This is a genomic window from Pleomorphomonas diazotrophica (assembly GCF_002844595.1).
Taxonomy (GTDB): domain Bacteria; phylum Pseudomonadota; class Alphaproteobacteria; order Rhizobiales; family Pleomorphomonadaceae; genus Pleomorphomonas; species Pleomorphomonas diazotrophica.
On record NZ_PJNW01000002.1, the window covers coordinates 450,554 to 677,813 of the forward strand.

Sequence of the window (227,260 nt, forward strand, 5' to 3'; positions counted from 1 at the left end):
GTTGATCAGCGTTATGACATGACGGGCGCCGGTGAGGGCCACCGTCTCTTCGAGCTTGGTCAGGGAGCAGACGTGGATGGTGGTGGCAGTCATCGCTGGCTTTCAAGCTGTTGGAATCGAGTGAGAAAAGCCTCCTCCGCCGCGACGGTCGGCAGCGGATCGAGGCCGAGCACCGGCCCGGTCGGGGTCTGGCGGCCAATGCCCCGAGGCAAGCCGAAAATGCGCTTTGCCTCTTCCGTGGTGAAGCCGGCAAGCTCCACCGCCTCGAAATAGGCGGAGATGAGGTCCGCCTTCTTGGCGAGCTTCTTCAGGCGTTCGGTATCGTGTTTCTCCAGGCCGAAGCGACGGTGGATGGCATCGGCGAGGCGCCTCTCGACGGTCTTGTAGTCGCCGCCCATCACCGCCTTGAACGGCGAGATCATGTCTCCGATCACATACTCAGGCGCGTCATGCAGCAGCACGACGAGGCGTTGGCAGGCGGTGAGCTCGGGCTCGAGAAGACCGGCGATATCCTCGACGACGAGGCAGTGCTGGGCCACTGAGAAAGCGTGGTCACCGACGGTCTGGCCGTTCCAGCGAGCAACGCGGGCGAGGCCGTGAGCGATGTCGGTTATCTCGACGTCGAGCGGAGAGGGATCGAGAAGGTCGAGGCGTCGCCCCGACAGCATGCGCTGCCAGGCCCGGGGCGGTGAGCCGGCTTTGTCGGCCATGGATGTCAGTCGTCCGGTTTGGATGTTTCAGGCTTTGGAGTTTCCGGCCAGCCGTAGTCGGCCCATGCCGGAAGCGCAACCGATACCGGCAGTCCGTCCACCGTGATGGTTTCGCCGGTCGTCATTGCCTCCTGAACACGGTCGAGCCGCAGCACGGCGACGCCGCGCGGGCCGCTTGCCGAGCCGAGATGGCCGGCAACCCGTCCGCCGACCAGGATCTCGGTGCCGGCCGGCGGCAGGTCTCGATCGGCCGAAAGCATGACCGGCCGGCGACGGGCGGTGCCGCGGTAGCGCATGCGGCTCACCACCTCCTGGCCGACGTAGCAGCCCTTGTCGAAGTTGATGCCATGCAGGCTGTCCATGGCGAGGTCATGGGGAAAGGCGTCGAGAAGCGGCAGGTCGGCGCCGGCCTCCGGAACACCGAGTGCCACGCGGTGACCTTGCCAGACGGCCTCATCGGCGTTGGTGGCGACGGCCCCTTCGGGGGCATAGAGGCGCCAGCCGAGGTCGGGATGACGGGGGTCTGTCGCAACAAGGCCGCCGGCCGGAGGCGTACCGGTGCCGGCATAGACGACAAGCGGCGCGGCATCGATCGTCACCTTGGCCCGAAGCTTGAACATCGTCAGGCGCTTGCGGAGCTCTGCGGCGCCGGCCGCCGGGGCATCGAGCAGAAATCCGCCATTTTCCTGCCGGACAACCAGAAAATCCGAAATGATCTTGCCCTGAGGGGTCAGAAGCGCTCCGAAGGCGGCGGAGCGCCCATCCGCAACCTCGGTGTTCTGGGTGATCATGCGGTCGAGAAAGTCGGAGGCCTCTGGACCGGCGACTTCAACGACGCTACGGCTTTCGAGGCGGCAGAGGAAGGAATCGGCCATGGTCGGAGCTTTCCGTGCACATTGGGCGTGTCGCTACGTAGTTTCCGATTGGTAGCCGGCTGTCGGAGGTGAGGCAAGCCTGCGGCCGCCGCCAGTGATGATTCCAGCCGTACTGGCCCTACGCCGGTGCGGCCTGTTCCAGGGGGATGCTGACATAGCGGGGACCGACGCCGACGAGAGGATGCCGAAGGGGCGAACGCGCTGGTGGGTACGCGCCCTCCGGTTCGCGGCGATTCTGCTTGTCGCAGCCGGTGTCGCGGCCGGTTTTCTTGCCTGGCGGCTGTCGCAAGGACCGCTTTTTCTGCCGTTTCTGGCAAGCCGGATTGAAGGCGCTGTGACCAACGCGGCCCCGGACGTCAACATCGAGGTCGGGCTTGCCGGCATCGAACTCGGAGACGATCTCAACCCCGAACTGGTCGTCCGTGACATTCGGCTGGAGCGGCCGAACGATGTCGCGGTATCGGTCAACGAAATGCGCATTGCCGCCCGCTGGCCGGCACCGACCGACAAGCACATTCCTCTCGACGGCGTAGTGCTGGATCACGTGCTGGTCAGCGACATAGGTCCAAAGGTGAAAGTACCGCCGATCGATCGAGTGGTGCTGGCGGTACGGCAGGCCGTCGAGGAGAACGGTCTTGATTTCCTGGAGATCCGCTCTTTCGGGTTCGGTATCGAACGGCCGGGGAAGATGCGGCGCGATGTCGTATCCGACGTGTCGGTAACCGGCAGCGTCCGGGAGGGACATATCGTCGAGGCGCAGGCGATCGGCCTTGGAGCGAGCGGCGCCGTGTCCCTGCGTCTCACCTCGGATCTGTCGGCCACGGACGAGCGGACTGTCGTCAACCTTGAGACGCACGGTTTCGATCTCGCCGATCTTGCTTCGGCAAAGGGTCGCGACGATCTCAATCTGGCCGGTTCGATCAGTCTGTCCGGCGCCATCACCGTTGCTCCCGGCAAGGGAGTCACTGAGGCCGGCTGGCAGGTGGTGCTCGGCCCGTCGCTTCGGTTTGGCGACACGGAGGCCAATGCTCTCGCGGGGCCGGTCCGCCTCGATTTTTCTTGGGATCCCGACAAGGAGCTGATCTCCCTCAATCCGTCGCCGATCATCCTCGACAATGGCTATCTGCTCGCCCATGGCGAAGTGGTGCCGCCTCGGAGCGACAAGCTCTGGAGCTTCGACTTCAAGTTCGAGGGGCAGGACGTGCTGAGTGGCATTCGGACCAGCGACGGGCGGATTGCTGGCAGCTACGATCAGTCGGACGAAATGCTCGTCATGGACGACATGCACGTCGAGGGGGCCGGCATCAGCTTCACGGCTGCGGCGCGGGCGTCGCATCGAGACGGCGCCGCCTTTGCTGTCTTGTCCGGCGTTTCGCCGCGTCTGCCGCTCGCCGCTCTCAAGGCGCTCTGGCCGATCACCGTCGCTCCCGAGGTGCGGAGCTGGATCGGCACGCATATCCACGAGGGCCTGGTTTCCAATGCCACGGTAGATCTCGCGATGCGCGGCGATCAACCGGGCGGCAGCGGCATGGTTGCGCCGGAGGCGACGCTTGCTTTCGAGTTTTCCAAGGCCGTCTTCACGCCATTCGACGATGCCCCGATGATCCGCGATGCGGTCGGGCGCGGCAAACTCACCGGCAACCGCTTCGAGATCGCCGTCGACAGCGGCTGGGTCGATCTGGGGCAGGGGCGGCGCCTCGACCTTCAGCCTTCAACCTTCGTGGTGCCTGTCGTGAACGCAAAAGTGCCGGACGGTGAGGTGGCTCTGCGTCTCTCCGGTTCGGCGGCGGCTGGCGTCGCCCTCTGGAATCGCTTGCCCTTTGCCGAGGCTGCCGATTTTTCGCCGGACCCGGCCGACGTCGCCGGAGAGGTGATGGCCGATCTGTCGATCCGCCTGCCACTCGCCGCGGAGATTGCCGACACCGACATCGTCTATGCAGGGCGAGTCGATCTCGCTGGCTTCGCGCCCGGCACGCCGATCAGCGGTCGATCCGTAACGCGCGGCAATCTGGCGATCGAGCTCCACGACGGCGCGGCGCATGTCAGCGGAAAGGCGTTGATCGATGACGCTCCGGCCGACGTGTTCCTGACATTGCCCCTGTCGGGCGATGGCGAAGCGAAATCGGTTGTGAAGCTGAATCTCGATGCTGCGGCCGCCAAAAGCTATGGGCTTGATCTCGGAGACATGCTCGGTGGCGTCGTTGCGGTGGAAATGACCGATACCGGCACTTCTCGACGGGTGTCCGTCAATCTTGCCAAGGCAGATATCAGCCTGCCGCTGGTCGGGTTCCACAAGCCGGCGGGCAAACCGGGCACGCTCTCCTTCGACCTGTCGTCCGGATCCGCTGGGACCACCATCGACAATCTTGTTCTGAAAGCCGGAGCGGCAGAGGTCGAAGGACAGGTCAAACTCAATGGCGCCGGCGATTTCATCGGCGCCAACCTCACCAAGTTCAACTTCTCGACTGCCGATCGGATGACCCTGAAAGCGTCGAGGGGAAGTGGCGGTCTCAAGGTTGCAGTCAGCGGGTCACGGCTCGACGCGCGTTCGCTGGTCGCCAATCTTCTGCGCCGAACGAGCGCGACCGGCATTCCCGGCGATACCGCTCTCACCCTGTCCGCCACCATAGCCAATGTGTTCGGAGAGGCCGGCGAGCAGCTCGATGGGCTCAATCTCACGGCGGCCATCACCGACGGCGAAATCGTGGATCTGTCGCTGACGGTGCAGACGTCGGGCGGCGGTTCGGCCTCGGCGACGGTGCAGCCGGCCGCGACCGGACGGGCCATCAAGGTGGAAGCCGGCGAGGTGGGGCGTCTTCTGCGCTTCCTCGGCGTCTATCGCCGGGTCTACGGCGGACGGGCGACGCTGACCGGCGTCATCGACGATCGGGGAATCCTGTCGGCGCGCATCGACGGCAACCGATGGAAGGTGGTGGCGGAACCGGCGCTGGCACAGCTTTCCACGGCCTCGCGCGACGGGCCGACCGAGGGGTTGTCGACGGCGGATATTCGCAGGCTGATGTTCGACGTCAAGTTCGGCAATGGCATGCTGTCGATCGGTGAGGGGTTCATTCGCACCGAGACGGCGGGCCTTACCATGGCCGGCGACGTCGACTTCTCGAAAAACGCGCTGCGCCTTGCAGGCAGTTATCTGCCGGCCAGCCAGCTCGACAGCGTTCTGGCGGCCATCCCCCTATTGGGTCAAACGATTTTCGCTGGCGGTGGCCGTTCCGGGTTGCTCGGCGTCTCCTACCGCCTCAGCGGACCGATCGATGCGCCGTCCCTGTCGGTCAACCCGCTATCGGCAATCGCTCCCGGCATATTCCGGCGTCTGTTCGAGCTGAAGTGACACCTCGCGCTTCGAGCGCGCTTCTGTCCATCTCCCGGACGGCGAACCTCCAAGCACTGGGTCGATAGACTTTCTGATAGTTGGCAACGCCAATAGTTCGGATGAGCAAACGCGTGCGCGATGTTAGGGTTTCCGGGCACTTGATATCGCTCGCGGGGCGCGAGAGCGGCTTTGGGTTCGCTGGGCGCAGGGCTTGATCAACAAGGGGCAAGGCGCCGATAGGTCGCGGCGTCGGCGTTTGATGTGCTGCCAGTATAGTTTTCTCAATAATCCAACCACGGACAGGCTGCCATGTTCGCTTTGCTGGTGTTGCAAATTGCCGCCTTCTCTGTGTTCCCGCTTTACTTCACTACACTTTCCGGCCCGATTAGGCAGGTGCACTTCTATGTCTATATTTCTCTTGTTCTTCTAATCGGTGGGTTCTGGGGAAACATCTACTCTCTTCCGATTGCCGACGGTATCGTCGTATCCGGCGGTAATCTATGTTACGGCGCTTTCATGATGACGGCGGTCATGTTCGTCTGGATTGAAAGAAATGCTTTCATCCTGCGTCATCTGGTTCGGCTGGTTTTTGTTGTCGACCTGTTCAACATTGTCGTTTCCTTCTTGACGCAGTCGATTCTCAAGACCAACGGGGTTGTCAATCCGCACGGTGTGCCTACCGCACTGTTTGAGGTTTCAACCGCCTTGATTGCGCTCGGAGGCGTTCTCATTGTCTCCGAGCTCCTGTTGCTCCTGTACATCTTCGAGTTTACGAAGAAGAGAAAGCCGCCTCTTCCGATTACCGCGGCCATCTACATTCTCTCCTTCGTGCTAGTCCTCGTGCTTGATGGCATTGCCTTTCCGTTCATCGCTTTCGGAATCAACGCCCAAATCGCCGCGATCGTCTTCGGAGGGCTGGCGGGAAAAATTTCGATCGCTGCCGCGTTCGGCATACCGCTTGCCCTGTTCGTCATCTGGAAGCGAAGGGCTTTCGTCGAGTATCTGGAAGCCGACACCGTGCGCTGGCGGCTGCTGGTCTCCAGCAGTGCCGATCTCATCAGGGAGATGGCGAAGAAGGATCAGGACGTCCGGCGGGGAGACATCGTGTTCAAGAACTCGACCGAAGGTCTCGCCATTGTCGGTCCCACCGGTATCATGCTCAAAGCCAACGCCGCCTTTCAGCGAATGCTGGATATCGGCGATGGCACCGTCGATTTGCGTCCGGCCAACTTGAACGAAGCCTTCTGGTGCGACGACAAACCCGTTCTGCTGCCGCAGAAGCCAAAGGAAATGTGGCGCCGGGAAGTGACCTTTGGGCGAGACAGAAGCCGCCCCGGTATTCTTTCCATCACCCCGACCGGTGAGGACACGGAGGGCGGCGAAACCTATGTCTACTCGCTCATCGATATCACCGAGCAAAAGAATGCTCAGGAGCGGCTCGGGTATCTTGCCTCGCGGGATCAACTGACCGGGCTTTCCAACCGCCGTGTTCTAGATCAGCGCCTTGCCGAGCTCAGAGACGCCCCCTTCGCCCTGATCATTGTCGACCTCGACCACTTCAAGGATGTGAACGACAGTTATGGACACGGAGCCGGTGATCGGGTTCTGCAGGTCGTTGCCGATCGCCTCGATGCGGTCCGGCGGGAATATCTGAGGCCTGACGACATCCTGTGCCGTATTGGCGGCGACGAGTTCGCTTTTCTCGTTCGTTCGGAAAACAGCGGTTTCATCGAGAGCATTCTTGAGAAAATACAACTGACGCTCGGTCAGACCGTTCGCATCGACGATAATCTGGAGGTCTTTTCCTCTGCCACGCTGGGCGTCAGCTACAAGCCCAAGGCCGGCGGCCATGACGCTCTTTCGGAAGCCGATGCGGCTCTCTATGAGGCCAAGCGCAATCGGCGAGGGTCTATCGGCATCTACGAAGACAGGCTGACGGCGGAGAGCCAGAAGAAGATGAAGCTGGGCGTGAAGCTGAAAAACGCCTTGGCGAACAACGTGCTTGAAGTCCATTACCAGCCACAGTTCGATGCTGTGAGTCACAGGCTCTGCGGTGTCGAGGCCTTGGCGCGATGGACCGATCCGGAACTCGGCGTGATTCCGCCGAGCGATTTCATTCCGGTGGCCGAGGGTACCAGCCTGATCGAGGCGGTCGGGGAGTATGTTCTGGAGAGGGCTTGCCGAGACGGTCAGGAGTGGCTTCAGCGCGGCTATGCGCCGATATCGGTCTCCGTCAACATATCGGCGAGCCAGGTCAGGTTCGGCAGCTTCAAGTCCGTTCTGTCGAAGACGTTGGCCGAGACGGGCTTCCCGGCGCACAACCTGCAAATCGAAATAACGGAGTCCTCCTACATCGAGCGCGAGAACGAGGTAACGCCGCTTCTCAAAGACCTGAAGGACATGGGGATCAGCATCGCGATCGACGACTTCGGTACGGGATACTCATCCTTCTCCTATCTCAGGGAGATGCCGTGGGATTGCATCAAGATCGACCGCAGTTTCATCACCGACATTCCTCGGGATGCCCAACAGTGCGGCTTGGCCTCGACGATCATCAAGCTTGCCAAGGTCATGTCGTTCAAGGTGGTGGCTGAGGGCGTGGAGACCCGGGAGCAGCTCGACTCCCTTGCTGCCTGGGGCTGCGACCTGATCCAGGGGTACTATTTCTCAAAGGCTCTTCCCAAGGAAAGCCTTGTCGCTTTACTGCCTCAGCGCAGCGAGACCGTCGCTCTTTAGGTGTTTGGTCCCGTAGCGGACGCGCCCCCGGCGGGAGCCGAGGGCGCTCTTTCAGTTCGCGATCGTTAAGGCGATCACACCGGCTTCAGCAGGATGTGCTTCTTCTTGCCGAGCGACAGCTTGATCACGCCGTCGTCGTTGAGGCTCTGGAGCGTCAGCATTTCCTTCGGGTCGGTGACCGTGCGGTCGTTGACCTTGAGGCCGCCGCCCTGGGCCGAGCGGCGGGCGTCGCCGTTGGAGGCGGCAAGGCCGGCCTGAACGAAGGCGGTGAGCACGCCGACGCCGGCCTCGAGCTCGGCTCTCGGCACCTCGACGGTGGGGAGATCGTCGGCATGGACGCCTTCCTCGAAGGTGAGCCGCGCCGTCTCGGCGGCCGCTTCGGCCGCTTCCCGTCCGTGAACGACGGCGGTCGCCTCGGTGGCGAGGATCTTCTTCGCCTCGTTGATCTCGGCGCCGCCGAGTGCGCCGAGCCGGGCGATCTCGGTGAGCGGCAGGCGGGTGAAGATCTTCAGGAAGCGGACGACGTCGGCATCCTCGGTGTTGCGGAAATACTGCCAGAAGTCATAGGGGCTGAAGAGATCGCCGTTGAGCCAGACGGCGCCGTTCGCGGTCTTGCCCATCTTCTGACCCGAGGATGTGGTGAGCAGCGGCGTGGTCAGCGCATAGAGCTGCGGGCCGCCCATGCGGTGGCTGAGATCGACGCCGTTGACGATGTTGCCCCACTGGTCGGAGCCGCCCATCTGCAGGATGGTGCCGTAGCGGCGGTTGAGCTCGACGAAGTCGTAGCCCTGCATGATCATGTAGTTGAATTCGAGAAAGGACAGCGACTGCTCGCGGTCGAGACGCAGCTTGACGCTGTCGAAGGACAGCATGCGGTTGACCGAGAAGAAGCGGCCGACGTCGCGCAGGAACTCGACGTAGTTGAGCTTCATCAGCCAGTCGGCATTGTTGGCCATGATGGCGTCGGTCGGACCGTCGCCATAGCGCAGGATGCGCGAGTAGACCTTCTTGATGCTCTCGATGTTGGCGGCGATGGTTTCCGGCGACAGCAGCTTGCGCTGGTCGTCACGGAAGGAGGGGTCGCCCACCATTGAGGTGCCGCCGCCCATCAGGCTGATCGGCCGGTGGCCGGTCTCCTGCAGCCAGTAGAGCATGGTGACGGTGATGAGGTTGCCGATGTGGATGGATGTGGCGGTGGCGTCATAGCCCACATAGGCGGTGATCGGACCCTTCATGCACGCCGCGTCGAGACCCTCGGGGTCCGAGATCTGGTGGATGAAGCCGCGCTCGTCGAGCGTGCGCAGGAAATCCGACTTGAAGCCGCTCATCTGTCTATACCTTTGGTTTGTTCGCGGACCCGAATTGACGTATCAGTCCGCTGGGCTTCCTATCAGGAACGAAACCGGATTTCACGGGGTATGAGGTCAAAAATGTCGGGCGATTCGGCCATGTGGGCACTCGGTCTGATGAGCGGCACGTCGATGGATGGCGTCGACGCGGCGCTGATCCGCACCGATGGGGAGGGGATCGCCGAGTTCGGGCCGACGCTGTTCCAGGCCTATGGCGACGAGGAACGGGCGGTCCTCCGGGCCGCACTCAAGGACGCGCTCGGCATGACGGCTCGCGACGATCGCTTCGGCCGGCTCGCCGAAGCGGAAACCGTGGTGACCGACGCACATGCCCATGCGGTGGCCGTGCTGCTGATCGCTGCCGAGAAGAAGGGCATCCGGCCCGAGGTGATCGGCTTCCACGGCCAAACGGTGCATCACGCGCCCGATCGCGGTTTCACCGCCCAGATCGGCGATGCCGGCGTGCTCGCCGAGCGCTTCAATCTGCCGGTCGTCCATGATTTCCGCTCGGCCGACATTCGCGCGGGCGGGCAGGGTGCGCCGCTGGTGCCGGTCTACCATCGGGCGCTGGCCCGGAAGGCCGGACTCACACCCCCGGTCGCCTTCCTCAACATCGGCGGCGTCGCCAACGTCACGCTGATCGGCGAGGACGGCGAACTCATCGCCTTCGATACCGGCCCCGGCAACGCCCTGATCGACGATCTCGTGTTCAACGCCACCGGGGCCCGCTTCGATGTCGATGGCGCCATCGCAGCCCAGGGACGGGTGGACGCCGCCGTTCTGGGCCAGTTGATGGATCATCCGCATTTCGAGACGCCGGCACCCAAGTCGCTCGACCGCAACACCTTCCGCGCCGATGCGGCCGCCCGGCTGCCGTTTGCCGATCGCGTGGCGACGCTGACGGCCTTCACCGCCGAGGGGATCGCCGCCGGTTTCCGTCTCGCCGGCGCGCCGGTCCGGACGGTCATCGTGTCGGGTGGCGGCGCCCGCAATCCGGTCATGATCAGGATGATCGCGGAGCGGTCCGGCGTGGAGGTGGTTCCGGCCGGCAATGTCGGTTTCGACGCCGACTTCGTCGAGGCGCAGGCCTTCGCCTATCTGGCTGCCCGCCGGCTGAAGGGTCTGCCGTCGTCCTTCTCGACCACCACTGGCACGCCGACGCCTGTTGTTTGCGGCGAGATCGCCTGATCCATCGGGCGGCGCGCCGAAGCGTCGCTCTTCCATTGCCTCCGGATGCCGCGCATGCTTGCCGATGCCTTCCTGTTCGCCGCCACCCGCCTGACGTCGCCGAAGAGCCGTCCTGCCGCCATCCGGGACGCCATCGGGTTGAGAGCTCGGGCCGACCGCTGCCGCGCCGCCTGGGCCGAGCACGAGGCGCGTACGCGGGCGGCGATCGATCGGGCGATCGATGGCGTGGCGGTCCGCCGTACGGCCGTGGTGCTGGGCTCGGGCTTGCTGCGTGACGTGCCGATCGAGCGTCTCTCCAGCATGTTCAACAAGGTGGTGCTGGTGGACATCGTCCATCTGCCGACGGTGCGGTTACGGGTGTTCCTCCGCCGCTATCCCAACGTCACCTTCATGACCCGCGACATCTCCGGCTATGATCGGCTCGCCGAGCAGTCGCGCATCAAGCTCGCCACCGGGCAGGAGGATCTTGGCGTTCGCCTCGATCCCCTGGGTTTTCTCCGCAAGATCGATGAGCTCGATCTGGTCATCTCCGCCAATGTTCTGTCGCAGATCGCCGTCGGTGCCGTGAGCCGCCTGCACGCGAAAGACGGGCAGGCGCGGATCATGCCGGAGGATGCGGTGACGCAGCTCGTTGCCGGTCATCTCGACGGGTTGGCGCAACTGCCCTGCAAGACGGTGATCGTCACCGACGTGTCCTACGTTCGGCGCCAGCGCGACGGCACCATCGTGGAAAGTCGCGACCTGCTGCATGGCGTCACGCCGCCGTTTCCCTTCGACACATGGGATTGGCCTGTGGCGCCCTTCGGCGAAGAATCGGCCGAGCTTGAGCGCGTTCATCGGGTGATTGCTGCCGAGGACGTGGCCGTCGATCTCTAGAGGGTAGTGCTCGCGGGTGCCACCCACCAGTTGGGATGATCGGCCTCAAGGCGCGCTCCGGCCGCCTCAGCCGACGATCTGTCGGCGAACAGACCGAAACAGGTGGCGCCCGATCCGGACATGCGGGAAAGCCGGATTCCCGGCAAGCTCCCGAGCGCGGCAAGCACCTCGCCGATGACAGGCGCAATGGCTCTTGCCGGGGCTTCGAGATCGTTGCGCGTTTTCTCGGCGAGAAACGTCGAAAGATCGTCGATGGTCCCGAGGGCGGGGAGGGCGGGCAAGCCCGGGTTGTCCCGTCGTTCGAGTGCTCGGAAGACCGCCGGGGTCGAGACGCCGACGCGCGGGTTCACCAGAAGCAGCCCGAAGGCCAGTTGCCCGGCTGTCGGCTCGATCCGTTCGCCGACACCGGTGACGCGGGCGGGTTGCCCGGCGAGGCACATCGGTACGTCGGCCCCGAGCGACAGCGCCAGGGAGGCAAGGGCGTGGTCGTTGGCATCGATGCCCTGCAGCCGGCAGAGACCGCGCAATGTGGCCGCGGCATCGGCGGAGCCGCCGCCGATGCCGGAGGCGACCGGCAGGCGTTTGATCAGCCGAACGGATAGCGGCTCTGTCGGGCCGATCCGCTCGCGGAAACCTTGCACGGCGCGCAACACGAGATTGTCGGCATCGGCGGAAAGGCCGGCTGCCATCGGCCCGTCGATCGTGAAACGGTCCGTGTCGCTCGTCGCCAACGTCACGCTGTCGCCAACGTCGGCGAAGGCGACGAGCATGTCGAGGTCATGGTAGCCGTCCGCCCGTCGTCCGGTGACGTGCAGCGCAAGATTGATCTTGGCGCGAGCCTCTTCGACGATCGGCATGACCTTACCCGATGGATCAGGGCGTCGCCGGGGCAGGCTTGGGGTCCGCGACTTCGGCTGCTGCCTTGTTCGCGGTCTCGTCGGTGAGGCCGTGCTCGATCTTGGCTTCGATCTTGGCGAGATCTTCCGGTTCGGGCTTGCTGGCCTTGGCGTGGTTCCACTGGAAGCGCGCCTCGAGGCGGCGACCCACCTGCCAGTACGCATCCCCCAGATGATCGTTGATGGTCGGATCGGATGGCATCAGCGACACCGCCCGCTCGAGCTCCTCGACGGCTTCGTCATACTGGCCGAGCTTGTAGTGCGCCCAGCCGAGGCTGTCGACGATGTAGCCGTCGGTCGGGGCAAGGGCGACGGCCTTCTCGATCAGCGCCATGCCCTCCTTGAGGTTCATGCCCTTGTCGACCCAGGAATAGCCGAGATAGTTGAGCACCAGCGGCTGGTCGGGCCTCAGCTCCAGCGCCTTCTTGAAGTCCGCTTCGGCTTCCGGCCAGCGGTTGGTGCGCTCGTAGGTGATGCCGCGATTGTAGAAGACCTGCCAGTCCTCGGCCTGCGGCTTGTCGCCGATCGCCTTGACGGTGCGCGTGTAGACGTCGGCCGCCTCGGCGAACAGCTTGCGCGTCCGCAGGATGTTGCCAAGGGCGTTCAGCGCTTCCTTGTCCTTCGGATTCTTGCGAATGACGCGCTTCAGCGCGGCGCGTGCCTCGTCCACACGATCAAGCGCATTGTAATCGAAGGCGACCATGACATCGGCGTTGCGCCGGAGCGGCGACTGGGCCGCAACCTTGTCGAGAAGGGCGATCGCGTCGTCGGGACGGTTCAGACGCTCGAAGTTCTCGGCAAGCGTGATGCGGCTCATGTCGTCGCTCGGGTCGAGAGCCAGCGCGAGCTGCAGGAAGATGACGCCGAAATCATTGGTATCCTCGCGCACCACGGCCGAGCCGAGGCCGGAGAGGATTTCGGCAGCCCCCTCGTTGACCGTCCGGGCGCGAGCTGCCGGGCGGCGCCTGGCCTCGACAAGAGCGGCCACCTCCTTGAGCAGCGGATGCCCCGGAGCCGAGGCCAGCGCCTTGTCGATGGTGGCCTTGGCGGCGTCAAAGTCGCCGTTACGGGCAAAGGTGCGCGTCGCCGCATCGATCACCGAGACCGGACCGTCGTCGATGGCAAGCGCCGCCTTGAACTCCTCGGCCGCCAGCTCACCGCGGCCGGCGACCGAAGCGATGAGGCCGGCATGGTAATGACGGAAGAACAGATACCACTTCTCGCCGTCGAGCTTGGCGAGGCGGGCAAGCGCCTCGTCGGTCTTGCCGGCGCCCTGTTCCGCCCACGCCGAGAGGACTTCGACGGCCAGCGTCAGGAGTGGTCCGGAACGCGCCTGCTGGAACGAGGCGATGGCTTCCTCCCAACGGGCCGATTGAAAATCGTCAAGGCCGATGGTCAGCGCGGCGATCGGGCTCTTGGCATCGAGATCGCGCAGCCGTTCGGCAAACGTGCGGACCTCCGTCAGCTCGCCGGCGGCGATATAGAGAGACAGTGTGCGCTCAAGCAGGAACTTGTCATCGGGTGCATCGAGCAGCGCCGAGGCGAAATAGTCGGCCGAAGCGCGATAGTCGGAAATGCTGCCGGCGAACCGGCCGGCCAGATAATTGCCCTCGAGCGACGAGGCGACCGGCAGCCCTTCGTCCGGCTGGGCCGTTGCGGCCCCGCGCGCGCCGGCCGGAAGGGGAGCGAGCAGGGTCAGGGCCAGCGCCGTTCCGAGAAGCGGTCCCATGGCGAAGCGTCGGAGGGTCGGCTGGCGTAGCATCATGAGCGAAGCATCCCGTCGTCGGTTGTGGCAGCGCGCAAACAATTGTGGCGTTCGAGGTGCCTCGCCCGCCGACTCCATTGAAAGGCAAAATGGCGGCAAAGGCATGGCGCTTCAAGCGCGGCGTGGTCGTCTTGGTCAAGAAAGTCGGGCGGACCATTCCCATTGCATTCCAGCCGGCAAAGTCCGAAATGGAGCATCGAACACCCGAAAGCCGGACCCACCTTTCCATGAACGTGGCCTTCACGCTGTTTCTGCTGCTCGCCTTGGGCGCTTGGCTCATCCGATGGCGAGGGGCTCGCATTCGGAGCGACATCGACGCGATCGCCCGGAATTACGGCTTGCTCTCGGGGTTAGGCGTCGTTGCCGCTCTGGCAGTCACGGGGCGGGTGGCGTTTGCCGCGGTTGGCTTGGTCTTGCTGATCGGCTTGCATCGGGCGGGATTGTTGCAGCCCCGGCGGGGAACGCGACGGACACAACCCTTTTATCGCTCCCCCATGATCGAAGTGGTGATCGACGGCGAGGCCATCGGTGGCCGGGTTGTGGCGGGCAGTCTTCGAGGGCGAGACCTCAACCGGCTGGACGAGCAGGAGTTGTCCAACCTCTATGCGCAGACGGCCGGCGACCGCCGAAGCCGCGCAACGCTAGAGATTTACCTCGACCGCCGAATGCCCGGATGGCGTGAGAACATGCAAGGTGAGGCCGCATCGCGGAGCCGTCGAGCGACGAATGCGAGCGCCATGAGCGAGGAGGAGGCGTACGAGATCCTTGGGCTTCAAAAGGGCGCCGGAGAGGCCGATATCCGGGCCGCCCACCGCAGGCTGATGAAGCGGGTGCATCCCGACCAGGGCGGCTCCACTTTCCTGGCGGTACGTATCAACCAGGCCAAGGACCGGCTTCTGTCCAAACATGTCTAGCTCCCGTTACGCAAAACTGTGGGTGCCGTTGACTGACTGTGTGTGCCGCGCCGTCTGAAAGGCGGAGACGTGCCTTGCGGATATGGCGCGGGTCGCTCCGACCGCCGGAGGGGCGGTCAGAGCCTGATTGTGAAACAGGCGAAGTCGCTTTTCTTCAGGGCCGCGCAGGCTCGGTTGGCGGCCTTTTCGTTGGCGAAGCCGCCGAAACGCGCCCGCACCACGGTCGAGCCCCCCTTGCTGACCGGTTCGGCGAAGGGGCTGGCATCGGCAAGCTGCGGGGTGGTCGATTTCGCCTTGTCGAGAAGATCCATGGCGGCGGCCTTCGAGCCGACGGCGCCAATCTGTATGTACCAGCCGCTCGGACGCGCTGCGGCCGGCGCCTCGTGCGGTGTCGCATCGCTCAGAACGTTGGCCGGCGCGGCGGAGGCAATCTCGACGGTCTTGGCGGCGCGGCGCGGGTGGGCATCGACGCGGGCGACGAGGTCGGCCAACGGGTCGGCCTGGGGCGCCGGGCCAACGTCGGCAAAGGCTTCGGCGGCCGATGACGGCAGGCGGGCGTTGGCAAGGCTTGCCGGCAACGTCGCCGTCGCAAGGCTGACCGGTTCGGGCGAGGGGGCGAACTGCGGCGTCGCCACCGGCGCTGCGGCAACCTCTTCAACGACGGCCGGCGCGACCGGCGGCATCGGAGCAACCGACGCGGTGACGACAGCCGGATCGGGGTCGACGATATCCGTGCCGGTCATCATCGCCGGGCGGGGCAGCGGCGCCGGATGCGGGGGCAGTGCAGACGCGGCAGCGACGCGGATAGCCGGTTCGGTCGGCGCCGCCACGCTGGCGGCGGCAACCTTCGGCGCGTTCATCACACTGGCGACGAGCTCGTCGTCATAGCCGCGGGACCGCGAGGCCTTGGGCAGATAGGTGTTGATCAACTGCACCATATGGGCATCGCGCTGCGCGGCCGTCCTGCCGCCCATGACGACGGCGACGATCTTGCGGCCGTCGCGTTTGACCGAGGTGACGAGATTGAAGCCGGACGCGTTGACATAGCCCGTCTTGATCCCATCGACGCCGTTGACGCGGCCGAGCAGCCTGTTGTGGTTGCCGATGGTGCGTCCGCGGAACGTATAGGAGCGGATCGAGAACAGAGGGTAATACTGCGGGAAACGAACCTGCAGTGCCACGCCGAGCTTCATCATGTCGCGCGCCGACGTGTACTGGCCGGGGTCGGGCAGGCCGTTGGCGTTGCGGAAACGGGTGTTGTTCATGCCGAGGGCGCGGGCGGTGCGCGTCATGCGATCGGCGAAGGCCGGCACGGAGCCCGCGACATTCTCGGCGATGACGGCGGCGGCATCATTTGCCGAGCGGGTGATGAGGCCCTTGATGGCGTCTTCGACGGTAATGGTCTCGCCGGCGCGAAGGCCGAGCTTGGTCGGCGACTGCCTCTGGGCAAGCGCCGAGACGCGCAGAGGCGTCGACAGCTTGAAACGACCCCGGTTCAGTTCCTCAAAAAGGACATAGAGGGTCATCATCTTGGTCAGCGAAGCCGGGTAGCGCCGGGCGTCCGGGTTGGCCTGATAGAGCACCTTGCCAGTGGCCGTATCCACGACGATCGCCGCGTATTTGGAGGGAACGACCTGGCTGGGCGCCCCTTTGGCCGCAAGGGCGACGGTGGATGCGCTCGCCGCGATGACTGCGGCGGCCGCAGGGGCCGCCATTCGATGCAGAACCTTTGAGACCAGACTACGCAAACTCAACAATGGACCGCCCTCACAACGCCAATTCACAGGCTTCGTTCCACGCGCTTCGGCGGGTTTGAAAGCCCATTACGGACCTGTTCTCCACTCCCCTGAGCCCAACGGGCAACGGTCGCAAAATTAGCGGCAACGCGGTTACGGAACCGTAAAGTTTGAATCGACTTTTCCGGATTTGCACCGTCCCGAAATAGGACTCGGCATTTTTAGGGAGATTGGCGGTAGGCGCGCGGGGCATGCAAAAAGCAGGGGGCTGCCAACATTTCACTATATTGCATCGCGCCTTGACCTAAGCGAAACTCCTTACCAGATACAGACGGGCAGCCCATCGTCTTCTCACAAGTGCGTGGAGTTCCCGCCTGGAATCCAGATTGGAATTGCGCCCCCGTTGTCCCTGATTCAATATGGCTGCACAGCCCGCAAGATCGGGGCAAGCAATCGGAGGAAAAGTTGGTTGAGGCGGTTCTGGCTGGCGCGAGGGGAATGACACTGGCGGATCTATCTTTCGGTCTGCCTGAAAGTCATCCTGTGGCCAACCAATGGGCCGACAGGGGGATGGAAGACAAGACGCGCCGTTCGGTCCTATCGGCCGACGACGATGACGGGGAGAGTGGGAACGGGTCGGACTCGGGAACCGGGATAGCCTCCAAGGTCCTGACCAAGACCAAACGACCGAGCATGTATCGCGTTCTGATCCTGAACGACGATTACACGCCAATGGAATTCGTGGTGCACATCCTGGAGCGTTTCTTCAACAAGGGGCGTGAAGAGGCAACTCAGATCATGTTGCACGTCCACCATCATGGGGTGGGGGAGTGCGGTGTCTATACCTATGAAGTCGCCGAGACCAAGGTGACGCAGGTGATGGATTTCGCGCGTCGCCATCAGCATCCGCTTCAGTGCGTCATGGAAAAAAAGTGAGGGTCCATCGTGCCATCCTTCTCGCGCAGTCTTGAAAAAGCCCTTCACCAGGCCCTCGCTTTCGCCAATGAACGCCGCCAGGAATACGCGACGCTCGAACATCTTCTTCTGTCATTGGTGGAAGATCCCGACGCGGCCGCCGTCATGCGGGCCTGTTCGGTCGACCTCGACGTCCTGAAGCGCAACCTCGTCGAATATATCGACACCGAGCTCGACAATCTCGTCACCGAACTCGGCGAGGAGGCGAAGCCCACTGCCGGTTTCCAGCGCGTCATCCAGCGGGCGGTGATCCACGTGCAGTCGTCCGGTCGCGACGAGGTGACCGGCGCCAACGTGCTCGTGGCGATCTTCGCCGAGCGCGAGAGCCACGCCGCCTACTTCCTGCAAGAGCAGGACATGACACGCTATGACGCGGTCAACTACATCAGCCACGGCATCGCCAAGCGCGCCGGCATGAGCGAGAGCCGCGCGGCGCGCGGCGTCGATGACGAGACGCCGTCTCAGGAGGCGCCGCCGACCGGCGGGCCAACCGCCGAGAAGAAGAAGGCGGATGCGCTCGATGCCTATTGCGTCAACCTCAACGAGAAGGCGCTGAAGGGCAAGATCGATCCGCTGATCGGCCGGGCCGACGAGATCGCCCGCACCATCCAGGTGCTGTGCCGCCGGTCCAAGAACAACCCGCTCTATGTCGGCGATCCCGGTGTCGGCAAGACGGCGATCGCCGAGGGCCTCGCCCGTCGCATCGTCGATGGCGACGTGCCGGGCGTTCTGAAGGACTCGACCATCTTCGCGCTCGACATGGGGGCGCTTCTGGCCGGTACCCGCTATCGCGGCGACTTTGAAGAGCGGCTGAAGCAGGTGGTCAAGGAGATCGAGAACTATCCCGGCGCCATCATGTTCATCGACGAGATCCACACGGTGATCGGTGCCGGCGCCACCTCGGGCGGCGCGATGGATGCGTCCAATCTCCTGAAGCCGGCGCTGTCCAGCGGCTCGGTCCGTTGCATCGGCTCGACCACCTACAAGGAGTACCGTCAGTTCTTCGAGAAGGACCGGGCCTTGGTCCGTCGCTTCCAGAAGATCGACGTCAACGAGCCGACCGTCACCGACGCCATCGAGATCCTGAAGGGGCTGAAGCCCTATTTCGAGGACTTCCACAAGGTTCGCTACACCCAGGACGCCATCAAGTCGGCGGTGGAGCTCAGCGCGCGCTACATCAACGACCGCAAGCTGCCGGACAAGGCGATCGACGTGATCGACGAGACCGGCGCCAGCCAGATGCTGCTGCCCGAGGGCAAGCGCAAGAAGGTGATCGGCGTCAAGGAGATCGAGGCGACGATTGCCACCATGGCCCGCATCCCGCCGAAATCGGTGTCGAAGGACGATGCCGAGGTGCTGGAAAGCCTGGAGACCAACCTCAAGCGGGTGGTCTACGGTCAGGACAAGGCGATTGCTGCCCTGTCTTCGGCGATCAAGCTGGCCCGCGCCGGCCTCCGCGAACCGGAAAAGCCGATCGGCAACTACCTGTTCTCCGGTCCGACCGGCGTCGGCAAGACCGAGGTGGCCCGTCAGCTCGCCTCGATCCTGGGCGTGCCGATCCTGCGCTTCGACATGTCGGAGTATATGGAGCGTCATACCGTCAGCCGGCTGATCGGCGCGCCTCCGGGTTATGTCGGTTTCGACCAGGGTGGCCTTCTGACCGATGGCGTCGACCAGCATCCGCACTGCGTGCTGCTGCTCGATGAGATCGAGAAGGCGCATCAGGACCTGTTCAACATCCTGTTGCAGGTGATGGATCACGGCAAGCTGACCGACCACAACGGCAAACAGGTCGATTTCCGCAACGTCATCCTGATCATGACGACCAATGCCGGCGCCGCCGATCTCTCCCGTGAGCCGATCGGGTTCAACCGCAGTCGGCGCGAGGGTGACGATAGCGAGGCGATCAACCGCATGTTCACGCCGGAGTTCCGCAACCGTCTGGACGCGGTCATCCCCTTCGGCGCGCTGCCGCCGGACGTGGTGCGGTCGGTGGTGCAGAAGTTTGTCATGCAGCTCGAGGCGCAGCTCGCCGACCGCAACGTCACCTTCGAGCTGGACGACGCGGCGATCGAGTGGCTGGCCACCAAGGGCTACGACGAGCACATGGGCGCCCGTCCGCTCGGTCGGGTCATTCAGGAGCACATCAAGCGTCCGCTCGCTGATGCGGTGCTGTTCGGCGTGCTCAAGAAGGGCGGCACCGTCAAGGTGTCGGTCGAGACCAACGAGGCCGGCGAGATCGGCCTCAAGCTCGACTGCCTGCCCGACCCGGCGCTGAAGCGCAAGGTGGAAGAGGTTGACGCCAAGGTGGCCGACGCTCCGGTGCCGCCGAAGCCGCGCAAGCGCCCGAAGCAGAGTGCCAAGGCGGAGTAATCGGCGGGACGAAGATTATCTTGGTTCAGGCGGCGCGATCGAACAGGTCGCGCCGCCTTTTCCGTTTATCGGGCGAAGAAGGCCGCGACGCCTTCCTTGAACACCCGGTCGCCGGTGGCCCGCATGTGATCCCGGTTGGGAATGTCGAGCACCTCCGCGCCTGGAATCATCGCAGCGAGTTCGGACGGCGGCCCCGCGACGGCGTCCTTTGAACCGACGGCAACCAGCGTCGGCACCCCGATGCGGGCCGTTTCCGAGGCATCGACCGGGCGACCGTAGCCGCGGATGCAGGCGGCGAGCGCCTGCCGGTCGGAACGGGTCTGGTCGGCGAACAGGCGGTAGCCACGGCCGATCGGATCGGTGACATCGTCGAGGGTGGGGGCGAGGAGGGCGGCGGCAATGTGCTCTCGGTCGAGGCCGGCTCTGGCCATGGTGCCGCCAATGCCGCCCAGTACCAACTGATCCAGACGATCGGACTGGCGGCTGGCGAAATCGATGAGGATACGCGCGCCCATGGAATAGCCGATGGCGCGAACGCGCGACAGATCGAGGTGATCGATGAGTGCCGTGACGTCGTCCGCCATTCGCTCGAGGCGATAGTCGTCGACGTGGTGCAGCTTGACGGAGCCGCCATGCCCGCGGTTGTCGAGGGCGATCGTCCGGTAGCCGGCCTGGACAAGCCAGTCGATCCAGCCGGTGTCGAGCCAGTTGACGCGGGCATTGGACGCAAAGCCGTGAACAAGGACGACCGGCTGGCCGCTCCCCTCGTCGAGATAGGCGAAGTCGCCATCGGCGGTCGAAAAGCTCGGCATGAAACGAACCTCCATCGCGCCGTTGGCGCCGGTCGGCAAGTGCCATCCCTTTTGCCGCAAAGGGACTGTTCTTGCTGCCGTCTTGCCGGTATGCTTCCTGGCGTCAGGGATTTCAACAAGGGTATCGTGCATGGCCGACGCTATCGTTCCTCATTTCGCCAACGACGCCGGGGTGACGACCATCCGGATTGGCGCGAAGGAATTCATGTGCATCGGCGCCAAGCCGCCCTTCGACCATCCGCACATCTTCCTGGAAATGGGAGATGACGCCGAAGTCGTCTGTTCCTATTGCTCGACCGTCTATCGCTACGATCCGTCGCTCAAGGCGACCGAATCGGAACCCAAGGACGCCGCGTGGCAGCCGAAAGCGGCCTGACCCACGCCAAGGATGGAGCTATGCCGGATCACTTACCGGTGGTGGTGGTCGGGGCCGGAATAGCCGGCCTCACGTTGTCGCTATGCCTTGCGCGTGCCGGCGTGCGGGTCACGGTAATCGATAAGGCGCCCGAGCTGCGGGAGGTTGGAGCCGGCCTCCAGCTGTCGCCCAATGCCTCTTCGATTCTCTTTCATCTCGGGCTCGGCACGGCACTCGACGCCACCGGCCTTCGTCCGGAGGCGGTGACCATCCGCGACGGGGCGAGCGGCCGCCTCATCCTGCGCATGCCGCTTGGCGAGGCGATGGTCGAGCGCTATGGCGCGCCGTATATCGTCATCCATCGCGCCGATCTCCAGGGAACGCTGCTCGCCGCGGTCGAGCAGGAGCCGCGCGTCACGCTGCATCTCGGCGTCAACGTCACGTCCGTTGACGAGACCGCAGCCGGCGTCGCGGTCGAGGGCGTCGAAGCCGATCAACCGGTTCGATTTGAGGGCAGCGTGCTGGTCGGCGCCGATGGCGTCCGGTCCATGGTGCGCGAGAACGTCGTCGGCGGCGGCCCCGCGCGCTATACCGGGCGCACCGCATGGCGGGCCACGTTCGAGGCTGAGGGCTTCTTTGCCCAGTCCTTCCGACACAACGAAACCGGCCTCTGGCTCGGTCGCCATGCTCATCTCGTCCACTATGCCATAGACGCCGGCCGGGAGATCAACCTGGTCGCCGCCATCGACGACGTTTGGAACGAGGACGGCTGGGACGCGCCGGGCGACCCGGCGCAGATCCAGGCAGCTTTCCAGGATTGGCCGGAGCCGGTGCGCAAGCTCATCGCCATGCCCGACATCTGGCGAAAGTGGGCGCTTTGCGAGGCGCCGCGCGACACGCCGTGGACCAAGGGACGGACGGTGCTGATCGGCGACGCCGTGCATGGCATGCCGCCCTTCGTGGCCCAGGGGGCGGCGATGGCCATCGAGGACGCCCGCGTCCTGGCCGGCGTGTTGGCGTCCGACTCGGGAGAAGACATTGAGGACCGCCTCCGCGCCTTTTCCGAGGGGCGCAAGGCGCGCACAGACAAGGTGGCCGCCGCCGCAAGGCGCAACGGCGTCATCTATCATCTCGGCGGAGTACCGGCGAAAGCGCGCAATCTTGGCATGCGCCTCATCGGCGCCGAGCGGCTGGCCGACAACATGGATTGGATTTATGGCTGGCGTCCGGTAGAAGGCTAGTCCCTTTCCGGATTTTCACCATGGTTTCACCCGATCACGAAGGTTTCGACCGGCGCCGTCTTGCCGGTCTCGCGGCCGCGATCGGCGCCATCTCGGCCGTCGGCACATCGCTTTCCCTAGGCATGCCGCTTCTCGCCGTCATCCTGGAACAGCGTGGCCATTCGAGTTCGGTCATCGGCCTGGTAACAACGGCGGCCGGCGTCGCGGCACTTCTTAGCACCCCCTTCGTCCCGATGTTGACGCGCCGGTTCGGCGCCGCCTGGGTGCTGCTGGTCGCGGTGGTGCTCGGCACGCTCACCTTTCCGCTGTTCTATGTCTTCGATTCGATCATCGTCTGGTTCGTGCTGCGCTTTGTCTTCTCGCTCTGTCTCAACACGGCCTTCATCGTCTCCGAGTTCTGGATCAACGCGCTGGCGCCCGCCGCCCGGCGTGGCTTCGTGATGGGGGTCTATGCCACCATCCTGTCCATAGGTTTCGCGGTAGGGCCGGCCATCCTGAGCCTGATCGGATCGGAAGGCTGGTTGCCCTTTGCCGTTGGCACCGGGCTGATGGCCGTCTCCGTCCTGCCGATCATCGCCGGCTTCCGGGCCGACCCGCCGATGCACGAAGGGCAGGGTGGAAACTTCCTGCATTTTCTCACCGTCGTGCCGCTTGGCACCTTTGCCGCCTTCACCGTAGGCGCCGTCGAGTCGTCGATAATGAGCTTCTCGCCCGTCTACGGCTTGCGTCTTGGCTATAGTGAGCAGATGGCGGCGCTCCTTGTAATGGCGGTAGCGATTGGCAACATCGTCGCGCAGTTGCCTCTCGGCATGTTGTCGGATCGCATGGATCGACGGCACCTGCTGCTCTACGTCGCTCTGGGCGGCATCGTGTCGGCCGGGTTGGTGGCGGCGGTGTCGTCGAACGGTCTCCTGCTGATGATCGTGATCGGGCTTTGGGGTGGGTTGGTGGCCGGCCTTTACGCGGTGGGCCTGACCCATCTCGGCGCCCGTCTGTCCGGCAGCGATCTCGCCTCGGCCAATGCCGCGTTCGTCTTCATGTACTCGGTCGGCATGCTGGTGGGGCCGGCGGCGACCGGCGCCGGCATGGATGCGCTGGGGCCACAGGGCCTGGTGATCGTGACGGCGGTGATTCTTGCCGGCTACGCCGGTTTCGCCCTTTTTCGCATCCGCCGGGTGCCTGAACCGAAAGCCGGAGTATCGACAAGCTCGTCTTGACTTTCGGGCGCTTTCGACTAGGGTGCCCGCCGAACGAACGACGCTACCCGCGTGGGGCGTCCAGCCGCTTTGGCTGTCACCGTCAACAAACACAAGGAATCGGATGCCATGGCCAAGGCAACGACCATCAAGATCCGGCTCGTCTCGACTGCCGACACCGGGTACTTCTACGTCACCAAGAAGAACTCGCGCACGATGACCGAGAAGATGACCAAGACCAAGTACGACCCGGTCGCGCGCAAGCACGTCGAGTTCAAGGAATCCAAGATCAAGTGATCCGGCTCGGGGCCGGATGCGCCAGAGGGCGCCCGGCCTGGACGAGGCTCCACGCAAGAGGCACCCCACGCGGGTGCCTTTTTGCATTTTGGACTTGCCGGGAACCGGCGGGCGCCACTGCGGACAGGTTCTGACACAGGGCTTTCTATAGTCGCCCTTCCCATTCCAAGGATGCCGCAGATGAGTGCCGCCGATTTGTCCGCCCCTGTCACAGCCGCCGCGGCCCGTCGGGCTACGATCTTCGCGCTGGTTGCCGTGTTTCTTGACGTGGTCGGCTTCGGCCTGATCATTCCGGTTCTGCCGCGGCTCATCGAGGAAGTGGGGCATACCGGCCTCGACGACGCGGCCCGCATCGGCGGCTGGCTGTTCGCCGTCTTCAGCCTGGCGCAGTTCGTGTTCGCGCCGCTGGCCGGCGCACTGTCCGATCGCTTCGGTCGCCGGCCGCTCTTGCTGCTGGCGATCGCCGGGCTGGCGGTGGACTATGTCGTGCAGGCGCTGGCTCCGACCGTGCTGTGGCTGTTCGTCGGCCGCCTGATCGCCGGCGTCTGCGGCTCGTCGCACGTCATCGCCGGCGCGTGTCTTGCCGACGTCAGCTCGCCGGAGAATCGCGCCCGGTCCTTCGGCCGGATGACGGCGGCATTCGGTCTCGGTTTCGTGCTGGGGCCGGCGATCGGTGGGCTGCTCGGGGAGTTCGGTACCCGCGTTCCCTTCTGGTGCGCGGCGGCGCTCGCCAGCGTCAACTTCCTGTTCGGGCTATTCGGTCTGCCGGAGACGCTCGGCCGCGGCAACCGGCGGGCGTTTCGCTGGCGCGAAGCCAACCCGCTCGGCGTGCTGGCGGTGTTCGCCCGTTACCCCGGCGTGCTGCCGTCTGCCGTGGTGCTGACGGTGTTTTTCTTCGGCACCTCGATCTACCCCGCGATTTGGCCGTTCTGGGGAATCGCCAAGTATGGCTGGTCCGGCACCACCGTCGGGCTGACGCTCGCAGCCTCCGGCCTGACGGTGGCGCTGTTGCAGGGATTCGGGACCGGACCGGCGGTTGCCCGTTGGGGCGAGCGGCGGATGGCGGCGGTCGGCCTCGCCGGCGCGGCGGCCACCTGCGTCGGTTTTGCCCTGTCGCCGACCACGGCCCTGGTCGTGGTGATGCTGGTGATCAACGCCATCGAGGGATTTGCCCACCCCATGCTGTCGGCGCTGATGTCGAAGGCGGTACCGGAGGATACCCAAGGCGCGCTGCAGGGCGGCATAACCGCTCTGATGAACCTTGCCATGTTGACCGGAGCAGTGTTCTACACTCAGGCCTTCGGCTTTTTCCTGTCACCGGCGGCACCGATCCGCAGCCCCGACGTGTCGTTCTTCATCGCCGCCGGCCTGATGCTTCTGGCCCTCGGCCTGTTTCTTCGACAGTCGAGAAGGGTGGTCGCCTGACGGTCACTTGTCGGGCTTCGTTTCCGGATCGGCTGGGGTAGCAGGCGCCTTGTCGGTCGCAGGCGGTTCGGTAGCTGCCGGCGGATTTTCCGTCGCCGGAGCCGCACTCTTCGGCGGCTCGGCGTCCTTTGTTGCGTTTTCCGGTTTGGCCGGGGTCTCGGCGGCAGGCTTGTCCTCGGCTGGCGGTGCGGCAGCCGGCAGGTCGGCGGAGGCCGGCGGTTTGGTGCAGGCCGTCTCGGGCAGGAGCTCCAGATGGACGATCTTGCCATTGAGGATGAAGTCGCCGTAGTCGAGGCGCATCTTGGAGGAAATGCCGTTCTCCCAGAGATCGAAGGAGATCGAGTAATCCGGGGGCTGGTCGCCGCCGGCCTCGCCGCCGAAATAGGAGACGGTGACCGGCCAGCGCCGGAAGTCGCCGATCGGCTTCTCGCTCTCGTCGGGCGGGATATCCCTGGGCGAGCCGATGACCGTCGATGTGTGGAAGACGTGCTGACCGCCGTCCGAACCGTCGTAGATGTCGTCGGAAAACACCGTGGTGCCTTTTTCAGCCTCGGCGATCGTCTTGAGGAGCTGGGCGGTGGGAAAGATCACCGGCTTGTCGATGGTGAACTCGGTATCCTCGGTAAGCTTCAGCTTGACCTTGACCTTGTCACCATCGCGGACGGCGGTTCCCGTGATGTCCTCGGTCTGTACCTCGTTGACGAAGGTCTGGGAGCGGAAGTCGAAGCTTTGGCCGTCGGCGCTCTCGAAGTTCCTGTTGCGGAGATCGGTCACCGCCGAGTTGCCTTCGCTGTCGCCGGTTTCCAATACGAAGCGGAAGTTGACATTGTAGCCCTGGCAGGCGTTGCCGGTGAACTCGTAGACCATGCGCCCTTTCATGTTGACGGCGAGGTCGCTCATCTGGGAGTTGCTCTCGAGAGCGAGGTCATAGGCGACGCGGTGCGGTACAAGACCGCCGGCGAGCGTCGGCTCGATCAGCACCGAAAAGGCGCAGGCAATCGTCGCCGATCGGAGAAGCGATTTCATCATTGGGTCCCCGGCGTCAAAAAATGGCTTCGTTGAGTATGAGTATATGGATAAGCCTCGCAGGATATCACCTATCCTGTCCGATAGATCCAAACTCTGAAAGGCGGCCGCGAGGAAAAAAGAGGCCGCGCGCCTTTCGGAGCGCAAGAAGTGTTGCGCGAGTGAGTGAACTGGCCGTTAACGCTGCTCAGGGCCGGGCTTCGCATTTTTGACGATGCGCGAGCTGCCTCACCCAGTCGTCTCCTCCTGCGCATCGGCTTTCGGCCGGACGAGTTGCGCTGGCTGCCGTGATGCGGCATGACTCGGCCACCCGAGCATTGGCCAACCAGGTTGAAACAACCGATCGGAAAGCGAAGGCTCACACTTGTTTGCTGGAGCGGCCTGTTTTCAAAGGGGCTTCAGTGTGGAGGTTCCCGAAATGACCAGTTCCGTCGAATCCGCGCTCATCGGCCTCGGCCTGACGCTGCCCGAGGCGATTGCCCCGGTTGCCAACTATGTGCCCTACGTCCGCACGGGCAACCTGCTGTTCGTCTCGGGGCAGATCTCCAAGACGACGGCCGGCGCGGCCGTCACCGGCAAGCTCGGCGTTGATGTCGACGTGGCCGCCGGTCAGAAGGCGGCCGAACTCTGCGCCCTCAACATCCTGGCGCAGGTGAAGGCTGCCGTCGGCGATCTCGACCGCATCGTGCGGGTCGTCCGTCTCAATGCCTTCGTCAACTCCGCCCCGGAGTTCATCGACCAGCCGCAGGTTGTCAACGGAGCGTCAAATCTCATGGCTAACGTGCTCGGCGACAAGGGAAAGCACAGCCGCACGGCCGTCGGCGTCGCCTCCCTGCCGCTCGGTGTCGCGGTGGAAATCGACGCCATCATCGAGGTTTCCTGAGGCAAATGAGTGATTTTTCCTGGCTGACCGCCCGCCCGATCGCCCACCGCGGCCTGCATGACGCCAAGGTCGGGCGGATCGAGAACACGCTTTCGGCTTTCGATGCCGCCGCGCGGGCGGGCTTTCCGATGGAGATGGATGTCCATCTCTCGGCCGATGGCGTCGTCTACGTCTTCCACGACGACGTGCTGGACCGCCTGACCACCGGCCAAGGTCCGGTTGCCGGCCGGACGATGGCCGAGCTCAAGGCCATCCCCATGGTCGGGACCGAGGACCGCATTCCGACACTGAGGGAAGTGCTCGACCTCGTCGCCGGGCGCACCGGCCTCGTCGTCGAGATCAAGAGCTACTTTGCCGAGCGTCAGCGCGACCTCGTGGAGGCGACGGCGCGCGAGCTAGCCACCTATGGCGGACCGGTGGTGGTCGAATCCTTCGACCCGCGCCAGATCCAGGATCTCGCCGAGATTGCGCCCGACCTGCCGCGCGGCATCGTCGCCGACGATGCGATGAGCGCCGAGGATTACAATCACTATCGCGTCCTGGCGCAGGAGGAGCTCGCGACGCTCTCCCATCGCTCCTGGTCGCACTTCCAATTCGTGAGCTATTGGGTGAAGCTCATCGGCAACGACGTCAGCCGAAAGGTGCGGGACGAGTGGAAATTGCCGGTGACGGCCTGGACCATCCGCAAGCCGGACGAGCGCCGGATGGCCGCGGAGTTCGGTGCCCAGCTGGTGTTCGAGGGATTCGATCCCGACGCCTGACGGGATCTCCTCCAGGAAAGCGGAAGGCGCCGTGAGCGACGCCTCCCGTTGTTACGCCGTGAGAGCAGCCCGGTTCGCCTCAAGATAGCTGGCGATCGGGCTCGGCTTGCGGCCGGTCAGCTCCTCCACCGCCCCCGACGTCTTGGCCAGAAGGCCGGCGCTGTTGGTCGCGTCCAGAGAGAGCAGCATCTCGATGACCGGCGGCGGCAGGTTGGCCGCCTTCAGCCCCGAGGCCAGTGCCTCAGGCGAGAGATGGACGACGTTGATGGGCTTGGCGAGCTTCTCCGACGCGAGGGCGGCAAGTTCCTCGATCGTCAGGGCTTCGGCGCCGGTGATCTCGTAGATGGCGCGATCGTCCTTCCACGGACGAATGAGGGCGGCAGCGGCGGCACGGGCGCAATCCTCATGGGCGACATAGGCCACCTTGGTGCCCGGCTCTTCAGACGTATACCAGGTGCCGCTCTTCAAAACCGCCGGCAGGCTCATGGCCAGGTTTTCCTGGTACCAGTTGTTGCGCAGGATGCGGTAGGGCAGGCCGCTGTCGAAGATGGCCGTCTCGGTGCCGGCATGATCGCCGGCGAAGGACAGGGGATGATTGTCGCCATGTGGGTTGGGTGCTGAAGTGTAGACAAGCCCCTTGACCCCGGCCGCCTTTGCGGCCTTCACGGCGGCCTGCTGGCCGGCAAGGCGGACGCCGATGGCGTCGGTCGAGACGATGAGTAGGCGATCGATGCCAGCGAAGGCGGCGGGCAGCGTCTCGGGCTTGTCGAAATCGACCGCCCGAACGGTTACGCCCCGCGTCGAGAGATCGGAGAGCTTGCCGGGGTCGCGGGTGCCGGCGACGAGGTCGGCAGGCGCAATGCCGAACTCGCCAAGAAGCAGATTGACCACGCTGCGGCCGAGCTTGCCGGTGGCACCGGTGACCATCAATTTCTCGCTCATGAAAGCTCCTTGATTCCGTTTCGCAACATTGTCTCTTTTTGAGATCGACCCTAAGATAGAGCGCAGGTTTGGGCGGGCAAGACGGCAGTTTGCCCTGCCTTAGTTACTTGGAGGGAACCGGTGACGGCATCAATTTCCGGCGAAGTGGACGCCATGCTCGACGGTTTTCGGCGGGCGATCGGAATCGAACCGGATTTCGACAATTGCCCGATCCGGGGCGTTCTCGACCGCATCGGCGACAAGTGGAGCACGCTGATGGTGCTGACGCTGGCGCTCAGGCCGCACCGCTTTGGCGAGCTGAAGCGCGCCATTCCCGATATTTCCCAGCGCATGCTGACGCAGACGCTGCGCGACCTTCAGCGCGACGGCTATGTGGCGAGGAAGGTGTTTCCAACCACTCCGCCGGCCGTCGAATACAGGCTCACCGATCTCGGAAGATCGCTGATGGTGCCGCTGGCTGGGCTGGTCGATTGGGCTGTCAAAACGCGCGGCGAGGTCGAGGCGGCGCGCGCCGCCTTCGACCGGGAAAACGTCTGACGGATGTCCCTTACGCGGCGAGGGCGGCCTTGAGCTTTTCGGCGTGAGCCGTGAGCAGCGCCGCATCGGCCATCTTGCCGGTGTGCGGACGGAGCGGCACGCCGAGGTAACGCGGCACGACGTGGAAATGAAGGTGGAACACGGTCTGGCCGGCCGGTGCCTCGTTGTATTGCATGATGACCGCGCCGTCGGCCTCGAAGGCCTTCACAGCCGCCTTGGCAATCTTCTGGGTGACCTTGATCACCTTGGCAAGAACGTCCGGCTCGACGTCGAGAATGTTGCGGGCCGGCGTCTTGGGGAGAATCAGCGTGTGACCGTCCGACTGCGGCATGACGTCCATGAAGGCGAGAACATCGTCGTCCTCGTAGACCTTGTAGGCCGGAATGTCGCCGCGCAGGATCTTGGCGAAGATGTTGTCGACATCGTAGGCGGTCATCGTGCTCTCCCGAGAGGAACTGTCGGAGCGCAAGGTGGTCTGTTGCGTCCGAACGGTCAATCCCGTTCCTGCAGCGGGCCGCGCCGGAAGGGGCCGAGCCCCTCGAGCTCTTCTTCCGCCCTGAGGACGGCTCGTCTTTCCCGGGCGAGAAAGTCGGCCACCGCCCGACGAAGACCTGCGTTGGCGATATAGTGGGCCGAACGGGTGGTCTCCGGCAGGTAGCCACGGGACAGCTTGTGTTCGCCCTGAGCGCCGGCCTCCACCACAGCGAGGCGATGGGCGATGGCATAGTCGATGGCCTGGTGATAGCAGACCTCGAAATGCAGGAAGGGGTGTTCCTCGATGGCGCCCCAGTTGCGGCCATAGAGCCGATCGGAGCCGATCAGGTTGAGCGCGCCGGCGATATAACGCCCGGCGCGCCGCGCCATGACCAGCAGGATACGGTCGGCCATCCTTTCGGACAGCAGGGAGAAGAAGCGACGGTTGAGATAGGGCGTGCCCCACTTGCGACCGCCGGTATCCATGTAGAAGGCGAAGAAGGCGTCCCAGTGGGCTTCGGTGAGGTCACCGCCGGTCACCCACTCGATGTCGATTCCATCCTGAAGCGCTTCCCGCCGTTCGCGTTTCAGCGCCTTGCGCTTGCGGGAGGCGAGGCGGCCGAGAAAGTCGTCGTAACTCTCGTAGCCCTCGTTCCTGAACTGGAACTGTTGGTCCAACCGTTCGAGCCATCCTTCGGCGCCGAGGGCGGCGGCACCCGGCTCGTCGACGAAGGTCACATGGGCAGATGACAGCTCGTAGCGGTCGGCGAGGAGCTTCATGCCGCGGGCCAACGCCCGGCGAGTCGCTTCGTCGGCGGCGAAGAGGCGCGGGCCACTGACCGGCGTGAAGGGTACTGACGATTGGAGCTTCGGGTAGTATCGCCCGCCGGCGCGTTCCCACGCATCGGCCCAACCATGGTCGAAGACATACTCGCCATAGGAGTGCCCCTTGAGATAAGCGGGCGCGGCCCCGATCAGACGTCCGTTCTCGTCTTCGAGCAGCAGGTGGCTCGGCAACCAGCCGGTCTCGGCCGCGGCGCATCCCGATTCCTCGCAGGCGAGAAGAAAGTCGTAGCTGACAAAGGGATTGTAGGACGAGGGCGGCCCTTCGCCGATCCAGCGGATGGCACCACGCGGCCCGGTCTCCCAGCCGGGATTGGCAAGGCCATCCCAGTCGGCCTTGGCCACGGCGGCAAGCGTGTCGGCGGTACGCAGCGAGAGCGAATGGGGCATGGATGGAAGGAGTCGTGGCCAGTAAGGGTTAGTCCCTAGGATAGACCGGACTTGGCAGACGAGGCAAATCTCCGATTTCTCAGGCCGATCGACCTTCACGGCTTCTCAGAGCGAAACCAAGCATTAACGGGAAGGGCTCTATTTAAAATTGTTGCTTTTGACGGATTTCAGACGTGCACAAAAGCCAGAAGTTGTCGAAGCGGGAAATGGCGGAGCTGATCGCCCGCTTGCGCAATCCCAATGTCCGGGTTGGGGAACAGCGCGGCGCGGACCGGCTGAACTGCCATTGGCCGGCTCTGGTGCATTCCGAGCCGCGAGACATTGCCTGCGTCGTTGAGAACATCAGCCACAGTGGTTGCCGTATTCGTACCACCGGCACGCTGTTCGCGCGGGGGGACCCGGTGGTCGTCCGCATCCCCTCCCAGAAGATGGTGCTGGACGGAGTGATTGCCTGGGCGCGCGCCGAAGAGGCCGGCATCCAGTTCAGCTTCGGCGACGAAAGCCACAACCTGACGGTCTGACACGAGCCGAGCGGTGGAATCCGGCAGCGGACATTGGTTGCCCGCCACCGGTCAGTTGGTCGTCAGTGTACCATGCCGGGCATGGCCGCCATCGGGTCGGCGCCGGTCAACAGCGTCGGGTCGAGCATGCCGAAGATCATCGCCACATGGGCGACGATCAGGAACAGCGCCACGAAGCCGGCGTGCAGGCCGAGCCTTGCCTCGGGGCGGCGATCCTTCCAGAGAAGGCCGAGATCGATCAGGGCGATGCCGCCGAGCGGGATGACGCCGGCAAGATAGAATCCGACGGCGATCACGTCCGCCGGGCCGCGCCAGGCGCCGCCGCTGGTCAGCGGCACCACGGCGGTGAAGAACAGATAGAGGAACACGCCCAGGAAATAGATGCCGGCGATCGATCCGGCGATCCGGCTCACCTGCCGCACCGCGCCGTCGAGGCGGCGCGTGTAGAGCAGGTAGAGCTCGGCGATGGCGATGGTCTCGGCGAGAATCACCGGGACCGCCATGAAGATGATGAGGTTCCACGGCTGGTTGGCGGCCAGCAGTTCCATGTAGTGGGTCATGGGCATGATCGTCTGTCTCCGTGCGGCAGGCGCGGCGCTCCGGCCGGCGGCTGCGGCAATGCTGAATGATGTGTTCGTTCGGAGGGCGATCAGGCGCGGGGCGGCGGCGTCGGCGGCGCCGCGGACATGGCAGACAGGCGCTTGGCAACAGACGGCGCGCCGGCGGAGAACTCGGCCGTAAAGTGCGGCGCCGCGACGGCGGCGTTGAACAGGCCGGCGCAGGCGGCAGGGCAGGTGCATCCGGCGAGCTTGGCATGACTGTGACCGGTCTGGTCGCTGTCGGCGCAGGTGTTGACGTCAGCAGAAGCAAGCCAGGCCACGGCACCGTGGGCTGCGGCAACCGGTGCAGGCGTGGCAGTTGGTTGCTGCGCCGTCGCCTGGACTGAGGTCGCCATCGGATGTCCCATGCTGCCATGCTCATGCGCGGAGGCCGCCGACATCAAGGCCAGCGTGAGTAGCGCGAGGAAGGCGAGGAGCCGGCGGATCATGCCATCATAATGCTTGAGTGACGAGTGCAGGATTATTGACGGCGGCGGGACCCACCGTCAACCACGGGAAAATGCGGCAGGCCCTCGTCAGTGCTTGTGGCCGTAGACTTCCGCCGGATCGAAGCGGCGCTCGCCGCCGACCTGTTCGAGCCGCACCGGACCCTCCGCCGCCTTCTGGCCGAGCGGCGCGCGCCGGTAGAAGCAGGACACCTGTCCGGTGTGGCAGGTGGCGCCCGCGCCTTCAACCCGCACGCGCAGTACCAGCGCGTCCTGGTCGCAGTCGGTGAGCAACTCCACCACCTTCTGCACGTTGCCCGAGGTGGCGCCCTTGTGCCAGAGTTCGCCGCGCGACCGGCTCCAGTACCAGCCTTCGCCGGTTTCGATGGTCAGCGCCAGGCTCTCGGCGTTCATGTAGGCGACCATCAGCACCTGGCCGCTGTCGGCGTCGACGGTGACGCAGGCGATCGTACCATCCGGTCCGAAGCGCGGGGTCAGCACGTCGCCGGCCTCGAGCGCGGCCTTGTCGCCGGCGGGCGGGAACAGTTTGGTCTCGGACGTCATCTCGGGATCACTTGCCTTCGCCGCGCACCATCATCATGAAGCGGGCCTGTTCGGTGGGGTCGGTCTTGAAGCAGCCGGTGAAGCGCGCGGTCACCGTCGAGGCGCCCGGCTTCTGGACGCCGCGCATGGCCATGCAGAGATGCTCGGCTTCGATCAGCACGGCGGCGCCGCGTGGCTTCAGCACCTTGTCGATGGCGTTGCTGACCTGGGCCGTCATAGTCTCCTGCGTCTGCAACCGCCGCGCATACATTTCGACGATGCGGGCGAGCTTGGACAGGCCGACGACACCGGTGGTGGGATAATAGGCGATATGGGCCTTGCCGATGAAAGGCACCATGTGGTGCTCGCAGTGGGAATAGAAGGGAATGTCGCGCACGAGGATCAGTTCCTCGTAGCCGGCCACCTCGGAGAAGATGCGGTCGAGCACTTCCTCATCGGTCTGGCCATAACCGGAGAAAAGCTCGGCATAAGCCTTTACCACGCGCTTCGGTGTGTCGAGCAACCCCTCGCGATCAGGGTCTTCCCCGGCATAGGCGATCAGCGTCCGCACGGCGGCCTCGGCTTCCTCGCGGCTGGGACGGCGGGTCTTGCGAGCGCCGGCGGTGAAGATGGCATCGTCCATGCTTGGTCCTTCCTGGGGCCGAGGTGCCTCGATCGGCGGCGCCACGACAGTCCGGCGTGTACCGCGCTTGGCGGTATGGCCGTCTCAGGCCTATATACGCGCCAGGAACTCGAGTTCAAAGTGGTTGGCGTCGAGCGGGAACGATATGCCCGACGGCCTGCCTTAGGTGTCAGCATGCTCGATGAGATCTATAACGCCCGCATCCTCGATCTGGCCGGCAATATTGGCCGCATCGGCCGGCTCGCCGCGCCGGACGCCACGGCGACCCGCCATTCCCGCCTCTGCGGCTCGCAGATCACGGTGGATCTTCGCATGGAAGGCGACGTCGTCGCCGATTATGCCCATGAGGTAAAGGCCTGCGCACTGGGGCAGGCGGCGGCAGCGGTGATGGCGAGACATGTCGTCGGCGCCACGGCGACAGAGCTCAGACAGGCCCGCGACGACATGTTCGCCATGCTGAAGGAAGGCGCCGCGCCGCCGGCCGGGCGCTTTGCCGAGATCAGCTGCCTCGAGCCGGTCCGTGACTTCAAGGCGCGGCATACGTCGACAATGCTGGTGTTCGAGGCGGTCGTCGCCTGCCTCGACGATATCGCGGCGGCGCGTGCCACCGGCTGAGGGGCAGGGCATGTGCAGTTGCGGGCAGCGGCATGCGGATATGGTCTGTTCAAGTTCCGGTCCTCGGGGATCGATGCCGGGGCGGATCATTGGCCATGCGCTGATCCGTGCCTACCAGTTGCTCCTGTCGCCGCTGATGGGGCGGCAATGCCGCCATCTACCCACCTGCTCCAGCTATACCGATGAGGCCATTGGCCGTTTCGGCTTGTGGGCCGGCGGTTGGATGGGGCTTGCCCGCATTCTCCGCTGCAATCCCTGGGGCTCTTCGGGCTTCGATCCGGTGCCGGAGACGATCGATCCGGCCTATCGCTGGTGGCGACCCTGGACCGGCGCGCGCTGGACCGGCGCCCATATCGATCCTGCAACCAGGCTAGACTGACGGCTCGCCCGCCGCCTCGGCGCGATGGCCGGAGACCTCCGAGCCGGCGTTCGGCGACATACGCGCATAGATCGGGATGCAGAGAAGGCCGATCACCGCCAGCGCCAGAAAGGCCGGCACGAAGTCGCCCGGCAGTACCGCCATGTCGCCACGGATGGAGCGGGTGACTTCGAGGGCGGCGGCGCCGACCGCCACACCCAGCGCCGCCGAGATCTGCTGGCCGACCGAGGAAATCGACGTGGCGTGGCTCATCCGCCGATTGTCGATCTCGGCAAAGGCGAGGCCATTGAGGGCGGTGAACTGCAGGGAACGGAAGAACCCGCCGATCAGCAGCACGGCGAAGATGGCGGCATGGGACGTATCCTTGGTGAAGGAGATGATGGCCAGCAGGAAGGCGGTGGTGAACAGCGTGTTGGCCATCAGCACCATGCGGAAGCCCCAGGCGCGAAGGATGCGCGGCGCCGTGAACTTCATCAGCACGGCGCCGGCGGCGGTGGCGAAGGTGAGCATGCCGCTCTCGAAGGGCGACATGCCAAAGCCCAGTTGCAGAAGGAGCGGCAGCAGAAAGGGAATGGCGCCGACGCCGATGCGGAACAGCAGGCCGCCGAGCACCGAGACGCGGAAGGTCGGCAGGCGGAAGAGGGTAAGGTCCATCAGCGGTTCGGGCGTCCGCAGGGCGTGGCGGGCGTAGGCGTAGAGTGCGGCAGCGCCAAGCAGGACGAGGGCGATGTCGATCCACGGCGGCAGCACGCCGATGCCGCTCGCCGCGATGCCGAACACGAAGCCGGCGAGCCCGACTCCCGACAGCAGGAAGCCGCGTGTGTCGAGGGGCGGCAGGTTCTCTTCCTTGTAGTTCTTGATGTAGATGCTGACCAGGACGAGGCCGACGATGCTGATGGGGATGTTGATCCAGAAGATCCAGCGCCATTCGAAATAGGTGGTGATGAAGCCGCCGAGCGGCGGCCCGAGCACCGGGCCGATCATTGCCGGTACCGTCAGCCAGCTCATGGCGCGCAGATAGTCGGACTTCCTGACCGAGCGCAGCATCACCAGCCGGCCCACCGGCACCATCATGGCGCCGCCGGCTCCCTGCACGATGCGGGCGGCGACGAAGCCTTCGAGCGACGACGAAAGACCGCAGAAGACCGATCCCGTCACGAAGACCAGGATGGCGAGACGGAAGACGGTGCGGGCGCCGAAGCGGTCGGCCATCCAGCCGGAAATCGGCAGGAAGACGGCGACCGAGATCAGGTAGCTGGTGAAGGCGAGCTTCAGGGAAATCGGGTCGACCCCGAGGTCGATGGCGATCTGTGGCAGCGAGGTGGAGACGACCGAACTGTCCAGATTCTCCATGAACAGCGCGCAGGCGACAATCAGCGGAATGAGCATGGCTTTCTCGTGTTTCGTCCGGTTTATGGCGGAAGCGGAAACCGGGGTCGAGAGCAGGACGATCACATGTCGGAGAACATGACTGTCATGCGCGCGGAAACGGTGTGTCGCCTTTGATTTCCAGGGCTTCCTACAGTAATGTCCGGTCTGCCGAGGTGGTTCCCCACACCGGCGACCATTCTCGGGGCGGGGCGAAATTCCCCACCGGCGGTAATGGTGGCGCGAGCCGCCTAGCCCGCGAGCGCTTCGGCCTCACGGCCGGAGGTCAGCAGATCCGGTTGGATTCCGGAGCCGACGGTACAGTCCGGATGAAAGAGAAGGGTGTGCTGAAACTCCCGTTCGCGACCGGCCCCAGCCGTTCGCGATCGATTGTCTTCATGACCCGATCGCCCTGATTCCGCGTCGTTCCTTTGTCTGAAGGACCCGTACCTTGAATCAGAGCCCGAACCAGACCCGGTCGTTTCCCGTGCTCGGAGCGGCCTACATGGTATCCGCCGGCGTCATCTTCGCCGCCATCAACGTGCTCACCCAGTGGGTGACCGGCACCTATCATTTCTCCTCGCAGGCGCTCGCCTTCTGGCAGTACGGCCTCTCCCTGGTCTTCTTCCTGCCCACGCTGTTGAAGCTCGGCGCCGGAGCCTTCCGCACCGCTCATCCGGTGGCCCATGTCGTCCGCGTGGTGTTCGCGACGCTGGGCGTGCAGTTCTTCGTCGGCGCCCTGGCGGCTGGCGTGCCGATTGCCCAGGTGGTGGCGATCGACATGACTTCGCCGTTTATCGTGATCGTGGCGGCCCGGCTCATTCTCGGCGAGCGCATCGGCCCGCACCGGGCGCTTGCCACAACCGTCGGCTTCGTCGGCGGCATGCTGATCCTGGCGCCCTGGTCGGACAGCTTCTCGGTCTACAGTCTGCTGCCGCTCGGGGCGGCGGCGATGTGGGCGGGGTCTTCGGTGATGACCAAGCAGTTGGCCGCCGTCGAGCGGCCGGAGTCGGTGACCATCTATCTTCTGGCGCTGCTCACGCCGATCAACGCCGCCTTCCTGTTGACTTCGACCGGTTTTGACGTCGGCTCCGCCTTTGCCTTGCCGGGCGGCACGGTTCTCTGGGTCGTGCTGGCGCTCGCCGCGCTGACCGCTGCGGCGCAGTATCTCCTGACGCTCGCCTATGCGCGCGCCGACGCCTCCTATCTCCAGACCTTCGACAACGTGCGCCTGCCGCTCAACACGCTGGCCGGCTGGCTGGTGTTTGCCTATGCGCCCGACGGCTATCTCTGGATCGGCGCCCTGATGATCGTCGGCGCGTCGCTCTATCTGCTGCGCACCGAGGCGGGAAAGCGCATCGACAACGAGCCCGTACCGGCCTGAGCTGACGGCGGGTGGAAAGCGCCCGTCTTCCAATTTGATCCATATGGCCGGCGGGGCAGAGTTCCGCCGGCCGCCTTTTTATTGAAAGCGGTGTGAACAACCGGCGCGCGGCGGCGACCGGCTTTGCATGTGTCGCTCTTTCGTGCGAAAAGTCCGTTTCTCTCAGCGGGGTTGCCCCGCGTTCTACGGACTAAACAACATGTCGGTGCTGAAGTCGATCCAGAACGCCGTGCCGCCGATTCACCCGGAAGGGCACAAGTTCATCCTCGTTTTCCTGGCAGGAACGGTGCTTCTTGGCTGGCTGTTCGAGCCGCTGTTCTGGATCGGGTTGGCGCTCACCATCTGGTGCGCCCTGTTCTTCCGCGATCCGGTGCGGGTGACGCCGGTATCTAGTTCGCTGGTCGTTTCGCCGGCCGACGGCCGCATCTCCGCCGTGGGTCTTGCCGTGCCGCCGCGCGAACTCGGCCTTGGCCCGGAGCCGCTGCTTCGGATCTGCGTGTTCATGAACGTGTTCGACGTGCACGTGAACCGCGCGCCGGTGACCGGCCGGGTCGTGCGCATCGCCTACAAGGCCGGCAAGTTCATCAACGCCGAACTCGACAAGGCGAGTGAGGACAACGAACGCAACGGCCTTGTCATCGAGCGGCCGGATGGTCGCGTCGTCGGCGTGGTGCAGATCGCCGGCCTGATCGCCCGCCGCATCGTCTCGTTCACGCGGGAGGGCGAGGGGCTCACCGTCGGCGACCGCTTCGGCCTCATCCGTTTCGGCTCGCGCGTCGATGTCTACCTTCCGGCAACGGCGACGGCGCTCGTCTCCGAGGGGGCGCGGGCGATCGCCGGCGAGACGGTGCTCGCCGATATCGACGGCACCACCAAGACGCCTTTCGTGCGCGTGGCCTGAGGCGGACGGCGATGCCCGGACTCTTCCCGCCGTTCGATCCCGAGCCGGAGGCCGCCGAGCGCCCCGGGCGGCTCCGTCGCATTCCGATCCGCAGCGTCATCCCCAACCTCGTGACGCTGCTGTCGCTCTGCGCCGGACTGACGTCGATCCGCATGGGCTTTGAAGGTCGCGTGGACATGGCGGTCTACGCCATTCTGGTCGCCGCCGTGCTGGACGGGCTCGACGGCCGGCTCGCCCGCTATCTGCGCGTCACCTCCAAGTTCGGCGCCGAGCTTGATTCCCTCAGCGACTTCCTGAGCTTCGGCGTGGCACCGCCGCTGTTGCTGTTCGTGTGGAACTTCCACGATATCAACTCCTTCGGCTGGGTGGCGGTGGTGCTGTTCGCCATTGCCGGCGCTCTGCGGCTTGCCCGTTTCAACACCATGCTGGGTGAGGACAAGCCGGCCTGGCAGTCCAACTTCTTCACGGGCGTGCCGATCCCGGCTGGTGCGCTGGCCGTGCTGCTGCCGATCTACGTCGATCGCGTCGGCATCGACGTACCCCAGGCAGCCGCGCCGGCGGTCGTCGCCTACGTGGTGCTGATCGCGGCGCTGATGGTCAGCCGCGTGCCGACCTTCTCGGGCAAGAAATATGGCGGCATCCAGCGGGAATGGGTGGTGCCGATCCTGATCGGCGTCGTCATCCTGGCCATGCTTCTGGTCAGCTACCCGTTCCATGTGCTCAGCATTCTGACGATCCTCTATCTCGCCTACATTCCATTCGGCTGGCGCGCCTGGAACCGGCTGGCGCGCGCCCACGGCGCCAAGGAAGACGAGCTGACGCTGGATGTCGGCGGTCCCTTTCCCGACGACGAGACCACGCCCTGAGCCGGCCTTGCGGCCGATCGGGCTTTCCGCCCCCCGACGCCGACCGCCCGGCAACCTGACGAGGTGACGCGACATGATCGACAAGACCTATCCCCGCGACATGGTCGGTTACGGCCGCAATCCTCCCGACGCCGCCTGGCCGGATGGCGCGCATGTCGCGGTTCAGTTCGTCGTCAACTACGAGGAGGGCGGCGAGAACTGCATCCTGCACGGCGATGCCGCCTCGGAGGCCTTCCTGTCGGAGATCGTCGGCGCCCAGCCGTGGCCCGGCCAGCGGCACGCCAACATGGAGTCGATCTATGAGTACGGCTCGCGCGCCGGCTTCTGGCGGCTGCACCGCCTGTTCACCTCGCGCGCCGTCCCTGTGACGGTCTATGGGGTCGCCACGGCGCTCGCCCGCAATCCCGACGTGGTGGCGGCCATGAAGGAGGCCGACTGGGAGATCGCCAGCCACGGCCTCAAGTGGATCGACTACAAGGACTATACCAAGGAGGCCGAACGCGAGCACATGCTCGAGGCGATCCGCATCCACGAGGAGGTCACGGGGTCGCGACCGCTCGGCTGGTATACCGGCCGCGCCTCGATCCATTCGACGGAGCTGGCGATGGAGGAGGGCGGCTTCCTCTATTCATCGGACTCCTATGCTGACGATCTGCCCTACTGGATCGACGGTCCCAACGGACCGCACCTCATCATTCCGTATACGCTCGACACCAACGATATGCGGTTTGCGACAAATCAAGGCTTCAACTCGGGTGATCAGTTCTACACCTACCTCAAGGACGCGTTCGACGTCCTCTATGAGGAAGGCCGGAACGGCAGTCCGAAAATGCTGAACGTCGGCTTGCACTGCCGCCTCGTCGGGCGGCCGGCGCGCCTTGCCGCGCTTCAGCGCTTTCTGGACTACGTCTTGTCGCATGATAAGGTCTGGATACCGCGCCGGATCGATATCGCCTGGCACTGGATCGCCCAGCACAGGCCCGGCGGCTGAGGGCAGATAAGAAGAAGAAAGAGAACAACGACCGGCGCCGTCCGGCATTACTGATGCCTTTGGACCACTGGCAAGCAAACCGGCAACAATGAATCCCTTTGACGATCGGCGGCAAGGCGCCCGGTCGCCATCACCACAGGCAGGAGGCTCTAGAACATGAACAACACCCCCCGCGTATTTCGCGCATTGTCGGCGACGCTGATCGCCGGCTCGATGCTCGCCGTTCTCGCGACGCCGTCGCTCGCCGAAGTCGTCATCAGGCGCGGCAACGGTGGTGATCCCCAGACCCTCGATCAGGCGCATATCTCGATCGACGTGGAAGGCTTCATCGTTCGCGACATGTTCGAGGGGCTGACCATCTTCGATCCGCACGGCAAGGTGATCCCCGGCGTGGCCGAGAGCTGGACGCTTTCGGACGACGGTCTGGTCTATACCTTCAAGCTGCGCGAGGCCGCCAAGTGGACGGATGGCACGCCGGTGACCGCCGACGATTTCGTGTTCGCCTACCGCCGGATGGAGAGCCCGAGTGAAGCGGCCGAGTACGCCAACATCCTCTATCCGATCAAGAATGCCGAAGCGATCAATACCGGCAAGGAAGTCGACGGCAAGAAGCTGCCGATCGAAGCGCTGGGCGTGAAGGCGATCGATCCCAAGACCCTGGAGATCACCCTCGAACGGCCGACCCCCTATTTCATCGAGCTGCTCGCGCACTATTCGGCGCTGCCGGTGCCGAAGTGGGCCATCGAGAAGTTCGGCGGCGACTGGATCAAGCCGGGCAACATCGTTTGCAACGGCGCCTACTGCTTGACCGAGAACGTTCCCAACGATCACATCACCGCGGTGAAGAATCCCAACTATTGGGATGTGGCCAACGTCAAGATCGACAAGATCATCTACAACCCGTCCGAAGACCAGGCGACCACCGAGCGCATGTTTGAGGCCGGCGAGCTGGACCTCGTCTATAACTTCCAGGCCGACCAGAAGAAATTCCTCGAGGAGAAGCTCGGCAAGGACCAGGTCCTGGCCTTCTCCGATCTCGCGTCCTACTATTACGTGTTCGACAGCCGCAAGCCGCCGTTCGACGACGCCCGCGTCCGTCAGGCCTTCTCCATGGCCGTCGATCGCGAGTTCCTGTCGGAGAAGATCTATTCCGGCACGCAGATGCCGGCCTACTCCTTCGTGCCGCCGGGCATTCCGGGCTACGAGGCGGCGACCGTCACCTGGGCCGACATGGACCAGCTCGACCGCGAGGACAAGGCCAAGGAACTGCTCAAGGAGGCCGGCTATGGCGAGGGTGGCAAGCCGCTCAAGATCGATATCCGCTTCAACACCAATGACAACCACAAGAAGGTGGCGACAGCCATTGCCGACATGTGGAAGGCGATCGGCGCCGAGGTGACCATCCAGAATCTCGACATCAAGTCGCACTACGCCTACATGCAGGAAGGCGGCGCCTTCGATGCGGCGCGCGCCGGCTGGACGGCCGACTACGCCGATCCGGAAAACTTCCTGAACCTCCTCATCTCGACCAATACCACCTTCAACTACGGTCATTGGAAGAACGAGAAGTTCGACGAGCTGATGAAGGCGTCCTACGAGGAGCGCGATCCTGCCAAGCGCATGCAGATCCTGCATGATGCCGAGCGCATTGCCATGGACGAGCACGCCCTTGCTCCGCTGATGGTCCATGCGTCGACCTGGCTCGTGTCCAACAAGGTGCAGGGCTTCGCGCCCAATCCGCAGAACGAGCATCTGACCAAGTTCCTCTCCTTCAAGTAAGGGTGCGGCTTGCTCCCCTCTCCCGGAACCCGGGGGAGGGGCGGCATTGGAACGCGGGCGCTTCCCGAATGCGGGGGGCGCCGTCCGTCGGCCCTTGAGGCGTCCGTCTAGGATGTCCGGTCGGCGCGCCGTTCTCGCCTTTCCTGACCATCCAACGGGGACGGGTCCATGCTACGTTTTGTCCTGCGACGGCTGATGTCGGCGGTGCCGACCATCTTCATCGTCGTTACGTTATCCTTCTTCCTGATGCGTGTCGCCCCTGGCGGTCCGTTCAACCTTGAACGCCCGCTGGAGCCGCAGGTTCTCGAAAACCTCAAGCGCGCCTTCCTGCTCGACCGTCCGCTGGTGGTGCAATACGGCCACTATCTGTGGAACCTGGTGCACGGCGACCTTGGCCCCAGCTTCGTCTTCCGCGACTTCACCGTGGCGGAGCTGATCACCAAGAGTCTTCCCTATTCCATGACACTCGGCGCCTGGGCGCTTTTTGTCGCGCTCGTTGGCGGCGTGACCATCGGCTCCTACGCGGCGCTCCGGCAGAACTCGCTGGTCGACTATGCCGTGATGAGCGTCGCGAGCTTCGGCATTACCGTTCCGAACTTCGTGTTGGCGCCGATCCTGTCCTTCGTCTTCGCCGTGGTGCTGCGCTGGCTGCCGGCCGGCGGCTGGGGCGACGGCGGTCCTACCCATCTGCTGCTGCCGGTGATCTCGCTGGCGCTGCCGCAGCTTGCGATCTTTGCGCGCATCACCCGCGGCTCGATGATCGAGACGCTTCGCGCCGATCACATCCGCACCGCTCGCGCCTATGGTCTGCCGACCCGCGTGGTGGTGATCGTTCACGCCATGCGTGCCGCGCTGGTGCCGGTGGTCAGCTATCTCGGTCCGGTCGCCGCGGCGGTGCTGACCGGCTCGGTGGTGGTCGAGACGGTCTACTCGCTGCCCGGCGTCGGTCGCTACTTCGTCCTCGGAGCCCTCAACCGCGACTACACGCTGGTCATGGGCACCGTCGTGCTGATCTCGGTGTTCATCGTCGTGTTCAATCTCATGGTCGACATTCTCTACGCCGTTCTCGATCCGAGGGTCCGTTATGACTGATATGACGCAAGTCCTCGCAGAACCGGCGGCCGCCGTGCGCGGCACCAGCCTGTGGGCCATGGCCCGTCACCGCTTCCTGCGCAACAAGGCGGCCATGGCCAGCCTGTTCGTGCTGGTGATCGTGGCGGTGTTCAGCTTCGCCGGCACCTGGGTCTACCCGCACACCTATGACCAGATCTTCCCGTCCTATGTCGCGGTGCCGCCGTCGCTCGATCCCTATCCGCGCGAGGATACGCTGCAGCAGGTGATGCAGACGGCGGTGGAGCGGGCGCGCCTCAAGCTCGACGCCTTCGATGCCGATGGTACGAGCTACACGGCGCGCATCAGCTCCGAAAAGCCGGTGGACCCGCGCGCCACGCGCTATCTCGACAGGCCCGACGAGTTCGACGGCGCCGAGATCATATCGACGCTCAACGACGGCAAGACCGTCGAGGTGAAGGGCAGGATCAACGGGCAGTATTTCCCGTTTGGGACCGACCGCAACGGCCGCGACCTCGTGCCGCGCATCATGGTCGGCGGGCAGGTGTCGCTTACCGTCGGCTTGCTTGCCACCTTCGTGTCGCTGATCATCGGCGTCACCTATGGCGCCGTGTCGGGCTACGTCGGCGGCCGCGTCGACAACGTGATGATGCGCTTCGTCGAAATCCTCTACTCGCTGCCGTTCATGTTCTTCGTGATCATGCTCGTCGTGTTCTTCGGCCGGCATTTCGTGCTGATCTTCGCGGCGATCGGCGCCATCGAATGGCTGGACATGGCGCGTATCGTCCGCGGACAGACGCTGTCGCTGAAACGACGGGAGTTCGTCGAGGCGGCGCATGCCATGGGGCTTTCCAACTGGCAGATCATCCGCCGGCACGTCATCCCCAACACCATCGGCCCCGTCGTGGTGTTCGTGACGGTGCTGGTGCCGAAGGTCATCCTGCTCGAGAGTTTCCTGAGCTTCCTGGGCCTCGGCGTTCAGGAACCGATGACCTCCTGGGGATCGCTGATCGCCGAGGGCACCACGGGCATGCAGGCGGTGCCGTGGCTGCTCATCTACCCGGCCATCTTCTTCGTGGTGACGCTGTTCGCCCTCAACTTCATCGGCGACGGCCTGCGCGACGCCCTTGATCCGAAGGACCGCTGACATGGCCGATACGCTTCTCGATATCCGCGGGCTCAACGTCCGCTTTTCGACGCCGGCCGGTGACATTCACGCGGTGAAGGGCATCGACCTCCAGGTGAGCAAGGGCGAAACGCTGGCCATCGTCGGCGAAAGCGGCTCGGGCAAGAGCCAGACCATGATGGCGGTCATGGGCTTGCTCGCCGCCAACGGCCGCGCCGAAGGCTCGGCCAAGTTCCAGGGCGAGGAGATGATCGGCCTGCCGCTCGGCAAGCTGAACCGAATCCGCGGCGCCAAGATCACCATGATCTTCCAGGAGCCGATGACCTCGCTCGATCCGCTCTACAAGATCGGCAAGCAGCTCGCCGAGCCGATGATGCGCCACCGCGGCCTCTCGGCCAAGGCGGCGCGGGCGAGAGCGATCGAGCTCCTGAAGCTCGTCAAGATCCCCGACCCGGAACGGCGCGTCGACAGCTATCCTTACGAGATGTCGGGCGGCCAGCGTCAGCGCGTGATGATCGCCATGGCGCTCGCCAACGATCCGGAGCTGCTGATCGCCGACGAGCCGACCACGGCCCTCGACGTGACGATCCAGGCGCAGATCCTGGAGCTGCTCGCCGAGCTGAAGCAGCGGATCGGCCTTGCCATCGTGTTCATCAGCCACGACCTCGGCATCGTCAGGCGATTCTCCGATCGGGTCGCGGTGATGCGGACCGGTGAGGTGGTGGAGAGTGGGCCGGTGGCCGACATCTTCGCCAACCCGCAGCATCCCTACACCAAGATGCTGCTCGCCGCCGAGCCGACCGGCCGCAAGGCGCCGCCGGCCGACAACGCGCCGGTGCTGCTGGAAGGCCGGGACGTCGACGTGCGTTTCACCATGGGCGGCGGTTTCCTCAGCGGCAAGAAGCTCGACATTCACGCCGTGGATCATGTCGACATCCGCCTCAAGGAAGGCCAGACGATCGGCATCGTCGGCGAGAGCGGCTCCGGCAAGTCGACGCTTGGGCGTGCGCTCCTGCGTCTCAACCACGGCACCGGCGCCATCCGCTTCGGCAGCGACGATATTTCCGAGGCGAGCCGCGAGGAGATGCGCCGCCACCGCCGGCAGATGCAGCTTGTCTTCCAGGATCCCTTCGGTTCGCTCAGCCCGCGCATGACCGCCGGCCAGATCGTCACCGAGGGCCTCTTGGTCCACGAGCCGCAGCTCAGCAAGTCGGACCGCGACCTCCGCGCCATCAAGGCCTTCATGGAAGTCGGCCTCGACCCGGCGACGCGGAACCGCTATCCGCACGAGTTCTCGGGCGGTCAGCGCCAGCGCATCGCCATCGCCCGCGCCATCATTCTGAAGCCGCAGGTGGTGGTGCTGGACGAGCCGACTTCGGCACTCGATCGTTCGGTGCAGAAGCAGATCGTCGAGCTGTTGCGCGACCTGCAGGCCAAGCACGACCTCAGCTATCTGTTCATCAGCCACGACCTCGCGGTGGTCAGGGCGCTGTCGGACTACATCGTCGTGATGAAGGGCGGCAAGATCGTCGAGGAAGGGGCGACCGACCAGATCTTCGACGCGCCGCGCGAGACCTATACCCGCGAGCTGATGGCCGCCGCCTTCGGCAAGTGAGGGGCTGCGCATATCCTCAGAATCAGCAAGGCCGGGCTCAGTGCCCGGCCTTTTCGTTCTGGCGATTGCTTCTTTTGGTCAGCCGTGGCTCACCCTTCGGCCGGTCGCGCCTGCGTTTCCTTGACGTCGGTGAAGCGGATCTTGGGCCACTTCTCCTTGATGTAGTTGAAGGCATAGCCGGAGGTGGCGAGCAGCACGGGGTCGCCGTCGACGTCCTCGGCCATGGCCGAGCGGTTGCCGTTCTGGAAGTCGATGACGTCCTGCCGTTCGCCATCCAGCCAGCGGGCCATGTTGTACTGGCTGACCTCGAAGCCGACCTCCAGGCCATATTCCTGGTCGAGCCGCCCCTGAAGCACGTCGAGCTGCAGCGCGCCGACGAAGCCGACCAGTGCCGGCGAGCCGTCGATCGGCCGGAAGACCTGCACGACGCCCTCCTCGGCGAGCTCCTGCAGGGCCTGTTTCAGCTTCTTGGCCTTCATGGCATCCTCGAGGCGGACGCGGCGCAGGATTTCCGGGGCGAAGCTGGGCACGCCGACGAAGGCGAGGTTCTCGCCCTCGGTCAGCGTGTCGCCGATGCGGAGCGTGCCATGGTTGGGAATGCCGACGACGTCGCCGGCCCAGGCCTCGTCAGCGATCTGCCGCTCCTGGGCGAAGAAGAACTGCGGCGCCGTGAGGCCGATGGTCTTCTGCGTCCGGACGTGCTTGACCTTCATGCCGCGATTGAGCTTGCCCGAGCAGAGGCGGACGAAGGCGATGCGGTCGCGGTGGTTGGGGTCCATGTTCGCCTGGATCTTGAAGACGAAGGCGCTCATCTTCGGCTCCTCCGCCTTGACCACGCGGGTGCTCGCCGCCTGATCGCGCGGCGGAGGGGCATAGGCGGCAAGGCCGTCCAGGATGTCCTTGATGCCGAAGTTCCTGAGCGCGGAACCCCAGAAGACTGGCGTCAGATGCCCTTCACGGAAGGATTGGAGGTCGAAGGGGTTGGTGCCTTCGGCAGCGAGATCGATTCCTTCCCTGAGCTCGGTGAGATAACGCTGTTCCAGAAGTGCATCGAGCTTGTCGTCGCCGATCTCGTCGCGGTGATCGTCGCCCTTCTCGTTCATCAGGCGGGTCTGCCGGCGCTTCAGGTCATAGGTGCCGATGAAGTCCTTGCCCGAGCCGACCGGCCAGGTGATGGGCGCCGTGTCCAAGGCCAGCGTCTTCTCGATCTCATCCAGCGTCTCGAACGGATCGCGGGCCTCTCGGTCGAGCTTGTTGACGAAGGTGACGATCGGGATGTCGCGCATGCGGCAGACCTCGAACAGCTTGCGCGTCCGATCCTCGATGCCCTTGGCGGCGTCGATCACCATGATGGCGCTGTCGACGGCGGTCAGCGTGCGATAGGTGTCCTCGGAGAAGTCTTCGTGGCCCGGCGTGTCCAAGAGATTGAAGACGTTGCCGCCGTACTCGAAGGTCATGACCGAGGTGACGACCGAGATGCCGCGATCACGCTCGATCTTCATCCAGTCGGATCGGGTGCGGCGGTTCTCGCCACGGGCGCGCACCTGACCGGCCAACTGGATGGCGCCGCCGAACAGCAGCAGCTTCTCCGTCAGCGTCGTCTTGCCGGCGTCCGGGTGCGAGATGATGGCGAAGGTGCGCCGCCGCTCGATCTCGCGGTGAAGCCGCGCTTCGGCGGAGGAGGGGGATTCAAGGCTGCTCATCTCATGGTTCTCGCGGCGGTCCCGGAAAGGCCGCCAAACCATACCGCGCCGGGCCGTTTGTCAACCGCTTCAGGCGATTTCTTCGCCGTCTTCCGCTCTGGGCGGCGTGCCGAGGGCGGTTTTCAGAAAGGCGTGGATGTCCGCCGTGTCGAGCAGGGCCTCGACCTCCTGACGGGCACGGTCGCCGACCTTGTCGAGCAACAGGCCGCGTGCCGTGTCGACGCGCCAGACGAGATCGCGCAGCGCCATGGTGGCGGTGCGGCTGGCGGCGGTCCAGTCGGTCGCCTCGCCGACCAGGGCGCGCGCCACGCTGACGATGGCCGAATCGCGGGTGAGTCGGCAGCCCTCGCTTCCCGACGCGTCGACGCCAGCCAGCACGAGCTGCATCAGGCGCAGCAGAGCACCGCTGTCGTCTGGCGTTCCCGGCTCTTCTGGCGGGAGATCATGGGCAAAACTCGTCCACGGCATCGGTGTGCGGCGTAGTCCGTCATCGGGCGACTGGGTCGGCGTCGCTATCGTTGTTCTGGGCAGGCGTGCCTTGTGGCGGCCGGCATCTTGGCGCGATCGCGTAACGGCCATATTGGCACGGAACACCGGGAGCGTCAGGTCGCGCCGCGACTTTTGGATGCGGTTCTCTTAATATACCCTAAAAATCCCTGTCATTTATCCCATGCGTAATAAAGGCTAGGTTTTGCAGAGGATCCTCTCAACCGCCTTGATTGCGCCCATTCCGGACGTCGCGAAGCGGTCCGTGGAACGTTTGCCGGCGCCTTGACAGGGTGTTTTCGATCGGGTACCAGAACGCCGCAGCCGACGAAGCGCCGCTTCGCCGCCGCCTCCGAACCGTCGGGGTCCCGCTGGGGGATAATTTAACGGTAGAATGACGGACTCTGACTCCGTTCGTCTTGGTTCGAATCCAGGTCCCCCAGCCAATCTTCCTCCTTGATCGTCGATGTTTGTGGTGCCCTCTGTCGAGGGGTGCCGTCTGTCACCCATCGGATGGAACGGTATGGTCACCCAGCAGATTTGCGAGATCGAGCGGCTTTTCGAGTAGCTTGAGCCGCGGCCCGTAGCGCGTTCCGAACGGCGATGCATCGGGCAAGTGCCCCGAGACCACGAAGACCTTGACCCTCTGGTGATGGTCGAGCGCCCGCTCCGCCACCTGCCAGCCGGCCGTCTCGTTGCCGAGATGCAGGTCGGTGATCACGGCGTCAAATCCGTCCTGGTTCGCCAGACAGTCCAACGCACCTTGCGCAGTGGTGCAAAGCTCGACCGTTGCGCCGGCCTCGATCAGCAGATCCGAGGATCGCTTGGCATCGACCGGATCGTCCTCCACCAACAGGATACGCTGCCAGGGAAGCGAGGGAGGAGACAGGTCGGCGGCTTGCCCGACGAGGGGAAGGGTGAGTCGCACGATCGTACCTCTGCCTTCCTCCGATTCGATCTGCACGTCGCCGTTGGACTGGCGAATGAACCCGTAGACCATCGCGAGCCCCAGCCCTGTGCCCTTGCCATCGCGCCTCGCGCTGAAGAAGGGCTCCATGGCATGGGCTAGGACTCGTGGCGACATTCCGATTCCGGTGTCCTCCACAGTGATGACGGCGTGCTCGCCATCGGGCGAGGCGAGGGTGATGGTGATCCGACCGCTATCCGAAATGGCCTGGGCGGCGTTGAGACAGATGTTGATGATGGCACTTTCCAACTGTCCGGCGTCCACCCGGACGAAAAGGTCCTGGTCGGCAGGTTGCACGCCGAGCGTTATATTGTCTCGCAGCGTCAAATAGATGAGGTCCGTCAGCCCCTCCATTAGGTCATTGAGTTCCACAAGCTCGGGTTCGAGATGCTGACGACGAGCAAAGGCGAGCAGCCGTTGGGTGAGCGAGGTGCCGAGCTCGACGGCGCTGGCAATGGTATGGCGCAGTTCGCGACTCCGCTCCGGCGAGGCGGCTTCCAGCATGTGCATGCTGCTGGAAATGGTGGAGAGGATGTTGCCGAAGTCGTGGGCGACTTCACCGGAGATCTTGGCGAGACCTTCGATGCGCTGAATCTGCTGCATGCGATCCTGAAGCTGTCGTCGTTCGGTGGCGTCGGAGAACAGAGCGACAGCGCCGCCGGCGGGCAGCGACCGGTCGCGGCGCTCTATGGTGCGGCCGGCCGGGTCGGTCAGCTCGGCATAACCGGCTGTCGTCGAGCTGGAGCGCCAGCCGTTGGCTTCAAGCAACTGATCGAGGTTGGCCGGCCTTGCGAGGTTGGAGAGAGGCAAGCCGAGCACTTCGGCCAAGCGATCGTTGGCGGCCGTTATGCCGCCGCCGGGGGCCAGCACCGCAACGCCGTCCGACATGCCGCTCACCATGGTCCCGAGCAGGGCGGTCTGACGAACCCTTTGGCGATGCGCCCGATCGAGGCGTATCGCGTTGGCGCGAAACACGCGAAAGGCCCGCAGGAGCTTGCCGATCTCGTCGCCCTTGCCGGAGCCGCGGGGCAGCGAACTCGAACGATCGCCGGCGGCGAGACGCATCATGCCGTCGGCAATGGCCGACAGATGGGCCGTGACATAGCTGGCGACGAACTTCGCCGTGAACAGTGCGATGGCCGTGCTGACAGCCATGACTACGAGGATCGTGCTTTTGGCGACCGAGATCAGCGTCGTGGTGCTGGTGAGCTCGCTGGCGATCTCCTTTTTCGCCGTGGCGGTCACAGCGGCAGCGTAGGAACTGACCATCTCGGCACCGATGCGGATGCGAACCAGGGCGTTGGCCGCCGCGATGCGATGGGCAAGTTCGCGCCGGCGCAGCTCGAACAGGCCGTCGTCGCCTTCGGCAAATGCGGCGAGCCGGTCGCGTGCCTCCCGGCCGATCGTGGTGCCGGCCGCCGGCGGTCTCCGGGTAAGGCCATGGAACTCCCGCTGGAACTCACCGAGGCCGATCAGGTTCTCGGCCCGCCCCGCGCCGAGAAGGGCAGAGGCGATGCGCTGCAGCGTCAGCCACTCGCCCCGCTCGTTGATGGACTGGTCGGTTCCCGCCGACAGGAGCGCGAGGTTGCGCTCCTCACGAGCCACTTCCGCGTTGAGGCGCAAGATGCGATCGAGCAGGGCGGAGCGGGACTGGGTCGCTGCGAGGAGATCGAACACCGCGAGACGCATCCTCATGAGATCGGCCGCGATCCCGGGCTGAAGATCTGGACGGTTCTCGATATTGGCGATCAGGCCGAGGATATGTTCGCCCTCCTGGTGAACCCGGAATGGACTGTCGAGGGCCAGAAGAAACGGCATGCGTGTCGCCAGATCGGCGGCGTCGCTCGACAGGCGGAGTGCGTCGTCTACCTCGGCGAGGGTGCCGGTGTTCAGGCTTATGAGGCGGCTTTGTCCGCTTTCGAGCGTTATCCAGGCAACAGCACCGGCAAAACAGGTCAACAGGGCGAGGATTGCCAGGGCGGCTTGCAGACGGGTGCGAACCGACAGGTTGGGCGATGCTTTCACGGCTCGCTCCGTGACGTGGTGACGAAGATGTAGCCCTGGCCTCGGCGGGTCTGCAAATAGACCGGCTTGGACGGAACGGCCTCGATCTTGCGGCGGAGGCGCAGTATCAGGACGTCGATGGTCCGGTCGACATAGGTCGAGAGGTCACTGCCGAGTTCCTTGAGGAGCTCGACGCGCGGAATGATGCGGTCGCGGTTCCGGACCAGGTATTCCAGCAGTCGGTACTCGCCGTTGGTGAGTGGTATTTCACCACCGTCGGAGGCGAGAAGCTCGCGCCGCGTCAGGTCGAGTGTCATGGAGCCAAAGCTCTGCAACTGATGACCGGATCGGTCCGGCGCCGGCGTTTTCCACCCCGCGCGGCGCAGCACGGCTCTGAGACGGGCGAGCAGTTCGCGCGGGTTGAAGGGCTTCATCAGGTAGTCGTCGGCGCCGGTCTCCAACCCTTCGATGCGATCCGTTTCGGTTCCCCAGCCGGTCAGCATGACGATGGGAACTCCCAGCCGGTCGCGGATGTCCATGGCCAGATCGAGCCCGGACTCGCCAGCCAGGTTGAGGTCGATCAGCGCGAGATCGAGCTTTGGGGGCGGATCGAGTTGGCGGTAGGCATCCGCGTTGGGGAGCGCAAGCGGCGTAAAGCCATTCTCGCTGAGCAGCGCCGTCATCGCGCTGCGCAGGTCGTCGTCGTCGTCAATGATGGCGATGATCGCTCCACCGGAAGCCTGGCGTTCATTGTCCTGAGTCATGCCCCATCAATCGCCGATGCGGGGCGTCTCGGAAATTCGCCGTCAGTCGCGTTGACCGGCTTTGAGGAGCGATTTCGCCGGCTTTGAAACATTGTTCATACAAAACCAGGCGATCGCGGCTGTTTTCCGACCTTTTGGATCTGGTTTCAGTGTCGGGTGGCATGTCACGTTTCAGCGACCCCGGACGAGGACCGGGCGAACGGGAGGACAACATGATCCGTCTTTGCACTGTCAGCGCCATCGCGCTGGCGGCCGGTATTTCTGTATCCGCAGCCGGCGCCGCCACACTCAACGTCGTCTGTTCCAACGAGCAGGCCTGGTGCGATCTGATGGCTCAGAACTTCAAGATCGACACCGGCATCGATGTCGCCATGGTGCGCAAGAGCACTGGCGAAGTGCTGGCGCAGATCCGCGCGGAAGCCGGTAATCCGAAGATCGACGTGTGGTGGGGCGGTACCGGCGATCCGCACATGATCGCCGCTGCCGAAGACCTGACCGAGGCTTCCGGCGTCGATACCTCGCAGTTGCTGGGCTGGGCGCGCAACATGACTGACATGACCGACGGCAAGGCCATCGGCGTCCACGTCGGCCTGCTCGGCATGATCTACAATACCGAGGTGGTGGCGGCGAAGAAGCTCGATGCGCCGGCTTGCTGGCGCGATCTTGCCAAGCCCCAGTACAAGGGCGAGATCCAGGTGGCCAACCCGAAATCGTCGGGCACCGCCTATACCGAACTTGCCACGCTGGTGCAGCTGTTCGGCGAGGACGAGGGCTTCAAGCTCTTGGCCGAGATCGGCGCCAACGTGAACCAGTACACGAAATCCGGCTCTGCGCCCGGCAAGGCGGTGGCGCGCGGGGAGACCACCATCGGCATCGGCTTCATGCATGACATGGTCAACCTGAAGAAGCAGGGCTTCCCGGTTCAGATCGTCGCGCCTTGCGAGGGCACGGGCTATGAGACCGGCGCGGTCAGCATGGTCAAGGGGACGCCGCACAAGGAAGAGGCCAAGAAGTGGATTGAATACGTCATCTCGGCCGACGCCCAGTCGGCGGGCCTTGAGGTCGGCGTCTACAACATCCCCTCAAATCCCGGCGCCAAGACCGATCCCGATGCGCCCGACATGGCTTCGGTCAAGCTGATCGACTACGACTACAAGACCTATGGTTCGTCCGACACGCGCACCCGGCTGCTCGAACGCTGGGACGCCGAGGTGAAGAACGCCGGCGGTCAGATCCAGGAATAACCCGTCGTACTTCGGCCCGTTTCCAATGCGAGCCGGGCCGAAAATCCCCTTCAGGATGAATGGCATGAAACGCACGGCGGGGCTCTGGCTCCTGATCGGCCTGATTGGCTATGCCCTGTTGCCCTGGTACCTCGTGGGCGACCCCGGCTTCTGGCGGTTCGGCTGGCTGGCCGATCCGGTTCATCTCGGGCCGTCGGCCCTTGTCTCGATGCTCGAGGGACGATGGTGGCTGGCGGCGCCGCTCGTCGGATTTGCAGCCACCGCTGCAACGTTGGGGCTTGGCAAGGGGCAGCTCACGGCAGCCCGCGGTCTGGTCGCATCCGGCGCGCTCGGCCTCGCCCTGATGGTGGCACAGGGTCTTCTGATCCTCGGTCACGGGCCTCGTCTGGGCGTGCCCGAGGGTGCAAGCCAACCAGGCATGGGAGCGGGCGCGCTGGTGGTGGCCGCCGCGCTGCTCTTTGTGCTGACCACCGGTGTTTCCGGGCTCGGCAAGGGGCGGGGCGATGCCTTCATCACCGGGCTGGTTGGCGCTATCGTGGCGCTGGTCGGGCTGTTCGTCTTCTATCCCATGGCCTTCGTGCTGGGGCGGGCCTTCGAGCTTCGCAATGGCGCCGGCTTCGGCGTCAGCGAATTCTTTCCACGACTGTTCTCGCCGGAAATCTGGAGCGGCGCCTGCTTCGTCGGGGCCGGCTGGTGCGGCCCGGCCGTGAACTCGGTCATCCTGGCCCTGGCGACTGCGGCGGGAACGACGCTGCTGGGGCTTGCCTTTGCGCTGATCGCCACCCGGACCGAGTTCCGCGCCAAGAAGCTGCTGCGCGTCCTCTCCATCCTGCCGATCATCACGCCGCCTTTCGTAATCGGTCTCGCGCTGATCCTGCTGTTCGGCCGGGCCGGTACGATCACCGTCGGTCTCCATGAGATCTTCGGGATCGAACAAAGCCGCTGGCTCTACGGGTTCTGGGGCGTCTGGCTGTCGCAGATGCTGTCCTTCACGCCCATCGCCTTCCTGGTGCTGATCGGCGTCGTCGAGGGCGTCAGCCCATCCATGGAGGAGGCGAGCCAGACGCTCGACGCCGACCGCTGGCAGACCTTCCGTTACGTGACGTGGCCGCTGATGCGTCCGGGGCTGGCCAACGCCTTCCTGCTGGCCTTCATCGAGAGCCTCGCCGACTTCGGCAATCCACTGGTGCTGGGCGGCAACTTCGATGTGCTGTCGACGGAGATCTACTTCTCGATCGTCGGCACCGTCGCCGATCCGGCGCAAGCCGCCATCCTGTCGGTGACGCTTCTGGTGCTGATGCTGACGGTGTTCCTCATCCAGCGGCAGTGGGTCGGCAAGAAGAACTATGCCACGGTTACCGGCAAGGCGGATTCCGGGCGCAACGCCGCCCTGAGCCCCGCGCTGCGCTGGACCTGCTATGGCGTTGCCATTCCCTGGGCGGTCTTCACGGCGCTGATCTATGCCCTGATCCTCTTCGGTAGCTTCGTGAAGCTTTGGGGCTACGATCACAGCTTCACCCTCGAGCACTATGTGCGGGCCTTCAAGATCGTGTTCCGCAACGGCATCCATTTCGTCGGATCCGCTTGGGACAGCTACTTCACCACGCTGTGGATCGCCGGCATCTCGGCGCCGCTCACCGCCGCTGTGGGGCTCGCCACCGCCTATCTGCTGGTGCGGCAGAAGTTCGCCTTCAAGAATGCCTTCGAGTTCTCGACCATGCTGTCCTTTGCCATTCCCGGCACGGTGATCGGCGTGGCCTATGTGATGGCGTTCAACTTCCCGCCCGTCGAGCTGACGGGAACGGCGATCATCCTGGTCATCGTCTTCGTCTTCCGCAACATGCCGGTCGGCGTGCGGGGCGGCATCGCCGCCATGAGCCAGCTCGACAAGTCGCTCGACGAGGCGTCGATCATGCTGGGGGCGAACAGCTTCACCACCTTGAGGCGGGTCATCATGCCGCTCCTGGGGCCGGCAATCCTTGCGGCGCTGACCTACAGCTTCGTGCGGGCCATCACCTCGGTTTCCGCCGTCATCTTCCTCGTCTCGGCCCAGTACAACATGGCGACGGCCTTCATCGTCGGCCGTGTCGAGAACGGCGAATATGGCATCTCCATCGCCTACGCATCGGTGCTCATCGTCACCATGCTGGCCTGTATCCTCTTGATGCAACTGCTGATCGGCCGTCGCCGCCTGCGCCGCGCCGATCGCGTTGAAGCCCATTGACCGGAGCGCATTCCGATGTCCGAAAAAGGTTCCGTCCAATTCCAAGGCGTCACGAAGCGCTTCGGCGAAGTGGTGGCCCTGAAGCCGCTCGATCTCGATGTCCAGCCGGGCACGCTGGTGACGCTGCTCGGCCCATCCGGCTGCGGCAAGACGACGACATTGCGGCTGATCGCCGGTCTGGAGAGCGCCACCGAGGGGCGCATCCTCATCGGTGGCACCGACGTGACCAACCTGTCGGCCACCTATCGGCGGGTATCCATGGTGTTCCAGTCCTATGCGCTCTTTCCGCATATGACGGTGCTCGAGAATGTGGCCTATGGCCTGACGGTCAAGCGCGTGCCGAAGGCGGAGGCCCATGCCAGGGCAGAGGAGGGGCTGGCCATGGTGGGCCTCGCCGGTTTCGGCCGGCGTCTGCCGTCCGAGCTCTCCGGCGGCCAGCAACAGCGTGTCGCCGTGGCGCGTGCCGTCGTTCTCGAACCTGAGGTTCTGCTGCTCGACGAGCCGCTCAGCAACCTCGACGCCAAGCTCCGGCGCCGGGTGCGCGAGGAGATCCGTCAAATCCAGCAGCGGCTGGGGCTGACGGCCGTCTACGTGACGCATGATCAGGAAGAGGCGATGGCCGTCTCCGATCGCATCATCGTCATGAAGAATGCCGAGATCGCTCAGGAGGGGGCACCGGAAGACCTCTACGAACGACCCGCCTCCGCCTTCATCGCCGACTTCATCGGCGACGCCAATCTGATCGACGTGGATGTGACCCCCGGCGGAGCGACCACCGCCGTCGACCTGCTCGGCCGGCGGATCGAGCTGCCGCTCGCAACGACAGTTCGGGGTGCCGGCAAGCTGGTGCTGAGGCCGCATCAGATGGTCATCCGCGCCGAGCCGACACCCTATTCTCTGCCGGCCGAGGTCACTTACGCCGCATATCTCGGAAGTCAGATTCAGTATTCGCTGGAAACCCAGGCGGGGCCGCTGTTCGCTTCCGTGGCGCCCAAGGCCAAGCCATTCGCTGTCGGTGAGCAGGTCCACGTGGGTTTTGATCCGGCGGATCTCCGGATCGTTCCTGGGGCGTAGCAGGCCCTGAGGAAGTCGACGCCCTCGCTTGCTCGACGCGCGGATGAGCCCATTGATCGGTCTGGCCGACGTTCGGCGGCCGACCGATTCATGCGGCTTTTAGATTCATCTGCTAAATGCCCATCATTGCGAACTCTGCGATCGATTTTGGAAGACGAATGTCTTCCTATCCTGATCCGGTGCGTTCTCCTGCGGAGAACGGGAGGGCGAGTTGGGCGAGTTTCTCCATATTCCGACGCTCTTCTTCATCCTGGCTGCGGCGAGCTGCTGCATCTGCGTCAGTCTGATGTTGACCTGGGCGACGTCGCGCGGCGAGACGTGCGCCCTGTCGTGGGGGGCGGCCTTTGCCCTGGCCGTGCTCACCATGATCCTGGTCGCGCTACGCGGTCAGGTCCCGCACGTCCTGTCTGTTACCATCGCCAATGCTGTCCTGCTCGCATCCTTCGGCGCTCTCTGGTTGGGATACCGACAGTTCATCGGCCGTGCAGGCCGCGCCGCTCCCTGGATGGCCGGAGCGGGCGCTCTGGTCTGGCTGGCGCTCTCTGCGGTCAGCTCCTTGTTCGATGATGTCAACATTCGAGCGTCCGTCCTGTCGGGCATCGAACTGGTGTATCTCCTGTCCATCGTCGCCGGCCTTGTTCGCCACCATACGGAGGAGCCTCTGCCATCGGTTGGCTTGACCGCCGTACTGGTCGGGACCCATGCTGCGGTGCAGGTCTACTGGATAGCCTCAGCGATCGTTGCGCCGATCGAGCCCGCCACGGTCGTCCTGCCCAACAGCCTCGCCATGGGGCTGAGGTTCACCGAGTCGTCGATCTTCGTGGTCTTTCTCGGCCTGTTGCAGCTGGTGATGATCGGGCAGCGGTCAGAACGTCGCTATCGCATTGTTTCGGAAACAGACTCCCTGACTGGGCTTGCCAACCGGGGCCACTTTTTCCGCCACGTTGGTGCCGCCATGAGCCAAGGTGGCCAACCTGGCGCCCTGATCCTGTTCGACATCGATCACTTCAAGACGATCAATGACACGCATGGTCACCCGACCGGCGACCGGGCTCTGGTGGCGTTCGCATTCGGCCTTGCGGCGGCAGTACCGGCCGGCGGCGTGGCGGCGCGCATCGGCGGCGAGGAGTTCGCCCTGTTCCTGCCGGAAGCGACCACGGACGAGGCTGCCGAGGTAGCCGACGACATCCGCCGCATGACGGCCAATCTTCGTATCGCCGCGGCCAGCGGCACGGTACGCTTGACCGTCAGTTGCGGCGTCGCTGGTATGGGCGAAACCGGATCGGACGTTCAGAACTTGCATGCGGCCGCTGATCGCGCCCTGTATCTCGCCAAGGGCAATGGCCGCGACCAGGTCGCCGTTCACTGCCCCTCCGTCGCCGAGGGGGAGATGCGTCTAGATTGTGTCATTACCGCCGCCGCACACTGAGCTTCGGGTTGCGGAGCCGGGCCTGAACTGTCAATGACTTGCCGCGCCGGGGCGCCAGGGGGCGGTGCTGGTTGTTCGTCCGCGGCCTTACTTGACCATCATCGCATAGTGCGAGGGAGGGGCTGATGATCGAACTTCGGATTCAGTTGCGGGTGGATGCCGACACGCGCATCGGCCCGGGCAAGATTTCGCTTCTGGAGGCGATCGCCCGCGCTGGCTCGATATCGGCCGCCGCCCGCGAGCTGGAAATGACATACCGTCGCGCCTGGGAACTCATCGACCACATGAACAAGGCTTTTGGCCAGCCGCTGGTCGTTGGGCATACCGGAAGCGCGGGCGGGGCGTCGCTGACCGCTCTGGGAAGCGACGTAGTCCGCCGCTTCCGCCTTGTCGAGGAACTCGCGCGGGAGAGTGCCGCGTCCCACATTGCCGCCCTCGATGCGGCGATCCTGACACCCGGTTCGGTTGCCGCCTCGGATGCGGACTCGCAGGACGACGACCTAGACTAAAGACGGTCCGCGGGTCTTTGGCTGTCTGGGCAATTGTGTTCTCAATCGTATAATTTCAACTGTTTGATGCGCGTGAGCCTTTTGCGGCCGGTTTCCGCTAAAAATACTTCAGTATTGGATTTTTCTTTCTTTCCATGAGAATGCGAATTCAATTATGTCGCCGCAAACATAATAGTATAGGTTCGTATTTCATCTGATTTGCTTGGATTTGTGACTTTCGGCAAGGATGGTTCAGGCGAGCGTGGCGATCACGCAGCCAACCATTGTCTGGCAAGGCCGAAATCACGAGGCATTTGGGGACCTCCGGATCGGCAGTTGGAGGAAGAGCCATGCCTAAAGTCATTCGCGTCAACATGACCGATCTCTCGGTCCGTATCGAGGAAGCTCCGGCCGCCTGGGCCGGCCTCGGCGGACGCGCCCTGACGTCGACCGTCGTCGCCGCCGAAGTGCCGCCGACCTGCCATCCGCTCGGCCCCAACAACAAGCTGGTGTTCGCTCCCGGCCTGCTGTCTGGCACCGCTGCCGGCAACGCCGGCCGCATGTCCGCAGGCGCCAAGAGCCCGCTGACCGGCACCATCAAGGAAAGCAACGCCGGCGGCACCTGCGGCCGCATGCTCGGCCGCCTCGACATCAAGGCGATCATCATCGAGGGCCAGCCGGCTTCGACCGACGCCTGGTACAACATCCGCATCAGCAACGAGGGCGTGGTGGTCGAGCCCGAAACCGAGACGGTCGGGCTGAACAACTTCGCCGTTCTGGAATCGGTTGCCCGCCGCTACGGCGAGGACAAGGGCGTCATCACCATCGGCTCGGCCGGTGAGAACCTGATGCTGATCTCCAACATCTCGACCCGCGACCCCGAAGGCAAGCTGCGCAGCTTCGGCCGCGGAGGTCTCGGCGCGGTGATGGGCTCCAAGCGCGTCAAGTTCATCACCATCGACCAGGACGGCACCCGCCCGGTTCCGCTGGTCGACTCGGCCGCCTTCAAGGCCGCCAACATGGTGTTCACCAAGGCGCTCAAGGATCACCCGGTGTCCGGCCAAGGCTTGCCGACCTATGGCACCGCCGTGCTGGTCAACATCCTGCACGAGATCGGCGGTCTGCCGACCCGCAACTTCACGTCGGGTCAGTGCGAGCACCATGACATGATCTCGGGCGAGCACATGTATGACACCATCGTCGCCCGTGGCGGCGAGCCGACGCACGGCTGTTCGCTCGGCTGCGTGATCCAGTGCTCGCAGGTCTACAACGACAAGGACGGCAAGTATCTCACCTCCGGCTTTGAATACGAGACCATCTGGGCCTTCGGCGCCGACTGCCTGATCGACAACCTCGACCTGATCGCCGAGTGCGACAACGTCATGGACGACCTTGGCGTCGACAGCATCGAAACGCCGGTGATGTTCGGCGTCGCCATGGAGGCTGGCATCCTCAAGTTTGGCGACGGCAAGGAAGTGTTGCGCCTGCTGCGCGAGGAGATCGGCAAGGCCACGCCGCTCGGTCGCGTCCTCGGCGGCGGCACCGCCCTGGTCGGCAAGACCTATGGCGTTGCCCGCGTGCCGGTGGTCAAGGGGCAGGGCATTCCCGCCTATGATCCGCGTTCGGTCAAGGGCATCGGCGTCACCTACGCCACGACCACCCAGGGCGCCGACCACACGGCGGGTTACGCCGTCGCCACCAACGTGCTCAACGTCGGCGGCAAGGTCGATCCGCTGTCCAACGTGGGCCAGGTCGAACTGTCGCGCAATCTCCAGATCGCCACGGCGGCCATCGACTCCACCGGCCTCTGCCTGTTCATCGCCTTCCCGGCGCTGGACATCGCCGAGTGTCTGCCGGCCACCGTCGACATGCTGAATGCCCGCTTCGGCACAAAGCTGACGATGGACGACGTGGTGGGCCTCGGCAAGACGGTGCTCAAGCTTGAGCACGAGTTCAACCTCGCGGCCGGCATCGGCCCGGAACAGGACCGCCTGCCCGAGTTCTTCGAGCTCGAAGCGATCGCTCCCCACAACGTCAAGTGGGACATGGACCAGAAGGAACTCGCCACCTTCTGGAACTTCTAAAGCAGTTTCAGCAAAAGTGGGGACCGGTTTTGCGTCCGAAACTGCGCTGAATCTAGTGGATGGAGCGCATTCGCAGAATGCGTTCTGAGATGAGATGGTCATGCGGATCACGGTCAAGCTCTTCGCGACCTTTCGCGAGAACCGCTTCAAGGAGGCCCGGCGGGAGTATCCGCCGGGAACTACCGTCGCCGACGTGGCGGCGGAGCTTGAAATCGAGGCGGGCCTGATCGGCATGATTTTCATTCACGGGCGCGCGGCCGAACTCGATCGCGTGCTCGAAGAAGGCGACGTTCTGGCGCTCTTTCCCCTCCTCGGAGGGGGCTAGGCTCGTTTCCTCCTAGGTGCGTTTAGTCGTGGAGTACGCGCCCCCAACGCGTGCTTTTCGTGGAGCAACCGGAACGAACGTGGAGGAGGCCCGACATGGGCCTCCTCAGCCGTTTCAGCCAGGCAAGTCGGAGGGGGCACCTTGCTATCCAAACTGGAGCTCGAGCGTTACAGCCGGCATATCCTGCTCAGGGACGTCGGTGGCCCAGGCCAGCACAAGCTCAAGGCCGCTCGGGTATTATGCGTCGGCGCAGGTGGTCTCGGATCGCCGGTGATCGAGTATCTGGCGGCGGCCGGCGTCGGCACACTCGGCCTCGTCGACGACGACAGGGTCAGCCTCTCCAACCTGCAGCGGCAGGTGGTGCACTCGACGGAGAATGTCGGCAAGCTGAAGGTCGAGAGCGCCCGCGAGCGGATTGCCGCCATCAATCCCAATGTTGCCGTCGAACTGCATCCGCTTCGACTCGATGCGGATAATGTCGGTGAGCTTGTGGGGGCTTACGACTACGTCGTGGATGGCACCGACAACTTTCCGACCCGCTTTCTGGTGGCCGACACCGCCTATGCCCGGCGCAAACCGCTGGTCACGGCCGGCGTGCTGGAATTCTACGGGTCCGTGACGACTCTGTTGCCATATGCGATGGACACCAACGGCCAGCCTAACCCGAGCTGGCGCTGCCTGATGCCGCGAGAGCCGGAAACAGCCGCGCTCACCTGTTCGGAAGTCGGCATTCTCGGGGGCGTTGTTGGCGTGCTCGGCACGCTTGCCGCCTGCGAGGTACTGAAGCTGATCACCGGCGTCGGCACGCCGCTGATCGGGCGTCTCCTGATGGTCGACATCCGCGACATGGGCTTCGACCTCGTCGATTACTACCGAAATCCGGCGTCTCCCGTGTTCGGACAAGGCTGAGGTGCTCGCATGGGCGGAGAGATAGAACTCATTGCCTTCATGGGGTTGCGGAAGCTGTTCGGTGACCGCGGCTGGTCGATCCCGCATTTTCTCAAGATCGAGACCGACATGACGGGCGAGGAGCTGCTGCGCTTCCTGTCGATCGAGAGCGCCAAGGTGGAATCGTTCATCGTCAATCGCTCGGCCATCGCCGTCGAGGAGGCGATCATCCATCCGGGCGATCGCGTTGCCCTGGTCCCGCCGGGCGTGCCGGGGCCGCACCGTCTGTTGCTCGGCATCCATGGTCAGACGAAGCCGGCGCAGCCCTTCGGCATGGTCTTTTCGGACACGGACAACGACACCAAGAAAGACGAGGACCAATGACCCTCGACAAGCCGGAACTGCTGGCGCGCGCCGCCATGACGATCTGCATCAACTGCGAACAGTGCCGCGAGTTGATGGAAGACGCGCCCTGCCAGTATTTCCCGCGCCTGTTCCACCTTGCCGACCGCGCCAAGTCGGGCGGCAAGCCGGTATCGGGGCAGGATCTTGCCGAACTCATCGACCTTTGCAACGCCTGCGGCCAGTGTCCCTGCCGTCCCGTTCAGAGCGACATCCGCCGGGCCAAGGACGCTTTCGTGGAACGGGACGGCCTGCCGCTTGCCACCCGATTCATCGAGAACGTCCAGTTGGTCGGCCGGCTCTGCGGCACCTTTCCGGCGCTGGTCGACATCGTGATGAGAAACCCGCTGCTCGGGCGGATGGCCCGGCGGCTCGTCGGCGTCCATCCGGACCGCAAGATGCCGTCGTTTCCGCGAGATCGCCTGGCGAAATGGGTCAGGCGGCGCGGCCTCGACCGCCCGAAGCCGGCGGAGGGGCGCAAGGTTGCCTATTTCGTCGGGTGCACGGCGCGCTACATGTTTCCGGATGTGGCCAAGGCGACCATCGAGGTGCTGGAAAGAAACGGCGTCACCGTCTACGTGCCGGAGCAGAAATGCTGCGGCATGCCCACCTACCTCGAAGGCGACAAGCCGTTCACGCTTGATCTTGTCGCCGCCAACCTGCCGGTTCTTCAGCAGTGCGTCGAGGACGGCTACGACATCGTGACGGCCTGCCCAACCTGCTCCTTCATGTTCAAGTCGGTCCTGGCGCGCGATGCTCAGTTCTCACCTGTTTATCGCGATCGCATCCGGGACTTGGCGGTTGAATGCGGCGGCGATACCGGGGCTATCGCCAATGCGCTCACGGCCGAGGTCGCCGCTCCATCCGGCCGCACCAGCAGCGTCGCATCCGAGTTTCTGGCGCCCTGGGTGATCAACTACAATCTCGGCTTGCATGCCGAGGCCGATGGCGGGGACGTGGGCTATTTTGCCGGTTGGGATGCCAACCAGCGGATCAAGGTGGCCGCGCATGTCTTCGAGCTCGGCGAGTATCTCAGAGCCCTCGACCACGAGGGAGCCTTGCGCCTGCCGCCCATGGAGCCGTCGGAAAAGCTCTCCTATTTCCCGCCCTGCCATCTCCGGGAACAGAACATGGGTCGGCCGTGGCTGAGCCTGCTCGAAGAGGCGCCGCAGTCCGACATTTCGCCGGTGGGGCAGCCGATGGACTGTTGCGGCCTCGGTGGCATCATGGGGTTCAAGAGGGACTTCCATGCCGCGTCGCTGGCCATGGGGCGCGGTTTGATCGAGAGGATCGCGACGGCGGCGCCGGATCGGATCGTCACGGAGTGCCTGGCCTGCCGGCTGCAGTTCACGCAAATGCAGGACAGGCCGGTGTCCCATCCCGTCGAGTTGCTGGCCCGGGCCTATCGTCGTGAAAGCGACGGACGCGTTGCGGACAAGGCGCTTTCTCAGGCTATGGTAGGCGGCGGACAACACACGGATTGAAGCGGAGAGTCGAGGTCATGGTGCAGTTGAGTTCGGACGCCTTCGCTTTCGGCGGTGAGCTGATGCCGGTTGAAGACGCCCTGGCGCTGGTCGCTGCCCGGATTCCGCCGCTCAGCGAAACCGAGAAGGTGAGCCTGATCGATGCCGACGGTCGGTTCCTCGCCTCGGATGTGATCGCTCCGATCGACCTGCCGGTGTTCGACAACTCGGCCGTCGACGGCTACGCGGTGGCACACGCGGATCTCGCGGCTAGTGGGCCTACCGTACTGCCGGTCGGTGCCAGGATCGCGGCGGGGCAGGCGGCATCCACCCCCATTGCCGGGAGAACGGCGGCGCGCATCTTCACGGGCGCGCCCATGCCGCCCGGAACGGACACCGTGTTCATGCAGGAAGACGTGACGGTCCGTGAGGATGGTGGCGTCGAGCTGCCGCCGGGGCTCGGCAAGGGTGCCAACTGCCGCCCGAAGGGAGAAGATATCGCCCGCGGAAGCGTGGCCGCGCCAGCCGGCCGGCGGCTGGAGCCGCGCGACATCGCGCTGCTGGCTGCGCTCGGCATTACCGCCGTCGAGGTTCGCCGGCGGCCGCGCGTGGCGGTGTTCTCCACCGGCAACGAGCTGCGCGATCCGGGACAGACACTCGGAGCCGCGGCGATCTACGACTCCAACCGCTTTTCGCTCCAGGTCATGCTGAAGCGGGCCGGATGCGAGGTGTCCGACCTCGGCATTCTTCCCGATGATCGCAACACCACGGCCGCGCGTCTCGGCGAAGCCGCTCACGCGCATGACCTCATCGTGACCTCCGGCGGCGTTTCGACCGGCGAAGAGGATCACGTAAGGGCCGCCATCACCGCCAGCGGTTCGATGGTCTTCTGGCGTCTTGCCATCAAGCCGGGACGGCCCTTGGCTATGGGCATCATCAATGGTGTGCCGCTGGTGGGGCTTCCGGGCAACCCGGTGGCGGTCTTCGTCACCTTTGCCCATGTATTGCGGCCGCTGGTGATCGCGCTGTCGGGCGGAACACCGGCTCCGATCGCCGCCATGACCGTTATCTCGGGGTTCGACTACAGGAAGAAGGCCGGCCGCCGGGAGTATGTTCGCGTGTCGCTCGAAAGCTCGGAGGGGCCGGCCATTGCCAAGAAGTACCCCGTCGACGGTGCCGGAGTTCTGACCTCGCTGACCCGGACCGATGGGATGGTCGAGCTTCCCGAAGCCTGTACGAACGTTCGGGTCGGCGATCCGATTTCCTTTTTCGCCTATAGCCAGCTCACCTGAGGGCCGCATCCGATGAGCATCGCAGCGGGTTCGGCATCCCCTTCGGTTCTGTGCAGGAGTTGGCTCGGATGAACCTGCCAATGGGAAACCATGCGCCGAACTGCGGCCCGGCTTGCGGCACCGACCCCAACTGCGAGCAATGCGCCTCTTCGGCAAGGCAGTCCGGTCCGAGCAACCCCGTTGGCCGCTTGCCGCATCACGGCCAGATTCTGGCGGCGCGGTCGCGCTTCCTGTCCACCGGTTCCGTTCCGGAGGGCGTGCCGACGCCTCTTGTCCGGTCATGGCAGAGGAGCAGCCAGTTCGGCTTCGCGCCGCCGGCGTCGGCTCGGCAGCGCGACAGGCTGGAGGAATCGGGGCTGAGGAGCCTCAGGGAATGCCACGCCGATCTCATCGCGGCGTCGCGAGAGGAAATGGCGTCGCTGGGGCACGAGTTGAACGATCGTGGCGGCGTGGTGGTCCTGACCGATCCCTCGGGCATCGTGCTGAGCCGCATGGGCGAGGGCGCCTTTTCCGACGATGCCGACCGGTTGGGCCTCAATGAAGGCGTCGACTGGTCCGAGCAGGCGATTGGAACCAATGCCATTGGCACTGTGGCCCTGGAAAGGGTTGCCCTCTCGGTAATCGGCGCCGAGCATCTCTTTTGTCTGAACACCTCCCTGAGCTGCTCGGCGGTGCCGATCCTCGATCCGTCGGGTGTGCTGGCCGGCGTTCTCGACGTCTCGACCTCGTTCACCGTGACCCACGATTATCTGCTGCCGCTGCTCAAACGCTCGGTGATCGAAATCGAGCGTCGCCTGTTCGATCAGCGCTTTTCCGGGCACGCGCAACTCCGCTTCCATTCCAACCAGTACATGTTCGGCGGCCCCCGCGATGGCCTGCTGGCCTTCGACGAGGATCGCCTGATCGGCGCCAATCGCGCCGCATTGGAGCTTCTCGGCCACGATTGGTCGGCGATCGGGACGGCTCGATTCCAGCATCTCTTCTCAGCCGGCTACGACGTCATCGAGCGAACAGCATCGTCGGGCGAGTGTCGGCTCCGTTCGGCGGAAGGGGCGGAGTTCTTTGCGCGCCTGCAACTGCCGCAGAGCTCTCGTTCCCGCCCCGCTCCATCCGGGCAGCACGACCCGAAAGCCCCGGCCTACACGGAGACCGGCCGCGAGGACATGCGCGCCCACCTGGCGCTGGAGCAGATCAAAGGGCGGGGAACGCTCAGGTTTCGTCCGATGACGGCAGGCCAGCTCATCTATGGAGCCGATCTGCTGGACGAGTGTGGCGAGGCCATTCTGATCGTCGCCTCCGGTCGCTATCGCTGCTTCGCCTCGCACGACGGGCGGGAGTTGACGCTGTTCACGCTCGGCTGTGGCGACGCGCTGCCGCTTCGGGCCGACCTCGCCGTCGAAGTCTGTGCCGATGGCGACGCGGCCATCGTTCCGCGGGCGGTCTTCCAAAGGCTCGTTCGCGATTATCCGGAGTTCGGCCGCTGCGTCCTGTCGGTCATCGAGGGGCTTCTGGGCCGGTCATTGTCGATGGTTGGCGACATGGCCTTCCGAAGCGTCCGCTACCGGGTGATCCGGCATATCTCCGCCCTCGCCGAACGCAGCGGTCGTGAAACGCCGGCCGGGATCACGATCGATCCGGCCCCCACCGGCGATGAGTTGGCAACCGCCATCGGGGCGGCGCGACAGTCCGTTTCCACCGTTCTTGCCGAACTCATCCGGTCCGGCGACATCCGCCGGACCAACCCGCGCGCCCTCGACATCCCCGATCTCGACAGGCTTCGGGCGGAGCTGCAGCGCGCGCTGTGATCCTAAAGACATCGTTCTGATGAAAACGGCCGGACGCGGGTCCCGGCCGGGGCACGCCTGCGATCCACGTCGCGGCTGAAGGAGACGTAGGTTGCCCGTCGCAATACTGGACTTGGGAAGAAAACTTACGTGTTGGGATTTGTCGCCTAGGCGACAGCCTTTCTGCCGAGGCCAAGGTAAGTGCAGTGAGTAATGGTCAGGTCAGGAGGAGAAACCTGCCAGCGAGGATAGGGAGTGGGAGGGAAGTTGCGCGCCTATTGACTAAAAACGTCTCAGACCATCGGTGACGCTTAGACTATAGGCGTATTCTGGCATGTTTTGTCCGAATGTCTTGCTTCCTAAACCAGAAAAATACCGTGATGAACGCCTAATCGGACTGCCATTGACCACATAAGACTAAATTATACCCAGTAAAACTACGTGGGACGAGGCATGCAGCAGGACGCGATATCCACCGCTTCGATCTTGTCGTTGCTCCTTGGCGACGGCGGGCACTTTCTGGGGATCATTTTCCTGTCGCTTCAGGTCACGATCACGGCCGTCACCTGTGCCGGGCTTGTCGGTCTGCCGCTTGGGGCGGCACTGGCCTTGTCCCGTTTCCCCGGTCGCACGGTGATCATCGTTCTGGTCAACACGATGATGGGGTTTCCGCCCGTCGTCGCCGGCCTTGCCATCTTCCTGCTTCTGTCGCGCTCCGGACCGCTCGGGGACATGGGGCTGCTGTTCACGCCGAAGGCGATGATGATCGCCCAGTTCGTCCTGGTGCTGCCGATCATCGTCGCACTGACCCGGCAGACGATCGAGGATCTCTGGACCGAATATCAGGATCACCTCACGTCGCTCGGCGCCGGGCGGCTGCGGTCCATTCCCACATTGCTGTGGGACGCGCGCTTCTCGCTGGTGACGACGCTGCTCGCCGGTCTTGGCCGCGCCAGCGCCGAAGTCGGCGCCATCCTGATCGTCGGCGGCAACATCGCCGGCTTCACCCGCACCATGACCACATCGATCGCCCTTGAAACCTCCAAGGGGGATCTGCCGCTCGCTATGGCGCTCGGCGTCGTCCTCATGAGCCTGACGCTGGCCATCAACAGTCTCGCCTATGGCATTTCGCGCGTCGGCGCGCGGTTTTCAGGGAAAAGCTGATGCGCGATACCACGTCTCTGCTGCCGCTGATCGTGCGCGACCTCCGCCTGGAGCGGGATGGCCGGGTGCTTCTCGACGTTCCCATCGCCCGCATTCAGAACCGCCAGCGCAATGTCATTCTCGGCCCGAATGGTGCGGGCAAGTCGCTGTTTCTCAAGACCTGCCACGGACTGGTTCCGCCGACCTCGGGCAGCATCGAGTTTACCCGTCCGGCGTCCGCCGCCGACAACCGGCGCAAGCAGGCGATGGTGTTCCAGAAGCCGGTGATGCTCCGCCGGTCGGTTCGGGCCAACTTTATGCACGCGCTCGCCATGGCCGGTGTGGGCTGGAGGGAGCGTAGGCGGATCGCGACCGAGACCATGGCGCAATTCGGCCTTTCCTCGCTGGCAGACATGCCGGCGCGCGTACTGTCCGGCGGCGAGCAGCAAAGGCTTGCGATTGCCCGCGCGGCGAGCCTCTGGCCCGACCTGTTGTTTCTCGACGAGCCGACTTCCTCGCTCGATCCGACCGCCAGTCGTCAGATCGAAGACATGCTGGAGATCCTGCATGAGCGGGGCGTCACGCTCGTGCTGACCACGCATGACCTTGGGCTCGCGCGTCGTTTTGCTGACGTGATCCTCTTCTTTCACAACGGCCGGCTCGTCGAAGAGAGCAATGCCGAGCGCTTCTTCACAGCCCCGCAAACCCCTGAAGCCAAGGCTTTCCTAGAACATCGCCTGTTCTGGTGAGGCTGCTCCATCTTTACGAAACGGGAGAATCCCAATGCTGCGTCGTACCTTCGTCACCGCTGCGGCGTCCATGCTGGTCGCCCTTGGCATGTTCCATCCGGCCGAGGCCGAGGAACGGTTCATCACGGTCGCGTCCACGACGTCGACCCAGGACTCGGGGCTTTTCGACGCCTTGCTGCCGGCGTTCACCGCGAAAACCGGCATCACCGTGAAGGTCATCGCGCAGGGAACCGGACAGGCGCTCGACACGGCCCGTCGCGGTGACGCCGATGTTGTCTTCGTGCATGCCAAGGCTCAGGAGCTCAAGTTCCTGGAGGACGGCTTCGGCGTGAAGCGCTACCCGGTGATGTACAACGATTTCGTCGTCGTTGGACCCAAGAGCGATCCGGCCGGCATCGCCGGCGGCAAGGATGTTGCCGCCGCCTTCAAGGCGATTGCCGAGAAGAAAGCCCCCTTCGTCTCTCGTGGGGACAAGTCCGGGACCCATAGCGCGGAACTGAAGCTCTGGACGGCGGCCGGCATCGATCTGCCGGCGGTGCGGGGCGAATGGTACCGGGAGATCGGACAGGGCATGGGGGCGACGCTGAATACCGCGAACGCCATGGTCGCCTACACGCTGTCGGACCGCGGCACCTGGATCGCCTTTGCCAACAAGGGCGACCTCGGGATCGTCGTCGAAGGCGATAAGAAGCTGTTCAACCAATACGGCGTCATGCTGGTCAATCCGACGAAGATCCCGACGGTCAAGGTCGACGACGGTCAGGCCTTCATTGACTGGCTCATCTCGCCGGAAGGGCAGGCGATGATCGCAGGCTATCGCATCGGCGATCAGCAGCTCTTCTTCCCGAACGCCGACGATCCCAAGGCCTGACCGCTACCAGCGCCCGGAGATGCCGTGCGCTTCGATGAGCCTCAGTGAGCCGCGGAGAGCGAATGATGCAGCCCAGACTCGTTGATACCTTTGGTCGAGAAATCACCTATCTCAGGGTCTCGGTGACCGATCGGTGCAACCTGCGCTGCCGCTATTGCATGGCCGGCGACGTTTCCTTCTCGCCGCGTCAGGACGTGCTGACTATCGAGGAACTCGGGTCTCTGACCTCGGCCTTCGTCGCCTGTGGCATCCGGAAAGTCCGGATCACAGGCGGCGAACCCTTGGTGCGCAAGGGTATCATGCACCTTGTCGAGGGGCTGTCGCGCCATCTGCGGACCGGCGCGCTCGACGAACTCTGCATGACCACCAACGGCGTGCTGCTGTCCAAGTATGCGCGCGGCCTAGCCGACTGCGGCGTGCGCCGACTGAATGTTTCGCTCGACACGCTCGATCCCGAACGGTTTGCCGAGATCACCAGCGGCGGCGATCTCGATACGGTGCTGAAGGGGATCGACGCGGCCCGCGACGCTGGCCTGGCAATCAAGCTCAATGCCGTGGCCCAGAAGGGCTACATCGAGCAGGATGCCGAGGCTCTCGTCCGGTTCGCCCAGGACAGGCATCTGGACATCACCTTCATCGAGACCATGCCGCTCGGCGAGGTCCGGAACAATTGCGCCGATCATTATCTGCCGCTTGACGAGTTGCGACGGCTGATCGAGCGTCGCTGGAAGCTGATCGACACCGACGAGTCGAGCGGTGGTCCGGCGCGCTATGTGCGAGTGGCCAACACCGGCGGCCTGATCGGCTTCATCACGGCGTTGAGCCACTGCTTCTGTGGCGATTGCAACCGTATCCGCCTCAGCGCCACCGGGTCTCTTTACACGTGTTTGGGCCACGAAGACGCCACCGATCTGCGCGGGCTCGTGCGTCAGGGCGCCGACTTGGAGACCATCGAGAATGCAATCCACGGCGCTGTTGCCGCCAAGCCCAAGTCACATGGGTTCGGCACGAGCCCGGGGCGGGAGCCGGCGTTGAAGAGGCACATGTCGGTGTTGGGCGGATAGCGCTTCGGCCGCATTGCTTATCACTTCAGCAACTTGCGTCCCTGTAGGATGGTCGTCACAGGGGACTTTCGATGATGACCAACGCCGCGCTCGATCTCCGCGAAATGGTGGTGTTTCTCGCGGCCGCCGGCGTCGTGCTGCCCTTCATGCATCGTCTGCGCATCAGCCCGATCATCGGCTTCGTCGGCATCGGCCTGCTGCTCGGTCCGGGCGGACTTGGGCGCTTTTCGGGAATGGTGCCGGGTATCGACTTCCTGCTGATCACCGATCGTGCCGGAATCGCCGTTCTCTCCGAACTCGGGCTGGTGTTTCTGCTGTTCATGATCGGCCTCGAACTGTCTCTCGATCGGCTTTGGGCGATGCGGGTGCGGGTGTTCGGCATGGGTGGCGCCCAGATGGTTGCCACGGCCACGGTCATGATCGTCTTGCTGCTGACGGCAGGCCTGCCTCTTCCGGCGGCCATCGTCATCGGTTCCGCCCTGTCGATGTCGTCAACGGCCATCGTCATGCAGATCCTTGCCGAGCGTGGCGCGGTCGGCGGCCGCCTCGGTCGCTCGGCGTTGGCCGTTCTGCTGTTTCAGGATCTGGCGGTCATCCCGATTCTCTTGATGACACAGGCCTTTGGCGACCGGAGCGGGCAGCCCGTCGTCCTCGATCTGGCCTTCGCCGCGATCAAGGCGGCAATCGCCGTCGCCGTGATCCTGGCACTTGGTCGTCTTCTGCTCCGCCCCCTGTTTCGCATGGTCATTGCAACCGGCATCCGCGAGCTGTTCCTGGCTCTCGTTCTCGTCACGGCGATCGGCACGGCGGTTCTGACGGAAACGATCGGCTTGTCGCTGGCGCTCGGGGCCTTTCTTGCCGGCCTCCTCGTTTCCGAGACCGAATACCGCCATCAGATCGCCGTCGACATCGAACCGGTGAAGGGCCTGTTGCTTGGCGTTTTCTTCGTATCCGTCGGGCTTGGCATCGATCTCGACCGCGTCGTTGCCGCGCCCTTCCTGCATCTCGGGGCACTGATCGGCTTTCTGGTCATCAAGGCGACCGTATTGCTGGCGGTATGCCTGGCGATCGGACTTCCCAAGTCCCTGATGGCCGAGTTGTCGCTGCTGCTCGCCGGCGGAAGTGAGTTCGTCTTCGTCGTGGTCGGCATCGCCGGCGGTTTCGGCCTGATCACGACGGAAGCGAGTAGCCTGATCGTGGTGGTGGTTGGCCTCTCCATGCTGTCTGCGCCGACGGTTGGCGTCATTACCCGACGTGTCGTCCCGCACCTCCTGCGCAACGAAAAGCCGGTTCCCGACCTGCCGCCGGAGGAAGAGGACGGCCACGTCGTGGTCGCGGGCTACGGTCGTGTCGGCCGGGCGGTTGGCGGTGCGCTCCGGGAAGCGGGCATTCCGATTGCTGCGGTCGACTCGGATGCGCTCATAGTGGGCGCCCTGCGCAAGACCGGCGTTGCCATTCATTGGGGCAACGCCATCCATCGTCCGCTCCTCAAACGGCTTGGAACCGGCAGGGCGGCGGCGCTCGTCGTCACCATGAACGATACGGCTGCGGCCGCCGATGTCGTTCGTGTCGCCCGGGCGGAATGGCCTGATTTGCCGATCTTTGCCCGTGCCCATGATACGCAGCATGCCCGGCTGTTGCTGGAATCAGGGGCCTCCAAAGTCGTTCTATTGCCGCTTGAGGCGAGCTTGCAGCTCGCCGAAGCCGTTCTTTCCGCGACGGGCGTCCCGGACGAGGTGGCCCATGCGATCACCGGTGCCGAGCGCGATCGCCAGCTAGCGGCGTTGCTCCCGCCTGCCGTCCTGGGGTAGCCGCCTCCGCCAGCGCTGCCGATCGCTAAGCCGTTAGGCGCGATTCCTGCCTTTTGCACAGGATGGTTCAGGGGTGGTGAAGGACCCTATCTTGAACGCTGTCCTCCGGTAGACGATAGCTTTGCCCAATAAACAATACTGGGCAGGGGCGAAGCGAACATGTCTCAAGGTCGCGACGGGTTTACCACGACGTTCGGTGCACTGATGGCCACCCTCGGGTCGGCCGTCGGTCTCGGCAATATCTGGAAGTTTCCATCGTTGACCGGCACCAACGGCGGCGCGGGTTTTCTTCTGGTCTATCTCGCAGCCACCATTCTGGTCGGTCTGCCGGTGATGATTTCCGAGATCATGCTCGGCCGGACGGCGCGGGCCGACGCGATCACCACCTTCGACAAGCTGGCCCCGAGGAACCAGTGGTGGTGGAAGGCGATCGGCTGGATGGGCTTTGCCGCCGCGCTTCTCATCATGGCCTTCTATTCCGAGGTGGCCGGCTGGGTTTACGCCTATATCTTCAAGTCGCTGACCGGCGAGATCGCCACCACCGACCCGAAGGCGGCCGAGGTGGTGTTCGGCCAGCTCGTGTCCAACCCCTGGTCTTCGCTGATCTGGCAGTGGGTGGTGCTCGGCCTCACCGGCTTCATCATTGCCTTCGGCGTCTCCAAGGGCATTGAGGCGGTGACGCGCCGGCTGATGCCGCTCTTGTTCATCCTGCTGCTGATCCTCTGTGTCCGCAGCCTGACCCTGTCGGGCGCCGGAGACGGGCTGGCCTTCCTGTTCAACCCGGACTTCGCCAAGATCACCCCCGCGGTGATGCTCACGGCGCTCGGTCTCGCCTTCTTCAAGCTGTCGCTCGGCATGGGCACCATGCTGACCTACGGCAGTTATTTCCGCGAGGACCAGAACATCGCCAAGACGGCGACGCGGGTGATGCTCGCCGACCTCTCGGTGTCGCTGCTCGCCGGCATCGCCATATTCCCGGCCGTGTTCGCCTTTGGCTTCGAGCCGGCAGCCGGCCCCTCGCTGGTCTTCATGACCATTCCGGCCGTGTTCACCTCGATGCCGGGCGGCACCGTGTTCATGGCCTTGTTCTTCCTGCTGACGGCCATCGCCAGCGTCGGGGCCATCCTGTCCCTGCTCGAAGTGGTGGTGGCCATCCTGTCGGAGCGCTTCGGCCTGCCGAGGAAGGCGGCGGCGATCAGCACCATCGCCATGATCGCCGTGTTCGGCGTGCCGGCGGCGCTGTCGCAGGGCGTGATGGCCGATTACAAGATCTTCGGCCTCAATCCGTTCGACCTGTTCGACTTCCTGAGCTCGAACATCCTGCTTCCGGTCGGCGGCATCCTGATCTGCCTGTTCGTCGGCTGGGTCTATGGTCTGGCGGCGCCCGAAAAGCGGCTCGCCGAAGCAGGAACGTCGGTTCAGCGTGTGGTGATCCGCAGCGTGTTCTTCCTCGTCCGTTTCGTGGCGCCGGTGGCCATCGCCATAGTGCTGCTGAACGGGTTGGGCGCGTTCTGACGGGTTCGGTTTTTCCGGAAGGCGCCTGAGCGATTGGGCGTCTTCCGGCCATCGGGTTAAGGGTCTCAGCCCGTGCTGAGCTTGCGACCCAACCGGTCTTCGACCGAGGCGATCTTGGTGGCAAGGCGGCTCGTCTCTCCTTCGCGATAGTCGACCTTGAGCGCTACCTCGACGCGCGGACAGTCAGCACGCATCGCCTGGAAGCATTGGGTCACCACCGCCATCACCTCGTTCCATTCGCCCTCGAGGATCGTACCCATGGGGGTGAGCTGATAGGCAACGCCGCTTTTGTCGATGATGTCGAGCGAGCGGGCGACATAGGGGCTTAGGCTTTCGCCCTTGCCGACGGGGTACATCGCAAATTCCAGAAGGACCATCTGAGTTCCTTTCGCGGCCTGATGGCTGGTTCGGTGTTCTGGCTGGACTCAGCTTAGGGCGGCTGAATCCCGGCGATCTCGTCTCTTACGCCGCTTGGCGCATGAATCGCCCTGGCGGCAGGCCGACATGCCGGCTGAAAGCCGTGCTGAAGGTGCTGGCGGAACCGTAGCCGATCCGTCTCGCGACCTCCTCCAGGGCCATGTCGCCATTGCGCAGCAAGGTCTTGGCGAGCGCCATGCGCCAGGACAGCAGATATTCCATGGGGCGGACGCCAACCGTGCGGGTGAAGCGGCCGAAGAAAGCAGAGCGCGACATGCCCGCCGCGCGCGCGAGCTCCGGCACCGTCCATGCCCGTTCGACATCGCCATGCACCAGGCGAAGCGCAACGGCGATGCGCGGATCGGCCAACCCACGCAACAGACCCGGCCGTGCTTCCTGCGTCGGCGCCGCCCGCAACGCCTCCACCAGCAGGATCTCCACGAGCCGTTCGAGGATGAGGTCGCGGCCGATGTCGTCGCGCGCCGCCTCCTCGCCAACGAGACGAACCAGTTGCGTCAGTCGTGGCACGCCACGGATGTGGATCATGCGCGGCAGGAGCGACACGAGAAGATCGGCGTCCGGCGAGGCAAAAGCGAAATAGCCGCCGAATTGCCTGACATCTGGGGGGCCGTCGACCCGACCGTGGCGGACCTCTCGATCGGGCGGGGATGCAGTCGCCGGATCGATGCGGACCACGGGCGCCGGCTCAAATCCCGACATGGTGAAGGCCGGTGTCGCCGGCAGGAGAACGAAGTCGCCTTCCTCCAAGATGACCGGCTCCTCGCCGTCGACGGCAAGCCGGCACCGTCCCTCGGTCACCGCACAAAAGCCCGGCTGACCGAACTCGGCGTAGCGCACCGCCCAGCGCCCGGCGCCACTGATCCCCTTGGAATAGATGGCTCGGGGCCGCAGGAGGCGGATCACATCGGAGAGTGGATCGGTCATTTGGATTATTGCCAATGAAATGTGGACTAGTGATCGGCGATAATCCTGATAATGCCCGCTACAACACTCCTGTCAACGGAGAATAGGAGATTGCCATGAAAACTGTGCTCATCACCGGCTGCTCGTCCGGCTACGGGTTGGAGACCGCTCGTCATTTCCACGCCCAGGGCTGGGCCGTTATTGCCACCATGCGCAACCCGCGCGAGGACCTCTTTCCGAAGTCGGATCGCATCCGCGTTCTCTCACTCGATGTAACCAACGTCGACAGTATCGCTGCAGCCATCGAGGCAGCCGGCCCGATCGACGTGCTGGTCAACAATGCGGGCATCGGCGTGGTCGGTGCCTTCGAGGCGACGCCGATGGCGCATGTGCGCAAGGTGTTCGATACCAACACCTTCGGCGTCATGGCGATGACGCAGGCCCTCATCCCTCAGATGCGGGAGCGCCAGTCGGGCGTCATCGTCAACGTGACCTCCAGCGTGACGCTGGCGCCGATGCCGCTTGCCGCCGCCTACACGGCCAGCAAGCAGGCCATCGAGGGCTTCACCGGGTCGCTGGCCCATGAACTCGCGGCATTCGGCATACGGGCAAAACTGGTGGAGCCCGGATATGCGCCGACGACGCGCTTTGCCGAGAACACCGACATTCCAGTCATGGATCTCATTCCGGAAACCTATGCCGACTATGCACGTCCCATCTTCGCGGCCTTCGCCAACCCGTCGCTGACGACCAGGGAAAGTGACGTGGCCGAGGCAGTGTGGCTGGCGGCCAACGATGCCTCCGGTCGGCTGCGCTATCCAGCGGGTGCCGATGCCGTCGCTTTGGTTCAGGGTGACTGAACCTGTTCGCGGAGAGTCGGGACACTTTCGTCAAACAGGAGGCGGGCCGCCGCCTCCCTTGCCGTCGCCGGATGGAGATTGTCTGCGTGCCGCCTCTGCCCTGCTGAAAGAAACGGCTTGCCGCGCCGACCGAGTGCGACAAAAATGGAAGTGAGATCTCTTGTTTTTCTAGATCTCAATTGCCGCGTTTATTGGTTTGTTTTCTTACGTGAAGTGTTCGTGGAGGTCACCATCATGTCGACCGGAACCGAGTTCGCAAGTCACGACGAGTATTTGACCGGTAGCAGTGGTCTTCGGTTGTTTGTTCGCTCCTGGCTGCCGCAGGGCATGCCCAGAGCCGTTCTTGTCATTTGCCATGGCGTCATGGCCCATAGCGGTCATTATGTCTGGGCCGCCGAGCGAGCTGCCGAGGCGGGGTACGTGGTCTACGCTCTCGACCTCCGGGGGCGCGGGCGGTCGGAGGGCGCGCGGTTCCTGGTGTCCAGCGTCGACGAATATGTGAGCGATCTTGCCCAGGTGATCGCCCTGGCCCGTGACCGCAATGCCGGGCTGCCAGTGTTCCTTCTCGGGCATAGTGCCGGCGGTGTCGTGTCCTCGCTCTATGCCCTTCGGCACCAGGACCTGCTGGACGGATTCATTTGCGAGAGCTTCGCCTATCGCGTGCCGGCACCCCAGATCGCGTTGGCGACGCTCAAGCTGTTGGCTCCGTTGATCCCAAAGGTTCCAGCCCTGAAGCTGAAAACGGAGGATTTCTCGCGCAATCCGGACGCCGTGGCAGCGCTCGATCGCGATCCGCTCATTGCGGGAGAAAAACAGCCCGTCGGCACGGTAGCGGCTCTGGTGCGCGCCGGGGACGAGCTTCGGGAGGGGTTCCCCCGAATTACCCTGCCGCTTCTCGTTCTGCACGGAACCGCGGACAAGGTAACCCTGCGGGAGGGCAGTGAGGAGTTTTTCGCGCGCGCCGGTTCGGCGGACAAAGGCCTCAAACTCTACGACGGGCATGTTCACGACCTGCTGCAGGATGTCGGACGCGAGCAGGTGATGTCCGACATTCTCGGCTGGATCGGCGAGCGCCTGCCATCGCAAAGCGGAGAAGTGTTGGCTGGATAAACCATCCCACCGCCTATTCGTTGATCTCGGTGCTTTTCGTCTGATCACTGAGCTTCGATTGATATCTCGTCGCCGTACTCGGATAAAGAAAACCCCGTGCGTCCGGGGCGGACGGCACGGGGAGAGTTGGCCGGGTGCGCGCCCACTTGGGGCGGGGGTCTAGGCACCTCGGCAGGGCGTCAGGCTTGATGGCCGATCAGTGCGGCCATTTCGGTGATGCGGGGATCGCAACGGTTGCCGCCGAGCCGCCCTTCGGGCTCGGCGAGCTCTTCGTTCCGCCTGACGAAATCCTGAGCGGTAAGGCGGAGGATGTCCGGCGGGGCGTCGCCGCTTTCGATGAGATAGTCGCGATACTCGTCTTCAAGCTCCTGGAGACGGGGTTTCATGGCTTTCTCTCCGCAAGGGTGATGAGACCGTCTGTTGGACAGGCAACCCGCAAGAACCCTTGTGGTTCCAACGGTTTTTTGATTGTCGGCTAGGCTGCGACCCTACTCATCGCCAGTTTTCGAGGACTTCGTCCACCGTGGTGACTTCGAGCTGTTCGGTGAAGCGGGTGAGGTAGAGCTCCATCAGCGCGTCATGCGTCTCGTCGACGAAGCTGCATAGGGCGTCCCCGACCAGGACGACGCGATAGCCGCGGTCGATGCCTCCGAGCGCCGAGGCCAGCACGCAGACATCGGTCTCGCCACCGGTGATGACGAGGGTATCCACGCCCGAGCCGGACAGCATCGCGTCGAGCTTGCCCTCGGTCCAAGGCGCGTAGACGTGCTTGTCCAGCACCTTGGCCGGGGGGACGAAGCGTTCCAGCGCCGGAACCAGCCGCACGGCATCTGTGCCCAGCTTCTCGAGCGTTATGTCGGCCCAGCGCTCGTAATAGCGCCCCCAGGTGCCGCGCCCCTCGCCGGGGTGGGCGGCCGGGATGAAGCGGGTGAAAAGGGTGCGGTCGGCATGCCGTTCGCACAACCGCTCGATTGCCGGCGTAACCCGTTCCAACCATGGCATGGCCCAAGGGTAGCCGGGGCCGAACACCCTCTGCATGTCGACGCAGAGATGCAGCGTCCCCGGCCCCAGCGGACCATAAACCAAGCCTTGTTCAGCCATCGGATCCTCTCGCCGCCGCGCCACCAGACGCGCTCAAAGGCCCGGCTTCATCACCACCTTGATGCAGCCGTCCTGCTTGTCGCGGAAGGTCTTGTAGAGGTCGGGTCCCGCCTCGAGGCCGGCGCGGTGGGTGATGACGAAGGTCGGATCGATCTCCCGGGAGACGACCTTCTGCAGGAGCGGTTCCAGATAGCGCTGGGTGTGGGTCTGTCCCATCTTGAAGGTCAGGCCCTTGTTCATGGCCGGTCCGAAGGGCACCTTGTCGAGAAGCCCGACATAGACACCGGGGATGGAAATGGTTCCCCCCTTGCGGCAGCAGAAGATCGCCTCGCGCAGCACATGCGGGCGGTCCGTGCCGAGGAAGAGCGCCGCCTTCACTTGATCGAGGGCCGAGTCAAAGCTGCCGGTGGGGTTGGATTCGGTTCCCACGCAGTCGATGCACCGGTCGGGACCGCGCCCGCCGGTCATTTCCATCAAAGCGTCATAGATATCCACCTGGCTGAAATCGAGCGTTTCCGCACGCCCGTGTTCGCGTGCCTTGGCGAGGCGCTCGGGCACCCGGTCGATGGCGATCACCCGTCCGGCGCCGAGCATCCAGGCACTCTGGATGGCAAACTGGCCCACTGGCCCGCAGCCCCAGATGGCTACGGTGTCTCCTGGCTCGATGTCGGCGTTCTCGGCGGCCATGTAGCCTGTCGGGAAGATATCGGACAGGAAGAGCACCTGCTCGTCATCGAGTTCATCCGGCACGCGGATCGGGCCGACGTCGGCGAAGGGCACGCGCAGATATTCGGCCTGACCGCCGGCATAGCCGCCGAGCATATGCGAATAGCCGAGAAGACCGGCCGGCGACTGGCCCATGACCTTGGCGGCCTGGTCGGCGTTGCGGTTGGAACGGTCGCAGAGGGAGTAGAGCTGCTTCTGGCAGAAGAAGCATTCGCCGCAGGAGAGGTTGAAGGGAACGACGACCCGGTCGCCGTGCTTGAACTTGCTGTGGGCGCGGCCAACCTCCTCAACCACACCCATGGTCTCGTGCCCGAGCACGTCGCCCGTCTTCATCGTCGGCATGTAGCCGTCCATCAGGTGAAGATCGGAGCCGCAGATGGCGCAGGCGGTGACGCGGATGATGATGTCGCGATCGTCTTCGATGCTGGGATCGGCGACGCTTTCACAGCGGATGTCGCCCTTGCCGTGCCAGGTCAGCGCCTTCATGCCAGTCTCCTGCGGTAACTTGTGAGGGCCGGAGGAACTCCGTCCACCGGCCTTTGTTCCCGTCCTCGGAGCTTGCCGGGCTATGCGATGTGCCGGCATCAAGAGCAGGGGGCGCCCGTCCGGCGTCCTCTTCGTCAGGGCAGGGCATAGGCGAGCACGTAATCGCCCGCCTTGGTGCCGATCGATCCGTGCCCGCCCGCCACGATCACCACCATCTGGCGGCCATCGGCGAGGGAGTAGGTCATTGGCGTTGCCTGTCCGCCGGCCGGAAGTCGTGCCCTCCAGAGCTCCTTGCCCGTCGTCAGGTCATAGGCGCGGAGGAAGTTGTCCACCGCCGCCGCCAGGAAGGCGACGCCGCCCTTGGTGATGATCGGACCGCCGATGCCGGGAACGCCCAGCTTGATGGGCAGCGGCAAGGCCGTCATGTCGTAGACCGTGCCGTTTCGGTGCTTGTAGGCGATCTCGCCGGTGTTGAGGTCGGCGCCGGCGACATAGCCCCAAGGCGGCGCCTGGCAAGGAATCTTGAGCGGACCGAGGAAAGGCCCCATCACCACGCCATAGGGCGCGCCTTCGTTGCGGTTGAGGCCCTGTTCGCTACCCTTTTCATTCTCGCCGGGCGGCGGGATATCGGCCCTCGGCACCAGACGCGAGGTGAAGGCGAGGTAGGTGGGCATGCCGAACATCACCTGCCGCTCGGGGTCGACGGCGACGCTGCCCCAGTTGAAGACGCCGAAGTTGCCGGGATAGACCAGCGTGCCATTCAGCGAGGGCGGGGTATACCGGCCCTCGTAGTTGAGCTGGTGGAACTGAATGCGGCAGGCCAGCTGGTCGAACATGGTCACGCCCCACATGTCCTTCTCTTGAAGCGGTCGCGGCATGAAGGAAAGGGCTGAGACCGGCTGGGTTGGGGCTGTGAAGTCCTCGGGAATGGCGCCGCCGGGGGCGGGTATCTCGGTGACCGGCAGGATCGGCTCGCCGGTTCGGCGGTCCAGCACATAGACGTCGCCCTGCTTGGTCGGGCCGACGAGCGCCGGAACGGTGGTTCCGTCGGGTCTGGTTAGGTCGATGAGGACGGGCTGTGCCGGCACGTCCATGTCCCAGAGATCGTGATGAACGGTCTGGCGGACCCAGCGATCCCGGCCGGTTTCCACGTCCAGTGCCACGATCGACGAGGAGTATTTCTCCACGTGGGCGCTGCGGCCCATGCCGAGCTGATCAGGCACCTGATTGCCGAGTGGGATGTAGACGAGCCCAAGGATCTCGTCGACGCTGAACACCGACCAACTGTTGGGCGAGTTGGTAGTGTAGGTTCGGCCCGGCGGCAGCGGGGCGGTTTCGGTGGGATTGCCGGAGTCCCAGTTCCAGATCAGGGCGCCGGTGTCGACGTCGAAGGCCCGGATGACGCCGGATTGCTCCTGCGTCGAATAGTTGTCGTTGACGGCGCCGCCGATGATGATCTTGCGCCCGGCGATGACGGGCGGCGAGGTGGAATAATAGTAGCCCGCCGGTTTGTGCTCCATGCCGGTTTCGAGATGCAGCGCGCCCTGATCGGCGAAGCCGGTGCAGACGCTGCCGGTGCGGGCGTCGAGGGCGATCAGGCGGGCGTCGGAGGTCGGCAGATAGACGCGTTCGGCACAGGCGGCGCCGGCGGTTGCGGCGGCATCACGATAGTAGGTCACGCCCCGGCAGGTCTGGTGTTGGCGGTTGGGATTGAGACCAGCCTCAGGGTCGTATTTCCACTTTTCCTTGCCGGTGGCTGCGTCGAGGGCGATGGCCCAGTTGTGCGGCGTGCAGAGGTAAAGCGTGTCGCCGACCTTGAGCGGCGTTACCTGATAGGTGGTCTCTCCGACGTCCTCGGGGCGCTTCACGTCGCCGGTCTGGTAGCGCCACGCCTCCTTCAGGTGGCTGACGTTGTCGACCGTGATCTGGGCGAGCGGCGAGTAGCGCTGCCCGAGGGGAGTTCGGCCATACTGCCACCAATCGCCATCGGGGATGCCACGCTGATCGGCCGCCGTCTGACCACCCTTTTCCGGCAGCCGACCATTGATGTCGTGAGGATCGACGAACATCGACCAACCAGCGACGCCAGCCGACAGGAGGCAGGCAACGACCAGCGCCAAGGCGGGTGGGCTGGCAAGGCTGGGGGACGCAGCGGCGCGCTTGAGATGCCAGCGGACGAAGGGCATGAGCAACCACAGACCGAGGAGCACGGGAAGGCCGCCGCGAGGACCGAGCTGCCACCAGTCGAAGCCGACTTCCCAGAGAGCCCAGACCAGCGTGCCGAACAGAACGGCGGCGTAGACGGTGAGGGCCTGCGCGCTTCGTCGGTAGAGCAGGAGAGCGGTGATCAGCATGCCGCCGCCGGCAAGGACGTAGTAGGCGCTGCCTCCGAGGGTGACGAGATAGGTGCCGCCGCCGAGGAGAAGCAGGCCGAACAGGCCCGCCACAAGAGCGCTGAAAGTCACCATCGCCGGCATTCCCTCTTCAATCGTCAGCCTATTGAAGCGTTCAGACGGGGATTGGTTCCATGAAAAGCCCTTTCTCGCGACCGGTCCGGAACTAGTTGGCACCTGCGGGGTTGGGCGGGTGACCTATGCACCGGAAGGATCCGAAGATGCGCGCCAATCCGCTGATGCTTGCCCTGGGGCTGCTCCTCGTCGTCGTGGTGGTGATCGGGGCGATCCGTCTCGGCGGAAACCTTGGCCGCGGCGAGGATCAAAAGGAGTTCCCGCCCCACGCGGTCCAGCAGTGACGGCTTTGCCAACAAGAATGATGCAAGGGCCTTGGAACTTTTTCCAGGGATGGGCGTTGCGCGTGAGGATGTCAGGCAGGGCCGGTTGGCCCGCCTCGCCGGCCACATGCCGGTCATTTGATTGGCGGCATTCTGCCGGCCGGCTATCGTTGTGCCAGATCGCCGCCGGGGAAGGGGAACGCGTTTGATGCTTGAAAACCTGGATGCCCTTCTGCTCGCGCGGCTGCAATTTGCCTTTACCGTCGCCTTTCATATTGTCTTTCCTGCTTTCACCATCGGATTGGCGAGCTATCTTTTCGTTCTCAACGCGCTCTGGCTCATCACCAAGCGGCAGGTCTACGAGCAACTTTTCGATTTCTGGAAGACGATTTTCGCCGTCGCCTTCGCCATGGGCGTCGTGTCGGGCATCGTCATGTCCTACCAGTTCGGCACCAACTGGAGCGTGTTTTCCGACAAGGCCGGTCCGGTCATCGGCCCGCTGATGGGCTACGAGGTCCTGACCGCCTTCTTCCTGGAGGCAGGTTTTCTCGGCGTCATGCTGTTCGGCCTCAAGCGCGTCGGCCATGGCCTGCACCTCCTAGCGACAGGCATGGTGGCGGTGGGCACCTTGCTGTCGGCGACGTGGATTCTCGCCGCCAACTCGTGGATGCAGACGCCCCAAGGCTTTGGCACCAACGAGGCCGGCCAGTTCATTCCGCTCGACTGGTGGGCGATTATCTTCACGCCCTCATTCCCCTATCGCCTGGTTCACATGGTGCTGGCGGCCTATCTGACCACGGCGCTGGTGGTCGGTGCCTGCGGCGCCTGGCATTTGCTGAAACGGACCGCCCCGGGGCGCAGCGCCACGATGTTCACGATGGCGATGGGCATGGTGGCCGTGGTGGCGCCCTTGCAGATTCTGGCAGGCGATTTTCATGGTCTCAACACGCTGGAACATCAGCCAGCCAAGATCATGGCGATGGAGGGGCACTTCGAGAGCCATCCTGAGGGCAGGGCGCCGCTCATCCTGTTCGGGCTACCCGATCAGGAGAACAAGCGCGTCGACTATGAGATCTCGATCCCGGGCCTCTCGAGCCTCATCCTGCGGCATGGCTGGAACGAGCCGCTCGCCGGCCTTGATACCATTCCCGACGAACTGGAGCCGCCCGTCGCGGTGGTCTTCTGGTCATTCCGCGTCATGGTCGCCCTGGGAATGGCCATGCTGCTCCTCGGCCTGTGGTCGGCTTTCTCCTGGTGGCGTGGTCGCCTGACGACCGATCGCTGGCTGCACAGGGCCGCGGTCGTCATGGGGCCGGCCGGATTCGTAGCGGTGCTGGCCGGCTGGATAACCACCGAGGTCGGCCGCCAGCCCTATACCGTCTATGGACACCTGTTGACGGCCGATTCCATGTCGCCGATCGCCGCCCCAGCCGTCGCGACCTCGCTGACGGCCTTCGTCATTGTCTACTTTTTCGTGTTCGGCGCAGGTGTGTTCTACATTTTCCGCCTGATGGCCCGTCTGCCTGTCGAGGCCGACGAAGAGGTGCTGGACAAGGGGCCGGTCCGGACGGCCGGCATCACTCCTGGTCCGGCTCAGGGCACGCATCAGGGAGATAGCCATGGGCATTGACCTCGCTTTCATCTGGGCCTTCCTGATCGCCTTCGCCGTCTTGGCCTATGTGGTGATGGACGGCTTCGATCTCGGCATCGGCATCCTGTTCCCGTTCTTCCGGGAGAAACACGACCGGGACACCATGATGAACACCGTGGCGCCGGTCTGGGACGGCAACGAGACCTGGCTGGTGCTGGGCGGCGGCGGCTTGATGGCCGTCTTTCCATTGGCCTATGCGACGGTTCTGCCGGCGCTCTATGTGCCGCTGATCGCCATGCTCTTGGGGCTGATCTTTCGCGGCGTCGCCTTCGAGTATCGCTGGCGCACCACGCGCTGGCTTCCGGTCTGGGACTGGGGCTTCTCACTTGGCTCGATGGTGGCGGCCTTCTCGCAGGGCATCGCCCTCGGCGCGCTGATCGAAGGCATACCGGTTGCCGATCGCGCCTACGCCGGCGGCTGGTGGAACTGGCTGACGCCCTTCTCGGTGGCGACCGGCATTTCGCTGGTCATCGGCTACGCTTTGCTCGGCGCGACATGGCTGGTGATGAAGACCACCGGCGACCTCGCTGCCCGTGCCCGCGACATTGCCCGCCCCGCGACCTACCTCACACTACTTGGAATGGGCGTGTTCAGCCTGTGGACGCCGCTGATAGGGGCGCATTATCTCGGCCGCTGGCTGGCCTTCCCGGCAGTGATCTTCAGCGTGCTGGTACCGCTCCTGGTGCTGACCTGCGTCACGCTCATCCTGTCGGGCCTCAATCGCCTGAAGGACGTTCAGCCCTTCCTTGCCGCGCTCGCTCTGTTCGTGCTGGGTTTCATCGGCATCGGGATCAGCTTCTATCCGTTCATCGTGCCCCCGTCGCTCACCATCCAGGAGGCCGCCGCGCCTCGCGAAAGCCTCGCTTTCCTGCTGGTCGGGGCGGCAGTGCTCATCCCCATCATCCTCACCTACACCGCCTATGCCTATTGGGTGTTCCGCGGCAAGGTGCGGCCTGAGGAGGGGTATCACTGATGGCGGTTCGGCCGACGCTGGTGCGGCTCCTGTGGTTCGGCGGCTATTGGCTGGCGGGCGTCGTGGTGGTTTCGATCGTTGCCGCCGGCATCAGGTTCTGGCTGGTCCCTTAGTCACGGTTTCGGCCGCGGATCACGCGTGCCCCAAGACTGCAGCACGACGGTCGCGGGCGAGCCGGCGGTAGAGGCAGGCGTAACGTTCGGCGCTGCGCGCCCAGCCAAAGTTGGTCCGCATGGCCTGCGTTTGCAGTTGCTGCCAGGCGGTGGAGTTGTCGTAAGCCGTCAGCGCCCGGTCGATGGCGTGATAGAGATCCTCGATCGAGCCGGGGTGAAACTGGAACCCGGTCGCCACGCCGGCAGCCGTCGCCGCCTCGTTGGCGTCAATCACCGTTTCCGCCAGTCCGCCAGTACGCGAGACGATGGGTATGGCGCCATATCTCAGGGCATAGAGTTGGGTCAGCCCGCAGGGCTCGAAGCGGGAGGGCTGCACCACGATGTCGCTCCCGGCATGGAGCAGATGGGCGGCTTCCTCACTGAAGCCGACATGAACCACGACGCGGCCGGAGTGCTGCCGGGCCTGTTGGGCGAGGCCGTAGACAATGCCGGGGTCGCCTTCGCCGATGACGATGAGACGCGCGCCGCGATCAACGATGCCTTGCACCACCGGCGCCAAAAGATCGATCCCCTTCTGCCAGGTGAGACGGCTGATGACGCTGAGAATGGCTCCATCTCCCGGCGTCAGACCGAAGAACTGTTCGACCGCATCGCGGTTTGCAACGCGTCGTTCGAGGGTCTCAAGATCGTAGTTCTCGGTGATGTGGGGGTCCGTCTGCGGGTTCCAGATGTCCTCATCAATGCCGTTGACAATCCCAGAGAGCACGGAGCGACGGCTTTGAAGCACACCGGCCATACCCATTCCCAGTTCCTCCGTGAGAATCTCACGGGAGTAGGTGGGCGACACGGTGGTCACCGCGTCGCTGAGCCGGATGCCGGCCTTCAGGAAGCTGATGTCGCCGTAATACTCGAGCCCGTCGATATGGAAGAAATAGTCGGGCAGGCCGAGTTCCGGGAACACGCTGGCGGGGAACTGCCCCTGGAAGGCGAGGTTGTGGATGGTGATCACCGTCGGCACGTCGACACCGGCCGCCCGCATATAGGCGGCGGTCAAACCGGCCTGCCAATCATGAAGATGGACGATATCGGGACGCCAGCCGTCGACACCTTCAGCGGCGATCCGAGCCCCGACCGCCGACAGCAGGGCGAAGCGGCGCCAATTGTCCGGGTAGTCCATGCCCTGGTCGTCGAGATAGGGGCCGCCGCGCCGATCGAACAGCACCGGGCAGTCGACGAGCAGCAGTTCCAGTTCATGGCAGTGGCTCGCCCATAAGGTGACGTCCTCGCCGAACACCGACATCTGCCCGACGATTTCCTTGTCCCCGCAGTTGGCAAGCACGATCGGGTAGGCCGGGATGAGCGTCCGGGTGGCAACGCCGAGCGACATCAAGGCCTTGGGCAACGATCCGATGACATCGGCAAGCCCGCCGGTCTTGACTACAGGAAAAGCTTCCGAGGCGACCGCCAGGACCGAGAGCGGCTCGAAGCGCCTGACAATGCAGGCGTCGTCGGCGTCCGGCCGCACTCCATTCGGCATCTGCTCAACGTCGTTGCCGGCGGGTGCAATTTCGAGATTTCGGGTCACTTGCGTCACCTCTTTTGCCGGATGGCGACCGACGCTTCTGATGTCTTTGGAACCAAACCGTCATGCATTGGTTCCCCCTGAAACGGGAGAAAGCGGACGCAAGGGATCAATCATCCGGCATGACAACTCGATCGGCCGAAAAGGCGCGTTGCGAGAGGCTAGGCGGTCAAAAAAGCCGGGAAATCAGAACAGGCCGGACAGATCTCAGGGGGACTCGGGAAACGGCATTGGCCGACGACGGTACAACCAAAGGAAATGGGGCCGGTTGCCATCATAGCTCATTGAGTCCTCTGCTGGAAGACGCCATTCGCGAGGGCTGTGCTCGTTGTTAAGGATCCGTGACGAGAAACGTTTGCAACCTAGAGGTAACGCCGTTTTCAGGATCAGCCGAGGAGACTGACATGCCGAACAAGAAAGTTGCTCTGGTGACGGGTGCGGGGTCCGGCATTGGACGGGCATCTGCCATCGAGCTGGCAAGGAATGGCTTTGCCGTCGGCCTGCTCGGACGCACCCCTTCGGAGCTCGAGGAGGTGGCGAAGCTTCTTCGCAGCTCCGGCGCCGAGGCGGAAAGGTTGGACGCCGACATCTCCATCGAGGAGGAGATGAGCGCGGCGGTCGATCAGCTCATCAAGCGTTTCGGCCGCCTGGACGTCGTCGTGGCCAATGCCAGCATCAACGGCACCTGGGCACCGATCGAGGACATCAAGGCCGAGGAGTGGGATCAGACGATCGCCGTCAACCTGCGCGGCACCTACCTGACGCTCCGCTTCACGGTTCCCCACCTCAAGAATGGTGGAGGCGGATCGATCGTCGTCGTTTCTTCCATCAACGGTACGCGAACCTTCACATCGCCCGGCGCTACCGCCTACTCGGCCAGCAAGGCCGCCCAGCTTGCCATGGTGCAGCAGCTGGCCCTGGAGCTCGGCCGTCATCGCATCCGCGTCAACGCGGTCTGTCCGGGTGCGATTGAGACCAACATCGACGACAGCACGACGAAACGGGCCGAGGAGGAAACAGCCATCCCTGTGGTGTTTCCGGAGGGGCAGGTACCGCTGACCGGCGGCAGGCCCGGCCGAGCGGAGGACGTGGCGCACCTCGTCACCTTCCTGGCGAGCGATGCCTCTTCGCACATCACCGGTACTCCGATCTGGATCGACGGCGGCCAGGGGCTGCTGCGCTAATCCGCGAACCGGCGCGAGCGGTATATCAGGCGGCGTTGCCGGCAAGCAGCGCATGAAGGGCGGCGGGCGAGGGCGCCCGTCTCACCTCGTCCAGCCAAACGGCCGATCGCGCGTTCCGCGCAATGGAGGCGAGGAGGCTCAGATGCGCGGCCCCTTTGTGCAAGGGTGACAGCGTCAGGAAGATGATGTCGACAGGCGCCTCGTCGATCGCCTCGAAATCGATGGGCTGCTTCAGACGGAGCAACAGCGTGAAGGACGCCGCGAGCTCGGGCACGTTGGCGTGGGGAATGGCGACGCCGCTGCCAATGCCTGTCGATCCCAGGCGCTCGCGGCTGATCAGCAGGCTGAGAATGGTATTGGCGTCGATACCCGTCCGAGGGGAAGCCAGATTGGCCAGATCGCGCATGAGGTCCGCCTTGGAGGCGGCGCGGTGATTGATGAGCACGTCCTGCGGCTCAATCATTTCGGCAAGTTCCATGATTGTCTCACATCGAGTGTCGAGCCTTCGCGGGGGCGGAGCGGCTCGAAGCGCCTTCAGTCCGCGACGCGAAGCCGGTATCCGACTCCCGTCTCGGTGAGGATGTATTGGGGCTGGTCGGGACTCTGCTCGATCTTCTGCCGAAGCTGCCGAACATAGACGCGCAGATATTGCACATCGGCCGACGCTCCCCAGACCTGCCTGAGAATGTGTTGGTGGGTCAATACCTTACCTGCATGCTGTACCATCAGGCGGAGGATGTCATACTCCTTGGGCGAGAGACTTATCTCCTTTCCGGCCACCTTGACGATACGCTTGACCAGATCGACCGAGAGATCGCCGACCTGGAAGACCGGTCGTTCGCCCTGTTGCTGCAGACGGTGGCGCAAGGCGACGCGTATGCGGGCCGCGAGTTCCGCGACACCGAAAGGTTTGGTCACGTAGTCGTCGGCGCCGAGTTCGAGCGCTCGGACAATGCCTGCCTCATCGGTCCGACTCGAGAGGATGATGACCGGCAGTTCGAGCCCCGAGGCGCGCCAACCCGACAGGAGGTCATGCCCCTGGACGTCGGGCAAACCGAGATCGAGGATGACGACATCCGGGTTTTCCTCGGCGAGGGTTGTCCCGGCTTCGGCGGCGTCGGCCGCCTCCTGGACGACGTAGCCTTCCGTTGTCAGGCCGACGCGCAACAGGCGACGGATGGGCGCTTCGTCGTCCACGACCAGTATCTTGACCGCCGGCGCTGTCATGACGGACCTTTCACACTGTCGGTTTGAGAGGGGATGGGCAGCCGAATTGTGAACACCGCGCCGGGGCGATCGGTGCGGTTGGCTGCCGTGATGGTGCCGCCCATCGCCTCGACGAAGCCGCGACAGATGGAGAGGCCGAGGCCGGTACCCGCCGGGACATGGTCGGTCTTGCGTACCCGATAGAAGCTGTCGAAGACGCGTTCGAGGTCGTCGGGGGGGATGCCCGGTCCCTCGTCCACGACCCGCAGCAACACATGCCCGCCGTCCCGCCATCCCTGAATGGCGATGGTGGAGGCAGGCGGCGCGTATTTGGCGGCATTGTCCAGCAGATTGAAGACGACCTGCTCGAAGAGCACGGCGTCGACCTTGAGCATCGGCAGGTCCGAAGGCAGCGCCACGTCGACCCTGTGGCGGGAGAGCATTCGGCTGGCGCGCCTCAGCGCGCTGCCGACGATGTCGCCGGGAAAATGCAGCGAGGCGTTGGGCTGCGTGGCGCCCGACTCGAGACGGGTCATGTCGAGCAGGTTGCCGATGAAGCGGTGAAGACGTTCCGACTCCTCGATGATGGTCGAGACGAGTTCGGTCCGGTCGGTCTCAGGCAGCGATGGGGCGTAGTCATTGAGCGTGCCGGCGGCGCCGAGAATGCCAGCCAGTGGCGTCTTGAGGTCATGGGAGATCGACGACAGCAGCGCCGTTCTCAGCCGGTCGGCCTCGGCGGCCAGGCGGGCGCGCTCCACGTCGGCGACGAGCTGGATGCGCTCGATGGCGATGGCGGCCTGGTCGGCCAGCGCGTCGAACAGGCGCTGCTCCTCCGGCGTGAGCAGCGGACCTGGCTTGTCGTTGTCGAGGCCGATGACGCCGACCGGCGTGCGGCCCGTCCGGAGCGGCATGTAGAGCCGCTTGGCGCCCGGCAGGGTGTAGGCGCCACGTCCGGCCGGCTGTTCGTGGTCCCAGGCCCAGCGGGCGGCAGCGATGTCGGCGTCGACCAGCGTGTCGTCAGGCGGATAGCCCACCTTGACGGCCAGCGTGTCGCTCTCGGGCATCAGGATGACCACCCTGAGGCGCAGCATGGAGGCGATCTGATAGGCGGTGGCCCACAACACGTCATCGAGCGTGCCGGTGCCGGCCAGCTTGCGCGAGAACTGATAGAGGTCGTCCGTCATTCGCGCTCGCTTGCGGGCGGCGGCGGCCTGCCGGTGCAGGCGGGCGGCGAGGTTGCTGGCCGTCACGGCGACGATCAGGAAGAAAACGAGAGCGATGACGCTTTCGGGATCCCGTATGGTCAGCGTGTAGCGGGGTTCGAGAAAGAAGAAGTTGAAGACGAAGGCGCTGGCAATACAGGCATAGAGCGCCGGCCATAGACCGTAGGTGATGGCCGACGCCAGCACCGCCATCAGGAGGACAAGGGCCAGGTTGCGGACATCCAGGAAGCGATCGAGCAACACGCTCATCGCCAGCGCGCCAGCCACGTACACCGTCGAAACGAGGTAGGGCCTGACCGGGAATGTCCCATTGGGCACCGCCGTTCGGACAGTCCGCGTCGGCGCGGGTGTTCGTTCAGAGCCGGAAATGACGTGGACGCTGATGTCGCCGGCCCACCGGATCAGATCGTGCGAGGCCGATCCCTCGAACAGCTCACGCCAGCGCCCCTTATGCGGCGTGCCGACGACGACATGGGTGAAGTTGTTGGCCTTGGCGTAGCGAAGGATGTCGCGCGCCACCTCCTGGCCGGGGATCGTTACGGCCTCGCCACCGAGTTGTTCGGCAAGGCGCAGATGGTCGGCAACCCGGTCCTTGTCCGTCTCGGCCAACGCCACCGAGCGCGCAGTCTCCACGTGGATCGCCGCCCACGGCGCCCTGAGACGGTCGGCCTGCCGGCGGGCATAGCGCACCAGGGCGGCCGAGCGGGGCTGCTCGTCGATGCAGACCAACACGCGGTCGCCGGCTTCCCAGGGGCCGGCGATGGCATGGGCCTGCATGTGGCTGACGAGTTGGTCATCGACGCGCTGGGCCGTGCGCCGCAAGGCCAGCTCGCGCAAGGCGGTGAGGTTGCCGGGCGAGAAGTAGTTGGCCGTGGCACGGGTGGCGGTCTTCGGCAGATAGACCTTGCCTTCGTGCAGCCGCTTGATCAGGTCGTCGGGCGTCAGGTCGATGATCTCGATGTCGTCGGCCCGGTCGATGATCGAATCCGGCACCGTCTCGCGCACTCGGATGCGGGTGATGCGGGCGACCACGTCGTTGAGACTCTCGACGTGCTGGATGTTCAGCGTCGTGTAGACGTCGATGCCGCGGTCGAGCAGTTCCTCGACATCGAGATAGCGTTTGGGGTGGCGGCTGCCCTCGACATTGCTGTGGGCGAGCTCGTCGACGAGAACGAGGTGGGGGCGGCGGGCTATGATCGCGTCGAGGTCCATTTCCTCGAGGTCGTGCCCCCTGTAGTGGAGCTTGAAGCGGGGAACGATCTCGAAGCCATCGAGCAGCGCTTCGGTCTCCAGACGCCCGTGGGTCTCCACCACACCGATAACGACGTCCGTTCCGTCGGCCCGGCGGGCGCGTCCGTCCATCAGCATCTCGTAGGTCTTGCCGACTCCGGGAGCCGCGCCGAGGAAAATCTTCAGGCGCCCGCGCGTTTCCCGTTCGGCGCTCTCGAGCAGCGCATCCGGGGAAGGCCTGTCATCAGCGGTACGGTCGTCCTGAAGCGGCATGTCGGCCTCTTGTGGCGGGTCGGGGTCGTCAACCAACCCCGACGGAATTCGATCACTTCTTCCGCAGGTCGTCGAGAGCGAGGTTGAGTTTCAATACGTTGACGGTCGGTTCGCCCATGAAGCCCAGTGTACGCCCGACGATCTCGGCATCCACCAGGCGCCTGAGTGCCTCCGGTTCGAGGCCGCGCGCCTTGGCGACGCGCGGAATCTGGAAATAGGCCGCTTCCGGCGATATCTGGGGATCGAGACCGCTGCCGGACGTCGTTACGAGGTCCATCGGTATGGCTGCGCCGGGATTCTCAGCTTTCAGCTGGTCAGCATCGGCTCGGATGCGGTCGATCAGCTTGGAGTTGGCAGGGCCGAGGTTGGAGCCGCTCGAACTCGACGCATCATATCCGGCGCCCGCCGAGGATGGGCGGCCATGGAAATAGGCCTCGCTGGCGAATGCCTGTCCGATCAACTCCGAGCCGATCACGACGCCGTTTCGCTCGATCAGGCTGCCGGACGCCTGATGTGGAAAGATGGCGCCGGCAATGCCGGTCATGAGGAGTGGGTAGGCGAGCCCGGTCAAGGCTGCCAGAACGAGGAGGGTGACGGCCGCCGGCCTCAGTTGCTTCAACATGGGACTATCCTTCAAACGAGGCCGAGGGCGGTGACGGCGAGATCGATCGCCTTGATGCCGACGAAGGGCACGATGAGGCCGCCGAGGCCGTAGATCAGGAGATTGCGGCCGAGCAGTGCGCCGGCACCTACCGGCCGGTAACGGACGCCTTTCAGTGCCAGCGGGATGAGCGCCACGATGATCAGGGCGTTGAAGATGATCGCCGAGAGGATGGCGCTTTCCGGCGTGGCGAGACCCATCACGTTGAGCGCGCCGAGCTGGGGGTAGAAGGCCAGGAACATCGCAGGGATGATGGCGAAATACTTGGCAACGTCGTTGGCGATCGAGAAGGTTGTGAGCGCCCCACGCGTCATCAGCAGCTGCTTGCCGATCTCGACGATCTCGATGAGTTTGGTCGGGTCGCTGTCGAGGTCCACCATGTTGCCGGCCTCACGGGCGGCGACGGTGCCGGTGTTCATGGCGACGCCGACATCCGACTGCGCAAGGGCGGGTGCGTCGTTGGTACCGTCGCCGCACATGGCCACCAGTTTGCCCTTGGCCTGTTCGGCCCGGATGAGGTTCAGCTTGTCCTCGGGCGTCGCCTGGGCGAGGAAGTCATCTACGCCAGCTTCGGCGGCGATGGCGGCGGCGGTCATGGGGTTGTCGCCGGTGATCATCACTGTGCGGATGCCCATGCGGCGCAGTTCGGTGAAACGTTCATGGATGCCCCCTTTGACGATATCCTTGAGCTCGATGACGCCGAGCAGGCGACCGTCCCTCATGACCGCCAGCGGTGTGCCGCCCGTCCTGGCGATGCCGTCGGCGATCGACCGGACCTCGCGCAAGGCCGCGGCGGCGGCCGGGTCGGCCTGGGCGGTAATGGCGTCAATGGCGCCCTTGCGGATGCTGTGCCCGTCGTGGTCGACGCCGCTCATGCGGGTCTGGGCGGTGAAGGGAACGAAGGTGGCGTGCAGGCTCTCCATCTCCCGCCCCCTCAGGCCGTATTTTTCCTTGGCGAGAACGACGATCGACCGGCCCTCGGGCGTCTCGTCGGCAAATGAGGCGAGCTGCGCTGCGTCGGCGAGTGCCTCGGCGGAGATGCCCTCAACCGGGTGAAACCCAGTGGCTTGTCGGTTGCCGAGCGTGATGGTGCCGGTCTTGTCGAGCAGCAGCGTGTCGACGTCGCCGGCCGCCTCGACGGCGCGGCCGGACATGGCCAGCACGTTGAAGCGGACGAGACGGTCCATGCCGGCGATGCCGATGGCCGACAGCAGCGCGCCGATGGTCGTTGGTATCAGAGTCACGAACAGGGCGACCAGCACGACCACCGGAATGGAGCCGCCGGCGTAGCTCGCGAAGCTCGGGATGGTCACCGTTGCGAGCACGAAGATCAGGGTCATGCCGGCCAGGAGGATGTTGAGGGCGATCTCGTTGGGCGTCTTCTTCCGCTCGGCGCCCTCCACCAACGAGATCATGCGATCGATGAAAGTGGAGCCCGCCGCCGCGGTGATGCGGACGCGGATCCAGTCGGACAGCACCTCGGTGCCGCCGGTCACCGCCGAGCGGTCGCCACCGGATTCGCGGATGACCGGGGCGGACTCGCCGGTGATTGCCGCCTCGTTGACCGAGGCGACGCCTTCGATCACCTCGCCGTCGGAGGGGATGATGTCGCCCGCCTCGACTAGCACCACGTCACCGACCTTGAGGCTGTGGCCGGGCACCGTGCGGTAGGCCTTACCGCCGTCGGTGATGAGCTTGGCCTGGGTTTCGGTGCGGGTGCGACGAAGGGCGTCGGCCTGCGCCTTGCCGCGCCCTTCCGCAACGGCTTCCGCGAAGTTGGCGAACAGCAAGGTGAACCACAGCCAGAGCACGATCTGGAAGGAAAAGCCGAGCTGGCCGCTGCCGGCGATTGCGTCCTTGACGAGCAGCACGGTGGTCAGCACCGAGACGACGGCGACGACGAACATCACCGGATTGCGGATCAGGCTGCGCGGATCGAGCTTGCGGAAGGCGCCGCCGACCGCCGGCCACAGGATGCGGGCGTCGAGGAGGCTCGCGGATCTGGACTTCGACATGAAAAACTCCTTGTCCGTCCGATGGCTCAGAAGGTCTCACCGGCGGTGATCGCCAGGTGCTCGACCACCGGTCCGAGCGCCAGCGCCGGGAAGAAGGTGAGGCCGCCGACAATGACGATCACGCCGGTGAGCAGCCCGACGAACAGCGGGCCGTCGGTGGGGAAGGTGCCGGCGGACACGGGAACGGTCTTCTTGGCGGCGACGGAGCCGGCAATCGCCAGTGCCGGAACGATCACAAGGAAGCGGCCCATCAGCATGGCGATGCCCAAGGTGACGTTGTACCAGGGCGTATTGCCGGAGAGACCGCCGAAGGCCGAGCCGTTGTTGGCCGCCGCCGAGGTATAGGCGTAGAGGATCTCCGAGAAGCCGTGCGGTCCGGCGTTGGCGATGGACGAGACTCCGGTCGGCAGCACAACCGCCACGGCGGCGAAGCCGAGCATGGCGAGCGGCAGGCAGAGAACGGCCAACATGGCCATCTTCACTTCCTTGGCCTCGATCTTCTTGCCGAGATACTCGGGCGTGCGGCCGACCATCAAGCCAGCGACGAAGATGGCGATCACCACGAACATCAGGATGCCGTAGAAGCCGGCGCCAACGCCGCCGATAATGATTTCGCCGAGCATCATGTTGATCAGCGGGATCATGCCGCCGAGGGCCGTGAAGCTGTCATGCATGGCATTCACCGCGCCGCAGGAGGCGGATGTGGTGATGACCGCGAAGAGGGCCGACAAAGCGGTGCCGAAGCGCGCCTCCTTGCCCTCCATGTTGCCGCCGTCGATGCCGAGAGCGTGGATCAGCGGATTTCCGGCCGCTTCTGCCCAGTAGCAGACGGCGACGCCGACGAGGAACAGCGTGCCCATGGCGGCGAAGATCGCCCACCCCTGCCTCTCGTTGCCGACCATGCGGCCGAAGACGTTGGTCAGCGCCGCGCCGATGGAGAAGATCGCCACCATCTGGATCAGGTTGGAAATGGCGTTGGGATTTTCGAAGGGGTGGGCGGCGTTGGCGTTGAAGAAGCCGCCGCCGTTGGTGCCGAGCATCTTGATGGCGGTCTGCGAGGCAACGGGACCGATGGCAATGGTCTGCTTGGCGCCTTCCAGCGTCGTCACATCGACCGAAGCGCCGAGCGTTTGCGGCATGCCGAGCGAAACGAGGACGAGCGTCATGACGATGCAGATCGGCAGCAGCAGGTAGAGCGTGCCGCGGGTCATGTCGACCCAGAAGTTGCCAACCGTCCGCGTGGACTTGCGGGCGAAGGCCCGGATCAGCGCCATGGCCAGCGCGATGCCCGTAGCCGCCGACAGGAAGTTCTGCACGGTCAGCCCCAGCATCTGGCTCAGGTAGGACATGGTGGTCTCGCCGCCATAGTTCTGCCAGTTGGTGTTGGTGACGAAGCTGACGGCGGTGTTGAAGGCGAGTTCGGGGGGCACGTTGGCCATGCCGGTGGGGTTGATCGGCAGGGAGCCCTGGAGGCGCAGAATGAGATAGAGCAGCAGAAAGCCGAGAAGGTTGAACAGGAGCATGGACACCGCGTAGGTGCTCCAATGCTGTTCCTCTTGTTCGGCGGTGCCGGCGAGGCGGTAGAGACCGCGCTCGACCGGGCCCAAGACCGGCGAGAGCAGCGTCCGCTCGCCATTGAAGATTGCCGTCATGTAGCCGCCGAGCGGCCGGACGAGCAGAATGATGATCCCGCAGAAGACGAGGATCTGTATCCATCCGTTGATGGTCATGGGAAAATTCCTGGTCGATGGGCGCTTCAGAAGCGTTCAGGGCGAACGAGGGCGTAAATCAGATAGCCCGACAGGAACGCCGCGGTGGCGCCCCCCAGGATGTATTCAAAAAGCATGGTAGGCACTCCAGCGATCAAAGCCGGTCGCAGGCCCGGACATAGCCAAGCATCAACGCGAAAAAGGCGATGCCTGTCAGCGAGAGGACGATATCCATCTTCGAGCTCCGAACTCGGTGCGGCAGAGAATTCATCCCCGCCGCCGTGTCGCAGCGGGGCTGTGCGTGAACTCTGGACTGAAGGTAGGCTTGAACCGCATAGGGGTTCGAGACGGAGCGGAGGGCAAAGGTATTAAAAAGTCATAGGGATCGCGGGCCGATCCCACCCGGCGATTGCCTCCTATCGTGTTAAGTGATCTAGATTCCGCAAGGGATCCTGCATCAGGGGGCAGCGGTGAAGATCACGGTCATCGGCATGGGAGCGGTGGGCACCGAAGTGGTCGGCCACCTTCTCAACAGCGGCGTCGCCTCGGAAATCGTGGTGATCGATCAAGCGACCGCCAAGGCTCAGGCGGAGCTCTGGGACTTCTCGCACACGACATCCTTCATCTATGCCCAGAATCCCCGCCTCGTGACCGGCGATTACGCGAGCTCCTCAGGCAGCGACATCGTGGTGATCACCGCCGGAGCGCAGATCAAGCCGGGGCAGACGCGCGACGCGCTGGCCCAGATCAACAGTGCCATCATCAAGTCGATCATCGCCGAAGTGGAGCGGACATCGCCCGATGCCATCGTGCTGATGGTCACCAATCCCGTCGACATCCTGGTGCAGGTGGTGCTGCGCCATTCGTCCTTCCCCAAGGAACGCGTGATCAGCCTCGGCACCATCGTCGACACCGCTCGCCTCATGCGCATCGTCAGCGAGCACGTGATGATCGACCCCAAGAATATCTTCGGCTGGGTGCTGGGCGATCACAGCGACACCGGCTTCATTCCCTGGAGCCTTTGCAACGTCTGCGGCCTCGATGTCGACAGCTATTGCGAGCTGAACGGCCTGCCGCCGATCGACCGCGCCGAGGTTCGGCGTCGGGTGCTGCAGATCGGCCTCGACATCTTCGCCGGCAAGGGCAACACCAACCACGGCATCGCCGCCTCGGTGTTCCGCATCATCCGGGCGATCGCCGGCAACGAACGCTCCGTGCTGCCGGTCGGTACGCTGCTCCAGGGCGAATACGGCGTCTCCGACGTGGTGATGAGCGTGCCCTGCGTCATCGGTCGCGCCGGCCGCGAGGCCATTGTCGCCTGCCGGTTCACCGAAGAGGAGCAGGCGGCCTTCGAGGCTTCGCACGCCCACGTGCTGGCGCTGCTCGAACGGGCCGAGGCGCAGACGGCCGGGTAGGGCGCGCCTCGCCCTTGTCAGTCGTCGAGGCGGGTCAGCCTCAGCGCCCGGCCATCGCTGGCGACGAGATCGTCCATCGCCTGTTCCAGTGCATCGCGATCCTCGACGCCGCGCAACATGCGGCCGGCCAGCTTGTCGAAGCGACCGGCGGCGATGTCGGCAATGAGGGCGGCGGCCCGGCTCGGCGGGATGTTGACGCCCTCGTCGAACAGCCGCTCGATGTCCGGCAGATGCTTCTTGCCCTCGTCGGAATAAAGCTGAAGCTCGGTCATGGCGGTGCGCACCAGCCCTGGATCGACGGCGAAGGCATGGACGCCGGCGTCCTTCACGGTGTCATTGAAGCACTCGGTGAAGCGCATGATGGCCGCCTTGCTCGCGGCATAGCCGGACCCATTGGGGAAGCTGGTGCCGGTGCCGCCACCGACCAGATTGACGATGCGGCCGCGCCCACGGGCGCGCATGGCCGGCGCCACGGCGCGACAGGTGTGGAAGGTGCCGCGCAGGTTGATCTCGACGTCGGACCACCAAGTGTCGGGGTCGCACTCCCAGATCGGGCCAAAGGCGCGGAAGGAACCGTGGTTGTTGACGAGCGTGTCGACAGGGCCGAGATCGGCGACGACGCGGGCAATGGCCGCTTCGACGACGGCGCGGTCGACGAGATCGACGGGGAGGGCGATCGCCTGTCCACCCTCGGCGACGATGAGGGCCGCAGTCTCCTCGATTTCACGGGCAGTGCGCGCCAGAGCGGCGACCTTCGCGCCGGCTCGCGCCTGATGGAGGGCGATTTCCCGTCCAATGCCCCGGCCGGCGCCGGTAACCACCGCGACCGTTCCCTCAAGGTTTGCCATCGCATCTCCCCCTGCAGCGGTGCTCGGACGCCTGCGTCCACTCCCTGACGGCAGGCTATGCCGAGGAACCATTCACGGCAAGTCGGGCGCGATTCATCAGCTGGCAGTCCGGTCGGCCCTGAGCACCATGAGGCCGGCGGCGATGATGATGGCTGCGCCAATCCAGGTGAACAGCTCCACCGACGCGCCGAACACCAGCCAGCCATTGAGCGCGCCCCAGAAGATCAGGCAATACTGGAAGGGCGCGACGAAGGAGGCGGTGCCGACACGATAGGCGCGGACGATCAGCAGGTTGCCGGCGAACAGACAGACGCCGCCCAAAAGGACGAGCGCCACGTCACCGGTCGACAGACCGGAGAACCCGGTGGTCAGAAGCGTCACGATGCCGCTGCCGAGGGCGAGAATGGCCATCGGGCTGATGACCAGCGCCAGGTCGGACTCGCGGGGCGGGGCGATGCGGATCATCACCAGTGTTACGGCGAAGACCAGGGCGGAACCCGCGGCCGCGAAGTGACCGAGACCAAATTCCATGGCGCCGGGGCGGAAGGCGACGAGCACCCCGATGAAGCCGAGCGCAATGCCGATTGCCACCAGCGGCGACGGACGTTCGCCCAGGAAGGCGATGGCGATCACCGACACGAAGATCGGCGTGAGGAAGGTGAGAACATAAACGTCGGCGAGCGGAACGACGGAGAAGGCGTAGTAGATGATTGCCGTTTCGCTGGCGAGCAGCGCCCCTCGACCGAGCGTGAAGGCCGGCGTCGCCGGCACCAGCGCTCGACCTTGACCGGTCAGGGCGGCATAGAGCGCGATGAGCACCGTCGCGGCGCCAGTGAGCATCGCCGTCACGGCGGCAACGGGCAGGAACTGGCTCTCATATTTGACGATGGTGTCGGCGACCGAAAAGATGCCGAAGGCGCCGACGGCGAGGATGGCGCCCTTGAGATTATCGCTGAGAATCACGCGCGCTCTCCAGAAAAGACGGCCGCCTTCAATGCCCGGATGCGGTCGGCATCGGCAAAGCGCCGCTCGGCGGGCCCGAAGCCGAAGTGGCGAACATCGTCGGCATTGGCCTCGGCGCGGCCGCAGGACGAATGCAGCCAATGAACGCCTGTTTCCCGATGAATGATCGCAGCATTCTCGGGACGAACGCCGCTGCCGGCCATGATGTCGATGCGGCCAGCGGCGCGCTCCACCATGGCGGCGATGACCGGGACGCCTGCCTCGGCAGTGAGTTCTCCACCCGAGGTCAGGATGCAGTCGAAGCCGAGGTGGACGGCAAGGTCGACGGCGGCGACCGGATCGGGCAGCAGATCGATGGCGCGATGCAGCGTCTTGCCAAGGCTACCGGCCGCATCGACGAGGCGAGCGAGCACTGCAACGTCGAGTTCGTTCTCGGCGGTCATCGCCCCGAGCACCACACCGGCAAGACCGGCGTTCCTCACAGTGGCGATATCGGCGAGCATCACCTCCACCTCCGCCTCGGCAAAGTGGAAGTCGCCGGCGCGCGGCCGGATCATGGCGCGGGACGGCAGGGGGGACTTGGCGGCGGCGGCGATCAGGCCGGGGGAGGGGGTGAGTCCGCCGAGATCGAGGGCCGAACAGAGCTCGATGCGGTCGGCACCGCCCTTGGCGCAGGCATCAAGGCTGAGAACATCGTCGATGCAGACTTCGAGGCGAATGGTCATGACGGTGGCGTATCCGATACGTGCAGCGCCGCGCCGATCAGGCCCTTCTCCGGCCCCGTCTCGGTGGGGAGGCAGAGCGGCGTCAGACGTTTGCCGAGGGTACGGGCGCGCACTTCGGCGTCGATGGCGGCGATGAGCGCGGCGTTGCGGGCAAGGCCGCCGCCGATCGGCACGATGTCGGGGTCAAGGATATTGACCGTGTTGGCGAGCGCGCCGCCGACGACGTCCAGATAGACATCAAGGGTGCGAACGGCGTCCGGATCGCCCTGCTGCCATGCGGTGAGGATGGCAGGGCTGTCCGCTTCGACACCCGAGAGATGCTGGTGCAGGCGCTCGAGGCCGCGCGCGCCGCCAATCGTATCGACGCAGCCGGGTTGGCCGCAGCCGCAGCGGACGTTGGGAAGGGTTGCGCCGGTGCGCGTCGCGGCCGCCGGGCCGTGGCCCCACTCGCCGGCGCTGCCGGTCGAGCCCATGACAAGCCTGCCATTGAGGACGAAGGCGCCGCCGATCCCGGTGCCGATGATCACCGCGAAAACCGAAGCATGCCCCTTGCCTAGGCCGACGGTGGCTTCGGCCAGGGCAAACGCCTTGGCGTCGTTGAGCACACCGACCCGGCGGCCGAGCCGCGCCTCCAGATCCGCCGCAAGCGGCTTGCCATCGGCACAGGGGATGTTGGCGACCGTGAGACGGCCGTCGCGCGGGTCAACGACGCCGGCAATGGAAATGCCGATCGGCTCGCCGCCCGGTCCGGCAAGATCGCCGATCGCCATGCAGAAAGCATCGTAGTCTCGGATGGGCGTCGGTAGGCGCCCGATTTCGTTGGCCGTCCTATCGGCGCCCACCCTGGCAGCCGCGATTTTGGTGCCGCCGATGTCGAAGGCTATGACCATGCGTTCCTCTCAGAGATTCGTGCTCGAGGCTATCATCAAAGCAGGCCGAAAGGCGATCTCAGGCCAAGAGATGTTTTCCGCCAGACTTTGCGTCTGGCTCGTTATCCTGATGAAATAACTAAACAAATCACTCATTTCTTCGCCGGATGGCGGATTGACGGCTCCTCCGTATCGTCACAGCCTCGGTGGGCTTGGCTGCGGTCCGCTGCCATCGGCCGGCAATCGCCAAACGCAGGCTGCTGCGCGCTTGCGTTTCATTGCCTTTCCGTATATGAGTATATTATAATATAACTGCTAAAGGAGGTTGTGATGACCCTTGATCGCGCCGTTCTAGCTTTCGCGGGCAGCGTGCTGCTCGCTTCGCTGCTGCTGACCTATTTCGTGTCGCCGTATTTCGTGTGGCTGACGGCTTTCGTCGGCTTCAACCTCATCCAGTCGGCCTTCACCGGTTTCTGTCCGGCGGCGATCATTTTTCGCAAGCTCGGCGTCAAGCCCGGCACCGCCTTCTGAAGGGGAGGTTGTGATGCGCCTCGTTCTCGCCGGGCTTGCCTCGCTCTGTCTTGTCTCGCTGGCCGAGGCCGGGTCCCTCGTGGTCCAACCGGTCACCGTTCCGGAGTTGAAGGCGGTTTATGGTCGCGTCGAGGCGCGCGACAGTCTCGCCGCACGGGCGCGCGTCGGCGGCACGCTGATATCGCTCGACGTGTCCGAGGGCGACGTGGTGACGGCCGGACAGCGCATCGCGGTCGTGCGGGACGACAAGATCGAGTTCCAGATTTCCGCCCTCGATGCGCAGTTGAAGGCGTTGGCAGCGCAGTTGCAAAATGCCGAGGCCGAGCTCGGTCGTGGTCAGACGCTGGTCGAGAAGGGCGTCACAACAAGCCAGCGGCTGGACCAGTTGCGGACCCAGGTCGACGTTTTCCGCAACCAGATCGCCGCCGCCGAGGCACAGCGGCAGGTGGTGGTGCAGCAGGGGGCCGAAGGGGACGTGCTGGCTCCCGTCGATGGCAAGGTCCTGACGGTTCCCGTCACAAAGGGGTCCGTGTTGATGGCGGGTGAGACCGTCATCACCTTGGGGGGTGGCGGGTTTTTCCTGCGTCTGTCCATTCCCGAGCGCCACGCCACCCTTCTGAAAGAGGGCGCGCCGCTTGCCGTGGAAACGGTGGACGGCGTCCTGGAGGGCAGGCTTGCCAAGGTTTATCCGCAGATCCAGGGCGGCCGCGTCACCGCCGACGTCGAGGTCTCCGGCCTGCCCACCGACTTCGTCGATGCCCGCCTCCTGGTTCGCGTGCCCGTCGGTACGCGACAAGCCCTTCTGGTTCCGACTACCGCCATCCACAGCCGGTCCGGCATCGATACGGTGCGTGTCGCCTATGATGGAGAAGAGACCAGCCGTACCGTGGTGCTCGGCGAGCGGCATGGCGAAGATGTGGAGATCCTTTCCGGTCTTTCCGGCGGTGACGCGGTGGTGCTGCCATGAAGCTCGGTATCGCCGGCCATCTCACCCGCGCGTTCATCGGTTCAGCCCTGACGCCGCTGTTTCTGCTGGCCGCCTTCGCGGTGGGCCTCGTTGCTCTCGTGACCCTGCCGCGCGAGGAGGAGCCGCAGATCTCGGTCCCGATGGTCGACATTCACGTGTCGGCGCCGGGCCTCAAGGCCGAGGATGCAGGAAAGCTGATCACCGAGCCGCTCGAGACCATCGTCAAGGCCATCGACGGCGTGGAACATGTCTATTCGCAGACCCGCGACGAGCAGGTGATGGTCACCGCCCGTTTCCTGGTCGGCACCTCGGCCGATGCTGCGGTGCTGCGCGTTCACGACCGGATCAGGGCCAATCTCGACCGAATCCCGGTCGGTATCCCAGAACCCAGGATCGTCGGCCGTGGCATCGACGACGTCGCCATCGTCACCTTGACGCTGTCGCCGAAGCCGGAAGCGGCGGCCTCGGTCAGGGCCGCCGATCTGACGCGCGTCGCTCGCGAGCTCCGCAGCGAGATCGCCAAGGTCGACAATGTCGGCCTCACCTATCTGGTCGGTGAGACGGGCGATGCCATCCGCATCGCGCCCGACCCCGATCGGCTCGCCCTCTACGGCGTCACGCTGCAACAGCTCTCCGCAAAGGTCACCGCCGCCAATCGGTCGTTCCCGGCCGGTTCCGTGCGAAGCGGCGGCGAGGAAATCCAGGTGGTCGCCGGCGAGACCTTGCAGTCGCCGGCCGAGATTGCCAACCTTCTGCTGACGACCCGCGACGGCCGGCCCGTCTACGTGCGCGACGTGGCCGACGTCTCGTTCGTCCAGGACACCGCCGATCTCTATGTGTCCACCGTCCGCAAGGCGGCCGATGGCTCGGTCGAGCGACTGCCGGCGGTGACGCTGGCTGTTGCCAAGCGGGCCGGCGCCAACGCCGTCACCGTCGCCCACGACATCCTTGCCCGTGTCGACGGCCTCAAGGGCGGCCTCATTCCAGACAGCCTCGCCGTCGAGGTGACGCGCGACTACGGCGAGACCGCCAACGAGAAGGCCAACGAACTGCTGTTCCATCTCGGTCTGGCGACGCTGTCGATCATCGCGCTCGTGTGGGTGGCGATCGGCTTCCGCGAGGCGGTGGTGGTGGCGATCGTCATCCCCGTCACCATCCTGCTGACGCTATTCGCCGCCAAGGTGATGGGCTACACGCTCAACCGCGTGTCGCTGTTCGCGCTGATCTTCTCCATCGGCATCCTGGTCGACGACGCCATCGTCGTCATCGAGAACATTGCCCGTCACGCGGCCATGGGCAAGGGCGTCAGCCGTCGGGAGAGCGCGGTCGCGGCCGTCGCCGAGGTCGGCAACCCAACCATCGTCGCGACGCTGACCGTGGTGGCGGCGCTGCTGCCGATGCTGTTCGTCTCCGGCATGATGGGCCCCTACATGAGCCCCATTCCGGCCAACGCTTCCGCGGCCATGATCTTCTCCTTCTTCGTGGCGGTGATCGTGACGCCCTGGCTGATGCTGAAGGTGGCCGGGGACGGATCGGCGCATCACCATCAGGGTGACAGTGCCGGCGGCGTGCTGGGAAAGGCCTATGCTGCCGTAGCGCGGCCGGTCCTCCAGAGCAAGGGCCGCAGCCTCGCCTTCCTGCTGGCGGTGGGCGTCCTGACGCTGGGCTCGCTGACACTCTTCTACACCAAACATGTCACGGTGAAGCTCCTGCCCTTCGACAACAAGGCGGAGCTCGCCGTCACCATCGACCTGCCGGAAGCGGCCTCGGTGGAGGCGACGGACGCCGTGGCGCAGGCGGTAGCCAGAACGGCGCTCGACCTGCCCGAAGTGGTCTCCGTCCAGACCCATGCCGGCGCCGCCGCGCCGTTCAACTTCAACGGTCTCGTCCGCCACTCCTATCTGCGCGCCGAGCCACAGCTCGGCGACGTCCAGGTCAATCTGACGCCGAAGGGTGAGCGCGACAGGGCCTCGCACGATATTGCGCTCGAGCTGCGCCAGCGCGTCTCGGCACTGCCGGTTCCGGCCGGTACCTCGCTCAAGGTGGTCGAGCCGCCGCCGGGGCCGCCAGTGATGGCGACGTTGCTCGCCGAGATCTACGGTCCGGATGCCGACGCGCGGCGGCGGGCGGCGGAGAAGGTGGAGGCCGCCTTCCGCGAAGTGCCCTTCATCGTCGACGTCGACAACTCCTTCGGCACACCTGCCCGGCGGCTTCGGGCAACCATATCCACCGACGACCTCGACTTCTTCCGCGTCGCCGAAAGCGACGTGTTCGATACTCTGGCGATCCTGGGTGGTTCGTCGACGGTCGGCTATTCGCATCGTGGCGGCGGCAGAGCGGCCATTCCCATCGTCGTCGAGCGGCCGAAGGGCGAGAAGGTGCTCGATGAGACGGCGCTGACCACGCCCATTCCCGCCAATGTATTGCCGGGCGATCGCGGTGTCGTCGAGCTGGGCGACGTGATCAGGGTGAGCGAGGAAAAGGCCTCCTTCCCGATTTTCCGCCACAACGGTCGCTTCGCCGAGATGGTGACGGCCGAACTGGCCGGCGACTACGAGGCGCCGCTCTACGGCATGCTGGCCGTTCAGGACGCGCTGGACCGGCAGGACTGGACAGGGCTCGAAAAGCCCGTCATCGCCCTCCACGGACAGCCTGCCGACGAGAGCTCGTCGACGCTTCTCTGGGACGGCGAGTGGGAGGTGACCTGGGTGACCTTCCGCGACATGGGGGCGGCCTTCGCCGTTGCCGTGCTCGGGATCTACATCCTCGTCGTGGCGCAGTTCGGCTCGTTCAAGCTGCCGCTGGTGATCCTGACGCCGATTCCGCTGACCTTCATCGGCATCCTCGGCGGACACTGGCTGTTCCACGCGCCGTTCACGGCAACATCGATGATCGGTTTCATCGCGCTCGCCGGCATCATCGTGCGCAACTCCATCCTGCTGGTCGACTTCATCCGCCACGCCCCGCGCGAGGTTGTGGTGACGGATGAGGAGGGGATGTCTCACGCCATGCGGCGGCCGCTTGCCGACATTCTGATCGAGGCCGGCTCGATCCGCTTCAAGCCGATCCTCTTGACGGCGCTCGCCGCCATGATCGGCGCCGCGGTGATCCTGACCGATCCGATCTTCCAGGGGCTCGCCATATCCCTGCTATTCGGGCTCGCGTCCTCGACACTGCTCACCGTCCTGGTCATTCCGGCCATCTACCGGCTGCTCCGGAGCTAAGAGACATTGTTGCAGGCGGCATTTTTCGCTATTGGCGGGCGGCGCCGCTGTCCTTGATGGAGGGCGGCCGCCCAGCGCCGGAAAGCAATGTCGATGACCCAGCCTTTTTCCTTCCGCCTTCTTGCCACTGACGGCCGGGCGCGCCGTGGCGAGATCGTCACGCCGCATGGCGTCGTCCGTACGCCGGCCTTCATGCCGGTCGGCACGCTCGGAACGGTGAAGGCGATGTTCATGGACGACGTGAAGGCGACGGGCGCCGACGTCGTGCTGGGCAACACCTACCACCTGATGCTGCGGCCCGGTGCCGAACGAGTGGCGGCGCTCGGCGGCCTGCACAAGTTCTCCACCTGGGACAAGACCATCCTGACCGACAGCGGCGGCTTCCAGGTGATGTCGCTCGCCCAGCTTCGGAAGATGGACGAGCGCGGCGTCACCTTCCAAAGTCACATCGACGGCAGCCGGCATGAGCTGACGCCCGAGCGCTCCATCGAGATCCAGGGGCTTCTTGGCTCCGACATCCAGATGCAGCTCGACGAGTGCGTTCGCCTGCCGGCCGAGCCCAAGGAAGTCGAGCGCGGCATGCAACTCAGCCTCCGCTGGGCCGAGCGGTCGCGCCGGCAGTTTGAGGCGATGGGCGGGCCTGAGAAGGGGCAGGGGCTCTACGGCATCGTGCAGGGCGGCGACGTGCCGTCGCTCCGCGAGGTGAGCGCGCGCGAGCTGTCCGCGATGCCCTTCGAGGGCTATTCGGTGGGCGGTCTCGCCGTCGGCGAGCCGCAGGCGGTCATGCTCAAGATGATCGACGTCGTCGACCCGATCCTGCCGCGCGACAAGCCGCGCTATCTGATGGGCGTCGGCACGCCCGACGACATCATCGAGAGTGTGGCGCGCGGCATCGACCAGTTCGATTGCGTCATGCCGACGCGGGCCGGCCGCCACGGCCTCGCCTATACCCGCTTCGGCAAGCTCAACTTCAAGAATGCCCGCCATATGGATGATCCCCGCCCGATCGATCCGACGTCGGACTGCCCGGCGGCCCGCGACTATTCACGCGCCTACATCCATCACCTCGTGCGCACCGGCGAGGCGCTCGGCGCCATGCTGCTCACCTGGGTCAACGTTGCTTATTACCAGTCGCTGATGCAGGGCATTCGCGACGCCATCGAGGCCGGCCGCTTCGAGGAGTTCAAGGCTGAGACAAAGGCTGCCTGGGCGCGGGGAGAGAACGGATGAGCCTCTACGACCGTCTCATCGAGGCCAGCGCCGACGACTGGCGCGCCTATACCGAGCACCCCTTCGTGGAGATGATGGCGGCGGGCACGCTGCCCGAGACGGCCTTTCGCCACTATCTCGTTCAGGACTACCTGTTCCTGATCCAGTTCGTCCGCGCCTACGCGCTCGCCGCCTACAAGGGGCGGACCATCGAGGAAATGCGCTATGGCCTCGATGGCCTCAGGGCGATCCTCGACGGCGAGATGGCGTTGCACGTCAACTATTGCGCCGGCTGGGGCCTGACGCCGTCCGATCTCGAGGCGGCCGACGAGGACATGCCGACCACGGCCTACACCCGTTTCGTGCTCGACTGGGGCGTTCGCGGCGATCTCCTCGACCTCCACGTGGCGCTCGCCCCCTGCATCATCGGCTATGCGGTGATTGCCCGCCGACTCGCGTCCATTCCGGGAGCGCTCGCCGCGAGCAATCCCTACGCCCCGTGGATCGCCGAATATGCCGGCGACGGGTATCAGCAACTCGCGGCGTCCACTGTCGAGCATCTCGACACGCTGTCCGACGGCGCCGTGGGGGAAGTGCGTTTTCGCCAGATCGCCGGCATCTTCGCGCAAGCCAGCCGGCTTGAGGCTGCCTTCTGGCAGATGGGGCTCGATCGGGCCTGAAGCTTCACTTGACCGTCGCGAGTTGGGCTGCCGCCCTGGCGAACAGGCCGGCGGCCACCGTCTCGTCGATTTCCGCGTTTCGGTTGAGCGTCACCGACAGGCAGTGCTTGCGGCCATCCTTGCCGATCAGCGCGGCGGTGAGGTTCAGGACGCCGGTTTCGCTGCCGCCCTTGAAGGCGATGCGTTGCCAGGGAGCGGGGCGGACCGGGCCGGGATTGATCGCGAAGATGTCGGTGTCGGCCAACTCCACGGCGAGGCTGCAGAGCCGCCGGACGGGAATCATCCATTCGAGGCCGGGTGTGTAGGGGGTGGACGCCGCCGTCACTGACGGCAGGTCCCGTTCGGCCAGCTGCGTCAGAATGGTGGCCCGGTCTTTGGCCGAACCCGAGAGGTAGGCGTCGGCCAGCGGCTTGTCGGCTTTCAACTGGAACAGCGCGCGCGTGGTGAGCAGCGTATCAAGTCCGAGTACCCCGGCGATCCGATCGGCCCCGACCACACGGATCAGCGTGTCGGTCGCCGTGTTGTCGCTGCGAGCGATCATCTCGGCTGCCAGCGTGTGCAGGGTGAGGGGCGAGGCGGCTGGATAGAGGCGGAGTTGGCCCGATGGCAGCGAGCGGTCGGTCGCCTCGAGCGTCACCACGTCGTCCCAGCGGCGGCGTCCCGCCGCGATATCCTCGGTGAGAACCTTCAGCACGCCGAGCTTGAACGCCGAGCCGACGGCAAGCGGTCGTTCGGCGTCGCGTTCGTGGCGGATAACTCCGTCCGTCTCGATCAGATAGGAGACGGTGTCGGCGAGGCCGCCGAGCTTTTCCAGCGTTTCGTCAAGGGAGGCGGTCAGGGCGACGGGCGGCTCGAACAGCAGCCCGTCGATCAGGCCGTCGTCATCCAGGGTGACCTTGGTGGGAATGGAATGGGTGCCGGTCTCGACGGCATAGTCCTCGCCGTCCTGGATGATCGTTCGTGGTTCCCCAAGCGAGCTGGTGAGCTGTTTTACGATCTGTGCCACCTGATCGGCGGGCACCTCGGCAAGAAAGGACTTCGAGAACAGGATGCTCGCTTGATCGGGCGAGCGAAACAGTTGCTCAAGGCGAGCGAGTTCCGCCTCACCGGCCATGGCGCCAGTCATTTGACTCACCTGCGCGGCCATGTGGATCAGAAGCGAGGCCGCTAACGCTCGGATGTGGAATTGCATGGCAGCAATTTACGCCTGTATGCCGGCGGTGCAAGTCGTCCACGGCTTTTTTGGCGTGATGGCTGGACGTGCCGGTTTGTTCGCTTTATGTTCCTATCGATCATATTTGCGGGGATGGCGATGGCGGACGACGGTTTCAGGGAGTATCTGCGCGAACTGATGGAGCCGCTCGGCGGCGTTACCTTCCGCAAGATGTTCGGCGGGCTCTCCATCTATCAAGACGGCATGGTGTTCGCGTTGGAGATCGAGGGCAGCCTCTACTTCAAGGTTGATGACGAAACGCGCGGTCGGTTCGTTGCCGAGGACTGCCCACAGTTCGAGTATACCACCAAGGACGGCCGGACGGCGCAGATGCCCTATTGGCGCGCGCCCGAGCGGCTTTACGACGAACCGGACGAGTTCCTCGACTGGTGTCGCGCCGCGGTCGGCGTTGCCCGTCGCAGCGAGGCGACCAAGGCCGAGGAAAAGGCGCGCAAGGTGAGCCGCAAGCGCAAGACGACGGCCGATACCGATTGATACACTTCGGCACCGTCTTGAGAGGATCGGGACGCGGCGAAGCGATAGAAGAAAGAAGAGCCAAAGGACTGGCTTCCTTAAGTTTTCTTTCTTTGTCGAGTTTTCGCCATGTCCGCCAAAGACACCCTGTTCCGCTATGCCACGCCGCTGACCACCTGGCTGTTCCTGATCTCTCTGGTCTCCGGCGTCGCTCTCTTTCTCGGCGTCGGCACGCAGTATTTCCGTGAAATGCACGAGATACTGTCGCTGTTCCTGATCGTCCCCTTCGGGTTGCACGTCTGGCGCAACTGGCGGACGCTCATGAGCTATTTCCGTCACCCGGCCATGTGGATCTCGACCGTCGTCTGCCTCGCGGCCGCCGGCGCCTTCGTCTACGAGGGGGCTAGCGCCTCCACCGACAATCCCCGCGCCGTCATCTTCGGGGCTCTCGGCAATGCTTCGGTGACGGCGCTCGCCGCGCTTGCCCACACCGACGAAGCGACGGTGACCCAACGGCTCAAGGCGATCGGCGTCGAGGTCACCTCGGCCGAGGATACGGTGGCGGGGCTCGCCAGGGCGTCGGGTCACGATAGTTTTGAGCTGTTGGGCGTCGCACTGGCGTCGGCCTCGGCGGCCGGCCAGCCCGCGCCCTGAGCCCGGCAAAGCCGGCAAAGTCGACCAAAGGGGAGGTTCGTCACGAATCCTCCCTTTTTGCTTTGTGCCCGCGGGGAAGTTTGCTATGGAGACCCCGCTTCGAGCATCGGAGGCGATGGTCGGCGCGGTTGGGTCGCGGGCGTGGTGGAATTGGTAGACACGCTGGATTTAGGTTCCAGTGGCGAAAGCCGTGGGGGTTCAAGTCCCTTCGCCCGCACCAGATCGGCCCGCCGTGATCGAGGGTGATGCGGTCGGTGTCAGGTACGCCTCCGTGGCGTCCCGCCGGTGGTGAAGACAGAATTGAACCGCTTCTTCGGACAGGCTCGGCTGGGGAAACCGCCGGAACGGTCCGTGAGGCGTTCTCGGGATCAGAGACGAAAGAAAACATCCATGCAGGTGACTGAAACCTCGACCGAAGGCCTGAAGCGCGAGCTCAAGATCGTCATCACGGCCTCCGAACTCGCTGAAAAGCTCGACGCCTACCTCGAGGACCTCAAGGGGCGCGCCCAGATCCGCGGCTTCCGTCCGGGCAAGGTTCCCAAGGCTCACCTCAAGAAGCTCTACGGCAAGTCGGCCATGGCCGAGATCGTCAACACGGTGATCGGCGAGACCTCGAACAAGGCCCTCGAAGAGCGCTCCGAGAAGGCGGCCATGCAGCCGCAGATCAAGCTTTCCGACGAAGACGCCGAGAAGATCCTGTCGGGTGACCTCGATCTCGCCTACGACCTCTCCTACGAGATCGTGCCGGAGTTCGAGCTGGCGCCGGTCGACGGCATCGCCATCGAGCGTCCGGTCGTTGAGGTGGCTGATTCGGAAGTCGAAGAGCGCCTGACCCAGATCGCCGAGGGTGCTCGCTCCTACGTTGCCCGCGAGGAAGGCGCCGCTGCCCAGAATGGCGACCGCCTGACCATCTCCTACCTCGGCAAGATCGACGGCGAGCCCTTCGAAGGCGGCGCTGACGACCGCGCTGCCATCTTCCTCGGACAGGGCCGCTTCATTCCCGGCTTCGAGGAGCAGCTGATCGGCCTCAAGGTCGGCGACAAGAAGGTCATCGAAGTGACCTTCCCCGAGGACTATCAGGCCAAGCATCTGGCCGGTAAGCCCGCCACCTTCGATATCGAAGTGTTCGAGGTCGCCGCTCCGGGCGAACTGAAGCTCGATGACGACTGGGCCAAGACGCTCGGCATGGACAGCCTCGACGCGCTGAAGGACATCGTCAAGCAGCAGATCGAATCTCAGAACGGCGGCCAGACCCGCCAGAAGGTGAAGCGTCAGCTTCTGGACGCCCTCGACGCGCAGTACTCCTTCGAGCTGCCGGCGACGCTGGTGGAGCAGGAGTTCAACGCCATCTGGGGTCAGGTCGAGGCCGAGATGAAGGCTGCCGGCAAGACCTTCGAGGATGAGGACACCACCGAGGAGAAGGCCCGCGCCGACTATCGCAAGATCGCCGAGCGTCGCGTCCGTCTCGGTCTCGTGCTGTCGAAGTTCGGCGAGCGCGAAAAGGTTCAGGTCAACGAGCAGGAACTGCAGCGCGCGCTGATCGAGCGGGCCCGCCAGTTCCCCGGCCAGGAGAAGGCCGTGTTCGACTTCTATCGCCGCGACGCCAATGCGCTTGCCTCGCTGCAGGCGCCGGTGTTCGAGGAGAAGGTGGTCGACGTGCTGCTCGGGCTGATCAAGGTCACCGACAAGACCGTCACCAAGGAAGAGCTGTTCAAGGACGACGAAGAGCCGGCCGTCTGACCGGTCAGGCAGCTATTGTCACCATGAATACCGCGGCCGGGGCGGCGACGCCCCGGCCCGTTGCGTTTCATGGCGGTCAGCCCTGCATGTGGTTCCGACCGCTTGCAGAGTTTGCCGGCGATGCATAAGTGGCTTTTATGGGGAGGTTCCCCGAAGGCCGAAGGGGCATGGAAGGCCGTACACCATGCACCGAAAATTCAGCGGCTTTGGTGTAGCCAAGTGTCCGCTTGGGATGTAACGATCACGGCAAGAGTGATTTGCAGGCGACGCCACCGCCACTCCGCAAGGCCCCGAAAGGGGATAGGAAGGCCGGTTCGTCCGTCGAACGCCGAGGGAACGTATGAAGGATCCTGTCGATTTCACCATGAGCACGCTGGTCCCGATGGTCGTCGAGCAGACGAACCGTGGCGAGCGCGCCTATGACATTTTCTCGCGCCTCCTCAAGGAGCGGATCATCTTCATCACCGGCGGAATCGACGACGGTGTCGCGACGCTGGTCAGCGCCCAGCTTCTGTTCCTGGAGTCGGAGAACCCCAACAAGGAGATCTCCCTCTATATCAATTCTCCCGGCGGTTATGTGACGGCGGGCCTCGCCATCTACGACACAATGCAGTTCATCCGCCCGAAGGTGGCGACGCTCTGCATCGGCCAGGCGGCGTCCATGGGCTCGCTGCTGCTCTGCGCCGGCGAGCCGGGCATGCGCTTCTCGCTGCCCAACGCGCGCATCATGGTGCACCAGCCGTCGGGCGGATTCCGTGGTCAGGCGGCTGACATCATGCTGCACGCTCAGGAGATCCTGAAGCTGAAGCGCCGCCTCAACCAGATCTACGTCCAGCATACTGGCCGCGATCTTGCAGCGGTCGAAGAGGCGCTGGAGCGCGACAACTTCATGGATGCCGAAGCGGCCAAGGCATTCGGCCTTGTGGACGACGTCATCCAGAAGCGGGCGGTTCCCGAACTGCCCTGAGGAAAGAGGTTTGCCGGCGCCGGAGGCGGCGGCGCTTTGAGATCGGTACGTTAAAGCTATCTTGAGTCCTTGGGGCGCAGCATGCGCGAATGGCGGTTTCGGCGGATTCGGCCATTGGTGAGGGTTCGAGAGGGAAGGTTCGGTCCGGTGCTTGCCCAAGGGCGGGGCGGCGGACCGTCCGTCAACCGAGCGGGAATGATTGGATGACTAAGGTTAGCGGCGAGTCGAAGAACACCCTCTACTGTTCGTTCTGCGGCAAGAGCCAGCATGAAGTCCGCAAGCTCATCGCGGGACCGACGGTGTTCATTTGCGATGAGTGCGTCGAGCTCTGCATGGACATCATCCGCGAGGAGTCGAAGTCCAATCTCGTGAAGTCGCGGGATGGCGTGCCGACGCCTTCGGAAATCCGCAAGGTGCTCGACGACTATGTCATCGGCCAGGACAAGGCCAAGAAGGTGCTGGCTGTGGCGGTTCACAACCACTACAAGCGCCTCAACCATGCCTCGAAGAACAACGACGTCGAGCTGGCCAAGTCGAACATCATGCTGATCGGCCCGACCGGTTCGGGCAAGACGCTGCTCGCCCAGACCCTCGCCCGCATCATCGACGTGCCCTTCACCATGTCGGACGCGACCACGCTGACCGAGGCCGGCTATGTCGGCGAGGACGTCGAGAACATCATTCTGAAGCTGCTCCAGGCTGCCGACTACAATGTCGAGCGGGCCCAGCGCGGCATCGTCTACATCGACGAGGTCGACAAGATCTCCCGCAAGTCCGACAACCCGTCGATCACCCGCGACGTGTCGGGCGAGGGCGTGCAGCAGGCATTGCTGAAGATCATGGAAGGCACGGTGGCTTCCGTTCCGCCGCAAGGTGGCCGCAAGCATCCGCAGCAGGAGTTCCTGCAGGTCGACACCACCAACATCCTGTTCATCTGCGGCGGCGCCTTTGCCGGCCTCGAGAAGATCATTTCGGCGCGCGGCAAGTCGACGTCGATCGGCTTCCAGGCCCAGGTGACGGCCCCCGAGGATCGGCGCACCGGCGAGCTGTTCGCCCAGGTGGAGCCTGAGGACCTTCTGAAGTTCGGTCTGATCCCCGAGTTTGTCGGCCGTCTGCCGGTGCTCGCCACGCTGGAAGACCTCGACGAGGCGGCGCTGGTGATCATTCTCACCGAGCCGAAGAACGCCCTGGTCAAGCAGTACCAGCGCCTGTTCGAGATGGAGAACGTCAAGCTCTCCTTCCAGGACGATGCGCTGTCCGCCGTCGCCCGCAAGGCGATCGACCGCAAGACCGGCGCCCGCGGCCTCCGCTCGATCATGGAAGGCATTCTGCTCGAAACCATGTACGAGCTGCCGAACCTTGAAGATGTGACGGAAGTGGTGATTTCCGCTGACGTCGTCGCCGGAAAGGCCAAGCCGATCTACGTCTATGGCGAGCGCCTCGACGATACGGGCACGGGTGCCTGATAGTCTCCATGGGCGGCGATTGATTTGCCGCCCTTCTTCCCGGCCAAAAGGGGTCGGGAGCGTCGTGCGTCGGGGCCAATGACGCTTTCGTGTCAAGGTCTTGAAAGCACAGTCGCCGCGATCCATGTATCCGCTTACGCGGCGGCAACGGAAACGGGAAAGGCGCCCGGCCTCGCGCCCATGACGGGGCGAACCGGACGGCCACGCAGCGGATCACCCACTCCGATCCTCTCCCCCGTTGCCGGAACCAGGGCCATCCGATGATCCAGTCGGCAGCCCTTGCCGTAAACCGCGTGCGACGGACGTCGGCGCCGAAAGGCCAAGCCGGCGGGCCACCAGAAAGGAAACCACTCCATGGCCGCATCCACCTCCGCGACCGGCGCCGAACGGGACGTCTTCCCCGTCCTGCCGCTTCGTGACATCGTCGTTTTCCCGCACATGATCGTGCCGCTGTTCGTGGGCCGCGAGAAGTCCATCCGCGCCCTCGAAGAAGTGATGACGGCCGACAAGCAGATCCTCCTGGCGACGCAGCGCAACGCCTCCGACGATGATCCTGCCTCAGGCGACATCTATACCGTCGGCACGCTCGCGACTGTGCTTCAGCTCCTCAAGTTGCCCGACGGCACGGTGAAGGTGCTGGTCGAAGGCGCCCGCCGGGCCGAAGTGATCAATTTCATCGACCGCTCCGACTACTTCGAGGCCGAGGTGCGCCCGCTCGATGAGGTGGAGAGCGACCGCGTCGAGGTCGAGGCGCTGGCCCGCTCCGTGCTGGTCGAGTTCGACAACTATGTCAAGCTGAACAAGAAGGTGTCTCCCGAGGTGCTCGGCACCATCAAGGAGATCGACGACTACGCCAAGCTCGCCGACACCATCGCCAGCCATCTCGCCGTCAAGATCTCCGAGAAGCAGGAAGTTCTGTCTCTGAAGTCGGTGGTCGAGCGGCTCGAGCGCGTGCTGGGCCTGATGGAGAGCGAGATTTCCGTTCTGCAGGTGGAAAAGCGCATCCGCAGCCGCGTCAAGCGGCAGATGGAGAAGACCCAGCGCGAGTACTATCTCAACGAGCAGATGAAGGCGATCCAGAAGGAGCTCGGCGACGGCGAGGAAGGCAAGGACGAGCTTGCCGAACTCGAGGAGCGCATCAAGCGCACCAAGCTCTCCAAGGAAGCGCGCGAAAAGGCAACGGCCGAGCTGAAGAAGCTCAGGCAGATGTCTCCCATGTCGGCCGAAGCCACCGTGGTGCGCAACTACCTCGACTGGATTCTCGGCATTCCCTGGAAGGCTCGCTCCAAGACCCGTGACGACCTCGCCTATGCCGAAGCGGTGCTGAACGAGGACCATTTCGGCCTCGACAAGGTCAAGGAACGCATCATCGAGTATCTGGCGGTGCAGAGCCGGGCCAACAAGCTGAAGGGGCCGATCATCTGCCTCGTCGGTCCGCCGGGCGTCGGCAAGACCTCGCTCGCCAAGTCGATCGCCAAGGCGACCGGCCGTGAATATGTGCGCATGTCGCTGGGCGGCGTGCGGGACGAGGCGGAAATCCGCGGTCACCGCCGTACCTATATCGGCTCGATGCCCGGCAAGGTCATCCAGTCGATGAAGAAGGCGAAGAAGTCCAACCCGCTCTTCCTGCTCGACGAGATCGACAAGATGGGCATGGATTTCCGCGGCGATCCGTCGTCGGCCCTGCTGGAGGTTCTCGACCCCGAGCAGAACCACACCTTCATGGACCACTACCTTGAGGTCGAGTACGACCTCTCGGACGTGATGTTCGTGACGACCGCCAACACGCTGAATATCCCCGGCCCGCTGATGGACCGCATGGAGATCATCCGCATCGCCGGCTATACCGAGGACGAGAAGGTCGAGATCGCCAAAAGGCACCTGCTGCCGAAGTCGATCGCCGACCATGGTCTTCGCGCGGGCGAGTATGAGATCACCGACGATGCCATTCGCGCGGTGATCCGGCAGTACACCCGGGAAGCCGGCGTGCGTAACCTCGACCGAGAGATGATGTCGCTCGCCCGCAAGGCGGTGACCGAGCTTCAGAAGTCGAAGGGCGCGTTGAAGTCGGTCACGGTGACGCCGGAGAAGGTCGAGCAGTATCTCGGCGTGCCGCGCTTCCGGCATGGAGAGGCCGAGGGTACCGATCAGGTCGGCGTCGTCACGGGTCTTGCGTGGACCGAGGTCGGCGGCGAGCTGCTCACCATCGAAAGCGTGCGTCTGCCCGGAAAAGGCCGCATGACGGTGACCGGCAACCTGAAGGACGTGATGAAGGAATCGATCTCGGCGGCGGCGTCCTACGTCCGCTCGCGCGCTATCGATTTCGGTATCGAACCGCCGCTGTTCGACAAGCGTGACATCCACGTGCACGTTCCGGAAGGCGCTACGCCGAAGGATGGTCCGTCGGCCGGTATCGCCATGGTGACCTCCATCGTGTCGGTGATGACCGGCGTGCCGGTGCGCCACGACGTTGCCATGACCGGTGAGATCACGCTGCGCGGCCGCGTGCTGCCCATCGGCGGTCTCAAGGAGAAGCTGCTCGCCGCTCATCGCGGTGGCATCAAGACGGTGCTGATCCCCGACGAGAACGCCAAGGACCTCGCCGACATTCCGGAGAACGTCCGGAACGGCATGGAAGTCATTCCGGTGGCCCACATGGACGATGTGCTGAAGGTGGCTTTGGTGAAGCCGCTGGAGCCGATCGCATGGGACGAATCGAAGGAAGCGACGTCTGCGCCGGTCGCCGAAGGCGATGCCGGGGATCTAGCGCCGATTACCGCCCATTGAACCAACGTGGGACACTTGTCCAGCAAATTTCCGACCCGGGCCCCCAAAGCCCGGGTCTTTTTCGTTTTCGGTCAAAAAATCGCGCATAAGCCGTCTTTCCGCACTTGATTTTCCCCGGAAATCCGGGAAACGTGCCGCCGGGGTGACGGGCTAACTACAAGATGGCAGTCCGCTACCGACAGAGTCAGACAAAGGGACACGACATGAACAAGAACGATCTGGTCACGCAGGTCGCCGAGAAGGCGTCGCTCAACAAGGCGCAGGCCGGTGCCGCCGTCGACGCGGTCTTCGCGACGATCACCGAGGCGCTCAAGGCGGGCGACGAAGTTCGCATCGTCGGCTTCGGCAACTTCGTTGTGACCGAGCGCGCCGCTTCCGAGGGCCGCAACCCGCAGACGGGCGAGCCGCTCAAGATCGCTGCTTCCAAGCAGCCGAAGTTCCGCGTGGGCAAGGGCCTCAAGGACGCGGTCAACGGCTGACCTCCGAGTCGGCCCGGCCGGCAACCGGATCGGGACCGACGCTAGTGACTTTGAACGGCGCGGCCGGCGACGGTCGCGCCCTTTTTGCTTTTGTCCTGCGTCCACATCGCGTCAGGCCATCGATCTTGCAATCGGCTGGCCGAGTGGGTAGAGCAGGGGGCCGGTTCGCCCTGGAGCATTCGTCGACCAACTGAAGCATTTGGTCGCCCAGCGAATGCTCCAGTTCATTGCTGGAGCAGCCGCTTTTCGATCAGGTTGAGAAAACCTGATCGGCGGGTGCTCTGGCGGCGGGCCAGGGCGGGCGGTTAGCTCAGTTGGTAGAGCGCCAGTTTTACACACTGGATGTCGGCGGTTCGAGACCGTCACCGCCCACCATCGTTCTTTCAAGAAATCGAGCGTTGGAGGTTTTCCCCGACGTCGCTGCTCGGCACGAGCGACATCGAGACGCGCAGAAGGGCCCTGGCGGGCCTCACATGCTTAGGCGGCCGAGATGGCGGAGCCGCCTTCCGCAAACATCCGGGAGACTTCTTCGGCCGGCACGGGCATGCCCAGCAGGAAGCCCTGGACGGTGTCGCAGCCTTCGGCGCGCAGGCGCTCGAACTGCTGCTCGCTCTCCACGCCCTCGGCGGTGGTGGCGATATTGAGATTGGACGACAGGCTGGCGACGGCCCGGACGATGGCCAGCGATTCCTGGTCGCCTTCGCCGAGGTCGGCCACGAAGGATCGGTCGATCTTGATCCGGTCGAAATGGAACTGGCGCAGGTAGCCGAGGCTGGAATAGCCGGTGCCGAAGTCGTCCATGGCGATGCGCACGCCGATCTCATGCAGCCGCTGCAGGATGGCGAGGGTCATCGAGGTGTCGGCAATCAGCACGCGCTCGGTGATCTCGATCTCCAACCGATGGGCTTCGAGGCCGGAGGCGGCCAGCGCCGCCAGGACCTGATCGGCGAAGGTGCGCTCGCGGAACTGAACCGGGGAGACGTTGACGGCTATGCTGATATGGCCGGGCCAACTCGCCGCGTCGCGGCAGGCCTGTTCCAAGACCCACTGGCCCATCGGCACGATCAGGCCCACTTCCTCGGCCAGCCAGATGAACTCGTTGGGTGCGACGATGCCGCGCGTCGGGTGGTTCCAGCGCAACAACGCCTCGAAGCCGATGATCTCGCGATTGTCCATGCTGAACATCGGCTGGTAGTGGAGGCAAAGCTCCTCCGAGATCAGGGCGCGGCGAAGTTCCAGTTCCAACAGGCGGCGCGTCTGAGAGCGCAGGCTCATCTCGTCGCGGAAGAAGCGATAGACGCCGCGACCGTCGGCCTTGGCCGTATAGAGGGCCATGTCGGCGTTCTTGAGCAGGGTATCGGCATTGCTGCCGTCCAACGGGGCGATGGCGATGCCGACGCTGGCGCCGATGATGATCTGCTGGCCGTCGATCTCATAGGGCTCGCCGACGATTCGGACGATGCGCCGGGCAAGATCGGTGGCGGCTTCCGGCTGTTGGACCGGGCCGAGCTGAATGATGGCGAACTCGTCGCCACCGAAGCGCGCGGCGATGTCATTCTGGCTGATGCAAGACCGCAGGCGGTCGGCCACAGCCTGCAACAGCGCGTCGCCGACAGGATGGCCGAGGGTGTCATTGACGTTCTTGAAGCGGTCGAGATCGATGCAGAGAACGGCGATGCGTTCCTTGTCGCTGATCTCCGACAGCGCGTCTTCAAGGCTGTCGCGGAACAGCAGGCGGTTGCCGAGATCGGTCAGCGCGTCGTGGCGCGCCATATGGCGGATCTTCTCCTCGACGCGCCGGCGGGCCGTGATGTCTTCGTGAATCGCGATCCAGCCGCCACCGGCGATGTTCTGAATGCCCAACGACAGGATGCGATCGTCGCTGGTCTCGTAAACGAAATGGGTGGTCCCGGAATGGCTGGAGCGGGCTTCGGCCAGCACTTCGGCGACCGGGACGTAGATGCCGCCATGCCGGAAGGCATCGGCGAAGATCTCATGGTGGGTGCGGCCGCGCAGCGTGTCCTCCGGCGCCAAGCCATACATGTCGCAATAAATCCGGTTACAGATGATCAGCCGGTCGGAGGCGTCGAACATCGAGAGACCGACCGGCATGTTGGCGACGGCTGCCCTCAGGCGCTCCCATTCCCGCTCGGCATTGCGGGCGAACTCACGGCTGTGGATCAGCGCGTCGCGATAGCCGGCCAGGGCGAACAGAAGCACGCCGATTTCGTCGCGTCGGGGGCTCGGTTCCGGGATGGGAGTCGTATGGTCGCCGATCGTCAGGCGCCGCATGGCGTGGGCGACATTGCGGAGCGGGCCGGATACGTTGCGCTGAACCCAGAAAACCGCTCCGAGAGCCGCCAGACTGGCGATCACCAAGGCGATCAGAGATTGGGTAACAGCCCGCGACACGGCCGTGGAGGCCCGTGCAGCGGCGTCTTCGGATCGCGCCTTGGCATAGGCGATGAGGTTCTCCAGTTCGTTCACCGCCGCCTGATACTGAAGACGCGTCGTGCCGTTGGCATACTCGGTCGCCTGTTCCAGCTCGCCGCTGTCGATCGCGTCGTTCACCTGATCGAGCGAGGCGAGATAGATCTCCCAGGCATGGGAGAAGATGGCAAACAGCCTTGCCTCCTCGGGCGAGCTGATGGTCGCCTTGAAGCTGGCAGAGGCCGTGTTGAGGTCGAGGCGCGTCTCGTTGAGGCTGGCATCGATCTCGGCAAGATTGCGGTAGTCGATGACTTGCAGACGCCGCATGACGACCAGATTGTGCTGCAAGGCGAGACGACGCAACTTCTCCAGAAGCTCCACCTGGGGAAGCCTGACTTCGCGGATCTCGGTGGTGACCCTGTTGACCGAGATGATCTGGGCAACACCCAGTCCGCTGACGGCGGCAATCAGCAACATGACAAAAACGATCGCACCGGACAGCTTGGCCCGGATGCTGGCGTTTCTCATGATACCGATCGGCTCGTCGTGCCAACTCATCTGTCTTGGCTTCTCCCCGTGCGTCCCTGGCGCTCCCGACCCCGGCCCGCTACCTAAGATTGATACCCAGATCACCGCCAACTCGTTGCTCCGTCTGCTCCCTCAAGCTCGGTCCGGGCTGATCCTCCGTGCCCGCCGGGCTTCGTGGGCAAACCGCCTTAACTGTCAGTCTCAGCGAAGATAACTGAAACGCTTCCAGAACCCATAGTCGTTACGAAACCGCACATAGGACTCGTAAATCTGCTTGAATCTCGGGTTGGCGGCCATCTCCTCCTCGGCCACCTTGCCCCAGGCAGCCTCGAAGGTGAGGAGGAGATCCGGTGACCAGCGGCGGAGCTTGATGCCTCGCTTCTTGATTTCCTCAAGGGCCTCGGTCTGCATTGTTTCGGCTCGGCCGAGACTGTCGCGCATCACCGCCGCGCAGACGGTTTCGATCGTCTCCTGCTGCTTTCCGGTGAGCCCGTCCCACGTCGCGTCGTTGAAGTAGAGCTCGTAGAGTGTCGACGGCTGATGCCAGCCCGGAAAATAGTAGTATTTTGCGACGCTCTGAAGGCCGAGGGCCAAATCCATCGACGGCAATGAGTATTCCGCCGCCTCGATCTCCCCCCTCTTGATCGCGTCGACGATTTCGCCTGGCGACTTCTGTATCACATCGGCGCCGAGCCGGGCGAGCACGCGGCCTCCTAGGCCAAAAAAACGGATACGAAGGCCCTTCAGATCGTTGATGGTGCGGATTTCCTTGGAAAACCATCCGGCGCCCTCGGGCGGGAGCACCATGCAGGGCACGTTGTGGACGGAGTATTTCGCAAACAGCTCGCGCGACAGGGTGAGGCCGCCCCCCTCGAACAGCCAAGCCATGTACTCGATGGTGTCTGGTCCGAAGGGAATGGCGCTCAGAAGCTCGAAGGCGCTGTCGTGAGCTGCGAACTGACCTGCGGTCGACCAGGCGGCGGCGATCTCGCCGGTGGTCACCCTGTTTACCGTGTCCGACGCCGGAGCGAGATTGCCCGGCACGTGAAACACGAGCTGGACCTCGCCACCGGTCAGGCTATCGACCTGTTCGCTCAGTCGGCCCACGGCCTCGGAGAATAGCGGCAGCGACAGCGGGAACGTACTGGCGACGTGAATCACCTTCGCGTCGCCCGCAAATGCAGACGTCACGAGGCTGGCAGTCAATGCCAGTCCGGCGATCGCCGACAGTCTGATCATCCGTTCCCCCGAAGCGCACAACCACCCGCAACCCTAGGGGTCAACATATGCGAGCAATGCTAGATAACGGTTAACTTGCGAAACGTGGGGCCGCACCTTGTTCCGATAAAAACAGGAAACCCTGCTTCGCCCGGAAAAGCAACTCCATTTGAACTTCGTCCCCAGCGCGTATCTTTGTCGTTGGCGGTGCTGACGGGTCTAGTCTCGAAATTTGCCAATTCAATCAGAGATGCATGATTTCTACCTGTAGAACTTCTTGAATTGAGAAACTTGCCTAATGACGGGGAAACGAGGGCTGTTAAGTCTGCATAGGTCGAGCGCTTAACTTGACCGAGGGGGGCTCGAAATGCGCATCCCGGCAATTTGATAGAAGACTAAAAAACCTGCCTCGCATGCGATCCTGAAATCGAGTATCAGTCGGTGCCCGCCTTGCAGAGGCCATATGGACGCGAACGTAACACTGATTGCAGCTTTCGGCGCCGGACTGCTCTCCTTCGTGAGCCCCTGCGTGCTGCCGCTCGTTCCGCCATATCTCGGCTTCCTGACCGGAGCGTCGATCGAAGAGCTGACCGGTGAGGAAATGACCCGGCTGGCTGCCAAGCGACGGGCGGCCGAAGTTGCACTTTCGTTCATCCTCGGATTCACCTGCGTCTTTGTGACGCTGGGGGCGACGGCCTCGGTCTTCGGCCAGATTCTTCGTCAGTGGTCCGAGGTTCTCGGAGTTCTGGCCGGCCTGTTCATTATCGTGATGGGCCTGCATTTTCTTGGCTTGTTCCGGGTGGCATTGTTCTATCGCGAAGCGCGATTCCACGATTTCCGCGTCAGGGCGGGTCTCGGCGGCGCGTTTCTGCTCGGCCTTGCCTTTGCCTTCGGCTGGACCCCCTGCATCGGTCCGGTGCTCGCCACCATTCTGTCGGTGGCCGGCAGCCGCGATACCGTCGGCGACGGGGCGCTGCTGCTGGCCGTCTATTCTCTGGGACTTGGCGTCCCGTTTCTGATTGCCGCATTGTTTGCGGCCCGTTTCGTGCTGTTCATGCGTCGGTTCCGCCGCCATTTTCCCCTGGTGGAGCGAGCTATGGGCGGCGTGCTGGTTGTTACCGGCGCGCTGTTCCTGTCAGGCGGCATGCAGCGCGCGTCGTTCTGGCTTCTGGAAAACTTCCCGGCTCTCTCCACCATCGGCTGAAACCGCGGCGGGCCGGGTAGGGCGGCCACAGCGGCGGCTTTTTGGCGAGATCGGTCGACGACCGGCCAAAAGCCACTTCCCCCTCCGCCCGGAATTGATCTAGAAGCACAGACCCGCCTGCCGGCGCGGGGCGAAAACCGCCGGCTTCCACGACCACACTGAGGTCAACCCCATGAGCAACAACGAGTTCCACAAGATCAAGCGCCTCCCGCCGTATGTCTTCGAGCAGGTCAACCGGCTCAAGGCTGCCGCGCGAGCTTCGGGCGCAGATATTGTCGACCTTGGCATGGGCAATCCCGACCTGCCGACGGCGCGCTACGTGGTCGACAAGCTGATCGAAACGGTGCAGCGGCCGGACACCCACGGCTATTCGGCGTCGCGGGGAATCAACGGCCTCAGGAAGGCGCAGGCGGCCTATTACGCCCGCCGTTTCGGCGTGAAGCTCAACCCCGACACGCAGATCGTGGCGACGCTGGGCTCCAAGGAAGGCTTCGCCAACATGGCGCAGGCCATCACCGCGCCGGGCGATGTCATTCTCTGCCCCAATCCGTCCTATCCGATCCACGCCTTCGGCTTCCTGATGGTCGGCGGCGTCATCCGGTCGGTTCCGGTCACGCCGGGGCCGGAGTTCTTCCACGCGCTCGAGCGCGCAGTGACCCACTCCATCCCGAAGCCGCTCGCCCTCATCCTTTGCTATCCGTCGAACCCGACGGCCGAGGTGGTCGAGCTCGACTTCTACAAGGACGTGGTGGCCTTCGCCCGCAAGCACGAGGTGTTCGTGCTCTCCGATCTCGCTTACTCGGAGATCTATTTCGACGGCGTTCCGCCGCCGTCGGTGCTGGAAGTGCCGGGCGCCATGGACGTCTGCGTCGAGTTCACCTCGATGTCCAAAACCTTCTCCATGGCCGGCTGGCGCATGGGATTTGCCGTGGGCAATGAGCGGTTGATCGCCGCGCTGTCGCGCGTCAAGTCCTATCTCGATTATGGTGCCTTCACGCCGATCCAGGTGGCGGCGACAGCCGCGCTCAACGATCCCGAAGCCGACGCTCATATCGAAGACGTGCGCCAGACCTACAAGCGCCGCCGCGACGTGATGGTGGAGAGCTTTGGCCGGGCGGGCTGGGAGATCCCGGTGCCGCGCGCCTCGATGTTCGCTTGGGCGCCATTGCCGGAGCGGTTCAAGTCGCTGGGCAGCCTGGAGTTTTCCAAGCTACTGATCGAGAAGGCCGAGGTGGCCGTCGCGCCCGGCATCGGCTTCGGCGAGCAGGGCGACGACTACGTCCGCATCGCTCTCGTGGAGAACGAACAGCGCATTCGCCAGGCCGCACGCGGGCTCCGTCGATTCTTCGACACGGCCGACGAAACCATGCATAACTACGCCCCGGTCGGCCGCGACCGCTGACCCCGCACCTTAAAAAACGGACATGGCCTTTCCGGTGAACTCGCTTCTCCGGAAAGGCTCTGCAGACAGAGAGTTTCGGAAAAGCACCATGGGTAAACCGCTTCGCCTCGGCATCGCCGGTCTCGGGACCGTCGGCGCATCCGTCGTTCGCATCGTTCAGTCCAACCTCAGCTCGCTGACGCTGAGAGCGGGACGGCCGGTGACGATCACGGCCGTGTCGGCGCGCGACCGCAAGCGCGACCGGGGCATCAATGTCGACGGTTTTGCCTGGTACGACGATCCGGTGGCCATGGTCGCCGATCCGAACGTCGATGTGGTGATCGAACTGATCGGCGGCGCGTCCGGTGCCGCCGAGGCCGTGGTGCGCGCCGCGCTTGCTGCCGGCAAGCCGGTGATCACGGCCAACAAGGCGCTGCTCGCCCGGCACGGCGTCGAACTTGCCCGTCTCGCCGAGGCGGCGGGCCTGTCCATCGGCTTCGAGGCGGCGGTGGCCGGTGGCATTCCGGTGATCAAGACGCTGAAGGAGAGCCTTGCCGGCAACACCGTGACCGGCATCGTCGGCATCCTGAACGGCACCTGCAACTACATCCTGACCCGGATGGAAAAGGAGCAGCTGTCGTTCGAGACCTGCCTCGCCGAGGCACAGCGGCTTGGCTATGCCGAAGCCGACCCGACCTTCGACGTCGGCGGCTTCGATACCGCGCACAAGCTCGCCATCCTGACCAGCCTCGCCTTCGGCACGGAGATCGATGCCGACGCCATCTATGTCGAGGGTATCACCTCGATCTCGCTCGAAGACATCAAGGCGGCCGACGAGCTGGGCTATCGCATCAAGCTTTTGGGCGTTGCGCGGCGGACCGACAGCGGCATCGAAGCGCGGGTCAACCCCGCCATGGTGCCGAAGAAATCGGTGGTGGCGCAGACCTCCGGCGTGCTCAACGCTGTAGCCTTCGATGGCGACGCGTTGGGCGAGGTGGTCCTCGTCGGGCCGGGCGCTGGCGGCAGCGCCACGGCGTCGTCGGTCATCGCCGATATCGTCGACGCGGCGCGTGGCCACCGCACTCCGGTGTTTGGACTGCCGGTGAACGAGCTCATGCTCTACCAGAAGGCCGAGATACAGGCGCACAAGGGCGGCTACTACGTGCGCCTCTCAGTCTATGATCGGCCGGGCGCCTTCGCCGGGATCGCCAAGAGCATGGCCGACCGCGACATATCCCTGGAGTCGATCGTTCAGCATCGCCGCTCGAACGACGATGAGGCGCCCGGCCACACCGGTGCGCCGCAGCCGGTGGTGCTCATCACCTATGCTACGCGTGAGACGGAGATCCGGGCCGCGCTTGAGGCGATCGAGGCGGCCGGCCACATCGCCGAGAAGCCGACGCTGATCCGCATCGAAAGTCTGTAAGGCGACCCTGTCGGTCCTCGGGGTATTTCCAGGTCCGACTTGGGGAATGCTGCTATCGACTTTTTGCATGTCTGATGGTCGAACTGACGATGGTTCGGGTAAATGGCGGTATTTCGCCAGTATCCGTGATGCCGCGCGCTTGCGGCATGGTTAACTCATCGACGGAACATCCGTATTGCGTCCTATGGCGCATTGACCTCTATCGTTCGTTCTTCATACCTCGCTAAGGTATCGACCGGGTTTTCTCCCCGTTCGCGCAGCCAAAAGACCTCCCTTGGCTGCAGCGACGAACTTGGTTGGCTGTCCGAACCGCGGGTTGTTTCATGTCGCAAAAATTCTCCAATTCTCTCGACCGTATTCTGACCCTGGAGATTGTTCGGGTTACCGAACGCACGGCCATGGCCGCCGCCCGCCAGCGCGGCCACGGCGACGAGCGCGCCGCCGACCAGGCGGCCGTGGATGCCATGCGCGCCGAGCTCAACCAACTGCCGGTTCATGGCACCATCATGATCGGTGAGGGCGAGCGTGACGAAGCGCCGATGCTCTACATCGGCGAGGAGGTCGGTAGCGGCAAAGGACCGCGTGTCGACATCGCGGTCGACCCGCTCGAAGGCACAACCATGTGTGCCAAGAACCAGACAAACTCGCTGGCCTGCATTGCCATCGCCGAACAGGGCGGTTTGCTGAACGCCCCCGACGTCTACATGGACAAGATCGCCATCGGTCCCGGCTTCCCGCCCGGCCTCGTCGATCTCGACGCCACGCCGACCGATAACATCCGCGCCCTGGCCAAGGCCAAGGGCGTGCCGGTGTCGGCGATCACCTGCTGCATTCTCGATCGGCCGCGCCATGCCCGGCTGATCGACGAGGTGCGCGGTCTCGGCGCCTCCATTCGCCTCATTGGCGATGGCGATATCGCCGGCATCATCCAGACGACCGATCCGGAAGAGACCAGCATCGACATCTATCTCGGCGTAGGTGGCGCGCCCGAGGGCGTGCTGGCCGCAGCGGCACTCCGCTGCCTCGGCGGCCAGATGCAGGGTCGGCTGATGATCAACCGCCCTGAGCACATCGAGCGCGCCCGGCGCATGGGCATCGAGGACATCGCCAAGAAGTACAGCATGGAGGACATGGCGCAGGGCGACGTGCTGTTTGCCGCCACCGGCGTCACCAAGGGCAACCTGCTCGACGGCGTGCGCTTCAAGGGCGGCAAGATCATCACGGACACCGTGGTGATGCGGTCGTGGACCGGTACCGTCCGTCGCATCAAGGCCGAGCATATCGACCGCGACAAGATCGGCGTCGTCTGACGCGTCGCTCGTCATGAAGAGAGAAAGGGGCGCCCCGATCGGGGCGCCCCTTCGTCGTTTCTGACCTTTGTCGTCAGGCCTTTGTCGCATCCAGTTCCGCGGCGATCCGGCGCAAAGCGTCGACCAGCACTTCCGAGGTCTGTGCGCCGGAGATGGCAAACTTGTTCTCGACGATGACCGTCGGTACGCCGGTGATTCCGATCCGGCCGGCATGGGCGATTTCAGCCTTCACCGCGTCGAGGTCCACGCCATCCTCGAGCTTCATGGTCACTTCGTCGCCGTCGAGGCCGACCTCTTCGGCAGCGGCGATCAGCGTGTCCGCCTTGGTGAGATCGGCGCCTTCCTCGAAGAACAGGGAGAACAATCGCTCCAGCATGGGGTCGCCGAGGCCTTCCGCTGCCGCCCAGCGAATGAGGCGATGGGCGTCGAGCGTGTTGGGAGACCTTTCGATGAGGTCGAACGCATAGGTGATGCCGACGTCGGCGCCGAGGCTGAAAAGACGGGCGTGCGCCTCGTCCAGCGCGTCGGCACTGCCGAACTTGCCGATGACGTACTCCTCGCGCTCAATGCCTTCCTCGGGGATGGTGGGATCGAGCTGAAACGGCCGATAGCGAACCTCGATGTCGAGATCGTCGAGTTCGGCGATCGCGGCGTCGAGCCGGCGCTTGCCGAGGAAACACCAGGGGCAGACTACATCGACGATGACGTCGAGATGGAGTTTGGGCTTCTGCATGAGGACTCCTGGGTGATCGCCCGGTTGGGCGGCGTTTGGGCCATCCTACCACCGATTACGGACGAGGGCGGACACGGACTCGACCAATGTTCCATGGCAGAGGAACGCATTGCCCCGTTACATAACGGCCGGTTATAGAGGGCCCGACGTGATCGAGAACCGCATCAAACATAGGCACCTGAGTTCCTTTGTGGAAGTCGCCCGCTTGAAAAGCATTGGCAAGGCGGCGATCTCGCTGTCCATCAGCCAGCCGGCGGTGTCGAAGACCATCCGCGAACTGGAGGAAATCCTCGGCGTCGAACTGTTCGACCGCAGCCACCGATCCGTGGTTCTTTCCTATTATGGCGAGGTGTTCCTGCGCTTTGCTGGGGCTTCCATCGCCGCGCTGCGCCAGGGCGTCGAATCGGTGGAACTGGCGCTGCAGCAGGGGGCATCGATCGTTCGTGTCGGCGCGCTCGCCTCGGCCTCGGCGCGCGTCCTGCCGGATGCGGTCAGCCGGTTTCTCGGCGCCAGCGTCGGAACGACCCCACAAATCATAACCGCCGACAACGTCTCCATCCTCAACCAGCTCAAAGCTGGAGAGCTCGATTTCGCACTGGGGCGCATGGGCTCGCCGGCCGATATGGTGGGTCTTGCCTTCGAGCATCTCTATACCGAGCGCGTGGCGGTGGTGGCGCGGCGGGATCACCCGCTGTTCGCCCAAGGTTCCGGGCTGGGTCGGTTGTTCGACTATGTGGTGCTCGTCCCGCCGCCGGGTTCGATTATCCATGATCATGCCGTGGAGCTGTTGATTAGGCTGGCCGCCGGCCCGCAGCTTCGGCGCATCGATACGGTGTCGACGGTGTTCGGCCGATCCTTCACAACCGCCAGCGATGCCATCTGGATCGCTCACTATGGCGAGGTGGCCGGCGACATTGCCGCCGGTACGCTGCGGGAACTGCCGGTCGATACGTCCGATACCTTCGGGCCGCTCGGGCTTGTTGTCTGGTCGGGGGCGCCGCTTTCGCTGGGCGCCGAGTTGATGATGGCGGCCATCCGAGAGGTGGCCGCCGAGGTGAGGGCGGAAGGCGAGCGCTGATCGGCGCTCAGCCGGCGCGGATCAATCGTACCGCCTCGTCGCGGCCGAACAGATAGAGCAGCAGTCGCAGCGCTTCTCCACGTGGGCCGGCGAGACCGGCGTCGCGGGCGAGCAGCAGGGCAGCGTCGTCGCGAGCGGTTTCCATCAGCGCCCCGTGGTGCTCGGCGCGCACGAAGCGGAAGCCGGGCATGCCGCTCTGTCGCGTGCCAAGCAACTCGCCACCGCCCCGGAGCTTCAGATCCTCCTCGGCGATGCGGAAGCCGTCCTCGGTGTCGCGCATCACGTTCAGCCGCGCCTTGGCCGTTTCCCCCAGCGGTCCCTTGTAGAGCAGCACGCAGGCTGACGACTTGTCGCCGCGTCCGACCCGGCCGCGCAGCTGGTGCAGTTGGGCGAGGCCGAAGCGTTCGGCGTGTTCGATCACCATGATGGTAGCGTCCGGAACATCGACGCCCACCTCGATCACCGTGGTGGCCACCAGAATATGCGCCTCACCGGCCTTGAAGCGGGCCATGGCGGCGTCCTTCTCGGCCGCCTTCATGCGGCCGTGGACCAGGGCCACGTCGTCGCCGAAGTGTTGCCGGAGGTCGGCGTAGCGTTCCTCGGCGGCGGCAAGGTCGATGCTCTCGCTTTCCTCGACCAGGGGGCACACCCAGTAGACCTTGGCGCCTTCCAGGCGGATGGCCGAGCCGATGCGCCCGACGATCTCGCCGATGCGCTCCTGCGGCACGGTGACGGTGGCGATCGGCTTGCGGCCGGCCGGCTTCTCGGTGAGGCGCGAGACGTCCATGTCGCCGAAATAGGCGAGCATGAGCGTCCTGGGGATGGGGGTCGCCGTCATGACGAGGAGGTCGGTGGTCGAACCCTTGGCCGACAGCGCCAAGCGCTGGTGGACGCCGAAGCGATGTTGCTCGTCGACGACGGCCAGCGTCAGGTTGCTGAACTCGACCGTCGACTGGAACAGGGCGTGAGTGCCGACGACGATGTCCACGTCGCCCGCGGCGATCCGCTCCAGCGTTTCGCGCCGGCCTTTCCCTTTGTCGGCGCCGGTCAGAAGCGCCAGCCGCAGGCCGGCCGCCTCGGCAAGGCCCGACATGGAACGGGCGTGCTGGCGGGCCAGCAGCTCGGTCGGCGCCATCACCGCCACCTGACCGCCGGCCTCGACGGCGGCGGCGGCGGCAAATAGAGCCACCATGGTCTTTCCCGAACCGACATCGCCCTGAATGAGCCGCACCATGCGCGAAGGGGCGGAGAGGTCGGCGACCGCGTCGGCGATGGCCGATTCCTGCGACGCCGTCAGATGAAAGGGCAGGGCGGCGCGGAGACGGCGGGCGATGTCGCCGGTTGGCAGGCGCGGCCGGCTCGTGACGCCCTTGAGCTGCCGGCGGACCAGGGCGAGGGCCAACTGATTGGCGAGCAACTCGTCATAGGCGAGGCGCGTCAGCGCCGGGCTTGGCTGATCGGTGGTATCCGGTTCTTCGGGTTTATGGAGGTGTCGCAGCGCCTCTGCGAAGGTTGGCCAGCCTTCGCGGCGGCGATGGGCTTCGTCGAGCCATTCCGGCAGGGATGGAAGACGGCTGAGCGCTGCATCGGCAAGGCGGGCGATCAGACGGCCGCCGACGCCTTCCGTCATCGGGTAGACGGGTTCGATCCGAGGCAGCTTGTCGGCCTCCGCCTCCAGGACCACGTGGTCGGGATGGCTCATCTGTAGCGTGCCGTTGAACCGTTCGACGCGCCCGGACACGAGCACGGTTTCGCCCAGCGGATACAGCTTTTCCAGCCAGCCCTTGTCGGCGCGGAAGTAGGTGATGGTCAGTTCACCGCTCTCGTCATGGACGGAGATGCGGTAGGGCGCCCGCGATTGCGGTGGTGTCGGGCGATGGCGATCGACGTGGACCCGCAGCGTGACGATCGCGCCTTCGGGCGCCGATTCGACCAGTGCCTCGTGGCTGCGGTCGATCAGACCGGTTGGGATATGGAAGAGAAGATCGAGCACCACGGCGCCACGCGCCGCTTCGCCGGCTGGGCCCACCAGTTTCTCGAGCTTGGGCGCCGTGCGCGGCCCGACGCCGGGAAGCGAGGTCAACGGCTGGAACAACGGGTTGAGGAGATCGGGACGCATGGGGGGATGCTAGAGCATCCGCCCGAAAAGTTGCAGACTTTTCGGATCGGCGGATGCTGATAGGGGCGCGCATCCGCCCGAAAAGTTGCAGACTTTTCGAATGGTCGCTGGGGCTGGTTCCAGCCAAAAAAAGGACGCCCGAAGGCGCCCAAGAATCTGGCCGGCGAAAAAGCCGACGGCTGTCAAACGCCATAGGTCAAATTTACGGTTGAGCGGCTGAATGGGTGCCGCAACCGCAGCTTTCCTATCTTCCGCATATAAGAGTTTTGTGACGACCGGCGCCCAGCGCCTACCAGCCCGACCGTTGCCGCTGCTCGACAGGGACGGAGCAAGCGGCTATGTCGGAACAATCCATTGTCTTTTTGCGTTCAGATACAATGATCGTCGACAGCCACTGCCACCTCGACTTTCCCGATTTCGCCGGCGAAACCAACGCGCTCATAGCGCGGGCGGCGGCGGCCGATGTCGGGCTCATGGTGACGATCGGCACCCGTGTGCGCGACTTCGCCAAGGTCCTGGCGATCGCCGAGGCGCACCCTGAGGTCTATTGCACGGTGGGGACCCATCCGCACGAGGCGGAGAAGGAAGCGCATGTCGGCGTCGACGAGCTGGTGACATTGGCCTCCCACCCGAAGGTCATCGGGATCGGTGAGGCCGGGCTCGATTACTACTACGATTCCTCGCCTCGCGACGTTCAGAGTGCGGTCTTTCGCCGGCATATCGACGCGGCACGGCGCACCGGCCTGCCGCTCTGCATTCATTCGCGTGACGCCGATGACGATATGGCGTCTATTCTGGAGGAGGAAACGGCGAAGGGCGCCTTCCCGATCCTGTTGCATTGCTTCTCGTCCGGTCGCGAGCTGATGGAGCGGGCGGTGGCGCTGGGTGCCTTCGTGTCCTTCTCCGGCATCCTGACCTTCAAGCGGTCCGACGATCTCAGGGACATCGCCAAGGATGTGCCAGCCGATCGCCTGCTGGTCGAGACCGACGCGCCCTATCTGGCGCCGCTGCCCTGGCGCGGCAAGCGCAACGAGCCGGCCTATGTCGCGCATACGGCCAAAGTGCTCGCCGAGGTGAAGGGCGTCACGCCGGCCGAGATGGCCGAGACGACGACGGCCAACTTCGCCCGGCTGTTCGCCAAGGTGCCGCGCGAGGTCTTCGCGTCATGACCGAACGCTTGCGCTTTACGATTCTCGGCTGCGGTGCCTCGCCCGGCGTACCGCGCATCGGCAACGATTGGGGCGCCTGCGATCCCAACGAGCCGCGCAACCGACGTCTCCGGTCGTCGCTGATGGTCGAGCGGATCGGTGAGGATGGCGGGATCACCCGCATCATCGTCGACACCGGCCCGGATTTTCGCGAGCAGGTGCTGCGGGCCGGGGTGGGCGAGGCCGACGCCGTGCTCTACACCCACTCGCATGCCGACCATATCCACGGCATCGACGAGCTCAGGCAGTTCTTCCACAACAGCGGCCACCGCGTTCCGGTGTATGCCGACGAAACGACAACGGCCCGGCTCAAGGATGCCTTCGGCTATTGTTTCGAGACACCGCTGGGCTCTGGCTATCCGCCCATCGTCGCCGAGCATCGCGTCGATGTGGGCGTGCCCTTCTCCATCGGAGGCAAGGGCGGACCGATCGAGGTGATGCCTTACACGCAGATGCATGGCGACATCCACACCATCGGCTATCGCTTCGGGGGGCTCGCCTATTCCTCCGATGTCAGCGCCATGCCCGATGAAAGCTGGCGGCTTATCGAGGGGGTAGACGTGTTTGTCGTCGATGCGCTCCGTTATCGGCCGCATGTCAGCCACTTCTCGGTGGATCAGGCGATCGAGGCTGGTCATCGCGTCGGCGCGAAGCTGATCGTGCTCACCCATATGCATCACGACCTCGATTACAGAACCTTGGCCTCCGATCTTCCGGACGGGGTTATGCCATCCTACGACGGCATGGTGATCGAGAATGGCTCGGTGATCGACGTCTCCGCTTGACGCGAGGTTGGTGACGTTACGGAAGGTTGCGGCCGATGCCGCGCTTTTGCCATGCCCAGACCCAATTGAAGCGATCATGAAGAAAGAATGGCGCGATTCCGAGCGCCGTGCATGGCTGACTTGCGCCGTCGGTCTTGGTTCGACTACGACGAAAGTATATATGAAGTGTCGTGACGATGAGCTGAGCGTCCAGACCGGGCGATCACGCTATCGCCGATCCGTATCGTTGAGAAAAGAGAGAGTCATGTTCGGTCCGCTGAAGAAGGTCGCCCGCGTCTTGCACGTTCCCACTGTCGAGGAGCGCGAGTTGCGGTACCTGAGCGCTGCCGGCGACCGGATCGAGCTCGAGTACCGTCAGCGCGAGATCGATCGCGGACTGTTCCGGCGGGGCCCCTACGGCCTTTGATTGGACGGTTCGGTCCGCAGGACTGGAACCGGCAAGATGGAAAGCGCTCCAAAGCCCTGACAGGCCGGAGCGCTTTTGTCATATCTGGGAGGCCGATGTTTGTTTCTTTCACGGGTGAAAGTTTATCTGAAGACCATCGATAGTTCTTCTTAAGATCGGCTTTCGCGTGGCGCATGGCGGCGTTGCGATATCCGCGCTGGTACTATCAGCAAAAATAGCTAGGTTTGACTTGCAAGAGCAAGAAACGAACGCCGGAACGAAGATGATCCCGGCGGCACCCAGAGAAAGGATGCAGCTATGTTTGCCAACCTGAAGAAGGCCTTCCGCTCCGTCAGCACCTCCGAACGCGAGGCAGCCTATCTTAATGAGGCTGGTGACCGCATCGATCTCGAGCTTCGCCAGCGTGAAGTTGATCGTGGCCTGTTCCGCCGGAACCGCAACCTCGGGCTCTGATTTAACGCTTTGATATGATATAGAAATCGCCGACGTTTAGACACGCCGGCGATGGGTGAAACTAAAAGGGAGGATCAGGCGAACCCCAGGGCCTGGGTCCTCCAAGGCGGATTTCCTGACCGACTGACGAGCGCCCGCATGGCTTGATTGCCCGGGCGCTTTTGTCGTTCTGCCGGCAGGCGCCACGTCACATGCTCCCGGCGCTTGGTGCGACCGTTCGAGACCTTGCGGGCGTTAACTGCTCGTTAAGTTTTTCTGCGCTTGGCGAAGTGGAATGAAGTTCCTCTGAAAGCCAGCGAAAGAAAATCTGTTGAGACCAATTCGCAGGATGCATGAGCGGCATGCAACATTCGATCTGGTCCAAAGTACAGAATGCATTATCTTCATAAGCGTCAGGACAGAGGAACGGATCGCTGGGTCCTGAAGAAAAACCGGCGGTTCGTGGATCGAAAAGGAAGATAAAATGTTCACTCAGCTTCGCAAGGCCGCCCGCGCCCTTCGCCCCGCCACCGCCGCCGAACGTGAAGTCGCCTACCTCAACGAGGCCACCGACCGCATCGACCTCGAGTATCGTCAGCGCGCCGTCGACCGTGGGATGTTCCGCAATGCCGGCTTCTGATCGCCGCCACATCGATCCCGTCATAGGGATCGCTCGCCAGTTGCCCCGGACCACGAGCCGCAGGCTCGAAGACGGTCCGGCCCCGAGAGGATTGTGAAACCCGGCCCTCGTGCCGGGTTTCTCGCATTTGAGGGGCTCTCGAACCGTCAGCCCTCGGCCTTGGCGTCCTGCCAGAGCGCTTCCATTTCCTCGAGCGTCGCCTCTGCCGGTCGTCGTCCTGCTTCCTCAAGCTTCCGCTCGATATAGGAAAAGCGCTTCCTGAACTTCTCGTTGGTTGCCCGCACCGCCGCCTCCGGATCGATGTCGAGATGACGGCCCAGATTGGCGAGTGCGAACAACACGTCGCCGAGTTCGGCCTCGATGGCGGTACGCGCCTCGGCCTTCTCGCTTTCCTCCCGGTCGGCCCGATCCATCTCCGCTTCCAGTTCGTCGAGTTCCTCGCGAATCTTGGCGAGCACTGCGCGCGGGTCGTTCCAGTCGAATCCGACCGTTCCGGCCCTCTGTTGCAACTTGACGGCCCTCAGCATGGGCGGCATGGCGATCGACACGGTGTCCAAGAGACCCTTTGGCAATTCGCCGCCGTGACGCGCCGCCTTCTCGGCCTTTTCCTCAGCCTTGATCTTCTCCCACAGGCCCTTGACGAGATGGGGCGTGCGCGCCTCTTCCGGCCCGAAGACATGGGGATGGCGACGGATCATCTTGCGGGTCACGGCTTCCACCACGTCGGGGAAGGCGAAGGCGCCTTCCTCCTCGGCCATGCGGGCGTGGAAGACCACTTGCAACAGAAGATCGCCCAACTCATCGCAGATATCATGCCGGTCGCCACGGGCGATTGCCTCGGCGACCTCGTAGGCCTCCTCGATCGTATAGGGGGCGATGGTCTCGAAGGTCTGCTGCAGGTCCCAGGCACATCCTGCCTCGGGGTCGCGCAGCCGAGCCATGATGTCGATCAGGACGGATATGTCGCGGCCGGGCTGCATGGCGGGACTCCTTGGCTGTGCGGAAGGCGGCGCGAGACTTCGCGCGGCAAGACGCGCAAGTCAACGCCTCACGCAAACTTGCCGCCTCAGGCGGTGAGATGGGGCGCCAGAAAGGCTGGAAGCTCTCCGATGTCGGCGAGACAGGCGTCGGCGATCGGTTCGAGCGTCGCCACGTCGCCGGTACCGCTCAGGACGCCGATGACCAGACCTGCGCCGGCGTTGCGCCCCATGTCGATGTCATGGCTGTTGTCGCCGACGACGGCGATTTCCGACGGTTGAAGATCGAGCGCGGCAGCAAAAGCCTGGACCATGCCGGGACCGGGCTTCACGCCATACCCGCTGTCGTAACCGGCAATGAAGGCAATGTGCAGGGCGAGGCCTAGGTGATCCAGCATAAGCCGGATGGACGCTTCATTGTCGGAAGAGGCGATGCCTAGCGTCAGACCCATCGCTCGGAGAGCCGAGAAGCAGGCGTCGAGGTTGCCGATCGGCACCGAACCGGTGGCCGAAGCGGTGAACAAGGCGTCGAGCCGGCGGGAAAGATCCTGAAGGGGAAGAGGACTTCCCGCTTCCACCCAAGCCTCGGCAATCTCGATGGTGTGGGCGGCGGCAAGCAGGCTGCCGGGCCTTGTCACCATGCTGGTGCTATCCATGCCGCCGAGGGCGAGAAATCGCTCAGCCAAGGCGCGATCTCCGGCCGCCGCCAGCTCGGCGGCGGCGAGATTGATAGGTCCCCAGGTGAGGTGGTAGTCGAGAAGGGTTCCATCCTTGTCGAACAGAACGGCCCGAATCGGCATATCGGATCCTTGCGGATTACAGCGGATCGCTCTCCTTAATCGGAGCGTGCCGCGTCGGCAATCGAGACTTCGAGCGGAGAACGGAGAGATGGTTCAAGCTGCAGTCACCACTCTTGGCTTCGATGCCGACGATACGCTTTGGCAGAACGAGCAGTTCTTTCGTTACACCGAGGGGCGCTTTCTCGACCTCCTCACCGACTTCGGCGATCGGGCGACCTTGTCGAGCCGATTGTTCGCCGTCGAGAAGCGCAACATTCCCGTCTACGGTTTTGGCATCAAGGGTTTCGTGCTGTCGATGATGGAGACGGCGCTGGAGGTGAGCGACGGCCGGCTGGATCAGTCGGTGATCTCGGGCATATTGGCCATGGGACGGGAGATGCTGGGTCATCCCGTCGAACTGCTGCCGGAGGTGCGTGAGACCTTGGAGGCGCTGGCGGATCGCTATCCGCTCGTTCTCATCACCAAGGGTGACCTGTTCGACCAGGAACGCAAGCTCACCGCATCGGGCCTCGCCGATCTGTTTCACGCCGTGGAGATCGTCTCCGAGAAATCCGCTTCCACCTATGCTCGCGTGTTTGCCGCCCGTGGCGATGGGGCGGACAAAGGGCTGATGGTCGGCAACTCCTTGCGTTCCGACATCTTGCCGGCGCTCGAGGCCGGAGCCTATGCCGTGCATATTCCGCACGATCTGACCTGGACCTACGAGCACGTCGACGAGACGGTCGAACACCCACGCCTCTTCATCGAGCAGAACATTCGGAAAGTCGTGGACGTAGTTGAAAAGATTAACGGAAATTGCGCTTGACTCAGACTTTGATTCCCAAACTTCATATGGTGATTCCGGTGCTTCTCGCGGATGCACTTCACTTCGTGCACTGATTCAAGCAGCCCGGCTATCGGTCCGCGCTTTCGCGTAAGTATACCAAAGTCGCGCTTTTGCCTTTGCCAAACGCCGTACCCGTGGTAGAGACCACCGCCAACTTCATTCGGTGATGAGTGCTTGCCCCGAGTCGCGAAACGCGATTTCGGACAGGCGTATTTTCATTTCGTCGCCCCGAGCCCAAGGAGTTGGTCATGGCCTCATTCTTCGTTCCTTCTGCCGGCGGCGATCTTGCGCTGACGTTCGATGACGTGCTGCTGATGCCGGGTCATTCCGAGGTCCTGCCTGCCGATACCGACGTTCGTACCCGGCTCACCCGCACCATCGAACTGAACATACCGCTGCTGTCGTCGGCCATGGATACGGTGACCGAGTCCCGTCTTGCCATCGCCATGGCGCAGGCCGGCGGCATGGGGGTCATCCACCGCAATCTCGACGTCGAGACCCAGGCCGAGCACGTGCGACAGGTCAAGAAATTCGAGAGTGGCATGGTGGTCAACCCGGTGGTCATCGGCCCCGAGGCGACGTTGAAGGAAGCGCTCGACCTCATGAAGGGGCACAACATCTCCGGCATTCCGGTGGTGGAGAACGCGGGAGACGGCGGCCGCACGCATGGGCGCCTGGTCGGCATTCTGACCAACCGTGACGTCCGCTTCGCTTCCGACCCCAATCAGCGCGTCTATGAGCTGATGACGCGGGAGAACCTCGTCACGGTGCGCGAAGGCGTCAGCCACGACGAGGCCAAGCGGCTGCTGCACCAGCACCGCATCGAGAAGCTGCTGGTGGTGGATTCGGCCTATCAGTGCGTCGGCCTCATCACCGTCAAGGACATCGAGAAGGCCCGGCTCAATCCCAACGCCGCCAAGGACGACCAGGGGCGTCTCCGCGTCGCTGCCGCCACCACCGTCGGCGACAAGGGACATGAGCGCTCGCAGGCGCTGATCGATGCCGGCGTTGACGTGCTGGTGGTCGATACCGCCCACGGCCATTCGGAGTATGTGCTGAAGGCCGTCACCAAGGTGAAGAAGTTGTCCAACCACGTGCAGGTGATCGCCGGCAACGTGGCCACCGCCGACGGCGCCAAGGCGCTGATCGATGCCGGCGCCGACGCCGTCAAGGTCGGCATCGGCCCGGGTTCGATCTGCACCACGCGTATCGTCGCGGGCGTCGGCGTGCCGCAGCTCACGGCGATCATGGAAGGCGTCGAAGCCGCGCGTGACGCCGGCGTGCCGGTCATCGCCGACGGCGGCATCCGCTTCTCCGGCGACTGCGCCAAGGCACTCGCCGCCGGCGCCACGGCCTGCATGATCGGCTCGCTTCTGGCCGGCACCGACGAAAGCCCGGGCGAGGTCTATCTCTACCAGGGCCGCAGCTACAAGAGCTACCGCGGCATGGGCTCGGTGGGTGCCATGTCGCGCGGCTCGGCCGACCGCTACTTCCAGGCGGAGGTGCGCGACCAGCTGAAGCTGGTGCCGGAGGGTATCGAGGGACAGGTGCCTTACAAGGGGCCGCTTGGCTCTGTCGTCCATCAGCTTGTCGGAGGTGTTCGCGCCGCCATGGGCTACGTCGGTGCCAAGACCATTCCGGAGCTGCAGGAGAAGGGTCGGTTCGTGCGCATTTCTTCGGCCGGCATGCGCGAGAGCCATGCCCATGACGTGACCATCACCCGCGAGAGCCCCAACTATCCCGGCGCTGCCTGAGGTCTGGGATCAGGGCCATATTGCCGCATTCAAGACGGCCGCAGGGCTTGCTCCCGGCGGCCGACTGTTTATATGTCTGCAACAAGATTGGACGGGCAACCGAAGGATATCGCTATGAGAGACGGCGGCAGGATCGCGGCGGCGATCGAGGTGCTGGGGGATGTCGAGCGCACGCGGCGTCCGGTGCAGGATGCGCTGAAGGACTGGGGGCTCACCCACCGTTTCGCCGGCTCCAAGGATCGCAGCGCCATCGGCAACCTGGTGTTCGATGTGTTGCGCCGCAAGGCATCGCTCGCCGCCATCATGGGCTCCGACAGTCCGCGGGCGCTAGCGCTGGCCGCCGCGGTGCGCCTCTGGGGTCGCAACGTATCTTCCCTGGACGCACTCTTCGCAGAGGACAAGTTTGCGCCTGCTTCGCTCACTGACGATGAGCGCGTCGCGCTGTCCTCGGGTACCGTCCCCGCCGATGCCCCGGATTGGACGAAGGGCGACTATCCCGAATGGCTGGCCAGCTCTCTGGACCGCGCCTTCGGGGATCGCGTGGTGGAGGAGGGCGAGGCGTTGGCCGGCCGGGCCGACGTCGACCTGCGCGTCAACACGCTGAAGAGCGAGCGCGAACAGGTGCTGGCCGGCCTCGACCACCTCAAGGCCGTGACGTGCCGCTGGTCCCCCGTGGGCATTCGTATTCCGGCGGTCGACGGTGATCTCCGGCCGGGTCACGTCTCCTCCGATCTCGCCTACAAGAAGGGCTGGTTCGAGGTTCAGGACGAGGGCAGCCAGCTCGCTGCGCTGATCGCCGCGACCGGTGGCGGCCGGCAGGTGATCGACCTGTGCGCCGGGGCCGGCGGCAAGACGCTGGCGCTATCGGCCGCGCTCGGCAACCACGGCCAGATCTACGCCTATGACAGCGACAAGCGCCGGTTCGGCGATATTCTCGACCGTATCGATCGCTCCGGCAGCCGCAACATCCAGATCCGCGAGCCGCGCCGCGACCAGGATGTGCTCGGCGACCTCGCCGGCAAGAGCGATCTCGTGCTGGTCGATGCTCCGTGCACGGGCTCGGGCACCTGGCGCCGGCGGCCCGATGCCAAGTGGCGGCTTGCTCCGGGTGCGCTTGACATCCGCCTCAAGGAACAGGCGGCGGTGCTCGACAACGCGGTGCGGCTGGTCAAAACAGGCGGCCGTATCGTCTACATCACCTGCTCGGTGCTGCCCGAGGAGAACGAGGCGCAGATCTCTGCCTTTTTGAGCCGCACGCCGGCGTTCGCCCTGGGCGATGCGGCCGCCGCATTCAGGGCGGTGACCGGCCAGGACGCGCCAGAGCTGACCCGTCTCCGCCTCGATGGACGGGACGGATCCATGCTGCGGCTCACGCCGGCGCTTACCGGCACGGACGGCTTCTTCGTCGCCATCCTGAACCGGACAGCTTGACAGCGCGCTCTAGGCGCGGGCCGGTTCGGCCTCCTCCGGTGCCTTTCGGTCGCCGGGGCGAAGCGAGCCGGTTAGCATCAGGCTGACGAACAGAACCGGAATGAGGAACATCAGGCCGACGCGAATGCCGAGGAATTCGGCCAGACCACCAATCACCAGCGGACCGGCCAGGAAGCCGAGCACGTAGATCGCCGAGAGGATGGCGACATTGCCGGCTGCCGTACCCGGTATCGAGGTGACAGCGGTCACCGCCATCGGGAAGGCGGTGGAAATGCCGAGGCCGATCATGCCGAAGGCGACGGCGCCCACCCAGAAGTTGGTGGCGACCGAAAGCAGCACGGCGCCGCCCAGGGCGATGGACACCGAGAGCCGACCCAGCATCACCATGCCCAAGCGCTGACGCAACGCGTCGCCCATGAAGCGGCCGGCCGACAGCAGCGCCGCGAAGACGGCGTAGCCATAGCCGAGCATCGACGTCGGTGTGCCCGTCTCGTCGCGCAGGAAAATGCCCGACCAATCGCCCATAGCGCCCTCGGTGACGGCGAAGCCGATGCTGAAAATGCAGACCAAAAGCAAGGCCTTGGGTGGAATGGTGAAGAAGGAGGGCATCGGCGCTTCTTCGGCTTTCGTTTCCTTGACCGGTTCCGCCGGCAACTGGAGCCCGGCCCAGACGGCGATCGGCAGTATGACGGCCACGGAGAGCACCAGCGCCTCGGTCACCGACAAACCGAAGGTGGCCAGTGTCGCGCCGACGAAACTGCCCACACCGATGCCGACGCTCCAGCAGCCGTGGCAGGTGCTCATGATCAGCCGGCCGGCTTCTTCCTCGATGCGCGCCGCCTCGACGTTCATGGCGAGCTCGGCCAGCGCCAGCAGGGCACCGCAGGAAGCAAGGATGAGAAACAGCGAGGGAATGTTGAAGGCGAGCCCCGGCAGGGTCAGGATCAGCAGCATGCCCGCGAAGGTGGCGATCAAGAGGTTGCGGGCGCCGACCACGTGGCAGATGCGACCGGCAAACGGCAGGATCAGAAGGTTGGCGATCGGCATGCCCAGGAGGGCGAGTGCAAGCTCCGCCGGGCTGAGGCCGAGGCCCGCCTGCACTTCCGGAATGCGCGAGAGCCAGTTGCCGAAGACAAGCGGCTCCAGCAGGAAAATCAGCATGATCAGGCGAACTTGGGTCATCGGATCACCGAACGGATGGAGATGGAGCGCAGAATCGATTCAAACCAAGATTTAGCGCCAACTTCCGGCCCATGCCAGATGAGAAAGCGCCATGGACCTCGTTGCCGCAGTATTAGGAAAGGTGGGAGTCAGGATCTGTCAGGATGATGGCCGCACGACACGGGTGGGCGCTGTCAATCGATGGCTATGATGACGTGCCCGGCATCGAACAGCGCAAAGGCGGGGTTACCTTCCGCAAGCGCCAGCGCCTCGGCGGAGCGGGCGGTGATGGAAGCGGCGAGCGATTTGCCGCCGCCAATGTCAAGCACCACTTCCGCATTGACCGTGCCCGTCTCGATGCGTGCGATGCGGCCGGCGATGCGGTTGGCAACGGAGACGGTCGGCGGTTTCGTTCCCGGAGCGATCATCACAAAGGGCGCCTTGATCAGAACGATCGCCTCGCGACCGACAATGAGACCGAGATCCTTGAGGCTGCTGGCCGTGACGGTGGCGTGGATGGTGGTCTCGTCCGAGACGGCCAACGCGACGTCGGCGTTGAGCGCGTCGGCGTCGATGGAGACGATGGTGCCGCGGAGAACGTTGCGCGCCGATGTCCGCATGAAATACCCCGAGAAGAGGTTGAGAGGAGAAATGCCGCTGCCGGCGAGGTCAGGCTCGATCAGGCGAACCACGCGGGCCATCTCCGCCTCCATCCGGCGATAGGCCTCGATCACCTTGGCACCGGCCGGCGTGAGGGTCGCACCGCCGCCCGCCCGGCCACCCGTGCGGGTATCCAGCATCGGCAGGCCGAACAGGTTGGCCAGAGCGTCGAGCCAGTCCCAGGCTGCCTTGTATGTAATGCCGACAGCCTTGGCTCCGGCCGAGATGCTGCCCTCGCGAGCTACCGCCTCCAGGAGGCGGATGCGATCGCCGTTGACCGACGTCGGACCGTCGCTTCTGAGGGTGATCGAGGCATTGATCGGCATGCGGTTCGTCCTTGGCTGCGGGGTCGCCTGCGTCAACAGTCGGCCCACAGCCTTTCTATGCCGGTGCGGCGGCGAGGGGAACTCCTCAAGTCATTCGGCGGCAAGGGCGTCCCGAAGCCGCCGAATGACCTTCGCGCGGGTTCTCTCATCGGCCGCCTTGCCGATCTCCGCCTGGATGTCGAGCAGGAGGCTCTGATAATCGTTGTGCCAGTCGGTGTGACCGACTTGCGCCGGAGCGAGGCGCGGCCTCCTCGCGCTATCCAGGATCTCGACGGCGGCGGCGTGGCCAAGGCGGAACGAGGCGTCGAGGCGCGGGTCGACGAGGCGCTCGCGAGGCAGGCTGTCGGCGAGCCGCGCTCTGAGGCCGCCGATCGCCTTCTCCTCGCCATGCACCATGAACACGGTGCCGGCCACCGGCAGGCGCTTCTTGAGCCAGGTGGCAAGCTCCGGTCCGTCGGCATGGCCGCTGTAAAGGTCGAGCTTGCGGATCCGGGCACGAACGTCGATCTGCTCTCCCTTCATGCGGACGATGGGAGCGCCGTCGGCAAGCAGCCGTCCAAGCGTGCCCGCGGCCTGATAACCGACCAGCAGCACCGTCGCTTCCGGCCGCCACAGCCAGTTGCGAAGCCTGTGGCGGATGCGTCCGGCTTCGCACATGCCCGACGCCGAGATGACGATGTGGAAGCCGTGCATTTGGTCGAGGGCCATCGACTGTTCGACGCTCTCGGTGAAACGAACATGCGGCGAGGCGAAGGCGCGCAACAGCAGGTCGCCATTGTCGAGGCTGCGGGCGTAGGAGCGAAAGATCTGGCTGGCCCGATTGGCGAGCGGTGAGTCGATGATGACGGGGCAGGGCGGCAGTTCGCCGGTCTCGAAGAGATGGACGAGATCGGCCAGAAGCTCCTGCGTGCGTTCCACGGCGAATGAGGGGATCAGCAGGGCGCCGTCGGGGTTGATCGCCGCCTTCACCTCGGCGCGCAATGCCGCCCGGCGCCTGGCCTCGGTCACTTCCTGCCGGTCGGTGTCGCCATAGGTCGATTCCATGACCACGTGATCCCAGCCGGTGGGGGCCTCCGGCTCCGGCTGCAACAGCTTGTTGTCCGGCCCGAGGTCGCCCGAGAACAGAATGCGTACCGGCCGCTCACCGCCGGCCGCCTCCATCTCGACCGACGCCGAACCGAGCAGATGGCCAGCGTTCCACAGCCGGAAACGGATGCCCGGCGCCGCCTCGTGCCACTCGCCAAGCCGCATGGCGCGCATCCGTTTCACCGTTTCCATGGCGTCGAGCAGCGTATAGATGGGCGTGACTTCCTGCCGTCCGCGCCGCTTATTGCGGCGGTTGAGCTGTTCCACCTCCATCTCCTGGATGTGGGCGGAATCGGGCAGCATCACCTTGCAAAGGTCGACGGTTGGGGCTGTTGCGAAGATCGGACCGGTGAAGCCGTCCTTGACCAGCTTTGGAAGGAGACCGGAATGATCGATGTGGGCGTGGGTCAGGATCAAGGCGTCGATGGCGCGAGGGTCGAAGGGAAAGGCGCGATAGTTGAGCTCTTTTTCCGTCTTTGAGCCCTGGAACATGCCGCAGTCGATCAAGACGCGATGCCCGCCGGATTCGACCATGTGGCAGGAGCCGGTAACGGTTTCGGCGGCGCCGTGGAACGTGATGACGGGCTGGCTGGACATCTGCACCTCGGAAGAACAGCCGGACGATGCGCCGGCATTTCCTTCATACTGGTGGCTTGGGCGGACTTGGCAAGGCGGCTTAAGGCCAAGTTTGGTCCGTTAGGCTTTACGGAGCCTTAGCCTCCGCATGTGAGAATGGAAACATGTCGCGGACTTCCCATCCGCGCGAGGAGGACGACATGGCGACCGCCACCCCAACCGACCGTGACGCAGCGGAGCCCGCGGCCGCGCCGGCGCGACCCGACCGCATCGCCCATCTTCCGTTTCCGCTCTTCTCGGCTCCCATGGGGATCGGTGGCCTTGGCCTTGCCTGGCGCGAGGCAACGGCCCATTTCGGCGTGCCGGCCTTTCCCGGTGAAGCGCTGCTGTCGGTGGCGGCACTGATCTGGGTTTTGCTCACCCTTTTGCATATCTGGCGGGAGATCCGCCATCCGCGCGCCCTTTTCGCCGATCTTGGCCAACCGGCCCGCGCTGCCTTTGCCGGCGCCTTCACCATCGGGCTGATGATGATATCGGCCATGCTGATTCCGACGCAGCCCGCCGCTGCCCTCTGGGCGTGGACGGTCGCCGTGTCGCTGCATGTTCTTGTGGCGCTTTTCACGGTGCGCGGGCTGATGCTGACGCCGCGTCATGACCCGATGTCGCTGATGCCGCCAACCTTGATCCCGCTGGTCGGCATGCTGCTGGCGCCGGTGTTCGGCGTCAGGCTTGGCCTCGTCATGCCTTCATGGCTGCTGTTCGGCATCGGCATGATCTTCTGGCTGACCGTGCAGCCGCTACTGTTCCAGCGCATCGCCGCCGGTCCGGTCTTTCCGGAAAAGCTGAAGCCAACGCTGGTGATCTTCCTGGCGCCGCCCTCCGTCGCCTTCCTGTCGCTGGTGGCACTCGAAGGCAAGGTCGACTGGCCGGCGCTGGCTCTGTTCGGCTACGCCTCCTTCCTCGCGGTCGTGTTCCTCACCATCCTGCCGCGCTTCCTGAGAGCCCCGCTGGCACTGTCGTGGTGGAGCTATACCTTCCCCGCCGCGGCCTTCACGGTGGCGCTGTTCACCCTGGTGAGGGCCTATCCCTTCCCCTTTGCCGACTGGTTGTTGTGGGCGCAACTCGCCATTACCTCGCTTCTGGTGCTGGTGGTCGTGCTGGCGACGCTGCTTGGATTGGCCAATGGAAAGCTGCTCGTTTCGGACTGAGCTGCCATGCTCCTAGATTCGGCCGTTGCCTCTAGGTAATTGAACGGATATGGCTGCGGGAGCCGACAGGCCTTTCCGGAGCCCCTCATGGTCAAGTCCATCATCATCGATACAGATCCGTCGCCCGACGATGCCGTTGCCTTCCTGATGGCTCTCGGTTCGCCCGACGATCTGGAGCTCTTGGCGATCACCACGGTCGGCGGAAACGTGCCGCTTTACTACACGACCCGCAACGCACTGAAGGCGCTGGAAATCGTGGGACGGGCAGGCGAGGTGCCCGTCTATGCCGGCGCCGCGGGCCCGATGGTGCGTGTGCTTGAGACGGCCGAGTATGTGCATGGGGCGACCGGTTTCGAGGGCTATGATCTGCCCGACCCGGTGGCCACGGCGGCCGATGGCTTCGCGCCCGACAAGATCGTCGAGCTCGTGATGTCGCGGCCGGAGAAGACGGTAACGCTCTGCTGTCTCGCGCCGCTCACCAATATCGCCTTGGCCATGGCGAGAGAGCCGCGGCTTGCTTCCCGCCTCGAAGGCATCGTGCTGATGGGCGGCGCGCGTTCGGAGGGCGGTAACGTCACTCCGGCGGCGGAGTACAACATCTATGTCGACCCTGAGGCGGCGAAGAAGGTGTTCGAGTGCGGCGCACCCATCGTCATGATCCCGCTCGACTGCACCCACACGGCACTCACCAAGAAGCCCCGCCTCGACAAGCTGCGTGCCATGGGCGGGCCGCACATGGAGGCCTTCTACCACCTTCTCGAATGGAACAAGCGCTTCGACGAAAAGGCCTGGGGCATGGACGGTGGGCCGCTGCACGACCCGACCGTCACGGCTTATCTCCTGAAGCCCGAGCTGTTCCGGGGGCGCCTCGTCAACGTCGAGATCTCCTGCGATGAGCTGACGCGCGGCATGACCGTCGTCGACTGGCATTCGGTGACGAGCCGGCCGAAGAATGCGCTGGTGCTGACCGAGGTCGATGCCGACGGCTATTTCGACCTCGTCATCGAACGGCTTTACGCCGCGCGCAAGGCCTGAAGAAGTCTTCAGCCCTTGCCGTCGTCAAGCTGTGGTGCGGCCAGCGATCCGCCGGATCAGCGCCAGTGCGTCTCCAGTCGGCTTGCGCTCGACGCGCCGATACTCCCGCCCGTCGGGCGTACGCATGACGAGACCGGCATCGATCATCGCACGGCGGATCAATGCGTGGTCGCCGAAGCGATGGTTGTTGCGAATGATCAGGCTGACATCGAACTCGCTGTAGACGGCTCCGGCCTCAAGGCGCGACCAGAGCACCCAAAGCGCCAGGCTCTGGTGGCCATAGCGCGACGGCCAGCGCAGGAGCTGTCCGTCGGCATCGAAGTGGCCCGACACCCGCTCGACCAGAGCGTGGTCGATGGGTTCCGGCGCGGGTGTTGGTTCGGCAAGGCGTTCCTCCGCCAGGGAGGCAGCGCGGAAGTGTTGAAAGTTGCGATAGCCGGAAGCGCGCGCCAGCATGTTGAGGAGCTGAACGTGACCGGGCTTGCCGTCGAAGACGGCGAGTTCCCGTCCGAGGGTTTTTGCGAGGGCCGAAATGTCGGGCGCTGTCAGCGGCAGGATGTCTCTGGACATGGTTTATCCCTGAGCGTGCCGATCATTGCTGATTGTCGCTGGTCGCTGGCTTGCGGCGGGGCACGGGAGGGTGTCCGTCGACTTCCGATAGGAACTGGCAGGTTTAGCTTCCCCGAATGGGGACAGCGACGCCTTGGTGAACTGCCGACCGGACCTTTCTCTAGCTCTGATCGCTCTCGGAAACAAGCAGGGCGTCGAGCGTCTCCGAGCGTAGATTTTGCCGCTTCACGACCGAAACCTTGCTTTCTTCGATCATCAGGCGGGCCATCTCGTCGGCGTCCGCCGGCCGGCCGAGGGCATAACCTTGCAGCGTCTGGCAGCCGAGTTCGGTGAGAATATGTGCCTGCTCCAGCGTTTCGACTCCCTCGGCGACAACACCGATACCCTGCGTTCGCCCGATCTCGACGATCGACCGGATGAGCTGACGCTGGGCCGACGAGGTGGAGACCGCAGCCGTCAGCTGGCTTGCGATCTTGAGGCGCGTTGGCTGCAAGCGCATCAGGCTGACGATCGAGGCGTAGCCGGTGCCGAAGTCATCGATCTCGATGTCGATCCCGAGGTCCTTGATGCCGCGAATGTTGTCGCAGACGACCTCGTCGCTTTCGTCGAGATAAATCGCCTCAGTCAGCTCGAAAGACAGCGTCCCCGGCTCGATCGCCATCGCCCTGAGCATGTCGGCAAGGCGTTCGTCGCGAAGGCGGCCCATCGAGACATTCACGGCGATTCTCGGCACCCGCAGGCCGGCGGAACACCAGCGCCGGCGATGGGCGAGAGCGGTTTCCAGCACCATGTGATCGAGCGTTGGCAGGGCATTGATGTCCTCCGCCACCTCCATGAAGCGTGCAGGGACGAGCAGTCCTTCCGTCGGATGATTCCACCGGAGCAACGCCTCAAGCCCGACCAGCTCGCGCGTCGAGGCATCGAACTGCTGCTGGTAATGGGCGGTGAACTGATTTTCCTCAATGCCGGTCAGGATTTCGTCGGCCAGTCGCTTGGCGCTGACGACTTGCGCCTCCAGAGCTCTCGTAAAGAACTCGAAGCGATTGCGGCCGAGTTTCTTGGCTCGATAGAGAGCGATATCGGCGTCGATCAGCAGCTTGGACGATTGATCGCTGCGAAGATCGCCACAGGCAATGCCAATGGAAAGACCGCTGCGGCACCGAACTTCCCCAAGATCGATCGGGTGGCGGAACCCGGCGATCAGGTTGTCGGCCAAAGTGCGGGCCAACTCTTCAGGCTCCTCGCTGATGCAGACGGCGACGAACTCGTCGCCGCCGATGCGGGCCACCATGTCATCTGGCCGGAACACCGCGCGCATGAGGTCGGCGGCATGCTGGAGGAGGCGGTCACCCGCCGCGTGGCCGTAGGTGTCGTTGACTTGCTTGAAACGATCGAGGTCGATGTGAAGAGCAGCGATCCGGGCCTTGCCCCTCGGTGCGCCGGTGTCCAGACGGCCGAGATGGTCCATGAGATGACGGCGGTTGGGCAGCCCCGTCAGCTCATCATGCAGCGATGTGTGCCGTGCGCGACGATTGGCCTCCTCGAGCTGAATATTGCGGGCCTCGGCCAGCCTCTTGGCTTCGCTGAGCTCATCGAGGTTTCGCCGCCGCTCCGCATAAAGATGGCCGGTAATCAGGATCGGGAGAACCACCAGCGCACCGATGAGGGCGATCATCAGGCGGAAGCTGACGGTGTTGGGTGGCGCCGGCCAGCCGCCTTTCGGCGTGGCCGCGAGTTGCCAGGTGCCGCCGGGGATGTTGATCGTGGCGGTAAGCGGACTTCGGGCCAGCACGTCTTCCAAGCCGAAGAAAATCTCGCCGGCTGCTCCCTTGCCATCCCGTCCGCGTATGGTGAGGTCGAGAGTGAAATCGGCGGCGGTAATGCCGCTGTTGGCATAGAGGCGCTCGATGTCGATGACCGCCGAGACGATCCCCCAGAACACGGGCGGTCCGGCAGGCCGGTCGATAAAGACGGGAAAGCGCCCGACAATGCCGACGCCGCCCTGAACCAGCTCAATCGGGCCAGCAAGGACGAGCTGGCCCGTTTCCCTGGCGCGCAGAACGGCATCTCGCTGGCTGGGCGTCTTTGTATAATCGAGGCCAATCACCTTCTCGTTGCCGATGAGGGGATGGACCATTCGGACGATCATGTCCGGCGCGGCGGCGATCAGACGAAGATCGGAGCCGGCTGCCAGCAGATGCTCGACAAGCGCGCCAAACTCCGCGCTGTCGAGGTCCGGACGCGTGGCCAAAGCCGCCACGATGCCGCGACCGATCTGGATATCGCGGTTGATGTTGCCCTCTAGGCGTGCCCGGATGACAGACAGGCGATCGGCGACAGCGGCGCGGGAGTGTTGCTCGAATATCTGGTGGTTTTGGTAGTCGGCGAGCAGGCCAAGCAGCCCGACGGCAATGAGGGCGATCAATGCTGGCAGACTGGCGGGACGGAGAACCCATCCGTTCAAACGGCGCAAAACCCGCAGCAAGCCACCAAGAGCCATCGTCTGCATTCCAGAAGAGGACGCTGTCTCTCTATAAGCCAGATTTTCCTTTTGTAATTATTACTGGGGAAACAAATACTTCCTCTGGTTGATGAGCTCTCGGTCCCACTCGGATTTTCTCTATGTCAGCCAAGCCAAACAGCAAGATCGGCGAGCGCGCGGCGACAGATCGCCTGACGCTTGGCAATGGTCTTCTCGTTGCCGCGCAGCCGTCGGTCTGGTTCGCGCGGTATCTCGACTGGCGGGAAAAGCCCGAAGTTGACGTTCATCGGTTGAAAGGAGCGGGGCGCGCCTTCGGTTTCCGCCGAAATATGCCCGCCGGTGATGTGGCCGAGCAGGGCGCCGAGCGCGGTGGTCGGCGGCGGAGGAACGGCTGCGTTGCCGAGTCGCTCGGCGGCAGCAAACCGACCGGCCAGAAGTCCGATCGATGCCGACTCGACATAGCCCTCGCAGCCTGTCACCTGGCCAGCAAACCGGAGGCGCGGCGCGGCCTTGAGGCGAAGCACCGGGTCGAGCAGACGCGGGCTGTCGAGATAGGTATTGCGGTGAAGGCCACCGAGCCTGGCAAACTCGGCCCGCTCGAGCCCTGGGATCATTCTGAAAATGTCGACCTGAGCGCCGTATTTCAGCTTCGTCTGGAAGCCCACCATGTTGTAGAGCGTACCGAGCGCGTTGTCCTGGCGTAGCTGGACGATGGCGTAGGACTTTACGGTGGGATTGCGCGGATTGGTGAGGCCGACCGGCTTCATCGGCCCGTGGCGTAGCGTCTCCCGGCCACGCTCAGCCATCACCTCGATCGGCAGGCAACCGTCAAAATAGGGCGTCTTCTCGAAATCCTTGAACTCGGTCTTGTCGCCCGCGAGCAGCGCATCGATGAAGGCCTCGTACTCGTCGCGGTCCAGCGGGCAGTTGATGTAGTCGGCGCCGGTGCCGCCAGGGCCGGGCTTGTCATAGCGGGACTGGAACCAGGCCTTGTCCATGTCGATGCTGTCGAAATGGACGATGGGCGCGATGGCGTCGAAGAAGGCGAGCGATGCGGCGCCGGTGGTCGCCCGGATGGCGTCGGCAAGTGCCGGAGAGGTAAGCGGGCCGGTCGAGACGATCGCATCGCCCCAATCCTCGGGCGGAAGGCCGTCCACTTCCCCCTCGGCGACGGTCACGAGCGGATGGGCGCGCAGCGTGGCGGTGATCTTGTCGGAGAAGCCGTCGCGATCGACGGCCAGTGCGCCGCCGGCGGGAACCTTGTTGGCATCCGCGGAGGCCATGATGAGCGAACCGGCGCGGCGCATTTCCTCGTGTAGCAGGCCGACCGCATTGTTCTCATGGTCGTCGGACCGGAAGGAGTTGGAACAGACCAGTTCGGCGAAGCCGCCGGTCTTGTGGGCTTCCGTGCCGCGCTTGGGACGCATTTCGTGAAGAACGACCGGAATGCCGCGCGAGACAAGCTGCCAGGCTGCTTCCGAACCGGCCAAGCCGGCGCCGACGATGTGAATGGGGGCGTGGGGCTGATTGGTCATGGCGGGGGGATAGCATGTCCGCCGGGCACATGCAGCGTTTTTCCTGAGTTGCGCCCTATGAGCACACAGATCCGGAAAGCCTCAAAATGCAAACGCCCACCGGGGGAGGAGATCCGGTGGGCGCCGCAATTTTCTGTAGACGGCATGGGAGGAGGTATGCCGCTACAGCTAGCCTGCGATGCGGGAGGAGGAGCATCGCAGGAGGGTCGCAGCAAGGGAGGAGGATTGCTGCAACCAAACCGACGTTGCCCAGGGAGGAGGAAGGGCAGGTCGGTACTCACAAATCCGGCGAAATGGTCCTGGGAGGAGGACGGACCATCGTCGCCTAACGGAAAGATGGGGGAGGAGGACCATCTTTCCAAGACACCGGCCGGAGGGAGGAGGAACCGGCAGGGTGTCTATCAGGGTCGCCGCGGAACTGGGAGGAGGAAAGTTCGGCAGGCGAGCCTAATCTCGTGGGTTCAGAGCGTCGCCTTGCGGGCGACGTTGGAGATCTCACCGCGGGAGATGCCCAGGTCGGCAAGCTCGCGGGCGCTCAGACGGGAGAGCTCGCGGTAGGTCTCCTGGTACTTGCGGTAGCTGCGGAGCTTGTTGACAACGGTGTCCAGCATTTCATTCATCCATTCGGGTTGTGAGGCGCTGCGCTCTTCAGTCTGGTGTCTGCTGCGCTTCGCTCTCGACAAGGAGACAATTAGGCGATCGAGGCATGCGAGGCTAGAGGGGGCTATGCATGTCAGGAATGCAGTTTTCGCGCGGCAGCATTTGTCGCGCTAAAAGTTAACGCTGTCGGCGTCCGATTGCGGCTGAAATACGACTTTCGACGGAGGGTGTGGCGCATATTTGCCGCTATTTCATGTTTTTGAGTGACAATTTGATGTGATTACATCAGGAACGAGCTATTGCTGCGATGCAGCACAAACGTTGCCTAAAACCTCCCCAAAGAAATTTTGAAAGGCGGCCGCGGTTATGAATGCCCCTGTCGGGTTTGGAACGGCTCGAAAATAGATACGTAGATCCAGATAGGCGCCTGAATCGGTTTTGGCTGATGGTACGCGGTTCTGGTTGTTCCAGTTGAATCGTTTTCACCACTCCGCACCAACCCTATGGACGATCATCCGAAAATGACAGCGTTGTCATGGACAATGCTGCTGCATCTCCTGGGGTGGTGCCATACGGACGCGGTGGTCCTCGGCTTTGCCGTCCATATGACCCGCCGCTACCGGGATGTGAGTGACTGCCGGGTCGCTATGCGACAAGCGGACCTCGGGCAGGCGTTTGGCTGATGTCCTGTCGACTGGCCTTGCGAGCGGACGGCTGCTCGGTCACGGCTCGACCGAAACGCGGACAACGGATGGCCCATATTGCCGGACCAGGGCGAACAGGATCTTGGCATTGTCCGGATGCAGGCGAACGCAGCCATGCGAGGCGGGCTTGCCGAGACGCTTTATATGGGGGGTGGCGTGGATCGCGTACCCCTCATGGAAGAAGATGGAATGTGGCATCGGCGCGTTGTCGTATTTCCGCGACCGCCACATCACATGCATGCGGTAGGGCGTCCAGAATCCGGTCGGTGTGATGTAGCCGCGTCCGGCTGTGGACACCTTCCACTCATGAACGACCTTGCCGTGAACCAGTACGGTCATGGTTTGCGAGGAAATGTCGACGCGCACCATGACTTTGGGGCCGAGCGCCTGCCGGCTGGCGGGACCGGCGCCGAGCGCCTCGGCGATGTCGGCGGCGGGCGGCAGCGTCATTGCGAGTTCGCTGGCTCGGTCAGGCGACAATGACGGCCGCATGGAGATGTCGCCAAGGCTTGGAGTGTCGTCCGTCGCTGCGCGGGCGGGCGCGGCGATGGTCAGGCAAAGGGACAATCCCAACAGGGCGAAGGCGCGATACATGACATCCCCCGTAAAGATGCGGATCAATATTGCACGCAGGCGTTAATTGATTATGGTCATTGGCGTCTTTGGGAGAGATATCGCTTTTTAGCCGATTTTTCCGAAGTGGCGGCTGGCCCGGGCGACAGTCGGAGTGCGACAGGCGGCCGGTCAGCACCTCGACTGTTCAGGGAGCCGGGAATGTCCATTTTCCTTGTTGGCCTCGTTCTCTTCGTCGGCATCCACTCCATCTATATCCTTGCACCCGGCATTCGCGAGGCGGCGATTGCCCGCGTCGGCTACAATCCGTGGCGGGGCATCTATTCGCTTGTGGCGCTTACCGGGCTCATCCTCACGATCTACGGTTACGGTCTCGCCCGACAGGATCCGGTGCTGCTGTTCGAGCCGCCGTCGTGGGCGCGCGTCTTTTCCTTCGTGCTGATGGCCGTGGCGCTGCCGCTGCTTGTGGCCTCCTTCTTTCCCGTTCCGACGCGGATCGGCCGCTTCGTGCGTCACCCGATGCTGATGTCGGTGACGCTCTGGTCCGTGGCACATGCGCTAGCAATCGGCACGCTCGCCGGCGTGCTGCTCAGCGCGGTCTTTTTCATATGGACGCTGGCCGCCCGCTTCTCGCTGATCGCCCGGCCAATGACCGCGGCGACGACGGCCACTCCAGAACCGCTGAACGACTGGATCGCCGTGGCGGTGGGCCTTGCCGTGTGGGCGGCGCTGATGTTCCTGCTGCACGACTGGCTGATCGGCATGCCGCTCTTGTGACGGGCTCTGTGCGGTCCGCATGAAGAGGTGGCGTCGCCGTAAAAAAGGCTGTAAACGGCGTCGATGAGTTGCGCCGGCCGGAGCCGGTGCGAGCCGTGCCCCGGGGCGGCGTCCGATAGTTGGGTAGAAGATGTCTGATATTTTCGACGAAGTCGGTGAAGACCTGCGCCGCGACCGGCTGACCGGCCTGTGGAAGCGTTACGGCTGGGTGCTTTATGTGGCGGCCGCTCTCATCGTCATCGGCACCGCCGCCTGGCGCGGTTATGATTACTGGGCGACCAGCCGCGCCAATGCGGCGGGTGATGCCTACGCGCAGGTGTTGGCCTCGACCAAGCCTGGCGATCACAAGGCGCTGGCCGAGGCGCTCGCCGCCTATGCCGGCGGCGCGCCGGCCCAGTACCAGATACTTGCGCGCTTCCGTGCCGCCTCCGAACATGCGGCGATGGGCGAAACGGACAATGCGCTTGCCGCCTTCGAAGATCTGTCCAAGGCGTCGGGTGTCGATCAGGCCGTCCGCGATCTTGCGGCCATTCGCGCCGCGCTGATCGCCGTCGACCGCGAGAACCTTGATCAGATCAAGTCGCGTGTCTCGGGCTACAACAACGACATTTCCCCCTGGCGTCATGCGGCGCGCGAAATCATCGCGCTGGCCGCCGTCCGCGCGGAAGATTGGAAATCGGTGGGCGAGGAGGCTCGCAAGCTGACCGACGATCCGACCACGCCCTCGGCAGCGCGCAGTCGTGCCCGCCTTCTGCGCGACCTCGCGATTTCCGAGGCCGGCGATACCGGAGCTGCCGGATGACAGCTTTTCCACGCCTTTCCCACGCGGTTCTCGCACTGGTCGTCGCCGCGACGCTCGGCGGCTGCGGCTCGGATTCGGCGATGGATTCGCTCTCCAACCTCAACCCGTTCAAGAAGGACCAGCCGGTCATCCAGGATAATCGCACGTCGATCCTGGCGGTGTCCGATCCGACGCGCGGCATCACCAATGGTCGGGCGAACATCGGCGCGGCGACGGCGCTCACCGCGTGGTCGCAACCCGGCGGCACGGCGACCAACGACCCGGGCAACGTGGCAGGTGCCCTGCAAGGCGTTCACTATTGGTCGATCAAGGGCGGCAAGTCCGGCTTCGGCAATGGCATGATGGGGCTGTCGACCAGCAAGGGACGCGGCATCTCGGCCCGTCCCGTGGCGGCTGATGGTGTCGTCTACGTCTATGACGCGGTCGGTGTCGTTTCGGGTTTCAAGGTGGCCAACAGCGGTGCCACCTGGCATGTCGGCGCCTATCCCCAGGGGGCGCGGGACTCTGTCGGCGGCGGTGGAGTCGCCGTCTCGGGCGGCCGTGTCTATGTCGCGACAGGCTACGGCGAGCTTCTCTCGATCGAAACCGCGACCAGTTCGATCCTGTGGCGGGTGAAGCTTGACGCGCCGGCCCGCTCGGCGCCGGCCGTCGGCAGCGGCAAGGTGGTCGTCACCGCCCAGTCCGGCGTTGTGCAGGCCTTCGATGCGACGACCGGTGCAACCGGCTGGCGCGCCTCGACGGAGGTTTCCGGTGCGGCGCTGGCTGGAGCCGGTAGCGCGGCTATCTCCGCCGATACGGTGGTCGTGGCCGGATCGACCGGTCAGATCCAGGCGTTCGATCTTGCCACCGGCAGCGTCAAGTGGCAGGCGTCGATCACCGGCAACAGCTCGATCTCTGCGATCACCGGCCTGCGCGATGCGTCGGCGAGCCCGGTGATCCACGGCGATGCCGTCTATGCTACGGGCATCGGCGGTGCGCTGGTGGCCCTCGATCTCAAGACCGGCGACGTCCGCTGGCAGCAGCCCATCGGAAGCGCCGAGACGCCGGTCATTTCCGGCGGCAGCCTGTTCCTGATCGACCTCGAGAACCGCATGATCGCGGTCGATCTCAAGACCGGCAAGGTAATCTGGGCCCAGACGCTGCCGCTCAGGCCGTCGTCGAGCCGCAAGGGGTCCTGGGCCGGACCGGTGATGGCCGCCGGCAAGCTGTGGGCCACCTCCAACGACGGTCGCATCGCCTCGGTGGATGCCGTGTCCGGTGCACTCGGTGTCACCACAGAGATCGGCTTCAGCGGCGCCATCGCCCCCATTCTGAACTCCGGCAAGATGATGGTTCTGGCCGGGGACGGTACGCTCATCGCCGTGAACTGATCGCGGCGCCATAGGATAACGGACGGGCGGCGGCGGATCGGCTGATCCGGCGCCGCAACGTCTATTGAAGGAAGTTTCGACCATGCCCGCGCAACCGACCGTCGCCCTCGTCGGCCGTCCGAATGTCGGCAAGTCCACCCTGTTCAATCGCCTCGTCGGCAAGAAGCTGGCGCTGGTCGACGATACGCCCGGCGTGACGCGCGACCGCCGCGTCGGCAACGGCCGGCTCGGCGATCTCACGTTCCAGGTCATCGATACCGCCGGCCTTGAGGAGGCCAATCCGGACTCGCTTGAAGGCCGCATGCGCGCCCAGACCGAGACGGCGATCCGCGATGCCGACGCGATTCTGTTCCTCTACGACGCTCGGGCCGGCATCACGCCGCTCGACAAGCATTTCTCCGACATGATCCGCCGCATGGATCGCGAAGTGATCCTGGTCGCCAACAAGGCGGAGGCACGCGGCGTCGAAGCGGGGCTGATGGAGGCCTACGAGCTCGGTCTCGGCGAGGCGATCGCCGTCTCGGCCGAGCATGGCCAGGGCATGGCCGACCTCTACGACGCATTGCGCGAGGCACTTGAGGGGCGTCTCGGTTTTGCAGAGCCTGACAGCGAAGAGGCCGTCGTCAACCTCGACGTCGATGAAGAGGGCAACTTCGTTCAGCCGCAGGAACAGCGGCCACTGCGAGTTACCGTCACCGGCCGACCCAATGCCGGCAAGTCGACGTTGATCAACCGGATGATCGGCGAAGACAGGCTGCTCACCGGACCGGAGGCCGGCATCACCCGCGATTCCATCTCGGTCGACTGGGTCTGGCGCGATCGCGAAGTGAAGCTGTTCGACACTGCCGGCCTCCGCCGCAAGGCGCGCGTGCAGGAGAAGCTGGAAAAGCTGTCGGTGGCCGACGCGCTCCGGGCCATCAAGTTCGCCGAGGTCGTGGTCGTCCTGCTCGACGCCACCATCCCCTTCGAGAAGCAGGACTTGCACATCGTCGACCTGATCGTTCGCGAGGGCAGGGCGCTGGTGATTGGCCTCAACAAGTGGGATCTCGTCGAGGACCGCGCCGCCAAGCTCAGAGAGCTCCGCGAGGAGTGCGAACGACTGCTGCCGCAGGTGCGCGGCGTCGAACTGGTGACGCTGTCCGGCATCAACGGCCAGGGCATCGACAAGCTGATGCAGGCCGTGGTGCGTGCCTATGATGTGTGGAACACCCGCATTTCTACCGGCCGGCTCAATCGCTGGCTGACCGGCCTCATTGAGCATCATCCGCCGCCGGCCGTCGCCGGCCGTCGCCTGAAAATCCGCTACATCACCCAGGCCAAGACGCGGCCGCCGATGTTCATTATCTTCGGCTCGCGGCCCGAGGCCATGCCGGAAAGCTACATGCGTTATCTTTCCAATGGTCTCCGCGAGACCTTCGACATGCCGGGTACGCCGATCCGCGTGCAGATGCGCTCTGGCGGCGATAATCCCTACGACAAGAAGGATTGATCGGCGCGCGACGCCATGGGGAGCTCGATGGGGCTGGACGTCTCGCCTGCGAGCGCGGCAAGCCGTTATTCGGGCCCGAGGGGAGCAAAGAACAGACGAGGCTCTTCTTGGGCCGTTCCCGGCCACCAAAAAGCCCGAATAATCTGTTGATGTGAAAAGGTAAATTTGCTCGAGACGATGGCTGTTGACGGGGGCTGCTCGCCATGGCCTCCGCTGCCAGAATCGGCTAGAACGAAGCATATCCGGAAGCCCCGGCCGAGAAGGACGATGTGTTGTCCCGCCGGACGGTAAAATCGCAAAGACAATCCCGCCGCCTTGAGGTCATTCGGCCATGTGGCGGAGTAGTTCAGGAAGTTGAAGCCATTGGCTGAAGAGACGAAGACACCCGACGGCTCCGAGCCGACCGACATCAAGCCGGTGTCGCTCATCGAGGAAATGAAGCGCAGTTATCTCGATTACGCCATGAGCGTGATCGTGTCTCGCGCCTTGCCGGACGTGCGCGACGGCTTGAAGCCGGTGCATCGCCGCATCCTCTACTCGATGAGCGAGAACGGCTACGACTGGAACAAGCCCTATCGCAAGTCGGCCCGCGTGGTCGGTGACGTCATCGGTAAATACCATCCGCATGGCGACAGTTCGATCTACGACGCCCTGGTGCGCATGGCCCAGCCCTTCTCGATGCGGCTGCCGCTGGTCGACGGGCAGGGCAACTTCGGCTCCATCGACGGCGATAGCGCCGCGGCCATGCGCTACACCGAGGTCCGCCTCGAAAAGGTGGCGCAGGCGCTGACCGACGATCTCGACAAGGATACGGTCGACTTCAACCCCAACTACGATGGATCGGAGCGGGAACCGTCGGTGCTGCCGGCGCGCTTCCCCAACCTGTTGGTCAACGGTTCCGGCGGCATCGCCGTGGGCATGGCCACCAACATTCCGTCGCACAATCTCGGCGAGGTGGTCGACGCCACCATTCGCCTGATGGACAATCCGGACGCCGACATCGAAGAGCTGATGGAGGTGTTGCCGGGACCGGACTTCCCGACCGGCGCCATGATTCTTGGCCGCTCCGGCATCCGCCAGGCCTTCATGACCGGTCGCGGTTCCGTCGTCATGCGCAGCCGTGTCGCCATCGAGCAGATCCGTAAGGATCGCGAAGCGCTTATCGTCACCGAGATTCCCTACCAGGTGAACAAGTCGGTGATGGTGGAGAAGATCGCCGAACTGGTGCGCGAGAAGCGCGTCGAGGGCATCGCCGATCTCCGCGACGAAAGCTCGCGCGACGGCATCCGCGTCGTCATCGAGCTGAAGCGCGACGCCGTCGCCGACGTGGTGCTCAACCAGCTCTACCGCTTCTCCCAGCTGCAGACGTCCTTCGGCGTCAACATGGTGGCGCTGAACGGCGGCCGTCCGCAGCTGATGAATCTCAAGGACGTGCTTTCCGCCTTCATCGCCTTCCGAGAGACGGTGGTGACCCGGCGTACGCGCTTCCTGCTCGGCAAGGCGCGCGATCGGGCGCATGTCTTGGTCGGTCTTGCCATCGCGGTCGCCAACATCGACGAGGTGATCGCGGTCATCCGCAACGCGCCCGATCCGAGCGCCGCTCGCGAACAGCTGATGACCCGCCGCTGGCCGGCCGCCGATGTCGAGGCGTTGATCCGCCTCATCGACGATCCGCGCCACGAGGTGAACGACGACGGCACCTACAATCTGTCGGAAGAGCAGGCGCGCGCCATCCTCGATCTGCGCCTGCAGCGCCTCACCGCGCTAGGCCGGGACGAGATTTCCGACGAGCTCAACCAGCTCGCCGAGGAGATCAAGGGCTATCTCGAGATCCTCGCCTCGCGCGACCGGGTGCTGGAGATCATCCGCAACGAGCTCATCGAGATCAAGACGGCCTACGCCACGCCGCGCCGGACCGAGATCGTCGAGTCCGACGCTGACATGGAGGACGAAGACCTCATCGCCCGCGAGGACATGGTGGTCACCGTTTCCCACGAAGGCTACATCAAGCGGGTGCCGCTGTCGCAGTATCGGGCGCAGAACCGTGGCGGCAAGGGTCGTTCCGGCATGGCGACGAAGGAGGAAGACTTCGTCACCCGCCTGTTCATCGCCTCGACGCACGCGCCGGTGCTATTCTTCTCCTCGCGCGGCATCGCCTACAAGCTGAAGGTCTGGCGCCTGCCGCTCGGCACGCCGCAGTCGCGTGGCAAGTTCATCAAGAACATCTTGCCGCTTCAGGATGGCGAGCGCATCACCTCCATTCTGGCGCTGCCCGAGGACGAGCGGAGCTGGTCGGACCTCGACGTGGTGTTCGCCACCCGTCTCGGCACCGTCCGTCGCAATAAGCTCAGCGACTTCACGCAGGTCAACCGCAACGGCAAGATCGCCATGAAGTTCGACGACGAGGCCGATGGCATCGTCGGTGTCGAGACCTGTACCGAGGACGACGACTTCCTGCTGGTGTCGGCGCTCGGCCAGTGCATCCGGTTCCCGGTGGGCGATGTGCGCGTCTTCAAGGGACGCGATTCCACTGGCGTGCGTGGCATCTCGCTCGCCGACGGCGACGAACTAATTTCCATGACCATTCTCCGCCATTTCGACGCCAGCCCGGCCGAACGTACCGCCTTCCAGAAGCAGTGGGCGGCCGAGCAGCGGGTAGCCGGCGAAGAAGAAACGGATGTGGAAGAGGTGGCCGTCGACGAGGCCGAGGAGGAGGGCAACGGCATCGACGCTCTGTCTCCCGATCGCTACGCCGAGATGATGCTGGCCCAGCAGTTCTTGCTGACGGTCAATGAGCAGGGCTACGGCAAGCGCTCGTCCTCCTACGAGTTCCGTATTTCCGGCCGTGGCGGCAAGGGCATCAAGGCGACCGATCAGTCAAAGCTCGACGAGATCGGCAAGCTGATCGCCGCCTTCCCGGTGGAGCCGACGGACCAGATCATGCTGGTGTCCGACGGTGGTCAGCTGATCCGCGTGCCGGTTGGTCAGATCCGCATCGTGTCCCGTGCGTCGAAGGGTGTTCGTATCTTCAATACGGCTGAGGGCGAGAAGGTGGTGTCGGTCGAGCACATCTCCGACATCGGCGAGGAGAACGACGCCGAGGAGTGATTTCGGCGTCGTCACATCGTAAAAAAGTCAGGGCGCAAGACGGTGGCCAACGTCTTGCGCCCTTGCCGCATTTTCACAGAGGCTTGTGAGAGCCCAGCCTAGAGCGCTGCTCGATCTGATAGAATCAGATCGGCGCTCTAAGCTCTTGTTTGTTAAGCATCATCTTATCGATCCTCGTTTCACTCCGGTCGAATGATGCCCTGGTCTTCACTCAACGACGGTCAGGCCGGCCGCCACGGTGATGACCGTGACGCCGGTGCTGCTGTGCGCCTCCCTGGCGCAGACCTTCAAGCCGTCAACCGTTTCGACGGCGCAGTGACCGATATCCGAGACTTGGTCGCCCCGGCTGACTTCTGGGTAGATGGGCTCCGTCGCGCCGATCGACAGAACGGCAGCGGAAAGCCCGGCCATGACAAGGGCCATCTTTCTCAAACGCGATACACGATGCTGCGTCATGCCAGTCCGCCTTCCGATGCGAGACCTACTGTGGATGTTGAGTTTCGGGTTGGGATCGTTACGCGGCAGTTAACGTGATCCGGACGATTAGACGCATCGGGGTTAATGCTTAACGAGCGGTAAACGCGACCAAAAGCCTAGGGGACGCGGGCTGTCGTCGGGCGATCATTCCGGCAGGCGCGTCGGAGTTGTTAACCGCCGGCGAAACGGCTATTCAGATGGCCATGACGACAGCCCTTTATGCCGGCTCCTTCGATCCGGTCACCTATGGCCATCTCGACGTTATCGAGCGCGCTTCGCGTCTGTTCGACAGGCTTGTGGTGGCCATCGGCGTCCATCACGACAAGAAGAGCGAGTTCGATGCCCACGAGCGCGAGGCCATGTTGCGCGAGCTGGTAGGCCCGGTTGCGGAGCGGACAGGTGGCTCGATTGAGGTCGTCACCTTCACCTGTCTTGTTGTCGACATTGCGCGCCGGCATGAGGCACGGGTGATCGTGCGCGGTATTCGCAACAGCTCCGATCTCGACGTCGAGGTGGGCATGGCAGGCATGAACGCCGCCATGGCGCCGGAGATCGACACGATTTACTTCGGGGCCTCTTCGGGCGTGCGCCACGTGGCATCGAGTCTCGTCAAGCAGATCGCCCGACTGGGTGGCGACGTCGCCGCCTTTGTTCCGCCGCAGGTGGCGGAGAAACTCCGCGCCCGCTATCCGGCCGACTGAACGGCCTCCACAACAAGACAAACAGCAAAACAGGGAGATCGCTGTGATCCGCAGGACCTTTCTCGCGGCGCTCGCCGCCACCGGCATCATGCTGGCGAGCGGAGCTAACGCCGCCTCGCCCGACAACACGCTGATTCTCGAGACCAGCAAGGGCAAGGTGACCATCGAACTCCGACCCGACCTCGCGCCCAAGCATGTCGCTCAGATCAAGACACTGGTCGGCAAGCACTTCTACGACGGCATCATCTTCCACCGGGTGATCGAGGGCTTCATGGCCCAGACCGGCGATCCCACCGGCACAGGCATGGGCGGTTCCGACCTGCCCGACATTCCGGCCGAGTTCTCCAAGGCGCATTTCGGGCGTGGAGCCGTCGGCATGGCGCGCGCCCAGGATCCCGACAGCGCCAACTCGCAGTTCTTCATCATGTTCGACGACGGCAGCTTCCTCGACGGCCAGTATACCGTCTGGGGGCAGGTGACGGACGGCATGGACGTGGTCGACAAGATCAACCGCGGCGAGCCGCCGGCCAATCCGGACAAGATCGTCAAGGCGCGCCTCGCATCCGATCCGAACTGACCGATCGAACTTCCCGGCCGGCCGTGATAAGAGCACTGCCGGCAACCAGACCCGAAAGGAGGCCCGCGTGGCCGATATCAAGGATCCCGAGAACACGCTCGTCATGGAAACCAGCAAGGGCACCGTCGTCATCGAGATGCGGCCTGACCTTGCCCCCAACCACGTGGCTCACATCAAGAAGCTGGTGCGCGAGAAGTTCTACGACGGCATCGTCTTCCACCGGGTGATTGACGGCTTCATGGCCCAGACCGGTTGTCCGCATGGCACGGGTACCGGCGGCTCGAGCTACCCCGATCTGAAGCAGGAGTTCAACGCCGAACCGCATGTGCGCGGCACGGTGTCGATGGCTCGCGCCATGAACCCCAATTCGGCCAACTCGCAGTTCTTCATCTGCTTCGATGACGCCCGCTTCCTGGACAAGCAGTACACGGTCTGGGGCAAGGTCATCGAGGGCATGGAGAACGTCGACAAGATCAAGCGCGGCGAGCCGGTGCGCGATCCCGACAAGATTATCTCCGTTGTGGTGGCGGCCGACGCGGCCTGATCGCCGTTTCGCTGCCTGAATAAAAGGCCCGCGCCGGCATGCCGACGCGGGCCTTTTCGTGTTGGGATGCCTTCCGTCAGACGAACAGGTCGACCAGCCAGTAGGAACAGGCGGCGATGGCCGCGCCGGCCGGCAGCGTGATGATCCAGGCGATGACGATGTTGCCGGCAATGCCCCAGCGCACGGCCGACACGCGCCGCGCGGCACCGACGCCGACGATGGCGCCGGTAATCGTATGGGTGGTCGACACGGGTATGCCGAAGTGCGTGGCGATGAACAGGGTGATGGCGCCACCGGTCTCGGCACAGAAGCCCTGCATCGGGTTGAGGCGGGTTATCTTGGAGCCCATGGTATGGACGATGCGCCAGCCTCCCATTAGCGTGCCGAGCGCCATGGCCGACTGGCAGGCGATCACCACCCAGAAGGGCACGTGGAACTCGCCGCCGAGATAGCCTTGCGAGTAGAGCAGCACGGCGATGATGCCCATGGTCTTCTGCGCGTCGTTGCCGCCATGGCCCAGCGAGTAGAGCGATGCGGAGACGAACTGCAGATGCCGGAAGGTCTTGTCGACGGCATATGGCGTGCGCTTCACGAAGGTCCATGACACCGCGAGCACCAGCATCAGGGCCAGGAAGAAGCCGAAGGCCGGAGACAGGAAGATGGCGCCCGCCGTCTTGAGAAGGCCCGACCAGACGATGGAGCTGAAGCCGGTCTTGGCAAGTCCGGCGCCGACCAGGCCGCCGACGAGGGCGTGCGAGGAGGACGAGGGAATGCCGGCAAGCCAGGTGACCACATTCCAGGTGATGGCGCCGATCAGGGCGGCAAAGACCACGTGGGGCGTGACGATCGACGGGTCGATGATGCCCTTGCCGAGCGTCGTCGCCACATGCAGGCCGAAGAACAGAAACGCGATGAAGTTGAAGAACGCGGCCCAGAACACCGCATATTGCGGTCTGAGCACCCTGGTCGACACGATGGTGGCGATGGAATTGGCGGCATCGTGCAGTCCGTTCAGGAAGTCGAACAGCAGCGCGATGCCGATCAGGCCGGCCAGCAGCGGAAAGGCGAGCGTCTCCATCAGACGTTCTCGATCACGATGCCGCTGATCTCCTTGGCGACATCCTCGAAGCGGTCGAGCACCTTCTCGAGCTCACCGTAGATCTGGCTGCCGATGATGTAACCCATGGCATTGCCGGTTCCATGGCGTCGGTAGAGATCCTTGAGACCATTCTCGTGCAGGAAGTCGGAGTGCCCCTCGACCCGCGTCACCTCTTCCGACAAGGCGGTCAGGCGGGGGGCGTTGGTCCCGACGCTTTTCAGCAGCGGGATCGCCTCGGCGACCAGCTTGGACGCTTGGACGATATCGAGCCCCATGTCACGCATGCCGGGGTCGAAGGCATGCTGCTCGAACAACAGGATGGTCTTCACCACGCGATGCATGGTGTCGATGGTGTCGTCCATCGACTGGATGAGATCCTTGATGTCGTTGCGGTCGAAGGGGGTGATGAAGCTCCGCCGGACTGCCAGCAGAACCTCACGGGTAATGCCATCGGCCTTGTCTTCGAGCGCGACGATTTCGGCGATGCGAGCATCGCGATCATCGCCGGACAGTAGGGCGTTCAGCGAATGGGCGGCGCTGACGACGGTTTCGGAGTGCTGGGCGAACAGGTCGAAGAACTGCTCTTCGTGCGGAAGGAGCTTGCGGAACCACTCGAGCATGGTTGGTCCTTGTTTTCTGGACTTTTCGGCACGCGGTTTAGCCGATGAACCAAGCCGGCGCTAGTCGCAGTTATCCAAAAGGGGCCTTTTTTAGGCGGATATCCTTTCAGCCCCGCGTGCGCGGACGGGCAGGGCTGCATTCCGGGCAGTTGGTGAGCAACGATGAAAGCGACGAGACGGTTGCATGGTCATCATCACTGCCATCTGCGATGGGGCTTGGCGCTGCTTCCGCCCGTGACCGTTGCCTTTCGCCGCGACCGTGCCTATGCAGGAGCATGCAAGTTTCAGCCTTCGATTTCGATCTGCCGTCCGACCGAATTGCCCTGCGTCCCGCCGTTCCACGCGATGCATCGCGCCTGCTGGTGGTGCGGCCGGGCGAGCCCTTAGAGGACCGGCATGCGCGCGATCTCGCCGATCTCCTGCGGCCGGGCGACGCGCTGGTGTTCAACGATACCAAGGTCATTCCCGCCCACCTCGAAGGGCGGCGCGACCGGGAGGGCGCCGAGCCGGCCCGCTTCTCGGCCACGCTGCACATGCGTGAGGCTCCGGATCGCTGGCGGGCTTTCGTCAAAGGCGCTCGTAAGCTGCGCGCGGGGGACCGCGTGGCTTTTGCCGGCGCCGATCCGAGCGTGGCTCCGCTTGGCGCCGTGGTGACCGAGAAAGGTGAGGATGGCGAAATCACCCTGGCCTTCGATCGCGCCGGACCGGACCTCGATCTGGCGCTGATGGCGGTCGGCCATATTCCGCTGCCGCCCTATATCGCGGCGCGCCGTCCCGAGGACGAGCACGACCGGGCCGACTACCAGACGGTCTATGCGCGCGAGAGTGGCGCCGTTGCAGCGCCGACGGCGGGGCTTCACTTCACGCCGGAGCTCTTCGGTCGCCTTGAGGCACGCGGCATCGACCGGCACTTTGTGACGCTGCACGTCGGCGCCGGCACTTTCCTGCCCATGAAGGTCGACGACACCGAAGACCACAAGATGCATTCGGAGATCGGTTCCGTTTCATCGGAGACCGCCGAGGCGCTCAACACCGTTCGCGCTCGCGGGGGCAGGGTGGTGGCGGTGGGAACGACGTCGCTGCGCCTTCTGGAAAGTGCTGCCGGCGAAGATGGCCTCGTCCGGCCGTTCGCAGGTCCGACCGACATCTTCATCACGCCGGGCTACCGCTTCCGCGCCGTCGACCTCCTGATGACCAACTTCCACCTGCCGAAGTCGACGCTGTTCATGCTGGTGTCGGCCTTTTCCGGCCTCGACACCATGCGCGCCGCCTACGCCCATGCGATTGCCAGCGGCTACCGCTTCTATTCCTATGGGGACACGTCGCTGCTGCATCCGTCGCCGGAGAGCCGGTTGACTGCCCAAGCGAGCTAGCCCACCCCAGCCTAGGTAACGTCGTCCTGCCGGGTCGGCTCCGGTCGCCATCTCTCGCAGGACGCCGAACGACGCTTGCCGCGCGCCTTAGGCGGTCAGTAGCGGCGCATTAGCGCCACGAGGCGGCCCTGAATGCGGACGCGGTCCGGCCCGAAGATGCGTGTCTCATAGGCCGGGTTGGCAGCTTCGAGGGCCACCGAGGCGCCCTTGCGCCGCAGACGCTTCAGCGTCGCCTCTTCGTCGTCCACCAGCGCCACGATGATATCGCCGGAGTCGGCGGTGTCGGACTTCTTGATGACGACCGTGTCCCCATCCAGGATGCCGGCCTCGATCATCGAGTCGCCACGCACCTCAAGGGCGTAATGTTCGCCGCCGGCCACGAGGTCGATCGGCACATGCAGGATATGCGACTGGTTCTGGATGGCCGCGATCGGCACACCGGCGGCGATCCGCCCCATAACAGGCACCGGCACCGTGTCGCGGCTGTCGAGAGAGGGTGGAGGACTGGCCGGCGGTGCTTTGCGGCCGCCATCGCCTTCGATGACTGCCGGCGCGAAGCCCTTGCGGGCGCGGCCGATGCCAGGCTGCATGGTCTCCGGCAGTTTGATGACTTCCAACGCCCGCGCCCGGTTGGGCAGGCGGCGGATGAAGCCGCGTTCTTCCAGCGCGGTAATGAGACGGTGAATGCCCGACTTCGACTTGAGATCCAGCGCGTCCTTCATTTCGTCGAAGGACGGCGGCACGCCCGATTCCTTCAGACGCTCATGAATGAACATCAGGAGTTCGAGCTGTTTGCGCGTGAGCATTTTCTGGTCCCCGCTGGTCGGCCGGCGCGCTGGTTGCGCCGAAACGCGATTCGGTACAAATCACGAACAGAGTTAACATGTTCCGTGTGTGTTCCGCAATGGGGGATTGTCCGCTCAGGTTAGGGATTGACCGAAAAGACAAGCATTTCCGCCGTTCGTCCAAGTAAACGCCGGTTGCCCGCATCGAAGGCGCCAAGAAGTTGCGACCTCATGCAACGCCAGCCGGACCGAAGTCAGGCAAGTGAGTTCCTGACGGCATCAATGACGTCCGGCGCATAGAGCTTGCAAACTCCGCGCTTGCCGACCGGCTCGATCTTCAAGGTTTCGATGGCCTTCTTCACCTTGGTGTCGGAGACGCCGATCTCCTTGGCAATGACACCAACGGTAACGGTCGCTTGGTCGGTCAAGATGGGCCCCCGGCGCAGCGGAGTCTCACGCGAGAAAAAGGGTATGCAGCCACGCCTGCCGGGTCAATGGCGCCTGTCGGGATTGCCCTCCGGGCGAATGCTTAGGCTGGCTGCCGCCATCGCCTCGTCCGGTGGCGGTCGGGGACGGGCTTTGATTTCCGTCACGGAGTGTTCGACAAAGGTCGAAGCTCTCGGTCCCTTAAGAGTTTCGTCCATGGAGTTCATGGATGCAGCCATTCCCGCGTGGACATCCGCCACCTAGGCTCTTTCCCGTCGCACACAATCGTCCCTGCTGGCAGGGCGAATGGTGCGGCGCGACCGGTTCGGCCGGCGGTGGGATGGCCGCCGGGAGGAAGCGTGGGGCCGACAGGACGACGGGACGAGAGACGCGCGGTAATCTGGGAAAGGGCCTGGGCCGGTTCATCCGGGATCGTCGGTACATCCGGCCTCGATCATCGCCCCTTTCATCCTCGGTCCTCCGCATGCCTGGCCGCCTCACGTCCGCAGTTGCGGAAGGTTCGAGTTGGCCTGCGCTGGCGGGGCAAGGAATCGTCCATGATGGGGCTTCCGCCGGTTCCGCCGAAGGGTCGCTTGGAGTAGCGAAAGGCGCGCCGGGTTGGCGAGCGATCGTTGAAGAGAAAATGGAGGAAACGCCATGCTTCGCATTCTGAAGAGCTTCGCTGCCGTCGGCATCGCCATCGGCGCGCTGACAGCCGCGGCCCATGCGGCCGATATCAAGATCGGCTTCGTAGTCAAGCAGCCGGAGGAGCCCTGGTTCCAGGACGAGTGGAAGTTCGCCGATATCGCCGCCAAGGAAAAAGGCTTCACGCTCGTGAAGATCGGCGCCGAGGACGGCGAGAAGGTGCAGTCGGCAATCGACAATCTGGGCGCTCAGGGCGCGCAGGGCTTCATCATCTGCACCCCGGACGTCAAGCTCGGCCCGGGCATTGTCGCCAAGGCGGAAGCCAACGGCCTCAAGCTGATGACGGTCGACGATCGCCTGGTCAATGCCGACGGTTCGCCGATCGAGGCCGTGCCCCATATGGGTATCTCGGCGCTGAAGATCGGTGAGGCCGTGGGTGCTGCCATCGCCGACGAGATCAAGAAGCGTGGCTGGGATATGGCCAGCGTTGGCGCCATCCGCGTCTCCTATGACCAGCTCCCGACTGCCGTCGACCGCGTCGAAGGCGCCATCTCCTCGCTGAAGGCGGCCGGCTTCCCCGAAGCCAACATCTTCGACGCGCCGCAGGCCAAGACCGACACCGAAGCTGCCCTCAACGCCGCCACGGTGGTGCTCAACAAGCATGCCGACGTGAAGCATTGGGTGGCCTTCGGCCTCAACGACGAGGCGGTGCTCGGCGCCGTTCGCGCCTCCGAGACCGTCGGCATCACGCCGGACAACTTCATCGGCGTCGGCATCGGCGGCGCGGATTCGGCGATCAACGAGTTCAAGAAGCCCGCCGCCACCGGCTTCTTCGGCACCGTGATCATCTCGCCGAAGCGCCACGGCTACGAGACCGCGCTCAACATGTATGAGTGGGTTGCCAACGACAAGGCGCCGCCGGCCCTGACGCTGACCGCCGGTGAGCTTGCGCTGCGCGACACCTATGTCGAAGTCCGCAAGAACCTTGGCATCGAATAAGACTAAGACCGCTAGCACGTGAAATGGAGCCGGCGACGCAAGTTGCCGGCTCCCCAGCAAGGCGCGAGGACATGGCCGACTTTCTGAGCTTCTCCCACATTTCCAAGACCTATCCGGGCGTCAAGGCGCTGTCGGATGTCTCCTTCGGGGTGGGGAAGGGCTCCGTTCACGGGCTGATCGGCGAGAACGGTGCCGGCAAGTCCACCCTCATTCGCATTCTCTCGGGCGACACGGCCGCCGACAGCGGCGAGATTTCCATCGACGGATCTGCTCAGCACTTTTCCTCCACCCGCGATGCTTTCGCGGCCGGCGTGGTCGTAGTGCATCAGGAGCTTCAGCTGGTGCCCGAGCTCACGGTGGCGGAAAACCTCAGGCTCGGCCGTTTTCCCAACCGGGCGGGCATCATCGACTTCCGTGCATTGAAGGCCGAGGTGAACCGTCGCCTCAAGGACATCGGCCTTACGGTCGACGCGGACACCAAGGTATCCAAGCTATCGCTCGGCGAGCGGCAGATGATCGAGATCGCCAAGGCGATCATGCTCGACGCCCGCGTCATCGCGCTCGACGAGCCGACATCGTCGTTGTCGTCGCAGGAGAGCGAGGTTCTGTTCAGGATCATCGGCGAGCTGCGCGCCGCCGGCAAGGTGATCATCTACATCTCGCATCGTCTCGATGAGATCTTCCGCCTCTGCGACGGTTGCACGGTGCTACGCGACGGCAAGCTCGCCGCCCATCATCCATCGATGGCCGACGTGACGCGCGACAGCCTTGTCGCCGAGATGGTCGGCCGTGAGATTTCCGACATCTGGGGCTGGCGCGGTCGGACGGCCGGTGAGGTACGGCTGAAGGTGGAAGGCATCACCGGATCGAAGCTGCCGCACCCGATCGGCTTCGAAGCGAGGGCCGGCGAGATCGTCGGCTTCTTCGGACTGGTCGGTTCGGGCCGGTCCGAGCTGATGCGCCTCGTCTACGGCGCCGATCCCCGTCATTCCGGCAGGGTGATCATAGACGGCGGCGAAAGCGCAGGCAGCAACCCGCGTCGCTCCATCCGCGAAGGTCTGGTGCTCTGTTCGGAGGACCGCAAGTTCGATGGCATCGTCCAGGGGCTATCGGTCGGCGAGAATATCGTGATCTCCGCCCGCCGGCACTTCTCGCCCTTTGGCGTGCTGAGCCTGAAGCGCGAGGCCGACACGGCCGCCGAGTTCATCAAGCAACTGAGGATCCGTACGCCCTCGGCCAAGCAGGACATCGTCAACCTCTCCGGCGGCAATCAGCAGAAGGTGCTGCTCGCCCGCTGGCTGGCCGAGAGCGGTGTCAAGGTGCTGATCGTCGACGAGCCGACGCGCGGCATCGACGTGGGCGCCAAGGCCGAGATCTACGAGCTGCTCTACGAGCTTGCAGAAAAGGGGCTGGCCATCGTCGTCGTCTCCAGCGAGCTGCCGGAGGTGATGGGCATTTCCGATCGCATCGTCGTCATGTGCGAGGGGCGGATCGCCGCCCGCTATGAACGCGCCGATTTCAATGAACACGCCATTCTCGCCTCGGCCCTGCCGGACCGGACGGCTGGCGAGCCGAACAAGAAAGCATCGTGATGGCCTTCCTGAAACGTCTCCTGCTGGGTGAGCAGGGCCTCCTCGTCATCTTCGTCATCGCCTTCGCGGCCGTTTCGATCTTCGTGCCGAGCTTCCTCACCGAGCGGAACATGCTCGGCCTGTTCCAGTCGGTGGTGACCATCGGCATCGTTGCCTGCACGATGATGTTCTGCCTGGCGTCGCGCGATTTCGATCTGTCCGTCGGTTCCATCGTCGCCTTCACCGGCATGGTGGCGGTGATGGCCTCCAACGCCTCCGGCTCGATCGTCGTCGGCCTGATCGCGGCTCTCGCCTGTGGCACCTTCGTCGGCTTCGTCAACGGCACCATCATCGCCAAGCTCAAGATCAACGCGCTGATCACCACGCTCGCCACCATGCAGATTGTCCGCGGCCTAGCCCTGATCTCGTCGGACGGCCGGGCGGTCGGCATCAACGATCCGGGCTTCTATCAGCTGGCGCTGTCGCGTTTCCTCGGCATTCCCACGCCGATCTGGATCATGCTCATCCTGTTCTGCGTGTTCGGCTTCGTGCTCAACCGGTCGGTGTTCGGCCGCAACACGCTGGCCATCGGCGGCAATCCCGAGGCGTCGCGTCTCGCCGGCGTCAACGTCGACGGCATGCGCATCTGGATCTTCACCATTCAGGGCCTCGTCTGCGCGGTCGCCGGCATTCTCCTCGCCTCGCGCATCACGTCAGGACAGCCCAACGCGGCGACCGGACTCGAACTCTCGGCCATCTCGGCCTGCGTGCTCGGCGGCGTGTCGCTGGCCGGCGGCCGGGCGGCAATGACGGGCGTCATCGTCGGCGTGCTGATCCTCGGCATTGCCGAGAACGCCATGAACCTCCTCAATATCCAGGCCTTCTACCAATACCTGGTGCGCGGCCTTATCCTGCTGCTCGCCGTGCTGCTCGACAACGTGCGCAGCACCGGTCTCGGCCGGAAGTAACGGGCATCAGCCGCACCTAGCCTTCGATCGGCGCCCGGACGGGAAACCATCCGGGCGTTGGCGTTTGGCGGGCTGCGACCGCCTAGGTGTCGAGAGCGCTCAGGCCGGCGAGGCGTCGCAGACTTTCCGTTTCGGCGGGAACTCCCTCCGCCAGACGGGCGGCGGCCGTTGGCGGCAACCAAGCCATGATGTCGGCGACAGCCGTTCCGGTCAGGCCAGAATAGGCATCGACGTAGTCGGTCGCGAGCGCTCCATCCACACCATGTATGAGGACATAGCTGCGGCAGACATCCGCCGCCGGGTGCCCGCAGCTGGCGTCCAACCAGTCGAGAATGGTGACCTGATCGGCCGTGCCGTGGATATTCCATGGGTGAAAATCGCCGTGACACAGGCTTTCGCCCTCCGGCAGGGCGTCGAGCTGGCGCAGAAGGCGGTCGCGGGATACCGGCTCGATATGGTCGGTTCTCCTGATGTTAGTCGACAGCCTCGTCTTGAGAGAAGGGAGGCCACTGCCCGGTTTCTGATGAAGCTGGCAATGCAGACGTGCCATCTCTTCAATGCATTTGGAGCGAGCGTCTGTCACCATTTGCTCAGCGAAGCTTCGGCCACTTGCGCGGTCCATGACCAAGCCCCAGCGACCGTCGTGGTCGTCGACCGAGTGCACCCGCGGCGTTGGCAGGTCGAGGCGCTCGACAAGGGCGAGATTGGCGGCCTCCCTGAAGGCCGCTGCCTTCGATGCACCGGACCGGAAGAGCTTCAGGACCCGCTCGCCATACTCGAAGACCTCGGCATCTTTGCCCGACCCCACTCTGCAGCCGATCTCATTCATGGCGCTCTCCAACGGCGCGGAGCGCGGGTCTCCGAAGCAAAACAACCGCGCTTGGCAGCGGACCTGAACTCGCGCCGGCCAGCTCCGTCCGCACTATACGTCGGGGTGCCGTTCGCGTCGTCCGAAAGCGGCGAGGCAAATGGCGCCGACGATGCCGGAGGCGACCGATCCCATGAGGATGCCGATCTTGACGTGGTCCTGAACGGCCGGGTCGTCGAAGGCCAGCAGCCCGATGAACAGCGACATCGTGAAGCCGATACCGCAGAGCAGTGCGGTCCCGGTCATCTGGCCCCAGCTTGCCTTGGCCGGAAGGTGAGCGAGACCGAGCTTCACCAGCAGGACGATGGTTCCTACGACGCCCACCAGCTTTCCAAAGAGCAGACCGAGCGCGACGCCCATGGTCAGTGGTTCGGTGAACACGTCCAGCGAAATTCCAGCGAGCGAAACGCCCGCGTTGGCGAAGCCGAATATCGGGACGATGACGAAGGCCACCGGCTTGTGAAGAAGGTTCTCCAGGCGATGAAGAGGGGACTCCTCATGGGAGGCTTCGGGGGCACCGGGCGTTACCTTCAGCGGGATCATCAGCGCCAGCATGACGCCGGCCAGTGTAGCGTGGACGCCGGAGATGAACACCAGCACCCACAGCATGAGTCCCAGAGCCAGATACGGCCAAAGCGCGATCACTTTTGTTCGGTTCAGTCCGTAGAGCGCAGCGAGGACGACGGCGGCGCCTCCCAAGGCCATCGTGTTGAGATCGCTGGTATAAAACAGCGCGATGACGATGACGGCGCCAAGATCGTCGATGATGGCGAGGGCCGCCAGAAAGATCTTGAGTGAACTCGGAACCCGGGAACCGAACAGGGAGATCACGCCGAGCGCGAAGGCGATGTCCGTTGCCGTCGGAATGGCCCAACCCCGCAACGCCGATGGATTGCCCCAGTTCAAGGCGCCGTAGATGAACGCGGGAACCAGCATGCCGCCGGCTGCCGCCGCGCCTGGCAGGATGCGCCGGCTCCAGCTCGAAAGCTGGCCGTCCAGCATTTCCCGTTTGATCTCCAGCCCGACGAGCAGGAAGAACAGCGCCATCAGCGCGTCGTTGATCCAGTGCTGGACACTGAGCGGACCGATGTAGACGTGGAGACTGTGAAAGTAGGTTTCCGCGATCGGTGAGTTGGCGGTCAGGATGGCCAGTGCGGCGACGACCATCAGGACCAGACCACCCGACGCCTCGTCATTGAGAAAGCGGCGAAGGGTCGACTGGATGCGCCTTGGTGCGATCGGCAAAGACATGGATTTTCGCTCCCATGATCGGAAGGTTGATCGAAGTCTCCGTCGATTTCGGGCTACCCGTAGCGCACGCAGCACACGCTATTGAGCGTCTAGACTAGCGGAGTCCTCGCACTATTTCCATGTTGATCGTCAAATGTGCGGCCAGAAGACGCAGCCCATTTGTTGCAGCGACGGCGCGTTCATCGACCTACGGCGATCGCCGCGGCTTCGTACTCTGCCAGCCCCTCACTCTGTCCTTCGCTGAAAACTGCAACAGTCACCGGGTCGGGGCGCTCGGGAAAATGGTAGACCGCATTGACGCTGAACGGTCCTCCTCCCGAATGGCCGATGACGCGCCCGGCACTTTCCATGCGGCCGATCATCAAGCCCAGACCATAGCCGCAATCCGTCCAAGGGCGACCTTCGATAGCGCCGCCCAAGGGAATGCGCCGCAGCATCTCGTTGACTGCGGTCGTGCCCAGCAGGGCTCCGCAAAGAAGGGCGTGCAGCAGGTGCGCGGCATCCTCGGCCGTTCCAATCAGGCAGCCGTGATAGACCCACCCGGGGTGGTATTTCGCTCCAGCAGGCCAGTGAACCCGACGAAACTGCTCGCGGGTTGTCGCAAGTTCGATGCTGTTCAAGCCGAGAGGGCGGCAGATTGTGTCGGTGACAAGGGCGGCGAAATCCTCCCCTGAGGCGACTTCCAACTGTTCCCGCGCCAGCATGAAGCCGACGTTGGAATAGGACCAGCCTTGGCCGGGCTCGAAAAGATAGCCCTTAACCAGTGCCGCAGTGAGAAGCCTGTCGCGGGGCCAGGGATCTTCGTCGGCTGCGACGGCTGCATGGTAGTCGGATAGGGCGGAATAGTCCGGGAGGCCGGAGGTATGGTTCAGCAACTGCCGAAGCGTGAAGCGCTCACCGTCGAGAACTTGATCCAAATCGATCTCGCCGCGCTCGTACAGTTTCAGCGCGCAGATGGCGATGACGGTCTTGGTGAAGCTCCAGTAGGGGAAAAGCAGGGAGGCATCGCCGTGCGTGCCTCGACGCCCGTCCGCCGTGATCCATTGGGAATGGGTGCCCGTTGCCTGCATGGCAAACCTGTACCATCCGTTTTGGACGCAGTGTAGCGTCCTCCACCGAACGCCGTAGCGGATTAATGCACCAAGGCCTCGAGGACGATGCGCCCCTCAAGAGAGTTGCCGGGATCCAGCTGCACCAGGCCGCCCATCCCTGCCAAGCCGAAACCATCGACAGAGTGCGTCATCGGCTCGAAGCAGAACCAGTCGCCGGCATAGGCCGGATCGCGGTCGGTATCGGGACGATAGATGACGTACCGGGAAAAAGCTGGCCCCGCGTCGATCTTGAGGGTTACCCCCCGCTCCGGCCAGTCGATGCGCGCGCAGCCGTTCCAGCCCTCGAAGCCGTTGTTGACCCAGCAGTTGGGCAGCGGTGCGGCTTTCCGAAAATCGAGTTCGGCGGCGATGGGGACTTCTTCGGTGGGAAGGTGATCGGCGCCTTCCAGCCAGACTGAGGAAGCCGGCGCCGTCAGTCGCGTGCGCGCGGCCAGCGGAAAATAAGGGTGCCAGCCGAGACCAAAGGGCAGGGGGACTTTTCCCGTGTTCTCAACTGACAGGGCCAGCGCCATGCCCCGCCCGTCGAGCGTCACGGTCTGTCGCGCGAGATAGTCCCATGGGGCAGCCGCGTCGGCCATGTGGCGCAGGATGAGGGTGGCGCTGCTGTCGGATACCGCTTCGATGCCCCAGTCGGACAGCCAGCCGTCGCCGTGCAGGCGATAGCGGTCGCCGGCATTGGCTGTCAGCCGATAGTCTCGACCGGAGAAGGTGAAAGCGTTGCCGCCGACGCGGTTGCCGAAAGGCACCAGCGGAAAGGCGGAAGTCTCATCGGGTGCGCCGTTGCCGCCATGGCGAGCCGGACGCAGGAGGGGGAGGCGACCGGCGCTTGCGTCGATCTCCCAGCCGAGGACGGCTGCGCCTTGTGTCGAGAGCTTGAGCTCGGCGACGTTCGTCCGGAGGCGCAGCACGTCCATGTCAGGCCTCCTCAGCCATTGGGAAGATCGCTGAGGAGGTCGGCGGCGAGCGCATGGTTGGGGTCCAGCTTCAGGGCAGCCTGAAGATGCTCGCGGCCGGTTGCGGGGTCGCCGAGGCCAATGGCCGCTTCGGCGAGCATGACGTGGGCGGAGACGCGCCGTCGAAGCTGCAGGTCGTCGTCGAACAGCAGCATGGTCGGTAGCGAGGTGGCGAAATAATCGATCTTCGCCGGGCTGGCCATCGTCTCCTCGGCGTAGGCGCGGAGTTCGTAAAGCAGCGTCTCGGCTTCCGCCTTGCGGCTGAGCGCGATTAGCGACAGGGCCGAAAAGAAGGTTTTCTCCGAATAGGCGCGCACTTCCATGCCGAGGAAATCGCCGGCAAACTCGGCGGCCAGCGTCAGCCAGCGTGTCGCCTCTTCGCCGCGGTCAGCGGCGGCGAGCGCCTTGCCGAGCCAGTACTGGACGTCGCTCTGGTTGGCGAGCAGGTGACGCGCCTCGCCGAGGGATCGCGGCGGGTTGAGCGCCGCCTCGAACTCGGCCACCGCGGCCTCCGCCTTGCCGGCTGCGAGAACCCGCCGGCCGAGGCCGAGGTGACTACGCACCCACTGGTCGAGGGCAAGGCCTTCTCCGCCTTCCCAGGGCTGGAAAGCGCGGCCGGCGATCAGCGGCGCCGACTTCTCCGGTTGACCAAGCTGGTTATAAAGCGCCGACAGCTCGACGCTGAGGTCGTCGCGGCTGGCTACGAGATTCAGTCGGCTCTCCAGTTCGGCGAGGCGCTCGGCGGGCGAGCGTCCGATACGCTTCCAAAGCTGGTCGCGCTCGTAGACGAGACGGGCATCATGTGGGGCGGCGGCAAGCGCCTTGTCATAGGCCGCGACGGCCTTTCCCTCGGATCCCTCGATGTTGAAATAGCCGATGCCGAGGTTGCGCCAGGGGATCGACCATGACGGGTCGATCGCCACCGATTTCTCCCAGAGGACAATCGCCTCGGCGTGGCGCCGGCGATCGTAGAGAAGGTTGCCGAGATAGCAGGGTGCACGGCCATCGGCCGGGTTCGCCCCGATCGCCGCCTCCAGCGCGGCGATGTCTTCGAGCCGCGCCGGGAAGCAGTAATCGGGCGACGCCTCGGCGGCAGCGGCGAGGTAGGATTCCGTGGACTTGCCGAGCCGGCCCGCAAGGAGGGCCGCGTGATAGTGAAGAAGCGGCGAAGCTGCACGGCCAACCGCCGCAGCGCGGCCTTCGAGAAGCGCAAGGGCGTCAGCAACGAAACCGCTACGGGCCGTCTCAATGGCGATGTCGAGATAGAGCTGGTCGTCGCCGTTGAACGGCAGCCCGTTCAGCATCCTGGCGCGGGCATCGAGCGGATCGCGGGCCAGCGTCTCGGCGAGAAGCGTGTCGGCTTCGGCCGCACGTCCGAGCTTGATGAGCAGGGCGGCCTTGAGGCTGCGGGCAACCGAGTTCTCGACGTCGTGGCGCAGCGCCTCCTCGACATGGCCCAAAGCGTCGGCGAGAGCGCCACGCGTGCCGTCGATCTCTGCCAAGGCCAGATGCGCCGGCCCGCGCCAAGCGGCATTCCAGGTCGCCTTGTAGAGGGCATCGTAGGCGGCGTCGGGCTGGCCGAGATAGCGCAGGGCGATTCCGAGGTGATAGTGCGCTTCGCCGGTCGGTGGGTTGGGGTTGCGGCGGGTCAGGCGCTCGATCGCCTTGCGGAAGCAGGCTTCGGCTGCTGTGAACTCGCCGCGCCGAAGATGCCAGATGCCGAGAGCCGTGTTGCACCTGACATCGCCGGGATCGCGGCGGAGCGCCTCGCGCCAATAGATGTCGGCCGGCCGGGTCGCGTGGCGGTATTGGTCGAGGTGGACGCCCGTCATCCAGAGTTCGTCGGCGCTGTCGATGTCCTCGGGCCGAGGCGGTTCGGTGGCCGGCGGCGGGATGGTTACCTTATCCCGGTCCACGGGGCGGCGCTCGACCAGCGTGACGCCATCCTGTTCGACAACGACGCGGACGCCATCGGGATCGACGCCGCCGGGGAGGTCGAGGGGGATGAGAAGCGGCTTCGCCGGATCGAGGTTGACCGTCCGCTCGGCCAGCGTCTTCTCGCCAACTGAGACGATGATCCGCGCGCCAGTGGCCGCCTCGGTTGCCTGTATGCCGACCGTCAACCTGACACCGTCGAATTTCAGGCCGATGGCGGCCTTGAGCGTCGCCGCGGCCGCGGCGCCGATCTCGCGGATCGGGTACCAGTATTGCGAGAAGGTCTTGGTCTCGCCGGGGGCGACGAAGGAAAAGTCGGGCTGGTTGTCGGTGTAGACGCCGGCCATGATCTCGATGTAGGGCCAGTAGACGCCGTTGTCGTCCGGCTCGGTCAAGTTCCGGTCCCAGGCGTAGCCGAAGTCATGGTTGCCCCAGGTCCACTGCTTCTTGCCGGGGGATATGTGGTGGTTGGCGACATGGACGATTCCCGCATCGACGGCGTGGTCGTAGCCGCCAAAGAAATCGTCGCGCGAGCCAAGGCACATGTAGCTGGTCGGCACCGGAATGTTGGCATACCAGCGAAGGTCGTTGGGGGCGTAACCGCGCTTGGGAACGAACTGCGACGGCGTTTCCTCGGGCGGCACGCCGTCCCTGGCGCGGCTGGCATAATCGACGCCGTAGTAGCGGCCTTCGCAACCGGGAAAGGCCGAGGTCGCCCGTTTGGCATGATCGGCGATGAAGTGAACGTCCTCGGGGAAGAAGCTCTGATAGTCCTCGTGGACTTCGGTGGCGACGTTCGCCCACCAGAGGAAGGTCTGGGTCAGCTCCGTGCGGTTGTGCAGGCGAACGGCCAGCTCCAGGCAGGCCTTGCCGGGGCTGAGCCGCACGCCGTGCATGCCCTTCATGCGATTCATCGGCTCGTGTTCCGACAGCCAGATGACGCGCGAGCCATCCGCTTCCTCGACGATTTCCCAGGCGGTCGGCATGTAGGTGCTGGGCCGGTGATGCTGCGGCCAATTGAACTCGATGCCGCCGGACAGCCAGGGGCCGGCGAGGCCGACCAGGGCCGGCTTGATGACGCGATTGCGATAGACGAGGTCGTAGCCGTTCATCTTGTCGACGACGGCATAGATGCGGCCGCCAAGCTCCGGCAGCACCGTGACGCGCAGATAGTCGTTCTCGATATGCAGCGCCGTCCAGCTCTTGTCGTGCAGTTCCGAGTCGATGCGATCGAAAAAGGGCAGCGGGTAGACGCGGCCGCTGGAACCCTGGAAGACCCGCTTTTCCAGGAACATCGGATTGCGGTCGGCGGGGGCGGGCTCGTAGGTGGGAATGACAAGGGGTTCCGACCACGCCTTGACCGGCCCGGTAAGCGCCCGGGGCGCTGCGGGGAGTTCGACTTGTTTCATGGCGCGTTCCTTCCCATCCCGTAGCCGGGGATCTGTCATTGTCGGAACGCTAGGCGCCGGTCCTTCAATCGTGAATAGCGGGAACGATGGACATCATGGAGGATCCTCTGATAGCATCGGGGCATGACGGAGGATGGAGAACAGCGGATCAAGGAGGGCTTTCCGGGGCAGCGGTCGATCGTGCTGCCGCGCCCGGTGGTCTCCGGCTGGCTTGAAGGACGGCCACTGATCGAGCTTCTGCCTAGCGACGTCGGCCATTATCCGCGTGCCCAGTGGCACTTCGTTGAGCGGCCGGAGGGCATTTCCCAGTCTGTCCTGATCTATTGCACCGACGGCTGTGGCTGGGCGCGGGTCGGCGATATCAGCCTGCGCGTCCGCCCCGGTCAGGCGCTGGTGGCACCGGCCGGCGTGCCGCATGCCTATGGTGCCGATGCCGAGGATCCATGGACGATCTACTGGGTTCACCTCGACGGCGCCAAGGTGGCGCTGCTGCCAGAGCTGCTCGAACTCGATCCGGAAGAGCCACTGCTGCATCCGGGGCGCGATCCGGCCATCCCCACACTGTTCGAGAAGATGCTGTCGATCCTTGGCAGCGGCTATACGCCGGACAATCTGTTGTCGGCGTCCATGGCGCTCGGCCAACTCGTCACCCACCTCGTCGTGCTGCGCCATCGCTCGCCCAACCGCGATGACAATCTCGACCAGCGCATCCGCCGGGTCATCGACGTGATGCAGAACAACTTTGGCAGGTCGCTGAAGGTCGACGATCTGGCGCGCGAGGCGAACCTGTCGTCGTCGCATCTGGCGGCGGTGTTCAAGAAGCGCACCGGCTTCACGGTGCTCGATTTCTTCATTCGCCTGAAGATCCAGCGCGCTTGCTTCCTGCTCGACACCACGGACCAGTCGGTGAAGGCTATCGCTGCCGATCTCGGTTTCGACGATCCCCTTTATTTCTCCCGCTGTTTCCGGCGGGTGCATGACAGTTCGCCGACGCAATACAGGGCGCTACGCAAGGGATGATGCCGAACTGGCTATGCCGGGAAGCGTTGCCTCAGATAGTCGGACAACTCACCGACGAACAGCGACAGCAGGCGGAACTGGGATCGGCTGACCGGATGGATGGCATAGAAGGACGCCGGATCCGGCTCGAAGTCATCGAGCACCGTGACCAGACGGCCTTGCTCGAGATGCTCTCGAACTTCCCAGAACGATTTCTGGGTCAGTCCCATCCCGGCCAACGCCCAGACCACCGGCAGCTCCGAGTTGGAAGTCGCCAATCGGGCTGATACCCGCACGATCTTTGCAGCCTCGCCACGACCGAACCGCCAGTCGGCGTGGAAGTGACCGCCACTATTGAAGACAAGGCAGGCATGGGCATCCAAATCCTCGGGGGAGAACGGGGAGCCATGTCGGCTGAGATAGTCCGGGCTGGCGACAACGACCCGTCGGATCGAGACCAGGAAGCGACCCGTAAACTCGGATTCCACGGCGGGGCCGCCGCGGATGGCCAGGTCGAAGCCTTCGCCGATGATATCGACGTAGCGGTCTTCAAGAAGGAGCTGGAGGCGCACATCGGGGTAGCGGGCGGCGAACTCGCCGACAAAGGGAGCGATCCAGCGGCGACCAATCGGAAATGGCGCGGAAATCCGTAAGGTCCCCTGCGGAATGGACGACAGGTCGCGAATGCGCGTCTCAAGCGTCTCGATGGCTGCGAGGATCGGCTGCATTTCCGCGAGATAAAGCCGGCCGGCCTCCGTCAGCGATTGGCGTCGCGTGGTCCGGGCGATCAATCGCGCCCCCAGCCGATTTTCAAGGTTGGCCAGGCGGTCTCCCACCACGGATACGGCCAGCCCGAGGTGCCGCGCCGCCGCCGAGAGGCTGCCGTGCCGCACGACGGCGGCCAGCACGGCCATTTCCAGATCTGCCCGCATCGTAGTTTCCGGATTTTCCGAAAGGTCCTTCCGAGATCATATGTTTATCGACGGTGAAATCAAACCTAGGTTGGTCGTGATAGATCGACTCCGGGACCGTCCCGCGAGATCGCTAGCTCGATTGGTCCCCATGCATATTGCCGCCAAGCCCTCCCTGTTTTCCGCCGCGACGATCGCCGAGTTCGCACTGGCCATCGGCGCCTTTGCCATCGGCACCGGTGAGTTTGCCGCCATGGGCTTTCTGCCCGATGTCGCCAACGGCTGGCAGGTAACGGTGCCGGAGGCCGGCAGGATCATCAGTGCCTATGCGCTCGGTGTGGTCGTCGGGGCGCCGCTGATCGCCGTCGTCGGTGCCCGGCTGTCCCGACGCGTTCTTCTGCTCATCCTGATGGGAGTTTTTGCCCTGGGAAATCTCGCCAGCGCCATGTCGCCCAGCTTTCCCAGTCTGGTGATTCTGCGGTTTGTTACGGCTTTGCCGCATGGCGCCTATTTTGGCGTGGCGGCGCTGGTGGCGGCCGGGATGGCTGGGCCTGACGGGCGAGCCCGTGCCATCGGCCGCGTCATGCTCGGCCTGACGGTGGCGACGCTTGCCGGTACGCCGCTCGCCACATGGGCCGGGCAGATGCTCGGCTGGCGCGTCGCTTTTGCCGTTGTCGGGGTGCTCGGCCTGACGACAGTGGCGCTGGTTGCCGTTTGCGTCCCGCGCGATCGGCCTCAACCCGGTGCCAGTCCGCTGCGGGAGCTGGGCGCGCTGCGCGAGGTGCAGGTCTGGCTGACGCTGGCCATCGGCGCCACAGGCTTCGGCGGCATGTTCGCGGTCTTCAGCTACATTACCCCGACGCTGGTCAACGTGTCGCACATTCCCGAAAGTGCCGTGCCCTTCGTGCTCAGCGTCTTCGGCGCCGGCATGATCGCCGGCAACATCTTTGGGCCGAAGCTGGCCGACCGGGCGCTGTTGCCGACGATCGCCGGCCTGCTCGCCTGGAACGTGCTGGTCCTCGTGCTGTTCACCGTAGCGGTGCGGCAGCCGGTGACGGCGGTGGCCGTGGTCTTCCTCATCGGTACTGGATTTGCGGTGGTGCCGACGCTTCAAACCCGCCTGATGGACGTGGGCAAGGACGCGCAGACCCTGGCGGCCGCGCTCAACCACTCCGCCTTCAACATCGCCAACGCCCTCGGTGCCTGGCTCGGTGGCGTTTCGATCGCCGCCGGCTACGGTTGGGCCTCGACGGGGTGGGTCGGCGCGTTGCTCGGTCTGGTCGGCTCGGCCGTGTTCGTCGTCTCGCTGCTTCTCGACAGGAAAGGTATCAATGCGTCGGGATCGTAGCCTTTCCACCTTGGTCGACTTTTCATACCCTTGAAGACGCGTGATCTTGCTTCTTGGTCAATGGTACTGCCAACGTCGTTCCGACGATCCGTCGGGTGCGTCGCACGGCGAGCGCGACGGCTCCGGCGTGGCTTAGGACGCGGGGGAGGAACTCTGATGACCGACCAGCAACGGGCGCCCGGCGTTCCCGACCAATCATGCTTTCACGTCGATTGCCTCTGGCGGCCGTTGGCAGGTGATCCTGCCGGCCGGTTTATTTTCGAGCTCTGCAACACCGGCAGTGACCCGATCTCCGGCTTTCGCCTCGCCTTCACCACGTTGCGCTTCGTCGAGCGCGACCCGGCTGCCGAGAACGTGCGTCTCTTGGATCGACGGGGCTATTTCCATGACGTTGCGCCGCCGGAAGGCTTTCGCCTGGCGTCGGGTGACAGATGGTGCTTCTCGCTCGGCGGCATCACCGGTGAGCCGCAGCACCGGAGCGAGGGGATCGTCTCGGCCTATGTGACGTTGGCCGATGGCAGCCGGAAACCCGTCACGGTCGGCGATCTCCGGCGCGAACCATCCGGGGAGAAACGTGCCTCCGGCGCGGTCGCGGTGCAACCGTTCGCGCTCACGCCCTGGCCGGCCGAGGTCGCACTCGTGCCGGCGGACCGGTTGCCCGGCTATCTGGCACCGGCCGACGGTGCGACGGCCGATGAACTGTCGGCGGTATCCGGCGCAATGGCGCTGTTCCGTCGCCTGTTTCCGATCGAACCCGCACCTTTTTCGCTGATGGCGTTGCCGGGTGATGGGCTGTTGCGCTTTGCCACCGACGCGGCGCTGGGTCGGGAGGACTATCGTCTGGATTTCCAGGTCGACGAAATCCTCGTCACAACGGCAGACGCCGCCGGCCGGCAGTATGCATTGACGGCGCTCGGCCAGCTTTTGCGCGGAGCGCGCACCGGCGCCGGGTTCTGCTTTCCGGGAGAAGGCCATGTCATTGATAGGCCGCGCTTTTCCTGGCGTGGATGCCATCTCGACACGGCCCGCCGCTTCTTCCCCGTGGGCGATCTCGCCCGCTTTCTCGACTGTCTTGCCTATCTCCGTCTCAATGTCTTCCATTGGCACCTGACCGACGATGAGGCTTGGCGGCTCGAAATCGGCGGCTATCCGCAACTGACCTCCGTTGGGTCAGTACGCGGGCCCGACGCGGCATTGCCGCCGCAGCTCGGCGATGGCCTGGAGGTGAGCGGCGGTTTTTATGGCCATGCCGACGTGCGGGCCTTGGTCGCCCACGCCCGCCGCCTCAACATCGAGATCGTGCCGGAGGTCGATATTCCCGGTCACAGCACTGCCGCGCTTGCCGCCCTGCCGGCGCTTGCCGATCCGGGCGAGCCCGCCGACGCCTATGCCTCGGTTCAGGGGTTTGCCAACAACGCCCTCAACCCGGCCGTGGATCTCACCTGGAGCATGTTGGAGGCGGTGTTCGATGATCTCGCGGCCCTGTTCCCTTCGTCACACCTGCATGTCGGTGGCGACGAGGTCGCGCATGGCGCATGGCTACAATCGCCTCTCGCTGTCCGGTTGATGGCCGATCTCGGCATCAACGATCCGGAGGCGCTACAGTCGCATTTCATGCGTCGGGTACAGGCGATGCTGGCCGAACGGGGCCGGAAACTGGCCGGCTGGAACGAGGTCGGCAATGGCGCCGGCGTCGAGACGGCGGGAACGCTTCTCACCGTCTGGCAGAAGGCGACGATCGGTGCCGGTCTCGCCCGGCGTGGCTATGGCATCGTCATGGCACCGGCCGAGGCCTATTATCTGGACATCGCCCATTCCGAGGGGTGGGACGAAGTCGGCATGAGCTGGGCGGGCGCCACTTCGCTGGAAACGGCCTATGCATACGAGGTGGGAGACGACATTCCCTCCGATCTGCTGCCGCGCCTCAAGGGCATCCAGGCTTGTCTCTGGACCGAACTCATCGACAGCCGCGCCCATTTCAATCACTTGGTGTTCCCGCGTCTCGCTGCCGTCGCCGAGGCGGGGTGGACGCCGGCTGCGGCCAAGGATTGGTCGCGGTTTCAGGGACTGATCCGCTTCTGCCCGAGCTTTTGAGAGTCTATTCGGTCGGTGCGTGGACCAGCGGATCCAGCAGGCCGGTGTAGACGCTGCCGTCCGAATCCGGGATCGGGATGGCGCCGACGGTGCGGGCGTAGAAATCGACCGGTCCGGCCCAGCCGATGGCGGCGTAGCCGTAGCCGCGTTCGCGCATGGCAAGCAGCGTCCTGAGAAGCAGGGCCTTGCCGATGCCGAGGCCGCGCGCTGCCTCGTCCACGCCGGTCGGACCGAAGAAGCCGAGTGCAATGGCGTCGTAGCAGGCAAAGCCCAGGAGCTTGCCGTCCCGTACGGCGATCAGGCAGGCATTGGGATCGCGCGCAAAGGCGACCTGCGCCTCGCTCACCCAACCGGGGCTGAAACGGGGGGCGATCCAGGTGCGGACGGTGTCGAGTTCTGGCGCCAGCGCCCGCCGGATGACGATGCCACCTTCCTTCAGCCGGCGATCGAGATCCACATCGGGTTCGACGTCATAGAGTTTTACGAGAAGATCCATTTTAAAACCTGCCTGGCGAACTTTCCCCTCGGGCGTCACACTAACGCCAAGGCCAGGCTTCGGATAGGCTGCGGTGGCACCCGCAGAATCGGCCCGCGCAAACAGCCAAGAGCCCATTCATGATCAGTCCCCAGGCGTTCACCGTTCGCCACCTCATTCTTGCGGCGGTTCTCCTGCTTGCCGCCGCCATTGCTCTGTGGTCGCCGGCAACTCTCGGACCGACGGGTGGCGTCACGCTCGCCATCGTTCTCGTCACGCTCGGGCTCTGGGCGACCGCGCTGGTGCCGGGCTATTTCGCCAGCCTGCTGCTCTTTTCGTCGGTACTGATCGCCGGTCTGCAACCGGCGCCGCTGGTCTTCTCGGGTTTTGCCTCGGCGGCGGTGTGGCTGATCATCTCCGGTTTCGTCATCGGCGCCGCCGTCAACGCGACGGGCCTCGACGGCCGGCTTGCCGGTGTCATCGCGCCGTTTCTGACGCGGAGCTACCCGCGCCTCATCGGCGGCCTGATGCTCGCCTCGATGATCCTCGGCTTCCTGATGCCGTCGTCGGTGGGGCGCGCGGTGGTGATGGTGCCGATCGGCATGGCGCTGGCAGATCGATGCGGCTTTGCGAAAGGGTCGAACGGCCGCATCGGCATCGCCGCCATCCTGGCCATCGGCTGCAACATGCCAAGCTTCGCCATTCTGCCGTCCAATATCCCGAACATGGTTCTGGCCGGCTCGGCTGAAACCATCCTCGGCATTCATTTCACCTACACGGACTATCTGCTGCTGCACTATCCCGTGCTGGGCATCGTCAAGTCCACTCTCACCGTGGCCCTGGTGCTCGCGTTGTTCCCGGCCCAGGTTGGCGATCCGCTTGGTACGGTGGCGGTTTCGGCTGCGACCGGCAAGTCGGGGCAGGGCAAGGTGATCGGCATCCTCATTCTGACGCTGATCTTCTGGATGACCGACAGCCTGCATGGCATCAACTCGGCATGGATCGGCCTCGGCGCTGCCGTGCTGCTGCTTGCCCCGGGCATCGATGTCGTGGGGCCGCAGGCCTTTCGGCAATCGATCGACTTTGGCCTGTTGCTGTTCGTGGCCGGCGCCTTGGCGCTTGGCGCGCTGGTAGGCGCCTCCGGCCTCGGTAGCAGGCTCGGTGCCTTTCTCACCTCGGTGTTGCCTTTGGCGCCAGGAAACGACGCCGCCAACTTCTTCTCGCTGACGTTCCTGTCCTTCGTCACGAGCATGTTCACGACGGTCCCGAGCGCGCCGGCGGTGCTGACGCCGATGACTGGTGACCTTGCGACTCTGACCGGCTACGGAGCCACGACTGTGCTGATGACCCAGGTGGTCGGCTTCTCCACCGTACTGTTTCCCTACCAAGTGGGACCGTTGGTGGTGGCGATGCAGCTGTCGGGCGAGAAGCTCGATCATCTCGTCAGGGTCACCGTGCCCCTGGCCTTGATCACGCTCGTCGTTCTGGTGCCGATCGATTTCCTGTGGTGGAAGCTGCTTGGCTGGCTGTGACCGCCCTTCTCTTGAGAATGGTTCGCGGCTCCCCAAATCTCCTGGAGGCGCCGGCTTGGCCGGCTTATCCCAGGGAGATGCCGACATGCCCGCCATGTTCCGCCCGTTCACCTTTGCTGCGGCCGTTGCCGCGCTTGCTTCGCCGGCCATCGCCGAGCCGGAGAATGCCGGTCGCACCGAGGCCACCTCGGAACAGCCCTTTCAGGCGCAGACGGTGGCCCGCTTCGATCTGCCGTGGGCGATCGCCATCATCGACGCAGATCGGCTGATCGTCACCACCAAGCCGGGTGAGATGTTCCTGGTCGATCACCGAGGCGGCGATCCGGTGGAGGTGAGCGGCGTGCCGAAGGTCGAGCACGCAGGGCAGAACGGCCTGCTCGACGTGGCGCTCGCGCCGGACTTCACTCAAAGCCGTCGCATCTACTTTACCTATGTCGAGCCCGGTGAGGGCGGCAGTTCGCTGGTGCTTGCCCGGGCGACGCTGGCCGAACAGCAGGGCAAGGCGCAGCTCAGCGGCCTCGATGTGATCTGGCGGCAGATGCCGAAGGGCAAGGGCGGCCAGCCGGGCGGCATCATTGCCTTCGCGCCGGACGGCAAGTCGCTGTTCCTGACCTCGGGTGACCGCATGCGGCCGAAGACCGCCCAGGATCCCGATCTTGCACTCGGCAAGGTCTTACACCTGACGCTCGACGGCAAGCCCGCGCCGGGTAATCCCGACGCCGATGCGGGTGGCGCGCGTGCCGAAACCTGGACCACCGGTCACCGTAATCCGTATGGCTTGGCCTTCGCGCCCGACGGCCGCCTCTGGCTTCACGAAATGGGCCCGAGAGGAGGCGATGAACTCAACCTCATTGAGCCGGGCGTCAACTACGGCTGGCCGGAGGTCTCTTACGGCGACAACTACAACGGTACACCCATACCCAAGCCGCCGACGCGTCCCGAGTTCCGGGAGCCGGCGCTGTATTGGACGCCGGTGATCGCGCCGGCCGGCCTGGCGTTCTATGAGGGAGACCTGTTTCCCGCCTGGAAGGGATCGGCCTTGATCGGCGGTCTGAAGACCCAGACGCTATCGCGCGTGACCATCGCCGGGACCAGCGCACACGAGGAGGAGCGCTTCGCCATGGAGGGGCGCATCCGCGATGTGGCCGTCGCTTCGGACGGCGCAGTGTGGGTGATCGAAGACGAGAGCCCCGGCCGCCTGCTGCGTCTCAGTCCGCGTTGAGGCGCCGACCACTTTCGGCATCGAAGAGATGCAGCGCATCGGTATCGAGCAACAGCGTGACGTCGGCGCCGGGAGCTGCCCGCGTGCGCGGCGACAGGGTGGCGACGAGACGCTGGGTGCCGATGCTACCCGACAGGATCAGTTCGGGGCCGGTGAGTTCGACCACCTCGCAGCGCAGGGTCAGCGGCAGGCCGCCCTCGGCTTCTGTGCGGAAGCACTCGGGACGAATGCCGAGTTTGATGTTCCTGTCGCGCGGCAGAGACGCAAGGAGGGCGGCGGGAAGCGGGATGACGGTATCGCTGCCGGTGACCTGCAGGCCTCGGTCGATGGCGAGAACGTCGAGCAGGTTCATCGGCGGCGCGCCGACGAAGGTCGCCACGTAGAGCGTGGCCGGTCGATTGTAGATCTCCTCGGGCGTGCCGAGCTGCTCGATCTGGCCGTTACGCATCACGGCGATGCGGGTGGCGAGCGTCATCGCCTCGATCTGGTCGTGGGTCACGTAGACCACGGTGGTCTTCATCATCTGATGCAGGCGCTTCAGCTCGGTGCGCATCTCCATGCGGAGCTTGGCATCAAGGTTCGATAGCGGCTCGTCGAACAGGAACAGCTTGGGATTGCGCACCAAGGCACGGCCGATGGCGACACGCTGACGCTGCCCGCCGGACAGCTGGCTCGGCCGGCGGTCGAGGAGAGGCTCGATCTGCAGGAGGCGCGCCGCCTCGAGCACGGCCTTCTTGCGCTCGGCAACCGGCACCTTCCGCATTTCGAGGCCGAAGCCGATGTTCCGGCGCACCGACAGGTTCGGATAGAGCGCATAGGACTGGAACACCATGGCGATGTCGCGGTCCTTCGGATGAACGCCAATCAGAGAGCGGTCGTTGAGACGGATGTCGCCGCCGGTCGGTTCGGCAAGGCCGGCGATGATGTTGAGCAGCGTCGACTTGCCACAGCCCGACGCGCCGAGCAGCACCAGGAACTCGCCGCTCTCAAGCGAGATGTCGATGCCTTTCAGCGTTTCGACGTCGCCGAAGGACTTGCGGATGTTGTCGACGACGAGGGCACTCATGAACGGGACTCCGGCGGGGCGTAGCGGCGGGGATAGGTGGAGACGGCGAGCGAGGCGGTGGCCGTTCCCGCCGCGAGGCTTTCTTCGAGCGACTTTCCAGCGGCCAGCGCTGCCAGGAAGCCGGCGTTGAACACGTCGCCGGCGCCGATGGTATCGATGACCCTGATCTTCGGTGCGCCAACCTCGACAAGGCCGGCATCCGATGCGGCCAGCGCGCCATGCGGCCCGCGCTTGACGACGGCGATCGCCCCTTTTGGCATCAGGTCGAGCATGGCCCGGGCGGCGTCGCGCACGTCCTCGCGGCCGGTGATCGACGTGGTTTCCACCTCGTTGAACAGAGCGATGGCAGAGCGGGCGAGCCAGCCCTTGGCCGCCGCAATGACCTCCGGCGTCCAGCCGGCCGGCGGCCAGCCGGTGTCCAAGGCGACGCGGATACCGAAACGGTCGGCCCAATCGTAGAGTTGGTCATACTCATCGGCCAGACGTGGCATCAGGAAGGGCCCGGCGAACAGCGCGTAGCCGTCGCGATGGGCATCGCCGTCGAGGGTGGCCAGCACGTCGGCGGCACCGTAATGCGGCAGGTGGCCGAGCGTCGTGAAGAAGGTACGCTCGCCGTCGGGATGGGTGATGCCGACGGAGATGGTGGTGTTCTCCGCGTGCACGCGCCAGCGTTTGGACTGGTCGCCGAACTCCTCCGCCAGCCAGGCGCCAAAGCGATCGCTGCCGATGCTGGCCGCCAGCGTGAAGGGCACGCCGAGCGCCTTCAGCGCCAGCGCCGAGTTGCCGGCGCAGCCACCAACTCGCAACTCGTCATGGTCGACGATGATCTCGGTTCCCGGCTGAGGCCAGGGCGCGGCCGGTCCCAGGATGAGGTCGACGTTGACGTTTCCGATGACGGCGATCGGCTTCACTTACTCGCTCCGGGTGATCTTGTTCGAGCGGACGGGCGTGCCGGCGTTCTCAACGCGCTCGGCGGCGAAGGCGACCATCAGCGTCTGGGCGGCCGGCAGCAGCGCAAAGACGGCGGCCATGCCGCTGGCCGGCCTGACGGCGATGGTGGCGGCGCCGGGCACCGGCTGCTCGCCGGATGCATCGAAGATCACCACCGGTGCGCCGGCGGCGAGGATCTCGCCGGCCATGCCGGCAATCAGCGGCGACGTCGGATCCTTGGCGCGGAACAGCACGGCGCCGATCTCCGGCGACAGCATTTCCATCGGACCGTGGCGAAGCTGGCCGCCCTCATGCGAGAAGCAGGGCCGGCGCGACAATTCGGTGAAGCCCAAGGCGATGGCCTCGGCCACGCCCTGCAGGCTGCGGCCGGAGGTCACGACGTTGCGGACGCTCTTCAGGGCGACCAGCGCCGACGATACGTCGGGGGTCTCCGGGGTCCTCAACACGGTGAGCGCCGGCTCCGGATCGGCACCGAGGGCCGAGAGAATGGCAAGATGCAGCGCGAAGGTCAGCGTCAGGCTGCGCGTCGCCGCAAAGGCAAGTTCCGACCCGCCGGCGGCGACCAGCGCTGGGGCAGCTTTGCCGAGGAAGGAACCGCCCTCGAGCGTCAGCGCGAAGGTGTCGGCAGTGCCGCCCGTCTCCTTGAACCAGCGCACGACCTCGACGCTTTCGCCTGACTGCGAGGTGACAAAGATCGTGCGATCCTTGATCGGCAGGGGGGCGGCAAGTTGTTCGGACACCGGCAGCGACACGGCGTCGACGCCGAGGGCGCGATAGTGGGGCTCGACGGCGCGGGCGACGGCATGCGAGCCACCCATGCCGAGCATCAGGAGGCGCCCAGTCTTCTTGAGCGAGGCGGCGGCGCGGGCGGCGACGTCGCGGTTCTGCTCGAAGGAGGCGAGGGCGTCGGCGTGCTGGCGCGCCATCTCGCGGTCGATGGCGAGGAGGCTTTCGGGACGGGGAGCGGTCATCTTGTTGTCCTTTCGGTTCAGCCCTTGACGCCGCCGGAGGTGAGGCCGGAGATCAGCGCCCGCTGCATGACGAGGCCGACGACAACCGGCGGCAGCGCGGCGAGCACGCCCGCCGTGGCGATCAGGCCGTAGTCGGAGACGCGGCCGCCGGCAAGGTCGGCAATGGCAACGGTCAGCGTCTTGGCCCGCTGGTCGGAGGTGAACAGCAGCGCGTAGAAGAACTCGTCCCAGCCGAGCAGGAAAGCGAACAGGGCCGAAGTGGCCACCACGGGCAGGGCCAGCGGCAACGTGATGATCCTGAGCGTCTGCCACAGGCTGGCGCCGTCGATGACCGCCGCCTGCTCGATCTCGCGCGGGATGCCGTCGAAGCCGGACTTCATCAGCCAGGTGGTGAAGGGGGCGAGGATGGTGAGGTAGACGAGCGCCAGGCCGAACACGTTGTTGAGCAGGCCGAAGTTCGCCAGCGCCATGTAGAGCGGCACGGCCAGCGCCACCGGTGGCAGCATATAGGTGGCGATGACCAGCGACAGCGACCACCCGACGGACGGGGTGCGCGACACGGCCCAGCCGGCCGGAACGGCCAGCGCCACGGCGGCGGTCGTTGCCATGCCCGCCACCATCAGCGAGTTGCGGAGGCTGGCCACGAAGGCGGCACCGGCGCTGTTCTCCAGCGTGGAAAGGAGGGTGGCGTAGCGCGAGAAGTCCATGGTCTCCGGCCACCACCTGAGCGGCTTGGCAGCGAGATCGGCAGCCGGTGAGATGCTCATCACGAACAGCCAGACGAGCGGCATCAGGATGACGGCGGCAAGCAGCAACGCCGCGACATGCAGGAACAGGCGGAAGAGCGGGTTCTGGCGTTCCATCAGGTCGCACTCCCCGCGACCTTCTTCACGATTGTGCCGTAGGCGATGGCCAGCACGGTGATGATCAGCGTGACGATGAGGGCAAGGGAGGCTCCCGATCCTGCGCGCTGGAAGGAAAAGGCTTCCTGGTAGACGAGGATGGACATGGTGCGCGTCGAGTTGGCAGGACCGCCGCGCGTCATCACCCAGACGATGTCGAACACCTTGAAAGCCTCGATGGTACGGAGCACCAGCGCCACCATCAGCGGACCGGCGAGATAGGGCAGCGTCACGAAGCGGAAGCGGTTGAAGGCGTTGGCGCCGTCGACGAAGGAGGCGGCGATGACGTCGCGAGGCACCGCCTGCAGGGCGGCGAGCGCGATCATTGCGACGAGCGGGAAATTCTTCCAGCAGTCGGCGACGATCAGCGCCGTCAAGGCGCTGCCGGGTTCGCCGAGCCAAGACCGATACTCGGAGAGAAAGCCGAGCTGGGTGAGCGCCGCGTTGAGGGCGCCGTATTCGGGATTGTAGATCAGCCGCCACAGGGTGGCGTTGACGACGGTCGGCAAAGCCCAGGGCAGGATCAGCAAGGCGCGTAACAGCGTGCGTCCATAGAACTGTTGGTTCAAGAGCAGCGCCGCGAGCACGCCGAGCACCATTTCAGTTGTCACGACGACAACGGCAAAGAAGGTCGTCGTGAAGAGCGTGCGACCGAATGCGTTGCCGGTGACGAGGCGGACATAGTTGTCGAAGCCCACGTAGCTGCCGGAGGTGCCGACCAGCTTGGCGTCGGTGAAGGAGAGATGCACGGTGTCGGCCAGCGGCCAGCCGATGACGGCCACCATGACGATGAGGAGCGGCAGCATGAGTAGCCACGCCCGGGTGGTGATCCAGGTGCCGGACATGCGGTGTCCTCGTCGGATAACTGTAAAGCAGGAGACCGGGCGCCCAGAGGCGCCCGGCATGATCAGGTGCTCAGAGGCCGCTGTTTTCCGCGGCGGTCTTCAGGGCATCTTCCGGGCTCGACTGGCCGAGCAGGGCCTCCTGGATCGCCTGCTGAAGGGCGACGGAGATCTCCTGGTACTTCGGCGTGGTCGGGCGCGGATACATGGCGGCGAGGCCGACCTTGGCGGCGGCGATCAGTTCTTCCTGCCCCTTGGTCACGGCCGGATCCTCATAGGACGAGGCCCAGATCGGCAGGCTGAGCTTGGCATAGGCGTTCTGCGTCGCCTGCGAGGTCATGAAGACGATGTACTTCCAGGCTTCGTCCGGGTGCTTGCTGACCGAGGTAATGCCGAGGCCCATCGAGCCGTTGACGGCGGACGCCTCGCTCTTGCCGGCGACGCCCGGTGCCGGCACGACGCCGACCTTGCCGGCGACCTTCGAGTCTTTCGGGTCGTTGGCCATGTTGTACATGTAGGTCCAGTTGAGGGCGAAGGCGGCATCGCCGTTCTGGAACACCTTGCGGACGTCTTCCTCCAGGAACTCCTTGGAGTTCGGGTTGGTGACGCCGGAGGTATATGTATCGACCATGTACTTCAGCGCGTCGAGGCCGCCACCCGACTGGAAGGCCGGCTTGCCGTCCTTCAGGAAGTCGCCGCCGAAAGCGCTGACCAGCGTGGTGTAGTCGCAGATGGCCGCTTCAGCCTGCGCCCAGCTCCAGGCGATCGGCGTGGCGAGGATGCCCTTGTCCTTGATGATCTTGGCATCGGCAGCCAGCTCTTCCCAAGTCTTGGGCGGGTTGGCAATGCCGGCCTTCTCAAGAATTTCCTTGTTGTAGAACAGGTACTTGGTGTCGAGAATCCAGGGCATGCCATAGAACTTCTCGTCATACTTCACGGTGGTCCAGGCGCCGGGCAGCACGCCCTTCTTCATATCCTCGGTGATCTTGGAGGAGACGTCGACCAGCACGTTGTTGGCGGCGAACTCGGCCGGCCAGATCACGTCGAACAGCACGACATCATAGGCGTTGCCGGCGCCTTGGGCGAGCACCGTCTTGTCATGCAGCCCCTCGTAGGGCACGAACTCGAGATTGACCTTGATGTCGGGATTGGCCTTGGTGAAGGCCTCGGTCATGGCGCGCACGTCGGCCTCGCTATAGGCGGCCTGGGCCATGAACAGCGCGTTGATCTGGGTCTCGGCGAAAGCCGGAAGGGAAAGCGGCGCTGTCAGAAGCGTCGCGGAGAGGAGTGTCCTGCCGAAAAACCTGTTCATTATGGGCTCCCTTTGGTCAGTGACTACGCGGAAGGGATCGCGGCGGCACTCTGCCGCCACGACCGGTCGTCTGGTGGCCCAACGGGCCGGTGGCATGGAGCGTCGTCACACCTTTCGGGCGGACTAGCGTTCCCCGGAACTCTTCGGTTCCTTATTAAGTCAAATTGCTTGACTTATTCGTGGGCGAAATATCAACTGCTGTCAAGATGGATTTGGGCATGAACGAACAGCGGCCGATCCGCGCCAAGAGCGGCGCCAACCACGAGGGAACCAGCGCTCACAACCGGCGCGTCATCATCGACGCGCTGCGGGTGAATGGCGCCCTGTCACGCGCCGACCTAGCGCGCGCCACCGGCCTCACCAAACAGGCGGTGTCCAACCTCGTCGAGACGCTGGAGAATGAAGGCCTCATTGCCTCCGAGGAACTGGTGCGCAAGGGACGGGGCCAGCCATCGACGCCTTACCGGCTCGTGGCAGACGGCGCCTATTCCATCGGGCTTCAGATCGATCGCCACGTCAGCCGGGCGATCGTCGTTGACCTCGTCGGCAACATTCTGGCACGCGCCACCGCCGAGGTGCCGCCGCGGGCGCCGGAGGAGGGCATCGGGGTGCTGCTCGATCTGCTCGCCGACGTGAGGCGCGACTTCGCCATGAACCGGCCGGAGGCCGAGGCGCGCATCGCCGGCATCGGCGTCGCCATGCCCGGCCCGTTTGGGGTCGAAATCGCCGATGACAGCCTGTGGCTGATGCAGGCCTGGCAAAGCTTTCCGTTGGTTGACCGGCTGGCTGCCGGCACCGGCCTTGCCGTCAGCCTGCAGAACGACGCTGCCGCCTGTGCGACGGCCGAGCGAATGGTGGGCGCCGCCCATGGCCTTGACCATGCCGTCTGCATCTATGTCGGTTACGGCATCGGCGCCGGGCTGATCCTGGGCGGCGAACTCTACAGCGGCGCCAAGGGCAACGCCGGCGAAATCGGCATGGTGCTGTTCGGCCAGCCGGAGAACCTCGTGCCTCTGGAGCATCGCGCCTCCATCGCCTCGCTTTATGCGATGCTGGACATCGAACCGGCCGATCCGCAGCAGTTCGACAAGCTGGAACGGCTCGTCCTGGAAGACGACCGGCGCGTTGGCGAGTGGATTGAACGGGCGGGGCATGATCTGAGGCTCGCTGTCCATACGGCCGAAACGCTGTTCGACCCGCAGACCGTCATCCTGTCGAGCGGAGTTCCCGGCTCGTTGATGCCGAGGTTGATCGCGGCCATCGAACCCTTGCGCCCCTCGCTGGTCCCGACGGCTGGCCGGAGCGTTCCGCGGCTGCGGCTCGGCATGACCGATCCCTGGGCGGTGGCCATCGGCGCCGCCGCGGACCCCATCCGACGCGCCTTCGATCCGAGTTTCTCGGCGATCCTGAAGCGGCAGGGCGAATGATGGGGCGATGCCCCAACAAATTTCCTGACAGAGAATTGTCATCTCCTGCGATTTGCCGCTAATCTTTCAGCGTCACGGGCAAAGAGAAAAACCGGCCCACCGTAATGTCAGGGGAACAACCACAATGACCAGAAGCATCATGCGCGGGCTTGCCACCGCCGCGCTTCTCGCTGCCTCCGCTCTCGCCGTCCACGCCGAGGAGACGCTGAAGATCGGCACCGAGGGCGCCTATCCACCCTTCAACTATGTGGATACCGATGGATCCATCAAAGGCTTCGACGTCGAGATCGGCCTTGCCCTCTGCGAGAAGATGAAGGTCAAGTGCGAGGTGGTCGCCCAGGACTGGGATGGCATCATCCCGGCGCTTCTCGCCAAGAAGTACGACATGATCATCGCCTCGATGTTCATCACCGAGGAACGCAAGAAGGTCGTCGACTTCACCAAGCCCTATTACAAGGCGGCGATGACTCACGTCGTTCCCAAGGACAGCGACATCACCGAGTTCTCCGACGCGGCGCTGTCCGGCAAGATCATCGGCGCGCAGGCGGGCACGACGCAGGCCGAGTATGCCGAGAAGACTTACCCGAGCGCCACGTTGAAGACCTATCCGACGCAGGACGAGGCCAATCTCGATCTGGCGGCTGGACGCCTCGACCTGCAGGTCGGCGATTTCCTGCCGATGTTCGACTGGGTGGCCAAGGAGGCCGGCGCCTGCTGCAAATTGGCAGGCGAGCCGATCACCGATCCGGCCTTCGTCGGCGAGGGCGTCGGCATTGCCGTCCGAAAGGAAGATGGCGCGCTCAAGGAGGCCATCAACAAGGCGATCGACGAAGTGGTGGCCGACGGTACCTACAAGACGATCAACGACAAGTATTTCAAGATCAACCTCTACTCGCTGAAATGAGACATTGGCGGCGGCGTTCGCGCCGTCTCCAGCATATCCGTGCCGGTCGGGCTCGTTTCCGGCCGGCATCCGTCTTCTCACGAAGGACAATGCCCCTTCCGGTTGTTGCACCCTGACGGACGGTTCGTCTATGACAGCGCTTTCCATCAAGGTGTCCGAATGGCCAGCTCTCTTCCCGTCTATCGTTTTGATTCCTTCATCGTGCGCACGCCGTCGTCTTCAGTGGTGAACGGCCTCCGCGCCGATGACCGTGGCAACCCGACGCACGCAGGCGTCCTCACCGAGCACGCCGCCTATATTCATGCGGTCAGCCAGGCCGGCGTCGAAGTGACGGTGCTGCCGCCGCTCGAAGCCTTTCCCGATTCCATTTTCGTCGAGGATCCGGCGCTGGTGTTCCCCGAGGGCGCCATCCTGCTGCGTCCGGGCGCCGCGACGCGCGCCGGGGAGACCGCCGAGATCGCGCCGGTGCTGAAGCGGCTGTTCTCGACCGTGCTCGACCTGCCGCGCGGCTTCGCCGACGGTGGCGACGTGCTGACGACGCAGAAGAGCGTGATGATCGGCCTGTCGGCCCGCACCAATCGCGAAGGCGCCGAGGCGCTGATCGAGTGTCTCGCCAAGCTCGGCCGCAAGGGCGAAATCGTCGAGACGCCCAAGGATGTCCTGCACTTCAAGACCGATTGCTCGCTTCTCGACGAGGAGACGGTGCTGACCACCGAGCGTCTGGAGCGTTCGGGGGTGTTCAAGGGTTTCAAGACGCTGCTGGTGCCGGCCGGCGAGGAAGCGGCTGCCAACGCCCTGCGCGTCAACGACGTGGTGTTCGTCGGCTCGGATTATCCGCGTACCGGCGAACTGCTGGCCTCGCACGGCTACAAGGTGGTGCCGCTCAAGACGACGGAGATCGGCAAGATCGACGCCGGCCTCTCCTGCATGTCGCTGCGCTGGCGGCGCGGCTGAGCCGAGAGGGCTGGCCCAAGCATTTGATGTCAAGGAAAAGGGGAACGTCCCAAATGTCCAATATGGTTGTCAAAGCGGCGCTGGCGCTTGCCGTCGCCTCGTCGGTGGCGCTGCCGGCTCTCGCCGAGGATGTGATCAGGATCGGCATGACGCCGGAGCCCTATCTGCCGTTCGGCCAGGTCAACGCCGCTGGTGAGTGGGAAGGCATCGAGGCCGATATCACCCACGCCCTCTGCGAGCGCATGAAGGTGAAGTGCGAGATTTCGGCCATGGCCTTCGACGGCCTGCTGCCGGCGCTGAAGGAGAACAAGCTCGACGTGGCCGTCGGCGCCTTCTCGATCACCGACGAGCGCCGTGAGACGGTGGACTTCAGCGCCTCCTACTATACCGAGGGCACCTCGCTGGTCGGCCCGAAGTCGGAAGAGGTCACGATCGGTACGGTCGACGCGCCGGATGGCAGCAAGATCCTCGATCCCAAGGCTTTCGAGGGCAAGATCCTCGGCGTGCAAGCCTCGACGGTCCAGCACCAGTATGTGACCAAATACTACCCTGAGGTCGAGGTGAAGGCCTACGACACCGCCGACAACTCCATGGCCGACCTCGCCGCCGGCCGCATCGACTTCGTGCTGTCGCCGGACCTCTATCTCCACACCTTCCTGGCGACGCCGCAGGGCGCCGACTTCGACATCAAGGCGGCCGCGCCCGAGAACAAGGTGCTCGGCGAAGGCGTCGGCTATGTCGTCAAGAAGGGTGACGCGGCCACGCTGAAGAAGGTCGACGACGCGCTCGCCTCGATCAAGGCCGACGGTACGCTCGACAAGAGCATTGCTCACTGGGTCGACGGGGCCAAGTAAGCTCCGACTTTTACCGCCGCCGATCCCTGACGGAGCCGGCGGCGGTTTTCCTTTCCGGATGGCGCGATGGACGGCACTCTCTCACTGCTCAGTTGGGGCGACGCGGGCTGGAGCGACGATCTCTTCTGGGGCATCGTCACCACGCTCAAGGTGTCGGTGTCGGCCTACCTGATCGCCTTGGTCTTCGGCGCGGTCTGCGCCGCCGGCAAACAGTCGTCCTGGCGCGCCGCTCGCATTATCGCCGGGGTCTACACCACGGTTGTCCGGGCCCTGCCGGAGCTTCTGGTCATCCTGCTGCTCTATTTCTCGATCGCGTCTGGCATCGAGCGACTGGTCAAGGGCTTCGGCCTTGCAGGTGATAACTTTCAGGTCAGTCCGTTCTGGGCAGCGGTGGTGGCGCTCGCCTTCGTCTCCGGCGCCTTCATGGCCGAGGTGCTGCGCGCCGCCTATCTTGCCGTGCCCTTGGGGCAGATCGAAGCGGGTCTGGCGCTGGGCATGCATCGCGGGCTCATTCTCGTGCGCATCGTTGCGCCGCAGATGATCCGCCACGCCATTCCCGGCATGGGCAACCTCTGGCTGGAGATGACCAAGGAAAGCGCCATCATCTCGGTGCTCGGCGCCTTCAACGATCTCCTCTACGTCGGTTACCGGGCGGCGGCGGGCACGCGGCAGTATATCTTCTTCTACGGCATTACGGCCGTGCTGTTCCTCATGATCACGGCGGTGTCCGTCTGGGCGATTTCCCGCATCGAGCGGCGTTTCTCGAGGGGCTACCGCTGATGGAGTCGCTCGCCCACGTCATCTCGTTCCTGCCGCCGCTTGTCGCCGCCATGCCGCTGACGCTGTTCCTGACGGTGACCGGTGTCGTCTTCGGGCTGCTGATGGGGACGCTTGTCGCTGTGGCGATGGTCTACGGTCGGCGAACGTCTGCCTGGCCGGCCAAGGCCTTTACCTTCGCCTTCCGCGGCACGCCGCTCCTGGTGCAGCTCTACCTCATCTACTACGGCCTCGGGCAGGTGCTGCCGGGCACCTTCATCCGCCATTCCTTCCTGTGGCCCTATCTCCGCGACGGCCTCTGGTATGCCGTGTTCGCGCTGTCGCTCAATCAGGCCGCCTACAATGCCGAGGTGATCCGCGGCGCCATTCTTGCCGTTCCCAAGGGCCAGACCGAAGCGGGCATCGCCGTGGGCATGCGGCCCGTCACCATCCTGAGGCGCATCACGCTGCCGCAGGCGCTCAGGCTCTGCCTGCCGGTGCTCACCTCCGACGTCATCATTCTCCTGAAGTCGACGTCGCTCGCCTCGACCATCACCATCATGGAAATGATGGGCACGGCCCGCATGCTGCAACGCCAGTCGCTCTTGATCTTCGAGCCGCTGATCGCCGCCGGACTTCTCTATTTCGCCGTGGTCGTTGTGCTGACCCGTGTCATGGCCGAGGTCGAACGCCGCCTGACGCTCTATCGCCAGCCGGCACGGCCGCAACAAGGCTAAAGTCATGGACGAATCCGTCTTTCGGACCTTCCTGCCCGAGCTGGTCGACATCCGTCGGCGCCTGCACCAGATGCCGGAGGCCGGTTACCAGGAGAGGCAAACCTCGGCCTTCGTTGCCGATCTGCTGGAAGGCTGGGGCCTTACCGTGACGCGCGGTCTTGCCGAGACCGGCTTCGTGGCGACGCTCGATCGGGGCGGTGACAACAGGGCAATCGGCCTCAGGGCTGACATGGATGGCCTGCCGATCGTCGAGGAAACCGGCGTCGCCTACGCAAGCCGTGCGCCAGGCATGATGCATGCCTGCGGTCATGACGGCCACACGACGATGCTGATCGGCGCCGCCTTCCGCCTGCTTCATGACGACGACTTCCGGGGCAAGGTGCATTTCATCTTCCAGCCGGCCGAGGAGACGGCGGGCGGCGCGGCACGGATGATCGAAGAAGGGTTGTTCGAGCGCTTTCCTTGCGATGCGGTCTTCGCGCTTCATAACTATCCAGGTCTCGCCGCCGGTCGCTTCTCGGCGCGGACTGGCGCCATGATGGCAGCGATCGATGCCGCAACGCTGACAGTGCGGGGAGCCGGCGGCCACGGCGCCCGCCCGGAGGATACGGTCGATCCAGTGGTGGCGGCGGCGAGCATCGTCATGGCATTGCAGACGGCGATATCGCGCAATGTGCCGCCGCAGGAAGCCGGCGTGATCACCGTCGGCGCCTTCCACGCCGGTTCGGCCTGCAACGTCATTCCCGATGAGGCGGTGCTGGAGGTCAGCCTGCGCGCCACAGACCCCGATGTGCGGACCAAGTTATGCCGGCGGTTCGAGGAAATCGCTCGCTCGCAGGCGCAGAGCTTCGGCGCCGAGGTGCGCATCGATTGGCAGGTCGGATACCCCGTCACCATGAACGATGCCGCTTCGGTCGATCTGGCCGCCAAGGTAATCCGCGACATCTTCGATGACGATGCCTTCGAGCCGCTCGACCGGCCGATGATGGGCAGCGAAGACTTCGCCTTCATGCTGGAGAAGGTGAAGGGTGCCTATCTCTTCCTCGGCAATGGAGACAGCGCGGGGCTGCATAGCAGTCGCTACGACTTCAATGACGCCCTTCTGGAACGTGGCCCCATCTTCCTGCACGCCCTGGCGCGGCGGTTCTTTGCCTGACATCACCTGACGAGCGAGATCAGCTCGTCCGTGCTGCCGGTTTCGGCGATCCATGGGAAAGTCAGCTCGACGCTGCGCCTGTGCGCCTCCGGGTTGGCGTCGGCCATCGCATCGACGGGCAGGGCGACATTGTAACCGAGCTCGTGGGCGAAGCGGGCCGTCGACTCGACGCCGCGGCTGGTGGCGATGCCGCAGACGACGACGCCGGTGACGCCGAGATCACGAAGGCGGGCGTCGAGGCCGGTATCAGTAAAGGCGCCCCAGGTCTTCTTGCTGATGCGGATGTCGTCTGGTGAAGAGCCGAGTTCAGGAAGAAGCTCGGCCCAGTCGGCAGGCCTGTCACCGCTCGGTTTCTTGTCGGTGCGACCCGGTGCCCCGCCGACAACGTTGACCAAGACCACCGGCCGCTTCGCTGCCCTGAAAGCGCCGATCAGCTTAACGGCATTGGCGATTGCAGGGCGTGCCAGCTCCCGCGGGGGCAGTGCGGCAATACCTTTTTGCAAATCGATAACGATAAGGGCAGTGTGAGCGTCGATCGTGGTAAATGACATGGCTGCAAATCCCACAGAAGTTGAATAACGCTGACACGGACAGTGTACCGCGAATTGCGGCGGGGCCATGACGCACTTTGAGGTAGGACGAGTCCCGCCGCTGTTAAGACGAAGTGCGGAGACAGAGCTGGCAAGGCGCCACCGTTTCTCTACGGACTGGAAACTTTTCTCCGTTAATCTAGTTAAGTCGAAACGAGTCGGGCTTTCAGCTCTATAGACAATCGCCGCTGGGTCAGATGGGTAAGGTTGCCGCCAAGGAGAAGGTTCAACATCAGGTCGCCGCGCTTCCGTTTCGACGGACAGCGGATGGCGATGTTTCGGTGCTGCTTGTTTCCTCGCGCGAGACGCATCGCCCCCTGATCCCCAAGGGATGGCGCATGAAGGGCAAGAGCGATCGCAAGGCGGCAGCGATCGAGGCGATGGAGGAGGCCGGTGTCATCGGTACCCCGTCCAAGGCGCCGATCGGCCGTTATCGCTACTGGAAACGCCTTGAGGACTGCTTCACGCTGGTCGATGTGGACGTCTATAGCCTTGAAGTGAGCGAAAACCTCGCCGACTGGCCGGAGCGCAGCGAACGTCAGCGTCAGTGGATGAGCCGCGAAGACGCCGCCGTCCTGGTTGACGAGCCTGGACTCGCCCATATCCTGCAGTCTTTCCGCGCCTGAGCATTTTCTCCGATCGTGATCGGCAAGATTTGTCATGCTCCTCTTGGGTGCTGCAGTCGCCTGCGCGCAGTGGTCTCGCCGGCCGCGCTCCGTCCCGTGTGAATTAGCGGATTTGCAGGCAGAATTTGCCGGCGTGTGTTGCCGATCGCAACGATCTGTAACTCATTGTAAAAACTTATAAAACTCAGAAAAATAGCATAGAGCTTGCAACGTTCTACCCTGAAGACGGCGCTGGAGATGGCCTCAGTTGCATTTTGCGAACAACGTTTGTGAGGAATGGCGGAAATCTCGGATTTGAGGGTCTTGTGGATAGGCAATGGCTGCCCGGCAGTTTTTTCCTTGCGGAATAACTTGCCTAAGACCAGAGAAATAATTGCCTATACTTACAAAACTCTCTGAATTCTCGTTTTTGTGCGCCTGAATTTCTCTGTTGCTTCGTACAAGGTTCAAGTGGGGCAATCCAATTCGATGTCGTGTCTGGGGTAGGGGTGTGCGATGATGGCTGCTGCTGCAAGTTCGTTTGGCGCTACGGTTCCGCTGCCGTTTCCGTCTCGTGGCGCGGTGAAAAGCGATTCCGCGACGCCAGCTCGAAGCGAGGACGATCTGCTGCTGGAGCGTATCGCAAACGACGATCGGGACGCCTTCGCTCGATTGGTCGAACGGCACGCCGATCGGGGCTTCGCACTGGCCTTGCGCATCCTGAAGAACTCAGATGATGCCGAGGACGTGGTGCAGGACAGCTTCCTGAAGCTGTGGACGCACCGCAAGCGCATGGAGATCGGTCGCGCCAAGTTCTCGACCTGGCTCTACAGGGTCATCACCAACCGCTGCATCGATCTCAGGCGCAAGCCGGCGATGGACGACATCGAGACGGCGCCCGAGGTGGCCGATGGGGCTGACGACGCATTGACCCTTCTGCACCGCGCCTCGATGACCAGCCTTCTTGAAGTGGCGCTGTCGCGCCTGCCCGATCAGCAGCGGGTCGCCGTCATCCTCAGCTATCACGAGGCCATGTCGAACGCCGAGATCGCCGAAGTGATGGAGACAACGGTGATGGCTGTCGAGTCCCTGCTGAAGCGCGGCCGCCAGCAGCTTCGCAAGCATCTGGCACGGGCAGAAGACGATATCCGTCAGTCGTTTACCCGCGGTTAACCATAAACTCAACGTCCGTCCGCCCACCAGCGCCGGATCGCCTCCCGCTCATCCGTTGAAGACACGAAGCGAGGGGCGATGACGCCTCGCGCCGACGTTCTCCCGGCAGAGGAAGGGATGACGTCATCCATTGATGAGGACTACCGCAATGCCCGTCATTTCCACCAACACCGCCGCCAACTCCGCCGTCCGTTACCTGAACATCAATGCCTCCGAGCAGTCGTCGTCGCTGTCCAAGCTGGCTTCGGGCTCCCGCATCACGCAGGCATCCGACGACGCCGCTGGTCTCGCCATCTCGACGCGCATCTCGTCCGACGTGGCCACGCTGAATCAGGCGGCGACCAACGCCTCGCACGCCGTGTCGGTGCTGCAGACCGCGGACGGCGGCGCCTCGAACATTTCCGACATCCTGGAGCGCATGAAGACGCTGGCCACCCAGTCGGCGTCCGGCACGGTTACCGATGACGAGCGCGAGTACATCGACGCCGAGTTCCAGGAACTGATCGAACAGATCGATACGATCGCGACCGGTACCCGTTTCAATGGCGAGAGCTTGCTCGACGGGACGTCTGATTTCGAAACGACCACCGGCGGCACCAGCATCATGGTCGGCTCATCGGCTGACGATACCATCCAGGTGACGATCGACTCTCTGACCTCATCGACGCTCGGTCTGTCCACCTCGGCCGCCAACGACATCACCGCTGACCTCAGCGACGCCGCCATCGGTATCGGTCAGGGCGCCAGCGCCACCTCGGTCGTGCTCAGCGTCTCCGTCGATGGTGGCGCCGCCGTTGACGTCACGCTCGACAGCGCCGCCGACACCGACAGCGACGGCGTCCTGACGGGTGACGAGATCGGCGCCGCCTTCGAGGCCGCCTCTGTGACCGGTGCGTCCTTCTCCTACGCCAACGGCCAGCTTACGGTTTCCAACACCTCGACCAACACCGGCAGCGCCAGCTCGCTCAGCATCTCGGTCAACACGACAAGCACCGACTACGCGGCGGCGACCGGGTCGTCGATCCTCAAGGAACTCGGCTTTACCTCCGACACATCGGCAACCTCGGTGTCCACGGTTGGATCCGGCACCTCGGATATCGATGTGACGACCCAGGCCAACGCCACCAGTGCCCTCGATGCCATCGACGCGGCGATCGACCAGGTGTCTGCGGCTCGCGCCAGTATCGGCGCCCAGGAGAGCCGCTTTGAGTTCTCCTCGGAATCGATAGCGACCTCCATTGAGAACCTCGAGTCAGCCAACTCGGCCATCACCGACGTCGACGTTGCCTCCGAGGAAGCCAAGCTCGCGTCGGCGGAAGTGAAGGTGCAGGCGGCCGTTGCTGCCGCCTCCTCGGCCAACGACATGACGCAGAACCTCCTGAAGCTGCTTCAGTAAGCTTCCGCGGCACAAAGGGCGGGCGGCGCGGCTGACGCGCCGTCTGCATCGACACCATCGCTTCGGTGCGGAGCGACGAAGGAGGGGCCATGTCCTCGGTCACCAGCGCCACGACCAGCTCGACCAGCTCGACGACTGCGACCAGCACAACCACGTCGAGCGACGGCACGACCACGACCGATTACGCTTCCACCGACACGTCCTCGATCGATTGGGATGGCCTCATCGAGGAGCTCTACCAAGCCAAGCTGGCAACGGCCGACACCTACGAAACGAAGATCACCGACAACGAGACCAAGATTGCCGCCTATGAGGATGCGGCCGATCTTCTCGCGACGCTGCAGGACGCGGCGTCGGCTCTGCGCTCAGCCACGGATTCTTCCGGCAGCGACGACGACGTTTTTCAGGAGCGGACCGCCTATCTCACGGCTGTCGGGGGTGTCGACACCGATTCCACATTGTCGGTCTCCGCCGAGGCGGGCGCGGAGACCGGAAGCTACTCGATCACTGTCCAGCAACTCGCGACGGCCCACAAGGTCGCAAGCGGCAGCTACTCCTCCTCGAGTAGCGATCTGTCGCTGTCCGGTAGTTTCACACTCGGCGTCGAGGGGGGAACCTCCGTTACGGTGGAGATCACGGAGGAGATGTCGCTGTCGGAGATCGCAGACGCCATCAACGACGAGAGCAACACCAGCGGCGTCAAGGCTACAGTGCTCAAGGTTTCCGATTCGTCCTATCAACTCATTCTCACGAGTTCCGAGACCGGGAAGACGATCACGGTCGGAGATACCGATGGCGTTCTCGCGAGCCTCGGTATCATCGACGAGGACGGGGCGTTCGCCGACGAACTGCAAGCCACGCAGGATGCCATCTTCACCGTCGATGGCGTGTCGATCACCCGCTCGACCAACGACATCGACGACGTCATCGACGGGGTGACTTTCTATCTCTACTCCGCCACCGGCGACGGGGAGTCGATTACCGTCGAAATCGGGCAGAACCTCTCGGACATCAAAACGGCGGTCACCACCTTCGTCGATGCCTACAACGCCTATCGCGAGTGGGCGATCTCGCAGCAACAAGTATCGACGAGCGGCGGCGCGTCGTCCGATTCCGTGCTGTTCGGCGATGCGACCATTCGCAGCATCAACCAGCAGATCGGCTCGGCCCTGACCTTCTCGCTCGACGAAGCGTCGCTGTCGGCCATCGGTCTCAGCTTCGACGAGAACAACTACCTCGAATATGACGAGGACACGCTCGATGACGTGCTGCTCGAAGATCCCGATCTCGTGCAGCAGCTGTTCGCTTATACATTCGAGAGTTCGTCGAGCGATGTGGGCGTGCTCTATCGCGGCACCAGCGCGCCGTCGACGTTCCAACTGGAGATTGCCGTCGACGACAGCGGTGCCCTGTCCTCGGTCACCGTCAATGGCAAATCCGGTCTGTTCACGGTATCGGGTAACCGTATCAAGGGTGTCGAAGGGACTGCCTATGAGGGTTTCACGCTGGTTTTCACGGGCAACGCCTCGCAGACCGTGACCATCAACCAGGCGTCCGGCATCGCCGAGCAGATCTACAACCTGGTGGAAAATGCCATCAACTCCGACGACGGCACGCTGACCACCATCGTCACCAACCTTACCGAGAAAAATGACGAGTACCAGGACCAGATCGACGACATCACGTCTCGAGCTGAGACCTACAGGGACAACCTGACGGCCCGTTACGCCCGTCTGCAGGCATCGATCAGCACCGCGCAGTCCGTACTCGCTTATCTCGAGGCCTTGCTCACCGCCAAGAGCAGCGATTGACATGGATATGAGGAGCTTCAGGACATGAATTCCCGCATGGGCCAGGTGACGGCCGCCTACCGGCAGGCGGCCGCTTCCGTTCATCCGACCGTCGCCGTCGTCAAGCTCTATGACGCCACGTTGCTGGCCATCTCGCAGGCCATTCGGGCGCGCGAAGCGTCAGAGTTCGAGGAATGCTTCGTCAAGGTGATGAGGGCTGCGACCATCCTGCGCGGGCTCGACCATGCGCTTGACTATGCGAAGGGTGGGGCGGTCGCCGAGCGCCTGCACCGCGTCTACAAGGGGTACATTCTTGCCCTGCACCTATCCTATGGCAAGCCGGATGTGGTGCGTCGCTACCGCAAGCTTCATGACAGTCTCGTCGAGCTGCGCGATGCTTGGGCCGGTATCGCCGGCATGGACCCGTTTGTTCACAAGGACGCTTCGGATATGCCCGCGCCGCTGAACATTGGCACCGCGAGACCGCGCGAAGCGATGGATCCAGGCATCGATCCGTCGATGTTCTTCGGTCTCACCCGCGATCATCCCCAGATACCGCGCGACCAAAAAACCATGCAACCCGTGCGAAAAGCGGCCATGCCGATCCGGCGCTGAGACGTAACGGCGTGTATCGACCGTTTCTCTATTGATCCCTTTCCGGCGTCGGCGGATACTCCGAGGCAATCTGTTACGAATGAACGGGTTGCACCGATGGACGAAGCACGGTTTCAGGATCTCGTCGATCGTCATGGCGAGGACTTGGGGCTTTGGCCGGCGGCCGTTCGTGCCGACGCCGAGGCCTTGCTGCGGCAATCCGACCGGGCGCGTTCCATTCTCGAAACTGCCGTGAGGCTTCGCAAGGCGCTGACCGCCGGCCCCTCCGTTCGCGCGCCAGCCGGACTTGCAGCCCGCATCGCAGCCCTTGCCGACGATGAAACCGACAAGCCGGTCTCACCGGATACGGTCACGCCTCCCTTGCGCACCGGTTCCTGACCCTTCTTGCAAAACGCATCAGGTGCTGGGTTGGAAGGCGTCGGTACGTCCGGCCGGACCACCCGCCGACGCGACCCGTGGCGCAGATTTCCGCCCGGCTGCTCTCATGTCACTCGACATCTGATTTGAAGTATTAATGCGCGTTAACATATTTCGTTGCTAACTCTCATTAAGTTTTCGCGCCTGGTTTCTCGACCTGGCCCGTCTAAAGACTGAAGCCAATCAACAACGGCACCGATCAGTCTCTTGGTCCGGTCTTCTTCAGTGAAGACCGGGGACGGGTGAGGTTTATCATGTCCTCTATTTCTTCGGCGACCACCACTACGACGTCTACGGCATCGACGACGACTTCATCTTCGTCCACGTCCATAGACACTTCGCAATTTCTGCAGCTTCTGGTCCAGGAGGTCCAGAACCAGAACCCGCTGAACCCGACGGACACCTCTGAGTTCCTCAACCAGATGATGTCCTACGCGAGCTACTCCCAGCTCAGCGAGATGAACTCGACGCTCCTCTCCCTGCAGGAGGCGGTCGAAAGCCTCTCCTCCAGTCTCACCACGTCGGCCTGAGGAGATCCATCATGTCTCTCACAGGCGCAATGAACTCCGCCGTTTCGGCGATGCAGGCTCAGTCGTCGGCGTTGTCGATCATCTCCAACAATCTCGCCAACGTCTCGACCACCGGATACAAGGCAAGTTCGGCGAGCTTCTCCTCGTTGCTCACATCCGGCGACGCCAATAGCTCCAGTGGCGGCGTCACGGTAGCGAAGTCGCAGAACATCCTGGCCAGCGGCACGCTCGTCTCATCGTCGATCAGCACCAACATCGCCATCGATGGCGATGGCTTCTTCGCCGTCACCACCGGCGACGGCAGCGATATCTACTATACCCGCAACGGCGGCTTCACCGTCGATGACGATACCGGCTACCTTACGAGCAACGGCTATACGCTGCTCGGTTGGCCGACCGACGCCGATGGCAATGTGGTCGGCGGCACGACGGAGACCAACCTCGAACAGATCGACACCGATGTCCTGACCGGCTATGCGGCGGCGACGACGAGCATGTCGATGAAGGGCAGTCTGCCGGCCGACGCTGAAGTCGGGGAAGTCTATACCAGTCAGATCGAGCTGTTCGACAGCCTGGGCACGGCCTACACGATGGACGTGAGCTGGGAGAAGACGGCGGAAAACACCTGGGAAATGTCCTTCGCCGACCCGACGTCGACGGGTGGGGCGACGGGCACCGCGCAGACCACGACCATCGAGATCGAGTTCAACGAAGACGGCACGCTGAAGTCGCCCGACACGGCCACCCTCTCGATCACCGGTCTCAGCGATGGCGCCTCCGACATGGCGGTCACCCTCGATTTCGGCACGATCAACGGCTCGGACGGCCTGTCTCAGTATACGCCCGACGACAGCAGTGACGCGGCCGTCGACATCGCCGGTACCGGAAACGGTTGCGCCTACGGCACGCTCTCCGGCGTCAGCATCGACGAGGACGGTACCGTCTTCGCCAACTACAGCAATGGCGAGTCGATCTCGATCTACAAAATTCCCCTCGCCACCTTCTCCAACGCCAATGGTCTCACGGAGATGAGCAACTCGGTCTATTCGGCCTCCAACACCTCGTCGGGCGCCACTTATCACTTCGCCAACACCGACGGTGTCGGTTCGATCAATGACTATGAGCTCGAGGAGTCCACCACGGATACCAACACCGAGTTCTCGTCGATGATCGCGGCGCAGCAGGCCTATTCGGCGGCCTCGCAAGTGATCTCGACGGCCAAGGACATGTTCGAATCCCTCCTGTCGGCGGTGCGTTGAGATGACGGCTCAATCGGAACGGGACGAGACGCAGGCAGCCATCGATCTGCTGGTTGGGCGCCTCGAGAAGATCCGGCGAGACATTCGCCGGGAAGGCGAGGGCACCGATATCCGCAGCATCGGTCTGTTCAAGGGCGACGTCTCGGAGATCCTCGCCGAGTTGGAGCGCCATCTCGACGAGACGGCCAAGGCGCTTGCCAACGCCAACACCGGCTACGCCGTGAGCCGCGCCTATCTGGCGGTCGGCAGGTTGAAGGCCGCACCGGCCGGGGAGGCCGCGGTCGTTGTTCCTCTCGATCAGTTCAGGAGATCAAATCATGCTGGGCGCCAGGGTAACCGCTGAATCCAAATCGCTCGACACGGGGCGCTTTGCCGAACTGGACCGATTGATCGACGAACTGATCGCGGTGATCGACGACGAGAACGCGTTGCTTGCCAGCGGCATGCCGGCCTCTCTTGCCGCAACTACCGGCGTCAAGAGCAACCTTGCCGGTAGCATCGAAGAACATCTTCGGGCCCTAGGCGCTTCCGGCCCGATCTCACCCGAAGAGCGTGCCCACCTCGATGAACGGGTCGGCCTCGTCCAGAGCAAGGCGAAGGACAACCTCTCCAGGCTCGCGGGAGCCATCGGCGCGTCGCGACGTCGGATCGCCGCCGTGGTTGCCGCGGTTCGGGAAACCGGAACGGCGACGGCGCCCGTCTACGGGCGTACCGGCAATCGCATCGCCGATGCTCCGCCCGGTCGGGCGTCGCTGCTGCCCGATCGACTGGCCTGAGAGCCGCACAACCGGAGGAAGACGCCCATGTCGCTATCCGTCGCAAGCACCATTGCACTGTCCGCATTGCGGGCATCACAGGTCGGCATCAGCGTCACCTCTTCCAACATCGCCAACGCCGACGTCGATGGCTACACCGTCAAGACCGCCAACCAAGTTTCGACCGTGGCGGCCACGACCGGCTCCGGCACGGCGGTCACGTCGATTACCGGTGGCGTCGACAAATACGTGTTCGCATCCCTGATCTCCGCCAATGCCGATCTCGGGGCCGCATCGGTGACGGCAAGCTATACCGATCAGTTGCAGGCGTTGATGGGGTCGACCACCGGCAGCGACGACGGCGGGACGTCGGTGGCGACGCTGGTAACCGACCTCCAGACCGCGATCAGTTCGCTCGCTTCATCGCCCGAGGATGACACCGTTCAGAGCGAAGTCATCGCGGCCGCCGATAGCCTGGCGAGTTCGCTACGCGAGACCTCGGCTTCGATTCAGAGCTTGAGGTCCGACGCCGACCAGCAGATCGCCGACGATGTCGACGTCATCAACGACGCACTCCAGACCATCGACGACCTCAACGAGGCGATCCTGGCGGCAGAGGCAAAGGGGGCTTCAACCGCCGACCTCGAGGACCAGCGCAACACCGCCATCGAGACGATCTCCAGCCTGATCGGCATCAAGACGACGACGGCGTCCAACGGGTCAATCTACATTTCCACCACCGGCGGCACGGCGCTGCTCACCAGTACGGTACACGAACTGAGCTTCAGCGCGTCGGCGACCGTAAACGCGAGCTCGGTGTTGAGCGGCATCTCCGTCGACGGCGAGGACATCACCGAGGAGCTCACCAGCGGCGAAATCGGCGGCCTGCTGACGCTCCGCGATACCACGCTTGTTGAGGCGCAGGACGAACTCGACGCACTCGCTACCGCGCTGATCGAAACGCTCAACGCCGTTACTGCCGACGGTTCGGCCGTACCCGCTCCGGAAAGCCTCACCGGAGCAACCCAAGTATCATCGACCGATACCCTGTCGGCCTCGGGCAGCGTTCGTATCGCCCAGGTTGACGAGGATGGGGCGCTCGTCGCCTACACCGACCTCGACCTCTCAAGCTACGCTACGATCGGCGATCTGGTCTCGGCGCTCGACGCCATCGACGGCATCGACGCTTCGCTCGACAGCGACGGCAAGTTGACCATCACCTCGACGACGGATGCCGGTGTCGCCATCGGTGCGCTCGATGGCGACATGACCGGCGACGGCACCAGCTTTTCGAGCTATTTCGGTCTCAATGCGCTGCTCACCGGCAGCAGTGCTGCCAGTGTCTCGTTATCGTCGGCCATTGCCAATGACGCGAGCGCGCTCGCCATCGGAACGCTATCGAACTCCACGACGGTCGGGGCGACTGTGCTTACCTCCGGTTCCTCGACGGTGGCCGACGGGTTGCTCGCAGCGATGACCGAGACGCAATCCTTCGAGGCCGTCGGCGGCATTGGGTCCACCACGGTCACACTCGGCGACTACGCGGCGCGCATCGTCTCCGACTTCGCCAGCCGCGCTTCGAACGCCGAGGAAGACGAAACCAGCGCCGAAACCCTGGCGACTTCGCTGTCGGATACAATCGCTTCGCGGTCAGGGGTCAACATCGACGAGGAAACCTCAAAGCTGTCCGATTACCAGGCGCTCTACTCGGCCGCGGCCCAGATCATCCAAGCAGCCAACGAGATGTTTGAGGCACTGCTGTCAGCGGCCAAGTCGGCCTGATCATCTGGGAGAGATGCAGATGGGAATGCGCGTTGCCACCTTCGCCTCGTCCGACCGCCTCTTGCAGGCCGCGCTGAAGGTGCAGGCCAAGCAGGCGGAGGCGACGCTGCAACAGGCGTCCGGACAGATTTCCGAAGACTATGGCGGTCTCGGCAGCAAGGCCGGTTCAGTCGTGTCGCTCCAGTCGTCGATCTCCATGTCGAAGTCCTATGCCGAGGCGGCAAGCACCGCCGGCGATCGCGTCGAGGCGATGTATGACGCGGTCGACAGCATCATCGAGCAGATCACCAGCATGAAGGCGACGCTGTCGTCCTTTGCCTCGACGACCAGCGGCACCGACGAGCTGAAGGTCACAGCCGAGGAGATGCTGGAAAGCCTTGCATCCTTGATGAACACCCAGCTCGGTGGCCGTTATCTGTTTTCAGGCAGCGCCGTCGATACCGCGCCCGTCGATCTGGACAGTCTTGCTACCGCAACCTCGCCGTCCTCGTCCGACACGAGCTACTACCGAGGCGATGACGCGATCACCTCGGTGAAAGTATCGTCCGAGCAGACGGTGTCCTATGGCGTCACAGCCGATGACGAGAATTTCGAGAAGGCGCTCCGTGCCTTGTCGCTGGTCGCGTCCGGCGCCACCGACGAGGATACGTTGTCGGAGGCCAGCGACCTGCTCGACGAGGCGATCAGCGGATTAGCCACCGTTCAGACCCGCTTGTCGCTCAATGCCTCGGCGCTGGAGACGGCAATCAGCGACCAGGAAAACTACCAGGAGTTCGCCGGCAATCTCGCCACAAGCCTCAGCGGCGTCGATGTGGCGGTGGTGGCAGCGGAAATGTCGGCCTACGAGACGCAACTGCAAGCGGCCTACGCTGCCATCGGCAACATCGCCAGCCTCTCGCTATCGAGCTACCTGTCGTAGAGCCCGTCCGGCGAACTCTGGTTCGCCAGACCGACTCCAGTCTTTTGCTTTCACGCAACTCTGGACGCAAAACCGGTTCCCACTTTTGCTGGAGTTGCTCCAGGCGGCCGGCGTCTTGCTCGAGGAAAGGATGGGCGGGAAACCCCTCCCGGACCATCTGTCGTTTACCAGCCATTCATGCCGTTTCGCCACAGCCGCGGAATTTTTTGTCATACTTTTCGGGATGCCTTGTCTTCGCCTCAAAATCGTTTCATCGAGAGGTTGGCGACTAAGCCAACCTGAACCGGACTCGCCAACCGCCGGTTCTCTTTCGGGCAGACCAAAGTGACCTCCCAGACCATGTCTCCGACGGTCGACGTCGGACTGTCGCGCGTCAACGAGCGAGTCCTGCTCGCCATTGCCCTGGTTTTCGTGTCGACGCTGCTGTTCGCGGCCTGCGATGTCGGCGCGAAGTTCATCCAGCACGAAGCCAGCGCCGAGAAGATCGCCTGGTGGCGAAACCTCACCTACGTCATCGTCGCCTTGCCGTTTGCGCTTCGTCGCGTTGGAATGAGTGTCGTCAGGCCCGTGCATCCCTGGCTCAACATTCTGCGCGGACTGACGGCAATCTGCGGCACCATCCTGTTCCTGCTTGGCCTTCAGCATCAGAACATTCCGGACGCCACGGCAATTGCCTTCGTCTCGCCCGTGTTCGTTATGGCGCTGTCGATCGTCTTTCTTGGTGAGATCGTCGGTGTGCGACGCTGGCTGGCCGCCCTGGTCGGTTTCATTGGCGTATTGATCATCGTACAGCCGGGAACCTCGAGTTTTCACTATGCGTCCATCTTCACGCTGGTCGCCGCCTTCGTTGGCGCCTTCTCGGCCATTCTGACGCGCAAGGCCGTCCGCGACAGCGCCGAAACGATGATGGTCTGGACGTCGGTGATCGGCGTCGTCGTCACGACAGTCCTGGTCTGGCGCGAGATTGGCCAGACCTCCTGGCATGAGGCCATATTCGGCTTGGCCGGCGGCCTGTTCTTCGCCTTGGGGCAGATCTGCTGCGTATTTGCCTACCGCATGGCGCCGGCGTCGCTGCTCGCCCCCTTCAGCTATGTGCAGATGATCTCCGCCACGGCTGTCTCCTATCTGGTCTGGGGCATCGTGCCCGGACTGGCGACCACTGTCGGCGCCTCGCTGATCGTGGCGAGTGGGCTCTACTCCCTGCATCGCGAGCGGCTGCGTACCCGTCAGCGGCTGGCCGGCCCGGAGCTGTGAGCGACCGGCGTTGGCCGGTTGCTTGCAGGGATCTCCCCGGCCACAATGGTCGCTGCCGACCGGTCGTCCCGACGGCCGCTCACTGGGAGACGCCAGGATGGACATGTCGACGCCGGCCGGACAGCCGGCTGCCAGCGGGGAGCGCGTGCCGGCTGAGTTCGGTGCTGTCCGACGTAACGGAGTGATGAGCTTCCACCTGTGGGCGCCGAAGCAGGCGGGGGTGTCCCTTCTGATCGACGGTCGTGACCCGCTGCCGATGCGGCGCGAATCCGGCGGCAGGTTCACACTCATCACGGCAGCCCCGGTCGGCACACGCTACCGCTTCCTGCTGCCCGACGGCAGTACCGTGCCCGATCCGGCCAGCCGGTTCCAGCCCGACGACGTGCACGGGCCGAGCGAGGTCATGGCCTCCGATGCCTTTGACTGGTCCGATGCCAACTGGCGCGGCCTTCCATGGCATGAGGCGGTGATCTACGAGCTGCATATCGGTACCTTTACGCCAGATGGCACCTTCCGCGCTGCAGCGGCAAAGCTTCCCTATTTGAAGTCGCTGGGCGTGACGGCGATCGAGGTGATGCCCGTCGGCGATTTTCCCGGTCGCTGGAGCTGGGGCTATGACGGCGTGCTGCTATTCGCGCCGGACAGCTGCTACGGCCGGCCGGAGGACCTCAAGGCCTTCGTCGACCGGGCGCACTCGCTGGGCATCGCCGTGCTGCTCGATGTCGTCTACAATCACTTCGGCCCCGAGGGGAACTATCTGCCGTTGCTGGCCCCGGCCCACACGACGCGTCATGTGACCCCTTGGGGCGAGGCGGTCGACTACGGCCGGCGCGAGACGCCATCAATGCGCGACCTCGTGCTCGCCAATGTCCGCATGTGGATCGGCGAGTTCCATCTCGATGGCCTCAGGATCGATGCCGCCCATGAAATAAGGGACTCGGAGCCGGGACATATCCTCACGGCGATCGCCGAGGCGGCGCGGATCGCAGGCGGCGGCCGGACGGTTCATCTGGTGCTGGAGAGCGCCAGGCTGGAGGCTGTGCGCGTGTCGGCGAAGGGAGCCTTCGACGGCCAGTGGAACGACGATCTCCATCACGCCCTCCACGCAGCCGTTACCGGCGAATCTGGTAAAGACTACGCCGACTATGCGGGACGGCCGGATGTTCTGGCGCGAGCGCTGGCCGAGGGATTTCAGGCCGGCCGCGGCAAGGGCGACAAGGAAGCACTGTCGCCGTCGGCGTTCGTCTCCTTCCTGCAAAATCACGATCAGATCGGCAATCGGGCCCATGGAGATCGCATCGGCACGCTGGCGCCGCTGAAGGCCAGGCGGGCGGCGGCCGCCGCCTATCTGCTGGCGCCCCAGATTCCGATGTTGTTCCAGGGCGAGGAATGGGCGGCCGCTACGCCGTTTCCTTTCTTTTCCGATCTTGCCCCGGCTTTCGCGTCGGCCGTACGGGACGGGCGGGTCGCTGCCTTCGAGGTGGATCCGGATGACCTGCTCGATCCTTTCGCTCCCCAGACCTTTGCCGCTGCGAAGCTCGACTGGAGCGAACAACGCCAGTCGCGACATGCCCGCGTGCTCGACTGGTACCGAGCCATTTTGCGCGTTCGCCGACGGGAGATTGCGCCGCTTGTCGTCGGCATCCGGCGTGCCGGCGCCTGGACTGTCGATGACGGCGTGATCCGCATCCGATGGGAGGGAGAGGCCAAGGACCTGATGCTGACCCTCAACCTTGCCGCGGAACCGGCGCCGTTGTCCGCGCCGCCGAGGGGCAGGGTGATCTGGCAAGAAGGGCGGATCACCAACGGCCTTTGTCCGCCGTGGTTCGTCGCCTGGTCGGTGCGGCGGCGGGGGTAGCCCGCCGCCGTCTGAGTGTCACCGCGCAAGGCGCAGGATGTCGGCGATGGCGCGGCTGTCGAGCTTGACGAAATTGCCAAGCGTGCGGCGGTCTCCGTCGGTGCCTTTCTTTGCCATCTCCTCGATGCGGTCATCGTGGATGCCGAGCGAGGCGAGCGTGGTGCCGAGGCCGATCTTGTGGAAGAAGGCCTCCAGCCGCGCGATGCCCTCGCGAGCGGTCGCCTCCTTGTCGAACACGTCGAGTTCGACATTCCAGACGCGTACCGCCCACTGCACGAAACGATCGATGTCGTGATGGAGGACGTATTTCATCCAGGCCGGGAAGACGACGGCGAGACCGGCGCCATGGGCGACGTCGTAGATGCCGGACACCTCGTGCTCGATGTCATGCGAGGCCCAGTCGCCGATGCGGCCGGTGTTGAGCAGGTTGTTGTGCGCGATGGTGCCGGCCCACATCAGTTCCGACCAGGCGTCGTAATCGTCGGGATCGGCCAGCACCTTCGGCGCCTGGGCGATCACCGTTTTCATGGTCGCCTCGATCAGCCGGTCGGTGAAGGCGACATGCGTCACGTTGGTGAAATAGCGCTCCATCAGATGCGCCATGATGTCGGCGGCGCCGCAGGCCACCTGGAACGGCGGCAGCGTGACGCAGAGAGAGGGATTGAGGATGGAGAAGCGAGGGTAGAGGAACGGCCCGCCCACGGCGCGTTTCAGCCAGCCCTCCTCGTTGGTGATTACCGTGCCGTCACTCGATTCCGATCCGGCCGCCGGGATGGTCAGCACGGTGCCGATGGGCAGCGCATCGCTGGGCGATCCCTTTCCAATGTAGAAATCCCAGACGTCGCCATCGATGACGGCCCCCATGGCGATCGCCTTAGCCGAGTCGATGGCGCTGCCGCCGCCAACCGCCAGAATGAAGCCGAGCCCGTGCTGCTTGCAGAGGCGAACACCCTCGTGAACGAGGGAGAGACGCGGGTTCGGCTTGACGCCGCCAAGCTCAATCCATTCGACACCGGCTGCCTTGAGCGAGGCGCAGACGCGATCATAAAGGCCGGATGCCTTGATCGAGCCGCCGCCATAGTGGAGCAGAATCTTGCGGCTGTAGCGCGCCGTCTCGACGCCCACGGTCGTCTCGGTATCTCGGCCGAAGACGATCTTGGTCGGATTGAGGAAGGTGAAGTTCTCCATTGCGTTTCTCCCGGCTGCCGGCGGTCCTTGTCGGCGGACGGCGCGGCCTTGGGCGCAACCTAAGCGCCCGAGGCGACTGACACAACGGGGAAGGCATCATGCGAGTTCGATGACGATCTTGCCGAACGGTCCTTCGTCGAGCCGGTCGAAGGCTGCAGGCAGGTCGGCGAGGGAAAACCGGCTGTCGATCACCGGCTTCAGCCGGTCGGCGTCGATGGCGCGCAGCATCTCGTCAAAGGCGCGGCGGTGGCCGACGGCTATGCCCTCGACGGTGAGGCGCTTGCGGGCGAGATGCAAGCCATTGCCGGTAATATCGGTCCCAGCGATCTGGCCGATCAGCGAGACATGGCCACCCGGCGCCGCGGCGTCGAGCGACAGGGCAAAGTTGGCGCCGCCGATTGTCTCCAGCACGTGATCGGCACCGCGGCCGTGCGTCAGGCACCTGACCTCGGCCGCGAGATCGGGCGTGTCGCGCCTCAGCAGGTGGTCGGCGCCCAGCTTGCGAGCGGCGGCGAGCTTGTCGACCGAGGACGACGTGACGATGACGCTGGCGCCGAGCAGCTTGGCGAACTGCAGGCCGAACAAGGCGACGCCACCGGTACCATGGATCAACACGCTGTCGCCGGGCCTGAGGCGGCCGCGCTCGATCAGCGCATACCAGGCGGTCAAAGCGGCGATCGGCAGGGTCGATGCCTCGGCATCATCGAGGGTGTCGGGTGATCTTGCCAGCGCGTAAGCGGGCCGGACGACATACTCGGCAAGGGCGCCGGGCAGGGCGGGACTGCGGAAACTCGGCGCAAGCGGCAGGTTCGGGGTCGGCGCGGCTCCGTCGAACCAGTCGGGTGCGACGGTGCTCACCACGCGGTCGCCACGCCGAAAGCGCGTCACGCCGTCGCCGACGTCCTCGACGATCCCGGCAAAATCGGTGGCCGGAATGATCGGCTCCTGTGGCGTGAGGCCAACGCTGCCTTCGAGCACCAACTTGTCGCGGTAGTTGAGCGAGGCTGCCGTGACCTTCACCAATACCTCGCCGGCGTAAGGAATGGGCTTGGGAGCGGTGACGAAGCTGAGGCTGCCACGGCCGGTGCCCGTCTGGCGCCAATGACGAATGATGGAGTTCATGTTCGGTCCTTCCGACGTTCAAGGGATTGCCTTCGATGACCGGAACACTATCGTAGCGTCAGGAGAGCCGGTGGCGATAAGTTGTCGGCTGTTTGGTTCCTGAAATTCTACAGAGGCGGACATGCGCGACTCGCTGGACGACATTGCGGTTTTTGTGGAAGCGGCGGAAGCCGGAGGCTTCGCCGCAGGGGCGGCGCGCCTAAACCTGACACGGTCGGCGGTCGGCAAGGCCGTTGCCCGCCTTGAGGCGAGGCTCGGGGTGCGCCTCTTTCATCGCACGACGCGGCTGCAAAGCCTGACCGAGGATGGCGAGGCGTTCTTTCATCACTGCCGACGAGCCTTGGCGGAAATCCGGGCCGGTCATGCATTGATCGAGACCGGCCGGCAGGCGGTCAGCGGCCGGTTGCGCGTGTCGGTGCCTCTGTCCTTCGGCCGGCGGTGCGTGGCGCCGATCCTTCTGGCTCTGGCCCGACGTCATCAGGGTCTGTCGCTGGAGATCGACTTTTCCGACCGGCCGGTCGACCTCGTGGAGGAGGGGTTCGATCTCTCGGTTCGCACTGGCCGGATTGGCGACAGCGGCAGCCTCATGGCGCGGCTCCTGATGCGACAGCGGATGATGCTGGTGGCCGCACCAGACTATCTCGAACGGCGCGGCACGCCTGCCAGCCTTGAGGATCTCGCGCTGCATGACTGCATCGTCTATCGCCGGCAGGGGCGCAATGAGCGCTGGCGTTTTCCCGACGAGAGCGGCGGTCTGCGCGAGCTTGTGGTGGACGGGCGCATCGGCGCCGACGACATCGAGACGATCAACGAAGCGGCTCTATCCGGATTCGGAATCGCCTATCTGCCCTGCTGGCTGGTGCAGGAGGAGGTTACCGGCGGGCGCCTCGTCGGCTTACTTACGTCATCGACCGAGGGTCGACGCGCCGACATTCACGCCGTTTGGCCGAAGGCCCCCTATTTGCCCACCCGCGTCCGCGCCGCCATTGACGCGCTCGCCGCCGAATTGCCGGGCAGGGCGGTGCCGCAAGCTCAGGACGTGCGGACAGGAGCCAACTTGTCGACGATCTTGCTGTAAACCTGGATCGGGGCCGGCCGGCCGATAATGTAGCCTTGGATCTCCGGGCAGTGTTCCTGGGCAAGGAAGCTCCGCTGCTCCTCGGTCTCGACGCCCTCGGCGATGACCGGAATACCGAGGCCCCGGCAGAGGCCGATGACCGCTCGAATGATGGTCGTCGCCTGTTCGGTGCGGCCGATCGCCTGGATGAAGCTCTTGTCGATCTTGATCTTGTCGAAGGGAAAGGCCTGCAGATAGGACAGCGAGGAGTATCCGGTGCCGAAGTCGTCCATGGCGATGCGAACTCCCATCGCCTTGATCCGCCGGAGGAGGCCGACGATATGGGCGAAGTCGCCGAGCAGGATGCCTTCGGTGATCTCGAGCTCCAGCCTCGACGGCGGCAGGCCGGTATCGATAAGCGTTTGCTGGATGAGCTGCGGCAGCTCGCCGTGCTGAAACTGGATCGGCGACAGGTTGACGGCCACCGTGAGCGGATGGGTCCAGCCGGCGGCCGTGCGGCAGGCCTCCTTCAGCACCCAGGCTGACATGTCGAGAATGAGATTGGATTCCTCGGCCAGCGGAATGAACTCATCCGGCGAGACGGCGCCGCGCGTCGGATGGGTCCAGCGCATCAACGCCTCGAAGCCGAAGATGCGTCCGTTGATTTCGGCTTGTGGCTGGAAGTGAAGGGAGAGTTCGCCGTTGCGCAGCGCGTGGCCGAGGTCGGCCTGCAGCACCCAGCGGTCGCGAATGACCTGATCGGCCTTGGACTCGTAGACCCGGACCTGGCCGCGCGCCTCCGACTTGACATGGTAGAGCGCTGCGCCGGCGTTGGCGAGCAACAGGGAGCCGCTGTCGCCATCGAGTGGGTAGGTGGCGACGCCGATGCTGATTCCCACCCGGATGGCCTTGTTGTCGACCATTATGTCGTCGGCGAAAACACTCTGCGCCAGTGCCGCCAGCCGTCGCGATGCGTTCGGCTGGTCCGGATCGTTGGAGATCACCACGAACTCGTCGCCGCCCGGCCGGAAGACGAGGCCTGCGCCGGCGATGTCGACCAGGCGTCGGGCCGCCTCCTTCAACACCTGGTCGGCAACCGTGTGGCCGTAAAGGTCGTTGAGCGTCTTGAAACGATCGATGTCGACGCTGAGAAGGCCGAAGCGCGCCTGCGTCGCCGTGGCGGCGAAGATGCCGTCGGCGAGGCGCACCATCATGGCCTCCCGGTTCGGCAAGCCGGTGAGCGCATCGTGCTGGGTCAGGAAGGCGATCCGTTCTTCGGCGCGCCGCTTTTCGGTAACGTCCATCGTCACGCCAACGATGAAGCGCGGCGATCCATCGGCGTTGCGGACCACCATGCGCGTGACTGTAACGAGACGCGTGCCGTTGGGAGTCGAAATCGTCTCGGAAGCGGTCATCTGCCGGATGCCACTCGCCAATATTTCATCTTCGTCCGCCTCGGCGGCAATCGCCACCCGCTCGCCGAAAATCTCGCGGGCGCTCTGGCCGATGAAGTCTTCGCGTCGACATCCGAAAAGGAGTTCGCCGGCCCGATTGAGCAGAATATACTTCCGGGTGGTAGGGTCCTTGGCAAACACCGCGGCCGGCACGTTCTCGATGATCGTATCGAGAAACTCCCGCGTGGCTTCCAGTTCATCCGTGGCGCGCTTGCGCTCGGTGACGTCGATCGCGGTCACCAGGACAGCTTGTCGGCCATTGTGGATCTGCTGCCGCGTGAACACCTCGACATCGATCTCGGTGCCGTCCGCCTTGAGATGCCGGAACAGGCGATTGCCGGTTTGCGAGTCGATCCAGTTGCGGATCGAGTCCAGCGTTTCGGTCCGGAAGCGTTGAGGACGAATGTCCAGGACGCTCATGGTCATGAACTGATGGACGGTGTAGCCGTAGCGGGCGACCGCGGCGCGATTGACCGCCAGAAACCGCAAGGTCTCGAAGTCGAACAGATACATGGGAACCGGGCTGTCCTCGAACAGCAGCCGAGACGCCGCCTCCCGCCGCTTGAGGTCGCTGATGTCGATGCGGATGCCGACCCGACCGCCATCTGTCGTGCGATGTTCCTCTACTCGGATCCAGCGGCCGTCGGCACGATGCTGCTCCTCCACGCTGCTCGGAAGGGTATGCCGTTCCAGACGGTCCCTGAGCCAGTCCTCCTCGCGTCCGAGCGCATCGATATAGGCTCCGCGCTCAAGACCACGACGCAACAGCGCCTCGAAACTGAGCCCTTGCGCAATAAAGCCATCGAGTTCGGGATAAAAGTCCAGATAGCTTCTGTTCCAGAGGACGATGCGGTCTTCCTCGTCGAAAACGGCAATGCCCTCCATCGCCGCGTCGAGCGCGGCGTTCACCGGATTGCTCCGGTCATCCCGCCCGGGGCGCAATGCAACGGTTGCAGCGAAGGCTTCCCGCCCTGCGGTCTCCAAGTTTTCATAGGTCGAGCCAACCGCCTTCAGCAGCGCGACGATGTCGATGTTCCCATCGGGACGTGTCGCATCGGCAACCTGGCGGGCCAACATGTCGCCCGTTCCGCCGATTCCGTTCTGTGGTTCGAGCCTGGCATCCGAACCACGGCTCGCATCATTCTCCCGATCGGACATCAAGATCGAGTGCTCCCTTGGGAACAATGGATTATCCGGTTGCCTAGATGAAATGGAGGCCGGCCGCCGAACCCGCGGCTTGTCGATGCAAACTTGAGAATCGAACCATGGCCGTGTCCCAAATCACAGGTGGTTGTATCAATGTGCCGGGCGCTTGAGCTTTCGTCGAGTGGAATGGCGCCGATTGAGACGATTTGCCATTTGCGCCGGGTTCTTTGAAAGATTTTGATCTCGCGCGACTTGTTTGCAACCTCGGCGGGTATCGAAGAATTCTCTTTTCTTCCCAGGCAATCCATTCCTCATTCTTCTTTACGTGGCAATCTATTCATGTGAAATCAGTTAGGTAAATCATAATAAGCATGCCGTTTGGTGCATATGTTCACTGCTTTAGTGCTTTCATTGTTTCCTTTTTCTTGTGGCAATCGTTTACATCGTGAATGAGGACGATGTTTGCCAGATGGGACCCGGGTCGAGCTATCCGATGTCTTCGCGACCGCTAAGTTGACCTGACAGCGTCGCTCTTGTTCTCCCACTCGGCAGCACTCATCGTCAGACAGGGGGAGCCGAAAAGACGCTCCGAAAAACAGCCTGTCCTGAGATGGAAATTGCCTTTCTCGCCTCCGCAATGAAATTCCAGAACTGTCGCGTAAGCCCGGGACATGCTGGAATGATTTTCGGTAACGAGACGGAGAGTGGAAAATCCTTCTCTGCGTTCAAGGGCGCCAAGGCGAGCGCCGCACGATCGAGCTGGGAGACAATTTCATGAGCAAGTCACTGCATCCCGAAACCCTCGCGCTTCACGGCGGCAGTTTCCGTGCCGATCCCACCACCGGATCCGTCGCCGTGCCGATCCACCAGACGACGTCCTATCAGTTCCAGGATGCCGGCCACGCCGCCCGCCTGTTCGGTCTTGAAGAACTGGGGTTCATCTACACTCGGCTGGGCAACCCGACGCAGGACGCTCTGGAGACGCGCATCGCCGAAATCGAGGGCGGTGCGGCAGCCGTCGCAGTCTCTTCGGGGCAGGCGGCCACCACCTTCGCCATTCTCAATGTTGCCTCCTCCGGCGACAACATCGTCTCCTCGACCGATCTCTACGGCGGTACCTGGGCGCTTCTCGCCGACACTCTCAGCCAGTTCGGTATCGAGGTCCGCTTCGTCGATCCGGCCGACCCCGAAAATTTCCGCAAGGCCACGGACGATCGTACCCGGGCCTATTACGCCGAGCTCCTTCCCAATCCCAAGCTCAACGTCTTTCCGGTGAAGGAAGTTGCCGATATCGGCTGGCCGCTCGGCATTCCCCTGATCATCGACAACACGGCGGCGCCGCTGCTGTCCAAGCCGTTCAAGCATGGTGCGGCGGTGGTCGTCTATTCGGCCACCAAGTATATCGGCGGCCACGGCACATCGATCGGCGGCCTGATCGTCGACGGCGGCAACTTCGACTGGGAAGCCTTCCCCGAACGGCAGCCGTTGTTCAATACGCCCGACCCGGCCTATCACGGCGCCGTCTGGTCGCAGGCAGTCAAGCCGCTCGGCCCGATCGCCTATGCCATTCGTGCTCGCGTGAAGCTGTTGCGCGACGTCGGTGCCGCGCTGTCGCCATTCAACGCCTTCCAATTGATCCAGGGCCTTGAGACGCTGCCGCTTCGCATCCGCCAGCATGTGGCGAATGCCGAGAAGGTGGCCGATTATCTCGCAAATCACCCGAGCGTGACGCGCGTCATCTATCCGAAGCTGCAGGATGGCGAGTTCCGTCGCCGCGCCGACACCTATCTCGAAGGTGGCTATGGCGCGCTGATCGGCTTCGAGCTGAGGGGCGGCGTCGAAGCGGGGCGCAAGTTCATCGACGCGCTGAAACTGTTCTATCACGTCGCCAACATCGGCGACGCGCGGTCGCTGGCCATTCACCCGGCATCGACGACGCACTCCCAGTTGACGGCGGAAGAACAGCTGAAGACCGGTGTGACCCCCGGCTATGTTCGTCTGTCGATCGGCATCGAGCACCCTGACGACATCATCGCCGATCTCGACCAGGCGCTTGCCGCCGCTTCGGCTCCGGTTGCCGCCGCAGCCGAATGATGATGATCGTAGCGTGATTTTGGCCGGCGCCCCAAGCCTGGGCGCCGGCCTTTTGCTGTCTACACGAAATAGTGGCTTTTCATTCCGGCCGCCTCATTCGAGAATGCCTCCAAAGTGCAGCTCCGCCGCACCCTTGGGAGGAAGCTCGATGCCTGCCTATCGCCCGCCAGCCATCCCGTCATCCGAGATCACGCCACGTTCAGTCTATCTGCGGCGGCGCGAGTTCATGGGGCTCATGGCAGGGGCGGGGTTGATGCTCGGCGCCGGTGGTGCCCGCGCCGAGGCGCCGGCAACGGTGCCGCTCAAGACGGTGGCGAGCGGCTACAAGGTGGACGAGCCGCTGACCCCGCGCGAGGACGTGACCACCTACAACAACTTTTATGAGTTCGGCGCCGACAAGGCCGATCCGTCACGCCATTCCCAGGATTTCAAGCCGCGCCCCTGGACGATCACCGTCGACGGGCTGGTGGCTAAGCCGCAGACCTTCGACGTCGACAAGCTGATCGCTGAGCTGCCCGTCGAAGAGCGCGTCTACCGCATGCGTTGCGTCGAGGCGTGGTCGATGGTGATCCCCTGGAACGGCTTCCCGTTGAAATCCCTCCTGGACAGGGTGGAGCCGCTCGGCTCTGCCAAGTTCGTTGCCTTCGAGACGGTGGTGCGGCCTGAGGAGATGCCGGGACAATCGGGCTTGTTCCAGCCGATGCCCTGGCCCTATGTCGAAGGATTGCGCCTCGACGAGGCGCAGCATCCGCTGGCCATTCTGGCGGTCGGCCTCTATGGCGAAACCCTGCCCAACCAGAACGGCGCGCCCATCCGTCTCGTGGTGCCGTGGAAATACGGCTTCAAGGGCATCAAATCGATCGTCCGGATCTCGCTCGTGGAAACGCAGCCGCCCAACTCGTGGAACTCCCTGCAGGGAAGCGAGTATGGCTTTTATGCCAATGTGAATCCTGAGGTGGATCATCCGCGCTGGAGCCAGGCGACGGAGCGGCGCATCGGCGAAAGCGGCTTCTTCGGTTCGGGCCGCCGCCCGACGCTGATGTTCAATGGCTATGCCGACGAGGTGGCGAGCCTTTATGCCGGCATGGACCTGAGGGCCAACTACTGATGGCTGCGTCTCGATCGGCTCTGTTGGACAACCTCGCCGGTTGGGGCATCTACGTCGTCGGCTTCATTCCGGCGGTCTCAAGCTTCTGGCTCGGCGCCACAGGCGGCCTCGGCGCCGACCCGGTTCGTGCCTTCGAGCAGACGCTCGGCCTATGGGCGCTGCGCTTCCTGATCCTGACGCTCGCCATCACGCCGCTGCGTCAGCTTGCCGGCATCAACCTCCTGCGCTTCCGGCGTGCTCTCGGTCTCCTCGCCTTCTGGTACGCGGCGATGCATTTCACCGTCTACCTGACGCTCGATCGCGGCCTCATCTGGAGCACGATCATTCCCGATATCGTGCGACGGCCGTTCATCACGCTGGGCTTTGCGGCGCTTGTGCTGCTGGTGCCCCTGGCGGTCACGTCCAACCGATTGTCAATCCGCCGTCTGGGCAAGAACTGGCGACGGTTGCACCGCCTCGTCTATATCGCCGTTTCGCTCGCCGCCATTCACTATCTGCTGGCGACCAAGGTGCTCGATCCCACCCAGGCCATCCACATCGGGCTGGTGGTCCTGCTGCTCGGGTACCGCCTGGTTCGCGGCGTGGTCCGGCGCCCTGAGCGGCGGGCTGCCTGAGCAGGTCCAGATGCAAGAAGGGCGTCCGGACGAGACGTCCGAACGCCCTTGTCTCCTCCCGGCCGGCCGCCCGTTGGGAGAATGGCGGCCGCGCCCTTTCAGCAGACCGAACGGCCTGCTTCAAGCTCGGAAACCAGGTCGACACGGCGGGCATGACGACCGCCCTCGAACTCGGCGTTGAGGAACTCGTCGACGATCATCAGCGCGAGGTCCTGTCCGACGACGCGTGCACCGAAGGCGAGCATGTTGGCGTTGTTGTGCAGGCGCGACAGCTTGGCGGTGTAGGGCTCGGAGCAGACGACGCAACGGATGCCCTTGATCTTGTTGGCGGCAAGCGAGATGCCGAAGCCGGTGCCGCAGATGGCGATGCCGAAACGCGCCTCGCCGGCAAGCACCACCCGCGCCGCCTTCTCGCCCCATCTGGGATAGTCGGTGCTCTCGGTCGACGTGGGGCCGACGTCCTCGACCGCGTAGCCGCGCGCCTCAAGGTGGGCGATGACAGCTCGCCTGAGGTCGATGCCGGTATGGTCGGAGGTGATGACGATCTTGATCTTGTCGCTCATGGCTCGGCGCCCATTCTGGTGTCGATTTGTCCGGCGCCGGAAACACCGGAGAAGTCAGCTTCCCCTAACACTCATGTATGACAAATTCCAGCGTCCATGCCGCGAGTAACGTCTTCGTGCCAATACGCATGGGTGCCTGTCATGCTCCCGGTATCGTCGTGCCGTCGGTCCGGCTCAAGCGGACGACAAGGACGGCTCCGAGATCATCGCCTTCCACGCTCATGGCGTTCTCCTGCCGGCATTCGACCAGTTCGCCAGTCTCGGCTCGGACGATCGCATCGGCCGCCTTCACCGTCACGCTGCCGTGTGCGGCGAAAATGTATGCGAAGTCGGCCTCCATGGCGCCGTCTTCAGCCAAGCCGACCTCAGCGATGATCGTCCCGCGCGCCGTCATGACGTTGAAGTCGCGTGACGGACCATGAACGGCACTGGCAACGGTCGGCCAATCCCCTGAAAAGGCCTGCGGCTCGAAGGGCCGCAGCGACACCGGAGGGCGCATGCCGCCGAAGTCGAGGTCGAAGCCGTTGCCGTCGATCAGCGTGATGACGCGGTCTATGCCCGGAAGCGGTGAGAAGGGGCCGGGTTCGACCACGTCGGCGACCGATAGGCGCCAGAGCAGGGTGCCTGACGTGTCATCATGCCGGACGAGTTCCAATGTCGTGCCGCGGCCGTTCTGCCAGGGCAGACGACGAAAGTCGGCGGCCGTGAGCAGCCTGAGGCTCATTTGCCGAGCATCGGCAAGTCGAGTTCCTTCTCGCGAGCGCAGTCGATGGCGATGTCATAGCCGGCGTCGGCGTGGCGCATCACCCCGGTGGCCGGGTCGTTGTGGAGGACGCGAGCAATGCGGCGGTCGGCGTCCTCGCTGCCGTCGCAGACGATCACCATGCCGGCATGCTGGGAGAAGCCCATGCCGACGCCACCGCCATGGTGGAGTGACACCCAGGTGGCGCCCGAGGCTGTGTTGAGCAGGGCGTTGAGGAGCGGCCAGTCAGAGACGGCGTCCGAACCGTCGCGCATCGCCTCCGTCTCGCGATTTGGCGAGGCGACCGAGCCGCTGTCCAAATGGTCGCGGCCAATGACGATCGGGGCCTTGACGATGCCTTGCCGGACCATCTCGTTGAAGGCGAGGCCGAGCCGGGCGCGGGCGCCGAGCCCAACCCAGCAGATGCGGGCGGGCAGGCCCTGGAAGGCGATGCGCTCGGCGGCCATGTCCAACCAGTTGTGAAGATGCGGATTGTCGGGAAGAAGCTCCTTCACCTTGGCGTCGGTCGCCGCGATGTCCGCCGGATCGCCCGACAGGGCCGCCCAGCGGAACGGGCCGATGCCGCGGCAGAACAGCGGCCGGATATAGACCGGCACGAAGCCGGGGAAGGCGAAGGCGTTCTGCTCGCCGGCGTCGAAGGCGCGCTGGCGGATGTTGTTGCCATAGTCGAAGACGGGCACGCCAAGCGTCTGGAAATCGAGCATGGCGCGCACATGCTGGCGCATGGACGCCGTTGCGGCGTCGATCACCACGTCCGGCTCGACCTTGGCGCGTTCGCGATACTCCTCCCAGGTCCAGCCGGACGGCAGGTAGCCGTTGAGGGGATCGTGGGCCGAGGTCTGGTCGGTGACGAGGTCGGGGCGCACGCCGCGCCGCACCAGTTCCGGCAGCACATCGGCGGCGTTGCCGAGCAGGGCGATGGAAACGGCTTCGCCTCGGCCGGTGTGTTCTGCGATGAGACGTAGGGCGTCGTCGAGGTCCTCAGCCTGCTTGTCGACGTAGCGAGTCCGCAGACGGAAGTCGATGCGCGACTGCTGGCACTCGACGACCAGCGCGCAAGCCCCGGCCATGACGGCGGCGAGAGGCTGGGCGCCGCCCATGCCGCCGAGACCGGCTGTGAGCACCCAACGTCCCCTAAGGCTGCCGTCGTAATGCTGACGACCAGCTTCCACGAAGGTCTCGTAGGTGCCCTGCACGATGCCCTGCGCGCCGATGTAGATCCATGAGCCGGCCGTCATCTGGCCGTACATCATCAATCCCTCGGCATCGAGCTTGTTGAAATGCTGCCAGTTCGCCCAGTTGGGGACCAGATTGGAGTTGGCGATCAGGACGCGCGGTGCGTCCTTGTGCGTCCGGAACACGCCAACCGGCTTGCCGGACTGGACAAGCAGCGTCTCGTCGTCCTCGAGACGTTCGAGCGTGCGCACGATGGTATCATAGGACTCCCAATCGCGGGCGGCGCGGCCGATGCCACCATAGACAACCAGCTCCTTGGGGTTCTCGGCGACGTCGGGATCGAGATTGTTCATCAGCATGCGGAGCGGCGCTTCGGTTAGCCAGCTCTTGGCCCGAAGCGTTGTGCCTCGAGGAGCGCGGATTTCGACGTCGCGATAGCGCGTGTTGCTCGGCATGATGATCTCCGATCTTGTCTATACAAGATAGAAGCACCGGACCAAGCAAGTGTCAATGCCATAGACTTACCCTCGGTCCGGCGTGCTCGGCATGTCGCGGCGATACCAGAGGGAGAGGATGGCATCCTTGCCCGGACGCTCGATGCGGTAATAGCCGAAGGTGGCAACTATCAGAGACAGGGCTACCGCT

Annotated in this window: 200 protein-coding genes, 3 tRNA genes, 2 pseudogenes and 1 riboswitch (2 of these 206 cut by a window edge); of the genes and pseudogenes, 125 read left to right on the forward strand and 80 right to left on the reverse strand. The window is 64.3% G+C overall.

Annotation, left to right across the window (positions count from 1 at the left end; genetic code table 11):
• The 3 genes in view from CXZ10_RS03045 to ygfZ are tightly spaced (at most 5 nt apart) and all read right to left on the reverse strand, a layout consistent with a single transcriptional unit that may run on beyond the window.
• Positions 1-93, reverse strand: partial view of a tyrosine phosphatase family protein gene (locus CXZ10_RS03045; protein ID WP_101287463.1) — the beginning only. Its footprint begins 435 nt before the window's first position; 93 of the gene's 528 nt are visible here — the first part of the coding sequence; the start codon lies at positions 91-93; the stop codon falls past the left edge of the window.
• Positions 90-710, reverse strand: coding sequence for a YfbR-like 5'-deoxynucleotidase (locus CXZ10_RS03050; RefSeq protein WP_101287464.1), 621 nt, complete (start codon positions 708-710; stop codon positions 90-92). Before CXZ10_RS03050 ends, CXZ10_RS03045 begins: the two co-directional genes overlap by 4 nt.
• Before the next feature lie 5 nt (positions 711-715).
• Positions 716-1,585: a CAF17-like 4Fe-4S cluster assembly/insertion protein YgfZ gene (ygfZ, locus tag CXZ10_RS03055; protein ID WP_101287465.1), complete on the reverse strand. Its 870-nt coding sequence runs from the start codon at positions 1,583-1,585 to the stop codon at positions 716-718.
• A 94-nt stretch (positions 1,586-1,679) separates the two neighbouring features.
• Between ygfZ and CXZ10_RS03060 the strand changes: the two genes are divergently transcribed.
• Positions 1,680-4,934 carry an AsmA-like C-terminal region-containing protein gene (locus CXZ10_RS03060; protein WP_143741462.1) on the forward strand — a complete coding sequence of 1,085 codons (3,255 nt, stop codon included), beginning with the start codon at positions 1,680-1,682 and terminating at the stop codon, positions 4,932-4,934.
• A 291-nt stretch (positions 4,935-5,225) separates the two neighbouring features.
• Positions 5,226-7,652 (forward strand): putative bifunctional diguanylate cyclase/phosphodiesterase, encoded by a 2,427-nt coding sequence (locus tag CXZ10_RS03065; RefSeq protein ID WP_101287467.1) that lies wholly within the window; start codon positions 5,226-5,228, stop codon positions 7,650-7,652.
• Between the two features lie 74 nt (positions 7,653-7,726).
• Here the strand turns inward: CXZ10_RS03065 and tyrS are convergent, their stop codons facing one another.
• Positions 7,727-8,980, reverse strand: a complete 1,254-nt coding sequence (tyrS, locus tag CXZ10_RS03070; protein WP_101287468.1) for a tyrosine--tRNA ligase — start codon at positions 8,978-8,980, stop codon at positions 7,727-7,729.
• 102 nt (positions 8,981-9,082) lie between these two features.
• Here tyrS and CXZ10_RS03075 point away from each other — a divergent pair, with 102 nt between their 5' ends.
• Together CXZ10_RS03075 and CXZ10_RS03080 are read left to right on the forward strand one after the other, a co-directional pair.
• Positions 9,083-10,189 (forward strand): anhydro-N-acetylmuramic acid kinase, encoded by a 1,107-nt coding sequence (locus tag CXZ10_RS03075; protein ID WP_244617084.1) that lies wholly within the window; start codon positions 9,083-9,085, stop codon positions 10,187-10,189.
• 54 nt (positions 10,190-10,243) lie between these two features.
• On the forward strand, positions 10,244-11,065 hold the full coding sequence (locus tag CXZ10_RS03080; RefSeq protein ID WP_101287469.1) for a hypothetical protein: 822 nt from the start codon (positions 10,244-10,246) through the stop codon (positions 11,063-11,065).
• Here the strand turns inward: CXZ10_RS03080 and CXZ10_RS03085 are convergent.
• On the reverse strand, positions 11,062-11,922 hold the full coding sequence (locus CXZ10_RS03085) for a 4-(cytidine 5'-diphospho)-2-C-methyl-D-erythritol kinase (protein WP_101287470.1): 861 nt from the start codon (positions 11,920-11,922) through the stop codon (positions 11,062-11,064). The genes CXZ10_RS03080 and CXZ10_RS03085 overlap by 4 nt on opposite strands.
• Before the next feature lie 16 nt (positions 11,923-11,938).
• Positions 11,939-13,726, reverse strand: coding sequence for a tetratricopeptide repeat protein (locus CXZ10_RS03090; protein ID WP_101287471.1), 1,788 nt, complete (start codon positions 13,724-13,726; stop codon positions 11,939-11,941).
• 89 nt (positions 13,727-13,815) lie between these two features.
• On the opposite strand from CXZ10_RS03090, the gene CXZ10_RS21315 reads away from it, so the two are divergent.
• Positions 13,816-14,640: a DnaJ domain-containing protein gene (locus CXZ10_RS21315; RefSeq protein WP_143741463.1), complete on the forward strand. Its 825-nt coding sequence runs from the start codon at positions 13,816-13,818 to the stop codon at positions 14,638-14,640.
• Between the two features lie 116 nt (positions 14,641-14,756).
• Here CXZ10_RS21315 and CXZ10_RS03100 read toward each other — a convergent pair whose 3' ends face one another.
• Entirely contained in the window at positions 14,757-16,355 is a 1,599-nt protein-coding gene (locus tag CXZ10_RS03100) for a D-alanyl-D-alanine carboxypeptidase (protein ID WP_101287473.1), read from the reverse strand.
• Positions 16,356-16,946: 591 nt separating this feature from the next.
• Between CXZ10_RS03100 and clpS the strand changes: the two genes are divergently transcribed.
• Both clpS and clpA read left to right on the forward strand, forming a co-directional pair.
• Entirely contained in the window at positions 16,947-17,312 is a 366-nt protein-coding gene (gene clpS / locus CXZ10_RS03105; RefSeq protein WP_101288337.1) for an ATP-dependent Clp protease adapter ClpS, read from the forward strand.
• A gap of 9 nt (positions 17,313-17,321) precedes the next feature.
• Entirely contained in the window at positions 17,322-19,724 is a 2,403-nt protein-coding gene (gene clpA / locus CXZ10_RS03110) for an ATP-dependent Clp protease ATP-binding subunit ClpA (RefSeq protein WP_101287474.1), read from the forward strand.
• 65 nt (positions 19,725-19,789) lie between these two features.
• Here the strand turns inward: clpA and CXZ10_RS03115 are convergent, their stop codons facing one another.
• Positions 19,790-20,536 carry an alpha/beta fold hydrolase gene (locus CXZ10_RS03115; protein ID WP_101288338.1) on the reverse strand — a complete coding sequence of 249 codons (747 nt, stop codon included), beginning with the start codon at positions 20,534-20,536 and terminating at the stop codon, positions 19,790-19,792.
• Between the two features lie 130 nt (positions 20,537-20,666).
• Between CXZ10_RS03115 and CXZ10_RS03120 the strand changes: the two genes are divergently transcribed.
• The 5 genes from CXZ10_RS03120 (at position 20,667) to CXZ10_RS03140 (ending at position 25,050) form a co-directional block, all read left to right on the forward strand.
• On the forward strand, positions 20,667-20,912 hold the full coding sequence (locus tag CXZ10_RS03120; protein ID WP_101287475.1) for a zinc-finger domain-containing protein: 246 nt from the start codon (positions 20,667-20,669) through the stop codon (positions 20,910-20,912).
• A complete protein-coding gene (locus tag CXZ10_RS03125) occupies positions 20,891-22,132 on the forward strand; it encodes an FAD-dependent oxidoreductase (RefSeq protein ID WP_143741464.1) in 1,242 nt (413 codons plus the stop codon). Before CXZ10_RS03120 ends, CXZ10_RS03125 begins: the two co-directional genes overlap by 22 nt.
• Positions 22,133-22,152: 20 nt before the next feature.
• On the forward strand, positions 22,153-23,349 hold the full coding sequence (locus CXZ10_RS03130) for an MFS transporter (protein WP_101287477.1): 1,197 nt from the start codon (positions 22,153-22,155) through the stop codon (positions 23,347-23,349).
• Positions 23,350-23,457: 108 nt separating this feature from the next.
• Positions 23,458-23,625 (forward strand): 50S ribosomal protein L33, encoded by a 168-nt coding sequence (gene rpmG, locus CXZ10_RS03135; RefSeq protein ID WP_026782960.1) that lies wholly within the window; start codon positions 23,458-23,460, stop codon positions 23,623-23,625.
• A 180-nt stretch (positions 23,626-23,805) separates the two neighbouring features.
• Entirely contained in the window at positions 23,806-25,050 is a 1,245-nt protein-coding gene (locus CXZ10_RS03140) for a TCR/Tet family MFS transporter (RefSeq protein ID WP_101287478.1), read from the forward strand.
• A gap of 3 nt (positions 25,051-25,053) precedes the next feature.
• Here CXZ10_RS03140 and CXZ10_RS03145 read toward each other — a convergent pair whose 3' ends face one another.
• The gene (locus CXZ10_RS03145) at positions 25,054-26,076 is read right to left on the reverse strand and encodes an EipB family protein (RefSeq protein ID WP_180335835.1); all 1,023 of its coding nucleotides are present in this window, start codon (positions 26,074-26,076) and stop codon (positions 25,054-25,056) included.
• Positions 26,077-26,494: 418 nt separating this feature from the next.
• Between CXZ10_RS03145 and CXZ10_RS03150 the strand changes: the two genes are divergently transcribed.
• Positions 26,495-26,959 carry a RidA family protein gene (locus CXZ10_RS03150; protein ID WP_101287480.1) on the forward strand — a complete coding sequence of 155 codons (465 nt, stop codon included), beginning with the start codon at positions 26,495-26,497 and terminating at the stop codon, positions 26,957-26,959.
• A 5-nt stretch (positions 26,960-26,964) separates the two neighbouring features.
• Entirely contained in the window at positions 26,965-27,720 is a 756-nt protein-coding gene (locus CXZ10_RS03155) for a glycerophosphodiester phosphodiesterase family protein (RefSeq protein ID WP_101287481.1), read from the forward strand.
• A gap of 51 nt (positions 27,721-27,771) precedes the next feature.
• Here the strand turns inward: CXZ10_RS03155 and CXZ10_RS03160 are convergent, their stop codons facing one another.
• Complete coding sequence (locus tag CXZ10_RS03160) at positions 27,772-28,662, reverse strand: NmrA family NAD(P)-binding protein (RefSeq protein ID WP_101287482.1); 891 nt, start codon at positions 28,660-28,662, stop codon at positions 27,772-27,774.
• 153 nt (positions 28,663-28,815) lie between these two features.
• Here CXZ10_RS03160 and CXZ10_RS03165 point away from each other — a divergent pair, with 153 nt between their 5' ends.
• Positions 28,816-29,199 (forward strand): winged helix-turn-helix transcriptional regulator, encoded by a 384-nt coding sequence (locus CXZ10_RS03165; protein WP_101288339.1) that lies wholly within the window; start codon positions 28,816-28,818, stop codon positions 29,197-29,199.
• Positions 29,200-29,209: 10 nt separating this feature from the next.
• Here CXZ10_RS03165 and CXZ10_RS03170 read toward each other — a convergent pair whose 3' ends face one another.
• On the reverse strand, positions 29,210-29,635 hold the full coding sequence (locus CXZ10_RS03170) for an HIT family protein (protein ID WP_101287483.1): 426 nt from the start codon (positions 29,633-29,635) through the stop codon (positions 29,210-29,212).
• Positions 29,636-29,691: 56 nt separating this feature from the next.
• Entirely contained in the window at positions 29,692-30,906 is a 1,215-nt protein-coding gene (locus tag CXZ10_RS03175) for a GNAT family N-acetyltransferase (RefSeq protein ID WP_101287484.1), read from the reverse strand.
• 206 nt (positions 30,907-31,112) lie between these two features.
• Between CXZ10_RS03175 and CXZ10_RS03180 the strand changes: the two genes are divergently transcribed.
• Positions 31,113-31,427 carry a PilZ domain-containing protein gene (locus CXZ10_RS03180; protein WP_101287485.1) on the forward strand — a complete coding sequence of 105 codons (315 nt, stop codon included), beginning with the start codon at positions 31,113-31,115 and terminating at the stop codon, positions 31,425-31,427.
• A 62-nt stretch (positions 31,428-31,489) separates the two neighbouring features.
• Here the strand turns inward: CXZ10_RS03180 and CXZ10_RS03185 are convergent, their stop codons facing one another.
• The 4 genes from CXZ10_RS03185 to folE form a co-directional block, all read right to left on the reverse strand.
• Positions 31,490-31,993 (reverse strand): DUF6803 family protein, encoded by a 504-nt coding sequence (locus tag CXZ10_RS03185; RefSeq protein ID WP_101287486.1) that lies wholly within the window; start codon positions 31,991-31,993, stop codon positions 31,490-31,492.
• 83 nt (positions 31,994-32,076) lie between these two features.
• On the reverse strand, positions 32,077-32,475 hold the full coding sequence (locus CXZ10_RS03190; protein ID WP_101287487.1) for a hypothetical protein: 399 nt from the start codon (positions 32,473-32,475) through the stop codon (positions 32,077-32,079).
• 87 nt (positions 32,476-32,562) lie between these two features.
• Positions 32,563-33,036 carry a phosphoribosyl-AMP cyclohydrolase gene (gene hisI / locus CXZ10_RS03195; RefSeq protein ID WP_101287488.1) on the reverse strand — a complete coding sequence of 158 codons (474 nt, stop codon included), beginning with the start codon at positions 33,034-33,036 and terminating at the stop codon, positions 32,563-32,565.
• Between the two features lie 7 nt (positions 33,037-33,043).
• A complete protein-coding gene (gene folE, locus CXZ10_RS03200) occupies positions 33,044-33,658 on the reverse strand; it encodes a GTP cyclohydrolase I FolE (RefSeq protein ID WP_101287489.1) in 615 nt (204 codons plus the stop codon).
• Positions 33,659-33,832: 174 nt separating this feature from the next.
• Between folE and CXZ10_RS03205 the strand changes: the two genes are divergently transcribed.
• Positions 33,833-34,273 (forward strand): iron-sulfur cluster assembly scaffold protein, encoded by a 441-nt coding sequence (locus CXZ10_RS03205; protein ID WP_101287490.1) that lies wholly within the window; start codon positions 33,833-33,835, stop codon positions 34,271-34,273.
• 73 nt (positions 34,274-34,346) lie between these two features.
• Positions 34,347-34,652, forward strand: coding sequence for a membrane protein insertion efficiency factor YidD (yidD, locus tag CXZ10_RS03210; RefSeq protein WP_244617083.1), 306 nt, complete (start codon positions 34,347-34,349; stop codon positions 34,650-34,652).
• On the opposite strand, the gene CXZ10_RS03215 is transcribed toward yidD, so the two are convergent.
• Entirely contained in the window at positions 34,644-36,041 is a 1,398-nt protein-coding gene (locus CXZ10_RS03215) for a DHA2 family efflux MFS transporter permease subunit (RefSeq protein ID WP_101287492.1), read from the reverse strand. The genes yidD and CXZ10_RS03215 overlap by 9 nt on opposite strands.
• Positions 36,042-36,214: 173 nt before the next feature.
• A riboswitch (FMN riboswitch) is annotated at positions 36,215-36,365 on the forward strand.
• A gap of 106 nt (positions 36,366-36,471) precedes the next feature.
• Between CXZ10_RS03215 and CXZ10_RS03220 the strand changes: the two genes are divergently transcribed.
• From CXZ10_RS03220 to CXZ10_RS03255, 8 genes are all read left to right on the forward strand, one after another.
• Positions 36,472-37,404: a DMT family transporter gene (locus tag CXZ10_RS03220; RefSeq protein WP_101287493.1), complete on the forward strand. Its 933-nt coding sequence runs from the start codon at positions 36,472-36,474 to the stop codon at positions 37,402-37,404.
• A 199-nt stretch (positions 37,405-37,603) separates the two neighbouring features.
• Positions 37,604-38,305 carry a phosphatidylserine decarboxylase gene (locus tag CXZ10_RS03225; RefSeq protein ID WP_101287494.1) on the forward strand — a complete coding sequence of 234 codons (702 nt, stop codon included), beginning with the start codon at positions 37,604-37,606 and terminating at the stop codon, positions 38,303-38,305.
• An 11-nt stretch (positions 38,306-38,316) separates the two neighbouring features.
• The gene (gene pssA, locus CXZ10_RS03230; RefSeq protein WP_101287495.1) at positions 38,317-39,171 is read left to right on the forward strand and encodes a CDP-diacylglycerol--serine O-phosphatidyltransferase; all 855 of its coding nucleotides are present in this window, start codon (positions 38,317-38,319) and stop codon (positions 39,169-39,171) included.
• A gap of 73 nt (positions 39,172-39,244) precedes the next feature.
• The gene (puuE, locus tag CXZ10_RS03235; protein ID WP_101287496.1) at positions 39,245-40,162 is read left to right on the forward strand and encodes an allantoinase PuuE; all 918 of its coding nucleotides are present in this window, start codon (positions 39,245-39,247) and stop codon (positions 40,160-40,162) included.
• Between the two features lie 156 nt (positions 40,163-40,318).
• Positions 40,319-41,941, forward strand: a complete 1,623-nt coding sequence (locus CXZ10_RS03240) for a peptide ABC transporter substrate-binding protein (protein WP_101287497.1) — start codon at positions 40,319-40,321, stop codon at positions 41,939-41,941.
• A gap of 168 nt (positions 41,942-42,109) precedes the next feature.
• Entirely contained in the window at positions 42,110-43,033 is a 924-nt protein-coding gene (gene oppB / locus CXZ10_RS03245; protein WP_101287498.1) for an oligopeptide ABC transporter permease OppB, read from the forward strand.
• The gene (locus tag CXZ10_RS03250; RefSeq protein ID WP_101287499.1) at positions 43,026-44,159 is read left to right on the forward strand and encodes an ABC transporter permease subunit; all 1,134 of its coding nucleotides are present in this window, start codon (positions 43,026-43,028) and stop codon (positions 44,157-44,159) included. Before oppB ends, CXZ10_RS03250 begins: the two co-directional genes overlap by 8 nt.
• A gap of 1 nt (position 44,160) precedes the next feature.
• Positions 44,161-45,753, forward strand: a complete 1,593-nt coding sequence (locus CXZ10_RS03255; protein WP_101287500.1) for an ABC transporter ATP-binding protein — start codon at positions 44,161-44,163, stop codon at positions 45,751-45,753.
• Between the two features lie 89 nt (positions 45,754-45,842).
• On the opposite strand, the gene CXZ10_RS03260 is transcribed toward CXZ10_RS03255, so the two are convergent.
• On the reverse strand, positions 45,843-47,456 hold the full coding sequence (locus tag CXZ10_RS03260) for a peptide chain release factor 3 (protein ID WP_101287501.1): 1,614 nt from the start codon (positions 47,454-47,456) through the stop codon (positions 45,843-45,845).
• A gap of 69 nt (positions 47,457-47,525) precedes the next feature.
• Positions 47,526-47,924 (reverse strand): hypothetical protein, encoded by a 399-nt coding sequence (locus CXZ10_RS03265; RefSeq protein WP_143741467.1) that lies wholly within the window; start codon positions 47,922-47,924, stop codon positions 47,526-47,528.
• A 390-nt stretch (positions 47,925-48,314) separates the two neighbouring features.
• On the opposite strand from CXZ10_RS03265, the gene CXZ10_RS03270 reads away from it, so the two are divergent.
• A tRNA-Gln gene (locus tag CXZ10_RS03270) sits at positions 48,315-48,388 on the forward strand.
• Positions 48,389-48,444: 56 nt separating this feature from the next.
• Here the strand turns inward: CXZ10_RS03270 and CXZ10_RS03275 are convergent.
• Complete coding sequence (locus CXZ10_RS03275; RefSeq protein ID WP_101287503.1) at positions 48,445-50,934, reverse strand: ATP-binding protein; 2,490 nt, start codon at positions 50,932-50,934, stop codon at positions 48,445-48,447.
• Complete coding sequence (locus tag CXZ10_RS03280) at positions 50,931-51,677, reverse strand: response regulator (RefSeq protein ID WP_101287504.1); 747 nt, start codon at positions 51,675-51,677, stop codon at positions 50,931-50,933. Before CXZ10_RS03280 ends, CXZ10_RS03275 begins: the two co-directional genes overlap by 4 nt.
• A gap of 212 nt (positions 51,678-51,889) precedes the next feature.
• Here CXZ10_RS03280 and CXZ10_RS03285 point away from each other — a divergent pair, with 212 nt between their 5' ends.
• From CXZ10_RS03285 to CXZ10_RS03370, 18 genes are all read left to right on the forward strand, one after another.
• Positions 51,890-52,921, forward strand: coding sequence for an ABC transporter substrate-binding protein (locus CXZ10_RS03285; RefSeq protein WP_101287505.1), 1,032 nt, complete (start codon positions 51,890-51,892; stop codon positions 52,919-52,921).
• A 55-nt stretch (positions 52,922-52,976) separates the two neighbouring features.
• Complete coding sequence (locus CXZ10_RS03290; protein ID WP_425298909.1) at positions 52,977-55,145, forward strand: ABC transporter permease; 2,169 nt, start codon at positions 52,977-52,979, stop codon at positions 55,143-55,145.
• A gap of 15 nt (positions 55,146-55,160) precedes the next feature.
• A complete protein-coding gene (locus CXZ10_RS03295) occupies positions 55,161-56,219 on the forward strand; it encodes an ABC transporter ATP-binding protein (RefSeq protein WP_101287507.1) in 1,059 nt (352 codons plus the stop codon).
• A gap of 211 nt (positions 56,220-56,430) precedes the next feature.
• The gene (locus tag CXZ10_RS03300) at positions 56,431-57,648 is read left to right on the forward strand and encodes a GGDEF domain-containing protein (protein WP_101287508.1); all 1,218 of its coding nucleotides are present in this window, start codon (positions 56,431-56,433) and stop codon (positions 57,646-57,648) included.
• Between the two features lie 125 nt (positions 57,649-57,773).
• Positions 57,774-58,157 carry a winged helix-turn-helix domain-containing protein gene (locus CXZ10_RS03305; protein WP_101287509.1) on the forward strand — a complete coding sequence of 128 codons (384 nt, stop codon included), beginning with the start codon at positions 57,774-57,776 and terminating at the stop codon, positions 58,155-58,157.
• Positions 58,158-58,486: 329 nt separating this feature from the next.
• On the forward strand, positions 58,487-60,220 hold the full coding sequence (locus CXZ10_RS03310) for an aldehyde ferredoxin oxidoreductase C-terminal domain-containing protein (RefSeq protein ID WP_101287510.1): 1,734 nt from the start codon (positions 58,487-58,489) through the stop codon (positions 60,218-60,220).
• A 100-nt stretch (positions 60,221-60,320) separates the two neighbouring features.
• Complete coding sequence (locus CXZ10_RS03315) at positions 60,321-60,545, forward strand: MoaD/ThiS family protein (protein WP_101288340.1); 225 nt, start codon at positions 60,321-60,323, stop codon at positions 60,543-60,545.
• Positions 60,546-60,686: 141 nt separating this feature from the next.
• Complete coding sequence (locus tag CXZ10_RS03320; protein ID WP_101287511.1) at positions 60,687-61,454, forward strand: HesA/MoeB/ThiF family protein; 768 nt, start codon at positions 60,687-60,689, stop codon at positions 61,452-61,454.
• Between the two features lie 9 nt (positions 61,455-61,463).
• The gene (locus CXZ10_RS03325) at positions 61,464-61,817 is read left to right on the forward strand and encodes a ubiquitin family protein (protein ID WP_180335836.1); all 354 of its coding nucleotides are present in this window, start codon (positions 61,464-61,466) and stop codon (positions 61,815-61,817) included.
• A complete protein-coding gene (locus tag CXZ10_RS03330) occupies positions 61,814-63,319 on the forward strand; it encodes a heterodisulfide reductase-related iron-sulfur binding cluster (RefSeq protein ID WP_101287512.1) in 1,506 nt (501 codons plus the stop codon). The genes CXZ10_RS03325 and CXZ10_RS03330 overlap by 4 nt, the downstream gene beginning before the upstream one ends.
• A 17-nt stretch (positions 63,320-63,336) precedes the next feature.
• Complete coding sequence (locus CXZ10_RS03335; protein WP_101287513.1) at positions 63,337-64,590, forward strand: molybdopterin molybdotransferase MoeA; 1,254 nt, start codon at positions 63,337-63,339, stop codon at positions 64,588-64,590.
• A 68-nt stretch (positions 64,591-64,658) separates the two neighbouring features.
• A complete protein-coding gene (locus tag CXZ10_RS03340) occupies positions 64,659-66,395 on the forward strand; it encodes a helix-turn-helix domain-containing protein (RefSeq protein ID WP_101287514.1) in 1,737 nt (578 codons plus the stop codon).
• A gap of 432 nt (positions 66,396-66,827) precedes the next feature.
• Positions 66,828-67,538, forward strand: a complete 711-nt coding sequence (locus CXZ10_RS03345) for an ABC transporter permease (protein ID WP_101287515.1) — start codon at positions 66,828-66,830, stop codon at positions 67,536-67,538.
• On the forward strand, positions 67,538-68,266 hold the full coding sequence (locus CXZ10_RS03350; RefSeq protein ID WP_101287516.1) for an ATP-binding cassette domain-containing protein: 729 nt from the start codon (positions 67,538-67,540) through the stop codon (positions 68,264-68,266). The genes CXZ10_RS03345 and CXZ10_RS03350 overlap by 1 nt, the downstream gene beginning before the upstream one ends.
• A 70-nt stretch (positions 68,267-68,336) precedes the next feature.
• Positions 68,337-69,137, forward strand: a complete 801-nt coding sequence (locus tag CXZ10_RS03355) for an ABC transporter substrate-binding protein (RefSeq protein ID WP_244617112.1) — start codon at positions 68,337-68,339, stop codon at positions 69,135-69,137.
• A 62-nt stretch (positions 69,138-69,199) separates the two neighbouring features.
• Positions 69,200-70,201, forward strand: coding sequence for a GTP 3',8-cyclase MoaA (moaA, locus tag CXZ10_RS03360; protein WP_101287518.1), 1,002 nt, complete (start codon positions 69,200-69,202; stop codon positions 70,199-70,201).
• Between the two features lie 71 nt (positions 70,202-70,272).
• Positions 70,273-72,012 (forward strand): cation:proton antiporter domain-containing protein, encoded by a 1,740-nt coding sequence (locus CXZ10_RS03365; protein WP_101287519.1) that lies wholly within the window; start codon positions 70,273-70,275, stop codon positions 72,010-72,012.
• A gap of 159 nt (positions 72,013-72,171) precedes the next feature.
• Positions 72,172-73,527 (forward strand): sodium-dependent transporter, encoded by a 1,356-nt coding sequence (locus CXZ10_RS03370; protein ID WP_101287520.1) that lies wholly within the window; start codon positions 72,172-72,174, stop codon positions 73,525-73,527.
• Positions 73,528-73,592: 65 nt separating this feature from the next.
• Here CXZ10_RS03370 and CXZ10_RS03375 read toward each other — a convergent pair whose 3' ends face one another.
• Positions 73,593-73,904: an MTH1187 family thiamine-binding protein gene (locus CXZ10_RS03375; RefSeq protein WP_101287521.1), complete on the reverse strand. Its 312-nt coding sequence runs from the start codon at positions 73,902-73,904 to the stop codon at positions 73,593-73,595.
• Positions 73,905-73,989: 85 nt separating this feature from the next.
• Positions 73,990-74,889, reverse strand: a complete 900-nt coding sequence (locus CXZ10_RS03380; protein WP_101287522.1) for an AraC family transcriptional regulator — start codon at positions 74,887-74,889, stop codon at positions 73,990-73,992.
• A 95-nt stretch (positions 74,890-74,984) separates the two neighbouring features.
• Here CXZ10_RS03380 and CXZ10_RS03385 point away from each other — a divergent pair, with 95 nt between their 5' ends.
• Positions 74,985-75,728, forward strand: coding sequence for an SDR family oxidoreductase (locus CXZ10_RS03385; RefSeq protein ID WP_101287523.1), 744 nt, complete (start codon positions 74,985-74,987; stop codon positions 75,726-75,728).
• Between the two features lie 144 nt (positions 75,729-75,872).
• On the forward strand, positions 75,873-76,838 hold the full coding sequence (locus CXZ10_RS03390; protein WP_210199830.1) for an alpha/beta hydrolase: 966 nt from the start codon (positions 75,873-75,875) through the stop codon (positions 76,836-76,838).
• A gap of 179 nt (positions 76,839-77,017) precedes the next feature.
• Here the strand turns inward: CXZ10_RS03390 and CXZ10_RS03395 are convergent, their stop codons facing one another.
• The 4 genes from CXZ10_RS03395 to CXZ10_RS03410 form a co-directional block, all read right to left on the reverse strand.
• Positions 77,018-77,224, reverse strand: a complete 207-nt coding sequence (locus CXZ10_RS03395; RefSeq protein ID WP_101287524.1) for a hypothetical protein — start codon at positions 77,222-77,224, stop codon at positions 77,018-77,020.
• Positions 77,225-77,330: 106 nt separating this feature from the next.
• Positions 77,331-77,939 carry a cysteine hydrolase family protein gene (locus CXZ10_RS03400; protein ID WP_101287525.1) on the reverse strand — a complete coding sequence of 203 codons (609 nt, stop codon included), beginning with the start codon at positions 77,937-77,939 and terminating at the stop codon, positions 77,331-77,333.
• Between the two features lie 33 nt (positions 77,940-77,972).
• Complete coding sequence (locus tag CXZ10_RS03405; protein WP_101287526.1) at positions 77,973-79,151, reverse strand: zinc-dependent alcohol dehydrogenase; 1,179 nt, start codon at positions 79,149-79,151, stop codon at positions 77,973-77,975.
• 134 nt (positions 79,152-79,285) lie between these two features.
• Entirely contained in the window at positions 79,286-81,628 is a 2,343-nt protein-coding gene (locus tag CXZ10_RS03410; protein ID WP_180335837.1) for a glucose/quinate/shikimate family membrane-bound PQQ-dependent dehydrogenase, read from the reverse strand.
• Between the two features lie 137 nt (positions 81,629-81,765).
• Between CXZ10_RS03410 and CXZ10_RS21445 the strand changes: the two genes are divergently transcribed.
• The 4 genes from CXZ10_RS21445 (at position 81,766) to CXZ10_RS21680 (ending at position 84,619) form a co-directional block, all read left to right on the forward strand.
• On the forward strand, positions 81,766-81,903 hold the full coding sequence (locus tag CXZ10_RS21445) for a hypothetical protein (RefSeq protein ID WP_180335838.1): 138 nt from the start codon (positions 81,766-81,768) through the stop codon (positions 81,901-81,903).
• A 187-nt stretch (positions 81,904-82,090) separates the two neighbouring features.
• Entirely contained in the window at positions 82,091-83,512 is a 1,422-nt protein-coding gene (locus CXZ10_RS03415; protein ID WP_101287527.1) for a cytochrome ubiquinol oxidase subunit I, read from the forward strand.
• Positions 83,502-84,506, forward strand: a complete 1,005-nt coding sequence (gene cydB / locus CXZ10_RS03420) for a cytochrome d ubiquinol oxidase subunit II (RefSeq protein ID WP_101287528.1) — start codon at positions 83,502-83,504, stop codon at positions 84,504-84,506. Before CXZ10_RS03415 ends, cydB begins: the two co-directional genes overlap by 11 nt.
• Positions 84,506-84,619, forward strand: coding sequence for a DUF2474 domain-containing protein (locus tag CXZ10_RS21680; protein ID WP_210199831.1), 114 nt, complete (start codon positions 84,506-84,508; stop codon positions 84,617-84,619). Before cydB ends, CXZ10_RS21680 begins: the two co-directional genes overlap by 1 nt.
• 19 nt (positions 84,620-84,638) lie before the next feature.
• Here CXZ10_RS21680 and glgA read toward each other — a convergent pair whose 3' ends face one another.
• Positions 84,639-86,156, reverse strand: coding sequence for a glycogen synthase GlgA (gene glgA / locus CXZ10_RS03425; RefSeq protein ID WP_101288343.1), 1,518 nt, complete (start codon positions 86,154-86,156; stop codon positions 84,639-84,641).
• A 449-nt stretch (positions 86,157-86,605) separates the two neighbouring features.
• Between glgA and CXZ10_RS03430 the strand changes: the two genes are divergently transcribed.
• Positions 86,606-87,385, forward strand: a complete 780-nt coding sequence (locus CXZ10_RS03430; protein WP_101287529.1) for an SDR family oxidoreductase — start codon at positions 86,606-86,608, stop codon at positions 87,383-87,385.
• Positions 87,386-87,410: 25 nt separating this feature from the next.
• Here the strand turns inward: CXZ10_RS03430 and CXZ10_RS03435 are convergent, their stop codons facing one another.
• Genes CXZ10_RS03435 through kdpF form a run of 7 tightly spaced genes read right to left on the reverse strand, consistent with a single transcriptional unit; the run spans position 87,411 to position 95,839 of the window.
• The gene (locus CXZ10_RS03435) at positions 87,411-87,863 is read right to left on the reverse strand and encodes a PTS sugar transporter subunit IIA (protein ID WP_101287530.1); all 453 of its coding nucleotides are present in this window, start codon (positions 87,861-87,863) and stop codon (positions 87,411-87,413) included.
• A 56-nt stretch (positions 87,864-87,919) separates the two neighbouring features.
• Positions 87,920-88,612 carry a response regulator transcription factor gene (locus CXZ10_RS03440; protein ID WP_101287531.1) on the reverse strand — a complete coding sequence of 231 codons (693 nt, stop codon included), beginning with the start codon at positions 88,610-88,612 and terminating at the stop codon, positions 87,920-87,922.
• Complete coding sequence (locus CXZ10_RS03445; RefSeq protein WP_101287532.1) at positions 88,609-91,317, reverse strand: sensor histidine kinase; 2,709 nt, start codon at positions 91,315-91,317, stop codon at positions 88,609-88,611. Before CXZ10_RS03445 ends, CXZ10_RS03440 begins: the two co-directional genes overlap by 4 nt.
• 52 nt (positions 91,318-91,369) lie before the next feature.
• On the reverse strand, positions 91,370-91,939 hold the full coding sequence (kdpC, locus tag CXZ10_RS03450) for a potassium-transporting ATPase subunit KdpC (RefSeq protein ID WP_101287533.1): 570 nt from the start codon (positions 91,937-91,939) through the stop codon (positions 91,370-91,372).
• 11 nt (positions 91,940-91,950) lie between these two features.
• Positions 91,951-93,993 (reverse strand): potassium-transporting ATPase subunit KdpB, encoded by a 2,043-nt coding sequence (gene kdpB, locus CXZ10_RS03455; protein WP_101287534.1) that lies wholly within the window; start codon positions 93,991-93,993, stop codon positions 91,951-91,953.
• A gap of 26 nt (positions 93,994-94,019) precedes the next feature.
• Positions 94,020-95,723: a potassium-transporting ATPase subunit KdpA gene (gene kdpA, locus CXZ10_RS03460; protein ID WP_101287535.1), complete on the reverse strand. Its 1,704-nt coding sequence runs from the start codon at positions 95,721-95,723 to the stop codon at positions 94,020-94,022.
• 26 nt (positions 95,724-95,749) lie between these two features.
• Positions 95,750-95,839: a K(+)-transporting ATPase subunit F gene (kdpF, locus tag CXZ10_RS03465; RefSeq protein ID WP_101287536.1), complete on the reverse strand. Its 90-nt coding sequence runs from the start codon at positions 95,837-95,839 to the stop codon at positions 95,750-95,752.
• Between the two features lie 333 nt (positions 95,840-96,172).
• Between kdpF and CXZ10_RS03470 the strand changes: the two genes are divergently transcribed.
• Positions 96,173-97,117: a malate dehydrogenase gene (locus tag CXZ10_RS03470; RefSeq protein WP_210199832.1), complete on the forward strand. Its 945-nt coding sequence runs from the start codon at positions 96,173-96,175 to the stop codon at positions 97,115-97,117.
• Positions 97,118-97,134: 17 nt separating this feature from the next.
• On the opposite strand, the gene CXZ10_RS03475 is transcribed toward CXZ10_RS03470, so the two are convergent.
• The 4 genes from CXZ10_RS03475 to CXZ10_RS03490 form a co-directional block, all read right to left on the reverse strand.
• On the reverse strand, positions 97,135-97,965 hold the full coding sequence (locus CXZ10_RS03475) for an SDR family NAD(P)-dependent oxidoreductase (RefSeq protein ID WP_101287537.1): 831 nt from the start codon (positions 97,963-97,965) through the stop codon (positions 97,135-97,137).
• Positions 97,966-98,061: 96 nt separating this feature from the next.
• A complete protein-coding gene (locus CXZ10_RS03480; RefSeq protein ID WP_180335839.1) occupies positions 98,062-98,928 on the reverse strand; it encodes a DMT family transporter in 867 nt (288 codons plus the stop codon).
• Positions 98,925-99,653, reverse strand: coding sequence for a copper homeostasis protein CutC (locus CXZ10_RS03485; RefSeq protein WP_101287539.1), 729 nt, complete (start codon positions 99,651-99,653; stop codon positions 98,925-98,927). Before CXZ10_RS03485 ends, CXZ10_RS03480 begins: the two co-directional genes overlap by 4 nt.
• Entirely contained in the window at positions 99,650-100,543 is an 894-nt protein-coding gene (locus CXZ10_RS03490) for an ROK family protein (protein WP_101287540.1), read from the reverse strand. The genes CXZ10_RS03485 and CXZ10_RS03490 overlap by 4 nt, the downstream gene beginning before the upstream one ends.
• Before the next feature lie 309 nt (positions 100,544-100,852).
• Between CXZ10_RS03490 and CXZ10_RS03495 the strand changes: the two genes are divergently transcribed.
• The 5 genes from CXZ10_RS03495 (at position 100,853) to tenA (ending at position 107,133) form a co-directional block, all read left to right on the forward strand.
• Positions 100,853-101,053 (forward strand): YgaP family membrane protein, encoded by a 201-nt coding sequence (locus CXZ10_RS03495; protein WP_101287541.1) that lies wholly within the window; start codon positions 100,853-100,855, stop codon positions 101,051-101,053.
• Between the two features lie 13 nt (positions 101,054-101,066).
• Positions 101,067-102,020: an efflux RND transporter periplasmic adaptor subunit gene (locus tag CXZ10_RS03500; protein WP_101287542.1), complete on the forward strand. Its 954-nt coding sequence runs from the start codon at positions 101,067-101,069 to the stop codon at positions 102,018-102,020.
• On the forward strand, positions 102,017-105,244 hold the full coding sequence (locus CXZ10_RS03505) for an efflux RND transporter permease subunit (RefSeq protein WP_101287543.1): 3,228 nt from the start codon (positions 102,017-102,019) through the stop codon (positions 105,242-105,244). The genes CXZ10_RS03500 and CXZ10_RS03505 overlap by 4 nt, the downstream gene beginning before the upstream one ends.
• A 93-nt stretch (positions 105,245-105,337) precedes the next feature.
• Positions 105,338-106,474 carry a tRNA guanosine(34) transglycosylase Tgt gene (gene tgt / locus CXZ10_RS03510; RefSeq protein ID WP_101288345.1) on the forward strand — a complete coding sequence of 379 codons (1,137 nt, stop codon included), beginning with the start codon at positions 105,338-105,340 and terminating at the stop codon, positions 106,472-106,474.
• Positions 106,471-107,133 (forward strand): thiaminase II, encoded by a 663-nt coding sequence (gene tenA, locus CXZ10_RS03515; RefSeq protein ID WP_101287544.1) that lies wholly within the window; start codon positions 106,471-106,473, stop codon positions 107,131-107,133. The genes tgt and tenA overlap by 4 nt, the downstream gene beginning before the upstream one ends.
• 4 nt (positions 107,134-107,137) lie before the next feature.
• Here tenA and CXZ10_RS03520 read toward each other — a convergent pair whose 3' ends face one another.
• Positions 107,138-108,259, reverse strand: coding sequence for a serine hydrolase (locus tag CXZ10_RS03520; RefSeq protein WP_180335840.1), 1,122 nt, complete (start codon positions 108,257-108,259; stop codon positions 107,138-107,140).
• Positions 108,260-108,445: 186 nt separating this feature from the next.
• Here CXZ10_RS03520 and CXZ10_RS03525 point away from each other — a divergent pair, with 186 nt between their 5' ends.
• The 9 genes from CXZ10_RS03525 to CXZ10_RS03565 all read left to right on the forward strand — a co-directional run bounded on the left by CXZ10_RS03525 (position 108,446) and on the right by CXZ10_RS03565 (position 117,288).
• Positions 108,446-108,841: a TfoX/Sxy family protein gene (locus CXZ10_RS03525; protein WP_180335841.1), complete on the forward strand. Its 396-nt coding sequence runs from the start codon at positions 108,446-108,448 to the stop codon at positions 108,839-108,841.
• A gap of 108 nt (positions 108,842-108,949) precedes the next feature.
• Positions 108,950-109,474, forward strand: a complete 525-nt coding sequence (locus CXZ10_RS03530) for a DUF4405 domain-containing protein (protein ID WP_101287547.1) — start codon at positions 108,950-108,952, stop codon at positions 109,472-109,474.
• Between the two features lie 135 nt (positions 109,475-109,609).
• Positions 109,610-109,694 (forward strand) — tRNA-Leu (locus CXZ10_RS03535).
• 170 nt (positions 109,695-109,864) lie between these two features.
• Entirely contained in the window at positions 109,865-111,214 is a 1,350-nt protein-coding gene (tig, locus tag CXZ10_RS03540; RefSeq protein ID WP_101287548.1) for a trigger factor, read from the forward strand.
• Positions 111,215-111,554: 340 nt separating this feature from the next.
• Positions 111,555-112,181: an ATP-dependent Clp protease proteolytic subunit gene (locus tag CXZ10_RS03545; RefSeq protein ID WP_101287549.1), complete on the forward strand. Its 627-nt coding sequence runs from the start codon at positions 111,555-111,557 to the stop codon at positions 112,179-112,181.
• A 203-nt stretch (positions 112,182-112,384) separates the two neighbouring features.
• Positions 112,385-113,647, forward strand: a complete 1,263-nt coding sequence (clpX, locus tag CXZ10_RS03550; RefSeq protein WP_101287550.1) for an ATP-dependent Clp protease ATP-binding subunit ClpX — start codon at positions 112,385-112,387, stop codon at positions 113,645-113,647.
• A gap of 354 nt (positions 113,648-114,001) precedes the next feature.
• Entirely contained in the window at positions 114,002-116,434 is a 2,433-nt protein-coding gene (gene lon, locus CXZ10_RS03555; RefSeq protein ID WP_101287551.1) for an endopeptidase La, read from the forward strand.
• 203 nt (positions 116,435-116,637) lie between these two features.
• Positions 116,638-116,913 carry an HU family DNA-binding protein gene (locus tag CXZ10_RS03560; protein WP_026782895.1) on the forward strand — a complete coding sequence of 92 codons (276 nt, stop codon included), beginning with the start codon at positions 116,638-116,640 and terminating at the stop codon, positions 116,911-116,913.
• A 299-nt stretch (positions 116,914-117,212) separates the two neighbouring features.
• Positions 117,213-117,288: transfer RNA gene (locus CXZ10_RS03565), tRNA-Val, on the forward strand.
• A gap of 102 nt (positions 117,289-117,390) precedes the next feature.
• Here the strand turns inward: CXZ10_RS03565 and CXZ10_RS03570 are convergent.
• Positions 117,391-119,871 (reverse strand): EAL domain-containing protein, encoded by a 2,481-nt coding sequence (locus tag CXZ10_RS03570; RefSeq protein WP_180335843.1) that lies wholly within the window; start codon positions 119,869-119,871, stop codon positions 117,391-117,393.
• 201 nt (positions 119,872-120,072) lie between these two features.
• Positions 120,073-121,110: a TRAP transporter substrate-binding protein gene (locus tag CXZ10_RS03575; protein ID WP_101287553.1), complete on the reverse strand. Its 1,038-nt coding sequence runs from the start codon at positions 121,108-121,110 to the stop codon at positions 120,073-120,075.
• Positions 121,111-121,552: 442 nt separating this feature from the next.
• Here CXZ10_RS03575 and CXZ10_RS03580 point away from each other — a divergent pair, with 442 nt between their 5' ends.
• From CXZ10_RS03580 to glpX, 4 genes are all read left to right on the forward strand, one after another.
• Entirely contained in the window at positions 121,553-122,293 is a 741-nt protein-coding gene (locus CXZ10_RS03580; RefSeq protein ID WP_101287554.1) for a cytochrome c biogenesis CcdA family protein, read from the forward strand.
• 172 nt (positions 122,294-122,465) lie between these two features.
• A complete protein-coding gene (locus CXZ10_RS03585) occupies positions 122,466-123,695 on the forward strand; it encodes an LL-diaminopimelate aminotransferase (RefSeq protein ID WP_101287555.1) in 1,230 nt (409 codons plus the stop codon).
• Between the two features lie 88 nt (positions 123,696-123,783).
• Positions 123,784-125,100: a homoserine dehydrogenase gene (locus CXZ10_RS03590; protein ID WP_101287556.1), complete on the forward strand. Its 1,317-nt coding sequence runs from the start codon at positions 123,784-123,786 to the stop codon at positions 125,098-125,100.
• Positions 125,101-125,423: 323 nt separating this feature from the next.
• On the forward strand, positions 125,424-126,410 hold the full coding sequence (glpX, locus tag CXZ10_RS03595; RefSeq protein ID WP_101287557.1) for a class II fructose-bisphosphatase: 987 nt from the start codon (positions 125,424-125,426) through the stop codon (positions 126,408-126,410).
• 73 nt (positions 126,411-126,483) lie between these two features.
• On the opposite strand, the gene CXZ10_RS03600 is transcribed toward glpX, so the two are convergent.
• The gene (locus tag CXZ10_RS03600) at positions 126,484-127,143 is read right to left on the reverse strand and encodes a DsbA family oxidoreductase (RefSeq protein ID WP_101287558.1); all 660 of its coding nucleotides are present in this window, start codon (positions 127,141-127,143) and stop codon (positions 126,484-126,486) included.
• Positions 127,144-127,291: 148 nt separating this feature from the next.
• Between CXZ10_RS03600 and pcaQ the strand changes: the two genes are divergently transcribed.
• Entirely contained in the window at positions 127,292-128,221 is a 930-nt protein-coding gene (gene pcaQ, locus CXZ10_RS03605) for a pca operon transcription factor PcaQ (protein ID WP_101287559.1), read from the forward strand.
• Positions 128,222-128,228: 7 nt separating this feature from the next.
• Here pcaQ and recG read toward each other — a convergent pair whose 3' ends face one another.
• On the reverse strand, positions 128,229-130,340 hold the full coding sequence (gene recG / locus CXZ10_RS03610) for an ATP-dependent DNA helicase RecG (protein WP_101287560.1): 2,112 nt from the start codon (positions 130,338-130,340) through the stop codon (positions 128,229-128,231).
• A gap of 377 nt (positions 130,341-130,717) precedes the next feature.
• On the opposite strand from recG, the gene CXZ10_RS03615 reads away from it, so the two are divergent.
• The 5 genes from CXZ10_RS03615 to CXZ10_RS03635 all read left to right on the forward strand — a co-directional run bounded on the left by CXZ10_RS03615 (position 130,718) and on the right by CXZ10_RS03635 (position 133,811).
• Complete coding sequence (locus CXZ10_RS03615) at positions 130,718-131,509, forward strand: TatD family hydrolase (RefSeq protein ID WP_101287561.1); 792 nt, start codon at positions 130,718-130,720, stop codon at positions 131,507-131,509.
• Positions 131,506-132,333, forward strand: coding sequence for an MBL fold metallo-hydrolase (locus CXZ10_RS03620; protein WP_101287562.1), 828 nt, complete (start codon positions 131,506-131,508; stop codon positions 132,331-132,333). Before CXZ10_RS03615 ends, CXZ10_RS03620 begins: the two co-directional genes overlap by 4 nt.
• Positions 132,334-132,577: 244 nt before the next feature.
• Positions 132,578-132,739: a DUF3563 domain-containing protein gene (locus CXZ10_RS03625; RefSeq protein ID WP_101287563.1), complete on the forward strand. Its 162-nt coding sequence runs from the start codon at positions 132,578-132,580 to the stop codon at positions 132,737-132,739.
• A 297-nt stretch (positions 132,740-133,036) separates the two neighbouring features.
• The gene (locus tag CXZ10_RS03630) at positions 133,037-133,192 is read left to right on the forward strand and encodes a DUF3563 family protein (protein WP_101287564.1); all 156 of its coding nucleotides are present in this window, start codon (positions 133,037-133,039) and stop codon (positions 133,190-133,192) included.
• 463 nt (positions 133,193-133,655) lie between these two features.
• Positions 133,656-133,811 carry a DUF3563 family protein gene (locus tag CXZ10_RS03635; protein WP_101287565.1) on the forward strand — a complete coding sequence of 52 codons (156 nt, stop codon included), beginning with the start codon at positions 133,656-133,658 and terminating at the stop codon, positions 133,809-133,811.
• Positions 133,812-133,957: 146 nt separating this feature from the next.
• On the opposite strand, the gene mazG is transcribed toward CXZ10_RS03635, so the two are convergent.
• The gene (gene mazG, locus CXZ10_RS03640; RefSeq protein WP_101287566.1) at positions 133,958-134,791 is read right to left on the reverse strand and encodes a nucleoside triphosphate pyrophosphohydrolase; all 834 of its coding nucleotides are present in this window, start codon (positions 134,789-134,791) and stop codon (positions 133,958-133,960) included.
• Between the two features lie 86 nt (positions 134,792-134,877).
• Complete coding sequence (locus CXZ10_RS03645) at positions 134,878-135,588, reverse strand: HAD family hydrolase (RefSeq protein WP_101287567.1); 711 nt, start codon at positions 135,586-135,588, stop codon at positions 134,878-134,880.
• Between the two features lie 88 nt (positions 135,589-135,676).
• Here CXZ10_RS03645 and CXZ10_RS03650 point away from each other — a divergent pair, with 88 nt between their 5' ends.
• From CXZ10_RS03650 to CXZ10_RS03660, 3 genes are all read left to right on the forward strand, one after another.
• On the forward strand, positions 135,677-136,393 hold the full coding sequence (locus CXZ10_RS03650; protein WP_101287568.1) for an HAD family hydrolase: 717 nt from the start codon (positions 135,677-135,679) through the stop codon (positions 136,391-136,393).
• Positions 136,394-136,662: 269 nt separating this feature from the next.
• Positions 136,663-138,168, forward strand: a complete 1,506-nt coding sequence (guaB, locus tag CXZ10_RS03655; RefSeq protein WP_101287569.1) for an IMP dehydrogenase — start codon at positions 136,663-136,665, stop codon at positions 138,166-138,168.
• Between the two features lie 114 nt (positions 138,169-138,282).
• The gene (locus CXZ10_RS03660) at positions 138,283-139,599 is read left to right on the forward strand and encodes an RsmB/NOP family class I SAM-dependent RNA methyltransferase (RefSeq protein WP_101287570.1); all 1,317 of its coding nucleotides are present in this window, start codon (positions 138,283-138,285) and stop codon (positions 139,597-139,599) included.
• A 9-nt stretch (positions 139,600-139,608) separates the two neighbouring features.
• Here CXZ10_RS03660 and CXZ10_RS03665 read toward each other — a convergent pair whose 3' ends face one another.
• The 3 genes from CXZ10_RS03665 to CXZ10_RS03675 form a co-directional block, all read right to left on the reverse strand.
• On the reverse strand, positions 139,609-140,781 hold the full coding sequence (locus CXZ10_RS03665) for an MFS transporter (protein ID WP_101287571.1): 1,173 nt from the start codon (positions 140,779-140,781) through the stop codon (positions 139,609-139,611).
• Between the two features lie 173 nt (positions 140,782-140,954).
• Complete coding sequence (locus tag CXZ10_RS03670; RefSeq protein WP_101287572.1) at positions 140,955-141,746, reverse strand: TOBE domain-containing protein; 792 nt, start codon at positions 141,744-141,746, stop codon at positions 140,955-140,957.
• A 90-nt stretch (positions 141,747-141,836) separates the two neighbouring features.
• Positions 141,837-143,429 (reverse strand): MBL fold metallo-hydrolase, encoded by a 1,593-nt coding sequence (locus CXZ10_RS03675; RefSeq protein ID WP_101287573.1) that lies wholly within the window; start codon positions 143,427-143,429, stop codon positions 141,837-141,839.
• Positions 143,430-143,608: 179 nt separating this feature from the next.
• Between CXZ10_RS03675 and CXZ10_RS03680 the strand changes: the two genes are divergently transcribed.
• Together CXZ10_RS03680 and CXZ10_RS03685 are read left to right on the forward strand one after the other, a co-directional pair.
• Complete coding sequence (locus CXZ10_RS03680) at positions 143,609-144,616, forward strand: SLAC1 anion channel family protein (protein WP_180335844.1); 1,008 nt, start codon at positions 143,609-143,611, stop codon at positions 144,614-144,616.
• Between the two features lie 87 nt (positions 144,617-144,703).
• Positions 144,704-145,651 carry a nucleoside hydrolase gene (locus tag CXZ10_RS03685; RefSeq protein WP_101287575.1) on the forward strand — a complete coding sequence of 316 codons (948 nt, stop codon included), beginning with the start codon at positions 144,704-144,706 and terminating at the stop codon, positions 145,649-145,651.
• A 24-nt stretch (positions 145,652-145,675) separates the two neighbouring features.
• Here the strand turns inward: CXZ10_RS03685 and CXZ10_RS03690 are convergent, their stop codons facing one another.
• The 5 genes from CXZ10_RS03690 to CXZ10_RS21945 form a co-directional block, all read right to left on the reverse strand.
• Positions 145,676-146,221 carry a DUF2087 domain-containing protein gene (locus CXZ10_RS03690; RefSeq protein ID WP_101287576.1) on the reverse strand — a complete coding sequence of 182 codons (546 nt, stop codon included), beginning with the start codon at positions 146,219-146,221 and terminating at the stop codon, positions 145,676-145,678.
• 160 nt (positions 146,222-146,381) lie between these two features.
• Positions 146,382-148,646, reverse strand: a complete 2,265-nt coding sequence (locus tag CXZ10_RS03695; protein WP_180335845.1) for a putative bifunctional diguanylate cyclase/phosphodiesterase — start codon at positions 148,644-148,646, stop codon at positions 146,382-146,384.
• A gap of 200 nt (positions 148,647-148,846) precedes the next feature.
• A complete protein-coding gene (gene trmFO, locus CXZ10_RS03700; protein ID WP_101287578.1) occupies positions 148,847-150,238 on the reverse strand; it encodes a methylenetetrahydrofolate--tRNA-(uracil(54)-C(5))-methyltransferase (FADH(2)-oxidizing) TrmFO in 1,392 nt (463 codons plus the stop codon).
• 461 nt (positions 150,239-150,699) lie between these two features.
• Positions 150,700-150,849: a DUF1127 domain-containing protein gene (locus CXZ10_RS03705; RefSeq protein ID WP_101287579.1), complete on the reverse strand. Its 150-nt coding sequence runs from the start codon at positions 150,847-150,849 to the stop codon at positions 150,700-150,702.
• Positions 150,850-151,560: 711 nt separating this feature from the next.
• On the reverse strand, positions 151,561-152,136 hold the full coding sequence (locus tag CXZ10_RS21945) for a L,D-transpeptidase (protein ID WP_101287580.1): 576 nt from the start codon (positions 152,134-152,136) through the stop codon (positions 151,561-151,563).
• Positions 152,137-152,316: 180 nt separating this feature from the next.
• On the opposite strand from CXZ10_RS21945, the gene CXZ10_RS03715 reads away from it, so the two are divergent.
• The 5 genes from CXZ10_RS03715 to gyrA all read left to right on the forward strand — a co-directional run bounded on the left by CXZ10_RS03715 (position 152,317) and on the right by gyrA (position 159,661).
• Positions 152,317-152,892, forward strand: coding sequence for an NnrU family protein (locus tag CXZ10_RS03715; RefSeq protein WP_101287581.1), 576 nt, complete (start codon positions 152,317-152,319; stop codon positions 152,890-152,892).
• A 130-nt stretch (positions 152,893-153,022) separates the two neighbouring features.
• Entirely contained in the window at positions 153,023-153,694 is a 672-nt protein-coding gene (locus tag CXZ10_RS03720; protein WP_101287582.1) for a tetratricopeptide repeat protein, read from the forward strand.
• Positions 153,691-155,064 carry an outer membrane protein assembly factor BamB family protein gene (locus CXZ10_RS03725; RefSeq protein ID WP_101287583.1) on the forward strand — a complete coding sequence of 458 codons (1,374 nt, stop codon included), beginning with the start codon at positions 153,691-153,693 and terminating at the stop codon, positions 155,062-155,064. The genes CXZ10_RS03720 and CXZ10_RS03725 overlap by 4 nt, the downstream gene beginning before the upstream one ends.
• An 82-nt stretch (positions 155,065-155,146) precedes the next feature.
• Positions 155,147-156,553: a ribosome biogenesis GTPase Der gene (gene der, locus CXZ10_RS03730; protein WP_101287584.1), complete on the forward strand. Its 1,407-nt coding sequence runs from the start codon at positions 155,147-155,149 to the stop codon at positions 156,551-156,553.
• 435 nt (positions 156,554-156,988) lie between these two features.
• Positions 156,989-159,661, forward strand: a complete 2,673-nt coding sequence (gyrA, locus tag CXZ10_RS03735) for a DNA gyrase subunit A (RefSeq protein ID WP_101288346.1) — start codon at positions 156,989-156,991, stop codon at positions 159,659-159,661.
• A gap of 207 nt (positions 159,662-159,868) precedes the next feature.
• Here the strand turns inward: gyrA and CXZ10_RS03740 are convergent, their stop codons facing one another.
• Positions 159,869-160,117 (reverse strand): hypothetical protein, encoded by a 249-nt coding sequence (locus tag CXZ10_RS03740; RefSeq protein ID WP_143741468.1) that lies wholly within the window; start codon positions 160,115-160,117, stop codon positions 159,869-159,871.
• A gap of 218 nt (positions 160,118-160,335) precedes the next feature.
• Between CXZ10_RS03740 and coaD the strand changes: the two genes are divergently transcribed.
• From coaD to CXZ10_RS03755, 3 genes are all read left to right on the forward strand, one after another.
• Positions 160,336-160,839: a pantetheine-phosphate adenylyltransferase gene (gene coaD / locus CXZ10_RS03745; RefSeq protein WP_425298908.1), complete on the forward strand. Its 504-nt coding sequence runs from the start codon at positions 160,336-160,338 to the stop codon at positions 160,837-160,839.
• Positions 160,840-160,876: 37 nt separating this feature from the next.
• On the forward strand, positions 160,877-161,416 hold the full coding sequence (locus CXZ10_RS03750) for a peptidylprolyl isomerase (protein WP_483247345.1): 540 nt from the start codon (positions 160,877-160,879) through the stop codon (positions 161,414-161,416).
• Positions 161,417-161,492: 76 nt separating this feature from the next.
• Positions 161,493-161,960: a peptidylprolyl isomerase gene (locus CXZ10_RS03755; RefSeq protein WP_101288349.1), complete on the forward strand. Its 468-nt coding sequence runs from the start codon at positions 161,493-161,495 to the stop codon at positions 161,958-161,960.
• Positions 161,961-162,036: 76 nt separating this feature from the next.
• On the opposite strand, the gene CXZ10_RS03760 is transcribed toward CXZ10_RS03755, so the two are convergent.
• Complete coding sequence (locus tag CXZ10_RS03760; RefSeq protein ID WP_180335846.1) at positions 162,037-163,038, reverse strand: inorganic phosphate transporter; 1,002 nt, start codon at positions 163,036-163,038, stop codon at positions 162,037-162,039.
• Complete coding sequence (locus tag CXZ10_RS03765; RefSeq protein ID WP_101287587.1) at positions 163,038-163,679, reverse strand: DUF47 domain-containing protein; 642 nt, start codon at positions 163,677-163,679, stop codon at positions 163,038-163,040. Before CXZ10_RS03765 ends, CXZ10_RS03760 begins: the two co-directional genes overlap by 1 nt.
• A 275-nt stretch (positions 163,680-163,954) precedes the next feature.
• On the opposite strand from CXZ10_RS03765, the gene queA reads away from it, so the two are divergent.
• Entirely contained in the window at positions 163,955-165,052 is a 1,098-nt protein-coding gene (gene queA, locus CXZ10_RS03770) for a tRNA preQ1(34) S-adenosylmethionine ribosyltransferase-isomerase QueA (RefSeq protein WP_101287588.1), read from the forward strand.
• Between the two features lie 95 nt (positions 165,053-165,147).
• Here queA and lexA read toward each other — a convergent pair whose 3' ends face one another.
• Together lexA and CXZ10_RS21450 are read right to left on the reverse strand one after the other, a co-directional pair.
• Positions 165,148-165,858 carry a transcriptional repressor LexA gene (gene lexA, locus CXZ10_RS03775; protein ID WP_101287589.1) on the reverse strand — a complete coding sequence of 237 codons (711 nt, stop codon included), beginning with the start codon at positions 165,856-165,858 and terminating at the stop codon, positions 165,148-165,150.
• 233 nt (positions 165,859-166,091) lie between these two features.
• Positions 166,092-166,265, reverse strand: coding sequence for a hypothetical protein (locus tag CXZ10_RS21450; RefSeq protein ID WP_180335847.1), 174 nt, complete (start codon positions 166,263-166,265; stop codon positions 166,092-166,094).
• 655 nt (positions 166,266-166,920) lie between these two features.
• Here CXZ10_RS21450 and CXZ10_RS03780 point away from each other — a divergent pair.
• From CXZ10_RS03780 to araH, 3 genes are all read left to right on the forward strand, one after another.
• Complete coding sequence (locus CXZ10_RS03780; RefSeq protein WP_101287590.1) at positions 166,921-167,907, forward strand: arabinose ABC transporter substrate-binding protein; 987 nt, start codon at positions 166,921-166,923, stop codon at positions 167,905-167,907.
• A 71-nt stretch (positions 167,908-167,978) separates the two neighbouring features.
• Positions 167,979-169,499 (forward strand): L-arabinose ABC transporter ATP-binding protein AraG, encoded by a 1,521-nt coding sequence (gene araG, locus CXZ10_RS03785; protein WP_101287591.1) that lies wholly within the window; start codon positions 167,979-167,981, stop codon positions 169,497-169,499.
• Positions 169,499-170,446 (forward strand): L-arabinose ABC transporter permease AraH, encoded by a 948-nt coding sequence (araH, locus tag CXZ10_RS03790; protein ID WP_101287592.1) that lies wholly within the window; start codon positions 169,499-169,501, stop codon positions 170,444-170,446. The genes araG and araH overlap by 1 nt, the downstream gene beginning before the upstream one ends.
• Before the next feature lie 82 nt (positions 170,447-170,528).
• On the opposite strand, the gene CXZ10_RS03795 is transcribed toward araH, so the two are convergent.
• The 5 genes from CXZ10_RS03795 to CXZ10_RS03815 form a co-directional block, all read right to left on the reverse strand.
• Complete coding sequence (locus CXZ10_RS03795) at positions 170,529-171,275, reverse strand: phosphotransferase family protein (RefSeq protein ID WP_101287593.1); 747 nt, start codon at positions 171,273-171,275, stop codon at positions 170,529-170,531.
• Positions 171,276-171,368: 93 nt separating this feature from the next.
• Positions 171,369-172,565: a Na+/H+ antiporter NhaA gene (gene nhaA, locus CXZ10_RS03800; RefSeq protein WP_101287594.1), complete on the reverse strand. Its 1,197-nt coding sequence runs from the start codon at positions 172,563-172,565 to the stop codon at positions 171,369-171,371.
• Between the two features lie 179 nt (positions 172,566-172,744).
• Entirely contained in the window at positions 172,745-173,635 is an 891-nt protein-coding gene (locus CXZ10_RS03805; RefSeq protein ID WP_101287595.1) for a serine hydrolase domain-containing protein, read from the reverse strand.
• 62 nt (positions 173,636-173,697) lie between these two features.
• Positions 173,698-174,591, reverse strand: coding sequence for an aldose 1-epimerase (locus CXZ10_RS03810; RefSeq protein ID WP_101287596.1), 894 nt, complete (start codon positions 174,589-174,591; stop codon positions 173,698-173,700).
• 11 nt (positions 174,592-174,602) lie between these two features.
• Positions 174,603-177,974: a DUF5107 domain-containing protein gene (locus tag CXZ10_RS03815; protein ID WP_210199834.1), complete on the reverse strand. Its 3,372-nt coding sequence runs from the start codon at positions 177,972-177,974 to the stop codon at positions 174,603-174,605.
• 123 nt (positions 177,975-178,097) lie between these two features.
• On the opposite strand from CXZ10_RS03815, the gene CXZ10_RS03820 reads away from it, so the two are divergent.
• The gene (locus CXZ10_RS03820; protein ID WP_101287598.1) at positions 178,098-178,994 is read left to right on the forward strand and encodes an AraC family transcriptional regulator; all 897 of its coding nucleotides are present in this window, start codon (positions 178,098-178,100) and stop codon (positions 178,992-178,994) included.
• An 11-nt stretch (positions 178,995-179,005) separates the two neighbouring features.
• On the opposite strand, the gene CXZ10_RS03825 is transcribed toward CXZ10_RS03820, so the two are convergent.
• Positions 179,006-179,887, reverse strand: a complete 882-nt coding sequence (locus CXZ10_RS03825; RefSeq protein ID WP_210199835.1) for a LysR family transcriptional regulator — start codon at positions 179,885-179,887, stop codon at positions 179,006-179,008.
• Between the two features lie 148 nt (positions 179,888-180,035).
• Between CXZ10_RS03825 and CXZ10_RS03830 the strand changes: the two genes are divergently transcribed.
• A complete protein-coding gene (locus CXZ10_RS03830; protein WP_101287600.1) occupies positions 180,036-181,232 on the forward strand; it encodes an MFS transporter in 1,197 nt (398 codons plus the stop codon).
• A 156-nt stretch (positions 181,233-181,388) separates the two neighbouring features.
• Complete coding sequence (locus CXZ10_RS03835; RefSeq protein WP_101287601.1) at positions 181,389-183,326, forward strand: beta-N-acetylhexosaminidase; 1,938 nt, start codon at positions 181,389-181,391, stop codon at positions 183,324-183,326.
• A gap of 4 nt (positions 183,327-183,330) precedes the next feature.
• Here the strand turns inward: CXZ10_RS03835 and CXZ10_RS03840 are convergent, their stop codons facing one another.
• A complete protein-coding gene (locus CXZ10_RS03840) occupies positions 183,331-183,822 on the reverse strand; it encodes a GNAT family N-acetyltransferase (protein WP_101287602.1) in 492 nt (163 codons plus the stop codon).
• A 119-nt stretch (positions 183,823-183,941) separates the two neighbouring features.
• Between CXZ10_RS03840 and CXZ10_RS03845 the strand changes: the two genes are divergently transcribed.
• Positions 183,942-185,333 carry an SLC13 family permease gene (locus CXZ10_RS03845; protein ID WP_101287603.1) on the forward strand — a complete coding sequence of 464 codons (1,392 nt, stop codon included), beginning with the start codon at positions 183,942-183,944 and terminating at the stop codon, positions 185,331-185,333.
• Between the two features lie 85 nt (positions 185,334-185,418).
• On the forward strand, positions 185,419-186,555 hold the full coding sequence (locus CXZ10_RS03850) for a PQQ-dependent sugar dehydrogenase (protein WP_210199836.1): 1,137 nt from the start codon (positions 185,419-185,421) through the stop codon (positions 186,553-186,555).
• Here CXZ10_RS03850 and CXZ10_RS03855 read toward each other — a convergent pair.
• The 6 genes from CXZ10_RS03855 to CXZ10_RS03880 all read right to left on the reverse strand — a co-directional run bounded on the left by CXZ10_RS03855 (position 186,542) and on the right by CXZ10_RS03880 (position 192,599).
• Positions 186,542-187,621 (reverse strand): ABC transporter ATP-binding protein, encoded by a 1,080-nt coding sequence (locus CXZ10_RS03855; protein WP_101287604.1) that lies wholly within the window; start codon positions 187,619-187,621, stop codon positions 186,542-186,544. The two genes, CXZ10_RS03850 and CXZ10_RS03855, sit on opposite strands and share 14 nt — an antisense overlap.
• Positions 187,618-188,532: a carbohydrate kinase family protein gene (locus CXZ10_RS03860; RefSeq protein WP_101287605.1), complete on the reverse strand. Its 915-nt coding sequence runs from the start codon at positions 188,530-188,532 to the stop codon at positions 187,618-187,620. The genes CXZ10_RS03855 and CXZ10_RS03860 overlap by 4 nt, the downstream gene beginning before the upstream one ends.
• Complete coding sequence (locus CXZ10_RS03865) at positions 188,533-189,543, reverse strand: SIS domain-containing protein (RefSeq protein ID WP_101287606.1); 1,011 nt, start codon at positions 189,541-189,543, stop codon at positions 188,533-188,535. It abuts the gene before it with no gap.
• Between the two features lie 17 nt (positions 189,544-189,560).
• Positions 189,561-190,406: a carbohydrate ABC transporter permease gene (locus CXZ10_RS03870; RefSeq protein WP_101287607.1), complete on the reverse strand. Its 846-nt coding sequence runs from the start codon at positions 190,404-190,406 to the stop codon at positions 189,561-189,563.
• Positions 190,406-191,290, reverse strand: coding sequence for a carbohydrate ABC transporter permease (locus CXZ10_RS03875; protein ID WP_101287608.1), 885 nt, complete (start codon positions 191,288-191,290; stop codon positions 190,406-190,408). The genes CXZ10_RS03870 and CXZ10_RS03875 overlap by 1 nt, the downstream gene beginning before the upstream one ends.
• A 70-nt stretch (positions 191,291-191,360) precedes the next feature.
• Complete coding sequence (locus CXZ10_RS03880) at positions 191,361-192,599, reverse strand: extracellular solute-binding protein (RefSeq protein WP_101287609.1); 1,239 nt, start codon at positions 192,597-192,599, stop codon at positions 191,361-191,363.
• Positions 192,600-192,817: 218 nt separating this feature from the next.
• Between CXZ10_RS03880 and CXZ10_RS03885 the strand changes: the two genes are divergently transcribed.
• The 7 genes from CXZ10_RS03885 to CXZ10_RS03915 all read left to right on the forward strand — a co-directional run bounded on the left by CXZ10_RS03885 (position 192,818) and on the right by CXZ10_RS03915 (position 199,387).
• Positions 192,818-194,026 carry an ROK family transcriptional regulator gene (locus CXZ10_RS03885; RefSeq protein ID WP_101287610.1) on the forward strand — a complete coding sequence of 403 codons (1,209 nt, stop codon included), beginning with the start codon at positions 192,818-192,820 and terminating at the stop codon, positions 194,024-194,026.
• 139 nt (positions 194,027-194,165) lie between these two features.
• Positions 194,166-194,930 (forward strand): ABC transporter substrate-binding protein, encoded by a 765-nt coding sequence (locus CXZ10_RS03890; protein ID WP_101288351.1) that lies wholly within the window; start codon positions 194,166-194,168, stop codon positions 194,928-194,930.
• A 159-nt stretch (positions 194,931-195,089) separates the two neighbouring features.
• Positions 195,090-195,884, forward strand: coding sequence for a dimethylarginine dimethylaminohydrolase family protein (locus tag CXZ10_RS03895; protein ID WP_101287611.1), 795 nt, complete (start codon positions 195,090-195,092; stop codon positions 195,882-195,884).
• Positions 195,885-195,937: 53 nt separating this feature from the next.
• Positions 195,938-196,738 (forward strand): transporter substrate-binding domain-containing protein, encoded by an 801-nt coding sequence (locus CXZ10_RS03900; RefSeq protein ID WP_101287612.1) that lies wholly within the window; start codon positions 195,938-195,940, stop codon positions 196,736-196,738.
• A 66-nt stretch (positions 196,739-196,804) separates the two neighbouring features.
• Complete coding sequence (locus CXZ10_RS03905; RefSeq protein WP_101287613.1) at positions 196,805-197,518, forward strand: ABC transporter permease; 714 nt, start codon at positions 196,805-196,807, stop codon at positions 197,516-197,518.
• The gene (locus CXZ10_RS03910; protein ID WP_101287614.1) at positions 197,518-198,231 is read left to right on the forward strand and encodes an ABC transporter permease; all 714 of its coding nucleotides are present in this window, start codon (positions 197,518-197,520) and stop codon (positions 198,229-198,231) included. The genes CXZ10_RS03905 and CXZ10_RS03910 overlap by 1 nt, the downstream gene beginning before the upstream one ends.
• A 4-nt stretch (positions 198,232-198,235) precedes the next feature.
• A complete protein-coding gene (locus CXZ10_RS03915; RefSeq protein WP_101287615.1) occupies positions 198,236-199,387 on the forward strand; it encodes a M20 aminoacylase family protein in 1,152 nt (383 codons plus the stop codon).
• Between the two features lie 2 nt (positions 199,388-199,389).
• Here CXZ10_RS03915 and CXZ10_RS03920 read toward each other — a convergent pair whose 3' ends face one another.
• Positions 199,390-199,938, reverse strand: a complete 549-nt coding sequence (locus tag CXZ10_RS03920; protein WP_101287616.1) for a cysteine hydrolase family protein — start codon at positions 199,936-199,938, stop codon at positions 199,390-199,392.
• A gap of 236 nt (positions 199,939-200,174) precedes the next feature.
• Here CXZ10_RS03920 and CXZ10_RS03925 point away from each other — a divergent pair, with 236 nt between their 5' ends.
• The 15 genes and pseudogenes from CXZ10_RS03925 to treZ all read left to right on the forward strand — a co-directional run bounded on the left by CXZ10_RS03925 (position 200,175) and on the right by treZ (position 214,330).
• Positions 200,175-200,603, forward strand: coding sequence for an NUDIX hydrolase (locus CXZ10_RS03925; protein ID WP_101287617.1), 429 nt, complete (start codon positions 200,175-200,177; stop codon positions 200,601-200,603).
• A 561-nt stretch (positions 200,604-201,164) separates the two neighbouring features.
• Positions 201,165-201,755, forward strand: coding sequence for a sigma-70 family RNA polymerase sigma factor (locus tag CXZ10_RS03930; protein ID WP_244617080.1), 591 nt, complete (start codon positions 201,165-201,167; stop codon positions 201,753-201,755).
• A gap of 148 nt (positions 201,756-201,903) precedes the next feature.
• Positions 201,904-202,509 (forward strand): annotated as a pseudogene (locus CXZ10_RS21960) (flagellin); the annotation flags it as partial.
• A gap of 345 nt (positions 202,510-202,854) precedes the next feature.
• Positions 202,855-203,151: pseudogene (locus CXZ10_RS21965) on the forward strand (flagellin); the annotation flags it as partial.
• 89 nt (positions 203,152-203,240) lie between these two features.
• Complete coding sequence (fliD, locus tag CXZ10_RS03945) at positions 203,241-204,962, forward strand: flagellar filament capping protein FliD (RefSeq protein ID WP_101287619.1); 1,722 nt, start codon at positions 203,241-203,243, stop codon at positions 204,960-204,962.
• 24 nt (positions 204,963-204,986) lie between these two features.
• Complete coding sequence (locus CXZ10_RS03950; protein WP_101287620.1) at positions 204,987-205,556, forward strand: flagellar export chaperone FliS; 570 nt, start codon at positions 204,987-204,989, stop codon at positions 205,554-205,556.
• 96 nt (positions 205,557-205,652) lie between these two features.
• Positions 205,653-205,934: a hypothetical protein gene (locus CXZ10_RS03955; RefSeq protein WP_244617079.1), complete on the forward strand. Its 282-nt coding sequence runs from the start codon at positions 205,653-205,655 to the stop codon at positions 205,932-205,934.
• A gap of 293 nt (positions 205,935-206,227) precedes the next feature.
• On the forward strand, positions 206,228-206,503 hold the full coding sequence (locus tag CXZ10_RS03960) for a flagellar hook capping FlgD N-terminal domain-containing protein (protein WP_101287621.1): 276 nt from the start codon (positions 206,228-206,230) through the stop codon (positions 206,501-206,503).
• An 11-nt stretch (positions 206,504-206,514) separates the two neighbouring features.
• Positions 206,515-207,762, forward strand: a complete 1,248-nt coding sequence (gene flgE, locus CXZ10_RS03965; RefSeq protein WP_101287622.1) for a flagellar hook protein FlgE — start codon at positions 206,515-206,517, stop codon at positions 207,760-207,762.
• A gap of 1 nt (position 207,763) precedes the next feature.
• Positions 207,764-208,105 carry a hypothetical protein gene (locus CXZ10_RS03970; RefSeq protein ID WP_101287623.1) on the forward strand — a complete coding sequence of 114 codons (342 nt, stop codon included), beginning with the start codon at positions 207,764-207,766 and terminating at the stop codon, positions 208,103-208,105.
• Positions 208,080-208,538 carry a flagellar protein FlgN gene (locus CXZ10_RS03975; protein ID WP_101287624.1) on the forward strand — a complete coding sequence of 153 codons (459 nt, stop codon included), beginning with the start codon at positions 208,080-208,082 and terminating at the stop codon, positions 208,536-208,538. The genes CXZ10_RS03970 and CXZ10_RS03975 overlap by 26 nt, the downstream gene beginning before the upstream one ends.
• A 27-nt stretch (positions 208,539-208,565) precedes the next feature.
• Entirely contained in the window at positions 208,566-210,299 is a 1,734-nt protein-coding gene (gene flgK, locus CXZ10_RS03980; RefSeq protein WP_101287626.1) for a flagellar hook-associated protein FlgK, read from the forward strand.
• 19 nt (positions 210,300-210,318) lie between these two features.
• Positions 210,319-211,218 carry a flagellin gene (locus CXZ10_RS03985; RefSeq protein ID WP_101287629.1) on the forward strand — a complete coding sequence of 300 codons (900 nt, stop codon included), beginning with the start codon at positions 210,319-210,321 and terminating at the stop codon, positions 211,216-211,218.
• A gap of 324 nt (positions 211,219-211,542) precedes the next feature.
• Positions 211,543-212,472, forward strand: a complete 930-nt coding sequence (locus CXZ10_RS03990; protein ID WP_101287631.1) for a DMT family transporter — start codon at positions 211,543-211,545, stop codon at positions 212,470-212,472.
• 97 nt (positions 212,473-212,569) lie between these two features.
• Entirely contained in the window at positions 212,570-214,330 is a 1,761-nt protein-coding gene (gene treZ / locus CXZ10_RS03995; protein ID WP_143741469.1) for a malto-oligosyltrehalose trehalohydrolase, read from the forward strand.
• An 18-nt stretch (positions 214,331-214,348) separates the two neighbouring features.
• On the opposite strand, the gene CXZ10_RS04000 is transcribed toward treZ, so the two are convergent.
• Together CXZ10_RS04000 and CXZ10_RS04005 are read right to left on the reverse strand one after the other, a co-directional pair.
• Complete coding sequence (locus tag CXZ10_RS04000) at positions 214,349-215,518, reverse strand: iron-containing alcohol dehydrogenase (protein WP_101287633.1); 1,170 nt, start codon at positions 215,516-215,518, stop codon at positions 214,349-214,351.
• Positions 215,519-215,614: 96 nt separating this feature from the next.
• Positions 215,615-216,640: a zinc-dependent alcohol dehydrogenase family protein gene (locus tag CXZ10_RS04005; RefSeq protein WP_101287635.1), complete on the reverse strand. Its 1,026-nt coding sequence runs from the start codon at positions 216,638-216,640 to the stop codon at positions 215,615-215,617.
• Positions 216,641-216,761: 121 nt separating this feature from the next.
• Here CXZ10_RS04005 and CXZ10_RS04010 point away from each other — a divergent pair, with 121 nt between their 5' ends.
• Entirely contained in the window at positions 216,762-217,718 is a 957-nt protein-coding gene (locus CXZ10_RS04010) for a LysR family transcriptional regulator (protein WP_101287637.1), read from the forward strand.
• On the opposite strand, the gene CXZ10_RS04015 is transcribed toward CXZ10_RS04010, so the two are convergent.
• Positions 217,673-220,228: a sensor domain-containing protein gene (locus CXZ10_RS04015; protein WP_180335848.1), complete on the reverse strand. Its 2,556-nt coding sequence runs from the start codon at positions 220,226-220,228 to the stop codon at positions 217,673-217,675. The genes CXZ10_RS04010 and CXZ10_RS04015 overlap by 46 nt on opposite strands.
• 843 nt (positions 220,229-221,071) lie before the next feature.
• On the opposite strand from CXZ10_RS04015, the gene CXZ10_RS04020 reads away from it, so the two are divergent.
• From CXZ10_RS04020 to msrQ, 3 genes are all read left to right on the forward strand, one after another.
• Positions 221,072-222,391, forward strand: coding sequence for an O-acetylhomoserine aminocarboxypropyltransferase/cysteine synthase family protein (locus CXZ10_RS04020; RefSeq protein ID WP_101287642.1), 1,320 nt, complete (start codon positions 221,072-221,074; stop codon positions 222,389-222,391).
• Between the two features lie 148 nt (positions 222,392-222,539).
• Positions 222,540-223,499 (forward strand): protein-methionine-sulfoxide reductase catalytic subunit MsrP, encoded by a 960-nt coding sequence (gene msrP / locus CXZ10_RS04025; RefSeq protein ID WP_101287644.1) that lies wholly within the window; start codon positions 222,540-222,542, stop codon positions 223,497-223,499.
• Complete coding sequence (msrQ, locus tag CXZ10_RS04030; protein ID WP_101287646.1) at positions 223,499-224,113, forward strand: protein-methionine-sulfoxide reductase heme-binding subunit MsrQ; 615 nt, start codon at positions 223,499-223,501, stop codon at positions 224,111-224,113. The genes msrP and msrQ overlap by 1 nt, the downstream gene beginning before the upstream one ends.
• 98 nt (positions 224,114-224,211) lie before the next feature.
• Here the strand turns inward: msrQ and rpiB are convergent, their stop codons facing one another.
• The 4 genes from rpiB to CXZ10_RS04050 form a co-directional block, all read right to left on the reverse strand.
• Positions 224,212-224,676 (reverse strand): ribose 5-phosphate isomerase B, encoded by a 465-nt coding sequence (gene rpiB / locus CXZ10_RS04035; RefSeq protein ID WP_180335849.1) that lies wholly within the window; start codon positions 224,674-224,676, stop codon positions 224,212-224,214.
• Between the two features lie 139 nt (positions 224,677-224,815).
• Positions 224,816-225,400, reverse strand: coding sequence for a HutD/Ves family protein (locus tag CXZ10_RS04040; RefSeq protein ID WP_101287648.1), 585 nt, complete (start codon positions 225,398-225,400; stop codon positions 224,816-224,818).
• On the reverse strand, positions 225,397-227,070 hold the full coding sequence (hutU, locus tag CXZ10_RS04045; RefSeq protein WP_101287650.1) for a urocanate hydratase: 1,674 nt from the start codon (positions 227,068-227,070) through the stop codon (positions 225,397-225,399). Before hutU ends, CXZ10_RS04040 begins: the two co-directional genes overlap by 4 nt.
• Positions 227,071-227,136: 66 nt before the next feature.
• Positions 227,137-227,260, reverse strand: partial view of an acyltransferase family protein gene (locus CXZ10_RS04050; protein ID WP_101287652.1) — the 3' end only. It continues 893 nt past the right edge of the window; 124 of the gene's 1,017 nt are visible here — the last part of the coding sequence; its start codon lies off the right edge, out of view; it ends in the stop codon at positions 227,137-227,139.

Excerpts from the sequence above, each read along its gene's own strand:
- CXZ10_RS03050 (WP_101287464.1), bottom strand. The coding sequence starts at position 710 with ATGGCCGACAAAGCCGGCTCACCGCCCCGGGCCTGGCAGCGCATGCTG.
- ygfZ (WP_101287465.1), bottom strand. The coding sequence starts at position 1,585 with ATGGCCGATTCCTTCCTCTGCCGCCTCGAAAGCCGTAGCGTCGTTGAA.
- CXZ10_RS03065 (WP_101287467.1), top strand. The coding sequence starts at position 5,226 with ATGTTCGCTTTGCTGGTGTTGCAAATTGCCGCCTTCTCTGTGTTCCCG.
- tyrS (WP_101287468.1), bottom strand. The coding sequence starts at position 8,980 with ATGAGCGGCTTCAAGTCGGATTTCCTGCGCACGCTCGACGAGCGCGGC.
- CXZ10_RS03075 (WP_244617084.1), top strand. The coding sequence starts at position 9,083 with ATGTCGGGCGATTCGGCCATGTGGGCACTCGGTCTGATGAGCGGCACG.
- CXZ10_RS03080 (WP_101287469.1), top strand. The coding sequence starts at position 10,244 with ATGCTTGCCGATGCCTTCCTGTTCGCCGCCACCCGCCTGACGTCGCCG.
- CXZ10_RS03085 (WP_101287470.1), bottom strand. The coding sequence starts at position 11,922 with ATGCCGATCGTCGAAGAGGCTCGCGCCAAGATCAATCTTGCGCTGCAC.
- CXZ10_RS03090 (WP_101287471.1), bottom strand. The coding sequence starts at position 13,726 with ATGATGCTACGCCAGCCGACCCTCCGACGCTTCGCCATGGGACCGCTT.
- CXZ10_RS21315 (WP_143741463.1), top strand. The coding sequence starts at position 13,816 with ATGGCGGCAAAGGCATGGCGCTTCAAGCGCGGCGTGGTCGTCTTGGTC.
- CXZ10_RS03100 (WP_101287473.1), bottom strand. The coding sequence starts at position 16,355 with ATGGCGGCCCCTGCGGCCGCCGCAGTCATCGCGGCGAGCGCATCCACC.
- clpS (WP_101288337.1), top strand. The coding sequence starts at position 16,947 with ATGGAAGACAAGACGCGCCGTTCGGTCCTATCGGCCGACGACGATGAC.
- CXZ10_RS03115 (WP_101288338.1), bottom strand. The coding sequence starts at position 20,536 with ATGCCGAGCTTTTCGACCGCCGATGGCGACTTCGCCTATCTCGACGAG.
- CXZ10_RS03120 (WP_101287475.1), top strand. The coding sequence starts at position 20,667 with ATGGCCGACGCTATCGTTCCTCATTTCGCCAACGACGCCGGGGTGACG.
- CXZ10_RS03130 (WP_101287477.1), top strand. The coding sequence starts at position 22,153 with ATGGTTTCACCCGATCACGAAGGTTTCGACCGGCGCCGTCTTGCCGGT.
- rpmG (WP_026782960.1), top strand. The coding sequence starts at position 23,458 with ATGGCCAAGGCAACGACCATCAAGATCCGGCTCGTCTCGACTGCCGAC.
- CXZ10_RS03140 (WP_101287478.1), top strand. The coding sequence starts at position 23,806 with ATGAGTGCCGCCGATTTGTCCGCCCCTGTCACAGCCGCCGCGGCCCGT.
- CXZ10_RS03145 (WP_180335835.1), bottom strand. The coding sequence starts at position 26,076 with ATGAAATCGCTTCTCCGATCGGCGACGATTGCCTGCGCCTTTTCGGTG.
- CXZ10_RS03150 (WP_101287480.1), top strand. The coding sequence starts at position 26,495 with ATGACCAGTTCCGTCGAATCCGCGCTCATCGGCCTCGGCCTGACGCTG.
- CXZ10_RS03155 (WP_101287481.1), top strand. The coding sequence starts at position 26,965 with ATGAGTGATTTTTCCTGGCTGACCGCCCGCCCGATCGCCCACCGCGGC.
- CXZ10_RS03160 (WP_101287482.1), bottom strand. The coding sequence starts at position 28,662 with ATGAGCGAGAAATTGATGGTCACCGGTGCCACCGGCAAGCTCGGCCGC.
- CXZ10_RS03165 (WP_101288339.1), top strand. The coding sequence starts at position 28,816 with ATGCTCGACGGTTTTCGGCGGGCGATCGGAATCGAACCGGATTTCGAC.
- CXZ10_RS03170 (WP_101287483.1), bottom strand. The coding sequence starts at position 29,635 with ATGACCGCCTACGATGTCGACAACATCTTCGCCAAGATCCTGCGCGGC.
- CXZ10_RS03175 (WP_101287484.1), bottom strand. The coding sequence starts at position 30,906 with ATGCCCCATTCGCTCTCGCTGCGTACCGCCGACACGCTTGCCGCCGTG.
- CXZ10_RS03180 (WP_101287485.1), top strand. The coding sequence starts at position 31,113 with ATGGCGGAGCTGATCGCCCGCTTGCGCAATCCCAATGTCCGGGTTGGG.
- CXZ10_RS03185 (WP_101287486.1), bottom strand. The coding sequence starts at position 31,993 with ATGCCCATGACCCACTACATGGAACTGCTGGCCGCCAACCAGCCGTGG.
- CXZ10_RS03190 (WP_101287487.1), bottom strand. The coding sequence starts at position 32,475 with ATGATCCGCCGGCTCCTCGCCTTCCTCGCGCTACTCACGCTGGCCTTG.
- hisI (WP_101287488.1), bottom strand. The coding sequence starts at position 33,036 with ATGACGTCCGAGACCAAACTGTTCCCGCCCGCCGGCGACAAGGCCGCG.
- folE (WP_101287489.1), bottom strand. The coding sequence starts at position 33,658 with ATGGACGATGCCATCTTCACCGCCGGCGCTCGCAAGACCCGCCGTCCC.
- CXZ10_RS03205 (WP_101287490.1), top strand. The coding sequence starts at position 33,833 with ATGCTCGATGAGATCTATAACGCCCGCATCCTCGATCTGGCCGGCAAT.
- yidD (WP_244617083.1), top strand. The coding sequence starts at position 34,347 with ATGCCGGGGCGGATCATTGGCCATGCGCTGATCCGTGCCTACCAGTTG.
- CXZ10_RS03215 (WP_101287492.1), bottom strand. The coding sequence starts at position 36,041 with ATGCTCATTCCGCTGATTGTCGCCTGCGCGCTGTTCATGGAGAATCTG.
- CXZ10_RS03225 (WP_101287494.1), top strand. The coding sequence starts at position 37,604 with ATGTCGGTGCTGAAGTCGATCCAGAACGCCGTGCCGCCGATTCACCCG.
- pssA (WP_101287495.1), top strand. The coding sequence starts at position 38,317 with ATGCCCGGACTCTTCCCGCCGTTCGATCCCGAGCCGGAGGCCGCCGAG.
- puuE (WP_101287496.1), top strand. The coding sequence starts at position 39,245 with ATGATCGACAAGACCTATCCCCGCGACATGGTCGGTTACGGCCGCAAT.
- CXZ10_RS03240 (WP_101287497.1), top strand. The coding sequence starts at position 40,319 with ATGAACAACACCCCCCGCGTATTTCGCGCATTGTCGGCGACGCTGATC.
- oppB (WP_101287498.1), top strand. The coding sequence starts at position 42,110 with ATGCTACGTTTTGTCCTGCGACGGCTGATGTCGGCGGTGCCGACCATC.
- CXZ10_RS03250 (WP_101287499.1), top strand. The coding sequence starts at position 43,026 with ATGACTGATATGACGCAAGTCCTCGCAGAACCGGCGGCCGCCGTGCGC.
- CXZ10_RS03255 (WP_101287500.1), top strand. The coding sequence starts at position 44,161 with ATGGCCGATACGCTTCTCGATATCCGCGGGCTCAACGTCCGCTTTTCG.
- CXZ10_RS03260 (WP_101287501.1), bottom strand. The coding sequence starts at position 47,456 with ATGAGCAGCCTTGAATCCCCCTCCTCCGCCGAAGCGCGGCTTCACCGC.
- CXZ10_RS03265 (WP_143741467.1), bottom strand. The coding sequence starts at position 47,924 with ATGCCGTGGACGAGTTTTGCCCATGATCTCCCGCCAGAAGAGCCGGGA.
- CXZ10_RS03280 (WP_101287504.1), bottom strand. The coding sequence starts at position 51,677 with ATGACTCAGGACAATGAACGCCAGGCTTCCGGTGGAGCGATCATCGCC.
- CXZ10_RS03285 (WP_101287505.1), top strand. The coding sequence starts at position 51,890 with ATGATCCGTCTTTGCACTGTCAGCGCCATCGCGCTGGCGGCCGGTATT.
- CXZ10_RS03290 (WP_425298909.1), top strand. The coding sequence starts at position 52,977 with ATGAATGGCATGAAACGCACGGCGGGGCTCTGGCTCCTGATCGGCCTG.
- CXZ10_RS03295 (WP_101287507.1), top strand. The coding sequence starts at position 55,161 with ATGTCCGAAAAAGGTTCCGTCCAATTCCAAGGCGTCACGAAGCGCTTC.
- CXZ10_RS03305 (WP_101287509.1), top strand. The coding sequence starts at position 57,774 with ATGATCGAACTTCGGATTCAGTTGCGGGTGGATGCCGACACGCGCATC.
- CXZ10_RS03310 (WP_101287510.1), top strand. The coding sequence starts at position 58,487 with ATGCCTAAAGTCATTCGCGTCAACATGACCGATCTCTCGGTCCGTATC.
- CXZ10_RS03315 (WP_101288340.1), top strand. The coding sequence starts at position 60,321 with ATGCGGATCACGGTCAAGCTCTTCGCGACCTTTCGCGAGAACCGCTTC.
- CXZ10_RS03325 (WP_180335836.1), top strand. The coding sequence starts at position 61,464 with ATGGGCGGAGAGATAGAACTCATTGCCTTCATGGGGTTGCGGAAGCTG.
- CXZ10_RS03330 (WP_101287512.1), top strand. The coding sequence starts at position 61,814 with ATGACCCTCGACAAGCCGGAACTGCTGGCGCGCGCCGCCATGACGATC.
- CXZ10_RS03335 (WP_101287513.1), top strand. The coding sequence starts at position 63,337 with ATGGTGCAGTTGAGTTCGGACGCCTTCGCTTTCGGCGGTGAGCTGATG.
- CXZ10_RS03340 (WP_101287514.1), top strand. The coding sequence starts at position 64,659 with ATGAACCTGCCAATGGGAAACCATGCGCCGAACTGCGGCCCGGCTTGC.
- CXZ10_RS03345 (WP_101287515.1), top strand. The coding sequence starts at position 66,828 with ATGCAGCAGGACGCGATATCCACCGCTTCGATCTTGTCGTTGCTCCTT.
- CXZ10_RS03350 (WP_101287516.1), top strand. The coding sequence starts at position 67,538 with ATGCGCGATACCACGTCTCTGCTGCCGCTGATCGTGCGCGACCTCCGC.
- CXZ10_RS03355 (WP_244617112.1), top strand. The coding sequence starts at position 68,337 with ATGCTGGTCGCCCTTGGCATGTTCCATCCGGCCGAGGCCGAGGAACGG.
- moaA (WP_101287518.1), top strand. The coding sequence starts at position 69,200 with ATGATGCAGCCCAGACTCGTTGATACCTTTGGTCGAGAAATCACCTAT.
- CXZ10_RS03365 (WP_101287519.1), top strand. The coding sequence starts at position 70,273 with ATGATGACCAACGCCGCGCTCGATCTCCGCGAAATGGTGGTGTTTCTC.
- CXZ10_RS03370 (WP_101287520.1), top strand. The coding sequence starts at position 72,172 with ATGTCTCAAGGTCGCGACGGGTTTACCACGACGTTCGGTGCACTGATG.
- CXZ10_RS03375 (WP_101287521.1), bottom strand. The coding sequence starts at position 73,904 with ATGGTCCTTCTGGAATTTGCGATGTACCCCGTCGGCAAGGGCGAAAGC.
- CXZ10_RS03380 (WP_101287522.1), bottom strand. The coding sequence starts at position 74,889 with ATGACCGATCCACTCTCCGATGTGATCCGCCTCCTGCGGCCCCGAGCC.
- CXZ10_RS03385 (WP_101287523.1), top strand. The coding sequence starts at position 74,985 with ATGAAAACTGTGCTCATCACCGGCTGCTCGTCCGGCTACGGGTTGGAG.
- CXZ10_RS03390 (WP_210199830.1), top strand. The coding sequence starts at position 75,873 with ATGGAAGTGAGATCTCTTGTTTTTCTAGATCTCAATTGCCGCGTTTAT.
- CXZ10_RS03395 (WP_101287524.1), bottom strand. The coding sequence starts at position 77,224 with ATGAAACCCCGTCTCCAGGAGCTTGAAGACGAGTATCGCGACTATCTC.
- CXZ10_RS03400 (WP_101287525.1), bottom strand. The coding sequence starts at position 77,939 with ATGGCTGAACAAGGCTTGGTTTATGGTCCGCTGGGGCCGGGGACGCTG.
- CXZ10_RS03405 (WP_101287526.1), bottom strand. The coding sequence starts at position 79,151 with ATGAAGGCGCTGACCTGGCACGGCAAGGGCGACATCCGCTGTGAAAGC.
- CXZ10_RS03410 (WP_180335837.1), bottom strand. The coding sequence starts at position 81,628 with ATGCCGGCGATGGTGACTTTCAGCGCTCTTGTGGCGGGCCTGTTCGGC.
- CXZ10_RS21445 (WP_180335838.1), top strand. The coding sequence starts at position 81,766 with ATGCGCGCCAATCCGCTGATGCTTGCCCTGGGGCTGCTCCTCGTCGTC.
- CXZ10_RS03415 (WP_101287527.1), top strand. The coding sequence starts at position 82,091 with ATGCTTGAAAACCTGGATGCCCTTCTGCTCGCGCGGCTGCAATTTGCC.
- cydB (WP_101287528.1), top strand. The coding sequence starts at position 83,502 with ATGGGCATTGACCTCGCTTTCATCTGGGCCTTCCTGATCGCCTTCGCC.
- CXZ10_RS21680 (WP_210199831.1), top strand. The coding sequence starts at position 84,506 with ATGGCGGTTCGGCCGACGCTGGTGCGGCTCCTGTGGTTCGGCGGCTAT.
- glgA (WP_101288343.1), bottom strand. The coding sequence starts at position 86,156 with ATGCCGAATGGAGTGCGGCCGGACGCCGACGACGCCTGCATTGTCAGG.
- CXZ10_RS03430 (WP_101287529.1), top strand. The coding sequence starts at position 86,606 with ATGCCGAACAAGAAAGTTGCTCTGGTGACGGGTGCGGGGTCCGGCATT.
- CXZ10_RS03435 (WP_101287530.1), bottom strand. The coding sequence starts at position 87,863 with ATGGAACTTGCCGAAATGATTGAGCCGCAGGACGTGCTCATCAATCAC.
- CXZ10_RS03440 (WP_101287531.1), bottom strand. The coding sequence starts at position 88,612 with ATGACAGCGCCGGCGGTCAAGATACTGGTCGTGGACGACGAAGCGCCC.
- CXZ10_RS03445 (WP_101287532.1), bottom strand. The coding sequence starts at position 91,317 with ATGCCGCTTCAGGACGACCGTACCGCTGATGACAGGCCTTCCCCGGAT.
- kdpC (WP_101287533.1), bottom strand. The coding sequence starts at position 91,939 with ATGTTGAAGCAACTGAGGCCGGCGGCCGTCACCCTCCTCGTTCTGGCA.
- kdpB (WP_101287534.1), bottom strand. The coding sequence starts at position 93,993 with ATGTCGAAGTCCAGATCCGCGAGCCTCCTCGACGCCCGCATCCTGTGG.
- kdpA (WP_101287535.1), bottom strand. The coding sequence starts at position 95,723 with ATGACCATCAACGGATGGATACAGATCCTCGTCTTCTGCGGGATCATC.
- kdpF (WP_101287536.1), bottom strand. The coding sequence starts at position 95,839 with ATGCTTTTTGAATACATCCTGGGGGGCGCCACCGCGGCGTTCCTGTCG.
- CXZ10_RS03475 (WP_101287537.1), bottom strand. The coding sequence starts at position 97,965 with ATGGCAAACCTTGAGGGAACGGTCGCGGTGGTTACCGGCGCCGGCCGG.
- CXZ10_RS03485 (WP_101287539.1), bottom strand. The coding sequence starts at position 99,653 with ATGACCATTCGCCTCGAAGTCTGCATCGACGATGTTCTCAGCCTTGAT.
- CXZ10_RS03490 (WP_101287540.1), bottom strand. The coding sequence starts at position 100,543 with ATGGTCATAGCCTTCGACATCGGCGGCACCAAAATCGCGGCTGCCAGG.
- CXZ10_RS03495 (WP_101287541.1), top strand. The coding sequence starts at position 100,853 with ATGACCCTTGATCGCGCCGTTCTAGCTTTCGCGGGCAGCGTGCTGCTC.
- CXZ10_RS03500 (WP_101287542.1), top strand. The coding sequence starts at position 101,067 with ATGCGCCTCGTTCTCGCCGGGCTTGCCTCGCTCTGTCTTGTCTCGCTG.
- CXZ10_RS03505 (WP_101287543.1), top strand. The coding sequence starts at position 102,017 with ATGAAGCTCGGTATCGCCGGCCATCTCACCCGCGCGTTCATCGGTTCA.
- tgt (WP_101288345.1), top strand. The coding sequence starts at position 105,338 with ATGACCCAGCCTTTTTCCTTCCGCCTTCTTGCCACTGACGGCCGGGCG.
- tenA (WP_101287544.1), top strand. The coding sequence starts at position 106,471 with ATGAGCCTCTACGACCGTCTCATCGAGGCCAGCGCCGACGACTGGCGC.
- CXZ10_RS03520 (WP_180335840.1), bottom strand. The coding sequence starts at position 108,259 with ATGACTGGCGCCATGGCCGGTGAGGCGGAACTCGCTCGCCTTGAGCAA.
- CXZ10_RS03525 (WP_180335841.1), top strand. The coding sequence starts at position 108,446 with ATGGCGGACGACGGTTTCAGGGAGTATCTGCGCGAACTGATGGAGCCG.
- CXZ10_RS03530 (WP_101287547.1), top strand. The coding sequence starts at position 108,950 with ATGTCCGCCAAAGACACCCTGTTCCGCTATGCCACGCCGCTGACCACC.
- tig (WP_101287548.1), top strand. The coding sequence starts at position 109,865 with ATGCAGGTGACTGAAACCTCGACCGAAGGCCTGAAGCGCGAGCTCAAG.
- CXZ10_RS03545 (WP_101287549.1), top strand. The coding sequence starts at position 111,555 with ATGAAGGATCCTGTCGATTTCACCATGAGCACGCTGGTCCCGATGGTC.
- clpX (WP_101287550.1), top strand. The coding sequence starts at position 112,385 with ATGACTAAGGTTAGCGGCGAGTCGAAGAACACCCTCTACTGTTCGTTC.
- lon (WP_101287551.1), top strand. The coding sequence starts at position 114,002 with ATGGCCGCATCCACCTCCGCGACCGGCGCCGAACGGGACGTCTTCCCC.
- CXZ10_RS03560 (WP_026782895.1), top strand. The coding sequence starts at position 116,638 with ATGAACAAGAACGATCTGGTCACGCAGGTCGCCGAGAAGGCGTCGCTC.
- CXZ10_RS03570 (WP_180335843.1), bottom strand. The coding sequence starts at position 119,871 with ATGAGAAACGCCAGCATCCGGGCCAAGCTGTCCGGTGCGATCGTTTTT.
- CXZ10_RS03575 (WP_101287553.1), bottom strand. The coding sequence starts at position 121,110 with ATGATCAGACTGTCGGCGATCGCCGGACTGGCATTGACTGCCAGCCTC.
- CXZ10_RS03580 (WP_101287554.1), top strand. The coding sequence starts at position 121,553 with ATGGACGCGAACGTAACACTGATTGCAGCTTTCGGCGCCGGACTGCTC.
- CXZ10_RS03585 (WP_101287555.1), top strand. The coding sequence starts at position 122,466 with ATGAGCAACAACGAGTTCCACAAGATCAAGCGCCTCCCGCCGTATGTC.
- CXZ10_RS03590 (WP_101287556.1), top strand. The coding sequence starts at position 123,784 with ATGGGTAAACCGCTTCGCCTCGGCATCGCCGGTCTCGGGACCGTCGGC.
- glpX (WP_101287557.1), top strand. The coding sequence starts at position 125,424 with ATGTCGCAAAAATTCTCCAATTCTCTCGACCGTATTCTGACCCTGGAG.
- CXZ10_RS03600 (WP_101287558.1), bottom strand. The coding sequence starts at position 127,143 with ATGCAGAAGCCCAAACTCCATCTCGACGTCATCGTCGATGTAGTCTGC.
- recG (WP_101287560.1), bottom strand. The coding sequence starts at position 130,340 with ATGCGTCCCGATCTCCTCAACCCGTTGTTCCAGCCGTTGACCTCGCTT.
- CXZ10_RS03615 (WP_101287561.1), top strand. The coding sequence starts at position 130,718 with ATGATCGTCGACAGCCACTGCCACCTCGACTTTCCCGATTTCGCCGGC.
- CXZ10_RS03620 (WP_101287562.1), top strand. The coding sequence starts at position 131,506 with ATGACCGAACGCTTGCGCTTTACGATTCTCGGCTGCGGTGCCTCGCCC.
- CXZ10_RS03625 (WP_101287563.1), top strand. The coding sequence starts at position 132,578 with ATGTTCGGTCCGCTGAAGAAGGTCGCCCGCGTCTTGCACGTTCCCACT.
- CXZ10_RS03630 (WP_101287564.1), top strand. The coding sequence starts at position 133,037 with ATGTTTGCCAACCTGAAGAAGGCCTTCCGCTCCGTCAGCACCTCCGAA.
- CXZ10_RS03635 (WP_101287565.1), top strand. The coding sequence starts at position 133,656 with ATGTTCACTCAGCTTCGCAAGGCCGCCCGCGCCCTTCGCCCCGCCACC.
- mazG (WP_101287566.1), bottom strand. The coding sequence starts at position 134,791 with ATGCAGCCCGGCCGCGACATATCCGTCCTGATCGACATCATGGCTCGG.
- CXZ10_RS03645 (WP_101287567.1), bottom strand. The coding sequence starts at position 135,588 with ATGCCGATTCGGGCCGTTCTGTTCGACAAGGATGGAACCCTTCTCGAC.
- CXZ10_RS03650 (WP_101287568.1), top strand. The coding sequence starts at position 135,677 with ATGGTTCAAGCTGCAGTCACCACTCTTGGCTTCGATGCCGACGATACG.
- guaB (WP_101287569.1), top strand. The coding sequence starts at position 136,663 with ATGGCCTCATTCTTCGTTCCTTCTGCCGGCGGCGATCTTGCGCTGACG.
- CXZ10_RS03660 (WP_101287570.1), top strand. The coding sequence starts at position 138,283 with ATGAGAGACGGCGGCAGGATCGCGGCGGCGATCGAGGTGCTGGGGGAT.
- CXZ10_RS03665 (WP_101287571.1), bottom strand. The coding sequence starts at position 140,781 with ATGACCCAAGTTCGCCTGATCATGCTGATTTTCCTGCTGGAGCCGCTT.
- CXZ10_RS03670 (WP_101287572.1), bottom strand. The coding sequence starts at position 141,746 with ATGCCGATCAATGCCTCGATCACCCTCAGAAGCGACGGTCCGACGTCG.
- CXZ10_RS03675 (WP_101287573.1), bottom strand. The coding sequence starts at position 143,429 with ATGTCCAGCCAGCCCGTCATCACGTTCCACGGCGCCGCCGAAACCGTT.
- CXZ10_RS03680 (WP_180335844.1), top strand. The coding sequence starts at position 143,609 with ATGGCGACCGCCACCCCAACCGACCGTGACGCAGCGGAGCCCGCGGCC.
- CXZ10_RS03685 (WP_101287575.1), top strand. The coding sequence starts at position 144,704 with ATGGTCAAGTCCATCATCATCGATACAGATCCGTCGCCCGACGATGCC.
- CXZ10_RS03690 (WP_101287576.1), bottom strand. The coding sequence starts at position 146,221 with ATGTCCAGAGACATCCTGCCGCTGACAGCGCCCGACATTTCGGCCCTC.
- trmFO (WP_101287578.1), bottom strand. The coding sequence starts at position 150,238 with ATGACCAATCAGCCCCACGCCCCCATTCACATCGTCGGCGCCGGCTTG.
- CXZ10_RS03705 (WP_101287579.1), bottom strand. The coding sequence starts at position 150,849 with ATGCTGGACACCGTTGTCAACAAGCTCCGCAGCTACCGCAAGTACCAG.
- CXZ10_RS21945 (WP_101287580.1), bottom strand. The coding sequence starts at position 152,136 with ATGTATCGCGCCTTCGCCCTGTTGGGATTGTCCCTTTGCCTGACCATC.
- CXZ10_RS03715 (WP_101287581.1), top strand. The coding sequence starts at position 152,317 with ATGTCCATTTTCCTTGTTGGCCTCGTTCTCTTCGTCGGCATCCACTCC.
- CXZ10_RS03720 (WP_101287582.1), top strand. The coding sequence starts at position 153,023 with ATGTCTGATATTTTCGACGAAGTCGGTGAAGACCTGCGCCGCGACCGG.
- CXZ10_RS03725 (WP_101287583.1), top strand. The coding sequence starts at position 153,691 with ATGACAGCTTTTCCACGCCTTTCCCACGCGGTTCTCGCACTGGTCGTC.
- der (WP_101287584.1), top strand. The coding sequence starts at position 155,147 with ATGCCCGCGCAACCGACCGTCGCCCTCGTCGGCCGTCCGAATGTCGGC.
- gyrA (WP_101288346.1), top strand. The coding sequence starts at position 156,989 with ATGAAGCGCAGTTATCTCGATTACGCCATGAGCGTGATCGTGTCTCGC.
- CXZ10_RS03740 (WP_143741468.1), bottom strand. The coding sequence starts at position 160,117 with ATGACGCAGCATCGTGTATCGCGTTTGAGAAAGATGGCCCTTGTCATG.
- coaD (WP_425298908.1), top strand. The coding sequence starts at position 160,336 with ATGGCCATGACGACAGCCCTTTATGCCGGCTCCTTCGATCCGGTCACC.
- CXZ10_RS03760 (WP_180335846.1), bottom strand. The coding sequence starts at position 163,038 with ATGGAGACGCTCGCCTTTCCGCTGCTGGCCGGCCTGATCGGCATCGCG.
- CXZ10_RS03765 (WP_101287587.1), bottom strand. The coding sequence starts at position 163,679 with ATGCTCGAGTGGTTCCGCAAGCTCCTTCCGCACGAAGAGCAGTTCTTC.
- queA (WP_101287588.1), top strand. The coding sequence starts at position 163,955 with ATGCAAGTTTCAGCCTTCGATTTCGATCTGCCGTCCGACCGAATTGCC.
- lexA (WP_101287589.1), bottom strand. The coding sequence starts at position 165,858 with ATGCTCACGCGCAAACAGCTCGAACTCCTGATGTTCATTCATGAGCGT.
- CXZ10_RS03780 (WP_101287590.1), top strand. The coding sequence starts at position 166,921 with ATGCTTCGCATTCTGAAGAGCTTCGCTGCCGTCGGCATCGCCATCGGC.
- araG (WP_101287591.1), top strand. The coding sequence starts at position 167,979 with ATGGCCGACTTTCTGAGCTTCTCCCACATTTCCAAGACCTATCCGGGC.
- araH (WP_101287592.1), top strand. The coding sequence starts at position 169,499 with ATGGCCTTCCTGAAACGTCTCCTGCTGGGTGAGCAGGGCCTCCTCGTC.
- CXZ10_RS03795 (WP_101287593.1), bottom strand. The coding sequence starts at position 171,275 with ATGAATGAGATCGGCTGCAGAGTGGGGTCGGGCAAAGATGCCGAGGTC.
- nhaA (WP_101287594.1), bottom strand. The coding sequence starts at position 172,565 with ATGTCTTTGCCGATCGCACCAAGGCGCATCCAGTCGACCCTTCGCCGC.
- CXZ10_RS03805 (WP_101287595.1), bottom strand. The coding sequence starts at position 173,635 with ATGCAGGCAACGGGCACCCATTCCCAATGGATCACGGCGGACGGGCGT.
- CXZ10_RS03810 (WP_101287596.1), bottom strand. The coding sequence starts at position 174,591 with ATGGACGTGCTGCGCCTCCGGACGAACGTCGCCGAGCTCAAGCTCTCG.
- CXZ10_RS03815 (WP_210199834.1), bottom strand. The coding sequence starts at position 177,974 with ATGAAACAAGTCGAACTCCCCGCAGCGCCCCGGGCGCTTACCGGGCCG.
- CXZ10_RS03820 (WP_101287598.1), top strand. The coding sequence starts at position 178,098 with ATGACGGAGGATGGAGAACAGCGGATCAAGGAGGGCTTTCCGGGGCAG.
- CXZ10_RS03825 (WP_210199835.1), bottom strand. The coding sequence starts at position 179,887 with ATGGCCGTGCTGGCCGCCGTCGTGCGGCACGGCAGCCTCTCGGCGGCG.
- CXZ10_RS03830 (WP_101287600.1), top strand. The coding sequence starts at position 180,036 with ATGCATATTGCCGCCAAGCCCTCCCTGTTTTCCGCCGCGACGATCGCC.
- CXZ10_RS03835 (WP_101287601.1), top strand. The coding sequence starts at position 181,389 with ATGACCGACCAGCAACGGGCGCCCGGCGTTCCCGACCAATCATGCTTT.
- CXZ10_RS03840 (WP_101287602.1), bottom strand. The coding sequence starts at position 183,822 with ATGGATCTTCTCGTAAAACTCTATGACGTCGAACCCGATGTGGATCTC.
- CXZ10_RS03845 (WP_101287603.1), top strand. The coding sequence starts at position 183,942 with ATGATCAGTCCCCAGGCGTTCACCGTTCGCCACCTCATTCTTGCGGCG.
- CXZ10_RS03850 (WP_210199836.1), top strand. The coding sequence starts at position 185,419 with ATGCCCGCCATGTTCCGCCCGTTCACCTTTGCTGCGGCCGTTGCCGCG.
- CXZ10_RS03855 (WP_101287604.1), bottom strand. The coding sequence starts at position 187,621 with ATGAGTGCCCTCGTCGTCGACAACATCCGCAAGTCCTTCGGCGACGTC.
- CXZ10_RS03865 (WP_101287606.1), bottom strand. The coding sequence starts at position 189,543 with ATGACCGCTCCCCGTCCCGAAAGCCTCCTCGCCATCGACCGCGAGATG.
- CXZ10_RS03870 (WP_101287607.1), bottom strand. The coding sequence starts at position 190,406 with ATGGAACGCCAGAACCCGCTCTTCCGCCTGTTCCTGCATGTCGCGGCG.
- CXZ10_RS03875 (WP_101287608.1), bottom strand. The coding sequence starts at position 191,290 with ATGTCCGGCACCTGGATCACCACCCGGGCGTGGCTACTCATGCTGCCG.
- CXZ10_RS03880 (WP_101287609.1), bottom strand. The coding sequence starts at position 192,599 with ATGAACAGGTTTTTCGGCAGGACACTCCTCTCCGCGACGCTTCTGACA.
- CXZ10_RS03885 (WP_101287610.1), top strand. The coding sequence starts at position 192,818 with ATGAACGAACAGCGGCCGATCCGCGCCAAGAGCGGCGCCAACCACGAG.
- CXZ10_RS03890 (WP_101288351.1), top strand. The coding sequence starts at position 194,166 with ATGCGCGGGCTTGCCACCGCCGCGCTTCTCGCTGCCTCCGCTCTCGCC.
- CXZ10_RS03895 (WP_101287611.1), top strand. The coding sequence starts at position 195,090 with ATGGCCAGCTCTCTTCCCGTCTATCGTTTTGATTCCTTCATCGTGCGC.
- CXZ10_RS03900 (WP_101287612.1), top strand. The coding sequence starts at position 195,938 with ATGTCCAATATGGTTGTCAAAGCGGCGCTGGCGCTTGCCGTCGCCTCG.
- CXZ10_RS03905 (WP_101287613.1), top strand. The coding sequence starts at position 196,805 with ATGGACGGCACTCTCTCACTGCTCAGTTGGGGCGACGCGGGCTGGAGC.
- CXZ10_RS03910 (WP_101287614.1), top strand. The coding sequence starts at position 197,518 with ATGGAGTCGCTCGCCCACGTCATCTCGTTCCTGCCGCCGCTTGTCGCC.
- CXZ10_RS03915 (WP_101287615.1), top strand. The coding sequence starts at position 198,236 with ATGGACGAATCCGTCTTTCGGACCTTCCTGCCCGAGCTGGTCGACATC.
- CXZ10_RS03920 (WP_101287616.1), bottom strand. The coding sequence starts at position 199,938 with ATGTCATTTACCACGATCGACGCTCACACTGCCCTTATCGTTATCGAT.
- CXZ10_RS03925 (WP_101287617.1), top strand. The coding sequence starts at position 200,175 with ATGGGTAAGGTTGCCGCCAAGGAGAAGGTTCAACATCAGGTCGCCGCG.
- fliD (WP_101287619.1), top strand. The coding sequence starts at position 203,241 with ATGTCCTCGGTCACCAGCGCCACGACCAGCTCGACCAGCTCGACGACT.
- CXZ10_RS03950 (WP_101287620.1), top strand. The coding sequence starts at position 204,987 with ATGAATTCCCGCATGGGCCAGGTGACGGCCGCCTACCGGCAGGCGGCC.
- CXZ10_RS03955 (WP_244617079.1), top strand. The coding sequence starts at position 205,653 with ATGGACGAAGCACGGTTTCAGGATCTCGTCGATCGTCATGGCGAGGAC.
- CXZ10_RS03960 (WP_101287621.1), top strand. The coding sequence starts at position 206,228 with ATGTCCTCTATTTCTTCGGCGACCACCACTACGACGTCTACGGCATCG.
- flgE (WP_101287622.1), top strand. The coding sequence starts at position 206,515 with ATGTCTCTCACAGGCGCAATGAACTCCGCCGTTTCGGCGATGCAGGCT.
- CXZ10_RS03970 (WP_101287623.1), top strand. The coding sequence starts at position 207,764 with ATGACGGCTCAATCGGAACGGGACGAGACGCAGGCAGCCATCGATCTG.
- CXZ10_RS03975 (WP_101287624.1), top strand. The coding sequence starts at position 208,080 with ATGCTGGGCGCCAGGGTAACCGCTGAATCCAAATCGCTCGACACGGGG.
- flgK (WP_101287626.1), top strand. The coding sequence starts at position 208,566 with ATGTCGCTATCCGTCGCAAGCACCATTGCACTGTCCGCATTGCGGGCA.
- CXZ10_RS03985 (WP_101287629.1), top strand. The coding sequence starts at position 210,319 with ATGGGAATGCGCGTTGCCACCTTCGCCTCGTCCGACCGCCTCTTGCAG.
- treZ (WP_143741469.1), top strand. The coding sequence starts at position 212,570 with ATGGACATGTCGACGCCGGCCGGACAGCCGGCTGCCAGCGGGGAGCGC.
- CXZ10_RS04000 (WP_101287633.1), bottom strand. The coding sequence starts at position 215,518 with ATGGAGAACTTCACCTTCCTCAATCCGACCAAGATCGTCTTCGGCCGA.
- CXZ10_RS04005 (WP_101287635.1), bottom strand. The coding sequence starts at position 216,640 with ATGAACTCCATCATTCGTCATTGGCGCCAGACGGGCACCGGCCGTGGC.
- CXZ10_RS04010 (WP_101287637.1), top strand. The coding sequence starts at position 216,762 with ATGCGCGACTCGCTGGACGACATTGCGGTTTTTGTGGAAGCGGCGGAA.
- CXZ10_RS04015 (WP_180335848.1), bottom strand. The coding sequence starts at position 220,228 with ATGTTGGCCCGCCAGGTTGCCGATGCGACACGTCCCGATGGGAACATC.
- CXZ10_RS04020 (WP_101287642.1), top strand. The coding sequence starts at position 221,072 with ATGAGCAAGTCACTGCATCCCGAAACCCTCGCGCTTCACGGCGGCAGT.
- msrP (WP_101287644.1), top strand. The coding sequence starts at position 222,540 with ATGCCTGCCTATCGCCCGCCAGCCATCCCGTCATCCGAGATCACGCCA.
- msrQ (WP_101287646.1), top strand. The coding sequence starts at position 223,499 with ATGGCTGCGTCTCGATCGGCTCTGTTGGACAACCTCGCCGGTTGGGGC.
- rpiB (WP_180335849.1), bottom strand. The coding sequence starts at position 224,676 with ATGAGCGACAAGATCAAGATCGTCATCACCTCCGACCATACCGGCATC.
- CXZ10_RS04040 (WP_101287648.1), bottom strand. The coding sequence starts at position 225,400 with ATGAGCCTCAGGCTGCTCACGGCCGCCGACTTTCGTCGTCTGCCCTGG.
- hutU (WP_101287650.1), bottom strand. The coding sequence starts at position 227,070 with ATGCCGAGCAACACGCGCTATCGCGACGTCGAAATCCGCGCTCCTCGA.